This window comes from Stenotrophomonas sp. YJH_SMC_48-3, assembly GCF_059369375.1.
Genome location: NZ_JCAFSQ010000002.1, coordinates 170,439 through 401,124, shown reverse-complemented (window position 1 = coordinate 401,124; position 230,686 = coordinate 170,439). Strand labels below are relative to the sequence as shown.

Genomic DNA, 230,686 nt, shown 5'->3' with positions numbered 1-230,686 from the left:
GTGGACCGCAAGAAGCCGGAAGAAATGGGCGCTGGCGACCAGGGCCTGATGTTCGGCTATGCCACCAACGAGACCGACAGCTACATGCCGGCCGCGATCCACCTGTCGCACCGCCTGGTCGAGCAGCAGGCCAAGATCCGCAAGAAGAAGAACTCGCCGCTGTCGTGGCTGCGCCCGGACGCCAAGAGCCAGGTCACCCTGCGCTATGAAAACGGCGTGGTCTCGGCCATCGACGCCGTGGTCCTGTCGACCCAGCACGCCCCGGGCATCAAGCAGAAGGACCTCATCGAGGCCGTCCGCGAAGAAATCATCAAGCCGGTGCTGCCGGCCAAGTGGCTGCACAAGGGCACCAAGTTCCACATCAACCCGACCGGCAAGTTCGAGATCGGCGGCCCGGTGGGCGACTGTGGCCTGACCGGCCGCAAGATCATCGTCGACACCTACGGCGGCTGGGCCCGTCACGGTGGTGGCGCGTTCTCCGGCAAGGACCCGTCCAAGGTCGACCGTTCGGCTGCCTACGCGGCCCGCTACGTCGCCAAGAACGTGGTTGCTGCCGGCCTGGCCGACCGCTGCGAAGTGCAGGTCTCCTACGCCATCGGCGTGGCCGAGCCGACCTCGATCTCGGTCACCACCTTCGGCACCGGCAAGATCAGCGATGACAAGATCGAGAAGCTGATCCGCAAGCACTTCGACCTGCGCCCGTACGGCATCATCAAGATGCTGGACCTGATCCACCCGATGTACCAGCAGACTGCGGCCTACGGCCACTTCGGCCGCAAGCCGAAGGAGTTCAGCTACCTCAACGGCGAAGGCGAGACCGTCAACGCCACGGCCTTCTCCTGGGAGAAGACCGACCGCGCCGCCGCCCTGCGCGCCGATGCGAAGCTGAAGTAAGAAACACGAAGGGCCGCTCACGCGGCCCTTCTGCTTTCTGTAGAGCCGAGCCCATGCTCGGCTTTCTTTTTCTTGCGACAAGAGCAGCCGAGCATGGGCTCGGCTCTACAAGAGCTACGCCACGCCGATACAATCGGCCCATGTCGACCGAACTGAAAACCCACCAGCTGTCCATGACCGTGCTGATGTCGCCGGACATGGCCAATTTCTCCGGCAAGGTCCACGGTGGCGCGATCCTGAGGCTGCTCGACCAGGTCGCCTATGCCTGTGCCAGCCGCTACGCCGGCAGCTATGTGGTCACCCTGTCGGTGGACCAGGTGATGTTCCGCCAGCCCATCGCGGTGGGCGAGCTGGTCACCTTCCTGGCCTCGGTGAACCATACCGGCACCTCGTCGATGGAGATCGGCATCAAGGTGGTGGCCGAAGACATCCTCAAGCGCAGCGTGCGCCACGCCAACAGCTGTTTCTTCACGATGGTGGCCGTGGATGAGGAAGGCCGGCCGACGCCGGTGCCAACATTGCGGCCGGTCACCTCGGACGAGAAGCGCCGCCAGGCCGCAGCGCTGATCCGCCGCCAGCTGCGCCAGGAAATGGAACAGCGCCACCTGGAACTGCTGGCATCGAATCCTCCGTCGCCGGAGGAGTGAGGGCGTGCGGGGCACGCCCCGCACCCACCGAGGCAGGTAGCGCCGGGCCATGCCCGGCGGATACGCATCAACCCGTGTTCTGCACCCCCTGCGAAACACCGTTCACGCACGCCACCAGCGCGCGCAGCAGCTCGTCATCCTCGCGCCCGCTGGCCCGCCAGCGCTGCAGCAGATCCACCTGCAGCACGCTGATCGGATCGACGTAGGGATTGCGCAGGCGGATCGACAGCGCCAGCCGCGCATCATGGTCCAGCAGCGTCTTCTGGTCCATCAGCGCCAGCAGCCAGTGCCGGGTAAGGTCCAGTTCGCGCTGTACCTGCGGGAAGAAGCGCCCGTGCAGGTCGCCAGACAACAGCGAGAACTGCTCGGCGATGGTGATATCGCCCTTGGACAGCACCATCGCGATGTCGTCCAGGAAGGTGCGGAAGAACGGCCAGTCACGCGCCATTTCGCGCAGGGTCTCTTCATGGCCAGCGTCCACCGCCGCCTGCAGGCCGCTGCCCACGCCGTACCAGCCGGGAATGACGGCACGCGCCTGGCTCCAGGCAAACACCCAGGGAATCGCACGCAGGTTGCCCAGTGCCGCATCCTGGCCGAGCCGGCGCGAAGGACGCGAGCCCAGCGTCATCCGCTCGATCACGTCGATGGGTGTGGCGGTACGGAAGTAGTCCATGAAGCCGGCCTGGCCAACAAAGGCGCGATACACCTCGCTGCTGGCCGATGACACCGCGTCCATCACCGGCCGCCACGCATCCTCGCGCGGCTCGGCGGCACGCGGGCGCAGGCTGGCGCGCAGCACCGCACCGGCGGCCTGTTCCAGCGAGCGCAGGGCCAGCGCGCGGATGCCATATTTGCGATGGATCACTTCGCCCTGCTCGGTCACCCGCAGGCGGCCATCGATGCTGCCGCGCGGTGAAGCATCCACCGCGTGCGTGGTCTTCCCACCGCCACGGCTGATCGAGCCGCCACGGCCATGGAAGAAGGTCAGGCGGATGCCCGCCTCGGCCGCCACCTCCAGCAGTTCCACCTGCGCGCGCTGCAGGCCCCAGCGCGAGGCGGCGATGCCACCGTCCTTGCTGCTGTCCGAGTAGCCGAGCATCACCATCTGCACGTCGCCGCGCGCGCGCAGATGGGTGCGGTACACCGGGTCGTCCAGCAGGTCGCGCAGCGTGGCGGTGCCGCGCTTGAGGTCATCCACGGTTTCAAACAGCGGCGCGATGTCCAGCGGCACCGTGTCATCGGCGTCGACCAGGCCACCACGCCGCGCCAGCGCCAGTACCGCCAGCACGTCGCTGCGGTCGTGCGCCATCGAAATGATGTAACTGCCCAGTGCATCGCCGCCATGGCGTGCGCGTGCATCAGCCAGCGCGGCGAACACGGCGTCCAGGCGCCGGTTGCCTTCGTCGTCGCCCTTCGGCAACGGGGCCTCACCGCTGGCATGCGGGGCCAGCAGGCGCGCGCGGCCCAAGGCATCCAGACCCTCCCACGCTGCGTCGCCGCCCAGCACTGCGGCCAGCGCGCGCGCATGCACGCTCGATTCCTGGCGTACGTCCAGCCGTGCCAGATGGAAGCCGAAGGTCTTCACCCGCCACAGCAGACGCTGCACGGCAAAGCCGCCGGCATGTTCGCCGCGATTGGCACGCAGGCTGTCGAGGATCAGCTGCAGATCGTCGATCAGTTCGGCGGGGCCGGCGTAGGCGCCGCTGCCATCATCCAGCGTGGCCTGCAGGCGTGCGCGCATGCGGTCGTTGAGCAGGCGGTACGGCATGTCGGCATGGCGCGGGCGCGACTGCACCTGCGGCAGCAGCTGCTGGTACTGCGCCACGCGTGCCTGCAACGCATCACTCACGCCCACTCGCTCGGTAGACTGGCTGAGCAGGCTGGCCAGCTGCAGCAGTTCCTTCTGGTAGCGCCCCAGCACTGCCCGCCGCTGTGCATCCAGCGTGGTGCGGATGGTGGTGGCATCCACGTTCGGGTTGCCGTCCATGTCGCCGCCCACCCAGGTGCCGAAGCGCAGCAGGCGCGGCAGCGGCAGTTCTTCGCCGAAGGTATCGCGCAGCGCCTGCTGCAGCGATTCGTACAGCACCGGGATCACCCGGTACAGCACCTGTACCAGATAAAAGCCGACGTGCTCGCGCTCGTCGTCCACGGTGGGCCGCACCGGCGAGGAATCGGTGGTCTGCCACGAAGCGGTCAGCGCCATGCGGAAGCGCGCGGCATCGGCGGCCGCTTCCCCCGGCGTGCGCTGGCCATCAAGGTTGTCGACCAGGCTGGCCACCATCAGCTGCTCTTTCTCCAGCAGCGCGCGGCGCACCGCTTCGGTCGGGTGCGCGGTAAACACCGGTTCGATGTCGATGCGCGGCAGCCATTGCGCCAGCTCGTCCAGCGTCACGCCCTGCGCCTTCAGGTGCTGCAGCGCATCCTGCAGGCCATCGGGCTGCGCCCCTGCGGTACCGGCACGCTGGTAGTCACGGCGGCGGCGGATGCGATGCACGCGCTCGGCGATGTTGACCACCTGGAAATAGGTGCTGAACGCCCGCACCATGGTCTCGGCCTGCTGCGGCGTGCGCCCGGCCAGCCCTTCGGCCAGCTCGGACAACGCCGCCTGGTTCTCGCGGCGGGCGATGGCGCGGGTGCGCACGTCTTCGACATCGTCGAGAAACGCGGCGGAGACCTGTTCAACCAGCAGGTCGCCGACCAGCGCGCCGAGCCGGCGCACGTCATCGCGAAGCGGAAGATCGGGAGAAGCAAACTCGATGCTGCTGCGGTACTCGTTCATCGGCGACGCACAGGCCTCGGTCAACGGATCCAGGTCCCAAGCCTAAACCAGAACGGGCAGCGTGCTGCGATGCAAAAATGGTTTCATCTGGTAGTGCCGGCCGCTGGCCGGCAACCTCAGCTTGCGTGAGTCCATGAGGTTGCCGGCCAGCGGCCGGCACTACCGGGTCCGGTCAGCGCTTCTTCTTCGCCTTGCCCTGCTCGGCCGGGCCAATGGTCTGCTCCAGCCAGCGCTCGCTCTCGGCCAGCATGGTCATGATCGATTCGCGTGCGCGGTAGGCATGCGATTCGTTGGGCAGCATCACCAGCCGCGCGGTGCCGCCCAGGCCCTTCACCGCGGCGAACATGCGCTCGCTCTGGATGGGGAAGGTGCCGGAGTTGTTGTCGTCCACGCCGTGGATGAAGAGGATCGGATCCTTGATCCTGTCGGCGTAGTTGAAAGGCGCCATCTTCTGGTAGACCTCCTGTGCCTGCCAGTAGTTGCGTTCCTCGGCCTGGAAGCCGAACGGGGTGAGCGTGCGGTTGTAGGCGCCGCTGCGGGCGATGCCGGCCTTGAACAGGCGGGTGTGTGCCAGCAGGTTGGCGGTCATGAACGCACCGTAGGAATGGCCGCCGATGGCGATGTGATCGCGATCGGTCACGCCACGGCGCACCACCTCATCCACCGCTGCCTGCGCGTTGGCCACCAGCTGTTCGATGTAGGTGTCGTTCGGCTCCTTGTCGCCCTCACCGATGATCGGCATCGACGGGCTGGCCAGCACCACATAGCCCTTGGCCAGGAACGCCTGCGGGCCCCAGTAGCTGACCGCGTTGAAGCGGTACGGCGAATCGGTCACCTGGCTGGCCGCAGCCGCGCTCTTGAACTCACCCGGGTAGGCCCACATCAGCAGCGGCCGTGGGCCGTCCCGCTTGGGGTCGTAGCCCGGCGGCAGCAGCAGGGTCGCGGTCAGGTCGACCCCATCCTTGCGCTTGTAGCGGATCTGCTCCTTCTGCACGCCCTTCAACTGCGGCAGCGGGTGCGCGAAATGGGTCAGCGCGCGCGGTGCAGCACCGGCATCGGCCAGCGACTGCACGTAGAAGTTGGCCGGCTCATCCGGGCTCTCGCGGCTCAGCAGCAGCGAGCTGGCCTGGTCGTCCAGCAACGCCACCGGCAGCGAATAGCTCGGCGCCTGCGAGTGGAACAGGCGCGTTGCCTTGCCCGTGGCGATGTCGAAGCGGTCCACGAACGGACGGTCGCCTTCCGGCGAAGCACCGGCACCGGCCAGGTACAGGCTGCTGCCATCGGGGCTGGTCTGCAGCAGCGAACGACCCCGCTCGTCACTGGCCAGCAGCGGCCGGCCCGGATCGGCATAGCGGTCCTGCGCGTCACGATCCCACAGCAGGCGCGGCTCGGCACCGGCGTTGTCCGGGGCGATCAGCCAGGTCTTGGTCCTGCGGGTCTTCCACCAAGATTCGGTCAGCAGGGCCAGGTCACCGCGGCCCCAGCTGATGCCGGCCAGGCGGCTGCCAAGCTGGGCCAGGGTGACCGGCGGTTTGTCGAACGGCGCGGCCTGCATCAGCACCGCATCGCGCACCCTGGCCTCCCTGTTCGGGTCGCCGCCGTCCTGCGCTTCGGCCCAGACCAGGGTGGCGTCGGCATCACCGCGCCAGCTGATGTCGCGCACGCCGGTCACTTCGGCATCGTTGCCGGTCGGCAGCCCTTCCACCAGCGGGCGAACGGCGACGGTGTGCACCAGCTTGCCGCTGGCGCGGTCGATCACTTCAATGCGGCGCGGGAAACTGCTCACCGGCACCACGTAGGAGTACGGGCGCTGCACCGGCTGGCGCAGCACGAAGCGGCCATCCGGCGACACTGCAAAGCCCATGAAGATGCCGGCCGCGCCGATCACGCGGGTGCTGCCATCCAGGCCGACTTCCATTGGCTGGGTAGTGGCGTAGTAGTCGAACTGGCGTGCGTCGGCCTCGTTCTTCAGCAGGTCCTGGTAGGTACGGATCGACACCACGCCGCCGCCCTGGCTGGTCTGCTGCACGGCCGGGCCGGTCGGAATGCCATCGGCAGCCGGGGCCGCACCGAGGTTGGCCGGGCGGGTGAACACCACCAGGCCGCGGCTGTCCGGCAACCACTGGTAGCCGCTGCCGATCACCGTGTTCAGGCCGGCAACCAGGCGGCGGGCGCTGCCGCCGGCCACGTCCACCAGCCACAGTTCATTGGCGCCACTGGCAGCGTCGACCTGGTTGAAGGCAAGCCACTTCTGGTCCGGCGACCACATCACACTGGCGATCGACAGCTTGGCCGGCAGGCCGCTGATCTGCCGCTCCTTGCCGTCGGCCACGTTCATCAGCCACAGCTTCTCGCCGAAGCTGAAGCGGCTGTCGGAGAACGTGCGCGGGTTGATGCGCAGGCCAGCCAGCTTCAGTTCCGGCTGCGCCACCACCTGGATCGAAGGCAGCGACGGCATCTGCATCATCGCGGCCACGTCGCGTCGCGGCGACAGGTACAACGAGGGTGCACGCGGCGCGTCCACCACCGCCTGCAGCGCGGCCGACGGCAGTTCGTAGCCGTTGACGCCCTGGGCCTGTGTGGCCACCGGCTGCGGCGCTGCGGCCCAAGCCAGCGGGGCCACCGCCAGCAGTCCCATCGACAGGACCAGGCCGGTCCAGCGCCGTGTACGGCGCGCGTGCATGCTCATCGTTCCACCTGTGTGATGCGTGAAAACACCGACCTTAACAGGCCGTGCACGCGGCCCCATCTGCCGATGGTTGGGTCATCCGGATGTCACGCCGGGGCCGCGATATAATGGGGGTTCTCCCCTGCCGAGGGGCGCTGCGACCGGATCCCACGAGGCCCGGCCAGGCTCGGTAAGGTGGCTTTGTAACAACGGCGCCCGGCTAGATGCGAGCATCCGCTCGTCCACAACCGGAGCACACGAATGAACGCTGTTGCCAAGACCTTCTCCACCGAAGGTGACTACAAGATCCGCGATATCACGCTGGCCGACTGGGGCCGCAAGGAACTGGACATCGCCGAGCACGAAATGCCGGGCCTGATGTCGATCCGCCGCAAGTACCAGGCCGAGCTGCCGCTGAAGGGCGTGCGCGTGACCGGGTCGCTGCACATGACCATCCAGACCGCGGTGCTGATCGAGACCCTGAAGGACATCGGCGCCGACGTGCGCTGGGCCTCGTGCAACATCTTCTCGACCCAGGACCACGCGGCCGCCGCCATTGCCGCCACCGGCACCCCGGTGTTTGCCTGGAAGGGCGAGACTCTGGAAGAGTACTGGGACTGCACCCTGGACGCGCTGACCTTCACCCTGGCCGACGGCACCCTGACCGGCCCGGAGCTGGTGGTGGACGACGGCGGTGACGTGACCCTGCTGATCCACAAGGGCTACGAACTGGAAAACGGCAGCGACTGGGTCAACACCGCCTCTGCCTCGCACGAAGAACAGGTCATCAAGAACCTGCTCAAGCGCGTGGCCAAGGAGCGCCCCGGTTACTGGGGCCGCGTGGTCAAGGACTGGAAGGGTGTCTCCGAGGAGACCACCACCGGCGTGCACCGCCTGTACCAGCTGGCCCAGGCCGGCACCCTGCTGATCCCGGCGATCAACGTCAACGACTCGGTCACCAAGAGCAAGTTCGACAACCTGTACGGCTGCCGCGAGTCGCTGGCCGACGGCCTGAAGCGCGCGATGGACGTGATGCTGGCCGGCAAGGTGGCCGTGGTCTGCGGCTACGGCGACGTCGGCAAGGGCTGCGCGGCCTCGCTGCGTGCCTACGGTGCGCGCGTGATCGTCACCGAGATCGACCCGATCTGCGCCCTGCAGGCGGCGATGGAAGGCTATGAAGTCAACACCATCGAATCGACCCTGGGCCGTGCCGACCTGTACGTCACCACCACCGGCAACCGCGACATCATCCGCATCGAGCACCTGAGCGCGATGAAGGACCAGGCCATCGTCTGCAACATCGGCCACTTCGACAACGAGATCCAGGTCGACGCACTGGTGTCCTACCCGGGCATCAAGCACGTCAACATCAAGCCGCAGGTGGACAAGTACATCTTCCCGAACGGCAACGCGATCTTCCTGCTGGCCGAAGGCCGCCTGGTGAACCTGGGCTGCGCCACCGGCCACCCGAGCTTCGTGATGTCCAACAGCTTCGCCAACCAGACCCTGGCACAGATCGACCTGTGGGCGAACAAGGACAGCTACGAGAAGAAGGTGTACCTGCTGCCGAAGAAGCTGGACGAGGAAGTGGCGCGCCTGCACCTGGAAAAGATCGGCGTGAAGCTCACCACCCTGACCCAGGAACAGGCCGACTACATCGGCGTGCCGGTGGAAGGCCCGTTCAAGCCGGACCACTACCGCTACTGATGCCTTCAGGGTGCCGGACAGCGGCCGGCACTACCGGTGCATGCGACACGGACGGGCGCCTTCGGGCGCCCGTTCTGCGTTGGCGCGCCACCGCCGCGCATCCACCCGCAGTAGCCTCGGTCAAGGCAACGCGCCCAGCGCGCGCTACGATGCAGCCATGACCCCGGCCATCAACCTGCTCAAGCGCGAGAAGATCGCCCACACGGTGCGCAGCTACGTGCACGACGCCCACGCCGAATCGTACGGCGGCGAAGCCGTCGACAAGCTTGGCCTCGATCCGGCCCAGGTGTTCAAGACCCTGCTGGCCAGCACCGAGGCACACGAACTGCTGGTGGCGATCGTGCCGGTGGCCGGCCAGCTGGACCTGAAGGCTCTGGCCGAAGCGGCCGGCTGCAAGAAATGCGAGATGGCCGCCGCCGACGCCGCACAGCGCGCGACGGGTTACCTGGTCGGTGGCATCAGCCCGCTTGGGCAGAAGAAGCGCCTGCGCACCTTCCTGGATGCCAGCGCTCAGGCATTGCCCGCGCTGCATGTCAGCGCCGGTCGCCGCGGTCTGGAAGTGGAACTGGCGCCGGCTGACCTGCTGCGCCTCACCGCCGGCCACTACGCTGCCATCGGCAAGTCTCGCTGATGCGCTGGCCCTGGTCTGCAGCGCGGATACCCCGTCTCGACGATGCACAGGCCGATGTGCTGTTGCAGGACCTGCTGTCGCGCGACGCAACGCGCATCACCGATGCCGCACGTAGCGTCGCACGGCTGTTCAGTGCCTCATCGTTGGACGCGTTGGCCACACATGTCGACCTGATCGAACGCAGCTGCGAGGGCATCGCCCTGGGCGGCATGCTGATCAGCAACCAGGCACACCTCAAGGCGGGCCTGCAACGGCTACGCTACTGGCAGGCGCGTAAGGGATGCCTGTGTGCGCTCAACCCCGGCTACCCGTTCTTCGATCCGCGTCGCCTGATCGAACAAGGGCAGATGCAGCTGCTCTCGTTGCAGGAGGCCGAGGAGGGTTGGGGCGATTGCCACACCGTTGCCTGCACGCAATGCGGCCAGCATTGGCAGGCCATCGACCGCGAGTACCATTACCCGTGGTGGGAATGGAAAGCTGCCTGAAGGCCAAGCAGCCACGCATGGCGTGGCTCTACTGCGGCCCGCACATTCACGCGATGCGTGGATGGCAAATATTGCTCACGGCCGCCAGTTCGCGTTGTTCTCCCAGAACTCGACAGAACGCCGGTACGCCTCACGGTCCAGCGGCACGCCGGAGCCGCCCTCCTCCACGCCCAGCGCATTGCGCATCATCGTGATCGGCGCCATTGGCACCTCTTCCGGTTCGGCGGTGTAGATGCAGCCGACGATGCCCCAGTCGGCCTCGATCGGCGAACCTTCCCTGGCCAGCTGCTCGGCGCTGTACAGGATCACCACCAGGTAGTTCGCACGCGGCGATTCCACGCCCTCGAACCAACGCACCAGCACCGGCAATTCCTCGCGGTTGCGCGCTTCGTAACCACTGCGCAGCAGGTGGCGGTTGGCCTCGGTGACCGGCACCGTCAGGCAGCGCGTGCTGGTCCAGTTCTCGTAGACGAACAGCTTGCAGAACGGGGCGTAGCCGTCGAGCACCTTCAGCGGCGCCTGCGCATTGAGGTGTGCCTCGAACTGCTCGGCAGTGCAGTCCTGGATGGTGTTGCCGCGCGGCACGCGCGGGAACAGGCGGGGACGGGCGAAATCGGTGAGGACGATGGACATGGCGCAGGTGTGATCAGGAGTTCTGCTGCACAGGGTAACTGCTGGCAGCCCCTACAACGCCATCCGCTCGCGCAGTTCACGTGCCTGCCGCCGCGATACCTCCACCTCGCTGCCGTCGTCCAGCGTCAGGTCGTAGCCATCTGCAATGCTGGGCGTCACGCCACGAATGCGGCGCAGGTTGACCAGCGTGTTGCGGTTGGCGCGGAAGAACAACTCCGGCGGCAGGCGAGCTTCCAGCGCGCTCAGGCTGCGGGTCAGCAGGGCGTTCTGGTCGCGGAACCATAGCCGTGTGTAGTTGCCATCCACCAGCAGCAGACGGATCTCCGAGACCGCGACGAACCAGCAGCGTTCGCCCTCGCGCACGAACACCTGGTCCTGCGCGCCCAGCGTGCTGCGCGGCTCCGGCGTTTCGCCCGCCACCACCTCGCGCTGGCGCGCCCGCTGCAACGCTTCCAGCAAGCGCGGCGCCTCGACCGGCTTCACCAGATAGTCCAGCGCGTTGGCCTGGAAGGCGCGCACCGCATAGGTGTCGTAGGCGGTAACGAAGACCACCGCCGGCACCGTCTCCAGCCCATCCAGCACATCGAAGCCGCTGCCGGAGGGCATCTGCACATCCAGCAGCACCAGGTCCGGCGCCAGTGTGGCGATCGCCTCGCGTGCAGCGGGCACATCGTCGGCCTCGCCCACGCACTGCACCCATGGCAGCGCCGACAACAGCGTGCGCAGCTCCTGCCGCGCCAGCCGTGCATCATCAACGATCAACACACGCAGCACGCCACTCATTGCGGAATCTCCAGCAGGGCCTGCATGCGGTCGCCGACCGGCTGCAACATGAAACTCCCCTGCGTGCCAAGCTGCGCACGCAGGTAGGCAAGGCCGACGCCATGGCCATGGGTGGGCTCGTTGGCGCCGCCCAGCGGATTGTCCACCTGCAGGCGCAGTACGTCATTGTCCAGCGTGGCCCGGATCTCTATCCCGCCGCCGCCCGGGCGGCTGGCGATGCCATGCTTGATCGCGTTTTCCACCAGCAGCTGCAGCGCCATCGCCGGCAGCTGTGCCTGCAGGGCGTCGGCATCGATCTGCCGGTTCACCTGCAGGCGCTGTTCGAAGTGGACTGCCTCGATGGCCAGGTAGTCGTCCACGACCGCCAGTTCCTCCGCCAGCGTGACCTGCTCGCTGCGGTTGTGTGCCAGCGCCTGGCGCAGCGTGCGCGACAGGCGGGTGACCATGTCGCGCGCACGCTCAGGATCTTCCAGGATCAGCGCACGCAGGTTGTTCAGCGCATTGAACATGAAATGCGGGTTGAGCCGTGCACGCAGTGCATCGCGCTCCAGCGCGCTGCGCTCGGCCTCGGCACGCAGGCGCGCCAGGTCCGCACTGCGTATCCGGCGCAGGCTGTGCAGGCCTGCCCAGAGCGCTGCCCACAGGGCCAGCATCACCGCAGTGGTGTACCAGTAGAGCAGCAGCGCCTTGGGGCTGAAGTCGGCCGTCTTCCGCCCCAGGCTCACCCAGTTCCAGGCCAGCGCCGAGTGCAGCGCGATGTTCACCAGCAGCTGCGCCACTGCCGCGCCCAATGCCACCGACAGCGCCAGCCGCAGCAACAGCCCGGCCGTGCCGCGCGCCCACCAGTCGGCACGCAGCGCCAGCGCACGGATGGCACCGCTGCACCCGAACAGGGCCAACGCCAGGCCCAGCGTGATCAACACGCCTGCGCTTCCGGCATCGCTGAAATAGGCCTGGCGCAGGCCGATTCCGGCAACGCCATAGAGCGCCCACACCAGCGCATTGAGCAGCCAGAAGCGTACCGTCGAGGAGGAATCCGGCATGTCCATTCCGAGGCGTGTTGAAACTCAGTGGTGGTGGTCGAGGAAGGCCTGCACCTGACCGCGCAGCCAGCGCGGATCATCCCACATCAGGAAGTGGAACCCCTGCGCGCTCATCGCGATCTGCACGCCCTGCAGTTTCGCGTACTGCGCATGGAACACCGCGCGCGTGCTGTCCTCGGTGCCGCCCATCGGCTGGTAGCCGGCCCAGCTGCCCAGCACCAGCGTCGGTGCGGTGATCGAGGCGATGCTGTCACGCAGGTCGGTGGTCATCACCGCATGCATGGCGTCAGCGGTGGTCTGGCGGTCGCTGGCTTCGCCCCAGCGCCCCAGTTCGGCCTGCCGCTGCGGATCGCGTGTCATGCCCGGCAGGCCGGCTTTCAGCTGCCCCTGCCACTGCGCGGCATCGGCGGCGAGCATGCCCTTGCGCAGGTGGTCGGCCATCGGCCGCACGCTGTCTGCGGTGGCGTTCGGGTCACGCGCCGCCGGCAGGAACGGCAATGCATCGACCACCACCAGTGCGCTGACCGCCTTCGGCTCGGCCTGCGCCACCTGCAGCCCCAGCAGGCCGCCAAGACTGTGGCCGATCACCACCACCGGGCCCAGCTGTTGGTCGTGCAGGTAGGCCAGCAGCTGCCCGCGCATCGCCGTCAGGAATTCGGCCGGGCGCGGGTCGGCAGGCGCAGCGCCGGCAAAGCCCGGCAGCTGCACCAGATGGCACTGCACGTCCTTCAGCGCCAGGCAAGTCTCGCGCCAGACCTCGGCGCTGCTGTTCAGGCCGGGGATCATCAGCAGCGGACGGCCCTTGCCGACCACCTCGACCTGCACCTTGCCCGCACCCGGGGCGCCGACAGTGGCGGCATGCGCCGAGCCGGAACCGAGCACGGCCATCGCCATGCCGATCATCGCCAGCCGGGCCAGCGCCTTCATTGCGTACCAGAGTGCCAGGAAGATCTTCATCGTCTGCTCCTTCATCGGGTGGGTGCTGCCGGGATGGGAGCAGCGTGGGCCCGGCCGACGCATGCCGGTTGCGATTTCGGAGCAGCGGCCGCACGGCGGGGCGAACGGTCGCGGGTTGGGGACGGTTGGTCCTCACGCAATCTTCAAACATCCATCTTGATGAAGCGATATACTGCTTCGCACCTGCCGCCGCCGCCCGCGCCATGACCGCCATCAGCTTCGAGTTCTATCCGCCCAAGACCGACGAACAGCGCAGCCAGCTGGACCGTGCCGCGGCCAAGCTGAAGGACTACGGTCCCGAGTACGTGTCGTGTACCTTCGGCGCCGGTGGCTCGACCCTGAGCTACACCTCCGAAACCGTGCGCCATCTCAACCAGCACCACGGTTTCGATGCCGCGCCGCACCTGTCGTGCGTGGGCGGCACCCGCCAGGAAATCCGCGAGCTGCTCAAGCTGTACCGCGCCATCGGCTGCCGCCGCCTGGTCGCGCTGCGTGGCGACCTGCCCTCGGGCATGGGCTTTCCCGGCGACATGCGCTATGCCGCCGAACTGATCGCCTTCATCCGCGCCGAACACGGCGATGCGTTCCACATCGAAGTGGGCGCGTATCCGGAGACACATCCGCAGGCCTCCGATTCACTGGCTGACCTGAGGCACTTCAAGGCCAAGATCGATGCCGGTGCCGATGCGGCCATCACCCAGTATTTCTTCAATCCGGACGCGTACTTCCATTTCGTCGATGAAGTGCGGCGGCTGGGCGTGCAGGTGCCGATCACGCCGGGCATCATGCCGATCGCCAACTTCAGCCAGCTGCGCCGCTTCTCCGAACAGTGTGGTGCGGAGATTCCGCGCTGGATCAGTCGCAAGATGCAGGCCTATGGCGATGATGCGGAGTCGGTGCGTGCATTCGGCACGGAAGTGGTGGCCCGGCTGTGCCAGCGCCTGATCGAAGGCGGCGCGCCCGGCCTGCACTTCTACACGCTGAACCTGGCCAAGCCGACCACCTCGGTGCTGAAGCTGCTCCAGGGCTGAAAGCACGCCGCGCGAGCATGATCGGCGTTACCCTGCGGGCATGATCCGGCTTTCCTTCCTGCTGTTGCTGCTGCCGCTGTGCGTGCTGTCGAGCGTCGCCCACGCACAGTCCACGCGCCTGAACCGCTGTACCGATGCCCAGGGCCAGAGCGTGTATACCGACCGTCCCTGCGACAGCCTGGGTGCGCAGTCGCGGCTGCCGCCGCCTGCGCCCAGCGGCAACATCCTGCAGCGCGATACCCTGGGGGCACGCTGCCCGCGTCGGCTGAGTGAACTGGTGGACGCATTGCGCAACGGCATCGTCAGCAATGATGTGAACCGGCTGTCCTCGCTGTACCTGTGGGGCGCGGTCTCCGATGCGGGCGCGCAGCGAATCCTCGGTCAACTGGAATCGCTGGTGCGGCGGCCGCTGGTGGACGTCGTGCCGGTGTATCCCTCGCAGGCGCTGCCGCAATCGCAGGATGAGGGCCAGAGCCCTGCTGCGCAGGGATCCGACTCTGTGGCCTCCGTGGCGCGGCATCCGATCGGCCTGCGCCTGGAACAGACCTTGCCCGGCAGCGTGTCGCGCGCTTCGACGGTGCTGGGGTTGCGGCGGCAGTACGGGTGTTTCTGGATCACGTTGTGATCGGGAGGGTCAGAGCCCCGCGTTGCGATGATCCGACCCTGACATCACGCCGGCCACAGCGCGCGAATGGCGGCGATGCCCTGCCCACCATGGCGACGCGCCTCACTGATGTGGCCACTGCCCATGCCACCCAGCGCGTAGATCGGCAGTGACACCTGCGCACGCAGCTCGGCGAAGGCATCCCAGCCCAGCGGCACGGCATCGGGATGGCTGGCCGTGGCCTGCACCGGACCCAGCACGGCGAAGTCGCAGCCCAACTGCTGTGCGGCCTGCAGCTGCTGCAGGTCATGGCAGGACGCGGCCACCAGCTGGCCTTCGGGCAGCGGACGCTGCGACAGCTCCAGCAGCTGTTCGCTGCCCAGATGCACGCCCACGCCCAGTGCGCGTGCCAGCTCGATATCGCGGTTGAGCAGCCACTGCACGCCGCTGCGGCGATGCGCACGCACGACCTGCTCGACCATCGCCTGCCGCTGCGGATGGGCCGTCGGCAACCGCAGTTGGATGCGCTGCTGGCCCGCAGCCACCACGCGCTGCAGCTGTTCATGCCAATGCCGCACGCCGCCCTCATCATCGGCCGGCGGCGGGGTGATCAGGTAGCTGTCGGGCTGGCGCAGGGCGGCCACCACCGGCAGGTCTGCCGGCGGCATTGAATAGCGGCCCAGCTTGTCGGGCGCCACCCAGGTGATCGCCTGGCCCTCCCGCCCACGCGGTGTCCCCTTCCAGCTGCGCACGTGGCGCACCTCCAAGGTCAGGTGCTTGTCCGGATAGCGCTGCGGCACATCCATCAGCCACTCGCCGACATCGGCCTCGATGCCCAGTTCCTCGCGCAGCTCGCGCACCAGCGCCTGTTCGGAGGTCTCGCCGGATTCGCGTTTGCCGCCGGGAAACTCCCACAGGCCGGCCATGTCGCGGTTCTCGGTACGGCGGTTGAGCAGCACGCGGCCACGGGCGTCGGTGATGACGGCGGCCACAACGTGGATCGATCGGGTGGGGGAAGGCATGGGGGGAAGCATGCCCAGAACAGGGCGGCCGGCGCAATCACGGATCCGCTGCAACTCCCCTGCCACAAACGAAAAGCCCCGCTTTCGCGGGGCTCTTCGGCATCAGCTCAGCTGGCCGTGGCAGTGCTTGTACTTCTTGCCACTGCCGCACGGGCACGGATCGTTGCGGCCGATCTTCGGCTCGTCGCGCTGCATCTGCGCCACGCCCTGCTGGGCAGCCTGCACCTGCGCGGCTTCCTCGTCGGCGCTGTAGCCGCCCACGTCCTGGTGCTGGAACTGCGACTGGCTCAGGCGGGCTTCGGCCTGCTGGCGTTCGGCCGCTTCCAGCGCCTGCACTTCCTCGTCGCTGCGGATGCGCACGCGCGACAGCAGGGTCACCACTTCGCGCTTGACGTTTTCCAGCATGTCCGAGAACAGCTCGAAGGCTTCCTTCTTGTATTCCTGCTTCGGCTGCTTCTGCGCGTAACCACGCAGGTAGATGCCCTGGCGCAGGTAATCCATGCGCGCCAGGTGCTCCTTCCAGCTCTGGTCCAGAACGGTCAGCATCACGTGCTTCTCCAGCGCGCGCATGGTCTCTTCGCCCACGCCGGCTTCCTTCTCGGCGAAGTGCTGGTTGACGCGTTCCTGAACCTTGGCGGCAATCGCCTCGGCGTCCAGCTCCTCGTGTTCCTTGACCAGGTCGGTCAGCGACATCTGCAGGCCGAAGTCCGACTCGAGGGTCGCTTCCAGGCCACGCAGGTCCCACTGCTCGTCGATCGAGTTCGGCGGCACGAAGCGGGCCACCACGTCGAAGATCACGTCGTCGCGGATGCCGTCGACGTTGTCCTTCACCGATTCGGCGTCCAGCAGCTCGTCGCGCTGGGCGTAGATCACCTTGCGCTGGTCGTTGTTGACGTCGTCGAAGTCCAGCAGGTTCTTGCGGATGTCGAAGTTGTGGGCCTCGACCTTGCGCTGCGCCTTTTCGATCTGGCGGCTGACCAGGCGGTCCTCGATGACGTCGTCTTCCTTCATGCCCATCATGCGCATGGCCTTCTGCACCCAGTCGGAGGCGAAGATGCGCATCAGGTTGTCTTCCAGCGACAGGTAGAAGCGGGACGAACCCGGGTCACCCTGGCGGCCGGAACGGCCACGCAGCTGGTTGTCGATACGGCGCGACTCATGGCGCTCGGTGCCGACGATGTGCAGGCCGCCCGCCGCCTTCACTGCCTCGTGGCGCTTCTGCCAGTCGGCCTTGACCGCGGCTTTCTGCTCGTCGGTCGCGTCCTCGCCCAGCGCGTGGAGCTCTGCTTCCAGCGAACCGCCCAGCACGATGTCGGTACCACGGCCGGCCATGTTGGTGGCGATGGTCACCGCGCCCGGACGGCCGGCGTTGGCGACGATGGTCGCTTCGCGGTCGTGCTGCTTGGCATTGAGCACTTCGTGCTTCACACCGGCCTTGCTCAGGTGCTCGGACAGCATTTCCGAAGTTTCAATCGAGGTGGTACCGACCAGCACCGGCTGGCCGCGCTTGGCGCACTCTTCAATGTCGGCCAGCACCGCATTGAACTTGCCCTTGCGGTTGAGGAACACCTGGTCCGGGCTGTCCTTGCGGATGGTCGGGCGGTTGGTCGGGATCACCACCACTTCCAGGCCGTAGATGCTCTGGAACTCGAAGGCTTCGGTATCGGCCGTGCCGGTCATGCCGGACAGCTTCTTGTACATGCGGAACAGGTTCTGGAAGGTGATGCTCGCCAGCGTCTGGTTCTCGCGCTGGACCGGCACGCCTTCCTTCGCTTCCACCGCCTGGTGCAGGCCATCGGACCAGCGGCGGCCGGCCAGGGTACGACCGGTGAACTCGTCGACGATGACCACTTCGCCGTCGCGCACGATGTAGTCAACGTCGCGCTGGTAGATCGCGTGCGCGCGCAGGGCGGCGTTGAGATGGTGGACCACGGTCAGGTTCTGCGCCGCGTACAGGCCTTCGGTTTCGCCGTTGAGGATGCCGGCTTCAACCAGCAGCTGCTCGGCGTGCTCCATGCCCGCTTCGGACAGGTGCACCTGCTTGCCCTTCTCGTCGACCCAGAAGTCGCCTTCGCCGTCTTCCGCTTCCTGCTTGACCAGGTGCGGCACGACGCGGTTGACACGGATGTACAGCTCCGGGGAATCATCGGCCGGGCCGGAGATGATCAGCGGGGTACGCGCTTCGTCGATCAGGATGGAGTCGACTTCGTCGACGATGGCGTAGTGCAGGCCGCGCTGGTAGCGGTCGGCCTTGGACAGCGCCATGTTGTCGCGCAGGTAATCGAAACCGAATTCGTTGTTGGTGCCGTAGGTGATGTCGGCGGCGTAGGCTTCGCGCTTGTCGCTGTGCGGCATGCCCGGGTAGACCACGCCCACGCTCAGGCCCAGCCAGTTGTACAGCTTGCCCATCTGCGCGGCGTCGCGGCGGGCCAGGTAGTCGTTCACGGTGACCACGTGCACGCCCTTGCCTTCCAGCGCGTTGAGGTACACCGGCAGGGTCGCCACCAGGGTCTTGCCTTCACCGGTGCGCATTTCTGCGATCTTGCCCAGGTGAAGCACCATGCCGCCGATCAGCTGCACGTCGTAGTGGCGCATGCCCAGCACGCGGCGGCCGGCTTCACGGCAGACCGCGAAGGCTTCCGGCAGCACCTTGTCCAGGGCTTCACCACCGGCAATGCGCTGCTTGAACTCCGGCGTCTTGGCCTGAAGCTGCTCGTCGGAAAGCTTCTCGATCTCCGGCTCCAGCGCATTGATCTTGGCGACGATGCGGTTGAGCTGGCGCAGCTGTCGTTCGTTACGACTGCCAAATACGCGGGTAAGCAGGCTGTTGATCATTGAAGGAACCGGGTTGGATGGACACGACGCCCGGCCTCCCCCTGGGGATCCGTCCGCCGCAAACGAAACAGGGCGCCTGGCGCCCTGTCGATGGCAACACCCATTGTAGCTTGGGACGGGCGGCTGAGGTTTCAACCCCGATGGGGTAGTGCCGGCCGCTGGCCGGTGATCCGCGATGCTGCCGAAGATCATGAGGTTGCCGGCCAGCGGCCGGCACTACCAGGTCAACCGCATCGGGTCAGAGCCCTCCCGCGGCGCGGAAGGGATCCGACCCGGGATCAGCCGCGGCTGACGCGGCCGACCGGCGTGTTGCCGCCGTCGCCGAGGAATTTGCGCGGGTTGACCACGTTGCCGTTCTCCCACACCTCGAAGTGCACGTGGGCGCCGGTCGAACGACCGGTGGAACCGGCCTTGGCCACTTCCTGGCCGGCACGGACCAGGTCGCCGGCCTTCACCACCAGGCGGGAATTGTGCGCGTAGCGGGTGACGTAGCCATTTCCGTGGTCGACGTCGACCACGTTGCCGTAGCCCCCCTTCACGCCGGCGAAGCTGACCACGCCTTCGGCCACGGCCATCACCGGGTCACCGACCTTGGCGTGGAAGTCCATGCCCTTGTGGGTGGCGGCGCCTCGGCCGAACGGGTCGGCACGGGTGCCGAAGCCGGAGGTCACGTAGCTGTTGCGGATCGGCATGCGCGAAGGCACGGCGTTCTGCTGCAGCTGGTGGTCGAACATCAGCGACTCCATCACCGACAACTGGCGGCCTGAAGCAGCGAAGCGCTGCTCCAGCACCTGTAAGTCGGCGTTGACGTCCTTGACCGGGATGTCGCTGGTCGGACCGCCTGCGTCACCGTCACCGAGACCGGGGGTCTCGTTGAAGTCGAACTCGCCATCCTCCAGCTTGCCCATCTGGGTCAGCCGTTCGCCGAGCGCGTTGAGGCGGGTGGCCTGGGCCTGCAGCTCGCCGAGACGGGCCGCCAGCGCGTTGACCTGGGTCTGCGCATCGCGCTTGACCTTGGCCAGCTCCGCATCCTGGCGCTCGACCTTGGCCTGCAGCCGGGAATCATTCAGCGCGCTGACGCCAATGCCGCCAGCAAGGCCGATAATGCAGCCTACCCCGAGCACGCTGCCCAGCAGGGCGCGGGGGCGGTCCTCGAAATAGAACCGCAAACGCGTGATCGGCGACGATTTGGCCTGTCCTTCACGCGTTTTGATTACGATCTTTTTGAATGCCATCAGTGAGTTTTCATGTCTGAGCCGAAATCCAGCGTTCGCCCCGCGTCGGCACCGAAACCGGCGCTGGATGCGGTAATGGCGGACAAAAGCGGGAACCCGCTGCGGCGTGCCCTGTGGCTCGACGCGCTGGACCGACAGTTGCGCCCCCAGTTGCCGCCACCTCTGCGCAGCCGCTGCCGGCTGGCCAATGTGGACGGGGAACACCTCGTTTTTCTCGTCGAATCCCCGGTCTGGCATGCCAAGTTGCGGCTTGCCGAAGCCCAGTTGCTCGACGCGGCCCGTTCCATCGGGCTGAAGGCCACCAAGGTGACCATCAAGACTGCGTCTCCCACTCCCACGCGCTCCCCAGCGCTCGACAACCGGAATGGACCCCACGCAGTTTCAGCCGCCACGCACAAAGGGCTACGCGACGCCTTGGCTTGCCTGCAGGACGTTCCTTCCAAACCGAAGAAACGGTCATGATGGCAACGGAGCATCCGGCTCCGCTCCCCATCGCGCGTGTCACCACGGCGTGAAACATTTCGGGGGCCGGGTCGCATCCTAGCGGCCATCCAGGGGCCTGTCGTTAGATTGTTGTTAAAACGGCGTTAAATTCAGGCTTCGGATCCAACAGGTTCACAAAACCGTGACCTCGAACTGGCCTTGATGCCTTTTCAAGCACACTGAATGCGTCGTCTTCGCCGGAAACAACAACGCCGCCTTGGGTGGCGGCGTTTTTATCTTCAAATTCAACGGCCTACGGAATCAGGCATAGGCCGGAGTGGCGTATTCGACCGGACCCGGGGTGGCAGGCGAGTCGAAGCTGACCCATTCCCAGGCAGTGGCGTCGGCCATCAGCGCCCGCACCAGCTTGTTGTTGAGCGCGTGGCCGGATTTGAAGCCCTCGTAAGCGCCCAGCACCTGGCCACCGGCCAGGTAGAGGTCGCCGATCGCATCGAGGATCTTGTGGCGCACGAATTCGTCGGCGTAGCGCAGGCCGTCTTCGTTGAGCACGCGGAACTCGTCCAGCACGATGGCGTTGTCCATCGAACCGCCCAGGCCCAGGTTGCGCTCGCGCATGTATTCCAGGTCGCGCATGAAACCGAAGGTGCGCGCGCGGGAGATTTCCTTGGTGTAGGCCAGCGTCGAGAACTCGATTTCCTGGCGCGACTGCTTGGCCGGGATCATCGGGTGGTCGAACTGGATGGTGAAGCCCAGCTTGTAACCCTCGTACGGGGTGAAGCGGGCCACCTTGTCGCCCTCGGTCACTTCCACGGTCTTCAGCACGCGGATGAAGCGCTTGGGCGCATCCTGTTCCACGATGCCTGCCGACTGCAGCAGGAACACGAACGGGCCGGCCGAACCGTCCATGATCGGCAGCTCGGCCGAGGACAGTTCGACGATGATGTTGTCCACACCCAGGCCAGCCAGCGCCGACATCAGGTGTTCGACGGTCTGGATCTTGGCGTCGTTGCAGGTCAGGCCGGTGCACAGGGTCACTTCGGTGACCAGCTCGGCCTTGGCCGGCACTTCCACCACCGGGTCCAGGTCCACGCGGCGGAACACGATGCCATGGTTGACCGGTGCCGGGCGCAGGGTCATGTAGACCTTGTCGCCGCTGTGCAGGCCAACGCCGGTGGCGCGGATCGTGTTCTTGAGGGTGCGTTGCTGGATCATGGGGGATGGACCGGAAGTGACACATTAGATTAACACGCACGCTCCCCTACCCCGGCTGAAACGCCGGCAGGACGCGCGTGAAGCAGGGCGGCCGGGCCCATCCTGGCCCGGCGCCCGCGTTTTCAGGACATGGTGGCGCTACCCGGGGAGGACAACCCCGGGCCGCCCCGCTCAGTCCGCCTGGCGGCGCAGGAACGCCGGGATGTCCAGGTAGTCGTTCGGCAGTTCCGCCGCAGCCGGGGCCGGGGAGGACGGCGCCGACGGGGCCGAAGCGGCCGCGGTATCGCTGCTGGCGCGACGCAGGCCCAGGCCCATGCCGCCGACGGCCTTGGACACAGCGTCGCCACCGTTGTCGAAGTCGCCGAACTCCGGCTGGCCGGTCGTGGCATTGCGGACCAGCTTGATCGGCGCACGCTCGCCCGGACGCTGGGTCTTGCTGGCCGAAACGCGGTTCAGGCCGGTAGCGACCACGGTCACGCGCACTTCGTCCTGCATGTCCGGATCCAGCACGGTACCGACCACCACGGTGGCGTCTTCGGAAGCGAAGCCATCGATGGTGCGGCCGATCTCGTCGAACTCGGCCATGGTGAAGTCGGCGCCGGCGGTGATGTTGACCAGGATGCCGTTGGCACCGGCCAGGTTCACATCATCCAGCAGCGGGTTCTGGATGGCGGCTTCGGCGGCGGCCTGGGCGCGGTCATCGCCACGGGCGGTGCCGGTGCCCATCATCGCCAGGCCCATTTCGGACATGACGGTACGCACGTCGGCGAAGTCGACGTTGATCAGGCCCGGACGCACGATCAGGTCGGCGATGCCCTGCACGGCGCCCTGCAGCACGTCGTTGGCGGCGCGGAAGGCCTGGATCATGGTCGCGTTGCGACCCAGCACGGTGATCAGCTTCTCGTTCGGGATGGTGATCAGCGAGTCGCAGTGCTGGCTCAGTTCCTCGATGCCCTTCAGCGCCACCTGCATGCGGCGACGGCCTTCGAACGGGAACGGCTTGGTGACCACGGCCACGGTCAGGATGCCCATTTCCTTGGCCAACTGTGCCACCACCGGCGCAGCGCCGGTGCCGGTGCCGCCGCCCATGCCGGCGGTGATGAACACCATGTCCGCGCCCTGCAGCGCGTCCATGATGCGCTCACGGTCTTCCAGCGCGGCCTGGCGGCCGACTTCCGGGTTCGCGCCTGCGCCCAGGCCCTTGGTCACGTTGGTACCCAGCTGCAGCTGCAGCTTGGCACCACAATTCTTGATGGCCTGCGAGTCGGTGTTGGCGGTGATGAATTCCACGCCGTCCACCGCCGAGTTGACCATGTGCGCCACGGCATTGCCGCCGCCGCCGCCCACGCCAACCACCTTGATCACCGCATTGGGTGCCATCTTTTCGATCAGTTCAAAATGCGCCATGTCCGTGTCCTCGTTGTATCCGCTTGTCGGTGGCATGGACGGTCGGGCCTCCTGCCTTCGCGTGTCATGTTGCCGTTGCGGCTGTGTGGGTTGTGTATTGCGTTGTTGCGTTGTTGCGTTGTGATGCGGGTACTGCGGGTGTTGCGCCGGGCCGGGCCCGGAGTTGCGGGTTCCGCGTCAGAACTCGCCGCGGAACCAGGTCTTGAGCTTCTTGAACATGCTTCCAGCGCGCCCGGTCGGCAGCGATGGCCGCCGCGGGTGCTCGATCTGGCTGCCCATCAGCAGCAGGCCCACGCCGGTGGCGTGCACCGGGTTGCCCACCACTTCGCCCAGGCCGGTGACGTGCTGCGGGATGCCCACACGCACCGGCATCTGCAGCATTTCCTCGGCCAGTTCGACCACGCCCTCCATCTTCGAAGCGCCACCGGTCAGCACCATGCCAGCGCGCACCAGTTCCTCGAAGCCGGAGCGGCGCAGTTCGGCCTGCACCATCTCGAAGATCTCCTCGTAGCGGCCCTGCACCGCCTGCGCCAGCGAATGGCGCGGCATGCGGCGCGGTGGACGGTCGCCCACCGACGGCACCTGGATGCTTTCCTCGGCGGTGGCCAGCTGGGCCAGGGCGCAGGCGTAGCGCACCTTGATCTGCTCGGCTTCCGGGGTGGGCGTGCGCAGCATGTGCGCGATATCGTTGGTGACGTGGTCGCCGGCGATCGGCAGCGAGGCCGTGTGGCAGATCGCGCCCTGCACGAACACCGCGATGTCGGTGGTGCCGGCGCCCATGTCGACCAGCACCACGCCCAGCTCGCGTTCGTCAGCGGTCAGCACCGCAACGCTGGAGGCCAGCGAGGACAGCACCAGGTCGTCCACCTGCAGGCCACAGCGCTGTACGCACTTGCTGATGTTGGCTGCGGCCGACTGCGCGCACACCACCAGGTGCGCATGCACCTCCAGGCGCACGCCGGTCATGCCGACCGGGTTGCGGATGCCTTCCTGCGAATCGTCCAGCACGTACTCGCGCGGGATCGCGTGCAGGATCTTCTGGTCGGCCGGAATCGCCACCGCCTTGGCCGCATCGAGCACGCGATCCAGGTCGCCCCAGGTCACTTCCCCGTCACGGATCGGCACGATGCCGGGCGAGTTCTTGCACTGCACGTGGTTGCCGGAGATCGAGGCGTACACCGAGCGGATCTCGCAGCCGGCCATCAGCTCGGCTTCTTCCACCGCGCGCTGGATCGACTGCACGGTCGATTCGATGTCCACCACCACGCCGCGCTTCAACCCGCGCGATTCGTGCGAGCCGATGCCGATCACTTCGATCGGGTTGCCCGGCGAATACTCGCCCACCAGCGCCACCACCTTGGAGGTGCCGATGTCCAGGCCAACGATCAGCGATTTGTCACCCTTGCGATTCATGTCCTTTCCTGCGTCCTGCTGGCTGGGGTCGCCGGCGTTTTCGCCGGCGTGGCCGGGGTACCCCAGCTCAGCGTGAAACCATTGGTGTAGCGGAGGTCGGCGCGCTCGATCGGCGCGTCCTGGCGGTTGAGCTGTGGCAGTACCTTGACGAAGCGCTGCAGGCGCGAGCGCGCATCGTCACGGCCGACCACCACTTCGGTGCCGTTGCTCAGCACCAGCGACCAGCTGCCGCGTGCATCCATCGTTACCCGGCGCACATCGACGCCGGCCGGTGCGAACAATGCACGCGAGTCGCTGTACAGCTTCATCACTTCTTCGGTCTGGCTGTCCGGGCCGTCCAGTTCGGGCAACGCCAGGTCGGCCAGCTTCTTCGGCGTGGGGAACAACTTGCCCTGCTCGGAAACCAGGCGGTCGTTGCCCCAGCGCGCGAACGGCTTGTGCTCGACCAGGGTCACTTCCAGCACGTCCGGCCACTGCTTGCGCACCCGCGCGCTTTCCACCCACGGCAGTTTTTCCAGTGCGTCCTGCGCGTCCTGCAGCTTGACCGCGAAGAAGCCGGCGCGCGCATACGGCAGCAGCACCTGCTGCAGCTGCTCGGCCGGTACCCGCTTGAACTCGCCATGCACGCGCAGCTTCGCCAGCGGCCAGCGCTCGGCGCCGACCCAGCCATTGACCACGGCCACCACCGGCAGTGCAACCACCGACAGCGCCAACAGCCAGACGAAGATGCGCAGCACCGCGTTCATGCGTGCGAAGCCTCCAGGGTCTGTTCCAGCACGCGCCACACCAGTTCCTCGAAACCGATGCCGGCCTGGCGGGCCGCCTTGGGTACCAGCGAATGGCTGGTCATGCCCGGCGCGGTATTCACTTCCAGCAGGAAGAAGCGGCCGCTGCTGCGGTCGCGCATCACGTCCACGCGGCCCCAACCACGGCAGCCGGCCGCGCGGAACGCGGCCAGCGCGATGCGGCGGATTTCCGCTTCGTCGCCACCCTCCAGGCCCGGGCAGAGGTACTGGGTGTCCTCGGCGATGTACTTGGCGTTGTAGTCGTACCACTGGCCCTTGGGCACGATGCGGATCGACGGCAGGGCAACGTCGCCGAGGATGGCCACGGTCAGCTCATCGCCCACCACCATCTGCTCCATCAGCAACTGGCCGTCGTAGCGCGCGGCCAGGGTCACGGCCTCGTCCAGGCCAGCCTCGTCGGTGACCCGGCTGATGCCCACGCTGGAGCCTTCGTTGGCCGGCTTGACCACCACCGGCAGGCCCAGCTCGGCCGCCAGTGCATGCACGTTCGATGCGTCGACCTTGCGGTATTGCGGGGTCGGCAGGCCCAGCGACAACCACACCTGCTTGGTACGGATCTTGTCCATGCTCAGCGCAGAGCCCAGCACGTCCGAGCCGGTGTACGGCACGCCGAAGGCGTCCATCAGGCCCTGCACGATGCCGTCCTCACCACCACCGTTGTGGCCGTGCAGGATGTTGAACACACGGTCGATGCCGCCGGCAGCCAGCGCCTTGGCCAGCGCCGGAATGCCGTCCACCGCGAACGCATCGACACCGCGCGACTGCAGTGCTTCCAGTACGTTGCGGCCGGAATCCAGCGACACCTCGCGTTCGCTGGAAGTGCCACCGAGCAGCACGGCGACGCGACCGAACACAGCCGGGTCGGTCACGCGCAGCGGCGGGAAGGTCAGCGTGCTCACGCCTCGCCCTCCCCCTTGAAGCCTTCCACCGCGATGTGGGTGGCCACGGCGCCAATATCGCCCGCCCCCATCATCAGCAGCAGGTCACCGTCCTGCAGCACGTCCGGCAGCACGCTGGCCAGTTCGGCAGCCTTGCCCACCACCACCGGCTCGCTGCGACCGCGGGCGCGGATGGCGCGGGCCAGCGCATGCGAGTCGGCACCGGCAATCGGTTCCTCACCGGCCGGGTAGACCTCGCTCAGTACCAGTGCGTCGACGCTGGACAGCACCGCAGCGAACTTGTCGAACTGGTCACGGGTGCGGCTGTAGCGGTGCGGCTGGAAGGCCACCACCAGGCGCTTGTCAGCCCAGCCACCGCGGGCCGCGGCGAACACGGCCTCCAGCTCGCTCGGGTGATGGCCGTAGTCATCGATGATACGGACCTTGGCACCACTGGCGGTGGTCACTTCGCCCAGATCGTTGAAGCGACGGCCGACACCGGCGAAGCTTTCCAACGCACGCGCGATGGCATCCGGCGCCACGCCCAGCTGCCAGCCCACTGCGGCGGCGGCCAGCGCGTTGAGCACGTTGTGCCTGCCCGGCAGCGCCAGCACCACTTCCTGGCTGGTGCCCTGCGGCAGGCGCAGGGTGAAGCGCATGCGCGGCCCTTCCTGCACCACGTTCTCGGCGCGCACGTCGGCCTGCGGGCTCATGCCGTAGCTCATCACGTGACGCGGGGTTTTGGCGGCCAGCGCGGCCACTTCCGGGTCATCAATGCACAGCACGGCCAGGCCGTAGAACGGCAGGCGCTGCAGGAATTCGGCGAACGCCGCCTGCACGCGGGCAAAGTCGTTGCCGTAGTTTTCCAGATGGTCGGCATCAATGTTGGTGATGATCGACATCAGCGGGTTCAGGCGCAGGAAGCTGCCATCGCTTTCGTCGGCCTCGGCCACCAGCCACTGGCCTCCGCCCAGCTTGGCGTTGGCACCGGCCGCCAGCAGCTGGCCACCGATCACGAACGTCGGGTCCAGGCCACCTTCGCTCAGCACCGCAGCAGTCAGGCTGGTGGTGGTGGTCTTGCCATGGGTACCGGCCACGGCGATGCCGCGGCGGAAGCGCATCAGCTCGGCCAGCATCGCCGCACGCGGCATGATCGGAATGCGCTGGCTGCGCGCTTCCATCAGTTCCGGGTTGTCTTCGCGGATGGCACTGGAGACCACCACGCAGTCGGTGCCCAGTACGTTGGCTGCCGAGTGGCCGCGCATGATGCGCGCACCCAGGCTGGCCAGCCGACGGGTTGCCACGTTGTCGGCGTTGTCCGAGCCGGACACCTCATAGCCCAGCGTCAGCATCACTTCGGCGATACCGCTCATGCCGGTGCCGCCGATGCCGACGAAATGCACGCGCGGGAACGCGCGCACCAGGTCGTTGGTGTCGTGCAGGCGACGGATCATGCGCGGCCTCGCGCAGGGCAGGCGCGGTGGCATGCCTTCTTCATACAGCTTCCTCAAGAATGATATCGGCGATGCGCTCGGCGGCATCGACCTTGGCCAGGGCACGCGCGGCTTGCGCCATCTGCATGCGGCGGGCGGGATTTTCGGACAGATCGCGCAGCAGTGCGGCAATGCCGTCGGCCAGCGTTCCGTCCTGCTTCAGCAAAACCGCAGCACCGCGCTCGACCAGATACTCCGCATTGCGGGTCTGGTGATCGTCGACGGCAGCGGGGAATGGCACCAGCACACTGCCGACACCGACCGCGCACAGCTCGGCCAGCGTCGAAGCGCCCGCGCGGCACACCACCAGGTCGGCCCAGGCGAAGGCCTCGGCCATGTCGGCGATGAACGGCGTGATGTCGGCCAGCACGCCGGCCTTTGCATACGCCTCCACCGCTTCGGCGTGCATTTTCTCGCCACTCTGGTGGCGCACCTGTACCGGAATGCCGGGGCCGAGTGCGGCGATCGCCTGCGGCACGCCGGTGTTCAGTGCACGCGCGCCCTGGCTGCCGCCAACCACCAGCACGCGCAGCGGTCCGTGGCGGTCGGCGAAGCGCTGTTCCGGCGGTGCGGTGGCGGCGATCTCTGCGCGCACCGGATTGCCGACGAACTCCTCACGCTCGGCGAAGGTACCCGGGAAGCCGGTGAGGAGGCGGCGCGCATAGCGCGACAGGATGCGGTTGGTCATGCCGGGCGCGCGATTCTGTTCGTGCACCAGCAGCGGGAGGCCGTGCAGGCGGGTGGCCATGCCACCGGGGCCGGAGGCAAAGCCACCGAAGGCGACCACCGCGCGCGGCTGGCGCTTGCGGATGATCATGCCGGCAGCGCGCAGCGCGCGCATCAGCCGCCACGGCGCGCCCAGCAGGGCCAGCTTGCCCTTGCCGCGCAGGCCGGTGATGGCCAGCGTGTCGATTGGAATGCCGTGCTGCGGCACCAGTCGCGTTTCCATCGCGCCGTCGGCGCCCATCCAGGTCACCGGCACGCCGCGCTCGCGCAGCACGCGGGCCACAGCCAGGCCGGGAAAGATGTGACCGCCGGTGCCACCGGCCAGGATCATCACCGGACGCACGCTATCGGTGGCCGCGCTCATGACAGCCTCCCGAAGGTCGGTTCGATACGCGACTGAAGGCGGCTGGTGCCGCGCGTGGCGTTTGCTGGAGCTGGAGCTGCGGCCGTCGCCCCGGCGCTGATCGGCGCGCTGGCGGCCACCTGCACGGCTGGCTCGCCCACCGGCTCAGCAGATGCGTCTTCGGCACCACCGATGCGCACGGCCTGGCGGCGCTCGGCACGCTTGAGTTCATAGGACACGCGCAGCAACAGGCCCATCGCAACGCAGGTCATCAGCACCGACGAACCGCCGGAGGAAATCAGCGGCAGAGTAAGTCCCTTGGTCGGCAGGATGCCCAGGTTCACGCCGATCGAGACGAAGGTCTGCATGCTGATCCACAGGCCGATGCCGAAGGCGATGTAGCCAGAGAAGTGGCGCTTCATTTCCACGCAGCGCATGCCCAGCCAGAAGGTCCGGCCGACCAGCAGCGCGTACAGGGCCACGATCACGCAGGTGCCCAGGAAGCCGAATTCCTCGGCGGTGACCGAGAAGATGAAGTCGGTATGCGCTTCGGGCAGGTAGTACAGCTTCTGCACCGAGTTGCCCAGGCCGACGCCGGTCCACTCGCCACGGCCCACCGCCATCAGCGCGTTGGACAGCTGGTAGCCGTCGCCCTGCTGGTCGGCCCACGGGTCCAGGAAGGAGGTGATGCGGCGCATGCGGTACGGCTCGATGATCGCCAGGGCGCTCATGCCGACCAGGCCGATGATCACCGGCATCGACATGCGCGGCATGTTCACCCCGCCCAACACCAGCATGCCGGCGGTGATCGCCAGCAGCAGGGTGGACGAGCCGAAGTCCGGCTGCAGCAGCAACAGCACCACCAGCGCACCGGCCACGCCCAGCGGCTTGAGCATCGCCGGCCAAGTCGCGTTGACCTCGTCGCGGAAGCGCACCAGGTAGCTGGACAGCCAGACGATGTAGAGCACTTTCACCGCCTCGACCGTCTGGAACTTGGAGATGCCCAGGTTGATCCAGCGGCGCGCACCGTTGACCGTGCTGCCCAGGCCCGGCGCGAACACCGCCAGCAGCAGCACGAAGCAGCCCAGCAGCAGCATCTGGTTGTACTGCTCGATGGACTTCAGCTCGGTACGGGCGGCAAGCACCGCCAGCACGATACCCACCGCCAGGAAGATCAGGTGGCGGTTGAGGTAGTAGAACGGGCTGCTCATCAGCGCGATCGAGCTGGACGCCACCATCACCACGCCAATGCCGGTGAGCGCGATGATCGCGCCCAGCAGCCACTTGTCGTAGCTGCCTTCGATGGCTTCAAGGCGTGTTGCCTGGCGGGACAGGTCGTTCATCTCAGCGCACCTTCAACGTGGCCAGGCCGATCAGCACAAGCACGACGGAGATGATCCAGAAGCGCACGATCACGCGCGGCTCCGGCCAGCCCTTCAGTTCGAAATGGTGGTGGATCGGCGCCATGCGGAACACGCGCTTGCCGGTCAGCTTGAACGAGGCCACCTGGATCATCACCGACAGCGTCTCGATGACGAACACGCCGCCCATGATCACCAGCACCAGCTCCTGGCGGGTGATCACCGCGATGGTGCCCAGCACCGCGCCCAGCGCCAGCGCGCCGATGTCGCCCATGAACACCATGGCCGGATAGGTGTTGAACCACAGGAAGCCCAGGCCCGCGCCGGCGATGGCCGCGCAGATGATGACCAGTTCGCCGGCCCCCGGGATCTGCGGGATCTGCAGGTAGTTGGCGAACACTACGTTGCCCGAGGCGTAGGCGAACACGCCCAGCGCGCAGGCCACCAGCACGGTCGGCATGATCGCCAGCCCATCCAGGCCGTCGGTCAGGTTCACCGCATTGGAGAAGCCGACGATCCAGAAGTAGGCGATCGCCACGAAGCCGATGCCGGCCAGCGGCAGCGCCACCGACTTGAACATCGGGATGTAGAAGGTCAGCGCTGCCGGCACGTCGGCTGTATGGAACAGGAACAGGCCGGCAGCCAGGCCGAAGATCGACTGCAACAGGTATTTCCAGCGCGACTTCAGCCCGTTCGGGTCGCGGCGGACGATCTTGATCCAGTCGTCATACCAGCCGATGGCACCGAAGCACAGCATCACTGCCAGCACCAGCCACACGTAGCGGTTGCGCAGGTCGGCCCACATCAGCACCGACAGGGTGACGGTCAGCAGGATCAGCGAGCCACCCATGGTCGGCGTACCGGCCTTGGAGAAATGGGTCTGCGGGCCGTCCTTGCGGATCGGCTGGCCGCCCTTGAACTGGGCAAGCTTGCGGATCATCGCCGGGCCGAGCCACAGCGACAGGAACAGGGCCGTCAGCGCGGCAAGGATGGCGCGGAACGTCTGGTAGTTGAACAGCCCGAACAGGCTCTCCAACTGCTGCAACCATCGAGCCAGTTCATACAACATGCGGGGATTCCTCTCCTTGCGCCAGCAGCGCTTTGACAATCGTGTCCATGGCGCTGCCACGGGAACCCTTGACCAGGCAGCGCACGCCGGCGTGCAGCTCGTCCTTCAGCGCCTTCGACAGCGCGTCATGGGTGGCGAAATGACGGCCGCCTTCGCCGAAAGCGGTAGCGGCAGCGGCGCTGAGCGGGCCCAGCGCATACAGGCGCTTGAGGCCGGCCGACCGCGCGCGGAGCCCGGCCTGCGCGTGCAGCGCTCCGGCGTCCGGACCCAGCTCACGCATGTCGCCCAGCACCAGCCAGCCCTCTTCCGGCGCGGCGGCCAGGGCGTCGATGGCCGCGGCCAGCGAACCGGGATTGGCGTTGTAGCTGTCGTCCACCAGCACCGCGCCATTGCGCAGCAGATGGGCAATCTGGCGGCCCGGTACCGGCTGCGCCTCGGCCAGGCCAGCCGCGATCAGCGACAGACCGACACCGGCGGACAGCGCCAGGCTGGCGGCAGCCAGCGCATTGCTGACGTTGTGGCGACCCGGCAGGCCGAGCACCACGCGAGCCTCGCCGGCCGGCGAGACCAGGGTGAACTGGCTGCCCTGCGCACCTGCGCGGATGTCGCGCGCGGTCACATCAGCAGTATGTTCCAGACCGTAGCGCAGCACGCGGCAGCGTGCCGGGGTACCGACGAAATGCTGTTCGAACCAGCGGCCGTAGGCATCGTCGGCGTTGATCACCGCCACGCCATCGGCCGGCAGTGCGGCATAGATTGCGCCCTTGGTCACGGCCACGCCAAGCAGGCTGCCCATGCGTTCCAGGTGCGCCGGGGCGATGTTGTTGACCAGGGCATAGCGCGGGCGGGCGATTTCGGTCAGGTAGGCGATATCACCCGGCTTGCCGGCGCCCATCTCGTAGACGGCGTAGTCGGCATCTTCCGGCGCATCGATCACCGCCAGCGGCAGGCCGATCTCGTTGTTGCGGTTGCCCGGGTTGGCGTAGACCACCTTGTGGGCGTGCTGGGCCACCTGCTGAAGGATCGACAGCAGCAGGCTCTTCACGCTGGTCTTGCCGTTGCTGCCGGTGATCGCGAACACCTCGGTGTCCCGGTCACGCTGCATGCCGGTGGCGATCTTCGCCAGTGCAAGCTCGCTGTCGGCCACCAGCACCTGCGGCAGCTCGACCGGCAGCAGGCGCTCGACCAGCAGCGCGCTGGCACCGCGCACCTGTGCGTCGGCGGCAAAGTCATGGCCGTCGAAGCGCTCGCCGCGCAGCGCCATATACAGGCTGCCAGGACCGAGGCTGCGGGTGTCATTGCTGACCGCGTCGATGGCCACGTCGTCGCCGTGGATCTCACCGCCGGCCCAGTGGGCGATCAGCGAAAGCAGAGTGCGCTTCACGCGGCACCCTCCCCGGCCTGCGCCTCTAGTACACCGGCCTTGGCCGCCAGTGCAGCGGCAGCCACCTCGGTGTCGTCGAAGTCATGGCGCACACCGTTCACTTCCTGGTACGGCTCGTGGCCCTTGCCAGCAATCAGGATGATGTCGCCGGCACCGGCACGCTTCACCGCCAGGCCGATCGCACGCGCGCGACTGCGCTGCACGGTCACGGCATCGGCATTCTGGAAGCCGGCCAGGATGTCGGCGACGATCACGTCACCGTCTTCGCCACGCGGATTGTCGTCGGTGACGATGACCTGGTTGGCCAAGCGCTCGGCGATCGCGGCCATCTGCGGACGCTTGCCGGTGTCACGCTCGCCGCCGCAGCCGAACACGCAGAACAGCGTACCCTGCAGGTGACCATGCAGGCTGCCCAGCGCTTGCTCCAGCGCGTCCGGGGTATGTGCATAGTCGACCACCACGGTCGGCAGGCCATTCTCGCCGCCGAGGCGGTTCATGCGGCCGCGGATCGGCTGCAGCGCCGACAGCACCTCGGCGATGCGTGGCAGCGGCTGGCCCTGCGCATGCAGGGTACCGGCCACCGCCAGCAGGTTGTCCACATTGAAGCGGCCCAGCAGCGGCGAATGCACGGCTGCGCGCTGGCCGTCGATGACCAGTTCAAACGCAATGCCACGACCATCCAGCTGCAACGCTTCGGCGCGCACGCTGGCATCGCTGGCACCACGCGAACTCAGGCCGATCGGCTGCACGCCCACCGGCAGGACGGCGAACAGCTGGCGACCGAAGGCGTCGTCCAGATTGATCACCGCTGCCTTCAGGCCCGGGCGATGGAACAGCCGCGCCTTGGCCGCGCCGTAGCTGGCCATGTCGCCGTGGTAATCCAGGTGATCGCGGGTGAGGTTGGTGAACACCGCCACGTCGTAGTGCACGGCATCGACGCGGCCCTGGTCCAGTGCGTGCGAGCTGACCTCCATCGCCACCGCGCGCGCACCGGCGTCGCGCAGCTGTGCCAGCAGCGCATGCATCTGCAGCACCAGCGGCGTGGTGAAACCGGTCGGCTCGACCGCACCATAAAGTCCGGCGCCCAACGTGCCGATACTGCCACTGGGCGTTCCGAGCAGGTGCCAGGCCTGGGCCAGCAACTGCACGGTGGAAGTCTTGCCGTTGGTGCCGGTCACGCCCACCATCGCCATCGCCCGCGACGGCGCGCCATGGAACTGGTCGGCCATCGCACCCATGCGTGCGCGCAGGCCCGGCACGGCGATCGCATCGGCTGGCGCCGGCAGTTCGGCCGGTGCCGGGGGCTCGAACAGGATGGCGCTGGCACCGGCCGCGCGGGCCTGCTCGACAAAGTTCAGGCCATGCGCGCCGAAACCGGCGATGGCGACGAAGGCATTGCCGGGACGCACGGCGCGGCTGTCCAGCGCCAGCCCGGTCAGAACGGGATCATGGCCCGCCAGGGCCACGTCGGGAAGCAACTGCGAAAGCAACATCGAAGGACTCATTGCGTGCCTCCCGTAACGGGGGGCGTCTGGGCGTGCGCGCTCGGCAGCGCAGCATCGAATTCAGCGGCGGCATCCACCGGCAGCGCGGTCTCGGCCGGCGGTGCGGGCAGGATCGAGGCCGAGTGGCCGACCTTGCCCGACTGCTGTGCGGCCAGCCATGACTGCAGGTCATCCAGCGGCACGTCCATCAGGCGCAGTGTGCCTTCCATCACGTTGTGATAGACCGGCGCCGACACCAGGCCGCCGTAGAACTTGCCGGCCTGCGGATCGTTGATGACGATGACGGTGGCGAAGCGCGGGTTGGTGGCCGGCACCACACCGGCAAACAGCGCGTTGTAATGGCCACGCTCGTAACCACCCGGGCCGGTCTTGCGCGCGGTACCGGTCTTGCCGGCTACGCGGTAACCCAGCACTGCTGCCTGCTTGGCGCCGCCCTGGGTGACCACCGTTTCCATCATCGCCACCACCTGCCTGGCGACGCTCTCGTCGATGATCTGATGCGCTTCGTTGCGCTGGCCCTTGACGAAGGTCGGCGCGATCAACTTGCCGCCATTGGCCAGCGCCGAGTAGGCGGTGGCGATCTGCAGCGGTGTCACGTTCAGGCCGTAGCCGTAGGACATGGTGGTCTTGGTGGCACCGTCCCAGTTGGCCGGGCGCCGCACCACGCCACCGGATTCACCCGGGAACCCGCTGTGCGGCACCGAGCCGTAGCCGAAACGGCGCACGCCGTCATAGAACACCTGGTCCGGCATCTTTGCCGCGACCTTGGCCGCGCCGATGTTGGAACTGCGGGTGATCACGCCGGTCACGTTCAGCACGCCGTTGTTGCGCGGCACGTCGCGGATGGTGAAGCGGGCCACCTGCATGTAACCCGGGTTGGTATCGATGATGGTGTCCTTGGTCACCGCACCAGCCTGCAGCGCCGTGGCAATCGTCAACGGCTTCATCGTCGAACCCGGCTCGACCAGGTCGGTCACCGCACGGTTGCGGCGCGCATCGGGCAGCGCGCCGGTCAGCGAATTCGGGTTGTAGGTGGGCAGGTTGACCATGGCCAGGATCTCGCCGGTGTTCACGTCCATGATCACCATCGAACCGCCGGCCGCTTTGTTGGCCACCAGCGCGTTGCGCAGTTCCTTGAACGCCAGGTACTGGATGCGGCGGTCGATGCTGAGCGTCAGGTCCTTGCCCGGTTCGGCGGCGCGCAGCAGATCGCTTTCGACGGTCTCGCCCTTGCGGTTGCGGATCACCCGCTTGGCACCGGCCTTGCCGCGCAGCCATTCGTCGAACGCCAGCTCCAGGCCTTCCTGGCCGCGGTCGTCGATGTTGGTGAAGCCCAGCACGTGCGCCATCGCCTCACCCTGCGGGTAGAAGCGGCGGAACTCGCGCTGCGCGGCCACGCCCGGAATCTTCAGCGCGACCACCTTTTCTGCCTCGTCCGGATTGATCCGGCGACGCAGGTACATGAATTCCTTGTCCGACTTCTGCGACAGGCGGCTGCTCAGCTCATCCACAGACATGCCGACCGCCTGGGCCAGCTCCGGAATGCGCTCGGGCGAACGCAGCAGGTCCTGCGGATTGACCCAGATCGAGGCGACCGGGGTGGACACCGCCAGCGGCTCGCCGTTGCGGTCGGTGATCATGCCGCGCGAGGTCTTGATCGGCAGCTCGCGCAGGTAACGGGCCTCGCCCTGGCGCTGGTAGAAGTCGCTGTTGATGATCTGCACGTAGGCGGCACGACCGACCAGCGACACCGAGCACAGGCCGAGCGCCAGCGCGACCCAGCGCAGGCGCTGGCGCAGGTTGAAGGCGTTGCGCGGGCGGTTGCGGCCGGTCTTGCTCATGGCCGCACCACCACGATGTCGGCGGCCTCGGGGAACTTCATGCCGAGCTTCTCGCGGGCGATGCGATCGACACGGTTGGCTTCGGCCAGGGTGGCCTGTTCCAGCTGCAGGCGACCGAACTCCAGGTTGATGTCATCGCGCTTGCGCTCGGCGCGCGACAGTTCGATGAACGTCTGCCGGTGACGATGACGCACGAACACGACGCCGATCGCCGAGGCCACGGTGGAAGCCAGCAGGATGATCAGCAGCAACCGGCTCATGCGTCGGCCTCCCGCTTCTGCGCCACGCGCAGCACGGCGCTGCGGGCACGCGGGTTGGCGGCCAGCTCTTCGTCGGTGGCCTTGATGGCACCGCCGATCAGGTCCAGCGTCGGCACGAACGCGACCGCCTCGGGCAGGCGGCGGTTGGCCGGCGGCGCCTTGGCCAGGCGGTTCATGTACTGCTTGACGATGCGGTCTTCCAGCGAATGGAAGCTGATCACCGCCAGGCGGCCACCGGGCTTGAGCCGTTCGACGGCGGCATCCAAGCCGGCCTCCAGATCGGCCAGCTCGCGGTTGATGTGGATGCGGATGGCCTGGAAGCTGCGCGTGGCCGGGTGGATCTTGTCTTTTCCACGCGGCATCACCGAGGCGATCAGCTCGGCCAGTTCGGCGGTGCGGGAGAAGGGCTGCTTCTCACGGCGGGCCACGATGGCACGGGCGATGCGGCGGCTCTGGCGCTCTTCGCCGTAGGTCCACAGCACATCGGCGATCTCGCGCTCTTCCACGCGGTTGATCCACTGCGCGGCGCTTTCACCACTGTCCGGATCCATGCGCATGTCCAGCGGGCCGTCCTTGCCGAAGCTGAAGCCACGTTCGGCCACGTCCAGCTGCGGCGACGACACGCCGAGGTCGAACAGCACGCCGTCCAGGCCTTCGGCCGTCGCATCCCACTGCAGCAGCTGGGCGAAGCTGCCACGGAAGATGGACACGCGCGGGTCCGGCGCGAAATCGCGCTCGGCAACGGCGATGGCTTCCGGATCCTTGTCCATGACCAGCAGGCGCCCCTCGGGACCGAGCTGGGTGAGCACGCCACGTGCATGACCGCCACGACCGAACGTGCCATCCAGATAACGTCCGTTTTCGATCACCCTCAGGCCTTCAAGGACCTGGGTGTACAGGACCGGCAGGTGCACCGCCGGCGACTGCGACACCGGAAGGTGACCGGTCTGCGCTTCTGGGCGCATCCGGGCACCCCGGCTCACAACTTCAGGTCGAGCAACCCATCACCCAGATCCTCGTCAGACAACGTCTGCTGGATCAGGGCCCGATGCGCCTGCTCGCTCCACAATTCGAACTTGTCGCCCATACCGAGCAATACCGCCTTCTTTTCAATGCCCACCGCACCGCGGTGGCTGGCGGGGATGCTGATGCGACCGTTGCCGTCCAGTTCCAGATGGGCGGCCGAGCCGACCAGCTTCTGCTGCAACAGGCGCACGACGCGCTGGGTGTTGGGCTTGGACATGACGTCGTCGCGGACCCGCTCCCATTCCGACTCTGCATACAGCCACAGGCAGCCGGCTTCGAACGGGTTGTAGGTCAGCACGAGACGGTTGTTGCTGGCGCGCGCGACGAGGTCGCGGTAAGCGGTGGGAACCGCCATGCGCCCTTTATCGTCAACTGTGATGGCCGTCTCGCCCTGGAACACGACGCGTGCACCTATCCTTCGCCCGGTGAAACATTGAACCACGAAAACCCACAAAACACCCGGATTTCCCTCTGATGCCCACCTTAGCAGCGGCCGAAGGGTTGTCAACAACTTTTCAGCGGGGAAATCGCCAGCCGCATCAATGGCTTGCAACAACCTTTAGAGAATTGTTCAAGGCTTATCCACAAGTTGCTGATCCGTCTCAATTTTTGAGATTGAACGGAAGTTCAGGGGTGTGGACAGAGCGTGAAACATCGCTCGCGCATTCATGCGGGACGGGCAGGAAGCGGCGCCAGACTGCGCAAACCGTGCACAATGAGGCCATGTGCCTGCTCGCTCTTGGCTGGATGCACCACCCGCGCTGGCGGCTGGTGATGACCGGCAACCGTGATGAGTTCCACGCCCGCCCGACAGCGGCGCTGGCCCCCTGGCAAGATGAGACCTCCGTCATCGGGGGGCGCGACCTGCGCTCCGGCGGCGGCTGGGCCGGCGTCGGTGCGGGTGGACGCATGGCCGTGGTCACCAATGTCCGCGACCCGCTGGCCGCACAGACCGGTCCTTCACGGGGTGCGCTGGTGGCCGACTTCCTGCGCGGCCGCGACCCCGCCGCCGTGCATATCGACCGACTGGCAACGGTGGCCGGCGCCTACGCCCCATTCAACCTGCTGCTGGCCGATAGCGACAGCCTGGAGTTCCTGGGCAACCACCCTGCCGAGCGCCAGCGCCTGGGCCCGGGCGTGCATGGCATGTCCAACGGCGCGCTGGACGCACCCTGGCCGAAGACCCGACGACTGATGGCCGCGCTTGAAGCCTGGTTCGAGGCCGGCGATGAGGACCTGACCCCGCTCTGGGCCGCCCTGGCGGACGAACATCGCCCCGCCGACAGCGACCTGCCCGACACCGGCATCGGATTGGAACGCGAGCGCTGGCTGAGCCCGGCCTTCATCCGCGGCGACGACTATGGCACCCGCGCCAGCACGGTGCTGCTGATCGATGCCGAAGGGCACGGGCAGATCCACGAGCGTCGCTTCGGCCCTCAGGGCGCAGCCAACGGACAGAGCCACGTCATTTTCTGACCCGGCCGTCCCGGCCACTGGGCGGATTCTCTTGCCAGCGGGGTAGTGCCGGCCGCTGGCCGGCAACCTTTGGATGCTCGGATTCGCCATGAAGCTGCCGGCCAGCGGCCGGCACTACCCACAGCGCGCTGTCGCGATCCACGCGCCGGCAGCCGTCAGCGCAGCGCGCCTGATACGTCATTCAGCTTCCAGCCGCGACCGCGATCCGCCCTCGCCAGAGGGCTTTCAGCATCGCAGCCACCCGACTGTGCCCTTTTCGCAATCGGCCCTGTGCCTATAAATGTCGGCCCTGACCTCCCAGGGTGGTCAGGCCCGGCACTTCGCCGCGCGATCGATCGCAACCACAAGGAGGCCCCATGCGCCGCATCCTCATCCTGCTCGCCACCCACCTGCTCACCCTCGGCCTGGGCTTCGGCCTGGGCGTCTATCTCCTGCCGATCCTGATCGCCCCCGATGACCCGCCGGTTGCGCAGGTGCAGGCGGCCATGAAAGACGCCCCCTACCGCACCACCTTTCGCCGCGACCTCAAGGGCAGTGATGCGGTGCATTGGGCGGAAGGCAACGTCAGCGTCAGCCCGCGCCAGGTCGCGTTCGACGGCAAGATGGGTCCGGGTCCGGATTACAAGGTGTACCTGGTCCGTGACTTCGTCGACAACAAGGCCGATTTCCTGAAGATCAAGGCACAGGCCCAGCGCATCGGCGAGGTGAAGACCTTCAACCGTTTCCTGGTGGACGTGCCTGAAAGCGTCAACGTGGACGATTACACCACCGTAGTGGTGTGGTGCGAACGGTTCGAGCAGTTCATTTCCGCCGGGCAGTACCGCACGCCGGGTTGAACAACATCCCAAGCATCTGGGCGAAGAGCAGCCGAGCATGGCTCGGCTCTACTGTAGAGCCGAGCCATGCTCGGCCTACCGTAAGAAAGAGGCGGAGCCGGCCGATAAGCCGGGTTCTGTCGTGGACAGTCATTCCTCTAGGCGTTACGTCACCGCAACGCTCAAGCAACCTACCCGGATCCAACGCGGGCCGCGCCAAAGGATCCCTATTTGGTCTTGCTCCAGGTGGGGTTTGCCGTGCCGGTCTGTTGCCAGACTCGCGGTGCGCTCTTACCGCACCATTTCACCCTTACCGGCCTTCCGAAGAAGACGTAGGCGGTATCTTTCTGTTGCACTTTCCGTCGGCTTGCGCCGCCCAGGCGTTACCTGGCACCTTGCCCTATGGAGCCCGGACTTTCCTCGGCACCCCGAAGGGATGACGCGACTGTCTGGCCGACTCCGCCAGCGCGTATTCTAGCGTACGCACGCCCTTCCTGCCGTGCCGGTCGCGGCGACCTGTTCATCCATGCACGCGTGGCGTGGATCTACCGATGCCGCTGCCCTGGTGGGTGCGGATTCCGCTCTGGTGGGTGCGGATTCCGCTCTGGTGGGTGCGGACCTTGGTCCGCACGATCCATCAACTGCCGTACAACGCCTTGCGCGGTGCGCCGGTCAGTTCCGCGGCCAGCTTTGCAGCGGTCGACGGCGGCAGATGCTCGCTCAGCTTGGCGTAGACGCGGCGGCCATGCGCCAGCTGCGCTTCCTCATCGTCGCCGGCGCCCTGCACCATCACCACGAACTCGCCCTTGCGCTGGTTCTCGTCAGCTTCCACCTTCGCCAACAGGCCGGCCAGGTCACCGTCGAGCACGGTCTCGAACAGCTTGGTCAGCTCGCGGGCCAGCACCGCCGGGCGCTCGCCGCCGAAGATCGCCGCCATGTCGGCCAGCGACTCGGCGATACGGTGCGAGGATTCGTAGAACACCATCGTGCGCACTTCGCCGGCCAGCGCCTGCAGGCGGTCGCGGCGGCCGCTGGCCTTGGCCGGCAGGAAACCCTCGAAGCTGAAACGGTCGCTGGGCAGGCCGGCCACGCTCAGCGCGGCGATGGCGGCGCAGGCACCGGGCACCGGGCTGACCTTGATACCCGCCGCGCGCGCGGCACGCACCAGGCGGAAACCGGGGTCGCTGACCAGCGGGGTACCGGCATCGCTGACCAGCGCCAGCGACTCGCCGGCCTGCAATCGCGAAACCAGGCGCTGCGCCAGGGCCTCTTCATTGTGTTCGTGCAGGGCCACCAGCGGTTGCTGGATGCCGAAATGGGACAGCAGCTGGCCGCTGCGGCGGGTGTCTTCGGCACAGATGGCCGCCACCGAACGCAGCACCTCCTGCGCGCGCGGGCTCAGATCGGCCAGGTTGCCGATCGGGGTGGCGACGACGTACAGGGTTGGCACACTCATTTCAGCGGTACTCACGGGGCAAGGGTAGAATCGTAGCGTGTACCCGGCCAAGGCCGCTGCCCTCATCGCATGGACCCGATCATGAACAAGCCCGCCGCACGGATCTCCGCCCTGTCGTTGTCGCTGATGCTGCTGGCCGGCTGTGCCACCACCAGCCTGACCAGCGCGCCCGAATCGCCGGCCCAGAGCCAGGCGCTGGCGCTGATCGAACAAGGCAAACCGCGCGACGCCGCCCTGCAGCTGGAAGCGCTGGCCGCAACCCTGAAAGGTGGCGCCCGCAGCAATGCCCTGGCCGATGCCGCCTGGGCCTGGCACCTGGCCGGCGACAGTGCCCGCGCGCGCAGCCTGCTTGGCCAGCTCACCGCCCGCCAGCTGTCCGGCGCCAGCCTGCAGCGCTACCAGCTGACCGGCGCCGAGCTGGCACTGGCCGACAAGCAGCCGGCGCAGGCCCTGGCCCTGCTGAAGGAACAGGGCGACAACGTCTACCCCGCGCTGCGCACGCGCTGGCACGTAGCCCGCGCCAACGCGCTGCAGGGCACCGGCGATGCCTTCGGTGCCGCCACCGAGCGCGCCCGCGCCCACGCCAGCCTGACCGGCAGCGCGCGCAGCGAGAACCAGGCCGCCATCGCCGGTCTGCTCGGTACGCTTGACGATGCCACCCTGCGCAGCCGTGCCGCTGCCCTGCCGGCCAACGACCCGCTGTACAACTTCGCCGGCCGCGCACTGATCGCGCGCGGCCTGCCGCTGCCGCGCCCGTTCGACCGCGATGGCGCCGCCCAGTTCGACACCAGCAAGCGCCCGCCGGCGATGAGCGACGGTTACCGCCCGCCGGCCAAGCTGGCCGTGCTGCTGCCGCTCAGCGGCCGCCTGGCCACCGCCGCGCAGCCGGTGCGTGATGGCCTGCTGGCCGCGTACTACGGCGAGACCCGCCGCCGCCCGGACATCAACTTCATCGACACCGCCGGTACCCCGGCCGGTGCGCTGGCCGCCTATGACAAGGCCGTCGCCTCCGGCGCCGACTTCGTGGTCGGCCCGCTGGGCCGCGACGAAGTGGATGCGGTCTATGGCCGCCAGCAGCTGCAGGTGCCGGTGCTGGCCCTGAACCGTGGCAAGGACGCGCCGCCGGCCGGCAGCGCCGGCTTCTCGCTGGCACCGGAAGACGACGGCATCGTCGCTGCCGAATATCTGCGCGGCCGCGAGCGCGGCAAGGCGTTGGTGATCAACAGCGCCGACGATACCGGCCGCCGTGCCGCCGCCGCCTTTGCCCAGCGCTTCGCCCAGCGTGGTGGCCAGGTGGTGGCTACCGTCGGCGTCAGCGACGCGGTTGGCGATGTCGGTGCGCAGGTGCGCAATGCCGGCCAGGTCGATGCCGTGTTCCTCGCCGTGCGCGCGCCGCAGGCCCGCCTGCTGGCGCCGCAGCTGGCGCTGGCCGGTGCCGGTGGCGCCACCCGCGTTGGCACTTCGCAGCTGACCGTCGGCAGCGGCAAGGTGGAAGAAGACGTGGCGCTGGACGGCATCGTCTACCCGAACGAAGCCTGGAACGTGCGCAGCGTGTCCGGCCTGCCCTCGGCCAGCCAGGTCGCCAGCACCCTGCCCAGCGCACGCGGTGCGGCCGGCCGCCTGTTCGCCTTCGGCGCCGATGCCTGGAAGATCACCGCCTACCTGGACAAGCTGTCCAACGAAGGCGGCCTGGACGGTGCCACCGGCACCCTGTTCCTGGACAGCAATGGCAACATCCTGCGCCAGCCGGCCTGGTCGACCTTCAATGGCGGCCGGCCGATGCCGATCGTCGGTGGTCGCTGAGCGCAGCCAACGTGGCTCGGCGGTGGAAGCCGCCGCCGAGCAGCATCTGCAACAGGCCGGACTGCGGCCGCGTGCGCGCAACGTGCGTTATCGCGGCGGTGAACTGGACCTGGTGATGGACGATGCCGGCACCGTGGTGTTCGTGGAAGTGCGCTATCGCGCGCGATCCGATTTCGGTGGCGGCGCGGCCTCGGTGGATGTGCGCAAGTGTCGGCGCCTGGCACATGCCGCATTGTTGTACCTGCAGGACAATCCCGCGCTGGCCGATGCGCCGTGCCGTTTCGATGTGGTGGAAGCCACCGGCGAGCCGCCGCAGCTGCACTGGCTGCGCGATGCGTTCCGATTGGATGACTCCTGATGGCTACTCTTTGCCGGCCAGCGGCCGGCACTACCCGTCGGACCTGCAGCCGGCCCACGGCCGGCACTACCATGGTACGTGACTGATGCCTTCGATCATCACCCATGCCGCTGTGCCGTTGGCGCTGTGGTGCGCCGCGGATCGTGGCCGCATTCCTGCGTGGTTGCTCGCTGCGGGTGTGGTCGCGGCGATGCTGCCCGATGCCGATGTACTGGCCTTTGCCCTGCACATTCCCTATGCCGATGCGTTCGGCCATCGCGGTGCCAGCCATTCGTTGTTGTTTGCCGGGGTGTTGGCGGTGCTGGCCGCGGTGTGGGCGTTCTTTGGTAGTCGCCGGCCTTGGTCGGCGGATGTGTGCCAACCAAGGTTGGCATCTACCGTACAAGCCGCTGCATTCGTCTTCGTCTGCGCCGCCAGCCATCCACTGCTGGATGCGATGACCTCCGGTGGCCTCGGCGTTGCCCTCGCCTGGCCGTGGAGCGAACAACGCTTCTTCGCACCGTGGCGACCGATCCGCGTGTCACCGTTCGCGCCCCAGTTCTTCAGCGCGCGCGGCATCGCCACCCTGCTCTCTGAACTGCGCTGGGTGTGGCTGCCGCTGGCCGGCGCCGTTGTTGCCTGGAAACTGATCCAACCCGCCCCTGCTGTCCCGCGAGATCCATCATGAGTACTGTCCTGCCCGCCGCGTTGGTTGCCGAACTGTCCGCCCTGCTGGGTGCCGATGGCTGGCGCATGGATGACAACGCGCTGGAGGCGAACGCACAGGACAACTCGTGGCGCCACCAGCGCCCTGCCGCCGTCGCGCTGCCCGCCAGCATCGAACAGGTGCAGGCGCTGGTGCGTGCCTGCCGTGCGCATGGCGTGGCACTGGTCGCGCGCGGCGCGGGCACCGGCACCACCGGCGCGGCCGTGCCGTTGCCGGGCAGCATCGTGCTGTCGTTCACCCGCATGGACCGCATCGTGGCGATCCGCGCCGGTGATCGCTGCGCGGTGGTGCAGCCGGGCGTGCTCAATGGAACCCTGCAGCAGGCGCTGGCCCCGCATGGCCTGTTCTGGGCGCCGGACCCGTCCAGCGCGGAGATCTGCAGCGTGGGTGGCAACCTGGCCTGCAATGCCGGTGGCCCACGCGCGGTGAAGTACGGCACCAGCCGCGACAACGTGCTGGGTCTGGTGGCGGTGACCGGCACCGGCGAGGTGATCCGCTGCGGTGGTGCCTACACCAAGGATTCCACCGGCTACGACCTCACCCACCTGCTGGTGGGCAGCGAAGGCACGCTGGCGCTGATCGTGGAAGCCACCCTCAAGCTCACCCCGCTGCCGGTCAGCCAGGCCGGACTGCGCGTGCTGTACCGCGACGCCGATGCGGCCGCCGCCGCAGTGTCACGCCTGATGTCGCAGCCGGTGGTACCCACGCGCCTGGAATTCATGGACGCGCGCAGCCTTGAGCTGCTGCGTCTCAACGGTGCGGACGTGCCGGAGGCCGGTGCGATGCTGCTGGTGGAAGCCGATGGTGACCACGACACCCTGCCCTATCTGCTGCAGGCACTGGCCAGCGCCGCTGAAGGCGACGGCATGATCGAACTGGACGTGGCGATGGAAGGCCGTGCACGCGACCAGCTGTGGGCCGCGCGCAAGGCACTGTCGCCGGCACTGCGCAGCGTCGCGCCCGGCAAGATCAATGAAGACGTGGTGGTGCCGGTGTCGCGCATTCCAGAGCTTGTGGCTGGCGTGCAGGCATTGGCGCGTGACTACAGACTCACCATCGTCACCTTCGGCCATGCCGGCAACGGCAACCTGCACGTCAACATCCTCTACCATCCGGAGGATGCCGACGAAAACGCGCGCGCGCATGCCGCGCTGCCGAAGATCTTCGAGCTGACCCTGGCACTGGGCGGCACGCTGTCGGGCGAGCACGGCATCGGCCTGGCCAAGCGCGATTTCATGGCGCAGGCCTTCACCCCGGCTACCTTGGTGACGATGCGTGCGATCAAGGCCGCGCTGGACCCGGATGGGATTCTCAACCCGGGCAAGGTGCTGCCGCCGGCATAGATCGCGCGCACTTCTGTAGAGCCGAGCCATGCTCGGCTGCTCTCCATTCCGTTCGCGAAACTCCCGCGCTGCGCGCGAAAGCCGAGCGTGGGCTCGGCTCTACAAGGGCTTGTCGCCTGCAATATCGCTCAGGGTCTGCCGGAAACTGGGCAGCAGCACGCGATTACCGTGCCCACTCAGATGATCGTTGTCGAAGAACAACGGTCCGCCCTCTTCCACGGCCGAACAGGTCTGCGGCCCACACAGCAGCGGCAGTGGATCCCACACCGTCAGCGATGGATAGAGCGCTGCCAGTTCGGACAGCAACGCCATCTGCGGCGCTCGCAGCCTGTCCAGGTCGGCGCGCCGCATGCTCAGGCCCCCGGCACAAGCCGGGTTGCGGCGGTTGAACCAGTCCGAACAGCGGTACGCACCGGCCTTGAACAACGGCAGTGGTGCATCCAAAACCACATGCACGCCCAGCTTCTGCAGACGTCCAAGAACACGATCAGCCTCATCACGCGCGGCCTGCGCATTGGTCGGGGTGCGCTCGGCAAGCAGTTGACGATAGATTTCCTGTGCATCCTGCCGCTGCCAGTCGAATCCACGCAGCTCCGGCATGCGCAATGCCGCCAGCAGCACGAAGTCACCGGGGCGCGCCTCGCGCTCGATGGTCGACAGCGCGTGCTCGATGAATGCCTGGCAGTCGGACGGGCTGGCCCGCAGCAGATTGACGAAGCTGCAGCCGCCACGATCATCCTGACGCACCTCCATGCCGGTCTGGCGCGCCACCATGCTGGTCATCGTGCGATAGGCCGCCGCATGCGAATCCCCCACCACGAACAGCCGCCGCCCTTCGAGCGCCGGCGCGCTCACCGGCTCCAGCGGACGCCATGCCGGGTAGCGCCGCGCCTGCCATGCATAGCCGTCACGGGTAACGCTCAGCGAGACCTGCTCGTGGTACTCCACGGTGGCCCAGGCACCCGCGCCACACAGCGCCACCACCGGCAACGCCATCGCCAGCACCTTGGCCGGTGCCAGCCGCAGCAGGGGTGCTGCACGGCGCAGCGGACGTTCGATGAAGTGGTAGGACGCAGCGGATACCGCCAACAGCAGCACCGGGTACAGCCACAGTGCCGCTCCCTGCAGACCGTAGGTCCAGCGCAGCAGCACCAGCAACGGCCAATGCCACAGGTACAGCGAATAGGACAAGCGCCCCAGGTAGGCGAGCGGTGCGCAGCCCAGCGCGCGGGCGATGCGCGATGACCCCGCTGTCGACACGCTCGCCAACAGCAGCAGGGTACCGGCCACGGTGGCCAGCACGCCCGGCACCGGCATCGCCAACTGCGGTGCGATCAGCGCACCTGCGGCCAGCAGCGCCAGACCGACCACTGCAACCGCATCACCGTTCCGGCCCGGCGTACGCGTGCGCATCCACTGGTAGAGCAGCGCGCCCGCGGCCAGCTCCCAGAATCGCGCCGGCAGCAGGTAGAACGCTGCCGCTGGTGCCGATTGCGCCTGCCAACCTGCCCACGCCAGCGACAGCGCGGTGAGCACCGGCAACAGCCAACGCGACCACGGCCAGCGCTCACGCCCGCGCAGCCAGACGAAGAACAGCAGCGGGAAGACCAGGTAGAACTGCTCCTCCACACCCAGCGTCCACGTGTGCAGGAACGGGTTGAGTTCGGCGCCGGGTGAGAAATAGTCGTCCTGCTGCCCAGCCAGCACGATGTTGCTGAAGCCGACCAGCGCGGCCCAGCCGGTCTGGTCGAACTGCTCGTTGCGCCACGCGCGGGGAATGAACAGCGCCGACAGCACGAAGGTGGCCATCAGCATTACCAGCAGCGCCGGCAATAGGCGCAGCACGCGTCGGCGGTAGAAGTCGAGCAGCAGTGCGCCCAGTGATGCGTTGGCACGCGACGCCAGCGACTGGCTGATCACGAAGCCGGACACCACGAAGAACAGGTCCACACCGGTGAAGCCGCCGGGCAGCCATGCCGCATTGGTGTGGAACAGGATGACGGCCAGCACCGCCAATGCGCGCAGGCCGTCAATGGCCGCATTGTGGGAACGTTCGGGAGGGGACATGCGGGTGACCGGCAGCGAGCGATCCGGCAGCATCGCCACCGTTTGCGCAGTCATTCAATGGACGATCGCGACAGACGTGGACAACGTTCAGGTCCAGTCCCGGATCGGCGCGATTGTAGAGCCGAGCCATGCTCGGCTGCTCTTCGTTCAGATCGCGATGAGCCGAGCGTAGGCTCGGCTCTACGGCAGCAGCCAGGGGTCAGAGCCCATTGCCCAGGCAATGGGATCCGACCCCGCTGCACGCCCGCTTACCAGGCCTTGCGCAGGCCCAGCTGGCCGCCCACGTTGCGGTAACCGTGGTCGCCGCGCTGCACGGTCAGGCCACCCCACGCACCCCAGCGCTGGCCCAGCTTCAGCTCGGCACCGGCCTGCACCTCGTAACGGTTGCGTGGCACGTCCGCGCCCAGCGTGTCACCGTTGAACTGCAACGTGCTGGCGCCGCTGCCACGCAGCCAGTTCACGCCCAGGTACGGCTGCACGGCATTGTCGGCTGCAGTGCCATGGCCAAACACACGCACGCCCAGGCGCCCGCTCAGGCCACCGGCATCGGCGTGGTCGATCACCGTGCCGTTGCTCTCCACGTGGCGATCGGCGCGGAAATCGACATGGCTCAGCTGCAGTTGCGGCTGCACGTACAGCGCGCTGGCGGCACCCTGCCACACGTTGAAGGTGTAGCCGGTCTCCAGCGACACACTGGCCATGCGCGAATCGTAGTGCTCCGGCGCCAGGCCGATGCCCTGCACCCGGTTATCGAAACGGCCGTGCTGCAGGTTCGCATCAACGTACGCACCCTGCGTACCGTCAGCCGCCTGCAACCAGGTGCCGTACACACCCACGGCACTGCCACGCACCCGCCCCTTGGCGCTGTAGCCGGTCAGATCGGACACTGCACTGCTGTCAGCACGCCCCGTGCCCAGCATCACGCCGAACGCTGCATTGCCCCGGCGAACCAGCTCACTGCCGATCTGCAGCACCGAGGTGTTGCCATCGATCGACAGTTGACCGCCGACCGCGCTGAAGTCCGCCTGCTGCCGGCCCACACGCGCCCACGCGGCACGGCCTTCATCCAGCGATACGGCCCCGATACGGTCGTTCAGACGATGGGAAAACATGTTGATGGCTGCTGACTGGTTTGCCAGATAGGCACCGGCTTCCGGGCGCAGTACCGGCGGCGGCAGGATCGGATTGATTGGATCCACCGGATCCGTCGGGTCGATCGGATCCGGGCCCGGATCGACCGCGCACCCCGGCGCAGCCGGGTTGTCCTGGCAGACATCGAACCATTGCGAACGCAGATACCAGTTGCCATCGGTGGGATCCGTCACGCCCCCCTTGAACAGGAAATACTCGTACGATCCGCCCACCGCGCGGCCGCTCAGTGCGTAGCTCGCCAGTGATGCACCGTCGATCTCGATCAGTTGGATGCCATCCTTTGTCTGCGCACCCACCCCACCGATGTTCTTCACCGCGATCAGCGCATCGCCGGAGGTATCGCCGCGCACGTGCAGGCGATCCATCGCGCTGTCATCGCCGGCCAGCGCGCCCTGGAACAGGAACGTGGCCCCTTCGCTGTGCAGGTCGCCGTCCACGGTGAGCGTATTGAAGCGACCACTGCCGTCAGACAGTGCCACGCCACTGTTGAGCACCTGAAGTTCGCCTACCGTGGCATCACCGCTCAGTGTCCACTGGCTGCCGCTCTCGATCGCCATCGTCTGCACCAGGTCGGAACTGCCCTGCCACAGCGACCCATCCGCCAGCCGCACATGCACATTCGACTGTGGTGGCAGGCCTGCGTCCTCGTCCTCCGGGGTGATGACGATGTCGCCCACCATCTGCGAGCCTCCGCCCAGTGCAACATCGAAACGTCCGGCCACTGCGGCATCCAGTGCCAGCGCGATGCCATTGCCGCCCGATACCACCGCGCCGTTGGACAGGGTCAGGCCCGGGTCGCGGCTGCTGCGCAGCCATACACCGCCATGCTGGGCGCTCACCAGCGAACCGCCATCGATTTGCATACGACCGTTGTCATTGATCACCGCTGCCCATGCGCCTTCGCCTTCGGTGCGCACGTGGGTGTTGTTCAGCGTCATTTCGCCGGTGCCGCCAGACAGCACACCGTGTGAGTTGACGCCGGTGGTGCGCACGACACTGTCGGCCAGATGCACGGTGCCGCCCAGGCGCGCGATCGCGCCAACGGCGCCCGGGCCCTCGGTCAGGATGTCGATCTCGCTGGCAGTTGCGACCGGACGAACACCCGCCGCGCCTTCTGCATACAGGCCATGACCGTTCTGGCCGAGAGTGCGCAAGCGGCTGGAGGTGACGTGAGCGGTGCCGCCCAGCACCGAGATCGCCTGCCAATAGATGCCATCGGAGGTAATGGTCGAACCTTCGACCATCAGGTCTCCGTTCTCCACCAGGATGCCGACGCCGTTCTGGGTGGTGATCGAGGAGCCGGTCACCTTCGCCACGACATCGCGCTGGTTCATGTTGATGCCCGTCGAAACACTGTCGAGTTGACTGTTCTGGAGGGTCAGGTCAGCACCTTCGGTCATATGGATGCCGTAGTGACCGGACAGCTCCACTCCCATCAGCCGCAGCACACCGCCTCCACCGGTGGCGAAGCTGACAGCACTGGCGTTGTCTCCGCGCGCATGGACGCTGCCGCCACGCATCTCAAGCTCTCCTCCTACGAACAAGCCCATGCCCGAGCGTTCGTGGGTGAGATTGATGTCCACATCTTCCAGCAACACCTTGCTGCCCAGGCCCGCCAACACGCCCGAGGCACCTGCACCACTGCCGTTGATCTGGACCGAACGCAGCGTCACATCGCTGCTGCCCTCTGCCCACAGTCCCTGCCCGCTGCTGCCTACTTCGATGCGGATGCGTTCTGCCTGGAGCGTTCCGCCAACAGCCTCAAGACCATTGGACTGGCTTCCGTGGACGGTGATAGTGCTGTCATGGATCTGCGCCTCGCCGCCGCGGACTGTCACTCCGTGTGACAGTCCGCCACGGGTGACGATATCCACACGCTCCAGCTGGATGCGCCCGGCGAGCGACTCAGCGCCGTGCGAGGTGGTTCCCAACGTCTCGATGCGCGTACCAACGGCCTGAACGTGCCCCCCGGCGGATGCCGATAGACCCGCCGCGCCCCGGCCGGTGGTCATGACCTGCCCGCCGTTGAGCTGGATGCTGCTGCCCACGCCCTCAGCCCGTGCGGCGGCGGCACGCAGCCCGTCGGTGCGCAGATTGACCTCGCCGGCTGGAATGATGGTGCCGCCGTTTACGGCAAGGAACGCATGACCGGCCGGATTGCCGGGCTCGACCGGCTCGGTCGTGGCGTAGTCGCCGGCCGCTGGGTTCTGCTCATCGCCATCGGCAACGACCTGCTGCGCCATCGCTGGCGAAACGATGGCCAGCGCGAGGGCCAGTGCCGAGTACAGGCGGCAACGCGAATACGGTAGGTGCATGACAGCTCTCCATGAAAGGAGCGCCATGTTCGGCATCTGCGGGGCAATCCAACATCGAATGCGTTGCAATGCCGGTGCGGCGCATTGCCGCAGCTGAAGCACTGTCTGAACGGGCGCCGGCCAGAGCAGGGGATGCAAGCACGCTTTGCAACTAATTGCATGGGAACAGAGACGGCAGCAGCCGAAACTGCGCCCCATTCGAGACACGCATTGTCGCCATCGACCCATCACTCAGCCTTCACGCGGTCGCGGCGTATACGTCACCCGCCTGAACAGGGGGCCGGCAACCGCAGTGGCAGTGCAGTGTCCCATCCGTCTCCCTTGTAGAGGACCAGACCATGCGTCTAGATCGGCCCCGCACTTCTCTTCCCTGCCTCCGCCCGCTGGCACGCGGCCTGCTGCTTGCCGTGGCGGTAGCACCTGCAGCTGCTGTATTCGCAGGAGATCTGGACAATCAGCGTGCCGATGTCGGTCCCGGCGATCCGATCGAAGCCTGGACGTTGCGCAATGACTCACGGCTGAGGGTGCTCGGCGGTGAGACGCAACGCATCCAGGCCATGGACTCCACCCTGTACATGGCGCGCGCGGTGATCAACCAGAGCGGCGCTGATGCGCTCTCGGTCCAGTTGCTGGGCGCGTCATTGCTGGAGGCGCAAGGCACTATCTTCCGCGGCGGTATCAGCATCAGTGATTCGTCCCAAGCACATCTGGTGGACAACCATATCGTTCTAGACTCCGCCGACATTCCGGTGGGCGCAGCGAGTTCCATTGGTGTCGATCTCGACAGATCGCTGTCCGGCACAGGTAGCGGCTCGCCGCGGGCGATTCTCGATAACACCCGAATCCAAGTGGCCGAAGCCCCCGGTGCAGCCGAGTACAACAGTGGATTGGGAGTGCGCTTGCAGAGAGGGCAGGCGGACATCGTCAACGGCTCGCAGATTCTCGCGGCCAATGTCGGTGTCATGCTCTGGTCGCTGGTTCCCGGCGCCACGGCCCCCATTCGCCTCAACATCAATGACTCCAGCCTGCAGTCGCGGCGCGGCGCGGCGATACGGGTCATGCCGGGCCTGGAGGGTACTTACGAAATCAATGTGGCCAACGATTCAAAGCTGATCGGTGGCGATGGCAACCTACTGCTGGTGCAGGCCCCCACCGCCGCGAGCACCGCACGTACCAACGTCATCTTCACCGTTGATGATTCCCGGCTGGCCGGCAACGTGACCCTCGACCCAGCCACGGTCACCAATGGCACGCTGGACATCATCCTGCGCAACAAGGCGCAGATCGACGGCCGCTTCCTCAACGTCACCTCGGCCAGCATCGACAGCGACAGCACCTGGCTGATGACCGGCGACAGCAACGTCGGCCACCTGGCGCTGGGTAGCACCGGCACGGTGGCACTCGGCAATGGCAGCACGTTCAACACGCTCACCGTGGATACCTTCGACGGTGCCGGCGGTACCCTGCTGTTCAACACCCAGCTGGGTGACGACAGCTCGGCCACCGACAGGCTGATCATCAAGGGCGATGCCAACGGCCAGGCCAACGTGCGCGTGCTCAATGCCGGTGGTGCGGGCGCGAAGACCGACAAGGGCATCGAACTGATCCGCGTGGGCGGTGCGTCCAATGCACAGTTCGACCTGCAGGGCCGTGCGGTGGGCGGGCAGTACGAGTACTTCCTGTTCAAGGATGCGACCAACGGCGGCTGGTACCTGCGCTCGGAGCTGGCCGGCACGCCGGACCCGTGCGTGGTGGATCCCACACTGCCGGAGTGCACGCCGGTCGATCCGGTGGACCCGGTCGATCCGGTTGACCCCACGCCGGTGCTGCGCCCGGAAGCCGGCGCCTACCTGGCCAACCAGTTCGCGATGGACCAGCTGCTGCGCCACGGCTGGCGCGACCGCCAGGGCGGCAACACCTCCGCCGTTGACGGCGTGCGTGGCTGGGCCCGCGTGAACGGCACGCAGAGCAAACTGTCTGCCGTGGAAGACCAGCTGGACCTGCGCGTGGACCGCTCGCGCCTGCAGCTGGGTGCGGACATCGGTGTGTTCGACAGCGGCCAGGGCCGCGTGGGCGTGATGGGCACGCTGGCCAAGTCCGATGCCACTTCGCGTTCGCAGCTGACCGGCTACAGCGCACGCGGCAAGGTCAACGGCGGTGCGCTGGGCGTGTACGGTAACTGGAGCAACGATGCGCTGTATGTGGATGCCAGCGTGCAGCGCGGCCAGTTCCGCAACCGCGTGCAGGGCGAAGGCCTGGCCGAAGAGCGCTACGACTCGGACATCTGGCAGTCGTCGCTGGAAGCGGGCTACCGCTTCGGCATCGGCCAGATCGGCAGCACCGCGCTGAGCCTGCAGCCGGAACTGCAGCTGATCTACACCGACGCCAGCACCGATCGCCACGAGGAAACCAACGGCACGGTGGTGCGCAGCCTGGGCGACAGCGGCCTGTCCGGCCGCGTGGGCCTGCGCCTGCAGGGCGAAGGCCGCAGTGCCGCCGGTGCGTCGGTCAGCCCGTATGTGGTGGCCAACTGGTACCGCGACGGTGCCAGTAACGGTATGGCGTTCGATGATGAAGCGCTGAAGGCCAGCGTGCCGCGCAACCGCTACGAGTTGAATGCCGGCGCGCGTGTGGATTTCCGTTCCGGGCTGAGTGCCTGGGGTGGATTTGGTGTGATGCGTGGTGACCACGGGTATCGCGAAGCGACGGCCAATCTGAGCATGTCGTACCGCTGGTAAGGTAATTGAAAAGACGGCGCCGGATGTTTCCGGCGCCATTCTCTTTTGCCCGGCGCGACGCCTTTGTAGAGTCGAGCCATGCTCGACTGCATCGATCAGATCGCGATGAGCCGCGGGCTGGATCCGGCCTTAGTGGAGACGATCACGCATCGTCCCGGATCGGGAAATACCGTGCTATTTCATGGTCGCAGTGATAATTGCTTCGCCCACGATGTCACCCGCACTCAAGGCATCACTGGTCCGGATATAACGGGCGGACAGCCCCTGGTCAGTCCAGGTAGCCCCATCGGTGAACATCCACCGGCTTCCCATCGGCAAAGGCACACCGTTGCGCAGAATCTGCAGACCCACGCCCGTTGCACTGGTACCCGCAGCCGGTGTCAGGACGCTGCTGGTGTTGCCCATATCCAGTGCATCGTCAATGCCGACCTCGGCCACTACGCCATCCCGCGAACAGCGCACGCGCGCCGGAAGGGGTTCTTCCCCGGCCGTATCGCCCGGGCGCTGCAGTTCCGGTTGCCGGGCCGGATCCAATATCACCCCTGCGCCATCCGCGCGCACCCGGCATGAATCGACAGCTGGATTCACTTCGACGCTTCCGCTGTTGGAAACCACGGCAGACGGATCGTTCAGCAATGAGGTCTCCACCACACCGAGGGCCTGGGTTTCCTTGATGATGGTACCGCCGCGCGCCACCAGCCCCACTCGAAGTGTCACCGCGAACTCGCCAGTAGGCCCTGCCAGGATTCCCTGTTGTGACGTCTTGTCGATCCTGAGCGGGAAGCGCCAGATTCCCAAGCCGGAGCCGGAGTAAACCTGAATTCCAAGAATCACCAAGGACGATGTTGCATTCCAGCCATAGGCGGGATAGGTGAGTCCATCGATGACCACGTCCCTCACATAGGTAAGGCCCGGCATCATCGGCTTTATCTGCAGCTGGAGTGGCTCCCCCGGCTTGCAGTTCCTGAAACGGGTTGCTCCACCTGGCCAGGGACCATGCAGAACCGTACCCGCTGACGCCTCGTTTTCAGTATTCACCACCAGATCCGTAGAGGAACTCGCCGTCTGCACGGCGCAGGTAGACTGCGCGGCGACACCGCCGGCGACGCAGAGCGTCAGCCCTACTGCCCAGCCCAGCCCGGTGCAGCGCTTGACCATGGCACTCACTGGTAGTCCGCCGTCACCACGATCTCGGTGGATACTTCTCCCGCGTTCGGCGTTTCGCCGGTGGGCAGGAAGTAGGCCGCCCGAAGGTCGTATCGCGCGGTGGCGCCAGTCACCGGCACATCGATGCCGGTGTCACCATCCTTCAGATAGGTGCTGCCGGTGGTACCGGACAGCAGCGAGATCGACACGCCTTCGGCCGCATCGCTCGCAGCGGTGTTCTTCCAGCGCGTAGCATCGCCGTCGGCAGCGGTACCGGCGAAGGACAGCACGGCCTTGCTTACGCCAACGCAGCCCGCGAATTGCAGCGCCCCGGCCTTGATCTGCGCATCGGCGCCGGGCGTCAGGTCGCTGGCCTTCACCGGGTCCAGGGTGATCGGCGCTGCGGTGAGCGTGCAGGTGCCGGGCAGCACCTTGCCGCTGATGGTAAGGGTGGCAGTGTCGGCCAGAGCCAGCGGCGCGGCGGCCACCAGTGCGGTGCACAGGGTGATGCGGTTGAACAGGGTCATGGAAGAACTCCTTGGGTTATAAGAATGAAATCAGGACATCAGAACGAGGTGGCTTCGACCGCATCCAAGACGGCCTGCAGCCCTGTGCTCGGGGCCGGCAACGGCATGCACACCGCTTGGCTCCACGACAGCCCATAGGCATCGGGTGCATCCGGGGTCGTGTACTCCAAGCGGCAGCGATGCGGGCCGTCCGGGTCGACAATCAGCTGGCCCTGTTCGGGCGCGCCGCGCAGCTGGATCACGCCGCCCTGGCCCACCGCTCCCCAGCCGCGTCCGGCGTCATCTTCGATGCGCGCCGCAAACGGCAGCGGCTGGCCCAAGGCATCGGTGGCGTCAATGAACAATGTGCGTTCGCGCTTGGCATTGAACGCAACCCGCACGATGCTGCCCGCCGTCGGCGCAATGCGCTGCGAGGTCTGCAGCAGTTCCACATCCATCGGCAGGCCCGACGGGTCCAGTTCGATCTGGTTCCAGCGGTAGGGGCTGACGTGCGGCAGCAGCGCATAGCCGTTACGACCGATGCGCGCGTCGCTGCCGTAGCCGATGCGGGCGCCCCGCGCGCCATCGGCCTGTACCAGCACGAAGCCATCGCCCACTGGCGCACCGAAGTTGATGCCACCGCGATGCAGCGCCACGCTCCCGGCAGCGCTGGCATTGAAGGCGTTGTAATCACCCGAGCGGCTGTAGGCAGCGGTTATCGTGCCATGCCCACCACGATAGGACGCGTAGGCGTCGGCGCTGCCCGCCCCCTCACGGGTCTCGCTGGTAGACAGGCTGTAACTCAGCTGCTGATCAGTGCCCAGCGTTCCGTTCAGACCCAGCTGGCCCAGTTCACCACGAGCCGAATGGGCCAACTGCGTGCTCAAACGCGGCGCGCGCGGGGCTGAGCCCAACGGAATGCTGAGGGTTGCCGCATAGCGGCTGTCCTGACGGCCATCGCCCAGCTGCAGACGCATGGCAGACAGGCTCAGATTGGCGCGGCCAATGCTGGTCTGGAAGCGCAATTGCAGATCGTTGTGCTGCTGCGCGCTGTCCCAATAGCGCACCTGACCGCCATTGAGCGAGAGCGTGCTGCGCTCGCCGATGCGCTGCGAGAAATTCACCTGAAAGCGCTGGCGCGCACGGCCACTGACGCCCCAATCATCGTTGTACGCCTGCGCGAAATCATTCAGCGAGAGATAGCCGCGCGTGCTGTAACGCAGCGCTGCCAAGCCGAAGTTGGTACCCGTTGCGGTGATATAGCGCTGGTAGTTCAGCCGGAAGCTGTTGCCGGTTACCTGTTCGTCATTGGCCAGGCGTGCGCGCGAATGGGTAACGTCGGCGCCGAACGCACCAAGCGGCGTATTGATTGCTCCGCCGAACAGCGCGGACTGGAAGCCTTCGGCAATCTGCACCCCGCCCAGCGCGGTGAAATGGTTGCTGATGCCACGTGCGTAGGTGCCTTCTGCAAAGCGCAGTGCTTCATACACACCGCGTGCGTCGCGAAGTTCGCCTGCGGTTGCGCTGAAACGGCTGGCGCCGGGGCGCAGCGCCTGCGGCACTGCGGAGAAGCTGACAGTGAACTGCTGCTGGCGGCCATCGGTTTCGATGACGGTGACGTCCAGGTCGCCACCGAAGTTGGTCGGGTAGAGGTCTTCGATGGAGAACGGCCCCGGCGCCACGCTTACTTCGTGGATGACGTAGCCATTCTGGCGGATGCTGACCACCGCGTTGGTTTCGGCGACGCCTTGCACCACCGGCGCGAAGCCGCGCAGCGAGTCCGACAGCATGCGCTCATCGCTGGCCACCCGCACACCGGCAAATGACAGCGACTCGAATAGTTCGCCACCGGTCGTACCCTGCCCAAACAGCAGCTGGGCATTCCATGCCGGAAGATCGCGCTGCAGCGTGCTGCTGATCACATCGTGACGCGAGCCATGGCTGCCCTGGCTGAAGGACGAACGATGACGCAGCCGCCACGCGCCCAGGTTCACGCCCGTGTTCAGCCCCAGGTAGGTCGCCTGCTGGTCCTGGTTGCGGTTGTGGTTGATGTTGTAATCGAAGAAGGCGGCCGTGACGCCATGGTCGCGCTGTGCAGGTGCCACGTAGCCGCGCGCATCGCGCGCCTGTGCTGCCTGCGGCACGTTCACCAGAAGCTGCAGGTTGCCTTCGTCGAACTCGACGGTGGCACCGACGATCAGGCTGGGAAGCGCGACGCAGCTTTCATCCTCCTGGTCCAGCTCGGCCAGGAACATTTCCTTCAGCTGCAACTGGCGTACCAGCCCGGCGGGCAGGCACGGGGTCGCACCCAGAGGCGCCGGTGCCGCCACGAAGGTGATGTCGCGCTTGTCGTGGAACCGGCCATTGACCACCACGTCCAAGGGATACACGCCAGGCTCCGTGGGATTGCCCAGCGCATAGCGCTGCATGTCGATGGCCCGGCCACCCATCAGGAAGCCTTCACTGAACTGCAGGGACTCATCACCCTGCGCATGGGCATGACCGGCAATGGCCAGTGCCACCGCGACGGAAATCGCCAGGCCCAGCACATGAACGGCAGGACGGCGTGATGTCCAACGAGGAAAGGGACAGTTGTTCATGGCTGGCGTCATTCGATGAGGTCGCGGGCGACATCGCTCGTGGTCGATGGGGGCCGCAGCGTAGGCAGCACTCCCCTGCCCTCCAATTGAATTTGTTGCAAAGCGAAGACACCTGGCGTAGCCACGCGTTCAACGCAAGCGTCCGCCAACACGCTTGCAACTAATTGGATGTTGGCCCGGTGCCGGCCCGGGAAAACTGTGCGCATCCGCTGGCGCATTCACTGCGGATTCCCTGATTCCCAACCAAGGAAAACTCCATGTCGAACCGACTGAACCTGATCGCTGCTGGTGCGCTTGCGCTGGCCCTGTCCCCCACGGCCTTCGCCGAGACCCTGGAGATCACCGGCGAGCTGATGACCAGCACCTGCTCGGTGGATGCTAGCGGCGGCACCATCACCGTGCCGATGGGCAAGGTGGATGTAGCGTCGGTCAATGCGTCGGAGCGTGCCGGCATGAAGAACTTCAGCATCCTGCTCGACTGCACTGGCGCTGGTGCCGCCCAGGATGTCGGCGTGCGCTTTGGCGGCACGCCCGACGGCAGCACCGCCAACCTGGCGCTGACGGCTGCGTCTACGGCTACAAACGTGGGCGTTGCGCTGTATGACGCTTCAGGCAACCACCAGAAGCTGGGCGATGACCCGCTGCAGTGGGTGAACATTCCTGCCGCCGGCAAGGGCCAACTGGACTACAGCGCCTGGTATTCCTCGCCGGGCAAGAACGCCACGGCCGGCACGGCCAACGCCTCGGGCGATTTCGTGGTGCTTTACAAGTAACCCGCGCCTGTGTGCGCCGCCTCGCGGTTGGGGTGGCGTACGCTATCGGAGGATGAGTTGATGAAGATCCGAGCAACGACGTGGATGACCGCACTGTTGGCTGGCGTCGTGGCGCTGCCGGTGTCGGCAGCGGTCACGCTGCAGGGCACGCGTATCGTGCATGACGCGGCGCAGGGCCGCGATGTAACGGTGAAGGCGACGAACGCAGGCAACCAGGTGGCCATGGTGCAGGTCTGGATTGACGATGGTGACAGCCGTGCGCGTCCTGAAAACGTGCGCACGCCATTCCGCCTGACGCCGGCCGACCCTCGCCTGCTGCAGGCCCACCAGGGGCAGGCGTACCGCATTACTTACGCGCCGCGCCCGTCGGAGACACCGCTGCCGACGGATCGTGAATCGCTGTTCTACTTCAACCTGCTGGACATTCCGCCCAAACCCACCGATGCCGCCAGCAAGAACCTGCTGCAGTTCGCGGTGCGTACCCGGGTGAAACTGTTCCATCGCCCGGCCGGCCTGCCCGGCAAGCCGCGCGATGCTGCCGGGCAACTGCAATGGCGTGCGCGGGCCGGCGCCCTGCAGGTAAGTAACCCCAGCGCCTACCACGTGACCCTGAGCACGTTGACACTGCCCGACGGCCGGACGGTGGAAGCAGAGATGATCGCACCGGGCGCGCAGGTACGTCTGCCGCTTCCGAGTGGTGCGGCGATGCCCACGTCGGTGACGTTCCAGTGGCTGGACGACTACGGCACGCCGCGTGATGCCGAGGCGAAGATCTCCCCTTGAGCGCAGCCTGACGCGCGAGCCGTCTTCTGTAGAGCCGAGCCCATGCTCGGCTGCTTTGCGGCCAGATCGGGCTGAACCCCGTGCATTGCGCTATGAGCCGAGCATGGGCTCGGCTCTACACGCTTTGTCGTAATTGACGCGCTCCCGTGCGAGCGGAACATTTGCAACGCTTTCGAACTTTCCAACAATTCTCATTGGCAGCACTGGCCCTTCATGCAAATCATGTAGCGCCACCGACAACGGGTGGCACGGGCTTCCAATCCCGTTTGGTAAATGTTGTTTACGCTTGCCTGCCGGCGTCGCCCTTTCCTTGTTGGGTGGCGTCGGCAGGCAATCTGTCCGTGCATCTATGGCGGACGGTGCGTGGGGGCCTCGTGCCCGCCGGCGTTTGACAACGTTAGCCACCGGTATTGGAACCATGCACCGTCCGCCACCCTCGTTGTTAAGCGGGGTGGCTCCTTCGTCACATGCACAAGGAAGCCGCCATGACTGCCACACACTACCCGTTCCTGTTCGCCACCCTCGGCGAGGCCGCCAACGTGCTTCCCGAAGCCGTCGCGCGCGCGTTGGAGACCACGCTGAGCGCCACGCACGGCAACACTGTGCCGGCCAGCACCTCGTTATTGGCGTGCCTGCAGCGCATCCGCCAAGTGGATGCCGCCGACGGCCAGCCCTGGCCAGAGAAGGGCCGCACATCCGGACAGCGCATGGCCATGGCCCGCGCCAACCGCGCCAATGCCGGGCTGACGTTGCTATTGGAACTGCTGCACGCGACCGAACGCGTGCGCGTGGATGGCGATGAAGATCAGCAGGTGGGTGACGACGTGCGCGAAGGGCTGCTGCTGGCCTGCCGCGGGTTGGCCGAGTATGTGGATGTGCAGTTGCACGCGACTTGAGCAGCGCGCGTTCTGAACTGCGGAAGAGCGCTCAGTTCCGTATTGCACGGTTCGCGATTACAACAAATCTGATGGCCGACCTATCGCGCTGGCGCGGATAGTTCGCACTTCTTCTCAGGGAGTGTACCGATGCACAAGATGATGGTTCCGCTGAAGCGCTATACGCAGTTCAGTGGACGCGCCAGCCGCAGCGAGTACTGGTGGTTCCAGTTGTTCATGATGATGTTCACCATTCCGTTGAACGTGCTGGGCTTCATCGCCGGGTACACCAACTCCACATCGCTGGCGCTGGTTTCGTCCGGGCTGATGTTGGTGGTTTGGCTGGCGCTGGCGCTGCCACTGATCGCGGTGACCATTCGCCGGCTGCACGATACCGATCGTTCGGGCTGGTGGTTGTTGCTTGGGCTCGTGCCGATTGCCGGCCTGGCCGTGCTGGTGTTCATGCTGCTGCCCAGCACGCCGGGCGACAACCGGTTTGGTAAGCCCGTTCCGCACGTTTAAGGGGGGCGCCGGGCAATGCCCTGCGTTCCCGTTCGCCACGGCCCCGCCTTGTTAGGTGTCGACCTTGGTCGATACGGAGAAACGCCAACCAAGGTTGGCATCTACCACAGCAGCGCGGTAGCGCCGGGCCATGCCCGGCGTCTTCGCTCAGGCGAAGTGCTGGTAACCGCCGTCGGCGGCTTCGCCATCCACGTGCACGCCCTGCCCTTCGGCAATGCGGCCGATGCGGGTGAGCGGCACGTCCAGCGATTCGGCCAGGTAGTGCAGGGCGTCGCGCTGATCGGCGGCGGCGGTGAAACACAGCTCGTAGTCATCGCCACCGCGCAATGCGCAATCACGCGCACCGTCGCGGCCGAGCAGATCGCGCAGCGCGTGCGAGATCGGCAGCGAATCGGCATCGACGTGTGCGGCCAGGTTGCTGCGCGTGGCGATGTGGCCCAGATCGGCCAGCAGGCCATCGGAGACATCCACCGCTGCATGCGCGAAGGCACGCAGGCGCAGGCCGAGGGTGACTCGCGGCGTCGGCCGCAGCAGGCGCAGGCGCAGGCGTTCGTAGTCGGCCAGCAGGGTCGCGGTGGCCACGTTCAGCGCACCCTGCTGCCACAGGCGCAGCGCGCCGGCGGCATCACCCAGCGTGCCGCTCACCCATATGTCATCGCCCACCTGTGCGCGGTCGCGGCGCAGCGCCTGGCCACGCCCGACCTGGCCCATCGCAGTCACCGACAGCGACAGCGGACCGCGCGTGGTGTCGCCGCCGATCAGCGCGATGTCGTGCTGGTCGGCCAGGGCAAAGAAGCCATCGGCGAAGGCCTCGATCCAGTCTTCAGACGCTTCCGGCAGCGACAACGCCAGCGTGCACCACGCCGGCCGCGCGCCCATCGCGGCCAGGTCCGACAGGTTGACCGCCAGGGTCTTCCAGCCGATGTCGAAGGCCGGGGTTTCCACCGGGAAGTGCACGCCGCTGTTGAGCGTGTCGGCGGTGACCACCAGTTGTTCGTTGGCGCGCGGCTGCAGCAGCGCGGCGTCGTCACCGATGCCGAGCAGGATGTCGTCGCGCTCGAGGGTACGGGCGCGGATGCGTTCGATGAGGGCGAATTCGGCCAGGGACATGGGGCGTTCTACTTTCATGTAGAGCCGAGCCATGCTCGGCTGCAGTTCGATCACGCGCCGCACTGCCGGACGCAACCGTGCGCTGCACGGTGAGCCGAGCATGGCTCGGCTCTACAGGAATCGGGTCAGTGACCCGATTCGACCTTGCGCCATTCCACGGCGGCACGATCCAGCACGCCGTTGACGTAGGTGTGGCCATGTTCGGAACCGAAACGCTTGGCCGATTCGATGGCTTCGTTGATCACCACGCGGTACGGCACGTCCAGGCGGTAGCGCAGCTCGTAGGCGGCCAGGCGCAGCACGGCGCGTTCGATCGCGTCCACTTCTTCGATGCCACGGTCCAAGTACGGGCCGAGCGCTTCGTCGATGTCGCGACGGTTGTCGAGCACCCCGTGCAGCAGCGCCTCGAAGTAGGCCAGGTCGGCAATTTCGCGGGCCTGCTCGTGGGCGAACTGGGCGATCAGCGACTGTGCGTTGCCGCCGGAGATCTGCCAGGCGTAGATGGCCTGCACGGCACGACGGCGGGCGCGCGAGCGCAGCACCGGATCGACGCCATCGCGACGGACGGGTTTACCGGAGGGCTTGCCCTGGGTGTTCTTGTTCATGGCAGCTGCTCCAGAAGATTGACCATTTCCAATGCGGCGAGTGCGACTTCCTCGCCCTTGTTGCCGTGGCTGCCGCCTGCGCGGGCCTCGGCGTCTTCAACGCGTTCCACCGCCAGCACGCCGTTCAGCACCGGCACGCCGAAATCCAGCTGCACGCGCATCAGGCCCTCGGCGCAGCGGTCGGCCACGTGTTCGTAATGACGGGTATCGCCACGGATCACGCAACCCAGGGTGAGGATGGCGGCGTGTTCGTGGGCGGCGGCCAGGCGCGCGGCCACCAGCGGCAGCTCCCAGGCACCCGGCACGCGGATCACGTCGATGTTGGCTTCGGTGATGCCGTTGCCGGCCAGGCTCTGGCGGGCGCCAGCGACCAGCGTGTCGGTGATGCGGGCATTCCAGCGGCTGGCCAGGATGGCGAAGCGCGCCGATTCGGGAGTGCGAAGATCGCCTTCGAAGTGGCTCATATGCGGCTTGGGGACTCGATAAGGGGGTAATTCTAGCGTGGATGGGCCCCGGCCGTGGCTGGCGGAGGCCCAGGGCTGTGCCGACCGACGGTCGGCACCCACCCGAGGTAGGGCATGGTCGGCACCCACCGGTAGTGCCGGCCGCTGGCCGGCAATCCCAGGGAATGCGGTTGCCGGCCAGCGGCCGGCACTACCCATTACAGAGTGACCGTCTCCACCACTTCCAGGCCGTACCCGGCCAGGCCGATCTGGCGGCGCGGGGTGCCCAGCACGCGCAGCTTGCCCAGGCCCAGGTCGGACAGGATCTGTGCGCCGGCACCGTTGCGGCGCCACTGGCCCACATCCTTGTCCTTGCCCGGCACCACCGGTGCCGGCTGCTGGCGCAGGCGGGCCAGCAGGGCTTCGCCGTCGCGTGGGGCCGACAGCACCACCATCACGCCCGCGCCTTCGGCATCGATCGCACGCAGGGCATCGGTGGCCGCCACGCCGAAGTCGTCACGGCGCCAGTGCAGCAGGTCGGCCAGCGGGTTTTCCACCTGCACACGTACCAGGGTCGGGGTGTCCGCGTCCGGGGTGCCGCGGACCAGAGCGAAATGCAGGTCGTGGGCGATGCGGTCGCGGTAGGTCACCAGCTTGAACGGGCCGAATTCGGTGTCGATCTCGCGCTCGTCGACACGTTCAACGGTCTTTTCGGTGGCCAGGCGGTAGGCGATCAGGTCGGCGATGGAGCCCATCTTCAGGCCGTGCTCGCGGGCGAACACTTCCAGCTCCGGGCGGCGCGCCATGCTGCCATCCGGGTTCAGGATCTCCACCAGCACGCCAGCCGGCTCCAGCCCGGCCAGCATGGCCAGGTCAACGCCGGCTTCGGTGTGGCCGGCGCGGGTCAGCACGCCGCCCGGCTGGGCGATCAGCGGGAAGATGTGGCCCGGCTGGTGCAGGTCCGACGGCTTGGCGTTGGGCTTCACCGCGGTGCGGATGGTGTGCGCGCGGTCATGCGCCGAAATGCCGGTGGTGACGCCCTCGGCAGCCTCGATGCTGACCGTGAAGTTGGTCTGGAACTGGGCGGTATTGGCCTGCACCATCGGCGCCAGGCCGAGGTCGGCGGCGCGGGTGCGGGTCAGCGGCAGGCATACCAGGCCACGGCCGTGGGTGACCATGAAGTTGATGTCACTTGCCTTGACCAGCTCGGCGGCCATGATCAGGTCGCCTTCGTTCTCGCGGTCTTCGTCATCGACGATGACCACCATGCGGCCCTGGCGGATGTCTTCCAGGATTTCCGGGATTGGGGCGAAATTCATGCGACGTCTCCCTGGGGGTGCTGACCGTTGGTCGGCACGCTGATCAGCCGCTCCACGTAACGGGCGACCAGATCGATTTCCAGATTGACCGCGTTGCCCACGCCGGTGGCGGAGAAGGCGGTGTTGGCTACCGTGTGGGGGATCAGGGCGACTTCAAAACCCTCATCGTCCACTTCGTTGACGGTGAGGCTGACGCCGTCCACGCAGATCGAGCCCTTCCTGGCGATGTAGCGGCGCAGCGAGGCCGGCGCGGCGAAACGCCAACGCTGGGCACGCGCGTCTTCGTGGATGGACAGGACCTGGCCAAGGCCGTCGACGTGGCCGCTGACCAGATGGCCGCCGAGGCGGTCGGTCGGCCGCATGGCGCGCTCCAGGTTGATGACCGCCCCTTCGCCCAGCTGGCCCAGCGTGGTCAGGCCCAGGGTTTCGGTGGAGGCATCGGCCTGGAAGCTGCTGGCGTCGAATGCGATGACGGTGAGGCAGACGCCGTTGATGGCAATGCTCTCGCCCATCTGCACGTTGTCGAACGGCAGGTTTCCGACATTGAAGGTGAAGCGGACATCGCCGCCGATGGATTCGCGTGCGGCCAGACGGCCGACGCCTTCGATGATTCCAGTAAACAAGAAACGTTCTCCGCGAAAAGTGAGCGAAAAACGCCGCAAGGCAAACAGGCGGGCGCAGGGCCGCGAAGGCCCTGTGGCACCGTCTTCTTTCATCCGGACTATGACCGTCGGCTCCGGCATTGGACCGGATCTGCTGACCCCCGGCCGTGGGCCGGAGCGCTCGCGGGCTCGTGCTTGCGCACCTACCGCCGGTGGGGAGTTGCACCCCGCCCTGAAGACGTTTGTGTACCGGCGAACCGGCGTGGCCAGTGTACCAGCCCGGGCTGAACGGGGCTGGATGCCACAGCTGTGACGGCCGTCGCTCGCAATTTGTAAAACTTTCATTAAAATTCGCAGCGGACGACATGAGGTCGCCCACGGGTAGCCGAGAGGGCTGGCCCGCCAATGGACTGAAATTCACAGGAATTCCCATGCGCAAGATGCTGATCGTGGCCGCCCTGCTGGCCGCCGCCCCGCTCTCGGCTTCGGCCGACGCCCTGAGCTACACCTACGTCGAAGGCGGTTGGACGCAGGTCAAGGTTGACGACAACGCACTGGACGACCCCAAGGTCGACGGCGGCTACCTGCGTGGTTCCGTGGCGATCGCCGAACAGGTCTACGTGTTCGGTGGCTGGTCGCGCACCAGCAAGACCAATCACTACGGCAATGATTCGCTGAAGCTGGAACTGAACCAGCCGGAGCTCGGCATCGGCTACCACATGCCGTGGACCGACCGCCTGGACTTCACCGCCGATGCCGCATGGGTGCGCCAGAACGCCGAAGCCACCGTCCGCTACGACGGCCTGCGTTTCAGCCAGAAGGATCACACCAACCTGGGCCGCGTCACCCTGGGTATCCGTGGCAAGCCGTCGCGCATGACCGAAGGTTGGGTCAAGGCCGGTTACATGGACGGCGGCAACAACTTCAAGGGCACCTGGGTCGGCACCGTCGGCGGCCAGATCAACTTCACCAGGACCTGGGGTCTGGTGGGCGAGATCTCCGGCTACCGCGACGTCACCCAGTACTCGGCCGGCGTCCGCGCCAGCTTCTGATCCAACGATCGCTCCTCGTCGTGCGATCGAACGGGCCCCGCAAGGGGCCCGTTTTTTTGGCCGGGGTACACCGCCATGTGACCTCTGGCCGCCATCGAAAGTAGTGCTGGATGCGCTAGGCTTGCGCGCCTCTGGAACAGGAAAACACCGTCATGAAGACCCCCACCCGTACCCTTCTGGCCAGCGTGCTGCTGTGCGCCCCGCTGATTGCCAGCGCGGCACCGGCCCAACTGACGCCCGAGCAGGCCTTCGACCTGTATGCACGCGTGCTGCTGGAGGACGACGCGGCCGCCACGCGCACGCTCAACGACGCACTGAAGCCGGCGTTCGAGGGCCAGGATGCCGTGACCCCCAACCCGGGTGCGCTGGCCAAGGCCTTGGCCGAACCCTGGCAGACGGTACTGGCCAGCACCGGCGCCAAGGTCGACGCTGCGGCCACCGAAGCGCTGTATGCCAAGGCGCTGCGTGATTCGAAGTGCCGCGCGACCAAGAGCGTGATCGAAGACAACGAGTACGTTGAAGACCAGAAACTGGCGCGGATCACCTACAACTGCCAGCTGCCCGACCTGGGCAAGGTCCGCCCGCTGTTTGCCGCCAGCCTCGCGTCTGACGCCAGCCCGGCCGCGCGCAAGCAGTTCACCGATGCCTATACCCAGGCACTGCTGAGTGGCATGCGCGTGCCGGTCAACGGCACCTTCACCCTGTACCCGGCCAAGGACAACGGCTACTGGTACAGCGGTAATTTTGACGATCTGGTGGGAACCGTAGCCGGTGCGCTGGCGCCGTTCGAGGACTGGATGCAGGATGCACAGGCCGCCAGCGCGCCGAAAGTAACCGGCGTACCGGGCTGCGACCTGCTGCTGCAGCAGCACCGCGCCTGCGTAGCGAAGATCGCGCCGGACCAGATCAGCGGCGTGGATGCGATGGCCGAGGAACTGAAGGCCAAGGCGCAGGTGCAATCGGCCGAGGAGATGACGCAGGAGTGCAAGGCGCTGCGCCCGATCGCCGAAATGATGTGGACCGACGAATGCGCGTAAGCGCGAGCTAGAGCCGGGTCCACGCTCGGCTCATCGTTACCTGCGGCAACGGCGAGCGCACTTTCAGAACCGTTGCATGGCCTTGCGCGGCCCGCATGGTCAATGCTGTTGCCCTCTTCCACCGGGGCAACCGCATGAAACATCGTACGACGTCGACTACCGTCATGCTGCTGGCGCTGATGGTGAGTGGGCAGGCCGAAGCGTACAGGCCCAAGACCTTCATCATCCGCCCATCGGTTGCCTTCGAGTCGAACCAGCTACGTGACAGGGACATCGATGCACAGCTGAGCGAGAACGACGACTGCCGCGCGTTCCTGCAGTACCACGATCGATGTGCACCGACGGTCCTGCCGGACGAGTACGACGACGGCATCAGCCGCCGCAGACTACGGTCGAAGTCGACAGAGCTGGCGGGGGAAGCGCTCAGTGCCTACTGCCGCGACCTGCACGTGCTGTGGAAGCAGCAGTGGAAAGAACAGTGCCCCGCCTACGAAGACGAGGACGAGGACGAGGGCACCTGACGACGCCGGAGATACCGCCATTCCCTCACGGCCGCAGCAGCAGCCTGATGTCCTCGCCGACCTGGCGCTGGTCAACCACCCGCAGGCGCCGCTGCTGGTCCATGGCATCGATGCCGAGGCCGGTCAGCAACGGGCGTCCGCCGTCGCCCAGCAGTGTGGGGGCCTGGTACAGCAGCAGCTCGTCCACCCAGCCGCCGCGCAGCAAGGCACCGGCCAGCGTCGCGCCGGCTTCGGTATGCACTTCGTTGATGCCGCGCTCGGCCAGCAGGGCCAGCACCGCGCCCAGATCCAACCGTCCCTCTGCGCTGGGCACGCTGGCGAATTCGGCGTCGGCCGCATCCGGCGCGCTCACCGCCGCATCGTGCAGGTACAGCGTCGGGGCCCCGCCTTCGCGCACGCGGCTGCATTCGAGCGAACGCAGGCGCGAATCGAGCACCACGCGCAGCGGTGGCATCACCTCGGTATCGGCCAGGCGCACGGTCAGCATCGGGTCGTCGGCAATCACGGTGTCGGCGCCGGTCAGGATTGCACCCGCACGTGCGCGCCAGTGCTGCACGTCTTCGCGCGCGGCCGGCCCGGTAATCCACTTGGAGCTGCCATCGGCCATCGCGGTGCGGCCATCGAGGCTGGCGGCCAGCTTCACCCGCAGCCATGGGCGATTGCGCTCCACGCGCGACAGGTAACCCTTGTTGAGCTCGCGCGCCTGTGCCGCCATCAGCCCTTCGGCGACGTCGATGCCGGCGTTGCGCAGCAGATCGAAGCCACCGCCATCGACCTTGGGGAACGGATCGCGCATCGCCGCGACCACTCGCGACACGCCCGCTTCGATCAGTGCCAGCGCACACGGCGGCGTGCGCCCGTAGTGGGCGCAGGGCTCCAGGGTGACGTAGGCGGTGGCGCCACGGGCGTCGCTGCCGGCCTCGCGCAGCGCGAACACTTCCGCATGCGGGCCACCGGCGCGCTGGTGCCAGCCCTGCCCGACCACGCGTTCGCCATGGGCGATCACGCAGCCGACCATCGGATTGGGACGGGTGGTGTAGGCGGCACGCTCGGCCAAGCGAAGTGCGTTGGCCATGTGCAGGTGGTCGAGGACGGAGAACGGGGTGGTCATGCGGCCATGGTAACGCCGCCGGTGTGGATCCATGCCGTCAGTGCCAACCAACGGTTGGCACCCACCAGTGAATGCGGCCACCGGTGCCCACCAAGGTTGGCACCCCCAAGGCAGAGGCAGTCAGCCTTTCTTTTTCTTGGTCAGGGCAATCACATCGCCCAGCAGCTGCAGCTGTTCGGTACTGGCCGGAAGCTCGCGCTCGAGCTTCTCGATCTCCTCGCGGAAATCGGCCACGTCCTCGAAGCTGCGGTACACCGAAGCGAAGCGCACGTAGCCCACGTGGTCGAGCTTGCGCAGTTCGTTCATGACGAACTCGCCAACCTTGATCGAGGGCACTTCGCGCTCGCCGCTGATACGCAGCTGGTGCACCACCGCACGTACCGCTGCTTCGATCTTTTCTTCGGGCACCGCGCGCTTCTGCAGCGCGCGATCGAACCCCGCGCGGACCTTGCGCTGGTCGAACGCTTCACGGGTGCCATCGCTCTTGACGATGGCCGGCAGCTTCAGCTCGACCGTTTCCAGGGTGCTGAAGCGCTCGCCGCAGGCTTCGCATTCCCGCCGACGGCGAATCGTCGCGCCGTCTTCAGAGACGCGCGAGTCGATGACCCGGGTATCGGCATGTTGGCAGAAGGGGCAATGCATGGAACGCCTGGCTCAGGGAGCAATTGCCACGGTCATGGCAGCGTCGCAAAGGTACCTGAGAAAGGGCGCCGCAGCAAATGCTGCCTTGCGCGGAGGCGCCTGCATTCTGGCTACCCAGCGTGTCCGGCGAGTTCGGATGCCCGGCTCAACCGGGTCCGGGTGGCGGCGATGCCATGCGTGCCCAGCGCAGCCACGCCAAGTGCCCGGACATCACCAGTAGCGGCGGGCCAAACCCGAGGAAGCCCAATGTCGAGATCTCGCCATTGCTGATCGTGGAGTACAGCGTGGCGACGACCACGCCCGACGCGGCCAAGCCACCCAACGCCAGGCCGACCCAGGCCATGACCGGTGATTGGCGAAGGCCGGCAACACCGCGCCACAGGAACAGCCCGCTCAGCCACAGCCACGACAGCAGGCCGATGATGCCGGCCGACGACCACAGCAGCAACAGCGTGTACTCGTCGCCCGTCAGGTACTTGCCGTCCCATACGGCCATCAGCCCCAGCACGGCACCCGTGCCGCCTGCCGCCACGGTGGGCAGGCCCACCAGCAGGCCGGCGATCGCCATCCAGCGCTTGTGCAGGCGCTCATCCATGCGTTCGATGTCCTTCCATGGGCCACGTCATGCCCGGCGCTTGATCCACACCAGCATCGCAGCCGGCACCAGCATCGACGGGCCCAACAGCAGCAGGGCGATGCCTTCGGCGTGGACGGTGCTGCTCCACCACAGCGCCAGCCCCAGCGGGGGCACGGCGGCAAGACCGCCGGCCAGCAGCATCCACCACCAGAGGCGATGCACCTGCAGCCCGGCACGCCCCTGCAGCAGATACCCGGCGCTGAGCCACAACCAAGCCAGGCAGCCGGCAATGCCGGCCAGGCCCCACAGCGGCATCACGGTCACCGCAGCCAGCGTGCCATGGCCGAACTGGCCCAGCCCCGTCAGCAGCAGCATCAGTGCCGCAACGCCGCCGGCCACCAGGCTGGGCAGGCCGAACAGCACGGCCAGGGTGGCGTACAGGTACTTGAGGCGGCGCTCATCCATGCGCGATCGCTGCAATGCCGGGGTCAGAGCCCTGCCCTGCGGGAAGGGATCCGACCCCTGTTTCGATCAGCCGTAGACCGGGTACTTGCGGCACTGCGCGCTGACGGCGTCGCGCACGCGGGCAATGACAGCGTCGTCGTTCGGTGCATCGAGCACGTCGGCAATCCAGTTGGCCAGGTCCACGCAGTCCTGTTCGACGTAACCACGGGTGGTCACCGCCGGGGTACCCAGGCGCAGGCCCGAGGTCACGAACGGCGAACGCGGGTCGTTCGGCACCGAGTTCTTGTTGACGGTGATGTGGGCCTTGCCCAGCGCGGCTTCCGCGTCCTTGCCGGACACGTCCTTGCCGATCATGTCCACCAGCATGAGGTGGTTCTGGGTGCCGCCGGAGACGATCTTGTAGCCGCGCGCGATGAGCGTGTTGGCCATCGCCTGGGCGTTCTTCACCACCTGCTGCTGGTAGGTCCTGAAGGCCGGTTCCAGCGCTTCCTTGAAGGCCACGGCCTTGCCGGCGATGACGTGCATGAGCGGACCGCCCTGGATGCCCGGGAACACGATCGACTGCAGCTTCTTCACCAGGTCTTCGTCGGCGCCCTTGGCGATGATGATGCCGCCACGCGGGCCGCGCAGGGTCTTGTGGGTGGTGGAGGTCACCACGTGGGCGTGTTCCAGCGGGCTCGGGTAGACGCCAGCGGCGACCAGGCCGGCCACGTGGGCCATGTCGACGAACAGGTAGGCACCGACCTTGTCGGCGATGGCGCGGAAGCGCGCCCAGTCGATCACCTGCGAATAGGCCGAGAAGCCGGCAACGACCATCTTCGGCTTGTGCTCCAGGGCCAGGCGCTCGACTTCGTCGTAATCGATCAGGCCCTGGTCGTTCACACCGTACTGCACGGCGTTGAACAGCTTGCCCGAGGCATTCACCTTGGCACCGTGGGTGAGGTGGCCGCCGTGGGCCAGGCTCATGCCGAGGATGGTGTCACCCGGCTGCAGCAGGGCGAAGTACACGGCCTGGTTGGCCTGCGAGCCGCTGTGCGGCTGCACGTTGGCGTAGTCGGCACCAAACAGCTGCTTGAGGCGGTCGATCGCCAGCTGCTCGGCAATGTCCACGTATTCGCAGCCGCCGTAGTAGCGCTTGCCCGGGTAGCCTTCGGCGTACTTGTTGGTCAGCTGGCTGCCCTGGGCTTCCATCACCGCCGGGCTGGTGTAGTTCTCGCTGGCGATCAGCTCGACGTGGTCTTCCTGGCGCTGGGTTTCAGCGGCAATGGCCTTGGCCAGTTCGGGATCGTAGGATTCGATGCGGACGTCACGCGGGAACATCGGGTACTCCAGCAGGCAGGGAAAGGGGTACGGCTCAGCCCCTGATTGTAGCCCCGCACCGGCCCGCCGGGGCCGAAAAGGACGGGGCCGGCACTTCCGAAGGAATCCGGCCCCGTGCATGCCAGTGGATCCACGCCATGCGTGGACGTGGCCGCCGGCTCAGCGGCTGTTGATGATGTAGTCGGCGATGATGCCGGTTGCCACCGCCACCAGCAGCATGTTGCCGCGGTCATCGCGGATCCAGTGGTGCCCATGCGGCGGGCGGCGCAGGTGGTAGCGCGGGTAGTCGTTCACCACGTAGATCGGGCCACGGTAGTAGTCGCGGTAGCGGTGGCCGACCTTCCAGCCGTAGCCCGGGCCATAGGCCGGTCGATAGACCACGCGCGGCGGCGGTGCCGGGCGGTAGTAGCGGTCATGGTCGCGGTGCCAGTCGCGGCGGTCGCGTTCCCAGTCGCGCCGGGCCTCGCGGCGGTCGCGTTCCCAGTCACGGCGGTCCTGTCGCCACTCGCGGCGGTCCTCGCGCCACTCGCGGCGGTCGTGGCCGCGGCGGTGGTCGTTGTCGGCGAAGGCGGGAGCCACGGCACCGAGCGCCAGCACAGAGGCCACGGCGCTGGCCATTACTCGATTGATGCGCATGTCAGACCTCTGTTTGGGTGGTGGTGAGCCCATATTGCGCAACCGATCTGAACCGTTTCCGGCTGGAAACGCTTCCCGCTGCAGGACTGTGACGGAGTATTCAGGCCACGGCCAGCCGGCGCCCCTGCGCCGGGCGCGGCCCGGAACCGGTTCCGGCTATAATTGGCGGTATTCCATTCCAGTCTGTGCCCGCTGCCGCAACGGGATGTTCCCGTGACGGGTCGGGTGCAGGGCCGCGCCTACGGAGACCTCATGTCGTCGCAATACATCTACACCATGAACCGCGTGTCCAAGGTGGTCCCGCCCAAGCGGCAGATCATCAAGGACATCTCGCTGTCCTTCTTCCCGGGTGCCAAGATCGGCCTGCTGGGCCTGAACGGCGCCGGCAAGTCCACCGTGCTGAAGATCATGGCCGGCGTGGACACCGATTTCGAGGGCGAGGCCCGCCCGCAGCCGGGCATCAAGGTCGGCTACCTGGCGCAGGAACCGGAACTGGACCCGAACAAGACCGTGCGCGAGTCGGTCGAGGAAGGCGTGGGCGAAGTGCTGCAGGCGCAGGCTGCGCTGGAAGCGGTGTATGCCGCCTACGCCGAGGAAGGTGCCGACTTCGACGCGCTGGCCAAGGAGCAGGAGCGCCTGGAGGCGATCCTGGCCGCCGGTGATGCGCATACCCTGGAAAACCAGCTGGACGTGGCCGCCGATGCGCTCCGCCTGCCGCCGTGGGATGCCAAGATCGCCAACCTGTCCGGTGGTGAAAAGCGCCGCGTGGCGCTGTGCCGCCTGCTGCTGCAGAAGCCGGACATGCTGCTGCTGGACGAACCGACCAACCACCTCGACGCCGAGTCGGTGGAATGGCTGGAACAGTTCCTGGCGCGCTACACCGGCACCGTGGTGGCCGTTACCCACGATCGCTACTTCCTGGACAACGCCGCCGAGTGGATCCTGGAACTGGACCGCGGCCGCGGCATTCCGTGGAAGGGCAACTACACCGAATGGCTGGTGCAGAAGGATGAGCGCCTGAAGCAGGAAGAAAACCAGGAAAAGGCCCGCCAGAAGGCGATCCAGAAGGAACTGGAGTGGTCGCGCCAGAACGCCAAGGGCGGCCGTTCCAAGGGCAAGGCCCGTCTGGCCCGCCTGGAAGAGCTGCAGTCGCAGGATTACCAGAAGCGCAACGAGACCAACGAAATCTTCATTCCGCCGGGCGAGCGCCTGGGCAACATGGTGATGGAGTTCAAGAACGTCTCCAAGAAGTTCGGCGACCGCCTGCTGATCGACAACCTCTCGATGCTGATTCCGCCGGGCGCGATCGTCGGCATCATCGGCCCGAACGGCGCCGGCAAGTCGACCCTGTTCAAGATGATCACCGGCCAGGAAAAGCCGGATTCGGGCGAGATCGTGATCGGCCCGACCGTGCAGCTGTCCTACGTGGACCAGAGCCGCGACAAGCTGGAAGGCAACCACAACGTCTTCCAGGAAATCGCCGGCGGCCTGGACATCCTCAACATCAACGGCATCGAGATCCAGTCGCGCGCCTACATCGGCCGCTTCAACTTCAAGGGCCAGGACCAGCAGAAGATGGTCGGTTCGCTGTCTGGTGGTGAGCGTGGCCGCCTGCACATGGCCAAGACCCTGCTGCAGGGTGGCAATGTGCTGCTGCTGGACGAACCGTCCAACGACCTGGACATCGAAACGCTGCGTGCGCTGGAAGATGCGCTGCTGGAGTTCCCGGGCAACACCTTCGTGATTTCGCACGACCGCTGGTTCCTGGACCGCATCGCCACGCACATCATCGCTTTCGAAGGCGACTCGCACGTGGAGTTCTTCCAGGGCAACTACCGCGAGTACGAGGAAGACAAGAAGCGCCGCATGGGCGACGACGCTGCGCCGAAGCGCCTGCGCTTCAAGGCGCTGAAGTAAGGCAACCGGAAAGGCCGCGCTCGCGCGGCCTTTCTCCTTTCGGTAGGTCACCACCGTTGGTGGTGACGCTTCAAGGCGTACCGACCAACGGTCGGTACCCACCACCAACGGGTCGAGATTCCCCATGTCCCTGTTCGAGCGCCTGTTCCAGCTGCAGCAGCACGGCACCACCGTGCGCACCGAGCTGCTGGCCGGTGTCACCACCTTCCTGACGATGTCCTACATCGTCTTCGTGAACCCCGAGATCCTCGGCACCACTGGCATGGACGCCGGCGCGGTGTTCGTGGCCACCTGCCTGGCTGCTGCACTGGGTTCGGCGGTGATGGCGCTGGCCGCCAACTTCCCGGTCGGCATGGCACCGGGCATGGGCCTGAACGCGTTCTTCGCCTTCACCGTGGTTGGTGCTGCCGGCCTGCCGTGGCAGCAGGCGCTGGCGGCGGTGTTCATCTCCGGCCTGGTGTTCCTGGTGCTGTCACTGACCGGCGTTCGGGCATGGCTGGTATCGGGCATTCCTTCGTCGCTGCGCTCGGCCATCGTGGCCGGCATCGGCCTGTTCCTGGCGATCATCGCGCTGCAGAAATCCGGCGTGATTGTCGGCAATGAAGATACGCTGGTGGCACTGGGACCGTTGAACACGGCGCCGCCGCTGCTGGCACTGGCCGGCTTCCTGCTGATCGCGGTGCTGGAAGCGCGCCGCGTGCGTGGTGCGATCCTGATCGGCATCCTGGCGGTGACCGGCGCCGGCTGGGCATTGGGCGATGTGCAGTACCAGGGCCTGGTTTCGCTGCCGCCGAGCCTGGCGCCGACCTTCCTGCAGCTGGACCTGCCGGGCCTGCTGCACCACGACGGTGGTGCGCCGATCGCCGTATTGCTGCAGGTGGTACTGGTGTTCGTGCTGGTGGAAGTGTTCGATGCCACCGGCACGTTGTACGGCGTGGTCGGTCGCGCCGGCCTGCTGAAGCTGCCCGGCGCGCAGAAGCGTTTCGGCCGCGCGCTGCTGGCCGACAGCACCGCCATCGTGGCCGGTTCGGTGCTCGGCACCAGCAGCACCACGGCCTTTGCCGAAAGCGCCTCGGGCGTGCAGGTGGGCGGCCGCACCGGCCTGACCGCATTGGTGGTGTCGGCACTGTTCCTGGCCGCGCTGCTGTTCTCGCCGCTGGCGTCGATGGTGCCCAGCTATGCCACCGCGCCGGCGCTGCTGTTCGTGGCCGGCCTGATGCTGCGCGAACTGGTGGAGGTGGACTGGAGCGACCTGACCGAATCGGTGCCGGCCGCGCTGTGTGCGCTGGCAATGCCGTTCACCTACTCCATTGCCAACGGCCTGGCCTTCGGCTTCATCGCCTATGCCGCGCTGAAGGCGGGCACCGGCCGCTGGCGCGAAGTGCATCCGGCGGTGTGGCTGGTGGCGGTGCTGTTCACCCTGCGCTACGCGCTGGAATGATGCCTGGCTGAGGGTCGGTCGGAGCCCACTGCGCTGCGTAGGTACCTGACCCCGCAGCGCTGCAGCTACCAGCGCGGCTGTAGGCGGCCGTCGGTGGCGAAGCGCCAGCGTCCTTCGGCCCAACCCACGCCGAACAGGGCCAGCATCTGCGAGTAATAGGCCGGTGCATCGGCGCGTTGCTGCTCGGCGCTGGGCAGGCTGGCCCGCAGCGACTGCGCGCGCTCCGCTTCGCCCTGCGCGATCAGATAGGGCAGCAGGGCCGCGCGGAATCCGTAGTTGCCTTCGCCCTGCCCCTGGCCACTGCGGGTGTCGATCTTTTCCCACATCGGTGCACCACTGCGCAGGCGCTGCAGCGGTCCGGACAGCGCCGCCAGCTGCGCGCGGAACAACGGATCGCGCGATGCGGTCATGCCTGCCCAGGTGTAGCAGCGGATGGCGTCGTAGCCGCCGACCGCACCGCGCACCGGATCGACGACGAAGCGATCGCCTTTCCACGCCGCCCAGTCCGGTGCGAACCCGTGCGGGCTGCTCTGCTGCAGCAACTGCACGCTGTTGCGCGCCAGCGCCTGCCACGGCCCGCTGCGATCCTCCGCCGCAAAGCGGCGCAGCAGCGGCAGTGGCAGATAGCTGGGGTTGACCCGCGTGGCGTCCCCTTCAATGAACCCCTGTGGGCCTGGCAACAGCATTGGGCCGAGCCCGGGCAGATCCACGATCTCGCGCGCCCGCACCTGCACCAGCATGCCCTCCGCGATGGCCTTCAGCGCCGGACGGCGCCACAGCCGCGCGCCTTCCAGCAGCGCGTAGGCCAGCCAGAGATCGGAGTCCGAGGCCGGGTTGTCGTCCAGCACCCGCCAGGCGCCGGCGTCATCGCGTCCCCACAGCCAGGCCGGCAGGCGCTTGCCCATGTCGCCACCGGCAAGGTTGTCCTGGGTCCAGCCCAGGATGCGGTCGAACAGCGCCTGGTCGTTGTCGACCAGGGCGAAGAACAAGGCATAGGACTGGCCTTCGGAGGTGCTGCGCTGATCGTCCTGGCTGCGATCGATCATGCGCCCGTCGCGGCTCAGGCTGCTGTCGAGCAGTACCTGCCACGCCGGCCAGCGCGCGTCGGGCGCGGCCTGCACACGGCACACGCCGAGCAGCGGCAGCGTGGCGACCGCCTGCAGCAGGCGCCGTCGCCGCAGGTCAGCGGAATTCGCCATACGGCACCAGTGGTGATACGGGCAGCGGCAGGTTTCCCTGCCAGGGCTTGAAGGTGTAGCGCAGGTAGAGCTGGAACGAATTCGGCGAGAAATCGCGGCTGCGCTGGAGGGTGCCGGCAGCGCCCAGCACGAAGTGGTCGCCGAGGCGGCGCTCCACCGCGCCGTACAGGCGGTACCCGGTGCCCGTGCTGCTGCTGTCACCGGTGTACAGGCCGGCCTCGTCCAGCCGCAGCGGGCCGTACTGCGGCTCAAGCTGTGCAATCACGCGCTCGATCAAGGCCTGGTCGGGGAAACGGCTGATCGACGAGGTACGCGCACTGGACACACTGACCGAGCCATCCAGGCGCACCGACCACACGTCGTTGCGCCAGGCAAAGCTGACCGGCAGGCTCAGCGATGCATAGCGCTGCGGGCTGTAGTAGCCGCCCTGGCCCAGCGAGTAGCCGCCCAGGTCCTTCTGGTAGCGCCAGTACATCGCGGTGGTACCCACATCCAGCCGCATGTCGGGGCGCTGGATCAGCTTGTGGTACCAGCCCACCATCGCGCGTGCGCGGGTGTTGTCGACCACGTTGTGCCCGGTCAGCCGATGCCAGCTCCAGTTCGACCACACGCCATCGCGGCCGCCCTGGTCGTAGCCGAGGCTGAAGGTCACGCCGTTGGCGGTGACGCCGCCCCAGCTGATGCCGCTGCGCGGATCAACCGCACCGGCCTGCGACAGCAGCGAATTGGTCATCGGCCGCCGCGACAGCGTGGCGCCCCAGCCGAAGCGCCCGAGGTCGCCATTGAGGGTGACACCGCCAAGCCAGTTGCCGACCACGTAGTTGGACGGGGTGTGGCCGATATCGACGTTCCAGCGGTCATCCAGGGTGCGCCAGCCGACGGCGAAGCCGGCACCGGAGGTGCGCCGCTGGTGCACGAAGCGGGTGCAGCCCGGTGCGCGCAGGCGGCTGTCGTCGGCCTGCAGCAGATCCAGGTCACAGCTGCCGAAATCCTCGTCGTAGGCGCCGCTCTCATCGGTCTGGAAGCGGCCCGCATCGAAGCTGACCTGCTCGATGCGCGCCCAGCCCAGGCCACCGGCGAATGGCGCGTCCAGATGCGCGATGCGGGTATCGCGCGACAGCCGCGAAATGCCCGGCGTGCCATCGCTGCGGCGACCGGTGTCCTGCATCACCGTCAGGGTGGGATTCTCCTGCTGGTACAGGGTTTCCACATCGCTGCGCAGGCTGCGCCGCAACCAGTCATCGCCGGCTGTCTCGCGGCTGGCCAGGGTCAACGCGCGGTTGTCGCGCGGCGTGACCTGGCCGGGAGCCAACAGGCCGTTGTCGGCCATCGCCTGCGCGTACATGTCCAGCGCCTGCTGCGGATCATCGCGGCGCACCAGCCGTGCCGCATCACGCCAGGACTGTGCGTCTGGCCCGGCCTTGCGCGCAAGCAACGCGCGCAGGATCGCCAGGGCCTTCGTGTCCTCGCGCAGGTCGGTCCAGATGGTGGCGAGCTGACGCTGCTGGCCGATCTCGTCATCGTCCACTGCCGGCGGTGCGTCGTGCATCTGGCGGCGTGCGCTGGCCAGATCGCCGGTGCCAATCCAGGCCTGGACCTGGCCCAGCTGCGCATCCACATTGTCCGGCTGTGCGGCAAGCACGCGCTGGTAGTAGTGCAGCGCCTGCACGTGATCGCCGCGCAGGCGCGCCCACTCGGCCATCAGCAGATCATTGTCGGTGCTGGGCGGTTGCTGCTGCAGCAGCGCGATGGCTTCGGCCTCCCTGCCCTGCGCACGCAGATCCCACAGATGATCGACCAGCTGCTGCCGCTGCAGGCGCGCCGACAGCGCGCGGATGTCATCGTTCCACTTCGCCTGCGGCAGCGCGTCGAGTACCGCCAGCGCTTGCGGCAGCCGATCGGATGCCGACAGGTAGAGCGCCTGCGCGTAGCGCGCTTCGGCGCTGTCGTTATGCGTGGCCATGTCGGCCACCGCCGCGTCGGCCTCGTCCTGCCGGCCAGCGGCGCGCAGCTCGTTGGCCAGCGCGTAGGCCAGCCATGCATCGCCCGGCAGTTCGCCGTGCAGCTTCTGTCCCAGCATGATCGCGGTGGTCGCATCACCGGCAGCCAGCGCCTGCTCGCGACGCTCACGCAGGCGGCTGATCTGGAGCTGGCGCAGGTCTTCGGCATACAACCTGCGTTGCGCAGCGGGCAGTGCGTTGATGAAGGCTTCCAGCCGCTGCGGGTCGGTGCGGCCGTACAGCTGCACCAGCTTGCGGATCACGTTGGCATCGTTGGGCGCCATCCGCCGCGCAACCTGCAGCTGGCGTTCGGCTGCGGCGTCGTCACCGCGGGCCACGGCCACGTCGACCAGGCCCAGTGCAGCATTGACGTCGCGGGGCTGCTGGCGATGCGCCTGCGCATAGAGGCGCTCGGCCTCGTCCAGCCGGCCGGCCGCCAGCGCCGCATCGGCCTGGTCCAGCTGCAGCCAGTAGCGGGTGCTGGCGATCAGGTCGCGCCACTTGTCGTTGCTGTCGCCGGCCGGGGTGGCCTGCACCGCACGCTGGAAATAGCTGATGGCCTGCTCGCGGCGGCCCTGGCGCATCAGCGCCATGCCCAGCCCCCCCAACAGGTCGGGCTCGCGCGGATAGCCGCGCAACGCCTGCAGGAAAGCGCGCTCGGCCTCTGCATTGCGGCCTGCGTCGAGCAGCTGCTGGCCGCGCAGGCCGGCGCGCCACGCCGGGTCGCTGACCCGCTTGTGCTGGTCGGTGTAGCGCTCGCGCACCAACGCGATGTCGGCAAACGCTGGGTTGCGGGTGATGAAGTCCTGCAGCCGGCGCACGCTGCGGTCGTCGGCCGGCTGATCCTTCAGGTAGGCCCATTCGGCGTCCGCCGCCATGCCGCGGGCCTCCGGATTACGCCCCATGCGCTGCAGCGCGGCGAGCGCCTCTGCATCGCGGCCGGCAGCGAACAGCATCTGCGACAGCGCCTGCAGCAATGGCACATTGCCCGGATAACTGCGGTCCAGTTCGCCCAGCGCACGGATCGCCTGTGCACGCCCATCCGGCTGGCCGCCGCGCAGGCGCCAGTACTCCAGGCCCAGCTGCAGGCCGGGTGGATCATCGTTGAACAGGCGGCGGTAGATCGCCAGCGCTTCGGCGCTGCGACCACCGGCAGCGAACAGGCGCGCCTGCTGCAGATCCTGCTGCAGATCACCGCGGTAGGCCCTCCAGAGGCGTTCGCCGGCGGCCAGTTCACGGGTACCTGTACCGATCTCGCGCAGGCGCTTCAGGGTCGCCTCGGCATCCTGCAGCTTCTGTTGCGAGAGCTGCACTTCCAGGATCGCCACCAAGGTGCCGCGATCATCCGGTGCCAGCATGCGCAGCCGCGCCAGGGCGTCTTCGATCAGACTCTGGCGACCGGTGGCCTCACCGATGCGCACCTGCTGCAACAGCCACTGGCGCTGCTCGGCGACGGTTCCGCCCGGCGTATCGGGCAAGGCCTGCGCCGCGCAGGGCCCGGCACCGGCCAGTCCCAACAGGACGAGGCCGGACGCGGTGACCAGCGGATGCCGCGTACGTGCCATCAGTGCCCCGGGTCCAGGCGCTTGGCCGCGACCCAGCGCAGCGCGCGCCACAGCAGGAAGGCGACCATCAGCACCACCAGCGTGGCCAGCACCGCCAGCAGCGCCGGGTGGTCGGCCAGGTGGTACCACAGCAGCAGCCACCACGGCAGCGCGCCAACGTAGTAGTGATCACCGACGAACTGGCTGTGAATGCCCGAGGTACGCAGGATCGCCACCGAGCCGGCGATGGCTTCGCGCTTGCCGGTATCGCTGAGTGCATCGTGGAGCAGGCCGTAGTCGGCGGCATTGCTGGCGGCCAGCGAAACGATGCTGCGCTGCGCATGCGTCGGTGACTGCATGCCGATGATCGCGGCAAACGGTGCCTGCGCGCTCACTGCCACTTCGGTCACCGCTGGATCGCCATCGCGGCTGCCACGGCGGGCCTGTTCCATCGCCTGCTGCGGCGACGGAGACTGGCCATTGAGCAGGCGCGTGCGCTGGTCGTCGATCAGCAGCGACAGCTGCTGGCTACCGCGCAGTTCGGCCGGCAGGGCACCCAGCATCAGCAGGTCCGCATCCAGCGCGCTGGCCTGCTTCCAGTCATCGGACAGGCGCAGCCCATAGGCCGGATAGCCGCTCTGCACGCCCAGCCCACCGATCAGGTTCAGCAGCAGGCTGACCTGTGCCTCGTTGGCTTGGGGCGGCACCAGCACGACAGTCTCCGACAGATCGGCCATGCGGGTGAAGGGGAATCCACTGAGCGCGAACGCGGACAGGTCCGGCAGGCCCATGTAGTGATGGAATCCGGAGAAGTCGATGGTCGAGTCGTCTTCGATCGCTGCCTGCAGGTTGGGCGGCAGCACGGTCTGGCAATGATCGCGCTGCGCACTGCCCATCACGCTGGCAAAGTTGAAATCGAAACGCAGCTGGTTGCGGTCGCCCAGTTTGAGCGCCGGAATCAGCAGGCGACCGTCATCGGCACCGGCATCGCCAGCCAGCACCGGCAGGCGGATTTCCTCCAGGCCCTGCTTGCCGTTGCGGCGCACCAGCGGGAAGCTGGAGATGAACTGGTCGTTGATCGCCACGCCCAGCCGCGACTCATCGCTGCCAAACGGCGGCGTGTAGCGGTAGCGCAGGTTCAGCGGAATACCCTGGTTGCGCCAGATGAACAGATCCGGCGGCAGGTTGAGGTTGACCGTGATCGGCTGCGGCGACACGCCGTTGGCGTGCAGTTGTTGCGGATAGTCGAGCAGTTCAGCCAAGCGGACGGCGCGGTCGGTGCGTACCCAGTTCGGTGCGTCGTACGGCTTGCGCGGGGCCAGTGGCTTGACCTCATCGACACTGACCTGGCGGCCGCGGAACAGCACGTTGCCGGCCGCCATCGCAGCCACGGCCTTCTGCAGGTCGTCATCGTTGCGGCCCAGCACCAGCAGCAGCTTCCGCTGCGGATCCTCCGGCAGCGACATCAGTTCGATCATCGGGCCGTTCACCGGGGCATGGTTGGCGATCACCGGCGGGAACCTGCCGTTGACCGCCAGCACCACCGCGTGGCCCTTGTCCGGCAACGTGCCGAAGCTGACCGGGAAACGTGCCTGGCGCCACCAGCCGGACAGGCTGCCGAAGTACGAGGACATCACCGCCGCCGCCCGCTGCTGTGCCAGGCTCGGCGCAGCGGCGAACACCACTGGCAGTTCCAGCCGTGCTGTATCACGCGGATCGAAGAACGGCAGCGGGAAGTTGGCCAGGTCGTCCTGCATCGCCAGCGGCTGGCCGCCCAGGCGCAGCGTGCTGTTGCTCGAGAGATTGACCCACAGCGAGCTGTGCGTCGGCTCTTCGCAGATGTCGGTGTAGTGGCCGACGAACTCCAGGCGGACCTGGTTGAAATCAGCAATCAGGCGCGCGTCCAGCGGTAGCTTGGCCTGCACCGGGCGGCCCAGCTGCTCGTTGCTGATCGGCACCACGCCCATCATCGCGTCGTTGAGATAGACCCGCAGGTGCGACAGGGTCGGCAGCAGCGACGGTGAAGGCGTGAAGCTCAGATCCAGCTCGGCATCGCGGACCAGGCGGTCACGGCGGACCTGGAACTCGAAGGTGGTGGCATTGCGCACGCCCGACAGCAGCGTGTCCTGGCGGCGCCCCAGCTGCGCGAAGGTGTTCTGCCGCTGCCAGGGCCAGGCGCTGCCCGCCCAGGTCTGCGCCAGCGCGGGCTCGGTACCGGTGGCAGGCGTGGTGGCTGGCGCGGCCGGCACCCCCGGCGCCGGCGGAGCGGCAGGCGCGGTAGTGGGAGGGACAACCGGCGCCGGGGCAGGCGCGCTGTTGCCTGACGCCACGGGCAGGGCCAGCAGGGGCAGCAGCAGCCAACGCAGAGAGGACGGACGGGTCATGGACGAAGCCCTGGATCAGCGGCTGGGTCAGCCGGGTGGGAAGGAAGCGGACGTTGCGGAGCAAAACTGGCCAGCCATCGCAGCAGGCGACGGTTCCAATGTGCGGGGCGGTCGAGGTCGAACGGTGCGAAATCACCCATCCGCCGGTAGCCGCGCCAGCCCAGGACCAGCACGCTCCACAGGCTGCGCGGCAGGCTCTTGGGCTGGTAACCGGCGTGCCAGTCAAGCCAGGCATCGGCGCGGGCGAAGGTGCATTGGGCGAACTCGACGCGCTGGCGCTCGTCCTCGAACAGCAGCAGCAGGCCCAGTCGCTGGCCGACCGTGCGTTGCACGCGCGCCGGGAATGCGAACTCGCGGCGACCCCGCCCCAGCAGCACCTGCACGCGCTGGCCTTCGGCCAGCTGTGCGTCTTCGCCGAGTTCGACGCCCACGCCATCGTTGGAGTAATCCTGCAGCACGCCGCGCAGGCGGCGGCCATCGGGCACCTGCAGCGCCATCGGCAGACGGGTGGTGACGCGATGCGTGCGTCGCACCTGCTGCACTTCGGCCGCCACCGCCAGCGCACCGCCGATGATCAGCAGGTTGTACAGCACCCACAGCGAACTCACGATCACCGTGCCACGTTCGTCAAGTGGGCCGTGCACGAAGCGCCACACGGCAAAGCACAGGCCCAGCACGTTCAGCAGCGCCAGCACCAGGTAGGGCTGCGCCACGCGCCAGTCGAAACGATCGCCGGCCTGGGTACCGCCCTTGTCGGTGACGTTGAACTTGCCGCGGCCCGGACTGAACAGCGCCACGGTGGTGGGCCGTGCGATGTACCAGGCCAGCACCGTCTCGTACACCTCACCCCAGAACGGACGCCGGTACTTGCCCTGGATGCGTGCGTTGGTCAGGCTGGCGTGGGCCATGTGCGGTACCACGAACAACAGGATGGCCAGCGCCGGTGCGTAGATGATGTACACATGCAGCAGCAGGAACGCCAGCGGCGCAGTGAGGAACACCAGGCGCGGAATGCCAGCCAGGAAATGCAGCATCGCGTTGGCATAGCAGAAGCGCTGGAACAGGCTCAGGCCCTTGCCCAGCAACGGGTTGTCGATGCGGAAGATCTGCACCATGCCACGCGCCCAGCGGATGCGCTGGTTGACGTGCGCGCCGAGGCTGTCGGTGGCCAGGCCGGCCGCCTGCGGAATGCGCAGGTAGGCCGAGTTCCAGCCCTTGCGGTGCAGCCGCAGCGCGGTGTGCGCATCCTCGGTGACGGTCTCGGTGGCAAACCCGCCGATGGCATCGATGGCTTCGCGCCGCAGCACCGCGCAGGAGCCGCAGAAGAACGCCGCGTTCCACAGGTCGTTGCCGTCCTGCACCAGGCCGTAGAACAGCTCGCCTTCGTTGGGATCGCTGCGGAACACCTGCAGGTTGCGTTCGAATGGATCGGCCGAGAAGAAGTGGTGCGGGGTCTGCACCAGCGCCAGTTTGGGATCGCGCAGGAACCAGCCGCAGGTGATCTGCAGGAACGACCGCACCGGCAGGTGGTCGCTGTCGAAGATGGCCACCAGCTCGCCATCGATCAGGGTCAACGCATGGTTGAGGTTGCCGGCCTTGGCATGGCGGTTGTCGGCACGGGTGATGTAGTTGACCCCGGTGCGCTCGGCGAATGCGCGGAATTCTTCGCGCTTGCCATCATCAAGGATGTGGAGGCGCAGCTTGTCGGCCGGCCAGTCCAGGCCCATCGCCGCGTACACGGTGTGCCGCACCAGCGCCAGGTCTTCGTTGTAGGTGGGGATCAGCACATCCACCGTCGGCCACTGGCGGATATCGGCCGGCAACGGCGCCGGGCGGCGCCGCAGCGGCCAGGCCACCTGCACGTAACCGAGCATCAGTACGAGCCACGAGTAGGTTTCCGCCGCCAGCAGCACCACGCCACAGACCAGGTCGAAGGTGCTGTTCCAGTTCAACGTGGCCGTATAGCGCCACCACAGGTACCGGCAGGACACGGTGATCGACAGCACGACCAGTACCAGCGTCGCATAGCGCCCCTGCATGCGCCGCACCAGCAGCGCGATGGCCCACAGCAGCACCACGAACACGAACTGCGCCAGATAGGTGAACGGCTGGGTGATGCACAGCGCCGCCAGCCCCAGCGTGGCCAACCCGACCAGCAGGGTCAGCAGGTGCCGCGAACGCGGCGACAGGCTGCCCATCTTCCGGCCGAACCACGCCGCCACGCGGCTGTTCCAGAATTCACTGGGTGCATCGCGCATGGCGCGCAGGTAGCGCAGGCGGCCGCGACCGGCCGCACCGCGCAGTTCGGCAATGCGTTCGCGACGGGCCCGGGCCAACCGTTGCCGCCTCAGCGAGGGCTGCGGTACCAACCGCACCACCGACAGCCACATGGCCTGGATCAACAACCGCAGTGGATCGCCCGGGCGCCAGCGGCGGTCACCCTGGATCTGCGGGAAGGCGTTGCGCAGGCGCGGGGCCTGTGCCTGCCATGCCGGCCCTTCCAGGCGCAGGAACGCCCAGCCCACGCACTGCAGCAGCCACAGCAGCGAGCGGGTTGGCCAAGGCGCATGCACGCGTTCGCGCAGGCGCCCCCAGTCCAGGTAGTAGACGCGGGCGCCCATCAGCGTGTCCCCGCAACGGGCTGGCGCCGTGCGGCCTCGGCCAGGCACCACAACACCAGGCCATCGACATCGGCAGCGGCCAGCGAATCGGTCGCATAGCGCCCCAGTGGCTGCTTGCTGGCCAGCGCGGAGGGCACCCGCGCATCCTCGTGCAGCGGCTGCGGCACCAGCCGCGGGCCGTGCGCGTGAAGCCACAGCTGCATCAGATCGCGCTGCACCGGGATGACCGGGTCATAGCGGTTGGCCAGCAACAGGCGTGTGTCCTCCGGCTGCCGCTGCAGGAACACGTGGCTGACCGGATCGACACAGGCCAGGCGCAGCGGCAGCGTGCAGCGCACGTGCTGGTTGATGGCCGCTGCATGCGCCGGCAGGCGCTGCGGCAGGTCGAACAGGATCCAGTCGAACTGGGTCTCCAGCAGCGGAATGCGTTCGGCCCAGGTGCCCGGTGCCTGTTGCAGCTGCTGTTCGATGCGCATTGCGGCCTCGCTATCGACGCGACCATAGGGCAGCACCGCAAGTCCTGCTGCAACAGCGTAGGCGGCATCACGCCAGTCCGTGCCGTCCAGCTGCGCGCGCCCCCAACCGTTGTCCACGTCGGCAGGCAGCCCCAGGTGCAGGCCGAGCATCTGGTCCGGACTGCATTCGACCAGCAGGACGCGCTGGCCCTGCGCGTGCAAGCCCTGGCCGAGTGCGGCCAGCACCGTGGTGACACCGGTTCCGCCATGGATGCCCTGCAGCGACAGCACGGTGCTCATCGGCGCGGCTGCAGTTCGGCCAGCAACGGCCAGCGCGCCAGCGCCTGGGCACGCTCATGCTGGGCAGAGAAGTCCACGTAGGGCAGCCCCGGCATGCCCAGGCTGCGGCGCAGCAGGTCGATATCGTCCTCCTCCACGGACAGCGTGACCGGTACGGCAAGGATGTCGGCAGGCATCAGCGTGCCTCCTCGGGGTAGGGGCTCCAGGCCTGGCTGCCCTGCAGCTGCAGCCAGGGCTTGCCGGCGTACTCGATGACCTTGGCGCCTTCGTTTTCCGACACCGACGGTGTCTGCGGCAGCCCCTTCAGCAGGCTGTCCCAGTTGCGCTCGCTCGGCGGCGACTGGGCGTTGAGCGCGTACACGCGCGAAACCAGCTCGGACACGGCCAGGTAGCTGCTCGGTTCGGGGACATGACGCGGGCCGCCGGCCGCCGGCGCGCCCATGCCGATCAGCTTCACGCCCACCGGCACGTGGGTGATCGACGGGCTGGGAATCTCGCGCATGCCCGGAATCTGCATGCGGTCGCCATGCAGGGCCGCGCCATGCTCGGGTACCACCACGATCATTGCGCGGCGGCCACTCTTCTCCACCGCATCGACGAAACCGGCCATGTCGCCCAACACCATTTCCGCACGTGCCTTGTAGTCGGCGGCATTCGAACGGCCATCGGCGCCGACGATGCGGTTGCCATCGTGCAGCGAAATCGTGTTGTAGAACAGCGCCACCTGCTGGCTGGACCCGGCCAGCCGCTGTTTCCACCACGCCATCAGCACATCGCCATCGCGGCGCAGCGGCGACTTGTCGAACGCCACCAGCGCTTTAGGAAACGCGCTGATATCCATCGGCTGTGCCTGCAGCCCGCCGTACTGGTGCAGTTCACCGATGAAGTCGTCGAAGTGACCGTCGTGGTTCATCGCCAGCTCGCTCTGGAAGCCCAGACGCTGCAGGTTCGAGAACAGCTGGCACTCGGCCGGCACCGGATCGAACAGCCCGGTATGCGAGGTCTGGCCACAGCTGGCGCGCAGCAGGCGGATCGCCGCCGGGCCGCTGTAGGCGGTTGCCGAGTTGAAGTCGTCGAACACCACGTCCATGTGGTCGAGCAGATTGTTCTGGCGCAGCCCCACTTCATCCAGATCGCTCCATGCCAGCGAGCAGATGTTGAGGATGATGACGTCGAACGGCGCGCCGCTGCCCGGTGCCGGGAAGCTGGTCTTGAGGCTGGCCTGCTGCTGGTAGAAGCCTGCCAGCCATGCGTTGAGCGTCTCGTTGTTGGCCGGCGGCAGGCCGCCACCTGAAGTGCCTGCGACGCTGGTGGTGGCCGCGGTGGCGGTACCCTGCCCCCAGTTCCAACCCGCCGGCATCGGTATCGCCATCACAGCCAGGCCAAGCATGCCCAGCACGCTCAGAGTGGTGATGCGCAGCCACGGCTTGAGCAGTACGTAGGCCAGCACCAGCATCGCCAGTACCGCCACCATCTGCCAGTTGATGAAGCGCTGGGCCAGCTCGAGCCAGTAATCCGCCGAGAAGTCCAGCACGCCAGGTTGCACCAACAGGCGCCGGAACGGCGGCCACCAGGTGTCCTGGTAGTACAGCGCCACGCCCACCGGTACCGCAGCGACAGTACGCGCGATGCGTGCCCAGCGCCAGCGCAGTGGAACCAGCAGCGCGCCCAGGAACAGCAGGTTGGGCAGGATCTTCAGATCCAGCGCGCCCATCCAGGCCAGTACCACCTTGGACAGGAAATACAGGTTCCAGCCGCGCAGGTCGGCCCAGGCGAAGGGCGATGCGGGAGCCACCTGCGGACTCATGCAGCCCCCCGCGGCGCACGCAGGCGTACACCGGCGCGGCGCAGGTGGCGAGGGGGCAGCCAGCGCGCGGCACGGCGGCGCAGCGCACGCCACAGCGTACCGAGCATGGCACCGAAGGGAATCATCACGAGCGCACAGGCGACGATCAGGGTCCAGAGTTGCTGGTCGGTGGTCATGCGCGATCTCCCAGTCGCAGCGGCTTCGGGACAGTGAAAACAGGCGCCTCCAGCGCCGGGGCCACCGGCGGCAGCACGGCGGGGGCTTCGGGCAGGACCTCGGCCTCCGGATCGCTGCTGCCGGCGTTCATCGCTGCAATGTCGTATTCGGCCAGACGCTGGTAGCCATCGAACAGCTCCCGCCAGGGCAGGCGGAACAGATTGCCCAGGGCCTGTTCGACCGCATCACGCCGGCACCCGAACAGGAACAGGCGCACCTGCCCGCGGTAGACACAGGCCAGATCGCCCTGGCGGCGGATGCGCAGCTGCTGCAACGTCTGCTCGGCGCGCAGGCCGGCCACCGGCTGCAACGCCAGCACGGCGCTTTCCACCGCGCTGCCGTCCTGGTCGATGCGTTCGCCAGCGATCTGGCGGAAGCGTGCGGCGTTGACCAGGCCGCTTACCGGTGGCGGCCGATGCGCACGGATCAGCGGCTCCGGATCGTCAGCCAGCTGGCCCTGCCAACGCTGACGCTGCACGGTTTCCAGCAGGGTCAGCAGGCGCGGCAACGGCGTGGCTGACGGCACTACCAGGCTGCAGCCGCACTGCATCAGCAGCCGCTCATCAGCGTAGCGCAGGCAGGGCTGCAGCTCGCGCACCACCAGTTTCAGTGCATTGCCACGTTCCCGGCGCAGGCGGTGCAGCAGTCGGGCCAGTGCATCCACCTTGGCGTTCTCGTCGATGGCCAGCACTACGGTGGCCTCGCGCGCCTGCAGCGCGGCCGGCAACAATCCAGCCCAGCCGTCATACAGGTGCCAGGCTGCCGACAGTGGCGGCGCACCGTCCAGTACTTCGGTCTGGGCCAGGAAGACATCGCGATCACTGCCACTGGTGGCATCGACCCCAGTCCCGGCGGCATCGGCCTCGGCCAGATGGCGCAGCCCGCGGCTTTCCTGCTCGACGCCGAACGATCGCTGGGCCACCACGCCATGGCTGTTGGACCAGTAGTGCAGCAGCAGCTGCAGGGCACCACGATGCGGATGCAACTGGGCCACACCGGCGCAGCTCCGGTTCAATGACAACAGGCGCGGGGCCAGGGTCGCCACTTCGCCATGGCACAGCAACAGCAGCACCTGCTGCGCCTGCCCGGCCCAGTCCTGCAGCTGCTGGCACCAGCGCGCCAGCCGGGCATCATCCCAGCCGTCCAGCGCCGCCACCGGGAACTGCACCACGCTGAGCCGGGTGCGCACCGAGGCGGTGCGCGGCAGATCGGCGGTCAGCCCGCGCAGCGCCTGCTGCATGCCGTGATGCGACCGCTGGAACAGCCGCAGGCGGGCCGGCCCCTGATCGGCCGGCAGCAGCGTCAGCATCGATTCGGGCCCCCGCCCCAGCGTGACCAGCACGGCCTCATCCAGTGCGTCGGCCGTGGCCAGCACACCGGCACCGAGCAGATCCGTCGGCGCGCTGCCCGCGGCAACGACCCAATACAGGCCCCCGCTGCGCATCTCCACCAGTTCGGTGGGCAGTCCGGCAATGGCAAGGTGTGTTGCTGGCACGCCGGATCCTTTCATTGCCCCTCACCCAGGCCGACGGCCCGGCAGCGGGGGCGCTGCAGTGGAGAGGGGATCATTTCCATGACGCACATCACATTCATGTGTCTGTACGGCAATGATAGCCCTGATCTTCACGTCTGCGGGATCAAGACGCAGTCAACGCCCCCCCCCGCGGAGCGGGGGGGGAGGCTCCAAACTCAGCAATGGGAGACCTGCGCTACTCGTACTGGATGGTGAACGTCGCCTGCCCGTTGGCGGTGCCCGCACCGACGGTACCTGCCTGGGTCTGCACATAGCGCGCGCGCAACGGCAGCGCCATGACGCTGGTACCCGGCGCCGTAGTGCCGACGTTGATGGTCTGGCCGAAGCGCACTTCTCGCTCGGTGCTGCCGTCGCGCTGGACCATCTGGATGCCGATGCGCGTGGCGCTGTTGCTGGCCGCGCTGAGCTTGAGCACGCCCGGCATGTTCGAGCTGTCCTGGTCGGCGTCGAGGCGGATGCCGATCTTGCTCTGGTAGGCGGCCACGTTGCTGCCCTGGCAGTTCAGGCGGATCTCGAAATCGCGATCAGCGGCCTTGGAGCCGACACCGGTGAAGGTGGTGTTGGGCACGCTGCCGAAATCGACGGCGATGTTGCGGCTGCCGGCCTGCACTTCGCAGGTGGGGCTGACCACGGTGGTACCCGAGCCCTTGAACGTCGAGGTCAGCTCCGGACGGCCAGGACCGTCGCCGTCGAGATAGTAGGTGGTGAAGCGGCCGTTGGGCGCGATGATGCCCGAGCCCGTCTGCGCGGCGGTCTTGATCAGCTCCACGCGGAAGCGGCCACCATTGAGGGTCAACGTCCGGTTGCCCCCCAATTGCAGCGTGTGCGGGTAGTAGGTCTGGATGGTGCCCGAATCACGATAGACACGGATACCCACTCCCGCTACATCGGTCGCATAGACGTTGCTGAAACCCGGGACTGCGTTTTGCTGTGCGGCGTTGACGAAACGCCCGTTGGCACTACCGCCCCAACGATCGCAGTAACCGATGCTGTCGCGCTGGTTGATCGGCACGATCAACTCCTTGATCACACCACCGACGGGCAGGCTGGGCAGGATCACGATCTGCCCCATGTCCATCTGCACGTCCTGCGCGACAAAGCCCTGCTGGGTGATATAGCAGGTCGCCAACGCCGGGCTGGCCACGGCGATACCCCCCATCACGGCCATGGCGGCAAGCAGCGTGCGGCTGCGGGAAGAGATCATCGGCATGCTGCCTCCAGCGGGATGAAGCCGGTCTTGGACGCATCGGCGCCCGCCGGAACCTGGTAATCGATGGTGCAGCGCTGGTCTGCACCGGCGCCCCACTCCACCAGCAGGCGGCCCTGGCTCTTTTCACTGCGCACGTACAGGCGGCCGCCCTGGCTGACCATGCCCACCGGCTGGCCCTGCTCATCCTTGACCTGCGCACCGAACGGCATGCTGCGGCCATCGGCATTGCGTACCTGGATCAGCAGCGCATTGCCTTTGCGGGTATCGAAGCGCAGGTAGCTGATGGCACCGGCGAACGGCGCGATCGACTGGCTGGTGCTTTCCAGCTCGACGTCATGGGCCATGCCCTGCGGGTCGAGGGTGACGGTGTTGAGGCGGTACGGCGACACGTACGGGACCACCGCGTAGCCGCGGCCATCGACGCGCAGGCCCGGGGCGTTGCTGACGATCGCATCGCGCGCACCCGGCGCTTCCACCAGCACCATGGTGTCGCCCCGCTGCGGAGTGAAGGTGAAGCCGCCCGGATGCACGACCACGCTGCCGTTGGCACCGACCGAGGCCTGGCGGAAATCACGCGAGTGGCTGTAGGTCGCGTTCAACGCGGAGTAGCGGCTGCGGTACTCGGCGTTGCCGACCGCCGTGGTGCCACCCTCGCGGGAATCGGACAGCGCCACGCCGTAGCTGAAGTTGTTGTCGACGCCGGCCGACCCGGTGATGCCGACGCGGCTGTTGTCGTAGCCACCGCGATCGCGCATGCCCAGGTCGGCGCTGAACGATACCGGGTGAGTGCCACGGCCCAGCGGCACGCTCATCGACAGCAGGTACTGGGTGTCGGAACGGCCGAGCACGCCCTCTTCGGTGCGCAGCGCCGAGAAGCCGTAGTTCACCGAACGCCAGGCGTTGTTGTAGCCCATCTGGTACTGCTTGGAGGTGCCGGAACGGTCGTAGAAGTCACGCACCGAACCGGTCACGTACAGCGCGCCGCCGCGACGTCCCAGCGGCTGGTTCAGCGTTATCTGGAACTGGCTGCGCTGACGGCCACGGGTGGTCGGATCGATGCCGCGCGTGTCCGAGTCACGGCCGTACAGCGCATCCTGCAGGCTGTAGAAACCTTCGGTCGAATAGCGGTAGGCGGCCAGGGTCAGGTTGGTCCCGGTCTCGCCGATCATGTTGCTGTAGCTCAAGCGCACGCTGGCACCGGTGTGGTTGCCGTAGTGGTCGAACGTCGTACGTGCGTGGGTGACGTCGGCGGCGAACGCGCCAACCGGCGTGGACAGGCCGACGCCGTACAGCAGCGACAGGTAGCCGTCGCTCAGTGCACTGCCGCCGTACAGGGTCAACTGGTTGCCGATACCGCGCTGGTAGGTGCCCTGCACCAGCCACGGCTCATCGGCCAGCAGCTTGTTGCGCACCTGGCCGGCCGTCAGCGAGTAACGCGACACGCCTTCGCGCAGCATCTGCGGCACCGAGCCGAACGGCACCTTGAATTCGCGGCGGCGGCCATCGGCCTCGATCACGCTCACTTCCAGATCGCCGCCGTAGCCGGTCGGGTACAGGTCGTCGATGACGAAGCTGCCCGGCGACACGGTGGAGGAGTAGATCAGCTGCTCGTTCTGGCGCACTTCGATGCGCGCGTTGGTCTCGGCGATGCCGCGCACGACCGGCGCGTAACCGCGCAGCGAATCGGGCAGCATGCGGTCGTCGCTGGCCAGGCTGGCACCGCGGTAGCCGATCGAATCGAACAGTTCACCGGTGGTGTAGGCCTCACCGATGGTGAGCATGCCGCGCACCTGCGGGATGCCGCGTTGTGCGTAGGTGGCGATGCTCTGCCAATGGCGGCCGTCACCCTCGGACCAGGTCAGGTTGGAATCATGGCGGAACTGCCAGCCGCCCAGGTTCACGCCGGCGTTGAGGCCGAGGTAGGCGCTGCGGTTGCGCTGGCCACCTTCCACACGGCTGTTGCTGTCGATGGCGTTGAAGCTGTAGCCGACGAAGCCGGCATTGATGCCACGGTCCCACAGCGCCGGGTTGACGTAGCCGCGCGCCTCACGGCGCAGGAACACCTGCGGGATGCTGAGGTCGTAGCGCAGGTTGCCGCTGTCATAGACACCATAGGCATTGGCCATGCGCTGCTGGACCGGCACGCAGCTGGTCTTGTCGGTGGGCACGGACGGATCCTGCTGCAGCAGCACGGCCTCGCTGTCCACGCCCATTTCTTCCAGCATCGGCAGCGGCAGGCAGGCGTCGACACGGCCCTGCGCATCGGCCTTGAACTGCAGATCGCGACGGCCCTGCCAGGCACCGTTGACGTAGACGTCGACACGATAGTTGCCGGCCACCATCGGATTGCCGTTGCTGAAGGCCGCCAGGTCGACCTGCTTGGCCTGGCCAGACAGGAAGCTGGAGTTGAACTGGGCCGATTCCGGTGCACGCGCATTGGCCGCACCACTCTGCGCCATCAGCGCCTGTTCGCCGAGATTGGCCGGGGCAGCCAGCGCCCATCCTGGGCAGGCCACACCAGCAACCAACAGGCAAAGCGCCTGATGGATCGACAATGTCAATCTGTTTCCGATCACACTGACATTCCTTCAATTCGCCGCACAGCGGCGGTGGCGGGATGCGCAGGCCAGGGGCCGGCGCGGCGCGTTCAGCCCCCGGTGCTGCCGAGGCGGATGGTGTGTTCCACCCGGCCGCCGTAGTCGTTGATGGTGATGAAGCGGACCTGGTCGGTGCCCGCCGGTGCGGCGAACTCCAGGCTCTGCTTCGGCGCGACCATCGCGCCCTTGTCCTCGACGGCCTTTTCACTGCTGCCGGTCACGGCATGTACTTCGGCCAGAGTGACGTGGAAGGGGCTCGGGTTTTCCACCCGCAGGCGGTCGCCATTGCGGGTCCAGCGCAGCGCTGCCGGCGCGTCGTTGGCGACGCCCTTCAGGCCCTGCGGCCGGTAGAAAAGCTTCAGGCGCGAACGGAACGCGACCTGCAGGTAATTCTGTTCGCCGCTTTCGGCGTTGTCCGGGGACGGCGGCACATCCAGCACGTTGAGCCAGAACACCGACTCACGGTCGGTCGGCAGCTGCGCGCCGGAGAAGATCAGTCGCAGCGCCTGGCTGCGGCCCGGCTCGACACGCGCGATCGGCGGTGTAAGCACGAACGGGGCATCGCTGGTATCGGCGGTCTGGTTGGCATCGCCACTGTCGATCCAGGCCTGCACCAGCGCCGGCGAATCGCCCACGTTGTCGACCTGCACGGTGACTTCGCGCGCCTGCGCCGGATAGATCACCCGCGTGCCATTGACCACCACGCCGGCCAGTGCGTTCTGGCAGAAGGGCAGCGTGAACGCTGCCAGCAGCAGCGCCCGGGGAAAGAATGCTTTCATCGGAAGTACTACGCTCGAGGGGTGTGGCCAGCGGCCGCGGAACACCGGCCGGCGCGAACGCCGGCCAGTGGGGGCATGACTGCGATCAGTTGTAGATGATCGTGTACTTGACGCTGCTGGTGACGTCGCCCGGGGTGGCGGCGGCAGTGGCGTAGTACTCAGCGTAGTAGTTCAGGTCGGCCGAGCCGTCGGTGCCGACGGTGACCCACTGCGAGTTGGTCTGGGCCAGGCCAGCACCAGCCGCCTTGATCGGCAGGAACTGGTTGTTCGAGCCCAGCAGCTGCAGCTGCACGTTGGTGGCAGCGTTGGCCGAGGCCTGGTTGACCAGGCGGCCACTGTTGAAGTCGACGGTCGAACCCGGCTCGAAGTAGGTGGCGACGTTGCCGGCGCTGCACTTGGTCAGGTTGATGGCGAACGGGGTGCGGCCCGCAACGGCGCCGGCGGTGGCCAGGGTGTTCTTGGACACGGTCGGCAGCGTCACGGCGAAGTCCTTGCCGCCCGGGGTCGAGATGGTGCAGGTCTTGTCGGTCACCTTGCCATTGAAGGTGATGGTGCCGTCGGCGGCGTTGGCGGCCAGCGGAGCGGCGGCCAGCATCAGAGCGGCGATGATATTGATCTTGTGCATTCGCTTTTACCTAACCCTACTGAAGAGATGAGAAGTAGAGGAGGAAGCAAGGAGCACTGCCGGGCTAACAAGACCCATCCTTGCGTCTCACCTGTGGCCGGACTCGGACGTAGCTTTCCCTGAATCCGTGACGCAAGTATAGGTGCAAGTGTGATGAAAGTCTCATTATTTTTCTGAACGTCAATTCATTGACGCTGGAAATGTGACGTGATAGCCGAAATCAGGACCCACGGGGGTTCGGGAACCCGACGGTCGCCGGATCAGGTCAGAAGCGACCCTGGATGACGCTTCGGGTGGCGCGTTCGGCATGCACGGAAACAAACCTTTTCCCGGCGGAAATCGCCTTCTTTGATGCGCATCACTCTTTCTTGGTGATGGCCCTAGCAGATTCGGAATCGTCCTATTAAAGGCTGATCGAAGCTGTCGCTAACTAGGACACACCGAACCAGAGAACGTGTCATGAGGAATTCCATTCTGCTGTGCGTGGCCCTGATGTCCGTCAGTGCGCTGGCCCAGGCCAGCAGCGGCAGCATCCGTTTCAGTGGCCGCATCGCCGAGCCGGGCTGCACGACGAATCTGTCCCAGGGCGAGCTGAGCCTGGCCGCCTGCCCGCCGTCGGCCAAGGGCTCGACGGTGGAAGTGACGGCGCTGGCCAACGGCCAGGCCGCGACGCTGCGCGACGGCAAGCGCCACGGCCAGAAGCTGTCGGTGTCGGCCAGCGCGCTGCGCGCCGGCGATATCGCCTTCTCCGAGCGTTACAGCGTGCAGGCTTCGACGCAGCAGCCGCTGCAGGGCGCCTATCTGGTGGTGGTCGACTACCTGTAAGCCGGCACGCTTACGCCGGCGGCAGCTCGAACACCTGGCGCAGGTAGGCCAGGTAGCCCGGGTCGTCGCACATGCTCTTGCCTGGCGAATCGCTGAGCTTGGCCACCGGCTGGCCATTGCAGCGGACCATCTTGATGACGATGTTGAGCGGCGTTGGCCCCAGATCATTGGTCAGGTGGGTGCCAACGCCGAAGGCGACCTGGCAGCGACCACGGAAGTAGTCGTACAGGCGCATCACCTTGGCGATGTCGAGCCCATCGCTGAACACCAGCACCTTGGTGCGCGGATCCACCCGGCGCTGCTGGAAATGCGCCAGCATGCGGTCGCCCCAGTCGAACGGATCGCCCGAGTCGTGGCGGACACCGTCGAACAGCTTGCAGAAATACATGTCGAAATCGCGCAGGAACGCATCCAGGCCGACCACGTCGGACAGCGCGATGCCGAGGTCGCCGCGGTACTCGCGTGCCCACGATTCCAGTGCCGCCACCTGCGAATCACGCAGGCGCGGGCCAAGTGCCTGGAATGCCTGCAGGTACTCATGGGCCATGGTGCCGTGCGGGGTCATGCCGTACAGGCGGGCGAAGTGCACGTTGCTGGTGCCGACCAGTTGCGGGCCGAGCGCATCGCGCAGCAGCGGCAGCAGGCGCGCATGCCAGTCACGCGAATAACGGCGGCGGCTGCCGTAGTCGGCAATGCGGCACTGTTCGAAACCGGGAGTATCACGCAGCAGCGCGGCCTTGGCCTGCAGCCGACGCTCGCCCTCGGCAAAGTCGGCGGTGGTGGTGTTGCGGAACCAGACTTCGTTGATGATCGCCAGCAGCGGGACTTCGAACAGGATGGTATGCAGCCACGGGCCAGTGATGTCCAGTTCGATTTCGCCGGGCACGGCCGTCGACGCGCGCAGCTGGATGTACTTGCGGTCCAGATGGAACAAGCCGAGGAAATCGGCGAAGTCGGGCTTCACGAAGCGCAGGCCGCGCATGTAGTCCAGTTCCGCGTCGCTGAAACGCAGGCTGCACAGGTGGTCGATCTCTTCGTCGATCTGGTCGATGTAATGGGCCAGGTCGATGCCGGGCGTGCGGCACTTGAACCGGTACTGCACCTGGGCACCGGGGTGCTGGTGGAGCACCGCCTGCATCATGGTGAACTTGTACAGGTCGGTGTCGAGCAGGGACTGGATGATAGGCATGAGGCGGATTATGCGCCCGGACGGGTGAACCGGGGTGGCCGCGGGCACGCTCGGCTCTCCGCGTGGGTAGATCCGCGCCATGCGTGGATGCAGGTTCGGCCCTACAACGACCTGCGCAACAGGCGCGGTACCAGCATCAGGGCGTGCCCCCAGATCGCGGCCCACACCGCCACGCGCACCGGCAGCGAACGCTGCCTGGCCTCGAACTTCTGAAAGTAGCGCCACAGGCCCCTGTGCTTGTGCCATTCAACGAAGAACGGCCGCGATCGGCTCGAGACGCCACGTACATGGGTGACCTGCAGGTCGTTTGCAATCGCCACCACGGCCCCGGCTTCGCGTGCACGCCGGCACAGGTCCAGGTCTTCGGCGTGCAGACGATACCCGGCGTCCCAGCCTCCGATCCGGTCGAACAATGCACGCGGCATCATCAGCAGTGCGCCAGACAGTGCCGGCACCCGCTGCAGCACCTGCTGCGGGTCACGCGGCAGCGCCAGCTTCGAGCCCTTTCCCGGCGAGCGCAGCATCATCAGGAAATCCGGGTCGCGGCGGCGCACGGCTTCGTCGGCATGGCCCTGCTCGTCCACCTGCTCGACACCGAGCAGGCAATCGCCCAGTGCTTCCGCCCGGCTGCGCAGTGCGGCCAACGTCTCCGGCTCGACCATCAGGTCCGGGTTGATGAAGGCCAACCAGGGGCTGCGCGAATCGGCCACGCCCTGGTTGTTGGCAGCGGCGAAGCCGGGATTGTCCGGGTTGCCGACGAAACGCACGCGCGGATCGTGGCTGGCATGGCGCTGCACGATGTCCAGCGTGCCATCCATCGAGCCATTGTCGATCACCCGGATCTCGGCCACGTCCTGCGCCTGGCGCAGGCGCGAGAGGCAGGCATCGATGGTGCTGGCGCTCTGGTAGGTCACGACGATGGCGGCGATGGCAACATTCAAGCGAGTGACTCCGGCGCGGAAGGAACGAACAGGTCGCCCTGTTCCTTCGGCATTATCGCCTGCCGCATGCGCTGCTGCAGGTCGGCGCGCAGCCCGTGCAATGGATCGTGCATCAGGAAATCGGCCAGGCGCGGCACCCAGCCAGGCCAACGCGCAGCCAGCGCCTCAAGGTCGCCATCGCGGCTGGCCGCCTCGCCCGCCCGGCTCACAAAGGCGGTCTCGCACAGTACGTTGCGCCAGCCCAGGCCGGCCATGCGCAGGCTGAGGTCGACCAGGGCCGCGTTCCAGCCAGCGTAGCTGTCCACATCCAGGCCACCGGCGCGCCGGCGCGCATTGCCACGCACCAGAACCGCATGGGTGACCGCCGATGGCAGTTCCGGGTGCAGCGCCGGCAAGGCGGCGCAGGTCTGTGCCAGCAGCGCCGCATCTTCGGGCTCGGGATTGATCTCGCCCAACCGTGGCCACGCTGCGGTTTCGCCGGCATTGCACCACGGGGTTGCGGTCGCGATGGCGGCATCGCGGGCGAAGGCGTCCTGCAATTGTTGCAGCCAACCCGGCGCAGGCACGCTGTCCGGTGCCAGCACGGCCACGTCCAGGCCATCGCAGGCGCGCAGCATCTCGTCCAGATGGGCGACCTCGCCCAGTGGCCGCGCGCGCCGGGTGTACTCGGCCTGTAGTGGCGTATGTGCCAGCCAGTGTTCCACCACCGCCTGCGCACGCGGCCCGGTCTGCGCATCGTCGGCCAGCCAGACCGCGGTGCCCGGCGCGGTGCCCGCATCCAGTGCGGCCAGGCAGCGGTCGAGCGCGGCATCGTCCACGCACAGCGGCAACAACACGATCGCCCCCATCCCGCCTCCGTGGTTGTCGGTGGCCACAGCCTAGCACCGAGAGGGTATCGGCCGGGTTGCTCCCGGCACCCGCTTCAGGCCAGGGCAACAGCAACAGCCGAAGCAAGAGCTGGGTTCCTGGGGTTGGCGGGGTGGGTCCGGTTGCGGGGGACGCTGCAAGTACGTCCATGTAGGTCGGTCGCCGCATCCATGCGGCTCACGCCCCCACAACCGGACCCACCCCTCCGTCGACAGTTTTCCGCGACCTGCCTGCTCTTCTGTAGAGCCGAGCCGTGCTCGGCTCAGATCTCACAGATATCGAAATATTCGATTTCGATGGAGAGTCATCCACGCATGGCGTGGATCGTGTCGACCAAGGTCGACACCTACCAACAGCAAGCAGGAAACTGTCGAAGGCGGGGCACTGCGGGTTTGCGGGGTGTGAGCCGCATGGATGCGGCGACAAGCCTACATGGACGTATTCACGGCGTCCCCGCAAACCCACAGTGCCCCGCCATCCCTCAGTAAACCCGCTGTTGCTGTTGCTCCGGCCTCGGCGGGTGCCGGGCGCAGCCCGGCCGCAAACCCCTTACTTCTTTGCGCGCGGCTGGTTCAGTGGCTCCATCGCGCGGAAACGCTGGCTGTACTCGTCGGTCAGATTCCGCGCTTCCAGGCTGTTGCGCACGATGCTCGGGGTCAGCAGCACGATCACTTCGGAACGGCGGCTGGAGCGGCTCTTCTGCCCGAACAGCGCGCCAACCACCGGAATCCGGCTCAGGCCGGGAATGCCGCTGCTGCCATCGGTGCCCGAATCGGTGATCAGGCCGGCCAGCATGATGGTGTCGCCGCTCTGCACCGCCGCTTCGGTCGACAGCTTCTTTGTGGAAATGCGCGGGTTGCAGTTGCGCTCGGTCGGATTGCAGTTGTCGGGCACGTTCGAGGCGCTGCTCACTTCCTGCACGATGTCGAGGAACACCGTGCCGTCGCGGGTCACGCGCGGGCGCACCTTCAGGATCACGCCGGTGTCGATGTACTGCACCGAGCTGTAGCTGCTGGTGCCGATGCCGGTATTCACCGTGGTGGTGTTGATCGGCACCTTGTCACCGACGTTGAGCGTGGCCTCGGCGTTGTTGCGCACGAACACCGAAGGCGTCTGCAGCAGGCGTACATCCGTGACCTTGTCCAGCGCACTCACCACCGCCGCGCCATTGTGGCCGGTGAATGCCCAGCCCAGGCCTTCGCCGCCCGTTGCGGCACCGGCGAAGCTGCTCCACGAGCCACCCGCTGCCGCCGGCAGGGTCACGCCGCCCAATGCGCCCGTCAGGGCACGCCCGGCCACGGCGTTGTCGAAGAACCAGTTCACGCCGTACTTCAGGTCGCCATCGAGCGAGACCTCGGCCACTTGGGCTTCGATGTGCACCTGCAGGGGCATCACATCCAGCTTCTCGATCACCTCGCGGATCGACCGCCAGGCCTGCGGGGTCGAACGCACCAGCAGGGTGTTGGTCTCCTCCACCGCCGACACGCCCACGCGGTCGCCTTCCACTTCCAGGCTGACACTGACGTTGCCGGACTGGCGCTGCGGCAGGTTCATGCTGCCGTTGCCACCGCCACTGGAGCTGCTGCCCGGGACCGAGCCGAAGCTGCTGCTGTTGTTGTTGGTGCTGTCCATGCCACGATCGGAGTCGCTGCCCAGCTGCGACGGCATCGCCCCCGGGGCCAGCGAGGCCGGACTGGAACCGCCGCGGTTGCCACTGCTGGCAAATGCTTCACTGAGCCGTTCGGCCAGGTCACGCGCCTTGATGTAGCGCAGCTCGTAGGAAAACAGGCGGGCACTGCCACCGGCGGTATCGATGCGGTCCAGCCACTGCTGGATCTGGTCCAGGTAACGCACCTGCGGGGTGATCACCAGCACCGCGTTGGCGTTTTCCAGCGGCAGGAAGCGGAACATGCCGGCACTGGGCGTCTTGCTCTCCTCGCCGAATACTTTCTCCAGGTCGGCAGCCACCTGCTCGGCCTTGCCCGACTGGATCGGGAACACGCCCACCGACATGCCCGACAGCCAGTCGACGTCGAAGATCTCGACGGTGCGCATGTAGTTTTCCAGCTCTGCGCGGGTACCGCCCAGGGTGATCACGTTGCGGCCGCTGTCGACGTTGACGATCGCATTGGGCCGCGCATAAGGCTCCAGCACCTTCTTCATCTCGGTGGCGGAGATGAACTGCAGCGGGACGACGCGGACCTCGAAGCCACGCGCGCTGGCGGCTGGCGCCGTGCTCGGCGCAACCGTACCGGCCAGCGCCTGGTCGGCGGCAACGATGTTGTAGCGCCCACCGCTGTAGACCATGCGTGCGTTGTTCCAGCCCAGCACCATCTCCAGCAGGTTCAGCGCCTGTGCCGGCGACACCGGCTTGGGGGTGGCCAGGGTGACCGTGCCCTGCACCCCCGGTGCGATCACGTAGTTCTGGCCCAGCATGTCGCCGAGGATGGCCTTGACCACCGCATGCAACGATTCGCCTTCGAAGTTGAAGGTAGCCTCGCCGGTGCTGGCGCCATGCAGCGCCGGTGCCGGTGCGCGGGCTGCTTCGCGGTTGATCATGGTGCCCGTGCCACGGCGGATCACCGCCTGCGGCGCGCCCTGGGCGTCACGGGCGGCGTCAGCGGTGACATCGGCCGCCCGGCCAGCCTCGGAGGTGGGCGACAGATTGCCCTTGCGCTGCACGTGCGGCGCGGACACGGTGCTGCAGCCGACCAGCAGCGCGAGGGCAAAGGACCAGGGAAGGAAACGCAGGCTCATGCATTCACTCTATCGGTTGGTGCCATCGCCCGGGGGCGGCGACGGTTGTTGCTGCTGTTGTTGCTGCAGCTGGCGGCGACGGGCCTGGATGCGTTCGCGGATGGCCTGCATCTGCGCTTCGCTGGGGCCGTTGTTGGTGGCAGGGGCGGATGCCGCAGCCGAGGGCGCTGGCGCACTGCCAGCAGGCGACGGCGATGGGGTTGCCGCAACCGGCGGCGGTGCCGGCGGAGCGCCTGCCGGGGGCGGCACAACGATCGCACCTGCCGGCGGCACACCATTGGCGCCGCGCAGTACGGTCGGCGGTTCACCGCCCTGCCCGTTGAATACCGCCAGTTCCAGCACCTGGTTGCCACCGGGGCCGATCACGGTGGCCTGGCGCGGCTGCAGCGCCACCAGCTGCCAGCCGTCGACAGCTTCACCGTTGAGGCGCAGGCGCAGCGAGCGGTTCTGCTCGGTGGTGAAAGTGGCCATCCCGAAGTTGCCGGTCAGCAGCACGCCGGTCAGGCGCAGCGCGGCACTGGCGGCGGGCTCGCTGCCACCGAGCAGGTAGGGCTTGGGCCTGCGGTCCTCGGCGAACAGCGGCCGCTCGCTGATTGCGCTGTAGCTGTCGGCGCTGGGCATGCGTTCTGCAGCCAACGGCGGCAGCACCGGCAACGAGGGCACCGCGTCGGCATTGCCGCCGGCAGCTGGCAGCTGGCTGCCCAGCCCGAAGCCGGTGGCCAGCCAGACCGCTGCCGCCCAGCCGGCCAGTGCCAGCAGGAAACCGGTGCGCAGGCTGATCTGCTCAAGCTTCATCGGCCACCTCCTGCCCCTCTTCCGGCGCAGCCGGTGAGGGTGCCGGTGCAGCCGAAGGCGGTTGCGGCGCCGCGCCCGGCTCGGCTGCCGGTGCCGCCGCAGCGCCATCGGCAGCGGCACCGGGCAGCAGGTAACCGGCCAGTTCGAACGACACGTCCAAGCCGAGCCCGGATTCATTCGGCGACTGCTGGAAGCGCTGCGCGATCAGGTTGAGGTTGTCGACGAACAGGCGCGGGCTGCCGGTTTCCAGGCTGTGCAGCACCGTGGCCAGTTCGGCCACACCGCAACGCAGGCGCACCTGCATGGCCACGCGTACGAACTCGGCGTCACGACGGTTGTCGGCCAGTGGCGTGCGGTTGCTGATGGTGCAGCTGCGGTTGCCCGGGCTGGCCATCGCCACCGCATCCTGCAGCCTGGCGCCAAGCGCAGCGGCTGCAGCTTCGGCGGTGGCCTCACGCAGGAAGCCCGGCCGCTGCTGCAGTGCCTCGCGGGTGGCGCGCAGCCGTTGTTCGATCTGCGGCTGCTGCTGCAGCTGCGCCTGCACGCGCTGTTCGCGCTCGCGCAGGGCGGCCACGTCGGCGTCGATTTCACGCAGTGGCCGGGTGAACCAGGGGTGCACCAGCAGCAGGTAGGCCAGGCCCAGCACTGCCAGCAGCAGCGCCAGTGCCAGCCAGCGGTCACGGCGTGCGCTTGGCATCGGCATCGGCCGCCTCCCGGGCCGGGGCTGCAGCCGGCAACGGCTGCAGTTCGGCAGTCATGGTGAAACGGTCACGGCCGCTGGCAGCACCATCGGCCTGCAGTACGCCGGTCAGATTGACCTTGCGCCACTGCGGTGCGTCCTGCAGCAGCTGCACCAGCTGCGACGCCTCGCGGCTCAGGCCGATCAGCTGCAGGTTGTTGTTCTCGATGGCCAGCTTTTCCAGATAGGTGCCCTCCGGCAGGCGCCGGGTCAGTTCATTCCAGATTTCCACCGTTCCGGCACGCTGGCTGCGCTGCTTTTCCAGGAATGCGGCACCATCGATCAGCGCCTGCAGCTGCGCGCGTTCGCTGGCGACACCACGCGCACTGCGTGCACTGCGCTCGACCTGCGCACGCAGCGCATCGGCAGCGTCACGGCGGTTGTCGAGCAGCTGCACGGCGGCCAGCACCAGCATCACCAGCGCGGCCACGGCCAACAGCACGTTCCAGCGCCGCATGGGATCCGCGCGCAACTGGCGCTGCGCCGGTGGCAGCAGGTTCACCTGCAGAGGCTCACCCTCGCTGTCGACGGCATCGACACCGGCCAGTGCATCGGCCCACTCGCCCACGCTGGCCCGCCACGCTTCCAGCTGGCGCAGCGGCCAGGCGATCAGTTCGACCTGCAGCTGGCCCTCGGCTGCGCCCCCCAGCTCACGCACGTCAAAGCTGACCTGGCTCGATTCGAACGGCGTCTGGCGGTCGATCTCGAAACCGACCACGGCGCGCAGGCGGTCGGCCGCAGCCGCGGGCAAGCGCAGATGACGACGCAGTACCTCGCTGGCCGGCAGCAGCCACACCCGTGGCAGGCTGCGCAGCCGCGGTTCCAGCACGCGGTCCAGTTCCACCGGCGACAGCGGCCATGGCACGCTGGCAACCGCTTCGCGGCGTTCACCGGCCTCACGCCAGACCTGCAGCTGGTCACCCTGGCGCTGCAGCAGCAGGCGCGCCTGTGCCCAGCCCAGCGCCCACTGCCAACGGGCCGGCACCCACGCCAGCAGCGATTGCCGCCACCAGCGCAGGAAACGACCGGCGCCCGGGCCGATCCGGCCCTGCACCTGCCGCACACTGTCCTGCCATGCCGTCATCTTGCTGTCATTCCCTGCTCCCAGCGAAGCACTGTGTAGGACCGCCCGGGAACCCCGCCCGAGCCATTGCGTACCACTGCCTGCAACACCGACCGGCGTCCACTGCTGTCGGTTGCACGGGACTCGATACTATAGGTGCCGCTGCTGCTGGCAAGCGTTGTCGCACCGCCAGCGGTATCTGCGTCACGCTCCTGCTGGGCGCGCTGCGCCAGCACGGTATCCGCATCCAGCCCCAGTGCGGTCAGCACCGGCGCGCTGGCGAACTGGGGATCCGGGCGCGCCTGGCGGCTGTACAGGGTCAGGTGGGGCAGCATGGCCTTGTACAGCGGGCCGCGCATGCCCAGCACCCGCTGCAGTTCGCCGAGTGTCTCAAAGCGCTTGTTGCGCGGGCCATACGGCAACCCGGCCGCCGCGTAGTCCGGCGCTTCGGCACCGCCACCGGGCTGCAGCAGGCTGTCTTCATCACGCCAGTCGACAATGGCGCCGGCCATCTGCCGGGCAGCGCCTTCGTCTTCACCGAGTGCCTTGATGAACGCCGTCAGCAGGGTCACGTCGGCCAGGTTGAGGTTGATCTTGCCATTCTCGTCCAGCACCTTGATCTCGATGCTGGCGTCATCGAACTGCCAGCGGTAGGTGCGGCCATCGGCACGCCAGGGCGCCCGCAGCGGATCAGCGGACAGGCGCAGCAGCGCGTACTCCAGGCCGGCGCGCGCACGTTCCTGCCCGCGTGCCTCGTCATCCAGTACCCGCTGCTGCAGATGCTCGACCCGTGCGCTCAGCGCGAACGCACCGACCAGCGCGGTCATCAATGCAATCAGCCACAGCACCAGCACCAGCGCCGCACCGTGTTGCCGGTTCATCGCGCACCTCCACTGCCACCGGCGCGCGGTGCCACCACCAGCAATGGCCAGGGCGCGCCCTTGGCGGGCACGATCCTGATCTCCACCAGCATCGGCAGCCGCCGGGTATCGTCCCAGCGCGGCATCCAGTCACTCATCTGACCGGTGCCCGCATCGATGCCGCGATAGCGCAGCTGCACCGACTTCAGGTTCTCAACCAACACCTCCGGCGGGCGTGGCGGATTCTCGGCGATGCGCTCGCCTTCCTGCAGCAACACCAGGTCCAGCAGCAGGCGCTGTTGCCCCTCGCGTCCGTCCACCTGCAGCGCGTGCAGGTAGGAGCCTCCACGGCCGAGGTAGCCGGGCAGGTCGGCGGCGAACAGCATGCGCTGTTCTTCCCCTTGGAAGAACACCGGTTCGCGGGTGGGGTCCGGGACCTCCAGCGGGGTGCGCAGTGCGCCGGCCAGCTGCCTGCGCAGCAGAGACTCGACCGCCCGCATGCGTTCACTTTCGGCGGCGATCTGTTCGCCGCGCTGGCTGACCGCCATCGCCGAGCGCACGCTGGCAAAGGCCAATGCCAGGCCGCCGGCCAGCAGCACGGTGGCCAGCATTACTTCGACCAGGGTGAACCCTGCGGCACGGCGCTTCACCGCGCATTCTCCAGGTCGGGCGGCAACAGGCGCAGGCTGCGCCAGCGCAGCTGTTCGCGCTCGCTGTCACCCCAGCGCACCTGCAGCTGCAGTTCGGCCAGCCAGGGGGTTCCCGGTGACGTTGCCTGCGCGACATTGCCTGCGCGCGGCTCCGCCCACGGCTGGACCTGCAATTCCCAGTGGTAGCGCCCCTGCTCCCAGTCTCCCTGCTGCCTGCCTGCCTGCAGCGGCGAGGCGACGCCGGTTTCGGCCAGCAGCGACTGCGCATGCAGCACCGCGCGCGTGCGCAGCTCGGCATCGCGCACCTGTTTTGCGCCGCCGGACAGGCTGCCCAGCAGCAGCGTCAGCGCCAGGCCCAGCAGGGCGAAGGCGATGATCACTTCCAGCAGGGTGAAGCCGCGGGCGCGCCGCTTCATTGCGCCCGCCAAGGGCCAGAGCGGACCTCACCGGTCAGCCAGCCCACGTCGATGCGCCATTCGGCGTCGTCACGCTGCAGCCGGATGCGGCCACCGCTGGAGCCGCCATCGGGGTGGAACTCGATCACGCCCTGCCCTGGCGCGGTGGCCAGCTGCGCGGCGCCTTCGAACTGCACCTGCAGCTGTGCCGGCACGTCACCGTGGCGCTGGTTGGCGCCTTCCCAGCGCCGCTTGGCCGGCTCGATGACAAAGCGCTGCGGCTCGCCGCGGGTGATCGCCTGCGCGCGCACCATGCGCAGCTGGTTGGCGATGTCCTTGCCGGCGCTGCGCAGCTGCATGCCAGCGAAACCGCGTGACAGGCCGGCAGCGGTGATCAGGCCGATCGCGGCGATCAGCGCGATCACCAGCAGCATTTCCAGCAGCGACAGGCCCGCTGCGCGCCTGCCGGGCAGGCGCGGGCGTTGCAACCGGCGCGGCAGGAAACGCGACATGCCCGGTTACGGCTGGTAGCGGATGTCGGCGTCGACACTGCTGCCACCGGCCTTGCCGTCCTTGCCCAGGCTGATCAGCTCATACGGCTGGCCCTCGCCCGGCGTGCGGTATTCCAGCGCATGGCCCCACGGATCGTTCAGATCGGCCGGCTTGGCATAGGGCCCCAGCCAGCCAGCCACGCCAGCCGGTGCAGTCACCAGATCATTGAGCGAGCCGGGCAGCTTGCCGGTATCGATCTGGTAGTTGTCGACCTTGGATGCGACGGTCTGCACCTGTGCCTTGGCAATGTTGGCCTTGCCGCGGTCGGCGCCACCCAGCACGCGGCTGGCGACCAGGGTCAGCACCGCGCCGATCAGCACGATGACGATGATGATCTCCAGCAGGCTCATGCCCGACTGGTTGCGCGCTGCGGTGAAGGAAAGGCGGATCGGTCGACGGGAAGCAATCATGGTCGGTCCTTTCAGTTGCGGAGTGTCGGGGTTGCGTAGGGATCCATCGTCAACCGATGGCATTGGTCAGGTCGTACAGCGGCACCAGCACGGCAACGATCACCGCACCCACCACCGAGGCCAGCACCAGGGTGATCGCCGGCACCATCGCCGCCAACAGGCGGTCGATGCGGCGGGCGCTGTCCTGTTCGAAGGTGTCAGCCGCTTTCAACAGCATGGTATCGAGCGCGCCGGACTCCTCGCCAACCTGGATCATCTGCAAGGCCAGGCGCGGGAAACGCCTGCCTCGCGACAGTGCCAGCGACAGGCCGGCACCGTTCTTCACTTCATCGGCGGCGGTTTCCACATCGGCAGCCAGCGCGCGGTTGCCCAGCACGTTGCGGGCGATGCCCAGGGCACCCAGCAGCGGTACGCCATTGCGCAGCAGGGTACCCAGCGTGCGCGCCAGCCGGGCAGTCTCCAGTTCACCCAGCAGGCGGCCGATGCCGCGACGCTGCAGCAGCCAACCATCCAGCGCCAACCGGAAGGCCGGCTGCCGCGCCTTGCGTTCGAAGAACAGCGCCACCAGCGCCGGCACCACCAGCAGCAGCACCCACCAGTCACGCACGAACAGGCCCAGCTGCAGCACTGCGTTGGTGAACCACGGCAGCGCCACGTCCAGGCTCTCGTACATCTGCGCGAACTGCGGCACCACGTAGCCAAGCAGGAACAGCAGCGCACCACCCACCACCACCAGCAGGATGGCCGGGTACACCAGCGCGTTGATCACCTTGCCTTGCAGGGCCCGGCTGCGTTCGAGGTAGTCGGCCAGGCGCTGCAGGGTTTCGTGCAGGCTGCCGCCGGCCTCACCGGCACGCACCATGTTCACGTACAGGCGCGAGAACAACCCGTGCTGGCGTTCCAGTGCGGTCGACAGCGGCGCGCCACCGCGCACCACATCGCGGATGTCGGCGATCGCGCGACGCGAACGATCGTCTTCGGGCAACCCGAGCAGGATCGACAGCGCGCGGTCCAGCGGCTGGCCCGCACCGAGCAGTGTCGCCAGCTGCTGGGTGAACTGCAGCAATGCCGCGCCCTGCAGCGGCCGTTGGCGGAACAGGTTGCGCCAGGTACCGCCACCGATCGCACCGCCATCGGCCAGCTGTGTCTCCATCGGCAGATGGCCCTGGTCCTGCAGGCGCGCGACCAGCTCGGCCTCGCTGGCCGCTTCCATCTGCCCGTCGAAGATCTCGCCGTGCGGATTCAGTGCCTTGTAACGGTAGGTCGGCATGTCAGCCCCGTCGTCCTGCGCGCATCAGCTTTCCTCGGTGACACGCAGGACTTCCTCGATGGTCGTCTGCCCACTGAGGGCCTTGGACAGGCCGTCTTCGTACATCGTGCGCATGCCGGCTTCGCGGGCAATGCGTTCGATCTCGCCCATGCCGTCGCGGCGCATCACCGCACGCCGCAGCGCATCGTTCATCACCAGGAATTCCATGATGGTGGTACGACCGAGGTAACCGGTCGGCGCCAGCGCCGAGGGCCTGGGGCGGAACAGATGGATCGGCCCTTCCGGCTGCAGGCGGCGCAGCTCGAAGCGTTTGATTTCCTCCGGCGAAGCCTCGTAGCGCTCCGCGTGGGTCGGTTCCAGCCGGCGCACCAGGCGCTGGGCCAGAATCCCGTTGATGGTGGAGGTGAGCAGGTAGTCTTCCACGCCCATGTCGAGCAGGCGGGTGATACCACCGGCGGCATTGTTGGTGTGCAGGGTGGACAGCACCAGATGGCCGGTCAGTGCCGACTGGATCGCGATGCGCGCGGTTTCCAGATCGCGCATTTCGCCGATCATGATGATGTCCGGATCCTGGCGCACGATGCTGCGCAGCGCGTTGGCGAAGTCCAGGCCGATCTGCGGCTTGGCCTGGATCTGGTTGATGCCCTCGATCTGGTACTCGACCGGGTCCTCGACCGTGATGATCTTGACGTCGGCGGTATTGAGCTGGCTCAGCGCGGTGTACAGCGTGGTGGTCTTGCCCGAGCCGGTCGGGCCGGTCACCAGCAGGATGCCGTGCGGCTGTTCCAGCACCTTGCGGAACTGCGGCAGGAACGCATCGGTGAACCCCAGCCGGTGGAAATCAAACACCACTGTCTCGCGGTCGAGCAGGCGCATCACCACGCTTTCGCCGTGCGCGGTCGGCACGGTGCTCACGCGCAGGTCCAGCTCCTTGCCCTGCACGCGCAGCATGATGCGGCCGTCCTGCGGCAGGCGGCGCTCGGCAATGTTGAGCCGGGCCATGATCTTGATGCGGCTGATCACCGCTGCGGTGAGGTTGGCCGGCGGGCTTTCGCCCTCCACCAGCACGCCATCGACACGGTAGCGGACCTTCAGGCGGCTCTCGAACGGTTCGACATGGATGTCCGACGCGCGCAGTTCCACCGCACGCTGGATCACCAGGTTGACCAGGCGGATCACCGGCGCTTCCGAGGCCAGGTCGCGCAGGTGCTCGATATCGTCGACCGCGCCGCCCTCGCCGTCTGCGGTCTCCACGATCGCGCCCATCGCGCTGCGGCCCTGGCCGAACCAGCGCTCGACCAGGTCATCGATCTCCGCGCGCATGCCCAGCACCGGTGTCACCGGAACCCCCAGCGCCAACTGCACGGCCTGCTGCGGATAGGCATCGTGGGCATCGGCCAGCCACAGACGCACCCCGTGTTCATTCAACTCCAGCGGGCACACATGGAACTGCTTCAGGAAGCGCAGCGACAGTGGCATGCCCTCGGCCAGTGCCTGTGGCGGGGCCTCCGGCACCTGCCTGCCCTCCAGCAGCGGCAGGCCCAGCACCTCCGCGCTGGTCTGTGCCTGGTCGCGTTCAGACACCAGGCCCAGGCGCACCAGCAGGCCCAGCAGGCTGCCGCCGGCCTCGGCGTGCAACGGCCGCGCGCGCGCCAGGTCTCCTTCCTTGAGCCGGCCGCGTGCCAGCAGCGCATCCAGGATGCGGCCTTCGGCATCGTCGGTAACGGTTGCAGCGAGCGCGTTCACGTGACTCTCCTGTCAATCGGACCGACTTTAGCAGTTAAGCCATGATTTCCGCCGCCCTGCGGCCAGCTTTCGTAAAAAGACGAAGCCCGTCACACAGGATGACGGGCCTCGGCCGTTCAACTACGACACGTCAGGCTTACTGCGTGGCGAGGATGCTCACGCCGTTGTAGGCCGCTTCGCCCACTACCTTGATGTAGTAGGTGCCTGCCACCGGCTTGTTCACCCGTACCGTTTCGGACGTGCCGGGACGGGTCGACTTGCCATCGTTGTCGCTGGCGCTCGGCTCGCGACCCTGGGCGATGTAGACCGACACGTTGCCGGTGCCACCGTAGGTGATCACGCTGAGCTGCTTGCCAGCGGCTGCCTCGAAGCTGTACAGGCGGCTGCTGCCGGCCGTGCCGTTCAGCCCCCCCACGGCGGCCTTGTTGGTCAGCGGCGTCGCCACCGGTCCACAGTTCTCGGTGCACGGCTCTTCCAGCGCCTTTGCCAGCGCCGCCTTGGCATCGACGATGCCGGTGCCGATCGGAGTGGCAGCCGGGATGCTGACCGGGAACGGACGCGCGGTTTCCTTCAGCAGGGTGCGCATCGCGGCGGGGGCCAGCGGATCCTTGCCCTTGGCGATCAGCGCGCTCTGCACCAGTGCAGCGACGGCAGCCACGTGCGGCGAGGCCATCGACGTGCCGCCCATGCCCATGTAGCTGTAGCTGCCCGACTCCGGCGTGGTGGCCGCATCGGAACCGGACTGCCAGACGTAGCCGCCGGGATTGCCGTCGACGCTGCCACCACCACCCGGACCGGACAGGTCCACGCGGGTGCCGTAGTTGGAGTAGTAGGTGATGCCGCCGGTAATGCGGGTGGCGCCGACGGTCACCACGCCGTCGCAACTGGCTGGACGGTATTTGGAGGCGTTGTCGGTCTCGTTGCCGGCCGCCACGACCACCGTGGTGCCACGCGAGATCGCGCCATTGATCGCTTCCTGGTAGGTCCCGTCGCAGCTGCCGCTGCCGCCGAGGCTCATGTTGATGACTTCGGCCGGGTTGGCATTGGCGGGTACGCCGGCCACCGTGCCGCCGGAGGCCCAGGTGATGGCGTCGGCTATATCGGAAAGGTAGCCACCGCACTTGCCGAGCACGCGGACCGGCAGCACCTTGGCCTTGTGCGCGACACCGGCCATGCCGACGCCGTTGTTGGTCTGCTCGGCCACGGTACCGGCCACATGGGTACCGTGCCAGGAACTGTCCTCGGCGACGGAGCCGGTGTAGCACTCGTTGTCGTTCTCGACCCAGTCGCCATAGTCCTGCGCGCCCGGCACGCGATCGTTGGTGGCACGGCGCGACGTCTCGGCATCGCTGATGAAGTCGTAGCCTTCCAGCAGGTTGCCGACCAGGTCCGGGTGCTGCGGCAGGATGCCGGTGTCGAGTACCGCCACCACCACGCCTTCGCCCTGCGATACATCCCACGCCGACGGTGCGTTGATGCCGCCGGTGGCGTTGTGCAGGTGCCACTGGTACTGCTGGTAGTAGGGATCATTCGGCGCCAGCGCCGGCTGCACGCCACCGGCACGCAGCTCGGTACGGCGCAGCTTCACATCGGCCTCGGCGTACTGCACGGACGGATCGGCCTTCAGTTCCTTCAGCACGCGCTGCAGTTCGGCAGGCGCCAGGCGCCCCTGCAGGCGGATCAGGTCGGCACCGACGCCCAGCCTGCGCACGACCTGCGGGCCGAGCGCGCTGGCGCGGGTAGTGCCACCGGACAGGCTGGCGCGGGTCAGCGCGGACTGCACGGTGGACAGCTTGGCCGACCGGTCGCCCGCCGCAGCGGTGCCGGCACGGTACTTGACGATGATGCGCTGGGTGCCCGGCTCGGCGGTGCTGGCCTGGCGCACCGGTTCACGGGTCGGCAACCCGGCGGCGTGGACGGCACCGACGGCGGTCATCGACAGCACGGCGGCGGCAAGCACATTGATGCGAAGGTTCTGCTTCTTGATCACGTCGAATTCCTCTTCTGGGTCATGGATCGAACCAACACTGCGGCCATCATTCCTTGACGACTCCCGGCCGGCCCAGCCGGGATTGCCGTGACCTCCCCCCAGGCCCTGTTTGCAGGTTTGGCGCCGGCGTGGGTGGCCGCCGGCGCAGTGGTTTGGCTTACCAGCCGAAGCCGGCACCGACGCCAACCGAGCTGTCGTCACTGCTGAAGGCACCGCCGAAGGTAACCGTGGCGCGATCGCTGATCGCACGCTGGTAGCCCAGCGACAACGCCGACTCGCCGCCCTGGAAACCGATGCCGACGCCGACCCGGTTCTGGGTGCGGATACCGGCGGCACTGGTGGCCATGTTGAGCATCGCCGCACTCATCGCACCCTGGCGGTCGATGCGGCGGTCCATGTGGCGCAGGCGTCCATCGATTTCACCCTTGAACACATCGAAGCTGTCGGCGACGGCCTGGACGCGGCTGTCGGTGTAGCTGTTCGCCGTGGCCACGCCACGGTCCAGCTGGCCCTTGTTGACGGCGTCGGTGGCGGTGGTGCCGGCGGCGACGTTGGTGACCTGGCGTTCGTTGCCTTCGCTGCCGACCGACACGGTGTTGGCACGATCAGCGACCGAACCCTGGCCCAGTGCCACGGCGTTGGCAGCCGTGGCACTGGCACCCTGGCCGACGGCGGTGGACGACGCGCCGCTGGCGACGGCGCCCTCGCCCATGGCCACCGCATTGGCGCCGGTCGCCGGGGTCCCGACCGGAATGCCAGCACCCGCCGCGGCGGCCGTCGGCGTGCCCTGCACCCGCGCGGTGCCGGCCGGTGCTGCATCGGCTGTTGCACGCGCATCCGCGGCGCTGGCCAGCGGGCTGTCATCCAGCGAGGCACTCATCGCGCGCAGGCTGGCGGTTCCGGCACGCGTGCCACCGGCGGTGCGACGGTCGATCTCGCTGACCTTGCGGTCCAGCGCGCCCAGCGCATCGCCGACGTTGCTGTAGGTAGCGCCCTGGATCACATAGTTCGGTGCCACGAACACGCCTTGCATGCCGACGCTGGCGCCACCGCCGAGGAAGCTGGCGGCATCACTTAGCGACTGGAACAGCTGCCCGCCGTTGATCGCCTGGCGGCTACCGGCGGCGATGCTGCCGGCACCGACGTTGTCGATGGTGGTGCCCTGGAAACCGGACAGGGTCAGTCGGTCACGGCTGGCGTCGTCGTAGCCGACCGCACTGGCCGCCGTGGTCTCGACCGTCGCGATGCGCGAGTCGAAGTCACCCACGCGGGTTTCCACTGCTCCCACCCGCTGGTTGGTGACGTTGAGCTGGGAGCCGGTGATCGCATCGGTGCTGCCGGCAGCGATGCGGCCGTCGGCGACGTTGACGATGCGCCGCGTGGCCGGACCGGCGGTGCCGTTGCCACCGCCGACCGAGACCACGTTGGCCTCCAGCGCGCGCGAACCGGCACCCAATGCCACCGAGTTGTTGCCGCTGGCGCCGCTGTTGGCACCCAGTGCCAGCGTCGCATTGCCGATGGCCGCGGCACCGCTGCCCAACGCATTGCTGCGGCCGCCACTGGCGTTGGCGTTGCCGCCAATGGCCACGGCATCGGTGCCGGTGGCACTGGCGGTACCCGAACCGTTGGCCTTGAAGCGTTGGCCGACCGCATCGGCGGTGGCGGCCACTGCATCGAGCTGGCCCTTGTTCACCGCATCGGTGGCCTGCGTACCCGCCGCGACATTGGTGAGCTGGCGGTTGATCGCGCTGTGGGTGACGCCGGCGGCATCGACCCACTCCTGCGCAGCACCCACCGACACCGTGTTGGCGCGGTCGGCCAGCGAGCCCGCGCCCAACGCGACGCTGTTACCGGCGTCCTTGGTGGTCCAGGTGTTGCTGCCGAGCACCGTCGCGTTGCTGGCCTGCGCATAGCTGTTGTAACCGACCACGGTGGCGCCATCTTCGGTGGCCCACGCTTCACTGCCGATGGCGGTAGTGAACTGGCCGGCGCTGGCGCTGGCGGCATCCTGTCCGGCCAGTGCGTTGAAGCCGACCGCCACGCCGTTCAACCCGGTGGCGGCGTTGTTGCCCAGAGCGGTGCCGTACTCGCCGGCCTTTGCCTGCACGCCGAAGCCGGCGCCGGCGATCTGCGCGATGGTGCCCTGGCCCACCGCCGTGGAAACATCGGCGGCCTGCGCAGCACTGCCTACGGCGGTGCCGAAGAAGCCGGCGCTGGCACCTGCACCAAACGCCGTGGCGCGCCAGCCGCTGGCCTGCGCGAAGTTGCCGACTGCGGTCGTTTCGCGGCCATCGGCGATCGCGCCGTAGCCCACTGCGGTAGCCGCAAGGCCGGCGGCCTCGGCCATGCCGCCGACAGCGGTCGCCCCGATGCCCTGCGACTGCGACTGCGCGCCGATCGCAATGCTGGCGGCGCCGCCGCTACTGCTCTGTGCACCCAGCGCAACGGCACTGTCTGCGGTGCTGCTGGCACCGCTGCCGATGGCCACGCTCTGCTCGGCCGTGGCCAGTGCGTCGACGCCGACCGCCGTGGCATTGGCAGCGACCACCGTTGCGCCGCTACCCAACGCGGTAGCGCCGTTGCCAATTGCATTGGCCGCATTGCCAGCGGCGAGCGCGTTGTCACCCTCCACCAGTGCGCCTGCTTCGCCATCGGCATTGCCGCTGGCCTGGAACTGGCGGCTGGTCTTGTCGGCAACGCTGGCCACCGCGTCCAGCTGGCCCTTGTTCACCGCATCGGTGGCTTCAGTGCCGGCTGCAACATGGGTCACCTGGCGCTCACCGCCCGCGGTTCCCACAGCCACGGTATTGTCGCGCTCGGCCTTGGAGCCGGCGCCCAGCGCCACGCTGTTCAACCCACTGGCGGTGGCACCGGCACCCAGCGCAGTGGCATCCGCCGCATCCGCCCACGAGTTCCAGCCGATCGCGGTCGCGTAGTCTTCGGTCGCCCACGCACCCGCACCGAATGCCGCTGCACCAGTGCCGCTGGCACGCGACGGGATCAAGCCGAAGAAGGTGCTGCCACCAATGGCCACACTCTCCTCGCCACTGGCCTCGCTGGACTGACCTACCGCCACGGCACCGGTACCGGCCGCGGCAGCGCCGAAGCCGACTGCCGTGGTGTTGGCACCACTGGCCGCCGAGCCATAGCCCAACGCGGTGCCGAGGCGTCCGCTTGCTTCGGCATAGCCACCGACGGCGGTGGTGCCATCGGCCGAGGCGGCGCTGCGGAAGCCGCTGGCCAGTGCCTGCGTGCCGCTGGCGTTGGATTCAGTGCCGGTCGCGGTGCTGTATGCACCACTGGCCTGTGCACGCGCACCCACGGCACTGGCACCCAGCTCGCTGGCGCTGGCGCCGGTGCCGAGCGCAAGGCTGTCTTCGCCGGTGGCCTGTGCGGCACTGCCCAACGCTGCGGCGTTGTCGCCGGTGGCCAGCGCATCGAGGCCCACCGCCGTGGCGTTGGCCGCCAGCGCATTGGCGCCGCTACCGAGTGCGGTGGCGCCGTTGCCGATGGCGTTGGCCGCATCACCGGTGGCCAACGCGTTGTCGCCCTCAACCAGGGCGCCGGTTTCACCATCGGCGTTGCCACTGGCCTGGAACTGCCTGCTGGTCTTTTCCGCTGCAGCGGCTACGGCGTCGAGCTGGTTCTTGTTGACCGCATCAGTGCCCTGCGTGCCAGCAGCCACGTTGGTGATCTGGCGGGTATTGCCACCACCGCCCACCGACACGGTGTTGTCGCGGTCGGCGATCGAATCGGCACCCAGCGCCACGCTGTTGGCCGCGCGCGATTCGGCGGCGTTGCCCAGTGCGGTGCTGTTGATGCCACCGGACCAGGCGCCACCACCGACGGCGGTGGAGTAGTTGCCCGATGCTTCGGTGGCCAGCACGCCGAACAGCGAACCGCCGACGGCAACACTGTTGGTGCCGGTGGCCAGGCTGCCCTGGCCGGTGGCCGTGCTGTAGGCACCGGAGGCTTCCGCATCGCCACCCACTGCCACACTGTTGGAACCGGAGGCATTGGCGAAGTTGCCGAAGGCGGTGGCGTTGAACGCCGAGGCCTGCGCATAGCCACCGATGGCGGTGCTGTAGCCACCGGTCGCTTCTGCACCGATGCCGAGCGCTGCCGACGCGGTGCCGCTGGCCACGCTCTCGCTGCCGACAGCGGTGGCCGCATCGCCGCTGGCATTGCTGAAGTAGCCCACGGCTACGGCCTCTTCACCGGACGCTTCGGACAGAACGCCATTGGCAGTGCTTCCGGCGCCACTGGCAACGCTGGCCGCGCCGAACGCCGCGCTCTGCTCGCCGCTGGCTTCGCTTTCCGCGCCCTGTGCGGTGGCGTACTCACCGGTGGCCTGCGCGTTGGCACCGACGGCGCTGGCGTTGGCGGCGCTGGCCAGCGCGTTGAAGCCGATCGCCTGCGCGTTGTTGGCCAGCGCATTGGCACCACTGCCGAGCGCGGTGGCGCCGTTGCCGATGGCGTTGGCCGCATCACCGGCGGCCAGCGCGTTGTCACCGTCCACCAGGGCACCAGTCACGTCGTCGCCGTTGCCGCTGGCCTGGAAGAAGCGGCTGGTGGTGGTGGCGGTGGTCGCCACTGCATCCAGCTGTGCCTTGTTCACCGCGTCCGTGGCTTGGGTACCGGCAGCGACGTTGGTGACCTGGCGTTCGTTGCCGCTGCTGCCCACCGACACCGTGCGTGCACGGCTGGCAACCGAACCGGCACCGAGCGCGACAGCATTGCTGGCGCTGGCGTTGCTGCCGGCGCCCAATGCGATCGCACTTTCGCCGCCGGCCACCGTATTGGTACCGATGGCGATGCTGTTGATGCTGTTGCCCAGCGCCTGGAAGCCCAGTGCCACGCTGTTGTCGCCATAGCCGAATGCACCGCGGCCGACCGCAGTGGAACTGGCCCCATTGGCCCAGCTGTTGTAGCCGATGGAGGTTGCGCCGCTGCCACTGGCCCAGGCCGCGTTGCCAAAGGCCGACGCGTTGGTGGCGGTGGCCCACGCACCCGAACCGAACGCTGCTGCGCCACTGGCCGTCGCCCAGCTGTAACCCCCTACCGCGGTGCTGTCATCGCTGCTGGCGAAGGCGCTGTCACCAACCGCGACCGCATAGCTGCCGGTTGCACGCGACGTGCCGCCAGCAGCGAAGCTGTTGTCCCCGCTGGCCTTGGCCGCATTGCCGAAGGCGCTGCTGGCGGCGCCGGTGGCCTGTGCGCCGCTGCCCACTGCGGTGGCGTTGGCGACGGCGGTGGTGCCTACCTGCTGCGCCGTGCCATCGGCACCGATGATCGGCTGGTTGTACTCGTCGTAGGCCTGGCCGAGGCCACCGATGGCAACACCGCCGTTGCCGGTGGCGCTGCTGTTGCGACCCACCGCCACGCTGTCATCACCGATCGCCGACGCTGCAGCGCCATGTGCAACCGCACCGGCGCCGATCGCATTGCTCGACGAACCGGCCGCCACCGCGCCTTCGCCCTCGGCCAGCGCACCGGCATCACTGCCCGCTTCCGGCTGGGCCTGGAAGAAGCGCGCGGTGTTGTCCGCGGTACTGGCCACGGCGTCCAGCTGCGCCTTGTTCACTGCATCGGTGGCTTCGCTGCCGGCAGCGACGCTGGTGATCTGCCGTTCGTTGCCGGCACTGCCGACGGCCACGCTGTTGGCGCGCACCGCTTCGGAATTCGCGCCAAGCGCGACGCTGTTGGCGCCACGCGCGGTGGCGTAGTACCCGACGGCCGTGCTCTGTGCGCCGCTGGCCCAGGTCTGCGCGCCGAGTGCGCTGGCATTCTCACCCGGGGCGTAAGCGAAGTAGCCGACGGCGGTGGATTCCGCACCGGAGGCTTCGGTCAGGCTGCCGTTGGCCACCGCGCGGTCACCGCTTGCGATGGCACCGGCACCGACGGCTGTCGCCGCTTCGCCGCCGGCCTGGGTCTGCACGAAGAAACCCAGGCCGGGAATCAGGTCGGCCGGGCCACCGATGGCCACGCTGCTGGTGCCGGTGGCGTTGCTCTGCGTACCCAGCGCCGTGGAGTAATCACCGATGGCGTTGGCGACCGCACCGAACGCGGATGCCTGCGCGCCGGCGGCATAGGCACCTACCCCGTAGGACGACGCCGCAAAGCCGCTGGCTTCGGCACTGGCGCCCACCGCGGTGCCACCGACACCGGCACTGGTGGCGCCGGTTTCCACCGGTACGCCGCCACTGGTGATCAGCGGATTGCCATCGGCATCGACAGCGGCACCACCGACGGCGACGCTGCCCGGGCCGTTGGCCTGTGCGTTGTTGCCGAACGCGGCACTGTTCTGGCCCGAGGCCAGTGCGTTGTTGCCCACGGCGGTCGCGTTCTGCGCAATGGCGTTGGCGCCCGCGCCCACAGCGGTGGCGCCGTTGCCGATGGCGTTGGCCGCCTCGCCGGCCGCCAGTGCCTCGTCACCTTCGGCCAGCGCGCCGGCATCGCTGTTGCTGCTGCCAGTAGCCTGGAACCGCTTGGCGGTGGCATCGGCCACGGTAGCCACGTCCTTCAGCTGGCCGACATTGACCGCGTCGGTATCTTCAGTACCTGCCGCAACGCTGGTGATCTGCCGGGTCAGGCCGTACTCGGTCGCACCGACGGACACCGTATCGACACGGTCGGCCAGCGAGCCTGCGCCCAGCGCCACGCTGCCGGTGGCAACCGCCGCCGAATTGGAGCCCAGTGCGGTGCTGTATTCGCCCACGGCGGTACTGAATGCACCCACCGCAATCGAGGCTTCGTTTGCGGCAGTGGCGCCTCGACCCAGCGCGGAACTGCCTGGGCCCATCGCCACAGCGCCACCACCTACGGCAGTGGCGCCGTCGGCGCTTGCTTCGGACAACGCACCCAGCGCGGTGGCCGCGCCGTTCTCGCTGGCGGCATAGGCGCTGGCGCCAACGGCGGTGTCACCGAGACCGAACGCTGCGGCGCTCTGCCCGACCACCACGCTGGCATCGCCGATCGCCAATGCGCCTTGTCCGAACGCACTGGCGCCGAGACCGGCGGCAATGGCCTGGGTGCCGATGGCGGTGGTGGCATTGGCCAAGGACTGGGCGCCGGCACCGGCGGCTACCGCGCCTTGCCCGTCGATCTTGGCCGCGTCGCTGTCATCACCTGCGCCATCAGCCTTGAAGTAGCGGTCCCCAGCTGCGGCGACATCCGCCAGCGCGGCCTGCGTGGCGCGCGCCTGCGCATCCAGCTGCCCCTTGTTCACCGCATCGGTGGCCTGGGTACCGGCGGCCACGTTGGTGATCTGCCGTTCCTTGCCGGCATCGCCGACAGACACCGTGTTGGCGCGCGTAGCCTTGGAGCCTGCGCCCAGCGCAACGCTGTTGGCTGCACTGGCGCTGCTGTTGCCACCGATCGCCACCGCGTTGCTGCCCTTGGCACTGGCCGTGCCTTCAACCAGGCACTTTTCCAGCAGCTTGCCGCTGAGTGCCACACAGGTGGCGCTGCCACCGATCTGCACCGACTGTGCAGCGGCGGAACTGCTCATGCCCAATCCCAATACCAGGCCCAGTGCCACCGCCAACAGCGCGGGCGTGGCCTGTGTCGTATCGCGGCGCTGGTCGACAACACCACCGCTGCTGTCGGAGGAGGCCAGCTCCGAGGCCACCACCAACTGACCCAATGCTTTGTTCCAGACCTTGCGATAAATCCGATTCATCGGTACGGCTCCTGATTGGACTGGTTTTGGGCAAAGCGACGCCATCGCCGAGCCTTCTGGCCCAGCGTCCCCTGGGGGCGTCTATTCGCGTGATTTACTGCGGGTAATGCCGAACGGCGCGCAGCGACAGAAACCCGAGCGCATGCGCCAAGCGGTTACTGCGAAATGAATGATTCTGAAACGGGCTTCAAGTGTTAACGGCAACTTTGCAGATCGTCAAGACTTTGACACGGCAAATCCTATTGCCGTGAAGCAGTTCACCATTTCGCGTGTTTATAAAAGAACTTCGTTATGCACACGTGACGAACTGCTGGCGCATGAAAACCGATGTAACTAGCGGACGCGACAAGGGTTTCGCGCGCGCAAAGAAAAACCCGCCGGCAACGCGGCGGGTTTTCCATACGCGATGGCATTGCGCCGTGCGCGCAATGCTGCGATCAGCCGCACCACACCCGTGCGTTGCGGAACATGCGCATCCACGGCGAATCACCCTGCCATTCGGCCGGCGCCCAGCTCATGTTGAGCGCGCGCGGGGTGCGCTCGGGGTGCGGCATCATGATGGTGACCCGGCCGTCGCTGCTGGTGAGGCCGGTGATGCCATCCGGCGAACCATTCGGATTCAGCGGATACTGGCTGGCAACGTTGCCATGGCCATCAATGTAACGCAGCGAGACGCGGGCCGCGGCCTGGTCGACGGCCGTGTCGAACACTGCCTGGCCTTCACCATGCGCCACCGCCACCGGCAGGCGCGAGCCGGCCATGCCACGCAGCAGGATCGACGGCGACTCCACCACTTCCAGCAGTGCGGTACGGGCTTCGAACTGCTCGCTGGCATTGCGGCGGAACTGCGGCCAGTGCTCGGCACCCGGAATGATGTTCTTCAGCTGGCTCATCATCTGGCAGCCATTGCACACGCCCAGCGCGAAGCTGTCTTCGCGTGCGAAGAACGCCGCGAAGGCATCACGCAGTGCGCTGCGCTCCAGGATCGAGGTAGCCCAGCCACGGCCGGCACCGAGCACGTCGCCATAGCTGAAGCCACCACAGGCCACCAGGCCGGTGAAGTCCTGCAGCGCCACGCGGCCTTCGATCAGGTCGCTCATGTGCACGTCGAAGGCGCGGAAGCCGGCGCGTTCGAAGGCGTTGGCCATTTCGATCTGGCCATTGACGCCCTGCTCGCGCAGCACGGCCACGCGCGGGCGCGCACCGCTGCTGATGAACGGTGCGGCCACGTCTTCGTTGAGATCGAAGCTGAGCTTAGGCTTCAGGCCCGGTGCGTTGAAGGCACGTGCCACCTCGCGCTCTGCGTCGGCATTGGCCGGATTGTCGCGGCGCTTCTGCATCGCGTGGGTAACCGACCACCACGCGTCGAACAACGCTTCCCAGCGCCATTCGGCCAGGTTTTCGCCACCCAGCGACACGCGCACCACCGGTGCGGTGGTCGGCTTGGCGATGCGCTGCGCGCATTCGGTCAATGCATGGCGTTCGACAAGGTCGGCAAACGCGGCGCGGTCTTCGCGTGCGATCTGCACCACCGCACCCAGTTCTTCGTTGAACAAGCTGCGGAACGGATCGTCACCCCAGGCATCGAGGGTGATGTCCAGGCCCAGGCGCGAGGTGAAGGCCATTTCGCACAACGCGGCGAAGGCACCGCCGTCGCTGCGGTCGTGATAGGCCAGCAGCAGGCCGGACTGGCGCGCATCGCGGATCAGTTCGAAGAAACCCCGCAGGCGCTGCGGATCGTCCAGGTCCGGGGCGGCACCGGCAAAGGCCGGCAGTTCGCTGTGGTCGGCATGCACCTGGGCCAGGATCGAACCACCCAGGCGTTGCTTGCCGGCCCCCAGGCCGATCAGCCACAGCTCGCTGTCCACCTCCCGGTCGAGCAGCGGGGTCAGCTGCTGGCGCACGTCGGCCACCGGCGCGAACGCCGAGATCACCAGCGACACCGGCGACACGCTCTTGTGCGCCTCACCCTGGTCGTGCCACTGCGCCTGCATCGACAACGAGTCCTTGCCCACCGGGATGCTGATGCCCAGCTGCGGGCACAGCTCCATGCCCACTGCCTTCACCGCGTCGTACAGCAGTGCGTCTTCGCCCGGGTGGCCGGCCGCGGCCATCCAGTTCGCCGACAGCTTGATCTCATCCAGCGCATCGACCGGCGCCGCGCACAGGTTGGTCAGCGCTTCACCCACCGCCATGCGTGCCGAAGCAGCCGCATCGAGCAGGGCCAGTGGGGTGCGCTCGCCGATCGACATCGCTTCGCCGGCGACGCCGTCGAAGTCGGCCAGGGTGATCGCCACGTCGGCCACCGGCAGCTGCCACGGACCGACCATCTGTTCGCGTGCGGTCAGGCCACCGACGCTGCGATCACCGATGGTGACCAGGAAGTTCTTCGAGGCGACCGTCGGGTGCGCGAGCACGCGCAGGCCTGCTTCCTGCAGATCCAGGCCACCGGTCTTCAGCGCCGGCCAGCGCGGTGCCGGCGGGTGCGCAGTGTCGCGGTGCATCTTCGGCGGCTTGCCGAACAGCACGTCCATCGGCAGGTCGATCGGTGCGTCGGCCGGGGTGTGGCCCGGCACGGCGCCATAGGCCACCACCAGATGTTCCTCGGCGGTCGCCACGCCAACTGCAGCGAACGGGCAGCGCTCACGAGCACACAGCGCGGCGAACTCGGCCAGGCGCTCCTGGGCCACGCCCAGCACGTAGCGTTCCTGCGATTCGTTGCACCACAGCTGCATCGGCGACAGCGACGGATCATCGGTGGGCACCTTGCCCAGATCGATCACGCCGCCGACCCTGGAGTCGTGCAGCAGTTCGGGGATGGCATTGGACAGGCCACCTGCGCCGACATCGTGGAAGAACTTGATCGGGTTGTCGGCGCCCATCGCCACGCAGCGGTCGATGACCTCCTGGCAGCGGCGTTCCATTTCCGGGTTGTCGCGCTGCACGCTGGCGAAGTCCAGGTCCTCGGCGCTTTCACCGGAGGCCACCGAACTGGCGGCACCGCCGCCCAGGCCGATCAGCATCGCCGGGCCACCCAGCACGATGACCGCATCACCGGCCTGCAGCGGGATCTTGTCGACCTGCACGCGGTCGATCGCGCCGAGGCCACCGGCCAGCATGATCGGCTTGTCGTAGGCGCGCACCAGATCGGCGCCTTCGGGCAGTTCGAAACTGCGGAAGTAGCCGAGCAGGTTCGGGCGGCCGAACTCGTTGTTGAACGCCGCGCCACCGAGCGGGCCGTCGGTCATGATTTCCAGCGCCGGTGCCATGCGCGGGTTCAGCGCGCGCGGCGCCTCCCACGGCTGCGGCAGTTCCGGAATGCGCAGGTGCGAAACCGAGAAGCCGGTCAGGCCGGCCTTGGGCTTGCCGCCGCGGCCGGTCGCGCCTTCGTCGCGGATCTCGCCACCGGCACCGGTCGAGGCGCCCGGGAATGGCGCGATCGCGGTCGGGTGGTTGTGCGTTTCCACCTTGATCTGGAACGCGCTGGGCACCTGCGGCTCGCGGCGGTACTCGCCGCTGGCCGGATCCGGGCGGTAACGCGACGCCGGATGGCCTTCAATCACCGCGGCGTTGTCGCTGTACGCGCTGAGCGTGTGCTGCGGGGTCTGCTGGTGCGTGTTCTTGATCATCCGGAACAGCGAGCGGTCCTGCTCCTGGCCGTCGATGGTCCAGCTGGCGTTGAAGATCTTGTGGCGGCAGTGCTCGGAATTGGCCTGCGCGAACATCATCAGTTCCACGTCCGACGGCGACCGGCCCAGCGCAGTGAAACGCTCGCGCAGGTAGTCGATCTCGTCCTGGGCCATGGCCAGGCCGAGGCGCTGGTTGGCGGCCTCCAGCTGGTCCACCGGCACGCGCTCCAGTTCACCCCGGGCCGGTGCCGAGAACAGCGCCTGGCCCTGTTCCACGGTCTCCAGCACGGACTGCGTCATCGGGTCGTGCAGCGCCTTGACCAGCGCCTGCTGGGCGGCGGCATCGGCCGGCCAACCCTGCACGTCGATGCGCAGGCCACGCTCGACCCGGCTGACCGGCTGGCCGGCACCTCGGACCAGTTCGGTGGCCTTGCTCGACCACGGCGACAGCGTGCCCAGGCGCGGCACCACGATGCGGCTGACTGCGCCTTCGGCCACGGCTTCGGCCTGCGGCGCCGCTTCGAGGATGCGGCACAGCGTGGTCAGGTCGGGGGCGGCGCTGCCTTCGGGCTGCACGAAGTAGACGTGCCAGGCACCGCTGATGCGCAGGGAGGGAGCGATGGACTGCAGGCGGGATTCAAGACGTTCGCGGCGGAACGGCGACAGGGCGGGCGCGCCCTCGAGGACCATCATGTCCGGGGAACCGTAGTTGGGAAACGGGCCCGACATTGTACCGGAAGCGGGGGAAGGGCTCTGGCCGGGCGGCGCCCGGCACCCGCCGAGGCCAGGGCAACGGCAACAGCAACAGCAAGAGCTGGCTTCCTGTGGGCTGGCGGGGCGGTGGGGGCCAGCAGGACACGCCGTAAACCCATCCATGGGGGCTCGATGGCGCCATCCATGGCGCCAACGGTCCTGCTGGCCCCCACCACCCCGCCCCCGACAGATTTCCGCGATCTGCGGCCATGCGTGAATGCTCCCCGGTAGTGCCGGCCGCTGGCCGGCACCCAGGAAATGTCAGAAATCAGGCATTGAAGAGCGCAGCGACCGGCTTTTGCCTTTGTTTTTTCTTCTGTCTTTCGTGGCTGGCCGCGCAGGAACCTGTCCGTGGCCGGGCGGGTGGGCTGCGCAGGGGCGTGAGCCGCATGGATGCGGCGACCGAGCTTACATGGACGTACTTGCAGCGTCCCCTGCGCAGCCCACCCGCCCGGCCAACCCCCAGAAATCCGCTGTTCGCGGAAAGCCCCAGCCACGAGGGGCTCCGCCGATGGCCGCCGACCGCGCGCAGCGCGCTCTCCGCCCGATTCCCCGAACCATGCGCTTGCTCACGGATTGACCACACGATTGATGACAACGTTGTCCCTACCTGGCGCCGGACTCTCTCCCCGGCCTCCCAGGTACCTCCGTCCGGCCCCTCCGTCGCCTTCCCCGGCGATGCCCGGACCTGCGTCACGCGCGGCGCCATCGGGGCCCGCGCGCCCTTTGATCGGAGACTTACCCATGTACGACCCGATTGTGCGCAGTGCCGAACGTTCGACCCGAAGCTGTCGTCCCCGCCGCCTGGCCTGGCTGCTTGCCTTGGCCGCCGGTGCCGCCGTCCTGCCCGGCCTGGCGCAGGCCGCCAGCTGTGCCGGGGTGGCCGAATGGGACCAGGCCAAGATCTACCGGGCCGGCGATACCCTGCAGAAAGGAGGCGTCCTCTATCGGGCGAACCAGGACATCTGGAACGCGCCGCCGGACCATCCGGCCGGCGCGCCCTACTACACCAACCTCGGCGCCTGCGATGGCGGCGGCGCCAACCAGCCGCCGGTGGTCAGCCTGACCTCGCCGGCCAACGGTGCCACCTTCAGTGCCGGCAGCACGGTGAACGTGACCGCCACCGCCAGTGATCCAGACGGCAGCGTCGCCAAGGTCGAGTTCTTCCGCGATGGCAGCATGCTCGGCGTGGCCACCAGTGCGCCGTATGCGGCCAGCTGGGCCAACGCCAGCGCCGGCAGCCACACCCTGCGCGCGGTGGCCACCGACAACAACAACGCCACCACCAGCACGGCGACCATCACCATCACCGTCAACGCCGCCAGCGGCGACACCACCGCGCCGAGCGTGCCGGGCGGGCTGGCGGTCGGCACCCGTACCGCCAACAGCATCGCGCTCAGCTGGAGCCCGTCCACCGACAACACCGGTGGCAGCGGCGTGGCCGGCTATGACGTGTACCGCAACGGCAGCCTGGTCGGTTCACCGTCCAGTGCCAGCTACGTCGATGGCGGGTTGACTGCATCCACCACCTACCGCTACCGCGTACGCGCCCGCGACAATGCCGGCAATGCCTCAGCGCAGGGCACCGAGATCAGCGCCACCACGCTGGCCGGCGACGGCGGAACCACCGGCAAGCGGGTCATCGGTTACTTCACCCAGTGGGGCATCTACGGCCGCAACTACCGGGTCAAGAACATCGACAGCAGCGGTTCGGCCGCGCGCCTGACCCACATCAACTACGCGTTCGGCAACGTGCGCAACAACCGTTGCGAAGTGGGCGTCACCCAACCCTCGGATCCGAACAGCGGTGCCGGTGGCGATGCTTTCGCCGACTACACCAAGGCCTTCAGTGCCGCCGAGAGTGTCAGCGGCAGCGCCGATACCTGGGACCAGCCGCTGCGCGGCAACTGGAACCAGCTCAAGCAGCTCAAGGCCAAGTACCCGAACCTGAAGGTACTGATCTCGCTGGGTGGCTGGACCTGGTCGCGCGGCTTCTCCAGCGCAGCGCGCCCGGAGAACCGCCAGGCCTTCGTCGCCTCGTGCATCGACGCGTACATCAAGGGCAATCTGCCAGTGACCGACGGTGCCGGTGGTGCCGGTGCCGCGCTGGGTGTGTTCGACGGCATCGACATCGACTGGGAATACCCGGTGGCCTGCGGCATCGAATGCGGCAAGCCGGAAGACAACGCCAACTTCACCGCGCTGATGGCCGAGTTCCGCCGCCAGCTCGATGCGGTGCGTCCGGGCCTGTTGCTGACGGTGGCGGTGGGCGCCGGCATCGACAAGATCCGCGTCACCGATCCGGCCGCGTACCACCCGTACCTGGACTACATCAACGTGATGACCTACGACTTCCACGGCGCGTGGGATGCGAAGACCAATCACCAGTCGGCGCTGTTCGATTCGCCCAATGATCCGTCCACCGGCGACCAGAAGCTGTACAACAGCAACGACGCCATCGAAGCCTTCATCAGCCGCGGCGTGCCCGCGGCCAAGCTCAACCTGGGCATCGGCTACTACGGGCGTGGCTGGACCGGTGTGGCCAACGCCAACAACGGCCTGTACCAGACCGCGACCGGCGCTGCCCCGGGCACGTATGAAGCCGGCATCGAAGACTGGAAGGTGCTGAAGAACCTGGCGTGGCCGGGCTACACCGACAACACCGCAGGTGCCACCTGGATCTACAACGGCAGCACGCTGTGGAGCTTCGACACCCCGGCCAACATCACCCGCAAGATGGGCTACGTGAAGACCCAGGGCCTGGGCGGCGCGTTCGTCTGGGAGTTCAGTGGTGACGATGCGCAGGGCACGCTGACCAAGGCGGTCAGTGATGGCCTGAAGTAAGAAAAAAGCCGGGGGTGCTGCGCTCCCCCGGCTTCCTACCTGTAGAGCCAAGCCCATGCTCGGCTGCGGAAACATCAGCCGAGCATGGGCTCGGCTCTACAGAAACAAGGTCGGTCGCGTCAGCGCTTGGCCGACAGCTTTTCCAGCGCCGCACGCAGCTGTGCCGGCGGCAGGTAGCCCCCCAGCTGGGTGCCGTCCGGCGCGAAGATCGCCGGCGTGCCGTTCACGCCCAGCTGCTGGCCCAGTGCGTACTGCATCGCCACCGGGTTGGTGCAGTTCTTGGCCGGCACGCTGCCACCGCGCTTGGCGTTGGTCAGTGCCTGGCGGCGATCAGCCGCACACCAGACCGAGATCATGTCGGTGTAGTCCTTGCTGCCGAGGCCCATGCGCGGGAATGCCAGGTACTCGACGGAGATGCCGTTGCGGTTGAGCTCGGCGATGTCCTGGTGCAGCTTGCGGCAGTAGCCGCATTCGATGTCGGTGAACACGCTGATGGTGTACTTGGCGTTCGGTGCGGCAAACACGATGCGGTCGCCATGGTTGGCCTTGGCCAGCAGATCGCGGCGGTAGCCGAGCAGGCCTTCGCTGTTGGCCGGGCCCTTGGCACGGGTGTCGTAAGGCTGCGACTGGAACAGGTAACGGCCATCATCGGACACGTACAGGAGCTGGCCGGAGACCACCACTTCACGGAAGCCCGGGAACGGTGCGGCACCGATGTAATCCACCTGGAAACCGGGATTGAGCGCGGTCAACGCGGCACGTACCGCCTGGTCGGCCGACGCGTTGGCGGCGGGGGCGGCCTTGGCCGCAGCGGCAGCAGCAGGCGCCTTGGCGGCCGGCGGGGCCGGCTGGGCGCAGGCGGTCAGGCTGAGCGCACCGAACACGGCGGCGATGGCAAATCGGAGCATGGAATGATCCGCGACAGAAGAAGACCCTGGATTCTGACACAGCCGGCGGTACCGGACAGCGGCACCGCCCATGGTTTGTGGCCGGGATTCAGGGGCCTGCTCAGCCGCGCGGATGGTGGCGGGCGTGCAGCTTCTGCAGGTGCTCGCGCGCTACCAGGGTGTAGATCTGGGTGGTGGACAGCGAGCTGTGGCCGAGCAGCATCTGCAACGCGCGCAGGTCGGCACCACGGTTGAGCAGATGGGTGGCGAAGCTGTGGCGCAGGCCGTGCGGGCTGATCCGCGCCGGGTCGATGCCGGCCACCTGCGCATGGCGCTTGACCAGGTGCCAGAACGCCTGCCGGGTCAGCGCATGCAGCGACGGCTCGATGAACAACGGCGTCTGCCCATCGGCCAGCGCCTGCACCTTGCCCTTCCCGACCAGCTGCGGCCGCGAGTGCTGCAGGTAGCGCTCCAGCCAGTGCTGGGATTCCTCGCCCAACGGCACCAGCCGTTCCTTGCTGCCCTTGCCGGTGACCCGCAGCACGCCCTGGCGCAGGTTGACCGCAGTCGCGGGCAGCAGCACCAGCTCGCTCACGCGCAGGCCGGCGGCGTACATCAGTTCCAGCATGGCGCGATCGCGCAGGCCCAATGCGCTGTCGGTATCGGGCGCTGCCAGCAGCGCGTCGATCTGGCTTTCGGCCAGCGCCTTGGGCAGCAGCCGTGGCAACTTCGGCGGGTCGAGCAGCGCGCTGGGATCCTCGCTGCGTTCGCCGCGGCGCACGCCATCGGCGAAGAACGCCCGCAACGCCGACAGCAGGCGCGCATTGCTGCGCGGCGACCAGCCATGCCGGGTGCGCCAGGCCAGATACTCGAACAGTCCGGGGCGCTCGATGCCGGCCAGGCCACCGTCGCGCCCATCCATCCAGCGCGCCAGCCCTTCCAGATCGCGCCGGTAGCTGTCGAGGGTGGCGCGGGCCAGGCCGTTCTCGGCCCAGATCGCATCAAGGAAGCGCTGGATGCGTGCGCTGTCGTCGGCGCGCAGTTCGGGCAGTTGCTGGACCAGCTGGCGGCGTTCGGCGGGGGTGGAAACATGGGCCATGCGTGCAGGATACGGGGGCCACTGCGGGCACGGCCAGCTTTGCGTATGCTCGACGCATGTCCCAGCCTGCCACCGACACGGCCTCTGCCGCTGCTACCGAAATGCCCCATCCGCGCGCATTGTTGCTGTGGCGCATGCTGGCAATGGTCTACGACGCACTGCCGGTGCTGGCACTGTGGATGCTCGCCGGCACACTATTCACCCTCGCCTACACCCTCAGCGGCCACGCGCAACGCGAGAACATCGCGCCATTCAGTGCCTGGCAGTGGCTGCTGTGGGCGGTGTGCTGGGCGATCACGGGGTGGTACGCCACGGCCAGCTGGCGCCGCGGCGGACAGACGCTGGGCATGCGTCCATGGCGGCTTAAAGTGCAATCGAGCGATGGCACGCCACTGCGGCGCAACCAGCTGTGGCTGCGCTTTGCGGTAGGTACGCTGTCACTGCTGCTGGGCGGGCTGGGATTCTGGTGGGCGTGGGTCGACCGTCAACGCCTGACCTGGCACGACCGCGCCAGCGGCACCCGTCTGGTGCGCATGCCGAAACGGTGATGCACGACCTGTAGAGCCGAGCCCATGCTCGGCTGGCAGGCGGTGCGCAAAAAGCAGCCGAGCATGGGCTCGGCTCTACAGAATCCAGCACGCTGGGCCGGGACGCTGGTGGTCCTGGCACGGATGCCGAAGCGGTGGATTGCCCCGGTAGCGCCGGGCATGGCCCCGCGCTACCAGAATCAGCCCGACTTGCGCCGGAACAACAGTCCGGACACCGCCAGCATCACGATCGGCGGCAACGCATAGGCAATGCGGTAGTCGAACTTCAACGCGCCGGCCATGCGCCCGAAGAACAGCTGCAGCAGCCAGAAGCCCAGCGCGAACAGGATGCCCAGGAACAGGCGCTTGCCCATGCCGCCGCTGCGCAGCGAACCAAACGCGAACGGCACCGCCGCCAGGCACAGTGCCAGCACGTTCACCGGGTAGAACCAGCGGCTCCAGTAGACATCCTCGAAATCGCGCGCATCCAGCCCGTTGCGCTGGCGGTAGGCAATGCTGGTGCTCAGCTCGGCAACGCTCAGGTTGCGCGGCTTGGCGATGCCGGTAGCCAGTGCCGCCGCATCGAGATTCGAGTTCCACGGCTCGCGCGCCACTTCCTGGCGGGTCGCCGAACGCTCGCCGAAGGTGTCGCGACGCACCCCGGTCAGCACCCAGCCGTCCTTGTCGTGCTCGGCGGTGGCGGCATGGGTCAACGAGGCGATCCCTCCGTTCCCGGCAATGCGGTAGAGACGCACGTCGCGCAGGATCAGGCGGGTGCCCTTGTCACCGACCAGCTGCTCCTCGCCGCTCTGCGCGTTGAGGAAGGTATCGCCTTCGCGTGCCCACAGGCCGGAGTAGCGGCTGGTCGCGATATCCCGGCCCCACTTGGCGCTGGACTTCAGCGCATCGGCGCGGTCCTGGCCCCAGGGGCCCAGCGTCTCGGCGCTGAGCACCATCACCGCGGTCAGCAGTGACAGCGCGATCGCCACCGAAACGCTCAGGCGCTTGCGCGACAGGCCCAGTGCACGCAGCGCGGTCAGTTCAGAGGTCGCTGCCAGCTGGCCCAGGCCCATCAGTGCGCCGATCACCGCGGCCGTGGGGAACATCGTGTAGGCGCGGCGCGGCACCGTGTACAGCACCCAGGCGGCGGCATGGCCCAGCGTATAGCCGTTCTTGCCGATGTCCTTGAACTCGCCGGAGAAGGCCATCACCACGTCCAGGCCGACCAGCACCGCCCAGGTCAGCAGCACCGTGGTGAACACCGACCGGCCCAGGTACAGGTCGAAACGCATCGGGCGCAGCCTCATGCGCGGGCTCCCTTCGGGTGGCCCAGGCGGCCATCACGTGCATACATCCAGATCGCCAGCGCCAGCAGCGGCACCGTCAACCACCACAGGCCCAGCGCGGCCGGAATCTTGCCGTTGGCAATCCAGCCACTGCCGATGAACATCAGGTTGGTACCCACCATGTAGGCCATCAGGGCCAGCATCATGCGGCCATAGCGCTGCTGCCGCGGCGAACTGCGGCCCAGCGGCACGGTCAGCAGGGCGAACGCCAGCGCGATCAGCGGCGGTGCGATGCGACGGTGCAGCTGCGCCTGCGCCTGCGGGCGCGCATCGCCGATCAGCTTCAGGGTCGGCATCAGTTCCGGGTCGTCCTCGGTGCGGGTCTGTGCGCCGTCGGGCAGGGCCACGTCATTGCGGGCGAAGGTCGCCAGCCGGTAGTCGAGCCCACCGGCCACGGGCCCTTCCACCTGGTGGCCATCATCCAGTTCCAGGAAGCGCTGGCGGGTGCCCTCGAAGTACATGCGGCCACTGTTGGCCGAAACCACTTCCAGGCGATCATCCTTCTGCCGCTGCAGGAACACCTTGCCCAGCTGGGTGCCGTCGGGCGAGATCGAGGACAGGTAGACCACGCCGCCGTTGGGCAGCGGCGTGAAACGGCCCGGCTCCAGGCCGGCCATCAGCACGCTGCGGTTGGCCTCGATGACCATCTGCTCTGCCACCCGGCCGGCCCACGGGCCCAGCCACAGCGAGCAGGCGCCGACCAGCAGCACCACCGGCACCACCAGCATCAGCAGCGGCCGCAGCAGCCGCTTTGGGCCTACCCCGATCGCGGTGATGACCGCCATCTCCGAGTCGCGGTACAGGCGGGCGATGGCCAGCAGCAGGCCCAGCATCAGCGCCAGCGGCAGGATCAGCGGCAGGTAGGCGATGAACTGCAGGCCCAGCTGCGAGAACAGCAGCTTGGCCGGCAGGCGCCCGTCGGCGATGTTGCCGAGGATGTCCACCAGCACGCCGCCCACGCTGACCACCAGCAGGACGATCAGGGTAGCCAGGAAACTCTGGACGAAATCGCCCAGCAGGTATCGGTCGAGCTTCAGCATGGGGCGGTGGTTTAAACTCTGGGGTTCGTTCGCGGTGCCGCCCAGTCTACTGTCTGGGCGTAAACGGCCTGCGATTGTACGGACTCGCCAATGGAATCTGCTCAATGGCCCTCGAATTCACCCTGAACCACGTTGCTCCGGCCGCCGCCACCGTTGATTGCCTGGTGGTCGGCGCGTATGCCGACCATACCCTGACCCCGGCCGCGCAGGCGCTGGATGCCGCCAGCGGTGGCCGCCTGGCCGCCCTGGCCCAGCGTGGCGACCTGTCCGGCAAGACCGGCGCCACCACCCTGCTGCACGACCTGCCGGGCGTGAGCGCGCCGCGCGTGCTGGTGGTCGGCCTCGGCGACGCCGCCCGCTTCGGCGTGCCGCAGTACCTGAAGGCCGTGGGCGACGCCGTGCGTGCTTTGAAGGCCGGCGCTGCCCGCAGCGCACTGTTCACCCTGTCCGAAGTGGCGGTGAAGGACCGCGACGCGGCCTGGGCGATCCGCCAGGCGGTGATCGCCGCCGATCACGCCGCCTACCGCTACACCGCCACCCTGGGCAAGAAGAAGGCCGACGACGCCGGCCTGGCCCAGCTGGCCATCGCCGGTGACGACGCGCAGGCCCTGGCCCAGGGCCAGGCCATCGCCGCCGGTGTCGAGTTCGCCCGCGAGCTGGGCAACCTGCCGCCGAACTACTGCACCCCGGCCTACCTGGCCGAGGTGGGCGTGAAGTTCGCCGGCGAGCATGACGGTGCCGAAGCCGAGATCCTCGACGAGCACCAGATGGAAGCGCTGGGCATGGGCTCGCTGCTGGCCGTGGCCCGTGGCTCGGCCAACCGCCCGCGCCTGGTCGTGCTGAAGTGGAACAATGGCGGCGACGCCAAGCCCTACGTGCTGGTCGGCAAGGGCATCACCTTCGATACCGGTGGCGTCAACCTGAAGACCCAGGGCGGCATCGAGGAAATGAAGTACGACATGTGCGGTGGCGCCAACGTCATCGGCACCTTCGTCGCTGCGGTCAAAGCCAAGCTGCCGCTGAACCTGGTGGTGGTGGTGCCGGCCGTTGAAAACGCCATCGATGGCAACGCCTACCGCCCGTCCGACGTGATCACCTCGATGTCGGGCAAAACCATTGAAGTGGGCAACACCGACGCCGAAGGCCGCCTGATCCTGTGCGATGCGCTGACCTACGCGCAGCGCTTCGAACCGGCGGCGCTGGTCGATGTCGCCACCCTGACCGGTGCCTGCATGGTCGCCCTGGGCCACCAGACCGCCGGCCTGATGAGCAAGCACGACGACCTGGCCAACGAGTTGCTGGCCGCCGGCGAGCAGGTGTTCGACCGCGCCTGGCGCCTGCCGCTGTGGGACGAATACCAGCCGATGCTGGATTCGACCTTCGCCGACGTCTACAACATCGGCGGCCGCTGGGCCGGTGCGATCACCGCCGGCTGCTTCCTGTCGCGCTTCGCCGAAGGCCAGCGCTGGGCCCACCTGGACATCGCCGGCGTGGCCAGCGATGAAGGCAAGCGCGGCATGGCCACCGGCCGCCCGGTCGGCCTGCTGAGCCAGTGGCTGCTGGACCAGGCCGCCCGCGCCTGATGCCGTACCCGACCCTGGCCGGCAGACGCCGGCCCGGGCCTCGCCCGGCACCGCCGGAACCCTGCCTGACCCGGACCCTGCCATGCCCCGCGCCGACTTCTACCTGATCGCCAAGCCCCGTTTCCTGACCGAGCCCCTGCGCCTGGTCTGCGAGCTGGCGCGCAAGGCCAACGACGCCGGGCTGTTCACCCTGGTCCTGGCCCGCGACCAGGCCCAGGCCGAGGAGCTGGACGAACTGCTGTGGGCGTTCGACAACGATGCCTACATCCCGCACCAGATTGCCGGCGAAGACATGGACGAGGAAGAAGCCCTGGTGCTGATCGCCGTGCCCGGCACCGAGGCACCGGTGCGTCCGCTGGTGATCAACCTGCGCGACGAGCCCTGGCTGGGCCAGTGCGAGCGCGTGCTGGAAGTGGTTCCGGCCGATCCGGAAGCGCGCGAACCGCTGCGCGAGCGCTGGCGCCAGTACAAGGCCGCCGGTTACGACCTGAACAAGCACGACATGTAAGCGCGCCCCGGTCCCTTGATGGGCCGCCGCCGCGCCCTGATCCTTCAACGATTACCTCCTGGTTCCCCCGCATGACCCAACTCGCCTCCAGCTACGACCCGACGTCCTTCGAGACCGACCTCTACGAGGCCTGGGAGAAGGCCGGCCACTTCAAGCCGTCCGGCACGGGCGAGCCCTACACCATCCTGCTGCCGCCGCCGAACGTGACCGGCACGCTGCACATGGGCCATGCGTTCCAGCAGACCCTGATGGACGCGCTGGTGCGCTACCACCGCATGCGCGGCTACGACACGCTGTGGCAGGTCGGCACCGACCACGCCGGCATCGCCACCGAAATGGTGGTCAGCCGCAACCTGGCGCTGGAAGGCAAGGGCGAGACCCGTGATTCGCTGGGCCGCGAAGGCTTCATCGGCAAGGTCTGGGAGTGGAAGCAGCAGTCCGGCGACACCATCGAACGCCAGATGCGCCGCCTCGGCACCTCCGCCGACTGGTCGCGCAGCACCTTCACCATGGACCCGCAGCCGTCGGCGGCGGTCAACGAAGCCTTCGTGCGCTGGTACGAGCAGGGCCTGATCTACCGCGGCCAGCGCCTGGTCAACTGGGACCCGGTGCTGAAGACCGCCATTTCCGACCTGGAAGTGGAGAGCGCCGAGGAAGACGGCTTCCTGTGGTCGATCGCCTACACGCTCGATGACGGCCTGAGCTACGAACACGTCGAGCGCGATGCCGACGGCGTGGAAACCCTGCGCGAGACCCGCGACTACCTGGTGGTGGCCACCACCCGCCCGGAAACCCTGCTGGGTGATACGGCGGTGATGGTGCATCCGGAAGACGAGCGCTATGCGCACCTGATCGGCAAGCAGGTGGTGCTGCCGCTGACCGGCCGCCGCGTGCCGGTGATCGCCGACGATTACGTGGACCGCGCGTTCGGCACCGGCGTGGTCAAGGTCACCCCGGCGCATGATTTCAACGACTACGAAGTGGGCGTGCGCCACAGCCTGCCGATGATCAACCTGTTCACGCCGGTGGCAGCGCTGAACGAAAACGCGCCGGAGCGCTTCCAGGGCCTGGACCGCTATGAAGCGCGCAAGGCCGTGCTGGCCGAACTGGAAGACCTCGGCATCCTGGTCGAGACAAAGGCGCACAAGCTGCAGGTGCCGCGCGGTGACCGTACCGGCCAGGTGATCGAGCCGTACCTGACCGACCAGTGGTTCGTGAAGATGGACGACCTGGCCAAGCGTGGCCTGGAACTGGTCGAGGACGGAAGTATCGCCTTCGTGCCGCCGAACTGGATCAACACTTACCGCCACTGGATGAACAACATCCAGGACTGGTGCATCAGCCGCCAGCTGTGGTGGGGCCACCGCATTCCGGCGTGGTTCGACGAAGCCACCGGCAGCTGCTATGTCGGTCGCAGCGAAGACGAAGTGCGCGCCAAGAACAACCTCGGCAGCGACGTGGTGCTGAACCAGGAAAGCGACGTGCTGGAGACCTGGTTCTCCTCGCAGCTGTGGCCGTTCTCCACCCTGGGCTGGCCGAATGAGCAGGCCATGGCCGAGCGCGGCTTCGACCGCTACCTGCCATCGTCGGTGCTGATCACCGGCTTCGACATCATCTTCTTCTGGGTGGCGCGCATGATCATGGCCACCGACAACCTGGTCGGAAAGATCCCGTTCAAGGACGTCTACTTCACTGGCCTGATCCGCGACGGCCAGGGCCAGAAGATGTCCAAGAGCAAGGGCAACGTGCTCGACCCGCTGGACATCATCGACGGCATCACCATCGACGACCTGGTCGCCAAGCGTACCGGCGGCCTGATGCAGCCGAAGATGGTGGAGAAGATCGAAAAGGCCACCCGCAAGGAATTCCCGGACGGCATTGCTGCCCACGGTGCCGATGCGCTGCGCTTCACCATCGCCGCGCTGGCCACCCACGGCCGCGACATCAAGTTCGACATGAACCGCGCCGAGGGCTACAAGAACTTCTGCAACAAGCTGTGGAACGCCAGCCGCTTCGCCCTGATGAACACCGAAGGCGCTGCGTTCACCGGCGTGCCGAAGCCGCGTACCGATGCCGAGCGCTGGATCCTCGCGCGCCTGGCCGCCACCACCGCCGAAGCGCAGGGCCATTTCGCCGCCTACCGCTTCGACCTGCTGGCGCAGTGCCTGTACGAGTTCGCCTGGAACGCGTTCTGCGACTGGTTCCTGGAACTGAGCAAGCCGGCACTGAACGGTGCAGACGCCGCCGACGCCGAAAGCACCCGCCACACCCTGCTGTACGTGCTGGAAGCGCTGCTGCGCCTGCTGCACCCGCTCACGCCGTTCATCACCGAACAGCTGTGGCAGCAGCTGGCCCCGCGCCTGGGCCTGACCGAAACCACGCTGTCGCTGCGCCCGTACCCGACCGCCGCCGAGTTCGAAGGCGATTTCGCCCAGGCCGAGGCCGACGTGGAATGGCTGAAGGCGGTGATCAGTGCCGTGCGCCGCGTGCGCAGTGAGCTGAACGTCGCGCCGTCCAAGCTGGTGCCGCTCCGCCTGCAGGCCGGCCTGGCGCAGGACCGCGTGCGTATTGAACGCTTCAGCGCCTCGCTGTCGTTCCTGCTGAAGCTGGACAGCATCCAGTGGCTGGCCGAAGGCGAAAGCGCACCGCCGGCGGCCGCCGCGATCGTGGGCGAGCTGAAGCTGCTGGTGCCGCTGGAAGGCCTGGTCGATCTGGACGCCGAGCGTGCACGCCTGGACAAGGAGATCAAGCGCGTGGAAGGCGAGCAGGAAAAGAGCGAAACCAAGCTGGCCAGGTTCACCGACAAGGTTCCACCGGCGGTGGTCGAGCAGGAGCGCGTGCGATTGGCCGACTGGAACACCCAGCTGGCCGGCCTGCGCGAACAGCGCGCGAAGCTGTAACACCTCGCCCTGGTGGGTGCCAACCAAGGTTGGCACCCACCAAACCCGGAACATTTTCCCGGCATGGCATCATCACCGGATGCCGCTTTCCATCTTCCTGCTGGTTCTCGCCGCTGCGGCACTGCATGCCAGCTGGAATGCAATCGTCAAACGCGGGCCGGACAAGTTCCTCGGCACCGTGCTGGTAACCGGCAGCGCTGCGCTGCTGTCGGCGGCGGCCCTGCCCTTCCTGCCGTTCCCGGCCGCGCAAAGCTGGCCCTGGCTGGCTGCATCCGTGCTGCTGCAGGTGACCTACTACGGGCTGGTCGCACGCTGCTACCAGCGGGTCGACATGAGCCTGGCCTATCCGCTGATGCGTGGCAGCGCGCCGATCCTGGTTGCACTGGCGGGCTCCCTGCTGGGCGAGCAACTGCCCCCGGCGGCGTGGCTGGGCGTGGTGCTGGTGAGCACCGGCATCCTGTGCATGGCACTGGGTGCACGCGGCGGCCAGCTGCGCCTGCCGCTGCTGACTGCGGCGATGATCGCCACCTACACCCTGGTCGATGCGCACGGCGCGCGCCAGTCCGGCAGCGCGCTCAGCTACACGTTGTGGCTGTTCCTGCTGTCGGGCATTCCGCTGCCGCTGTGGGCGTTGTACACCCGCGGCGACGCGGTGCTGGACTATGCGCGCCAGCATTGGCCGCTGGGCCTGGCCGGTGGCGTCGGCACCACCGCCTCCTACGCAATGGCGTTGTGGGCCATGACCCAGGCACCGGTGGCGATGGTCTCGGCGCTGCGCGAATCCTCGATCCTGTTCGCGTTGCTGATCTCGGTATTCGTGCTGCGCGAGCGGATTCCGCGTGCGCGCTGGCTGGCAGCGGCGTTGATTGTGGGTGGCGTGCTCGCACTGCGGATGGCGTGAGAGAAGCGTGCCAACCAAGGTTGGCGGCTAGCGGTAGTGCCGGCCGCTGGCCGGCACCCTTCTCCGTCACAACGGCGGCATCGCCTGCAGGTCACCATCGACCAGCTCGATCGCCATCACCACCGCGTCCTCGCGGCCCTGTGCGGCCGGGTAGTAGCGCGGGCGGCGGCCGATCTCGTTGAAGCCTTCGCTGTGGTACAACGCCAGCGCCGGCGTATTGGACGGACGCACTTCGAGGAACACACGCTGTGCCCCCCGGTCGCCAGCCAGCTGTACCAGCGCGCGCAGCAGTTGACGACCCAGCCCACGCGACTGCGCCAGCGGATCGATGCAGATGTTCAATACATGTGCCTCATCGGCCGCGATGCTGAGCACCCCATAGCCGATCAACTGGCCATCGCGCTCCATGGCCAGGCCGGGATAGCCCGCACGCAGGCAATCGACGAAGATGCCGCGGGTCCACGGAAACGGATACCCGCGTACTTCAATCGCCATCACCGCGTTGAGGTCACTCTCGCGCAGCGCGCGCAGGCTGACCGGACCAGGCTGGCTGACCGCACTCACGGTGCGCCCCGCTTGCGCAGGGCACGCAGCTGCGGCCACAGCGCGCGCTTGGCGGCGGGATCCTGGCGCAGCTGGTCCAACGGCCAGCTGTCCATCAGCGCCTGCGTGGCCGGATCATTGGGATTGCAGCCGGACGCGCGCAGCAAGGCGATCTGCAGGCGATCCGGCAGCCGCACCACCGGCTGCCGGGCATTGCCGCCCGGCAGCGGGCGGGCCGCCGCCGGCGCGGTATCCGGTGCGTTGACCGGGGTCTGGCGACGTGGTGGCGCCTGGCGTTCCTGCCGGGAAACCGGTGTTGGCGCAGCCAGAGGTTCGCGCGCGGGCGCGGTGGGTGCCCGCGCCTGCTCCACCGCTGGCGCGGCAGCCGCCTCGGCTTCGGCCACGCTCAGCTGCAGCGCGGCGTCCAGCTCGGCGGCCAGCTGGCCGTCGTGATAGACGGTGTAGCCCATGGCCTGCAGCCAGGCCTGCTGGGCCGGAGACCACAGCACGGGCAGGTCCTGGCTCACGCGGCCTCGGGCTTCTTGCGCAGGCGCTGCACGGCCCACATCACCGGGCCGGACAGGGCGTACAGGATGCCCACCGCGAACAGCACGCGCGGCAGGTCGATGACCGCGATGGCGATGGCCACTGGTACCAGGGCCAGCACCAGGAACGGCACGCGGTCGGAACGGGTACCCTTGGCGCCGCCGCCCTTGAAGCTCCAGAAGCGGATGCGGCTGACCATCAGCAGCGCCGCGATGATCGTCACCGCCAGCGCCACGTAGCGCAACTGGTTGCCGTCCCAGCCCAGGTTGCCATCTGCGAACGCCCAGACGAAGGACATCATCAGGCCGGCCGCGGCCGGGCTGGCCAGGCCGACGAACCAGCGTTTGTCGACCACCGCCACCTGGGTATTGAAGCGGGCCAGGCGCAGTGCCGCGCAGGCCGCGTACAGGAACGCTACGGCCCAGCCAACGCGGCCGAGCAGCGGATCGTCGAACTTCAGCCACGACAGCGACCAGTGATACATCACCAGCGCCGGAGCCATGCCGAAGCTGACCAGGTCGGCCAGCGAGTCGTACTGCACGCCGAATTCGCTGCTGGTGCCGGTCAGGCGCGCCACGCGCCCATCCAGCCCATCCATCACCGCCGCCACGAACACGGCGATGCTGGCGTTGACGAAATCCCCATTGGCCGCGGCGATGATCGCGTAGAAGCCGGCGAACAGTCCGGCAGTGGTGAACAGGTTGGGCAGCAGGTAAATCGTGCGCGAACGCGGCGGCGGTGTGATCGGGTCCATGGAATCCAGTTTAATCGACTTGCCAGTGCTCGGCGCCAATGCTGCAATCGGCGTTCTACGCCCATTCCGCGGAGTTTGCCATGCGTGCCCTGTCCTGCCTTGGATGCCTGCTGCTGGCCAGTGCCAGCGCCGTGGCTGGCCCGGTCTATAAATGGAAGGACGCCCATGGCGTGACCCAGTACTCGGAGACCCCGCCGGCCGGCAAAAAGTACGAGACCCGGGAGCAGGCGCGCAGCCCGCAGACTGCAACCAGCACCCAGACTCCGGCTGCACCGGTGCCCGAGCAGTGCAGCACCGCCCGTGCCAACCTGGCCTTGCTGGATGGTGGCGGCCAGGTGATGCAGGACACCGATGGTGATGGCAAGGCCGATACCCCGTTGAGCCCGGAGCAGCGCACCGCGCAGAAGGGGCTGGCGGAGGCCGCGATCAAGGCGTACTGCCCACCGGCAAGTTAAGGGGGTCGGCAGGGCTGCGCCCTGCACCTGCAGAGGCTGCATGCAACGGCAACGGCAACGTCAAAAGCGGGCATTCCGTGTAATGGCGGGGCGGTGTCGGATTGCGGGGACGCCGCAAGTACGTCCATGTAGGCTTGGCAGCCGCATCCATGCGGCTGACACCTCGCAATCCGACACCGCCGCACCCCCGACAGATTCCCGGTGGCCAATAGATCCACGCCATGCGTGGATGAAATCTGTCGGATCTCGAATTGAATCCGGGGTCAGATCCGTTTTCCTGCGGAAAACGGATCTGACCCCAGGAGCCATTCCGACAGCTCGCAGGAAACTGTCGAAGGCGGGGTGGGTCCGGTTGCGGGAGTGGCCGCGGCATGGATGCCGCGGCCAAGCCCCCATGGGTGAGGGCGCTTTGCTCGCGAAGCACTGCTTCGCAAGCGCCCGAACGCACAGCCGCCAGCGGCTGGGCCGGACCGCGGAGCGGGGTTTACGGCGTCTCCCGCAACCTGACCCACCCCGCCATCCCACGGGAAGCCCGCTGTTGCTTCGGCTGTTGCTTCTGAGGTTGCCGGCCAGCGGCCGGCACTACTGCGGGTGCAGGGCGCAGCCCTGCCGATACCCCTCCCCCCGGCCGGGCTGGCAGAATAGGCGTCTCTGCCGTTATCCGAAGCCGACGATGCGCCTCTCCCAGTTCCACCTGCACACCACCAAGGAAACCCCCAGCGACGCCGAGCTCACCAGCCACCGGCTGATGCTGCGCGCGGGCATGATCCGCAAGCTGGCATCGGGCCTGTACACCTGGTCGCCGCTGGGCCTGCGCGTGCTGCGCAAGGTCGAGCGCATCGTGCGCGAGGAAATGGACCGCGCCGGTGCCGTGGAATTCCAGATCCCGACCATCCAGCCGAAGGAACTGTGGGAGCAGACCGGGCGCTGGCAGAAGTTCGGCCCGCAGCTGCTGAAGATCAAGGACCGCAAGGACCAGGTGTTCTGCTACAGCCCGACCGCCGAGGAAGCCGCCTGCGACTTCGCGCGCAGCGAGCTGTCCAGCTACAAGCAACTGCCGGTGAACTTCTACCAGGTACAGACCAAGTTCCGCGACGAGATCCGCCCGCGTTTCGGCGTGATGCGTTCGCGCGAGTTCCTGATGAAGGACGCCTATTCGTTCCACCTGCACGACGAGTGCCTGGTGCGCGAATACGAGAACATGAAGTCGGCCTACAGCCGCATCTTCACCCGCCTCGGCCTGGACTTCCGCATGGTGCAGGCCGACTCCGGCGCAATCGGCGGCGATGCGTCGCAGGAATTCCACGTGATCGCCGATTCCGGCGAAGACGCGCTGGTGTTCTCCACCGGCTCGGACTACGCGGCCAACATGGAAGCGGCGATTGCCGCCGATCCGGCGCCGCGTGCGGCCGCCAGCGAAGCCATGCGCAAGGTCGACACCCCCACCCAGAAGACCTGCGAGGAGGTCGCGGCCCTGCTCGGCATCGACCTGCAGCGCACGGTGAAGTCGGTGGCGCTGATCGCGGGTGAAGGAAAGGCACAGCAGTTCGTGCTGGTACTGGTGCGCGGTGACCATGAAGTCAACGAGATCAAGCTGACCAAGGTTGCCGGCCTGGACGAACAGCGCTTCGCCAGCGAGGCGGAGATCGCCGAGCATCTGGGCAGCGTGCCGGGCTTCCTCGGCCCGGTCGCCCCGGCCAAGCCCATCCGCGTGGTCGCCGATCGCGAAGTGGCGGCGATGTCGGACTTCGTCGTCGGCGCCAACGAAACCGGCTTCCACCTGGCCGGCGTCAACTGGGGCCGCGACCTGCCGGAACCGGAAGTGGCGGACATCCGCAACGTGCGTGCCGGTGACCGCGCACTGGACGGTGGCGAACTGAAGATCGCCCGTGGCATCGAAGTCGGCCACGTGTTCCAGCTCGGTCGCAAGTACGCCGAAGCGCTGGATGCCACCGTGCTGGATGAAAACGGCAAGGCGGCGGTGATGGCGATGGGCTGCTATGGCATCGGTATCTCGCGCGTGGTAGCTGCCGCGATCGAACAGAACCATGACGACGCCGGCATCATCTGGCCGGACGCGATGGCGCCGTGGCAGGTGGTGGTGTGCGTGATCAACCCGAAGGGCGATGCTGCCGTGGCCGACGCTGCGGCCAACCTGTTGCAGGAACTGCGCGATGCCGGCCTGGACGCGGCGCTTGACGATCGCGGCCTGCGCCCGGGCGCGATGTTCGCCGACATGGAACTGATCGGCATCCCGCACCGCGTGGTGGTCAGCGAACGCGGCCTGGCCGCCGGTACCTACGAATACCGCTCGCGCCGCGCCAGCGAAGCGGAAAGCCTGGACAAGGCCTCCCTGCTGCAGCGTCTGCAGGGCTGATCAGGAAAAAGACCGGGCCCTGCCCCGGTCTTTTTTTTCTGCCGCGGTCTTCCCCGATATTGCAGCGGACATAATCCGGTCAAAATCACCGCGACGGCGCCTGCATGCCGCCACGCCATGACCCGCCTGCATTTGTGCTGTGATTAATTCATCTCTATTCTGTCCGCCGACGCCATGGACTGGCTTGTCCCGTCCACACATTAGTTTCCGGAGTAACCGTAAATGAGCATTGACCTGACCGGCCTGTCAGCACGCGAGCTGGGCGCCCTGATCCGTACCGCCAAGAAGCAGCAGACCATCGTCGCCAAGCGCCGGCCGATCACCAAGGTCCGGGCCCAGCTGACCAAGCTGGCCAAGACCGAGGGTTACACCATCGAAGAACTGTTCGGCAGCGCCCCGGCCACGCGTGCCCGCAAGGCCGCTCCGGCCGCCAAGGCCCCGTCGAAGACCGCCGGCCGCAAGCTGGGCAAGGTTGCCCCGAAGTACCGCAACCCGGCCAACCCCAAGGAAACCTGGACCGGCCGTGGCAAGCAGCCGCGCTGGATGGCTGAGCTGACTGCCAAGGGCAACAAGAAGCCGGAAGATTTCCTGATCAAGAAGGCCTGAGGCCGGATCGGGATGCAATGAAAAACGCCGGCGAAAGCCGGCGTTTTTTGTTTGTAGAGCCGAGCCCACGCTCGGCTATCCATATCCGAAGCCGAGCATGGGCTCGGCTCTACAGAGTCTTGCGGGCGGGCATCAGCAGATTGCCGAACAGCAGGCCGGCCACCAGTGCCATCACCACGTTGAGCACGGTAAGGAACACGCTCTGGCCGGCGCCCACGTCCTGCTGCTGGACCAGGGTCAGCACGCCGCGCAGGCTGGTGCTGCCGGGCACCATCATGATGATGCCGGGCAGGCGGATGATCGCGCCCGGACGCCCGACCAGACGACCGAACAGATTGCCACCGGCCGTCAGCAGCATCGCCGACAGGAAGATGCCGGCCGGCGCGCCCCAGGCGTGGCCGCCAAACTTGGAGATCGCATAACCGGCCACCGAGGCGGCAATCACCCACGGATAGTCGCGACGATTGGCCTTGAACAGCATCGCGAACGCGAATGCCGCGGTCAGCAGCGAGCCCCACTCCACCCACGGCCCCTGCGGCCGAGCCGCGCGGATCACCGGGTCGAGGCCGAGCACGTCGGCCAGGGTCACCGCGATCATCGCGCCGACGCTGAGCTTCATGATGGTGGTCAGCGCGCCGGCAAAGCGCGCGGTGCCCGATACCCAGTGCTGGCTGGCCAGTTCGTTGACCGCATTGGTCAGCGACATGCCGGGCAGCAGCACTACCAGCGAGGCGATGATCACCGTGTTGAGGTTGAGCGCACCAATAAAGGACGCAACCAGGGTGGCGACCAGGCCGGCCAACAGCGCGGCCAGTGCCTCGGCGGCTTCGCGGGTGGCCGGGCGACGGTCGGTGACCATGCCGAGCAGGCCGATCATCAGGCCGATGACACCGGCGGTCGCAATGTCCAGCCACGGCAGCTTCCACATGCCGGCCACGCCGGCCGCGCCAAGGGTGAACGAGAGGATCGTGCGCAGCTTGCCGCGCCGGCCCGGATCCTTGTCCAGCTGGCGCAGCGCGGTGTGGCCCTGGGCGATGCTCATCCGGCCGTTGGCCACTTCTTCGGCAATATGGTCGGCGACGCTGAGCTTGTGCAGGTCGTTCTCGCCGGGCGCCAGGCGGATCACCCGGGTGATGTCACTGGAGCCGATCGCCTGCGCCGGATCGCTGAAGCTGAGGATGATGCCGGTGGGGTTCGACCACGGTTCACAATCCAGGTCGAGCTGGCGAGCCAGTGCCACCACCGCCGTTTCCAGGCGCTGGGCCGTGGTGCCATAGCTGTGCAGGCGTCCGGCGATCTCGGAAACGAAGGCCACCCGCTGCGCGTAGGTGGCCTGGGGCGTGGGGATCGTGTGAGCATCTGCGGACATGCGCCGTAGTATTACCTAGGCGGGGCCTGACCGGAGAAATTCATCCGAGTTCGACGCGATGGCCAATACAGAACGGTTATGCTGCGACCGGAATGGCCCAAGTGACCCCGAACCACGCCCCCCAGCTCGAACAGGACGCCCATGATCCGGGCGTGATCCGCCTGTCCGGCACCTGGACCTTGAAGACCGCGCTGGCCGCGGCCGAGGTCCTGCGTGGCGTTCCTGACACGCTGACCGGCATCGATGCCACCGCCATCGAGAAGATGGATTCGGCCGGCGTGCTGCAGGTGCTGCGCGTGGCCCATCGCGCCGACCTCGGCGAAGACGCACTGAAGTTCCGCGCGGATCACCAGGCGCTGGTGTGCACCATCGAGGAAGTCGCCGACGACCGGCCCAAGCCCAAGCGCGACTTCGGCGTGCTGGCGGCACTGGAGCGGCTGGGTGTCAGCGTCCATGCCACAGGCCACAACATCAAGGCGCTGTGCAGTTTCCTCGGCGAGAACCTGGTCAAGGCGGCCCGCCTGGTCAAGGAACCGCGCCGCTTCCGCCTTACCGCCACCGTGCACCAGATGGAGCAGGTCGGGCTGGATGCGGTGCCGCTGGTGGCACTGCTGTCCTACCTGGTCGGTGCGGTGATCGCCTTCCTCGGCTCAACCATCCTGCGCGACTTCGGCGCCGAGATCTACGTGGTCGAACTGGTCAACATCGCCTTCCTGCGCGAGTTCGCGGTGCTGCTGACCGCGATCGTGCTGGCCGGCCGTACCGCCAGCGCCTTCACCGCACAGATCGGCGCGATGAAGGCGCGCGAGGAAATCGATGCGATGCGCACGCTGGGCCTGGACCCGGTCGACCTGCTGGTGCTGCCTCGCTTGCTGGCGTTGCTGGTCACCCTGCCCCTGCTGACCTTCATCGCGATGATCGCCGGCCTGGCCGGCGGCATCACCGTCGGTGCGTTCGACCTCGACATCCCGCCGCAGATGTACATCGCGCGCATGCACGAGACCATGGAGGTGCGGCACATGCTGGTCGGCCTGTCGAAGGCGCCGGTATTCGCGCTGGTGATCGGCCTGATCGGCTGCCTGGAAGGCCTGAAGGTCGAAGGCACGGCACAGTCGGTAGGCGAACGCACTACTTCCAGCGTGGTGCAGACGATCTCGCTGGTGATCATCATCGACGCCTTCGCGGCGTTGTGGTTCATGCACATGGGCTGGTGACATGAGCACGCATCCGACGCCCGGAGACATTCCCATGCAGGACGACGACGGCCACGAGCTGGCCATCCGCGTGCGCGGCCTGGTCAACCGTTTCGGCAGCCAGACCGTGCACGAAGACCTGGACCTGGACGTGCGTCGCGGCGAGATCCTGGGCGTGGTCGGTGGCTCCGGCACCGGCAAGTCGGTGCTGATGCGCTCCATCCTGGGCCTGCGCACGCCCGACGAAGGCCAGATCGAAGTGCTGGGCCGCGACGCGCGTGCCGACGACGCCGAGAGCCGCCTGCACATCGAACGCAACACCGGCGTGCTGTTCCAGGACGGCGCACTGTTTTCGTCACTGACCGTGGGCGAGAACGTGCAGGTGCCGCTGAAGGAACACCACCGCGAACTGCCCGAGCGCTGGCATTACGAGCTGGCACTGCTGAAGGTGAAGCTGGCCGGCCTGCCCGCCGACGCGATCAACAAGCTGCCCTCGCAGCTGTCCGGCGGCATGCGCAAGCGCGCCGGCCTGGCCCGGGCGCTGGCGCTGGACCCGCCGCTGCTGTTCCTGGACGAACCCACCGCCGGCCTCGACCCGATCGGCGCGGCCGCGTTCGACCGACTGATCAAGACCCTGCAGGAAGCGCTGGGGCTGACCGTGTTCCTGATCACCCACGACCTGGACACCCTGTACGCCATCTGCGACCGCGTGGCCGTGCTGGCCGACCGCAGGGTCGTTGCCAACGCGCCCCTCCCGGAAATCGAGAAACTGGATCATCCGTGGATCCAGGAATACTTCCACGGACCCCGCGCGCGCGCCGCGCGTGGCGAACAGATCGAGAGTGCCTGAGCCATGGAAACCAAAGCCAACTACGTGCTGATCGGCGCGTTCACCCTGATCACCGGCCTGGCCCTGCTGGCGTTCGGCCTGTGGGCGGCCAAGTACTCTTCCGACCGCACCTGGCAGGAATACCGCGTGGTGTTCCGCGAGGCGGTGACCGGCCTGTCGGTGGGCAGCCCGGTGCAGTACAACGGCATCGCGGTCGGGTCGATCGTCGAACTGAACCTGGTGCCGGACGACCCGCGCCAGGTGGTCGCACGCATCCGCCTGAACTCGACCACGCCGGTCAAGACCGATACCCGCGCCAAGCTGGCGATCACCAGCCTCACCGGCCCGTCGATCATCCAGCTCAGCGGCGGTACGCCGCAGTCGCCGGCGCTGACCACAGTCAACAAGGACCCGGCACCGATCATACCGACCACGCCGTCGGCGCTGCAGAACATCACCGATGTTGCCAACCGCATCGTCGAGCGCATGGACCAGATCCTCAGCGACCGCAATGTAGCCTCGATCAATGCCACGCTGGCCAACCTGGAGACCATCAGCGGTGGCCTGGCCGACCGCGACCAGGGTACCCAGGCGCTGCTGCTCAGCGCGCGCGATGCCGCCCGCAGCCTGGACACCACGCTGAAGACCACCAACGGCACCATCGAGCGCCTGGACAGGAACCTGGTGCAGCAGCTGCCGGGCATCATCGACAAGCTCGATGCCACCCTGGCCAAGCTCGACTCGGCCGCCGGCAACGCCGATTCGATCCTTGGCGAGAACCGCGCCGCGATCAACAGCTTCGCCAATGATGGCCTCGGCCAGCTCGGCCCGACGCTGACCGAGCTGCGCGGCCTGATCCGCGACCTGCGCCGGGTCAGCGATCGCCTCGAGAACAACCCCGCGCGCTACCTGCTGGGCCGCGACGCACCGAAGGAGTTCGAACCCAAATGAGCCCGCCCCCCCTTCCGCGCCTGCTGCTGGCCGCTTCGATGGTCGCCCTGCTGGGCGGCTGCTCCATCCTTGGCAGCAGCGAGAAAACCGCAGTGACGCTGTACTCGCCCTCGGTGCAGGTGAAGGCCGACCCGGCGTGGCCACAGGCCAGCTGGCAGCTGGTACTGGCCAAGCCGAGCGCCGCGCGCCTGGTCGACAGCCCGCGCATCAATGTGCGGCCGACGCCTTCGCAGATGGAAATCTACAAGGGCGCCAGCTGGGCACAGCCGGCCACCGACATGATCGAGGACACCCTGCTGCGCGGCTTCGAGGATTCCGGGCGCATCCGCGGCGTGGCGCGCAGCACCGCCGGCATCCGTGCCGACTACAAGCTGTCCACCGACGTGCGCCGCTTCGAATCGGATTACCAGGGCCAGGCCACGCCGACCGTGGTGATCGAGGTCAACGCCAAGCTGATCCACGTCGCCGACCAGCGCGTGGTGGCCGACCGTACGTTCCGCCAGGCGCAGCCGGTCGGCAGCACCGACGTACCGGCGGTGACCGCGGCGTTCGAACGTGGCCTGCAGCAGCTGGCGCAGGATGTGGTGGGGTGGACACTGGTGAGCGGGCAGGCCGACCAGCCTAACGTCGCGCGCTGATCGATCAGCGCGGCGCAATCCAGCGGAACGTCAGGTTGATCCGCTCACCCTGCACCCGCGCCATCTTCGGAAGCGCGTGCTGGTAGAACCTCTGCGTCTGCCCCGCCATTACCAGCAGATCGCCGTGGCCGAGCAGGTACTCGGCCTTGCGCGCCGGATCATCGCGCCGGCGCAGCAGGAATCGACGCGATGCGCCCAGACTCAGCGACGCAATCACCGGGGCCGGACCCAACTCCGGCTCGTCATCGCTGTGCCATCCCATGTAGTCGCCGCCGCCGCGATAGCGGTTCAGCAGCACGCTGTTGAAGCGGCCGAAGCCATCGTCCTGCAGGCGCTCGCGCATGCCCTGCAGGGACGGCGGCCACGGGTGCGGCACGAATTCTGCCCCCGAGTAGCGATAGCGCGCCTGCGGATCACCTATCCAGCAGCTCAACCGTGGCGAATCCACCCAGCTGCCGAACATGCGGATGCGATGCACCTCCCACGGCACGCCGGCTTGCAGATCGCGCTGCAAGGCATCGGCCTCGGCGGGAGACAGCCAGGCCGGGAGGTGGCGGACGTCGGCATCGGGAAGGTCGTGGGGGAACAGCATGGGCGCCCCAAGGGAAAGGGGGGGCGACCGAAGGCCGCCCCGGAACGTCAGCGGCGCGCGAACGCCACGCCCGTTTTTTCCTTCAGTTCGTCATTGCTGACACCCGGCGCCGCTTCCACCAGCACCAGACCAGCATCGGTGACGTCGAACACGGCCAGGTCGGTGATGATGCGGTCGACCACGCCAACACCCGTCAGCGGCAGCGAGCATTCGGCCAGGATCTTGTGCTCACCGTTCTTGGCGGTGTGCTCCATCAACACCACCACGCGCTGCACGCCGGCGACCAGGTCCATCGCGCCGCCCATGCCCTTGACCATCTTGCCGGGCACCATCCAGTTGGCCAGGTCGCCCTTGTCGGTGACCTGCATGGCGCCGAGGATGGCCAGGTTGACGTGGCCACCGCGGATCATCGCGAAGCTGTCGTGGCTGCCGAAGTAGCTGGCGCCCGCACGTGCGGTGACCGTCTGCTTGCCGGCGTTGATCAGGTCGGCGTCGACCTCGGCGTCGGTCGGGAACGGCCCGATGCCCAGCAGGCCGTTCTCCGACTGCAGCCACACGTCCACGCCTTCGGGGATGTGGTTGGCGACCAGGGTCGGCAGGCCGATGCCCAGGTTCACGTAGGCACCATCGGTCAGTTCGCGGGCGGCACGCGCCGCCATCTCATCGCGGGTCCACGCCATGTCAGTTGCCCTCCGCGCGGATGGTGCGCTGTTCGATACGCTTCTCAGGATGCGCGTTGTGCACGATGCGGTGCACGTAGATGCCCGGCAGGTGCACCTGGTCCGGATCGATGGCACCCACCGGCACCACCTCTTCCACTTCCACGATGCAGACCTTGCCGGCCATCGCACAGGCGGGGTTGAAGTTGCGCGCGGTCTTGCGGAACACCAGGTTGCCGGCCTCGTCGGCCTTCCAGGCCTTGACCAGTGCCACATCGGCGCGCAGTGCGGTTTCCATCACGTAGTGCTTGCCGTCGAACTCGCGGGTTTCCTTGCCTTCGGCCACCACCGTGCCATAGCCGGTGGCGGTGAAGAACGCCGGAATGCCTGCGCCGCCGGCACGCAGGCGTTCGGCCAGGGTGCCCTGCGGGTTGAATTCCAGCTCGAGCTCGCCGGCCAGGAACTGCCGCTCGAACTCCTTGTTCTCGCCCACATAGGACGAAATCATCTTCTTTATCTGCCGGGTTTCCAGCAGCTGGCCCAGACCGAAACCATCGACCCCGGCATTGTTGGAGATCACGGTCAGGCCCTTGACGCCACTGTCGCGCAGCGCGGCGATCAATGCCTCGGGAATGCCACACAGGCCGAAGCCGCCCACGGCCAGCGTCTGGCCATCGGCGACCACCCCTTGCAGGGCCTCCGCCGCACTGGCGAAGCGCTTGCTGCGCTTGCCGGTGGAAGTCGATTGCTGCATTGCTGTACTACCCTGCACGTTGAGGATGACCGCATTCTAGCTGGAGGGCGGCGAAGGGCCTGGATGCGCCGCAGCATTGCACGGGCATCGCACAGGGTTCCGTAGAATGCCGGGTTCCCCTGCCAATGGCCGGCCCCGTGCCCGCCCCACCCTCGTTGATGGCCCATACCTACACCGAAGAAGACCTGCTCCGCTGGATGGAAGGCCGGACGCTGGAAATGAGCGACCATGGCCTGTCGGAAGTCCATAGCATGCGTCTGTTCGGTGACATTCTGGTCGCTGAGGTAAAGATCCCGGCCAAGTACTCCTACCGGGTGGAGATCGACCTGGCCGCCAGTCTTCGCCATCCGCGCAGCCTGCTGCGCAACCGGTGTTCCTGCCCGCTCGGCCACGACTGCATGCACGTGGCGGCTGTGCTGGCGCAGATGCTGCAGCAGATCGACCATACGCCCCCCATGCCCGACGACAGCAGCACGCTGCCAACGCTGCTGATCCGTTCGATGACCCCCGTCCTGCGCCTGCACACGGTCGAGTTCCGTCCGCCGTGGCTCGGCCCACGCGACCCTTCGCAATGGGCCGATATCGCCACCGTGGCCTTCGAATACGACGAGCACGTGCGGTTCCTGGATGATCCGAGCCTGTTCGCCCACGATCCGGAGGGCCAGCTTGCGCTGCTGCCCCGCGACCTGGCCGAGGAATCACGGCGCGAGGCCGAGCTGCGCACGGTGGGACTGCATCGCGACACGGCGCCGCGGGCGCCATTGGAGGGCGCAGGACCTCAGTTCCAGCTGCGCACCCATGACTGGACACGGTTCCTGCTGGACGACGTACCGCGCCTGGAAGCCTTGGGCTGGAAGGTAGAGACCGACGACGATTTCCGCCATCGCATCACCCGGGTGGATGAGATCGACCTGGACATCCAGGCGGACCCGGCGGATGCGGGCTGGTTCAACCTGGGCCTGGACATCCAGGTGGAAGGCCGCAACGTGTCGATGGTTCCGCTGCTGCAGCAGGTGCTGCAGTCCGATCCCCGCTGGATGCGTGGCCAGCTGGACGCCATCGGCGATGATGAGAACATCCTGTTGACGGCGGGCGACAACACGCGCCTGGCATTGCGGGCCGCACGACTGAAACCGATCATGGCCCTGTTGACGGATCTGTTCGCCCAGCGTGGCGCGCCGCTGCGCCTGTCTGTGCATGACCGTGGCCGCCTGCAGGCGCTGCAGGACACGGCGCGCCTGCAGTTCCGCGGGCGCAAGGACACCCAGGCACTGGTGCAGCGGCTGATGCAGGCACCCGCATTGGGCGAAGTGCCGCCGCCGGCAGGGCTGGTGGCAACGCTGCGTCCCTATCAGCGCGAAGGCCTGTCGTGGCTGCAGTACCTGCGCCAGCAGGGCCTGGGGGGCGTGCTGGCCGATGACATGGGCCTGGGCAAAACCGTGCAGACGCTGGCGCATGTGCTGGTCGAGAAGGAAGCCGGTCGCCTGGACCGTCCGACGCTGCTGGTGGTGCCCACTTCGCTGCTGCACAACTGGCAGAGCGAAGCGGCACGCTTCACCCCGGGCCTGCGCGTGCTGACCCTGCACGGGCCGGCACGTGAAACGCTGTTCGAGGCGATTCCCGGGCACGACCTTGTACTGACCACCTACCCTCTGCTGTGGCGCGACGAGCAGGCGCTGCAGGCACATACCTACCATCTGCTGATTCTGGATGAAGCCCAGCAGGTGAAGAATCCGAAGTCACGCGCGGCCATCACCCTGCGCACGCTGCAGGCGCGCCACCGGCTGTGCCTGACCGGCACGCCGCTGGAAAACCACCTGGGCGAACTGTGGACGCAGTTCGACTTCCTGCTGCCCGGCCTGCTAGGCAGCGAGAAACAGTTCAACCAGCATTGGCGCCATCCGATCGAACGTGGCAGCGACCACCGCCGCGCCACCTTGCTGGCGCAACGGCTGCGTCCGTTCATACTGCGCCGGCGCAAGGACCAGGTGGCGTCAGAGCTTCCGCCCAAGACCGTCATTACCCGCGCGGTGGAAATGGAGAGCGGCCAGCGTGATCTCTATGAAACCGTGCGCGCAGCGATGGAAAAGCAGGTGCGCGAAGCCATCAGCGGCAGCGGGCTGGCGCGCAGCCACATCGTGGTACTGGATGCGTTGCTGAAGCTGCGCCAGGTCTGCTGCGATCCGCGCCTGCTGCCTGGTGATGCCCCGGCGCGCAATGCGGGCTCAGCCAAGCTGGACCTGCTGCGCGAGATGCTGCCGTCGATGGTCGAGGAAGGCCGGCGCATCCTGCTGTTCTCGCAGTTCACCGGCATGCTCTCGCTGATCGCGCAGGCACTGGATCAGCTGGGCTTGGCCTATGTGACCCTGACCGGCGACACCCAGGACCGGGCCACGCCGGTGCAGCGCTTCATGCAGGGCGAGGTGCCGGTATTCCTGATCAGCCTGAAGGCAGGTGGCGTCGGGTTGAACCTGACCGCCGCCGATACCGTCATCCACTTCGACCCGTGGTGGAATCCGGCGGCCGAAAACCAGGCCAGCGATCGCGCCCATCGCATCGGCCAGCAGCAGCCGGTGTTCGTTTACCGGCTGATCGCCGCAGGCAGCATCGAAGAACGGATTGCCGAGCTGCAGGAGCGCAAGGCCACGCTGGCCGACGCCATTCTCGAAGGCGGCGGCGCTACGGGGCCACGCTTCAGCGAAGAAGACGTGCAGGCGCTGCTGGCGCCGTTGCCGGGCCTGCCCGGCAAGCGTTTGCGCAAAGCGGGCAAGCGGTCGACGCGAAGCTGACCTCCGGACGCCAGTCAGGTGGCGTTCCCCGATGGAAACGATTCCCATACATGACTGGGACTACAATTGGGGACTGAGCTCACAAAGGAACTGATCGATGCCCCTGCCCGCCTTCAAGGCCTACGATATCCGCGGCCGTGTGCCGGAAGAACTGAACGAAGACCTGGCCCGCCGCATCGGCGTCGCCTTGGCCGCGCAGCTCGCTCCAGGTCCAGTGGTCCTCGGCCACGATGTGCGCCTGACCAGCCCGGCGCTGCAGGATGCACTGGCCACCGGCCTGCGTGGTACCGGGCGCGAGGTGATCGACATCGGCCTGTGCGGCACGGAAGAAGTCTATTTCCAGACCGACCATCTGGGCGCGGCCGGCGGCGTGATGGTCACCGCCAGCCACAACCCGATGGATTACAACGGCATGAAGCTGGTCAAGGAGAATGCCCGGCCGATCAGCTCCGATACCGGCCTGTTCGCAATCTCCGACGCGGTTTCCGCCGATACGTCCGAGGCCCAGGCGCCGCGTGCCGGGCAGGTTGCCCAGCACGACAAGAGCGCCTACATCCAGCACCTGCTCAGCTATGTCGATGCCAGCAGGCTCAAGCCGCTGAAGCTGGTGGTGAATGCCGGTAACGGCGGCGCGGGCGCGATCGTCGACCTGCTGGCCCCGCACCTGCCGTTCGAGTTCATCCGCATCTGCCACGAACCGGACGGCAGCTTCCCCAACGGCATTCCCAACCCGCTGCTGCCGGAGAACCGCGCCGCCACCGCCGATGCGGTGCGTGAACACGGTGCCGATTTCGGCATTGCCTGGGACGGTGACTTCGACCGCTGCTTCTTCTTCGACCACACCGGCCGCTTCATCGAGGGCTACTACCTGGTCGGTCTGCTGGCCAAGGCGATCCTGGCACGCAATCCCGGCGGCAAGGTCGTGCATGACCCGCGCCTGGTCTGGAACACCGTGGATATGGTCGAACAGGCGGGCGGTGTGCCGGTGCAGTGCAAGAGCGGCCATGCCTTCATCAAGGAAAAGATGCGCGCCGAAGACGCCGTGTACGGTGGCGAGATGAGCGCCCACCACTATTTCCGCGAGTTCGCCTATGCCGACTCCGGCATGATCCCGTGGCTGCTGATCGCGCAGCTGATCTCCGAGAGCGGCCGCTCACTGGCCGAGTGGGTCGAAGACCGCATGGCGGCCTATCCGTGCAGTGGCGAGATCAACTTCAAGGTGGCCGATGCCAAGGCTGCCGTGGCCCGCGTGATGGAGCACTTCGCGGCGCAATCACCGGTACTGGATCACACCGACGGCATCAGTGCCGACTTCGGCGGCTGGCGCTTCAACCTGCGCAGCTCCAACACCGAACCGCTGCTGCGCCTGAATGTCGAAGCCCGTGGTGACGCCGCGCTGATGCAGGCGCGTACCGACGAAATTTCCCGCCTAATCCAGCAGTAATCAAGGACGACCATGAGCATCATCCAGCCCGTCATTCTGTCCGGTGGCTCCGGCACCCGCCTGTGGCCGCTGTCGCGCGAGTCCTACCCCAAGCAGTTTCTACCCTTGGCCAGCGAGCTGACGATGCTGCAGGCCACTTGGAAGCGGGTGGCGCCGATCGCCGCGCATGGCCCGCTGGTGATCGCCAACGAGGAGCACCGCTTTGTCGCTGCCGAGCAGCTGCAGCAGGTCGGCGCCGAGCCGGCGGCCATCATCCTGGAACCGGTTGGCCGCAACACGGCGCCGGCAATCGCGGTCGCAGCCCTGGAAGCCACCCGCGACGGCGCCGATGCGCTGCTGCTGGTGCTGCCCTCGGACCATGTGATCACCGACGAAGCCGCCTTCCGCAGCGCCGTGCAGGCCGCCGCCAGTGCCGCCGAAACCGGCAAGCTGGTGACCTTCGGCATCGTGCCGACCGGCCCGGAAACCGGCTACGGCTATATCAAGGCCGCCGATGGGCAGGGCCTGCGTGCGGTCGAGCGCTTTGTCGAAAAGCCCGACCTCCAGACCGCCAGCGGTTACGTCAGCAGCGGCCAGTATTACTGGAACAGCGGCATGTTCCTGTTCAAGGCCTCGCGCTACCTGCAGGAACTGGAGCGCTTCCAGCCCGGCATGCTGGCCGGCAGCCGCCAAGCCTGGCAGCAGGCCCGCCGCGATTCAGATTTCACCCGCCTGGACAAGGACGCCTTCGCCGCCGTTCCCTCTGATTCCATCGACTATGCCGTGATGGAAAAAACCGCCGACGCCGTGGTGATTCCGTTGGACGCCGGCTGGAACGATGTCGGCTCGTGGACAGCCCTGCGCGATGTCTCGCAGCAGGACGGCGATGGCAACGCCCACCAGGGCGATGTGATCGCCATCGACTGCCGCAACACCTATGCCTATGCACAGCGCCTGGTGGCACTGGTCGGCCTGGATGACGTGATTGTCGTCGAGACCGACGACGCGGTGCTGGTCGGCAGGGCCGACCGCATGCAGGAGGTCAAGACCGTTGTTGGTCAGCTGAAGTCCGAAGGCCGCAGCGAGGCCACGTGGCATCGCAAGGTCTACCGCCCGTGGGGCGCGTACGATTCAATCGACAATGGTGCACGCTTCCAGGTCAAGCGCATCACGGTCAAGCCCGGCGGCACACTCAGCCTGCAGATGCATCATCACCGCGCCGAGCACTGGATCGTGGTCAGCGGCACCGCAGAAGTGACCCGCGGCGACGAAGTGATCCTGCTCAGCGAAAACCAGAGCACGTACATCCCGCTGGGCGTGACCCATCGCCTGCGCAACCCGGGCAAGCTGCCGCTGGAACTGATCGAAGTGCAGTCCGGCAGCTACCTTGGCGAGGACGACATCGTGCGCTTCGAGGATACCTACGGGCGCAGCTGACCCGGCGCCCGCTGGAGGCGACCGACCGTTGGTCGGGGTGGGTGCCGACCGTTGGTCGGCACGCCGCCTGCCGGGTCAGGCAATCTCCGCCATCACCCGCTTCAGGCCATCCTGCCAACTCGGCAGTACGATGCTGAAATCCTGCTGCAGCTTGCGGTTGTCCAGCACCGACCAGGCCGGGCGCTTGGCCGGGGTCGGATACTCGGAACTGGGAATCGCCTCGACCGCCGGCACCTTCGCCAACACGCCGGTAACCAGCGCTTCGGCGAAGATCGCTTCGGCGAACCCATGCCAGCTGGTCTGGCCGCTGGCGGTCAGGTGCCAGGTACCGGACAGTTGGCCCGGATGCCGCAGCGCCTGCGCAGTAACATCAGCGATCAGCGCGGCCGGCGTCGGCGTACCGACCTGGTCGGCCACCACACGCAGCTGGTCGCGCTCGGCGCCGACGCGCAACATGGTGCGCAGGAAATTTGCCCCATGCGAGGCATACACCCAGGCCGTGCGGAAGATCAGGTGGCGACCGCCGGCCGCGCGTACCGCATCCTCACCATCGCGCTTGCTGGTGCCATACACACCCAGCGGCGCGGTCGGCTCGTCCTCGCGGTACGGCGCGGTGCCCTGGCCATCGAACACGTAGTCGGTGGAGTAATGCACGAACGGCACGCCATGGGCCGCACACCAACGCGCGATCATGCCAGGCGCCTGCGCGTTGGCCGCAAACGCAGCTTCCACATCCTGCTCGGCACGATCAACGGCGGTATAGGCCGCAGCATTCACCACCACCGACGGCTGAAGACGGTCCAGCAGGGCCGGCAGGCTTTCAGGTTGGCCGAAATCGGCGGTTTCGCAGGCGCTGCCATCCGGCAGAGTGCCGCTGCGGGTGGTCGCGACCACCTTGCCCAGCGGCGCCAGCGCGCGCAGCAGCTCCTGGCCGACCTGGCCGTTGCCACCGAACACCAGCACGGTCATGGCACGTAGACCGGCAGGCGATCTTCGGCGATGTCCTTCAGGAACGGCGCGTTCTCGTCCTTGGCCGACAACGTCGGTGCACTGACTGGCCAGTCCACGGCGATATCCGCATCGTTCCAGCGCACGCCGGCGTCGAAGTCCTTCAGGTAGACCTCGGTGCACAGGTAGCTGAACACCGCGCGCTCGGACAGCACTGCAAAGCCGTGGGCGAAGCCTTCCGGAATCCAGAACTGCTTCTTGTTCTCCGCACTCAGCACCACCGCTTCCCACTGGCCGAAGGTCGGCGAGCCGCGACGGATGTCGACGGCCACGTCATAGACCTCGCCTTCCAGCACGCTGACCAGCTTGCCCTGCGGGCGCGGCCACTGGTAATGCAGGCCACGCAGCACACCCTGCGCTGACGTCGACACGTTGCTCTGCACGAAGCGATCCGGCAGGCCCAGCGCAGCGAAGCGCTCGGCATTCCAGGTTTCGAAGAAGTAGCCACGGGCATCGCCGAACACCGCCGGCTCGATCACCACGCAGCCAGGCAACTTGGTTTCAATCACTTTCACGGAACAACTCCACGCAGGGCGAGCTTGTGCAGGTACTGGCCGTAGCCATTCTTGATCAGCGGCGCCGCCAGCGCTTCGAGCTGTTCGGCGTTGATCCAGCCCTGGCCGAAGGCGATTTCCTCCGGGCAGCAGACCTGCAGGCCCTGCCGGGTCTGGATGGTCTCGATGAAGTTGGACGCTTCCAGCAGCGACTGGTGGGTGCCGGTATCGAGCCAGGCATAGCCGCGGCCCAGTGCTTCCAGATGCAGGTTGCCTTCGGCTAGGTAGCGCTTGTTGAGATCGGTGATCTCCAGTTCGCCACAGGGCGACGGCTTCAGGTCGGCGGCATGCGCGCTGGCATTGCCGTCATAGAAGTACAGGCCGGTCACCGCATAGTTCGAACGCGGATTCTCCGGCTTCTCGACCAGGTCGATGACCTTGCCGCTCTTGTCGAATTCAGCCACGCCGTAGCGTTCCGGATCATTCACCCAGTAGCCGAACACGGTGGCACCGTCGGTGCGCTCATCGGCGCGCTTGAGCACCTCGCGCAGGCCGTGGCCATGGAAGATGTTGTCGCCCAGCACCAGGCAGCTTGGCTTGCCGGCCACGAAGTCGCGGCCGATCAGGTAGGCCTGGGCCAGGCCATCGGGGCTGGGCTGCACGGCGTACTGGATGTCCATGCCCCACTGCGAGCCGTCGCCCAGCAGCTGCTGGAACAGCGCCTGCTCGTGCGGGGTGTTGATGATCAGCACCTCGCGGATGCCCGCCAGCATCAGCACGCTGAGCGGGTAGTAGATCATCGGCTTGTCATACACCGGCAGCAGCTGCTTGCTGACGCCCTTGGTGATCGGATACAGCCGGGTGCCGGAGCCGCCGGCGAGGATGATGCCCTTGCGCTGGGTCATGTCGTCTCCTGGGTTCAGGCCGCAGTGCCGATGCGCTGCAGGCGGTAGCTGCCGTCCAGTACGCCGTTGACCCATTCCTGGTTGTCCAGGTACCAGTCGACGGTGAAGGTGATGCCCTGCTCGAAGGTGTAGGCCGGTTCCCAGCCCAGGTCGTTCTTCAGCTTGGAGGCATCGATCGCATAGCGGCGGTCATGGCCGGGGCGGTCGGCGACGTAGGTGATCTGGCTGCTGCGCGGCTGGCCGTCCGCACGCGGGCGGCGCTGGTCCAGCAGTGCGCAGATGGCCTGCACCACTTCGATGTTCTGCTTTTCCGAGTTGCCGCCCACGTTGTAGGTCTCGCCGACCTGGCCCTTGGCCAGCACGGTGCGGATCGCCTCGCAGTGGTCGGAGACGAACAGCCAGTCGCGCACCTGCTTGCCATCGCCGTACACCGGCAGCGGCTCGCCGGCCAGCGCCTTGGCGATCACCAGCGGGATCAGCTTCTCCGGGAAGTGGTACGGGCCATAGTTGTTGGAGCAGTTGGTGGTCAGCACCGGCAACCCGTAGGTGTGGTGGAACGCACGCACCAGGTGGTCCGAAGCCGCCTTGGACGCCGAGTACGGCGAATTGGGCGCATACGGGGTGGTTTCGCTGAACTTGCCGGTCTCACCCAAGGTGCCATACACCTCATCGGTGGACACATGCAGGAAGCGGAAGGCCGCGCCCTGCTCGGCCGGCAGCGCCTTCCAGTAGTCACGGACCGCCTCCAGCAGGCCCAGGGTGCCCACCACGTTGGTCTGGATGAAGGCGCCAGGACCGTCGATGGAGCGATCCACGTGGCTCTCGGCAGCAAAGTTGAGCACGGCGTCCGGCCGGTGCTCGGCCAGCAGGCGGGTGACCAGCGCCTGATCGCCGATGTCGCCCTGCACGAACACGTGATTCGGGTTGCCGTCCAGGCTGGACAGGGTCTTCAGATTGCCGGCGTAGGTCAGCGCATCGAGGTTGATGACTTTGACGCCGCGCGCGACGGCCTCGAGAACGAAGTTACCGCCAATGAATCCGGCGCCGCCGGTGACAAGCCATGTGGGCACTACCTGTTCTCCTGATCGAAATTCATCCAAGGGGCGCTATGAGCGCCCGACACAGCGGCACAGGATACATGTGGTTCGTCTTCACGACTGCCTGCGTGACGTGAACGACTCACGATACTCACGCGAGCCATGCCGCATCGCAACATGACCATACGCGTTCGCATGGTCGTCCCAAGCCAGCTAGAATCGGGATCCCACCCCCGAACCGGTTGCTGCTGCAGGACCGGACGTTCTCCCCGTTACTGAAGGACCCCGTACCAGATGAAAATCCTCGTCGCGTACAAGCGCGTGGTGGACTACAACGTCCGCATTCAGGTCAAGCCGGACGGTTCCGGCGTGGTCACCGACGGCGTCAAGCTGTCCCCCAATCCCTTCGATGAAATCGCCCTGGAAGAAGCCCTGCGCCTGCGCGACAAGGGCATTGCCAGCGAAGTGGTGGTCGCCACCATCGCCCCGGCCGATGCCCAGGCGCACCTGCGCAACGGCCTGGCCATGGGCGCCAATCGCGCCATTCACATCGTTACCGACCAGGCCATCCAGCCGCTGACAGCCGCACGCACCCTGCTCAAGCTGATCGAGAAGGAACAGCCGGACCTGGTGATCCTGGGCAAGCAGGCCATCGACGACGACGCCAACCAGACTGGCCAGATGCTGGCCACGCTGTGGGGCCGCCCGCAGGCGACCTTCGCCAGCAAGCTGGAGATTGCTGATGGCAAGGCCACGGTGACCCGCGAAGTCGACGCCGGCCTGGAAACGCTGGAAGTGGACCTGCCGGCAGTGGTCACCACCGATCTGCGCCTGAACGAGCCGCGCTTCATCAAGCTGCCGGACATCATGAAGGCCAAGGCCAAGCCGCTGGAGACCCTGCAGCTGGCCGATCTGGGCGTTGAAGCCGCCGATACCTTCAAGACCACCCAGTATGCCGCGCCGTCCAAGCGCAGCAAGGGTGTGATGGTCAAGGACGCGGCTGAACTGGTGGCCGCACTCAAGCAGAAGGGGTTGCTGTAATGAGCAGGATTCTCGTCATCGCCGAACACCACGACGGCAAGCTCAACGCCGCCACCGCCAAGACCGTAAGCGCTGCTGCCGCCATCAGCGGTGCCAGCATCGACGTGCTGGTGCTGGCCGCCGACCCGGCCGCCGTTGCCGCTGAGGCCGCGAAGATCGCTGGCGTCGCCAAGGTTCTGACCGTGGCCAACGCTGCCAACGCGCAGGCCATCGCCCAGGTGCTGGCGCCGCAGATCGCGCAGCTGGCCAAGGGCTACACCCACGTGTTCGGCCCGTCGACCACCTTCGGCAAGGACCTGATGCCCTGCGTGGCCGCCCTGCTGGGCGTCAACCAGGTCTCCGACCTGATGACCGTCGAAGGCAGTCACACCTTCAAGCGCCCGATCTACGCCGGCAACGCGATCATCACCGTGGAAGCCCCCGCCGACCAGATCGTGGTCGCCACCGTACGCGCCGCGTCGTGGCCGGAAGCCGCCCAGGGCGGCAGTGCCGCCATTGAAGCGGCCAGCGTCGATGCCGCCCTGCCGAGCCACACCCGCTTCATCGGCCTGGCCGCCGGTGCCAGCGACCGCCCGGACCTGCAGAGCGCCAAGCGCGTGGTCTCCGGTGGCCGCGGCGTCGGTTCGGAAGAGAACTTCAAGGTCATCTTCCAGCTGGCCGACAAGCTCGGCGCCGCGGTCGGTGCCTCGCGCGCCGCGGTCGATGCCGGCTACGTGCCCAGCGACCTGCAGGTGGGCCAGACCGGCAAGATCATCGCCCCGGAGCTGTATGTGGCGGTGGGCATCAGCGGTGCGATCCAGCATCTGACCGGCATCAAGGACGCCGGCACGATCGTGGCGATCAACAAGGATCCGGATTCGCCGATCTTTGAGATTGCCGATATCGGCTTGGTTGGGGATCTGTTCGCGATCCTGCCGGAGCTGGAAAAGGCCTTGGCCTGATGCCCGGCGATGTGATCGGAGCGGCTAGGCCGCTCCGGTCCATCTTCTCCTCAGCCAATGCGCCAGCTGGCGTATGCTTTCCTGTCACTGGCCCCGTGGGCCTGAACCTCATGGACGCGCCATAGACATGTACACAAGCTTCCTGCCCCGTCGTCCTTCGGCCCCTTCCCGATGATTGTCGGTTCCGGACTGGTGGCGCGCGCTTTCGCGCAGCGCTATGCCGAGGACGATTCGACCATCATTTTCGCTTCGGGTGTCTCCAACTCGAACGAAACCGACCCGGAAGCGTTCGCCCGCGAACGCTCCATGCTCACCGGGTATTTGGCCGAAGGCCAGCAGCGGCTGGTCTATTTCGGCAGCTGCAACGTAGTCAATGCCAAAGAGCACTCGGCCTATTTCCAGCACAAGCGCGCCATGGAAGCGCTGGTGATCGGCTCTGGCCGTGGCACTGTGCTGCGTCTGCCGCAGGTGGTAGGGCGTACACGCAACCCCAATACCCTCACCAACTTCCTGCGCGACTGCATCCTGCAGGAACGGCAGTTGACCTTGTGGACACGCGCACAACGCAATCTGATCGACATCGACGATGTCGCAGCCATCGCTACCCGCATTCTCGAGGGCGGTGCAGCGCCGTCGGTGGTGGCCATCGCTTCACCTTGGTCACTGCCGATGCCCCGTATCGTCGACCTGTTCGAGCAGGTGCTCGGCCGCCGTGCTCATCGCGTGCTGATGGAACGTGGAGAAGCGATGGCCATCGACAGCAGCCTCTCCGAGCAGGTCGCTCGCGACATCGGGGTGGATTTTGGGCCAGACTATCCACTCCGTGTGATCCAGAAATACTATGGCCCCCGCCATGAAGCCTGAACTCTCCGTCGTCATTCCCGTCTACGGCAGCGCCTCGATCCTGCCCAACCTTGTCCGCCGCCTGGAGGAAGTGCTGGTGCCGGCGCTGGGCGCTGATGGCTTCGAGGTCGTACTGGTGCACGATTCCGGCCCGGACAATGCCTGGGAAGTCATCCGCGGTGAGGCTCGCACACGGCCGTGGCTGGTTGGCGTGGACCTGCGCCGCAATGCCGGCCAGCACAATGCAATCATGGCCGGCCTCGGCTTTGCGCGGGGCCGCTATATCGTCACGATGGACGATGATCTGCAGCACGACCCGGCCGACATCCCTCGCATCCTGCAGACGCTGCGCGACGGTGCCGACCTGTGCTACGTGCAGTTCGAAGGCCGCAAGCATGCACTGTGGAAGCGCGCCGGCAGCCGCTTCAACGATATGGTGGCCGCACGCCTGCTGAAGAAGCCCGAGGGTCTGTACCTTTCGCCCTTCCGCGGTTTCGTGCGTGAACTGGGTGAGGAAGCCCGGCGCTACCAAGGCCCGTTTGTGTATCTCGACGGACTGCTGGTACAGAGCACCAGCCCCAAGCGCATCGCGACCATCTCCGGCCAGCACCACGCGCGCAGCGATGGCCGCTCGGGCTACAGCCTGAGCAAATCGATTTCACTCTGGCTGCAGATGGCCACCAGCTTCTCGATCGTGCCGCTGCGCTTCGTCTCGCTGGCCGGGGTATTGGCCTCATGCGTGGCATTCGTGATGGCGGTGGTGGTGCTCTGGCAGAAACTGCACAGCCCGCAGATGGCGGTCGGCTGGCCGTCACTGATCATTACCATCCTGTTCATGGGCGGCCTGCAGCTGCTGGCGCTCGGTGTCATCGGCGAATACACCGGCCGCGTTCTGCTGAACATCAACAACCGCCCGCAGTACATCATCGGGCGTACCACCAACGTGGCAGGCCGGGACGAAGACGATCGCCCCTGAGTTCCTTGGCTGCGGCCTCAGGCCGCGCCCATCCGGCGCCCGAGCCAGAGGTAGGTCAGGCGCCGCGCCTGCGCCATCAGGCGGGCCTTGAGGTTGCCCACGCGCAAGGTCATCGGCGACAGCAGCTGCGGATGCGCTGCGGCCAAGGCGTTATGGAAATCGATGGCCTGCTGCGCCTGGTCGTTCATCAGCCTCACGCTCCACTGCCCTGCGTTGATGCGGAAACTGGCCAGGCTCTCGCGCAGCGCGACCATGTCGCCCTGCAGCATGATCGCCGAATAGCTGGCCTGGTCGATAAGGTAGGGGTGGGAGTTGTCCCAGCCCCCCGCCTGCACCAGCAGCTCGCGCCGGAACATCACGCAGCCCGGCTCACCGAAAAGGTTGGTGCCGGCAAGCACCGATGCCCGTACCGCATCGCGCCCCCTTACCAGCCCCTTCAGCGGACCCAGGCCACGGCCGGCGATCACCACCTTGCCGTGCGCATCCACGAGGTCACGCTTGCTGGCCACCAGTACTGCCGAGGGGTGTGCATCCAGCGCCGCGACCTGCCGGCTGAGGGCATCGGGTGCGATCAGATCATCACCGCAGACCAGCTTCAGCAGCTCGCCGTGGGCTGCAATGCTGACCCGGTCCCAATTGGCCTTGGCACCGCCGCCGGCGGGTGTCGGGTCGAGTACCCGGACCTTGGGATGACCGGCATAGCGGGCCAGCAGTTCAGTGGTGCCGTCGTTGGAGGAATGATCAGCCACGACCAGCTCGAAATCATCGTAGTCCTGCGCGAGGATCGAATCGAGCGTCTGCGCAAGGTACTCGACGTTCCTGTAGGCCGGCACCACGACCGAGACACGTGGGTTCATTCCTTTTTCTCCGCGGTAGGTGGTTCCGGTCGTCGCCGGAACGAGAAATGCTTGTGGCCAACATAATTGAAGATCACCACCAGAACGGTAATGACGATCTGCGTCGGAATGGCCGGAAGGCCGAGCACGTCGGCCAGCAGGGCCAGTGCCCCCATGTTCAACAGCAGGCTGCCGACATTGACGCTGGTGAAGCGCAGGAAATCGCGCCAGCCATTGCCGCTGACCCGGAACACCAGCCGTCGGTAGATGAAGAACACCAGCACCAGCGAGACCACCCAGGCGATGCCCAGGCTCACGACCGACGGCACCTTGGGGCCCAGCAGCAGCACCAGCCCGGCGAACAATGCCGTACTGAAGGCGGTGTTGGCGCCACCGACCAGCAGGAACAGGACGCGCTGGTCCTTGATCAGGCGCTGCAGCGGACCGGGCGGGCCGGAGCGCGGCAACGCGTCGTTGTCCTTCCTGGTCATGCTCACGGTACCTCGCAGCTCACCGAGAAACCGGTAAGCAGTACACCCAGTTCCCGGGCATCGCTGCTGCCGGGCTGGTCACGGCTGGGGATGCTCACCGGACTGACTGTCAGTTCGGCATGCTCATTGCCCACGCGCGCGCGGGCGGCCTGGCCTGGCCGCACGGTCAGCACATCCTCGTTGCCCCCGCCGGTGTTGATGCGCACGTGGCGCTCGGATTGCCCGGGCGGCACGTACAGCTCGGCGAAGTACGCGCAACCACAGGGAGGAAGCGCGAGTGACGCGTGCGCGCCACTCCAGCGCACGGCGCCTTCGGGCGGATGCCAGCCCTGGGTGTACCCGATCCTGCGCGTGGAACAATCGCTGGCCGTGCTGTCGGCGTACAGCGCCAGACGGCGCTCCCGCATGACGTTGGCGCCTTTGCGCGCATAATCCAGCTGCGCCTGCAGCAACCCTGCGGCAGCCTCGTCGGGCACGGCCCGCAACAATGCCTTGTTCATGGACGCGAAGATGGCTTCGCGGAAAGGACTGGCTCTCCACTCGTGGACATAGGTGAGCAGCTGGGTCAGCATCACGGCCGACAGCAGGCCACCCACCAGCGCGTTCCACCCTGATGCCCGGGGCGCGGCCTGCAGCTCGCGGGCCGCCAGCCAGATTACACCCGCCAGTCCGAGCACAAGGTCCATGTAGTAGCGCGACGCCATCACCGCGAACGGCCCCTCAGCACCGCGTGCCAGTGTCAGCGAAGCGGCGATCAGAACACCATAGAGCGCCAGCAGCAGTGGCAACCGCGACCCGGGAGCGCCGCGGCGCAGCCAGGCGACAGCAGCGACCACGCCGACCAGAAGCAGGATGCCACCAACCACCGCAATGGCCTCCAGCGGCAGCCTTCCGCCCATCAGCACGGCTTCGGGATACCCCATCGTGGAGCCCACCGCGTACAGCAGCAGCGCCGGCAGATCCAACCCGATATTCAGGCCGTTGCGGGTAGACGCGTCGGTGACCGAGCCGCTGAGCAGATACACAACCATCGACAGCGCGACCGCCGCGCTCGGCAGGATGCCGGTCCAGCGCCCCTCGGCCCGCCAGCGCGGCAGGAACGAAAACACCTGCACGATCACCACGGCGCCGACGAAGGCGTAGTTCCAGCCCATGCCACAGACCAGCACGATCAGCGGCGCGGCAAGCACCAGTGCCACCACCCACAGCGCCGGTCGGCGTGAACGCCCTGACAGCAGGTGGGCATGGCCACAGAAGAACGCCACGAAGGCCAGGTTCTTCGTCCACAGCGGCAGGCCCAGATCCAGAGTCAACAATTCATAGCCGGCCCAGCTGAAGCACAGGGCCGCCAAGGTCACCATCACCACCACATTCAGCCACGGGCGCTGCGCGCCGGGCTGGCGTCGCATGTCGGCCAGCCAAGCGATGCACAAGCACACCGCGACCGTGGAGATCACCGCCCCGGTCAACCGATTAGCCAGCAGCACGTCAAGGTCGAAAAGGCTGACATTCGCCCACAGGAACAGCTGGTTGACGAATCCGCGGTGCGAGGATCCGCCCCAGAACTCGAACGTGGACAGCTGGCCCGCCTGCCATTGGTCAAGCTGGAACAGCAGGCGCAGCGAATCCATGTACAGCGCGTCGGGGTGCGCGCGGTTGAGGATGACCTGATGGATGGCCGCGAACACCGCCACCACGGCCAATACCAGGGCAACACTGCGCCAAGGGAGTACCTGTGCACCGCTGGTGCCTGCGCCGGCAGTCGGACGCTGTGCTGCGTGTCCCCTCATCGGCTGCCTCATGCTGCCTGCTCATCGCGCTGCATTGATGACGACAACACACGCCACAGCGCCTCACGCGAGTATTCCTGATCGATGAATGCCTGCTCCGCCATCGACACGCGCTGCCAGAGCGCGTCATCGCGCAGCAACGAGACAATATGTGCCGCCATCGCCTGTGGTTCGTCCGCCACAGGCATGAACGCGCTGGCGCCGCTCAGGCCCTGCATGCCCACTGACGTGGTCACGCATGGAACACCGTGACGCAGCGCTTCGAGCACCTTGCCTTTCACGCCGCCGCCGAATCGCAGCGGTGCGACGGCAACCCGCGCGCGGGCATAGAAGGTTTCCAGACGCGCATCGCTGACATAGCCGGTCACCTCGATCCGCTCGGACGCCAGAGCCTGTACCTCCGGACGGGGGTTGGATCCTACCAGGCTCACCCGAACCCCGGGCACTTCTCGCTCGACCAGCGGCAGCACCTCGCTGACGAACCACAGAGCAGCATCAACGTTGGGCGCATGGGCAAAGCCGGCCACCAGCAGGATGTCCTGTCGGCCCTGCGGTGATGGCACCAGTTCCGACTGTTCGAAGGCATACAGCGGGATGGTTGCAGCGCGGCTGGTCGCGGCCGGCGCGTGTTCGGCCAACCACTGCCGCACGTGGCGCGTTTCATCCTCCGATGGATAGAGCACGACGTCGGCCTGCTGCCAGAGTGCATGCTCGAACTGGCGGTAGCGCTCGGTTTCCCGCTTCAGTTCATCGTCGGGCTTCACGTGAAGCTGCTGCTGCATGCGCAGATGATGGATGTCGTGCCCGTAGTACACCAGCGTTGCCTTGCTGTGCCGGCGGACGCTGGCCACCAGCTCGATGGAAATATGCGGACGATTGAGGATCACCACATCCAGGTAGCGACCGTTGGCCTCCATCCAGGCGTCAAAGCCGTCCGTGCCCACGCATGCGGCTCCATGCATCACCTCGATGCCCGATCGCTGCAGCGGCGGTGCGTACTCGGCGTCGTAGTAAGCGTTGGCTGGCCAGAACGTGACCTGGCATCCTTCCTGCACCAGCGTCTGCAGCACCTGGCAGGTCGCACGTGATCCCGCGTCACGGTCCGGTTGCGGAACGTAATGATCGACCACAAGCACGTGGCGCTTGCTGCGCGAACGATCGCGGGCGAGAAAGACATTCTCGGCATTGGCGAACTGCGTTTCCTGCAACGTCGGGCCCCAGCGCTCAAGGAACTTGTCGCGGTTGACCGCCTGCCACGCCTTTACGCCACTGCTCTCATCGGTACCGCTGGAGACGCCCTCGTAATGCACGACCACCGAATCCGGCTGCATGTACACCTTGAGGCCGCGTGCACGCACCCGGAAGGCAATGTCCGTGTCTTCGTAGTAGGCCGGAGCGAAATGTTCGTCGAACCCGCCAAGTTCGCGGAACAGGTCCAACGGCAACATGATCGATGCGCCGGACACATAGTCGGCTTCCTTGAGATAGCTGTAGGCGGGGCGCGAGGGATCCTCAAGCCGCCCGAAGTTCCAGGCGCTGCCATCGGCCCATACGATACCGCCCGCTTCCTGCAGCCGGCCATCGGGGTAAACGAGCTTGGAGCCGACCAAGCCGGCATCCGGATGCGACTGGAACACCGCGACAAGGGCATCCAGCCAGCCCGGCCGGACCTCGGTGTCGTTGTTGAGGAGATACACGTAGCGGCCCTGGGCCAAGGTCAGAGCCTGGTTGCAGGAACGCAGGAAACCCAGATTCTTCGGATTGGCGTGATAGCGCAGCCCCGGAATTGCTGCCAGGCCGCCGATCCGCGTATCGCCGGAGGCATCCTCCAGCACCAACACCTCGAACGGTACACGCGCACCGGCACGGGCAATGGATGCCACGCACGCCAAGCTCTGCTCGAAATTACCGTAAGTCGGGATGACAATGCTGACCAACGGCTCCGCCACCTCGGCGAAGCGTACGCTCTCCAGGATGGCCTGCGGGTCGTTCCTGACGTCCTCCAGCAACAGTCCGTCCAGCGCAGCCGGCGCGGATTCGTCCTGCTTCAGCAGCATCCGCTTTGCCATCGGCACCATCGGCTTGAGCAGTGGATGCCGCGCCAGCCCGGACGCACGCAGCGATTGCAGAACCACACGCCACTCGCCGCGTAGCACGCGACCAGCGAAACGCAGAGGCTTGGTGATGCGCCAGGAACGTGAACCGATCAGCGAGCCGGTCAGATCCTGCAACGACTGCAGTTCCTCGCGATAGGACGCCAGAAGCGCCGATACCTCGCTGCCATCGCTCTCCTCCGCCAGCTGCCTACCCGGCAGGCTGACACCTGACTGGTGGAGGAGCTGATCGATCTGCTCGTGGCGCTTGCGCAATTCGGCGCGTGCCGCACTGGTCAGGCCGGACACTGCGGTCATCTGTGCCTGCAGCTGGCTGCGGACCTCCCATACCTCGGCCATCGCCGACTCGAGGTGCTGGGCCCGCGCCTTCTCATGCTCCAGTTGCTGCTGGAGGCGTGCGACCGTCGCGCGCTGATCCTGCTCCAACTGCTGCAGCCGTTCGGCGGCGGCCAGCCCGGCCTGCTCAAGCTGACGATGCAGCTCTGCCACCACGCTCTGCTCGCGTACCACATGGCCTCGCAGCGAGCCGATCTCCGCGTCCTGCGCCTGGGCCCAGCGCGCGACTTCATGGTGATGGGCGTACAGATCCTCCGCCTCGGTGTACAGCACCGACGCTGGCAGCTGCGGCAGCAGCAATGGGTCCGCCGCGGCCACCACTACGAAATAGACAGCGTCGGGAATGACTGCGGCACGCTCCTGCACGCCCTCGCCAGTATCGGTCAGCGCCTGGTAGACAGGCTGCGCCGGTCCTCCATCCAGCCCTGTGATGGTCGAACAGACCGACATGCGGTGGCCGCACAGGTACATCGCCGGGAAATACCGCTCCACAAGCGTGCGGAACTCTTCCAGGTAGAGTTCCTTGACATGGTATTCGTTGTGGTAGCCGGCGCGATCGGAGTAGACCTCCTTGTTGGGCGAGGACATGATCATCACGCCATCCGGCCGCAGTACGCGACGGATTTCGGACATCATCTCCTCCTGCTCGTACAGGTGTTCGATGGTCTCGAAGGAGACCACCACATCGACGCTGTCGTCTGGAAGTGGAATTGCCGCGGCCGAACCCTGCAGGTATTGCAGATTCGCTACGCCGGCATAGCGCTCCCGCGCATGCCCAACGGCATCCTGCGAGATGTCGACACCGCGGACAGAACGCGCGCGCCCGGCAAGCATCGCGCTGCCGTAGCCTTCACCACTGGCCACGTCGAGCACGTCCTTGCCTTCCACCAGAGGCAGGCACCACGCATAGCGATGCAGATGTTCCTGGCGGATGACACCGTGTTCGGTAGGGACGAAACGTTCGCCGGTGAACTCGATCATCAGGATTCCTTGGTGACTTCGATGGCAAGCATGGGCAGTCCCACCAGGCCAAACCGCATGGTCTCGTCGATCGCGCGGAACTCCAGCGCGTCATGGATCCAATGCTGCTGGGTGTGGTCGTGCTGGTCGCCGGAGGCAACCGCTGCATCGATCATGTAAGAGCCGGACGGCATCACCGGCATGCGGAACAGAAACGAAGCCACGACAGACTCGCCGGCGCGCCCGCCCACCGGCGCGTCCTTGCAGGCGAAATAGCTGTTGTCGCCAAACAACCTCTGGCCCAGTCGATCCTTCACGTAGAAGCCGACGATCAGGCTGTCCAGCGACTGCATGAGCTCAACCCGGACGCGCAGCCGGACCAGCTCGCCGCCTTCGGCCATGCCCAGCGGCGAGCCGTCCTGGTCGGTCAGTGCGACATCGACAATTCTCGCACCTTGCGCACCGAACTCCTGGCCCACATTCTCCGGGTCGAATTCGAACAGGGCGATCCGGTTTCTGACGCCCGCTTCGCGCAGGGCATCGTGGCGGAAGTCCGGACCGTCGGACGCCAGCCTGCGCGACTTCCTTTCCACCTTGACGTCTTCGACACCAGCTTCGCGGCGACCGACCACATGCTGCTCCGTCATATACGCTTCGATCACCTCCTGCGAGGTACCGGACAGGCGCATCTGGCCATTCTGGAGCCATACCGCACTTTCGCAGAGGTTGGTCACCGCCGCTGCATCATGACTGACGAACAGCAGCGTTCCGTTCTTCTGGAACTCGCGCAGGAAACGCATGCACTTTTGCGAGAAGAAGGCGTCGCCTACGGCCAACGCCTCGTCGATGATCAGGATGTCGGCATCGACATGGGCAATCACCGCGAAGGCCAACCGTACAGACATGCCACTGGAGTAGCTGCGTACCGGTTGGTCGATGAACTCACCGATGTCGGCGAAGGCCAGGATGCTCTCCATGCGCGCCTCGATCTGGGGCCGGTTCAATCCCAGGATCGTAGCGTTGAGGTAGACGTTCTCGCGCCCCGTGAATTCCGGGTTGAAGCCGCTACCCAGTTCCAGCAGCGCCGCCACCCGCCCCTTGACCGTAATATGGCCTTCGGTTGGGTTGAGGGTACCGGCGATCATCTGCAGCAGGGTGGACTTGCCCGAGCCGTTGCGGCCGACAATACCCACCGTCTGCCCGCGGCGGATCGAGAAACTGACGCCGCGCAGCGCCCAGAAATCCTTGTAGAAGGATTTGCGCTTGCCGGCCAGGGCCTGCAACAGCCGGTGCGAGGGGCGTTCGTACATGTGGTACGCCTTGCCCACGCCCTGCACATCGATGACGATGTCGCCGTCGGTCAGCTCAGAGGACATCGGCAAACCCCACGCGCAACTTGTTGAACATCCGATGGCCCAGCAGAGCCACCGCACAGGCGATCAGGGTGTAGAGACCCAGGCCGGCCCAGTCGGGCAGCCGGCCCCAGATCACCACTTCGCGTACCTGGTCGATGATGAAGGTCAGCGGGTTCAGCTCGAACACGATGCGATAGCTTTCCGGTACCGATTCGACCGGCACGATGGCAGAGGACAGGAACAGCATCGCCGCCGCCATCACGCCGGCAATCTGGCCGATGTCACGCAGGTACACGCCCAGCGACGAGACGATCCAGCCCACGCCCGCTGTGAGGATCACCAGCGGGATGATCACCACCGGCAGCAGGATGGCCGTGGCCGGAATGCTGCCCTTGATCGCCAACTGCAACAGAAGCAGTACCACCATGTTCATCAGCAGGTGAAACAGCGCCGAGAAGGTCATGCTCCACACCAGGATATCCAGTGGGAACACCACCCGCTTGACGAAGCCGGTGTTGGCTACGATCAGCTGTGGGGCGCGGGTGAAGCACTCGGCGAAGAACCCGTGCACGGTCAGGCCCGCGAACAGGATCAGGGCAAAGTCGGTGGTCGATCCTGTCGATCCCGGCCAGCGGCCTTTCATCACGAAGCCGAAGGCAAGGGTGTACACCAGCAGCATCAGGAACGGACTGATCAACGACCACAGCAGCCCGAAACTGGCCCCGCGGTAGCGGCCCAGGACTTCGCGCTGGCTCAGTTCGAACGTCAGCGAACGATGCTTGCCGATAACCGAGAGAATTCCCATCAGCCAGCCTGCTGCACCAATGCCCGCTCCAGATCCACCTGCAGATCCCCCAACTCCTCAACACCCACGCTCAGCCGCACCAGCGCATCGCTGATGCCCAGCTGCTCCCGGCGTGCGACCGGGATCGAGGCATGCGTCATCACCGCCGGGTGGTTGACCAGGCTTTCCACACCGCCCAGCGACTCGGCCAGGGTGAACAGCTCGGTCTTCTCGCAGAAGCGCTTGGCCGCCTCGAACCCACCCTTGAGTACGATCGAGACGATGCCGCCGTAGCCGGCCATCTGCTTGCCGGCCAACTCATGCTGCGGGTGCGAGGCCAGGCCGGGGTAGATCACCTTCTCCACCGCCGGGTGCTTTTCCAGCCACTGGGCCAGGGCCAGCGCGTTGGCGCAATGTGCCTTCATGCGCAGCGGCAGGGTCTTCAGGCCGCGCAGGGCCAGGAAGCTGTCAAACGGGCCCTGCACGCCACCCACCGAGTTCTGCAGGAAGGCCATCTGCTCGGCCAGTTCGGCGTTGTCGCCAACCACCACCATGCCGCCGACCATGTCCGAGTGACCGTTGAGGTACTTGGTGGCCGAATGCAGGACCAGGTCCGCGCCCAGTTCCAGCGGGCGCTGCAGCATCGGCGAGGCGAAAGTGTTGTCGACCACCACGATCAGGCCATGGCGCTTGGCAATGGCAGCGACCGCGGCGATGTCCACGATCTTCAGCATCGGGTTGGTCGGGGTCTCGATCCACACCATCTTCGTCTTCGGCGTGATCGAGGCTTCGAACGCCGCCAGATCGGTCAGGTCGACGAAACTGAAATCCAGCCCGGCGGTGCGGCGACGCACGCGCTCGAACAGGCGGAAGCTGCCGCCGTAGATATCGTCCATCGCCACTACGTGGCTGCCGGCGTCCAGCAGCTCGATCACCGTCGAGCTGGCCGCCATGCCCGAAGCGAACGCAAAGCCACGGGTACCGCCTTCCAGCGACGCCACGCAACGCTCATAGGCGAAACGGGTCGGGTTGTGCGTGCGCGAGTACTCGAAGCCCTGGTGCTCGCCCGGGCTGGACTGGGCATAGGTCGAGGTGGCGTAGATCGGCGGCATCACCGCACCGGTACTGGGGTCGGGCGACTGGCCACCGTGGATGGCCAGCGTGGCCAGGGCCAGCGCACGGTCGGGCGAAGAGGAGTTGGACATGTCGTTTCCTGAATGGCGCCGACGTGCGGCGCCGTCAAAGGATCGGGAGTCTATCAGCGCAGCCTTAACGAGCTTTGACGCGAATAAACCGGAATTCAGCGGTGAACTGCCGTGATCGGCGGCTTACTGCACGCGACGGCGCAGGTAGTTCAGCAGGTCGATACGGGTGATCAGGCCCAGGAAAGCATCGCCGTCCATCACGATCGCCACCTGGCCGCGGTCGAACACCGGCAGCAGGGCCTCGATCGGCGACTTCACGTCCAGCCGGTCCAGCTTGCTGACCATCGCCGTGGCAACCGTGTCGCGGAAGCGCGCTTCGTCGCCATAGACATGCAGCAGGACGTCGCTTTCATCGACGATGCCGACCAGCTGGTCACCGTCCATCACCGGCAGCTGCGACACGTCATACAGCTTCATGCGCTGGTAGGCGGTGGTCAGCAGGTCGTTCGGGCCAATAACGACAGTGTCGCGCTGGCCGTACGGACGCAGGATCAGGTCGCGCAGGTCGCCGTGCTGCGGGCGCTGCAGGAAGCCGTTGTCCAGCATCCAGTAGTCGTTGTACATCTTCGACAGGTACTTGTTGCCGGTATCGCAGACCAGTACGAGCACCTTCTTCGGCGTGGTCTGCTCCTTGCAGTACTTCAGCGCTGCGGCCAGCAGGGTGCCGGTGGACGAACCGCCGAGGATGCCTTCCTTGCCCAGCAGCTCGCGCGCGGTGTGGAAGCTCTCGGCGTCGCTGATTGCATAGGCTTTCTTGACACGGCTGAAATCGGAGATCGACGGCAGGAAGTCCTCGCCGATGCCCTCCACCAGCCAGCTGCCCGACTTGTCGTTGAGCACGCCGTCGTTGATGTATTCGGCCAGGATCGAGCCGACCGGATCGGCCAGCACCAGCTCGGTCTTGGGCGACAGCTTGGCGAACGCGCGCGACAGGCCGGTCATGGTGCCGGAGCTGCCGCAGCCGAACACGATGGCGTCGAGGTCACCCCCCATCTGCTCCAGGATCTCCGGGCCGGTACCGAATTCGTGCGCTGCCGGATTGTCGGGGTTGCCGAACTGGTTGATGAAGTAGGCGCCCGGGGTCTGCTCGGCGATGGTCTTGGCCAGGTCCTGGTAGTACTCCGGATGGCCCTTGGCCACGTCCGAGCGGGTCAGGCGGACTTCGGCGCCCATCGCCTTCAGGTTGAAGATCTTCTCGCGGCTCATCTTGTCGGGAACGACGAGGATCAGCTTGTAGCCCTTCTGCTGTGCCACCAGCGCCAGGCCCAGGCCGGTGTTGCCGGCGGTACCTTCAACCAGGGTCGCGCCCGGCTTCAGGTCGCCACGCTGCTCCGCCGCCTCGATCATCGACAGGCCGATGCGATCCTTGATCGATCCGCCCGGGTTGGCGCTCTCCAGCTTCAGGTAGAGCTCGCAGACGCCGGTGTCCAGGCGCTGGGCCTTGACGATCGGGGTCTGGCCGATGAGTTCGAGGACGGAAGAATGAATGGGCATTCGGAGGACTTTCGATTCGCGCCGCGCAGGGCCGGACCGATGATTATCCGTCGGATGGCGATGAATGTCAGGTCGTTGCGCCGCGGGGCCGGAAGCCCGCAAAAAAGGGATGCGGACGGCCCCGGATCGACGAGGAGACCGGTGCCGCCCGCATCGGTGAGTTGTGCCTGAAGGCCAAGGCACCACCGCCTGTGGTGCCTTGGCGCGGCCGCCTCATCGGCGCGGCCGCGATGCCAGGGCAGGAGCCCCCGGCAGGGCCATCGATGGCCGGGTCACGCCGTTCCGGGCGCGACGATGTGCGTCAAAGCGTGGGGGACGTCGTTGGGAGCGGTGTTTCGTACATTCGCAGAAGACGTTGCTTGGCCAGCAGCTTCTCGCGCTTCATGCGACCCAGGGTGACATCATCGATCGGGAGTACACCCAACTCCGCGTCCATGCACTTCTTGTTCAACTTGCGGTGCTGGTCATGGAGTGCCCTGAACTCCGGATCACGCGCGCGACGTGCGTCGATCTCGCTCTGGGGCTGATCTTCAAACATGATGGACCTCCTTCGACAGATACACGAACGCCCCGGCCGAAAGGCACGGGGCGTTGTTCATGGAGGAGCGCCGGTCGATGGCCACCTGGACGCCTGCAACGACCTGCGGCACTGGCCTGCGCACGTCGATCTGCTGCGGTTCGCGCCCTGCTTGCATCGGCCCGGCCCTCCCATCGTCCGGTCCGCGGCATTGCGTCCCGGACGATTGACCCTACGCCTGCTCAAGGCGGGGTACAAGACCCCTGCGTCAAAAAGACCGAACCCCGCCGGGGCGGGGTTCAGGCTGAATGCTCATCGCAACGAAAAACAAACAATATCAATGCATTACGGCGCGATGATGACCTCGGCCGAGCGCGCCCGGGTGGACGCAGCCTTCTTGCCGCTGACCTGGATGCGGTTGCTGGCGACACCACCCGCGACCAGGGCGTCGCGCAGCGCTTCGGCACGCTTCTGGCCCACGCCGTTGGCGCTGTCGTAGGCCTCGATGCGCAGGCGCCCCTTCTTGCCGATGTTCAGGTACTCGGCCAGGGCCTTGGCCTGGTTGCGGGCGCCACCCGACAGGCTGGAGGCGCCTGCGGCGAACGCGTCACCACCGAAGGTGAAGACCTCACCGCGAGCGTCGAACTTCGAACCGGGCAGCTTCTGCCCGGACACCAGCTCGGCTTCCTCCCGGGCCAGCCTGGCAGCGTTCTGCTGTGCGGCGCTCAGACGCTGCTGCTGCTTGCCGGCCACGCTGGTCAGGGCGTTCTCGGCGTCCTGGCGGGCCAGGGTCTCGGCTTCGGCGGCCTGGCGCAACCGTTCGGCCTCCTCGGCCTGCATCTGCGCCTGCATGCGCAGCTGCTCGGCTTCCTGGCGGGCACGGGCGGCATCGCGGCGGCTGGCCTCGATCAGCAGGTCGCTGCGGGTACGCTCCAGGCGGTCGACCTCGCGCGCGGCCAGCGCGGTGCGCACGGCGGTCTCGGCAATCTCCACCCGGCGCTCGGCCAGGTAGGTGGCCAGCTCCTGGTCGCGGCGCTTGGCCTTGTCCAGGGTGGCGATGGCCTGCTGCGCCTGCATGCGCTCGAAGGCGCCCAGCTCAGCGGTATCGGGGTTGGCCTGGATGGCCATCAGGCGCTGGCTCAGCTGCGCCACCATCGGGTTGTCGGCGGCCGTGGCCAGGGTCGGCAGCGCCAGCAGCGCGGCCAGGGTTGCGGCGGTCATCGGCTTCACCGGCGGTCCTCCCCGGTCGACAGCTGGCGCTGCAGCTGGTTGACCTCGTTGCGGCGCAGCTGCAGCTGCGCGGTGACGGTGGCTTCCTCACTGCGGACGCGGGCCAGGTCGGCATCGGCGGCGGCGCGCAGGGCCATCGCCGGCGCATTCTTGCGCTCGCGGCGGTCGCCTGCGGCGCGCTGGGCCTGCTCCAGCCCCTGCCGGGCCAGCCCGATCAGGTCCGGGGCGTACTGGTCGGCATCGGCCTGGGTGGCCTTGTCGACCGCCTGCCGGGCCTGCGCCAGTTCCAGGGCGGCGTCCTGCGCCCAGGCGGGGGCAGACAGTGCGAATGCAAACGCCATCACATACAGGCCATGGCGCATTCGTGCGAAGCTAAGTCGTTTCATTGGGGAGGCCGTACCGGTTGTCGGTTCACGGCCATTGTCGTCAAGCCGACACCGTGCTGGCAACGGGCGTCGGCCGTTTCGTTGGGGAAAATTCGCAATGGATATCGGCTACTTCCTGAAGCTGATGACCGAAAAGAACGCTTCGGACATGTTTTTGACCACCGGGGCACCGGTCTACATCAAGATCGAGGGGAAGCTCTATCCGCTGGGCAACACCGGCCTGCCGCCGGGCATGGTGAAGAAGATTGCCTACTCGCTGATGGACGAGGGCCAGGTGCCGCAGTTCGAGCGCGAACTCGAGCTCAACATGGCCATCGCCCTGCCCGACGCCGGGCGCTTCCGCGTCAACGTGTTCAAGCAGCGGGGCGAGGTCGGCATGGTCATCCGCGCCATCCGCAGCCGCATCCCGAGCATCGAGGAGCTGAACCTTCCGCAGGTGCTGAAGGACGTCATCATGACCCCGCGCGGGCTGGTGCTGGTGGTGGGGTCCACCGGCTCCGGCAAGTCCACCTCGCTGGCGTCGATGATCGACCACCGCAACAGCACCACCACCGGTCACATCCTCACCATCGAGGACCCGATCGAGTACCTGCACAAGCACAAGATGTCGATCGTCAACCAGCGCGAGGTCGGCCTGGACACCCATGCCTTCCACAACGCGCTGAAGAACGCGATGCGTGAAGCGCCGGACGTGATCCTGATCGGCGAGATCCTGGATGCGGAAACGATGGAGGCGGCGATCGCCTTCGCCGAGACCGGCCACCTGTGCCTGGCCACCCTGCACTCCAACAACGCCGACCAGACCATCGAGCGCATCCTCAACTTCTTCCCGGAAAGCGCGCACAAGAACGTGCTGATGAACCTGGCGCTGAACCTGCGCGCGGTGATCAGCCAGCGCCTGGTGAAGAACAAGGAGGGCCGACGCCTGCCGGCCACCGAGGTGCTGATCAACACGCCGATGATCCGCGACCTGCTGCGCCGCGGCCAGGTGCACGAAATCAAGGCGGCGATGGAAGCCTCGCTGGAGGAAGGCATGGAGAGCTTCGACCAGTGCCTGTTCCGGTTGGCCAAGGCTGGCACCATCGAGCAGGAGGAGGCCCTGCGCGCGGCCGACTCGCGCGATGGCTTGGCGCTGAAGTTCCGCCTGTCCGAAGGCAGCAGCGGCGAACACGACCCGTACGCGGATTTCTCGGCCGGCGCGCCGAGCATCACCCACGGGTTCTGACCTGAAGGGTTCAGGGGCGGTCTCATCCAATGAGACCGCCGATCCGTAGGTTTCCGCAATGGAAACCATCCGCAAGCTTGCCATCCTGGCTGACGCCGCCAAATACGATGCCTCCTGCGCCTCCAGCGGCTCGGGCAAGCGCGACTCACGCGCCAGCGGCGGTATCGGCAGCACCGAGGGCATGGGCATCTGCCACAGCTATACACCGGATGGCCGCTGCGTTTCGCTGCTGAAAATCCTGCTGACCAATTTCTGCGTCTACGACTGCGCCTACTGCGTGAACCGGGTCTCCAGCAACGTGCCCCGTGCACGTTTCAGCGTGGATGAGGTGGTCACGCTCACCCTGGACTTCTACAAGCGCAACTACATCGAGGGCCTGTTCCTGTCCAGCGGCATCATCCGCAATGCGGACTACACCATGGAACAAATGGTGGAAGTAGCCCGGCAACTGCGCGAAGAACACCGCTACGCCGGCTACATCCACCTCAAGACCATTCCCGAGGCCTCGCCGGAACTGCTGGCCAGTGCCGGGCGCTATGCCGACCGCCTGTCCATCAACGTGGAACTGCCGACCGAAGCCGGCCTGAGCGCCTTGGCGCCGGAGAAGACGGTTCATTCCATCCGTGGCGCGATGGGCGAACTGCGTTGGCGCATCGAGGAAGCCAAGGAAGCTCGCAAGGCCCCCACAGCGGTGGCACCGACGTCCATCCGCAGCACTCGCCCGCGTCCTCCCCGTTTCGCACCGGCCGGGCAGAGCACGCAGATGATCGTCGGCGCGGACGGGGCAAACGACCGGCAGATCCTGGCCAGCGCCGACAGCCTGTACGGCAACTACCGCATGCGCCGGGTCTACTACTCCGCGTTCAGCCCGATTCCGGACGCCAGCCGGCAGTTGCCACTGCAGCCGCCACCGCTGCAGCGCGAACATCGCCTTTACCAGGCTGACTGGCTGCTGCGCTTCTACGGCTACGACGTGGATGAGATTACCGATACCACCCAGGACGGCATGCTCGACCTGGATATCGACCCGAAGATGGCCTGGGCGATCCGCCATCCCGAGCGCTTTCCGGTCGATCTGAACCGGGCACCGAAGGAGATGCTGCTGCGGGTGCCCGGCCTTGGCGTGCGCAACGTCAAGCGCGTGCTGATGGCACGCCGTCACGGGCGGCTGCGCGTGGCCGACATCGCGCGCCTGAAGGCACCGATGAGCAAGCTGCTGCCGTTCGTGCTGCTGGCCGACCATCACCCTCGCAAAGCACTGGACGACCCGGCGGCGCTGCGCGCGCAGCTGGCCCCGCCGCCGCGACAGGGTTCGCTGTTCGATGCCCCGTCCGCGGCCTGACGCGCAGCGCTGGTCGCTGCGGGTGGATCCGCCATGGTCGCTGGAGGCCTGGCGCAGCGGTGCGCGCGAAGCCCTGCTGCGCGGCGTCGCGCCGGAGCAGCTGGACTGGCTCGAGGGCAGCGACGCATCACTGCTGGACGCGCCCGCGGTCACCTCGGCGCCCGCACAGGCCGATGCTGGCGCACCGACGGTACCGCGCGACTTCCTGGAACTGGCGGCCACCTGCCTGTGCCATCGCGACGGACAACGCATGGCCCTCCTGTACCGGTTGCTGTGGCGCATCGCCCATGGCGAACGCTCGGTGCTGTCAAACCCTGCCGATGCCGACGTACTGAGGGCGATGGCCATGGCACAGGCGGTCCGCCGCGACACGCACAAGATGAAGGCATTCGTGCGCTTCCGCGAAGTGCCTGGCCAGCCTGATGCGTTCATCGCCTGGTTCGAGCCGCAGCACCACATCGTCGACCGGGTCGCGCCGTTCTTCGCGCGCCGTTTCACCGGCATGCGCTGGGCCATCCTCACGCCTTCGCGCAGCGTCGCCTGGGATGGGCAGGCGCTTGCCTTCGGCCCCGGTGCACTGCGCGAGGACGCCCCGGCCGAGGATGCACGCGAGTCGCTGTGGCAGACCTACTACGCCAGCATCTTCAATCCGGCGCGACTCAACACACGGATGATGATGCAGGAGATGCCGGCCAAGTACTGGCGCCACCTGCCTGAAGCACAGTTGCTGCCACGCCTGGTGCGCGACGCCGCCGACCGCGTGCAGGAAATGCATGACCGTCCCGCGCAGGCACCGCAACGCAGGATTCCGCTGCGAGCGAACCCTCCGGCATCGGCAGCCGAAGCCAGCAGCCTGGACAATCTGCGCGGACAGGCCAGCGCCTGCCGCCAGTGCCCGTTGTGGGAGCAGGCCACGCAGACCGTGTTCGGACAGGGGCCGGCAGGGGCCGGGGTGATGCTGGTCGGAGAACAACCCGGCGACACCGAGGATCTGCGCGGGCAGCCGTTCGCAGGACCCGCCGGCCAGGTGCTGGACCGCGCACTGGCGGAGCTGGGAATCGATCGCGCCCAGCTGTACCTCACCAACGCGGTGAAGCACTTCCACCATGAGCGGCGCGGCAAGGTGCGGCTGCACAAGCGGCCGGAGAGCCGTCACATCCAGGCCTGCCGGCCCTGGCTGATGGGTGAGATCGCGCGCGTGCGGCCGCAGGTGATTGTGTGCCTGGGCGCGACTGCGGCAGCCTCGGTATTCGGTCGAGATTTCGACCTCTCACGCGACCGCGGACGCTGGCACACCCTCGAAGACGGCACCCGCGGCTACGCCACGGTGCACCCGGCGTGGGTGCTGCGGCAGACCGACGATGCACGCCGCGAGGCCGGCTATCGGCTGTTCCGGGAAGACCTTCGGCAGATGTTGCGAGGGGATGGGGCATCCGCCGGGCATGGCCCGGCGCTACCACGGACCGGGGACCGGTAGCGCCGGGCCGCGCCCGGCGAGCGAAGCGGCCCGTCAGGCAGCGTCGGGCTGGTGTTCCGGACGCGCGCGGTCGAATGCGTCCAGCGCTTGGCACGCCGCTTCGATGCGGCGCAGGGTCGGGTACGGTGCCAGGTCCAGGCCGAAGCGGTGGGCGTTGTACAGCTGCGGCAACAGGCAGATGTCGGCCAGGCCAGGACGGTCGCCGTGGCAGAAGGTGCCGGTGTCGCGGCTGTTGGCCAGCATCGCTTCCATCGCGTCAAAGCCTTCGGCGATCCAGTGCAGGGTCCACTGCGTGCGGGCGTCGGCGGGCAGCTGCAGGTCGCGTTCCAGGTACTGCATCACCCGCAGGTTGTTGATCGGATGGATATCGCAGGCCACAAGCTGCGCCAGCGCCCGCACCCGTGCGCGGCCCGCAGGATCGGCCGGCAGCAGCGGCATCTGTGGGAAGCGCTCTTCCAGGTACTCGATGATCGCCAGTGACTGGGTCAACGTGTGCCCCTCATGCAGCAGGGTCGGCACCAGCTGCTGCGGATTGAGCGCGCGGTAAGCCTCATGGTGCTGCTCGCCACCGTCGCGCACCAGATGCACCGGCCGCGCCTCCCAGGCCAGGCCCTTCAGCTCCAGGCCGATGCGCACGCGGTAGGCGGCGCTGGATCGCCAGTAGGTGTACAGCACGATGCCGTCGTCGACCGGAATCTCCATCGCCGCCTCCATGCTCAGGGCCTGGCCGCCTGTTCGATGCGCTGCTCGATCGCACCGAAGATGCTGTTGCCGGCAGCGTCGAGCATCTCGATCCGGACCACGTCACCGAAGGACATGAACGGCGTGCTCGGCTTGCCGTCACGCAGGGTCTCGACCACGCGCTGCTCGGCGAAGCACGAGGCACCCTTGCTGGTGTCTTCATTGGCGATGGTGCCCGAGCCGACGATGGTGCCGGCACCCAGCGGGCGGGTCTTGGCCGCATGCGCGACCAGCTGGGCGAAGTTGAACTGCATGTCCACGCCCGCCTCCGGCGCACCGAACCACTGGCCGTTGATGTGGGTCAGCAGCGGCAGGTGCACCTTGCTGTCCTGCCACGCAGCACCCAGCTCATCGGGGGTGACGAACACCGGCGACAGCGCCGAACGCGGCTTGGACTGCAGGAAGCCGAAGCCCTTGGCCAGCTCGCCCGGGATCAGGTTGCGCAGGGAGACATCGTTGACCAGGCCGACCAGCTGGATGTGGCTGGCGGCCTGTTCCGGAGTGGCCGCCATCGGCACGTCGTCGGTGATCACCACGATCTCCGCTTCCAGGTCGATGCCGTAGTCCTCGCTGACCACCTTGACCGCATCGCGCGGGCCGTAGAAGCCCGCACTGGTGGCCTGGTACATCAGCGGGTCGGTGTAGAAGCTCTCGGGCACCTCGGCACCGCGGGCGCGGCGCACGCGCTCGACGTGCGGCAGGTAGGCGCTGCCATCGACGAATTCATAGGCGCGCGGCATCGGTGCGGCCAGCGCCTGCGGATCGAGGTCGAACACGCCATCGGCGTCGCCAGCGTTGAGCGATTCGTACAGGGCGTTCAGGCGCGGCGCGATGTGGCTCCAGTCCTCCAGGGCCTGCTGCAGGGTGGCGGCAATGCCGGTGGCGCGCACGCCGTGGCGCAGGTCACGCGAGACGACGATCAGGGTGCCGTCGCGGCCGCCTTCCTTCAAGGAACCAAGCTTCATGGGTGGGTGTCCGGAGTCGTGGGCAAACAAGTTTCAAGTGTAATCAAATCTGCGGCGGCGCCAAGCTGCGGCGCGGCATCGGCCTACCCTACCGTAGTGGGGGCTTCGGCAGGGCTTGCAGCCCTGCACCTGCAGAAGCAACGGCAACGTCAAAAGCCTGCATTCCGTGGGATGGCGGGGCGGTGTGGGTGGGCAGGACACGCCGTAAACCCATCCCTGGGGGCTCGATGGCGCCATCCATGGCGCCAACGGTCCTGCCCGCCCACACCGCCCCACCCCCGACAGGTTCCCAATGACTGATCGAACATCCACATCATTCATCGTCGAGATCCGTCAGACACCGAAATTGATCGAATGAGATTCGACAGATCGCGGAAAACTGTCGAAGGCGGGGTGGGTCCGGTGGCAGGGGCGTGAGCCGCATGGATGCGGCGACCGAGCTTACATGGACGTACTTGCAGCGTCTCCCGCCACCGGCCCCCCCCGCCATCCCTCAGGAAACCCGCTTTTGACGTTGACGTCGCTTTGGCCTCTGCGGGTGCAGGGCGCAGCCCTGCAGAGAGAACCCCTTACCTGAACAGGCCTTTTTGCGTGAAGTCTCAAACATCGTTTAGACTTGCGGGGTCTGCAGCGGCCGTCCGTTTCCCTTCGGGATCGCCGGCGACCAGGGTCCGCCCTCTTCGCCCGCCCCCACTCCGACGCCGTTCGTCACGCATTCCAGCCTGCGCTTCGTGCCGGCTGCACCCAATTCTCGCAGCGCGGTTCACGGGAACGCTCCGAGTCAGCCGATCACTTTGATCTGCCCCCGTCTGTCCGTTCGGACAGGCGTTTCTTGTACCTGGAGCAATCTCAATGTCTTTTGAATCGCTGGGCCTGGCGCCCTTCCTGCTGCGTGCGCTTGCCGAGCAGGGCTACGAAAACCCGACCCCGATCCAGCAGCAGGCGATCCCGCTGGCGCTGGCCGGTCGCGACCTGCTGGCCGGCGCACAGACCGGTACCGGCAAAACTGCCGCATTCGGCCTGCCGTTGCTGCAGCACCTGGGCACCGCCTCGCAGGAAGTGCGTGCCGGCCCGCGCAAGCCGCGTGCGCTGATCCTGGCCCCGACCCGCGAACTGGCCACCCAGGTGCATGACAGCCTGCGCGGCTACAGCAAGTACCTGCGCATTCCCAGCGCCTGCATCTACGGCGGTGTCGGCATGGGCAACCAGCTGGACATCCTGCGCCGTGGCGTGGACCTGCTGGTGGCCTGCCCGGGCCGCCTGATCGACCACCTGGAGCGTCGCAGCGTCGACCTGTCCGGCATTGAACTGCTGGTGCTGGACGAAGCCGACCGCATGCTCGACATGGGCTTCCTGCCGTCGATCAAGCGCATCCTGGCCAAGCTGCCGAAGCAGAACCGCCAGACCCTGCTGTTCTCGGCCACCTTCGAGGACAACATCCGCCAGCTGGCGCTGGAGTTCATGCGCAACCCGGAACAGATCCAGGTGACGCCGAAGAACACCGTGGCCGAAACCATCACCCACCGCGTGCACCCGGTCGATGCCGGCCGCAAGCGCGACCTGCTGCTGCACCTGCTGGCGCAGGACAGCCGCGAGCAGACCCTGGTGTTCGCCCGTACCAAGCACGGCAGCGACAAGCTGGCCACGTTCCTGGAAAAGTCGGGCATCAAGACCGCGGCGATCCATGGCAACAAGAGCCAGGGCCAGCGCCTGCGTGCGCTGGGCGACTTCAAGGCCGGCCGCGTGACCGTGCTGGTGGCCACCGACATCGCTGCGCGCGGCATCGACATCAACGAGCTGCCGAAGGTGATCAACTTCGACCTGCCGATGGTGGCCGAGGACTACGTGCACCGCATCGGTCGTACCGGCCGCAACGGCGCGACCGGCCAGGCGATTTCGCTGGTGGCGCAGGATGAAGTGAAGCTGCTGCGCGCGATCGTGCGCCTGCTGGGCCGCGACATGGACATCCGCGATGTACCGGGCTTCGAACTGCAGGTTCCGATCCGCTGGGGCAACAGTGCGCCGGGCAAGGCCGAGCACGATACCGGCGAGCGCGCACCGCGCAAGAGCCACGCGCGCCGTCCGCACGGTGATGCGCCGCGCCATGCGCATGCCGGCCCGAAGAAGGCCGGCGGTGGCCGCCGCGAAGGCGGTGGAAATGGCCAGCAGCGTGCAGGTGCCGGCCATGGCCAGCGCCGTGGCGGTGGTGGCAATGGTGGCGGCCGTGGTCGTGGCCAGGGTGGCGGCGGTGGTCGCGCTGGCTGATCCCAGCTGACATGGAGGGTGCTTCCCGCTGCGCGGGGGGCTATCGAAGGACGGCGCTGACGCGCCGTCCTTTTTTGTTGCCGGCTACCGGGTGACAAAGCACGCGGTGGCAGTACCGAGGGCGGATGGGCATGGGGGCAGCGCAGAACACGCTGTAAATACGTCCATGTAAGCTCGATGGCGCCATCCATGGCGCCCACGGTTCTGCGCTGCCCCCATGCCCATCCGCTTCAAGCATTGCCGGCGCCTTCTTCTCCCGCCGGGTAGCCGGGAGAAGAAAGATCAAATTCAAATTCAAAGTCAAAAGCCGAAGCCGCAATTCCTGGCTTTGCGTTTGCTTTTGCTTTTGCCCTTGCTCCCGCCTTGGGGTCTGATGCGTCCGCGCCCGCAGGAAACTGTCATGGGAGGCAGGGGGCCTCAGCCAGGACCGTTGGCGCCAAGGATGGCGCCATCGAGCCCCCATGGATGGGTTCACGGCGTGTCCTGGCTGAGGCCCCCTGCCTCCCAAGCACAACAACGACTCGGCGCCAAACGCCTCAACCCCGCGCCTTACCCGGATTCACCAGATTCCCGAAGAAGATCGCGTTGATCAACAACCGGTCCGTGCCGTGCCAGTACTTGCGGTGCGCCGGGTCATCGGCAAACAGCACCACGTTGCCCTGCCCCTGCGCCGACACCAGCACCCACGCGCTGCCCGCCACCCGCGCACGGTTGCGCTCGGAAAGATAGCCATTCACCCGCGGCGGTGTGTCGATGCGTACCACCGTCGAGAACGGATTCGTGCTCGGCTGCAGCGTCACCGTGCTCTCCTTGTTGATCGCCAGTTGCCGGCGCGGCACGCCAAACGCCAGCGGATGACTGGTGTCCACATCGGCGCTCAGGATGTTGCCGCTGACCCGCTCGATCGCGGCGATGTCGCGCTGGTCACCGAATGCACGGCGGCTCTCGTCGGCAGTCTCTTCTTCCTTGCCGAGCTTCTCGCCGTCGGCCAACTTCTGCTCGATCGCCCACTTCGATGCACTGCCGTAGGTAACCAGCGAGCCACCCGCCTGCACCCAGCGCTTCAGCGCAGCCACCGCCGTGGTATCGACGCCGGTGTAGGTACCCCCGGACAGCACGATCGTGGTGTAGCGGTCCAGGGACACTTTGCCCAGCTGCTGCGGGTCCAGCTTGCTGGCAGGCAAATGCAACTGCTGGTCGAGCAGGAACCAGGCCGAGCCGATCTCGGTGGCGGCCACGCCCTCACCCATCACCAGCGCAACCGCGGGTTTGCGCAGCGCCTTGACGCCGTCACTGCCCAGATCGATGCCTTCGCGGCTGCGGCCACTGGACAGCGCGTGCACCTGCACACCTGCCTCGCGCGCGGCCGATGTCACTGCCTCAAGCAGCGCCGCGCCCTGCAGCGCTTGCCCGGCAACCGGAATCACCAGGCTGCCGGCGGCGAAGCTGACGTCGCCCTGCGCGGTCGCGGTGGTGAACGGCTGGAATGCTGCACGTGCGCTCACGCCTTTGCCCTGCAGCGCGGCCAGCGCGCGCCCGGCGTTGTAGTCGCGCCAGTCGATCGCGTAGGCGAACCCGGCCTGGCCACCCAGCACCGCGCCCTGCTGCGCCGGCAACGCTGTCACCCGTGCGCCGCCTTCGATACGGCTGCGGCTGCCGGCGAAGGCCACGCCGTAGGCCGGTGCGATTGCATAGCTGGTGCTGCCGTAGAACACGTCGCCCTTGATCGGCGGCGTCTCGGCAAAGATCGAATGCACCAGGCGGAACTGCGCCTGCTGCACCTGCACCACGTAGGCGCTGCCGGCATCGAAGCGCTGCCCATCGACGGTGACTGCACGCTCCAGCGCACGTACCTCGATGCGATGCAGCAGCAACAGTTCCAGCAGGCGACGGGTCAGTGCCGGATCGTGCGCGTCGCCGAACACGAAGCTCTTCACCGGCTGCTGTGCGGCCTGCTTCAACGCGCTCTGGAAGAACTGCTTCTGCAGGTCGAACAGGCCACTGCGCTCGGCCACTGCACCACGCACCGTGCCCAGCCCGGTGGCGACCTGGTTGCGGACGGTGAACGGGAAGGTCAGCAGGCCATTCACCGATTCCTGCACGCGGCCACGTGAACTGGCCTGCTCGACGGTGACGCCGACCGCGCCGTGGAAGTCCGGATAGGTCGAGCCGTACACCGGCGAGAAGTTGTCGAAATTCTCGCCGGTGTAGTACAGCGAACCCAAGGCATCCAGCGCCTGCGCGTGGTACTTGGCCAGGGTCTTGTTGAACTCGTACGACGGCGCCGGAATCAACGGGCTGTGCATGCTCTTCGGCGAAGGCTCGAAGTAGTAGGTGCTGTCCTTGCCCATTTCGTGGAAGTCGATCTGCACGTTCGGGTACCACTGGTGGAACACCTCCACCTTCGGCCGCGAGTCCTGCTGGGTCAGGGCCAGCCAGTCGCGGTTGAGATCGGTGAAGTAGTGGTTGGTGCGGCCCTGCGGGAACGGCTCGACGTGCTCCTTGTCAGCCGGGTCGGCCGAGGCCGGATCGGAGGCCCACGCGTTGTGCCAGTTGGCGGCGCGATCGCGACCGTCCGGATTCTGCGCCGGGTCGAACAGCACCACCGCCTGCTGCAGCCATTGCTGGGTCTCGGCACTGCGGTTGGCCACCAGGTAGTAGGCGGTCAGCATCGCCGCCTCGGCGCTGGAGGTCTCGTTGCCATGCACGCTGTAACCCAGCCACACCACCACCGGGCTGTCGCCCGCCGCACTGCGCGGCTGCGCCGGATCGACCAGGGTCGCGTGCTGCTGGCGGATCTGTTCCAACCGCGCGTGGTTGCCGGCAGCGGTTACCGTGGCGATCAGCAACGGGCGGCCCTCGTAACTGCGGCCGATCTCGCGCACGCTGATCTTGTCCGAGCGTTTCGCCAGTTCCTGGAAGTACGCCACCAGCTGGTCGTGCCGGGTGTAACGGCTGCCGATCGGGTAGCCGAGGAACTGCTCGGGTGTGGGAATGGACGTATCGAACGCGGCCGCGTCGACGGCCTGCGGGAAGAAGTACGCACTCTGTGCCTGCGCTGGCTGCGGGCAGGACAGTGCGGTGGCGGCGGCGATCAGCAACGGAAGAACGGCACGACGATGCAAGGACACGGTGACTCCCCAGGACACAACGGCAGACGGTCGCGCGGCCGGCTCCCTGAAGAAACCGGCCGCAGCGGATGGATCAGAAGCGGTAATCGAAGCCCAGCGTGAAGTAGCGGCCGCGCAGGTCGTACTGGCTGAAGTCGTATGGCGCGCGGATGCCCGGGAACGAAGCGTCGTACGGCGGCGTCTTGTCAGCCAGGTTCTGCACCTTGGCATACAGCGTCAGCTTGTCGATGCCGGTGTAGCCCAGGTACAGGTCGTACTGGCTATAGCTGCCGACGCGCTGCTGCACGGCCTTGGCTGCGGTGCTGGCTTCCTGGCGGTAGCTGCTGGTGTAGTACCAGGTTACTGCGGCGTTGAAATCACCGTACTTCCAGTCCAGCGTGGTGGTGGCCTTGTCCTTGGGCAGGGTCGCGCCCAGGTTGCTGCCGGCGTAGTCCACCAGCGGGCCACCGACCACGGTCGGGCGACGGTAGTCGCGCACGTGGGTGTAGGCCGAGGACACGGTGAAGTCACCCAGCGCCGCGGTCGGGATGCGCTGGCGCAGTTCGACGTCGATACCCGAGGTCTTCAGCTCGCTCAGGTTCTGGTAGCGGTTGTAGACCGCCTGCAGCTTGCCGCGCTCATCGCGCTGCACCGCGCCAGCCACGTTGTCGTTGACCAGGGTCTGGGTATTGTTGGTGCCGACCAGGTTGTCCAGCTGGATGCGGTAATAGTCCACGCTCAGGTTGGTGTTGGCCCACGGTGACAGCACCACGCCGAAGTTCACGCTCTTGGTTCGCTCCGGCTTCAGTGCGTTGTTACCGACGGTGAAGAAGGTCGGGTTCTGGCGCGAGCCCGGCACGTCCGGATCACGCGGATCAACCACGCTGCCGTAGGCGATGCTGGTGCTGTTGGAGTTTTCCGACAGCGACGGTGCGCGGAAGCCCTTCGAAGCGGACGCACGCACCAGCAGGACATCCAGGGGCTGCCAGCGCAGGCCGATCTTCGGCGAGAACGCATCGCCGAAATCGTCGTAGTGGTCGGCGCGCGCGGCGGCGGACAGCTCCAGCGTCGAGGCCAGCGGCACGTTCACTTCGGCGTAGGCCGCACTGACCTGGCGCTTGCCGTGTACTTCGGCAATGGCCGGGCGCACCTGCAGGCCGGCATCGATCTGCCACGGGTTGTTGGAGTCGAGCTTTTCGCGGCGCCACTCGGCACCGGCCGCGAAGCCGATCTCACCCGCCCAGGTATGGCCCAGGCTGCCGGAAATCTTCGCATCGATACCCTGCAGCTTGGATTCGGCCGGACGCAGCGTGGCGATGTTGATCGAATCGCGCACCGACTGCGGCGTGGCCGCCGGGTTGAGCAGGTTGTAGCTGCCGGTGGCCAGCGCGTCGGCCAGCGCCCAGCGATTGGCGAAGCCGCCGGACACGCTCTCGCGCTCGCTGCTGCGCGCACCGAATGCAGCCACTTCCCAGTCCCAGTTGGCGGTGGTGCCGCGCAGGCCGAACACGCCGCGATAGGCCGTGGATCGGTTGGTCTTGATGGTGCCACCAAGGTCGAAGAACGTGTACTCGATCGGGATCGCACGGCCGTACGGGTTGTACGGATTGTTGGCCGGCAGCAGCGACGACACCGGCTCGGCCAGGCCGCTGTTGGCGTTCAACGCGAAGCGGCCGCTTTCCAGGGTGAAGAACGGGCTGCTGCCGAACCACGCGGCGCTCTTGATCTGGCTGTACAGCACTTCGCCGAAGGCCTCGACGTTGTCGTTCAGGCGGAAGGTGCCGTTGGCATAGGCCTGGTAACGCTTGGTCGAGGGGATCAGCGTGGTGAACGGCGCCTGGTTGAAGCCGCAGGTGTCACCGGACAGGCCATCAATCGGCGCGCTGGCAACGCGGGTGGTGCCGGCCGGGCAGTTGCCGTTGGCGTCGAGCATCGGCACCGACACGCCGTTGATGAGGTAGCGCGCGCCCTTGGCCGACCAGCCGTTCCAGCGGCCACCCGGCTTGTCGGTGTAGATGCCGCTCCTGGTCAGGTTGCGTTCGTCCTGGTCCAGGCGCTCACGGTTGTACCCCTGCAGACTGAAGAGGATGTTGTAGCCATCGGTGTCGAGATCACCCAGGCCGCCGACGAACTTCAGGTTCTGCTCGTGCAGGCCGCCCTGGTCGGCACCGCCGAAGCTGCCGCCGATCTCGGCGCCTTCGAAGTTCTGCCGGGTGATGATGTTGACCACGCCGGCCACGGCGTCGGAGCCGTACACCGCCGAGGCGCCGTCCTTGAGCACCTCAATGCGCTCGACCGCGACCAGCGGCAGCGCATTGAGATCGACGAAGGTGTCGGACAGGCCACCGGCCGGGAAGCCATAGTTGGCCAGCCGGCGGCCGTTGAGCAGCACCAGCGTGTTCTTCTGCGACAGGCCACGCAGGCCGATGCCGGCCGAGCCGGACGCCCAGCCATTGTTGGTGGTTTCGTTGGCAGCGTTGCCGGTGTTGGCCGAGATCGAGCGCAGCACGTCGGCGACGGTGGCCTTGCCGGTCTGTTCCAACTGCTGGCGGCCGATCACCTGCACCGGGTTGGAGGCCTCGGTATCGGTGCGCTTGATGTTGGAACCGGTGACGCGCACGGCGGCCAGGGTGCTGGCTTCGCCACTGGCGTCGGCGGAGGTTTCGGCGGCGGCGGACAAAGGCGCGGCCAGAGCGACGGCCAGGGCCGCCACGAGCAGGGTGTGCTTGGGCATGACGATGTGGGGGAGGTGGAAAGGGCGACGTAGTTCCGCAGTAGTCCATGCCAAGCCGGGGTCCGGCCAATAACATCTCTTCATACGGATATAAGAGAAACTATCATCTCTTCATCCGGATGGAAAGAATTACTTCACGAAAGTCCAACAATCGCTCAGGATGGCCGGCCACCTGCGGCGTACAATCGCGCCATGGAAATCTTCAAAGTCTTCATGCTCGAGGCGGCGCACCGCCTCCCCAACGTGCCGCCGGGGCACAAGTGCGCGCGCCTGCACGGCCACTCGTTCCGGGTGGAACTGAAGGTCGAGGGCGAGCCGGGTGCGCAGACCGGCTGGATCATGGACTTCGGCGACGTGAAGGCGGCTTTCCAGCCGATCTATGACCGCCTGGACCATCACTACCTCAACGACATCCCCGGCCTGGAGAACCCGACCAGCGAGAACCTGGCGGTGTGGATCTGGAACGAACTCAAGCCCAGCCTGCCGGCGCTGAGCGAGATCACCGTGCACGAAACCTGCACCTCCGGCTGTCGCTACCGCGGCCCGACGGCCTGATCAACTCATTGATCTGAAAGGATTTTCAAAGGCGCCCTGAGCGCCTTTGTTATTTTTGTTGCATTGCCGCATCAACGGCGTATGCTGCAATGCATCAAGCCACTCCCTGATGCCCCCCATGGCCGCCGCCTTCAGCGATCGCTTCAGTGATGCCACCCGCCAGTTCGCCGCCGCCGCAACGCGCGCAAACCGATTGGCGTTGGAGAACGCGGAAAGCATGTTCGGCGTGCAGTTGAAGGTGATGGAGCGCAACCTGACCGCGACCGGCGGCTGGCTGGGCGAACTGGCCCGCAGCGACGACGCGGCCGGGATGCTCAACAAGGGCGCACAGCTGTGGCAGGACAACCTGCAGCGGCTGGGCCAGGCCCAGCAGGACGTGGTCGGTCTCGGCCTGGTGGCCAGCAAGGCGTGGTCCGAACTGGTGCAGGGTTACAACGAATCAACGGCGGACGCGAGCAACCACTGACGCGACGCAACGCTCATTGCGTGGGTCCCTCCCCCCATGCAATCCGGACCCGGCAGATCCCTCCCTCTGCCGGGTCTTTTTTTGCCTGGCGTCCGGATTCCGGAGTGCGTCTTCGTCCGATGTCTCTGCGAACTGAGGGGCCCCGCAGGGACAGGCAGGGGCCTGGGCAAATGTCCCGGCGCCGGCCGTTGGCCGCCACCTCCTCCTTTACTTTGCCCAGCCCCCCGCCCGCCCCGACGAGACTCGGCTTACGGCAGGTAAAGCGCAGCGCTCGTGGCGCCTTTCAACGAGGCGCCGACGAACTCCGAACGCAGGGCGGAGGCCCTTGCGTACGAAGTAAAGGGGGAGGTGACGGCCAACGGCCGGCGCCGGAGGACATTCGTACGCAAGGGCCTCCGCCCTGCGCCGCGCAGGACAACCCGCGAAGGAACCTCAGCGCCCGCGACCACCATGCCAATGCTGGTGCCACGCCTGGAACATCAGCACGTTCCACAGGTGCGTGTGCCACTTGCGCTCGCCGCGCAGGAACGCTTCCCAGATGCCGCGCACGCGTGCCGCATCGAAGCAGCCCTGGTTGCGAAGCAGCTGCGGGTCCAGCAGCGCCTCCGCCCAATCGCGCAACGGACCGGCCAGCCAGCGCGCCATGGGCGGGCCAAAGCCACGCTTGGGACGGTACACCAGCGGCTCGGGCAGGTAGCGTGCCAACAGATTCTTCAGAATGAGTTTGTGTTCGCCATCGTGGTACTTCAGGTGCTGCGGCAGGCGCCAGGCCAGGCGCACCACCTCCATGTCCAGCAATGGCGCACGGGTTTCAACGCCCGCCGCCATGCCCGCGCGATCAACCTTGGCAAGGATGCCCTCGGCCAGGTCCATGCGGAAATCCAGCAGCTGGATGCGCGCCTCGGCCGGCAGCGCGGTGTCCTGCTGCTGGAAGATCGTCATCGGCTCGCGTGCACCCAGCACCACCTGCGCCGGCTGCCGCCAGCGCGTCACGCGCTGCAGGTAGTGGCCTTCCACGTCGTTGGCGGCGACTTCCGCCACCAGCGCACGCCAGCCGCCGAGGCGGCCTCGCTCCACGTTCATCCGGTTGCCGCTGCGCCGTGCCAGGTCACGCACCCAGTCCGGCAGGCCGCCGCACAGGCGTGCATTGCGCAGCGCGCGGCCGTAGCTGGGGTGACCGAAGAACAGTTCATCGCCGCCATCACCGGTCAGTGCGACCGGCTTGCGAGCGCCCAGCAGTTCGCTGGCGAGCAGGGTCGGCAGCTGCGAGGCATCGGCGAACGGCTCGCACCAGACCTGCGGCAGGCGCTGCAGCAGGTCCAGGCCCTGGCGCGCGTCCATGCGGTGCAGGTGATGCTGCACGCCCAGGTGACGCGCGACCTGCGAGGCCCAGTCGCTCTCATCATGGCCGGGATCGTCGAAACCGACCGTCCAGGCTTCGATCGGCAGAGTCGACTGCGCCTGCATCATTGCGGTTACCAATGAGGAATCGGTGCCTCCGGACAGGAACGCGCCGCAGGCCAGCGGCGAGTGCATGCGTGCGGCAATGGCCTTCTGCAGTACCGCTTCCAGCTGGTCGGTGGCCTGCTCCAGGCTGGGTGCCGGCTGCAGTGGTTCCTGCAGCGCGCTCTGCATCGCATCGCGTGCACACCAGTAGCGTGAGCCGCCCTGTGTGGCCTGGCTGGAACCGCCAGCCGCATGGTCATTCAGATCGATGCGCAGCATCGCGCCTGCCACCAGCTTGTGGATACCGCGGTAGATGGTGTGTGGTGCCGGCACATAGTCATGGCGCAACAGCAGGCTCAGCGCATCCTGGTCGATGCTCGGGGCAAAGCCGGCGAAGGCCTGAAGCGCCTTCATTTCCGAGGCAAACAGGAACTGGCCCTGATACCAGCCGTAGTACAGCGGCCGCTCGCCGACCGGGTCGCGGGCCAGCCACAGTTCGCGCGATTCGCGGTCCCATACGCTGAAACCAAATGCGCCCTCGATGCGGGAGAGCGCCCGCTCCACGCCCCATTCGACGATCGCCTGCAGCAGCAGCCGGGCATCGCTGCAGCTGCGCGGCAGATCGCGCAGCTGCGACTGCAGGTCGGCCCGGTTGTACAACCGGCCATCCAGGCACAGCACGTAACGACCACAGTCTGAACTCAGGGGCTGCAACGGCGTATCGGTGGGCGCCCGGCAATGGCCCAACGCCAGGCCGGCCTCGGCGTCGGTCCAGTAGCCGATGCGGCCCCGGCCGCGCTGCTGCAGGGTGCGCAGCATCGGCGCCAGCTGCTGCAGCAGGTGTTCGTCCTCGGCGGGCGGCAGCCAGGCCCCGACCACGCCGCTCATCGGGCACCTCCGCAGCGGCAGCGGCGGGACGGGGTCAGCAGGCAGGCGGCGGCGGGCGACATGGGAACGGCACGCGGAGCGGAGGAGACTCCATGCTCTGCGCCCTGACGGCCCCGCGTCAGTCGCGTTGCTGTCAGCGATGGTCACCAGACGTATCACGAAGGTAACGCTTTGTAACAGTCTCAGGCTATGCTCAACGCCAAGCTGTTGCCAGGCCTGGAGTGCGGCCCCAGCGCCAGCAACCCCGGCTGAATGGCGCCCACCCGCTCGACCCGGGCGGCCCGCAGGCTGGGATAGCATCGCCGCGCTCGTGCCGTGGCGGTACGTTTGCGTCCACGGAGGCCTTGGAAATGCTGGATATCGTACTGGTCGAAGACGATGCCCGCCTGGGAACGATGGTCAGTGACTACCTGCAGCGGCATGGCTACCAGGTCGCCCATGAACGCAGCGGCGAACGGGCAGTGGCCCGGATCCTGGCGGAAAAGCCGGCGCTGGTCCTGCTCGATGTCGGCCTGCCCGACCAGGATGGTTTCGAAGTGTGTCGGCAGATCCGGCCCCACTATGACGGCATCATCTGCGTGCTGACCGCCCGCACCGACAACATCGACCAGGTGCTGGGACTGGAACTGGGCGCCGACGATTACATCGGCAAGCCGATCGAACCACGGGTGCTGCTGGCCCGCCTGCGCGCCCACCTGCGCCGCCACCGCCGGGTCGAGCCACGCGACGGCAGCCTGCGCTTCGGCGAGCTGAACATCGACCCCTCCACCCGCAACGTACACCTGCAGGGCGCCCTGCTGGAACTGACCACCGCCGAGTTCGACCTGCTGTTCCTGCTGGCCAGCAACGCCGGCCAGATCCTGGACCGCGATGCGCTGCTGCGCGGCCTGCGCGGGATCGCCTTCGACGGCCTGGACCGCTCGATCGATGCCCGCATCTCGCGCCTGCGCCGCAAGCTGGGCGACAACCCGGAGCAGCCAGAACGGATCAAGACCGTTCGCGGCCGCGGCTACCTGTTCAGCCGCTCGGCATGGGGATGACGCGCACGCCGTCGGCGATGCGCGGCCACGCCTTCCACTTCCTGCGCTACGGCATCGGCTTCCTGCTCGCCCATCTGTTGCTGATCGTGCTGGGCCTGTGGGCCTGGGACGCGCTGCTGGAAGACCGCACCGAAGCCGGCCTGCAGGCCGAGATGCGCGGCACGCACGCGCTGCTGCAGCATCGCTTCGCCGAAACCCCGCGTGAACAGTGGCCGGCGCTGGCCCGCGAACTCGACGCTGATTTCGCCTATGCCCTACGCCTGGTTCCTTTGGCCGAGGCGGTGAAGGCGCTGCAGTCCAGCCAGCGACCGCCATTCAACAACGGCCGGGTGCAGATCGACCTGGAGCACATGCGCAGCCTGCAGCGCATCGGTGACAGCGGCTACGCGCTGATGCTGGGGCCGCTGGACGCAGCGCTGCCTGACGAAAGCTGGCAGGACAGCGAAGTCTCCGGCGTGGCGATCCTGCTGCTGATCCTGATGGTGGCGGTGGCACTGCCGATGTACGTGATGGTCTACCGGCTGTGGCGCGACGTCTCGCAGCTGGCCCAGGCGGCGCGGCGGATGCGCGACGGCCAGCTGGACACGCGTGCGCCGCGCGCCGGCACCGCACTGGTGCGGCCGCTGGCCAATGCCTTCAACCACATGGCCGAGCAGCTGCAGCAACTGCTGGAAAGCCAGCGGGTGCTCGCGCAGGCGGTGGCGCACGAAGTCCGCACGCCGTTGGCACGGATGCGTTTCGGCCTGGCCGAGCTGGAAGACAGCGCACTCGACGACGTGCAGCGCGATGCGCTGGGCGGCCTGCGCACCGATGTGGATCGGCTGCAGCACCTGACCGACGCCGGCGTCGAGTACGCCGCACTGGGTCGCTGCCATCAGCTGACCCGCCAGCGCCTGCAGCTGGCGGCGCTGGTGCGCGGCGTGGTCGCCCAGTTCGCGCCGCTGCCGGTGCCGGTGCAGCAGGCGCTGTCGCCGGTGGGCCTGGTCAACGTCAACCGGCACATGCTGGAGCTGGCACTGCGCAACCTGCTCGGCAATGCACTGCGTTACGCGCGCCGGCAGATCCGTATTGCCAGCACCGTCAATGACGGCTGGCTGTGCCTGCAGGTGGAGGACGACGGCCCCGGCATCGCACCCGAACTGCGCGGCCAGGTACTGCAACCCTACGTGCGGCTGGACCCGGGCAGCCCGGGCTTCGGCCTCGGCCTGGCGCTGGTGCAGGTGGTGGCCGACAAGCACGGCGGCCACGTTGAAGTGACCGACTCCGAACTGGGAGGTGCGTGCATCCGCCTGAAACTGCCGCTGGAAAGCGGCGGTGCGGTGACGGGCGAACCGGCCTGCTAGGCCGCCGGTTCGGCGCGTGGCAGGGCAAACACGAACAACGCGCCGCTCGCGCTGTCACGCAGTTCGATCCTGCGCCCATGCAGCTGCACGATGCGCTGCACGATCAGCAGGCCCAGCCCGCCGTTCTCGCCACGCCGAGCGCCGAGCGCGGCCGGTGCCTGGAACAGGTGGGTGCGCAGCGCTGGCGCCACCCCGGGGCCATCATCGGCCACGCTCACCTCCACGCTGTCATCGGTTGCGCGCAGGCGCACCTCGATCTGCCCACCCTCGGGTGCATGCCGCAGCGCGTTGTCGAGCAGGTTGGTCAGCACCCGCTCGACCAGGCCCAGATCGGCACGCACCAGCGGCAGGCCGGGCGGGAACTCGGCGTGCAGGTGCTGGTTGCGCGCCTGCGCCGCCAGCTCGAATTTCTGCAGCACATCCTGCAGCAGTTCCGGCAGCGCGAACACTTCCCACTCCAGGCGCACTTCGCCATGTTCCAGCCGCGCCAGCTCGAACAGCGCGCGTGCCAGCCGGCCGACCTTGGCACTCTGTGCCAGCGCGATGCCGAGATAACGGCGCCGCTCGTCCGGCGACAGCGTGGCGTCCTTCAACGCCAGTGTTTCCAGGTAGCCATGCAGCGACGACAACGGCGTACGCAGGTCATGCGAGATGTTGGCGACCAGCTCGCGGCGCTGCAGATCCTGCTGGCGCAGCTGCTGCCACTGCTCGCCCAACCGTCGCGCCATCTGCGCATGCGCATGTTCGAGGATCACCAGTTCATCGCGCTCACCCGGGCGCAGCGGCTCCGCCGGCGGCAGTGGCGTGGGTGCATCGATGTCGAAGGCCTGGATGCGCCGGGTCAGCCGCCGCAGCGGGCGTGTCACCCAGTAGAAGGCCACCAGCCCGGCCAGCAGGCCGAGGCCACCAACGAGTGCCACCGACCACAGCGTGGTGTTCCACTGGCTGCCGGCAGCGAGGTCGTCGGCCAGCATCTGCCGGTGCTCGCCCACCAGCACCACGTACACATAGCCGGCCTGGCGGCCCTGCACGATCAACGGTGCAGCACTGAACACCTTGCGGCCATCGGCGCTGCGCGGATCATCACCGAGGATCGGCAACGGTGCTCCCGCCAGCAGGCGGCGCAGCGGCGCCACGTCCACCCGGGTGCGCACCAGGTGCCCACTGGGCGCATCGTGGCCAAGGATGCGGCCCTGGTCGTCCAGCAGGTAGACCTCGACGCTGGGGTTGACCGCCATCAGCTGGCCGAACAGCGCGCGCACGGCGGCATCGCGCATGCCGCTGGTATCCATCAGCTCGCTGCGCTGGGCAATGTGCTCGGCCAGGCCCAGCGACAGCCGCTGTACCACCTCCTGCTCGTGGCGGGTGTTGGCCCGCATCTGCAGTGCAAGCAGCGCCATGCAGCACGCCAGCATCAGCGCAGCGGTCACCACCGCCAGCTTCTGCCACAGGTTCGGCTTGATCATGCCGCCGCCCCGGCCGGATCGACCAGCTTGTAGCCGCGGCCCCACACCGTCAGCAACCGCCGTGGGTTGGCCGGGTCCGGCTCGATCTTGCTGCGCAGGCGATTGATATGGGTGTTGACCGTGTGTTCGTAGCCATCGTGCTGGTAGCCCCAGACCTGGTTGAGCAGTTCCATGCGCGCGAACACCTGGTCCGGATGACGGGCGAAGAACAGCAGCAGGTCGAACTCGCGCGGGGTCAGCTCCAGCGCGTTGCCATCCACCGAGGCGGTGCGCGCGACCGGATCCAGCTGCAGGCCGCCCAGTTCGATCGCGCCGGCATCGATGCGTGCGCTCTGCGCCATCGCCTCGGCGCGGCGCAGCAATGCGCGCACCCGCGCTACCAGTTCCGGCATCGAGAAGGGCTTTGCCAGATAATCGTCCGCGCCCAGTTCCAGGCCGACGATGCGCTGGGTTTCGCTGCCGCGCGCGCTGATGATGATGATCGGCACATAGCGCGCCATCGCGCGTGCACGCTGGCAGACCTGCAGGCCATCCACGCCGGGCAGCATCACGTCCAGCACCAATGCATCCCACGGACCTTCATGCTCCAGCAGGCGCAGGCCGGCATCGCCGCTGGCGGCATGGGCCACGTCGTAGCCCTCATCGCCCAGGTGCATGCGCAGCAGGTCGGCGATGTGGGCATCGTCTTCAACGATCAGCACGCGTTTGGTCGACATCGGCAGCTCGGGGCCAGTGGGGAGGCTGGCAGCATTGTGGCGCGGGGCGGCCGCCGATACCTCACGAAAAATTGAATCCTGCGTGAGGATTCGTTGACCCGGGCGGGCGCAGCATGGCCCCGTCGCCCCTTCCCGGAGTCCGCCATGTCCCTGTCCCGCCGCCATCTGCTGGGCCTGGGTGGTGTTGCCACCGCTGCCGGCCTGCTCGGTCTGGGGGCCTGCAGCCGCGCCGCCCCGGCGGCCGCTGAAGCGCGCCCGCCGCGACAGTTCGAGGTCATGCACAGCGATGCGCAATGGCGCCAGCGGTTGACCCCGGCGCAGTACGCGGTGCTGCGCCAGCAGGGCACCGAACGCCCCTGGAGCAGCCCGCTCAACAAGGAACACCGGCAAGGCACCTTCGCCTGCGCCGGCTGTGCACTGCCGCTGTTCTCCTCCTCCACCAAGTTCGAGAGCGGCACCGGCTGGCCCAGCTTCTGGGCACCGCTGCACAACGCCATCGGCGAAGACCGCGACGTGACCTTCGGGATGCTGCGGGTAGAGGTGCACTGCCGCCGCTGTGGTGGCCACCTTGGCCACGTGTTCAACGACGGCCCGCGCCCGACGGGGCTGCGCTACTGCATGAACGGTGCGGCGATGGTGTTCGTTCCCGGCGCCACGGACGGTACCGCCGACGGCTGGCGGGTGCCGGTCGGTTCTTCCCCTGCTTCCGGAGCCTGACGATGCTGCTGTTGCTGCTTGCCTACCTCGGCGGCGCGCTGACCCTGCTCAGCCCGTGCATCCTGCCGGTGCTGCCGTTCGTGTTCGCGCGTGCCGACCGCCCCTTCCTGCGCAGCACGCTGCCGTTGCTGCTGGGCATGGCGCTCACCTTCACCGTGGTCGCCAGCCTGGCTGCGGTGGGCAGCCAATGGGTGGCGCAGGCCAACCAGGTCGGACGCTGGGTCGCCCTGCTGCTGATGGCGCTGTTCGCGCTGGCACTGTTGTGGCCGCGACTGGCCGACCATCTGCTGGCGCCATTCCAGCGCGTCGGCGCACGGCTGAGCGCGCGTGCCGATGCGGCGGATGCCGCGGGGCACGGCGGCGCGTGGACCTCGCTGCTGATCGGCGTCGCCACCGGCCTGCTGTGGGCGCCCTGCGCGGGGCCGATCCTCGGCCTGGTGCTGACCGGTGCCGCCCTGCATGGCGCCAGTGCCGGTACCAGTGCGCTGCTGCTGGCGTATGCGCTGGGTGCGATCAGCGCGCTGGCGCTGGCGGTATGGGTAGGTGGCCGCGTGTTCCGCGCGCTGCAGGCGCGGCTTGGGCTGGGCGACGTACTGCGCAAGGTGCTGGGCGTAGCCGCGCTGCTGGCGGTGGTGGCGATTGGTCTGGGCTGGGATACCGGCCTGCTCACCCGTCTTTCGACGGTCAGCACCGCACGCATCGAGCAGGGCCTGCTGGATGCGGTACCCGGTGCGCAGCCGGCGGCACCGCCGATGATGATGATGGCCGGTGCCAACGCCGCAGCCGGTGCACCGCTACCGGTGGAAGGCACCCTGCCCGCGCTGGACGGCGCCACCGGCTGGCTCAACAGCCCACCGCTGACGGCCCAGCAGCTGCGCGGCAAGGTGGTACTGGTCGATTTCTGGACGTACTCCTGCATCAACTGCCTGCGCGCGATGCCGTTCGTGCACGAATGGGAACGCCGCTACCGTGACCACGGCCTGGTGGTGGTCGGCGTGCACACGCCGGAGTTCGCCTTCGAGCGTGACCCACGCAACGTGATGAAGGCGGTGCAGCAGCTGAAGGTCGAGTACCCGGTGGCGCTCGACAACCAGTACACGATCTGGCGCGCGTTCAACAACCGCTACTGGCCGGCGCAGTACTTCGTCGATGCGCAGGGCAACATCCGCGGCCACCAGTTCGGCGAAGGCAACTACGCGCGCTCGGAACAGGTGATCCGTCGCCTGCTGGCCGAAGCCGGGCAGACGAACCTGCCGCCACCGGCCGATCCCGCTGCCGCCGACCTGAAGGGCGTGGCCGTGCAGGCCGACATGGGCAACCTGCGCTCGCCGGAAACCTACCTCGGCCACGCCCGTGCCGAGCAGTTCGCCTCACCCGGCGGACAGCGCAGCGACAGCGCGTTCGACTACACGCTGCCGACCACCCTGGCGTTGAACCAGTGGGGACTGTCCGGCCACTGGACCATTACCGACGAGGCCGCAGAGCTGCAGCGGGCCGGTGGCCGCATTGCCTTCCAGTTCCATGCGCGCGACCTGCACCTGGTGCTGGCACCGACCCGCGACGGCACGCCGGTGCGCTTTCGCGTCTGGCTGGACGGCAAGCCGCTGCCCTCCGCCGATGCCGGCAGCGATGTCGATGCCGATGGCAGTGGCGTGGTCGACGAGCACCGCCTGTACCAGCTGGTGCGCCAGCGCGGCACGGTCGGTCCGCACCGCTTCGAGATCGAATTCCTCGATGCGGGCGTGCAGGCCTATGCCTTCACTTTTGGTTGAAACCGGAGGACATGATGAAACTCTCCTTTGAACAGGGCATCGCCGCCGGTGTCGCCGGACTGGTGGCCACCGCATTGATCGCCGGTGTGCTGCTGGTCGACCACGGCGCGGCTGCGGCGCCGGTCGAAGCCAGCGCGCAGACCCAGGCACTACCGGCACCCACGGGCGATGCGGCGTTCCGCGATGACGCGACCCACGCCAGCGTGGTGTTCGCCGGCGGTTGCTTCTGGGGCGTGCAGGGCGTGTTCCAGCACGTCAAGGGCGTGAGCAATGCGGTGTCCGGCTACATCGGCGGCAGCGCCGCCGACGCGCGTTACGAGCGGGTCAGCAGCGGCCAGACCGGCCACGCCGAAGCAGTGAGGATCGACTACGACCCGCGCCAGGTCAGCTACGGGCAGTTGATGCAGGTGTTCTTCTCGGTGGCACACGACCCGACCCAGCTCAACCGCCAGGGGCCGGACCACGGCAGCCAGTATCGATCGGCAATCTTCACCGATGACGCCCGCCAGCAGGCAGCCAGCCGCGCCTACATCGCCCAGCTCGGCCAGGCCGGCAGCTACCGCGCACCGATCGTCACCCAGCTGGTCAGCGGCCAGCGCTTCTACCCGGCCGAAAGCTACCACCAGAACTACATGGCGAACTACCCGCAGGCCGCCTACATCCGCTACTACGACGCACCGAAGCTTGCGGCGCTGGGCAAGCAGTTCCCGGCGCTGTACCGGCGCGAGGCGGCGCTGGTGCCGATGCGGTAGCCGGCATTCCCCCTTGGGCTGACCGACGCTCGGCGGCGCTCTCTGTAGAGCCGAGCCCACGCTCGGCTGCTGTTGGCGGAAGTGCAGCCGAGCATGGGCTCGGCTCTACACACAAAAAAAGACGCACGGCCATCCAGCCGTGCGTTTGGGAAGTATCGGTCGTGCCCCGATCAGGCCCGGCCGACAACGACATGCTAGGCTCGCCATCATCATGGGTACAGCACCAGATGGCGGGATATTCGATGGATACAGATGACCAGGCCTCGATGATTCCCCCCCGCTATCAACGGCTGTCGGATGAGTTGGCCGAAGCCATTCATGGTGGCCGCCTTCCGGTCGGCAGCCGCCTGCCTTCGCTGCGGCAGATGGCCCTGCAGCGCAGGCTCAGCCTGAACACGGTGATTGCCGCCTATCGCCAGCTGGAAGATGCCGGACTGGTGATTCCGCGGCCGAAGGCGGGCTTCGAAGTTGCGCCGCGGCTGTCGGTGCCGGAGCGTTCGCTGCGCGACACCCCATCCGCGCCCACCGCGCCGCTGCAGCAGGTCCTGATGGCCCGGGTACTGGAAGCACAGCGCCGCCCGGGTGTGGTCGATCTGGCCTTCGCCGGCCCACGTGGTCGCCAGTTCTATCCCGGCGCGCAGCTGGCCCGGCATACCGCGCAGGTGCTGCGCCACGGCCAGCAGACGGTGGAGACCTATGCGAGACCCAACGGCTCCCCCCGGCTGCTGGCACAGATCGTGCGCCGCAGTCCGCGCATGGGACTGCACACCCACGCCGAGCGACTCCTGCTGACCCATGGTGCGATGGAAGCCCTGCAGCTGGCGTTGCGCGCGGTCACCCAGCCCGGTGACGCGGTGGGCATCGAGGCGCCGTCCTACTTCAACCTGTATCCGTTGCTGGCCAACCTCGGCCTGCAGGCCATCGAGTTGCCCACCCACCCGCAGCACGGACTGGACGTGGATGCACTGGATGCGCTGCTGGAGCACAGGCCGCTGGCCGCACTGGTGGTGATGCCGACCGTGCACAACCCGCTCGGCTGCACCATGCCGACCGCCGCCAAACAACACCTGGCCGAACTGGTCAACGCACGGCAGCTGCCGCTGATCGAGGATGCGGTGTACGCCGAGCTGCAGTTCTGCGAACCGCCGGCACCCTTGCTGAAAGCCTTCGATCGCGATGGCTGGGTGATGGTGGTCGGTGGCTTCTCAAAGACACTGGCGCCGGATTACCGCATCGGCTGGCTGGATGGCGGCCGCTTCGCAGAGCGCATCGCACTGCTGAAGTTCCAGTCCACCGGCGGCGAGCCGCAGCTGCTCGGCGATGCGGTGGCCGCGTATCTGGAAGCAGGCAGCTACGAGCACCATCTACACCGCATGCGCCGCCTGTACCGCGAACAGGTCGGGCGGCTGCGCCAGCTGGTGGCCGAACACTTCCCGGCTGGCACCCGCGCCACCGAACCGCAGGGCGGCTTCCTGCTGTGGCTGGAACTGCCGGGCGTGGACACGCGCGAGCTGTTCGAGCGAGCGCTGCTGGAGGACATCGTGTTCATGCCGGGCCAGGTGTACTCGCGCGGCGCACGCTACCGCCACTGCCTGCGGCTGTCGTGCTGCCAGAGCCTGGATGCGCGCTTCATCGGTGCGGTGGAGCGGCTGGGTGCGATTGCGCGGGAGCTGGCGGCTGCAGCACGGTAGTGCCGGCCGCTGGCCGGCAACTGCATGGACGTGATTCATCGAGGTTGCCGGCCAGCGGCCGGCACTACCCCAGGTCGTCGAACAGATGCGCGCTCAACGCTTCACCATCCGCCCCCGGCAGATGCGGCAGCCGTCCCCAGCACGGCATCGGCAGGCGCTGCTGCAGCGTGGCGATGTTCTCGTCCTGGCGCTGCATCGCAGGATCAATGTGGTTGCCGATCCAACCCAGGCGGTCCACGCCGCTGGCCTGCAGTGATTGCGCAGTCAACCGCGCATGGTTGACGCAGCCAAGCCGCATGCCCACCACCAGCAGCACCGGCAGCTGCAGCGCACGCACCAGGTCGAGCTGGTCCAGCGTGGCCGAAACCGGTGCCAGCCAACCGCCAACCCCCTCCACCACCACGATATCGGCCTGCGCGCGCAGTCGCGCGAACGCGGCCACGATCGGCGCCAGTTCCACCTGCACGCCGTCCTCGGCCGCCGCCAGCTCCGGTGCCAGCGGCTGCCGCAGCGCATACGGGTTCAGGTCGGCATAGTCCGGCACCGGCCAGCTGGCCGCCTGCAGTGCCAGCGCGTCCTCGTTGCGCAGGCCCTGCCCCAGGTCTTCGCTGCCACTGGCCACCGGCTTCATGCCGACTGCACGCAGGCCGCGCCGGCGCAGCGCATGCAGCAGCGCAGTGCTGGCCGCGGTCTTGCCGATTTCGGTGTCGGTGCCGGTAACGAACAGGGCGGGCGGCAGCGTGGCAGGCAACGGCATCGATTGGCTCCAACAGGGCAACAGAGCGTGCATTATCGCCGGCCCGTCGCGCTTGCTAGACTGCGGGCATGTTCGCCAATGCCTCGCTCACCGGCAGCAAGCCGGAACAATACGCCCAGCTGCTGGAACAGGCCCGTGGCCTGGTCTACGCCGAGTCCGACCGCATCGCCAACGCGGCCAACCTCTCCGCACTGGTCTACCACGCCCTGCCCGACCTGAACTGGGTGGGTTTCTACCTGTACGATGGCAAGGAACTGGTGGTCGGCCCGTTCCAGGGCCTGCCGGCCTGCGTGCGCATCCCGCTGGACAAGGGCGTGTGCGGTGCCGCCGCCAGCCAGCGGGTCACCCAGCGCGTGGAGGATGTCGACGCCTTCCCCGGCCACATCGCCTGTGATTCGGCCTCGCGTTCGGAGCTGGTGGTGCCGCTGCTGCGCGGCGATGAACTGATCGGCGTGTTCGACATCGACAGCCCGAAGGTGGGCCGCTTCGATGCCGACGACCAGGCCGGCCTGGAAGCCATCGCCCGCGTGTTCGTCGAGGCGCTGGGATGAACGCACCCAAGCTGCGCAACATCGGCCCCAAGAGCGCGGCCTGGCTGCGCCAGGTCGGCCTGCGCAGCCGCGACGACCTGGTCGCGATCGGAGCGGTCGGTGCCTTCGTCAAGGTCAAGCGTGCCGGCTTCAAGCCCAGCCTGAACCTGCTGTACTCGCTGGAAGGTGCGTTGCTGGACTGCCACTGGCAGGAACTGAGCGAGCCGCAGCGCGATGCGCTGGTACAGGACTATGAAGCGCGCATCGCCGCGCATCCGCTGAAGGCGGCCGGCCCGGCGTCGGGCCCGGTGCATGAGCAGCGCTTCGATGCCGACGATGACGCGGAAGACAGCGTTGCCGAGGATGCGGACGAGGATTGACGGCATGGTAGTGCCGGCCGCTGGCCGGCAACTGCATGATCTTCGCAGCGTTTCCGAGGCTGCCGGCCAGCGGCCGGCACTACCGATGGGTCAGGGCTGCTGCAGCTCCAGCAATTCGCCCACCAGCCCGGCCTCACCGCGCTCCAGCCACACACGCAGGCGCGTGCCATGGTCGATGCGCAGCGCCCAGCACAGCGACATCGGCAGGCCGCAGACCTTCGACAGCACCATGCGCAGCGGGCCGCCATGGCTGACCACCAGCGTCGGCACCGGATCGTCATCATCGAGCAGGCGATCCAGCGCGCGCGCGATGCGCCGCTCGAAGTGGCCCCAGCTTTCGCCGTTCGGCGGCGGGAACGCATGCGGGTCAGCATGGAAGGCAGCCAGTGCATCCTCCGGCAGGTCGAACAGCGACTGCCCGTCCCAATCGCCGAAATCCAGTTCCTCCCATTCCTCGTCCGCTTCCACGTCCAGCCCGCGCGGCGTGGCCAGCGCCATTGCCGTGTGCAGCGCGCGCAGCCGCGGCGAACTGATCACCCGCTCCCAGGGCTGCGCGGCGTAGGCGTCGACCAGTTCCTGCGGCAGGCGGGCCAGCTGCGGTGGGTCGCTGCGGCCATCGAGGAACTCATCGCGACCGTTGCCGGCATGGCGGACTAGGTCGAGGATCATGCGTGCGTTCCGTACAGGCAACGCGGGGACAGCGGAAAACGGGCGGACATCGGCAACGGCACCACGGGATCGAGGGACCATTCTAAGGGCACAGCAAAGGCAGTCGAGCAGGCGCGACGCAACGGGACTGCCTGCGATGCCGTAGACTGCGCGCACTTCCAGGTGACCTGCGGCCACGGCCGGCAGGTTGAAACGGGAAGCCGGTGACGCGTGATTCCACGCCAGGCCGGCGCTGCCCCCGCAACGGTAAGCACGTCAGTTCCGGGCAACACTGCCACTGTGCCTCAGGCATGGGAAGGCGCCTGGACGGCGGCCTCGCGCCGCCCGGCGGCAAGCCCGGAGACCGGCCCGGAAGCCTCAGGTCGCGATGCGGTGGGCATGGCGCTGGATGACCGTGGCGTGCGCTGCGGCATCGGCGCGTGCCTGCCTTCGCGGCTCCTCCCCTTCGCCACGCGGGCGTGCGTGGCACCTGGAGTCCCCCATGAAGCTGCAGTCCCGAATGTTGTCCCTGGCCGTGCTGGCCGCCCTGCCCGCGCTGGCCCAGGCCGCCAATGACACCACCGCGCTCGACCAGATCCTGGTCACTGCGACCCGCACCCCGATCGCCCTGCAGGACAGCATCGCGCCGGCCCAGGTGATCGACCGCGCGCAGATCGAATCCAGCCAGGCCACCTCGCTGCAGGAACTGCTGCGCGGCCGCGCCGGCATCAACCTGACCAATGCCGGCGGCTTGGGCAAGCAGAGCTCGCTGTTCCTGCGCGGCACCAACTCCGGCCACACCGTGGTGCTGGTCGATGGCGTGCGCATCAACAGCGCCGACCTCGGCCTGGCGATGTACCAGGACCTGCCGCTGGCACAGATCGAGCGCGTGGAGATCGTGCGTGGCCCGCAGTCCAGCCTGTATGGCGCGGACGCCATCGGTGGCGTGATCCAGATCTTCACCCGCCGCAGCCAGGGTGACTTCGCCCCGCATTTCCAGCTCGGTGGCGGCAGCAATGGACTGCGCGAGGCCAGTGGCGGCATTGGCGGCGGCACCGAACGCGGCTGGTTCGGCGCTGACATCGCCTACCAGCATTCCGATGGCATCGATGCCTGCCGCGGCTCCTCCTCGGTGTTCACCGCGGGCTGCTTTGCCGACGAGCATGACCGCGACGGCTACCGCAACCTGTCCAAGAGCCTGCGCGGTGGCTACACCTTCAACGACCAATGGAACGTGGAAGGCAGTGCATTGCGTGCCGACGGAAAGAACCATTACGACGGCTACTACAACTATTCGGAAACCCGCCAGCAGGTGCTGTCCGGCAAGCTGCGCTACACCCCGTCCGAACGCCTGGCGTTCACCGCCAATGTCGGCCGCAGTGACAACGAGTCGGACAACTTCGGCGACTTCGATGCCCGTGGCAGCGCCCAGACCCATCGTGACAGCGCCTCGCTGCAGGGCGACTTCGGCATGGCCGAAGGCCAGCTGCTGAGCACCGGCGTGGACTGGAGCGAAGACAACCTGGATGGCAGCAGCGCCGGGTACCTCGTCGACAGCCGTCGCAACACCGGCGTGTTCGTGCAGTACCAGGGCCGCTTCGGCCGCCACCAGCTGCAGGTCAGCGCACGCAACGACGACAACCAGCAGTTCGGCAACCACGCCACCGGCAGCGCCGGCTGGGCGATGGAACTGGGCCACGGCCTGCGCCTCAACGCCAGCTATGGCACCGCGTTCAAGGCGCCGACCTTCAGCGATCTGTACGACCCGTGGAGCGGCGTGCCGACGTTGAACCCGGAGAAGTCCAAGAGCGCCAACCTGGGCGTTTCGCAGCAGGGACAGGGCTGGCACTGGGGCCTGGACGTATATGAAACCCGCATCGATGATCTGATTACCTACGATGCGGCGACCTTCAGGATGCAGCAAGTGGAGAAGGCCCGCATCCGCGGCGCCGAACTGACCGGTGGCGTGCTGCTGGCCGGCTTCGACATCAACGCACAGCTCAGCTACACCGACCCGCGCAACCGTACCCATGGCAGCACCCAGTTCGACAACTGGCTGCCGCGCCGCGCGCAGCAGACCGCACGCCTGGACATCGACCGCCGCTTCGGCGACTTCCGCGCCGGTCTGACGGTTCAGGGTTCAGGCAAGCGTTATGACAATGCGGCCAACACGATAAAGGTCGGCGGTTACGGTACGCTGGACCTGCGCGCCGAGTACGCGCTGACGCCGTCGTGGACGCTGCTGGCGCGTGCCGCCAATGTGTTCGATCGCCGCTACGAGACCGTGGCGTGGTTCAACCAGCCCGGCCGCGAGTACCAGCTGAGCGTGCGTTACCAGCCGAAATGAAGGCGCGCGCCGGGCATCGCCCGGCGCCTCCTGATGCCATCGACGCATGGCGTCGATCTACTGTAGAGCCGAGCCCATGCTCGGCTCACGCAATGAAAAGCAGCCGAGCGTGGGCTCGGCTCTACGCCCGAACGCCCGCGGCCAACCCCGGCAACTCACGCAGGTCGTCGATCACTGCCACCGCGTGCGCGCTGCCCAGGTCCAGGCCGCGCGGATAGCCGTAGCGCACCAGCGCGATCGGCATGCCCGCATCTTCGGCGGCGCGGTAGTCGGTCAACGAATCTCCCACCATCAGGCACGCCTCCACCTGCAGCGCGAAATGCGCGGCGATGTGCCGCAGCGGTTCGCCACTGGGCTTGCGCTGCGGCAGCGAATCACCGCCCAGTATCAGCGCGAACGCATCACCAATGCCCAGGTGCTGCAGCAGCGGCGGCACCAGTGCTTCGGGCTTGTTGGTGCAGATCGCCAGTGGCACGTCGCGCGCGCGCAGCTGCGCCAGTGCGTCGGCCACGCCATCGAACAGGCGCGGGCTGCGCAGCAGGCATTCACGGTAGTGCACCATGAACACCGGCATCACTTCGGCCAGGTCGACCTCGCGGCCTGCCGCATGCACGGCCTGTTCGACCAGGCGGCGCACACCGTCGCCGATCCAGCCGAGCACGGTGGCTTCCGGCACGCGTGCCATGCCGATGTCCTCCAGCGTGCGGTTCAGCGCTTCGGCGATATCAGCTGCGCTGTCGACCAGCGTGCCATCAAGGTCGAACACGACCAGTGGATAGGGATACGACAAGGAACGGTACCTGCACGACGTGGGCCCCCATTGTACGCCGCTGGTTTCCGCGCCGATCCGCCTCAACCGATCCGGCGCGCCCGGGTGGCCAGGAAGGTGGGAAGATAACGGTCGATCAGGAAGCGCGGCCGCGGCTGCCAGTCTTCCATGAAGCGATCGATGACGAAGCCGGCATCCAGCTGGCCACCAATCAGCTCGGTCAGGCTGTGGCCAAAGGTCAATGCGTCGCCACGGGCCAGCTTCGCCTCGCGTTCGGCTTGCGGCAGGTCTTCCAGGTCCGAATAGGGAATGGCGTACTGCGGACGGATCAGGCCCTGTGCATCCAGCTGCGGATCGCGCGCACCCACGAACAGCACCGGATTGTAGAAACTGGCCATCAGCATGCCATCGCGCGCCAGCACGCGGCGGCATTCAGTCCATACCGGGCGCACGTCAGGGACGTAGAGGTTCGAGATCGGGTGGAACACCACATCGAAACTGTCATTGGCAAACACGTGCAGGTCGCGCATGTCACCCTGCACGGTGCGCAGCTGCAGGCCATCGCGCGCGGCGACCGCGCGGTCCTGTTCAAGCTGCCCGTCGGAGAGGTCGAACACGGTGACATCGGCGCCAGCGGCAGCAAGCACCGGTGCCTGTTGGCCACCACCCGAGGCCAGGCACAGGATGCGACGGCCGCGCACGTCGCCCATCCAGTCCAGCGGCAACGCGCGCGGCGTCAGGTGCACCTGCCAGCGGCCTGCGCGCGCGGCAGCAATCGTTGAGCTTTCCACCGGGCGCGACCATTCGCGCGCTTCACTGGCCTGGCGGTCCCACGCAGCACGGTTGTGGTCGATCAAGGCCTGTCCATGGTTCATGTGTCCTCCTTGCCCGGCGGGCGCCAATCCAGATCCTGGAAGGCCGGGCCGGCGAAGCACTCGCCCAGGAAGTCCAGGAATCGCCGCATGATAGCGGGCTGCTGTCGCCGTGATGCGTACACGGCATGAATGCCGAGCTCGTCCAGACTGAATTCGGGCAGCAGTTCGACCAGTTCGCCACTGCGCAGCATCGGCGCCACCTGGTAGGTCGGCAGCATGGCGATACCGGCACCGGCCCGCACCGCCTCCAGCAGCAGCGATGCCTCGTTGGCACTGATGTTGCCGCCCACAGCCACCGACAGCGAACGGCCATCGCGGTGCAGCTGCCACAGGCTCTTGCCGACGTAGTGGTGGGTCAGGCAGTTGTGCGCGGCCAGGTGTTCGGGAGCGGTTGGCGTACCGCGCGCCTCCAGGTAGGACGGCGTCGCGCACAGCACCGAGCGGCAGGTCGCCAGCCGCCGTGCGATCAGGCTGGGATCGATCTGGCGCGCGATGCGCACGGCCAGGTCCACCCGTTCTTCCACCAGGTTCACGGTGCGGTCGACCAGCAGCAGTTCGATGCGCGCGGCAGGATGGCGCGCGACGAAACCGGCCACCGCTCGTGCCAAGTGGCTCTGCCCGAACGACACGCTGGCGGTCACCCGCAGCGTGCCGTGCGGTTCGGGATCATCGCTGGCCAGCTCGCCCTGCAGTTCCTCACTTATCGCCAGCATCTGCCGGAAGCGCGCCAGCGCCGCTTCGCCGGGGCCGGTCAGGCTGACCCGCCGTGTGGTCCGGTGCAGCAGGCGCGCGCCCAGCCAACCCTCGACCTCGGCCAGGTAACGGCTGACCATCGCCCGTGACATGTCCAGCACCTCTGCCGCTGCGGTCAGGCTGCCGCGCTCGGCCACCTCGACGAACACGGTCATGGCGGTCAATCGGTCCATATGCTCGATCCATGCAACAAACAAGCGCGTTATACGCTGTTTTTCGAGCGACTGCAGCGGCCTACAGTGGCCGCGTCCCCCCCCCACACCGCCCCACGGAGTCCTGCCATGAAGATCGCCCTCGTCGGTTCCACCGGCAACATCGGCCGCCAGATCGCCCGCCACGCGCTGGCGAACGGCCACGAACTCACTGTCATCGTGCGCAGCGCGCAGGATCTTCCGGCCGAACTGGCCGGCGCCCATCCGGTGGTCGCCTCGCTGGATGACCAGGACGCGCTGGTCGCCGCCATCGCCGGCCACGACGTGCTGGCCAGCGCCTACGGCCCACGCCCGGGCGATGACATCGGCCGCGTCGGCGAGGTGGCCGCACAGCTGGCCGCGGCCGCGCGCAAGGCCGGTGTACCGCGCCTGGTGGTGGTCGGCGGTGCCGGCAGCCTGGAAGTCGCACCCGGCGTGCAGCTGGTCGATACCCCCACCTTCCCGGAGGCCTACAAGCCATACGCGCTGGCCCATCGAGAAGCCTTCAATCGACTGCAGGCGGTGGACGACCTGGACTGGACCTTCTTCTCGCCGGCCGCCGAAATCGGCCCGGGCGAAGAGCGTGGCCATTACCGCGTGCAGCCCAAGGCGTTCCTGGCCGACGCCAGCGGGCACAGCCGCATCAGTTATGCCGACTACGGCGCCGCGTTCGTCGCCGAGCTGGAAGCGCACAAGTACCCGAAGCAGATCATCACGGCAGCGTATTGATCATGCCGTCCGCCGGGCATGGCCCGGCGCTACCTCCCTGTAGAGCCGAAGGCAACGGCAGGAGCCGTTGCCAACATCGCTTGCGACGGCCCGTAGGGGGCCGGGCAAGGACGCCCGGCATAGCCCGCGCTCGGCTCTACGCGAACATGCAGCCGGGCATTGGCCCGGCTCTAGACAAGGAATTCCCATGCGTACCGCTGCCCTGCTGCTTCCCCTCGCCCTGGCCGCCACTTTCACCAGTGCGCCGCTGCTGGCCGCACCGGCCACCGCGGCGCCGACCACCGCGACGAAATCCCAACTGCACCTGCAGACCTTCCATCCCGGCCCGCAGGCAATGTTCTCGGTGTCCTCGGTGCTGATCGAAGGCCGCCACGACGCGATCCTGGTCAATGCGCAGTTCGGTGCCAGCGACGCGCGCAAACTGGTCGAGCTGATCCGCGCCAGCGGCAAGCAGTTGACCACGATCTATATCAGCCACGGCGATCCGGACTACTACTTCGGCCTGGCCACGCTGCAGGATGCGTTCCCGCAGGCGCGCATCGTCGCTACCGCGCAGACCGTTGCCCACATCCAGCAGACACAGGCCGGCAAGCTGGCCTACTGGGGCCCGAAGATGGCTGCCGACGTGCCCGCGCGCATCGTGCTGCCGCAGGTGCTGGAGGGCGATGCCCTGCAACTGGAAGGCCAGCGCCTGCCGCTGATCGGCCTGGACGGACCGACCCCGGACCGCACCGTGCTGTGGGTGCCGTCGCTGCGCGCGATCGTCGGTGGCATTCCGGTGGTGGCGGGCGAGCACGTGTGGATGGCCGACACGCAGACGCCGAAGTCACATGCCGACTGGCTGCAGACCCTGCAGCAGCTGCAGGCGCTGAAGCCGAAGGTGGTGGTGCCGGGGCATTACGCGCCAGGTGCGGCGCTGGATGCCAGTGCACTGCGCTTCACTGCGGACTACATCCGCACGTTCGATATCGAAGCGGCAAAGGCGAAGGACAGTGCGGCGCTGGTGCAGGCAATGCAGTCGCGCTACCCGAAGCTGGATGGCGTCGCATCGCTGGAGCTGAGCGCGAAGGTGGCCAAGGGCGAGATGCAGTGGCCATGAGGTAGGGAGTTTTCTTTTGCAGGGCTGCGCCCTGCACCTGCTCAATGCAACGGCAACAGCCGAAGCAACAGCAACAGCTGGCTATCCGTGGGATGGCGAGGTGGGTCCGGTTGCGGGGGACGCTGCAAGTACGTCCATGTAAGCTCGGTCGCCGCATCCATGCGGCTCACGCCCCCGCAACCGGCCCCACCCCGCCTTCGACAGTTTCCTGCTGCTGACGGAACCTGCTGATGTTGGTGGGTGCCGACCGTTGGTCGGCATGGCAATGATCAGTGCTCGAACAATTCCCCCTGCACCACCGGTTCCTTTTCGCGGAAGCCACCCAGGCCGACGCCGACCAGGCGGTAACGGGTCTCCGCCGGCAGGTCGACGCGGGCGCGCAGGGCCAGCGCGATGTCGCGCAGTTCTTCCATCGATTCCGGCGGGCGCTCCGGGGTGAAGCTGCGGGTGAGGATGCGGAACTGCGCGGTCTTCAGCTTCAGCACCACGGTGTGGCCGACGCGCTCGGTCTTGCGCGTGGCCTTCCAGGTCTTCTCCGCCAGTTGCACGATCGCCTCGCCCAGGTCTTCCAGCAGCAGGTCCTCGGCAAAGGTGTCCTCCGAGGAGATCGACTGTACCTGCTGGTCCGGTTCCACCGGCCGCTCGTCGACGCCGCGTGCGCGGTTGTACAGGCTGCGGCCGAAACTGCCGAACGCCTCTTCCAGATCGGTCAATGCCCATTGCCGCAGATCGCCGCAGGTGACAATGCCACGCGCGGCAAGTTTGCCTTCCATCACCTTGCCGACGCCGGGCACCCGGTTCACCGGCAGCGGCAGCAGGAACGCGTCCACCCGCTGCGGTGGAATCACGAACTGGCCATCGGGCTTGCGCCAGTCCGAAGCGATCTTGGCCAGGAACTTGTTCGGCGCGATCCCGGCTGAAGCGGTCAGGTTCGTCTCCTCACGGATCTGCGCACGGATGGTGCGGGCGATGTCGGTGGCCAGTTCGATGCCGCTCTTCGGCTCGGTCACGTCCAGGTAGGCCTCGTCCAGCGACAACGGCTCGACCAGGTCGGTGTGGCGCAGGAAGATCTCGCGCACCTGGCGTGACACCGCCTTGTAACGTGCAAAGTCAGGCGGCACGAAGATCGCGTCCGGACACAGGCGTTCGGCGCGCAGCGCCGGCATCGCCGAACGCACGCCGAACACGCGTGCCTCGTAGGACGCCGCACACACCACCGAGCGCGCGCCGCGCCATGCCACAACCACCGGCTTGCCGCGCAGTGACGGATCGTCGCGCTGCTCCACCGACGCGTAGAACGCGTCCATGTCGACGTGGATGATCTTGCGCAGTCGGGTCATGTCAGGCGGAAAGGGCGGGGGCGTGCCGAACGGGCCACACGCCGAAGTATGGTCGTTGCACATCAACAGGATGCGCGTATTCCATTGAAAACACTACGGTTGCGTACGGTTGAAATGTTTGATCGGCGCAGTTTCCACGGGCATCCTCGAACGCTTGTTTCCCTGTTTCCCCGCTTCCAGGATTGTGCTTCATGACCCGTCTCCACGCGTTCAACCGCGAACAGCTGCTGGCCAGCGCACGCGGTGAACTGTTCGGCACCGCCGCCGGCCGTTTGCCCAACGATCCGATGCTGATGTTCGACCGCATCACCGACATCCACGAGGACGGCGGACCGCACGGCAAGGGCATGGTACGCGCCGAGCTGGATATCCGCCCGGACCTGTGGTTCTTCGGCTGCCACTTCATCGGCGACCCGGTGATGCCAGGCTGCCTGGGCCTGGATGCCATGTGGCAGCTGACCGGCTTCTTCCTGACCTGGCTGGGCGCCCCCGGCAAGGGCCGCGCGCTGGGCTGTGGCGAGGTGAAGTTCACCGGCCAGGTACTGCCGGACGCCAAGCTCGTACGCTACGAGATCGACATCAGCCGGGTCATCAACCGCAAGCTGGTGATGGCCCAGTCCGATGCCCGCATGTACGTGGATGATCGCGAAATCTACAGCGCCCGCGACCTGCGCGTCGGCCTGTTCACCGAAACCGGGAGCTTCTGATGCGTCGCGTCGTCATCACCGGCATGGGCATCACCTCCTGCCTCGGCAATGATCTGGATACCGTTTCGGCCGCGCTGCGCGAAGGGCGCTCGGGCATCACCGCCCTGGCCGACCACGCCGAAGCGGGCCTGCGCAGCCAGGTCGGCGGTCGTGTCGACCTCGATCTGGAGGCGCTGATCGACCGCAAGCAGAAGCGCTTCATGAGCGACGCGGCGGCCTTCGCCTACCTGGCCATGCGCGATGCCATCGCCGATGCCGGGCTCAGCGCCGAGCAGGTCAGCAGCCTGCGCACCGGCCTGATCGCCGGTTCCGGTGGCGGCTCCAGCGAATGGCAGATCGGCGCGGTCGACCTGCTGCGCGAACGTGGTGTGCGCAAGGTCGGCCCGTACATGGTGCCGCGCACGATGTGCTCGACGGTCTCGGCCTGCCTGGCCACCGCCTACCAGATCAAGGGCGTCAGCTATTCGTTGTCGGCCGCCTGCGCGACCTCGGCGCACTGCATCGGCGCCGCCGCGGACATGATCCGCCATGGCGCGCAGGACATCATGTTCGCCGGTGGCGGCGAAGACCTGCACTGGTCGATGAGCGTGATGTTCGATGCGATGGGCGCGCTGTCGACCAGCTTCAACGAGACCCCGGCCAGCGCCTCGCGCCCGTACGACAAGGACCGCGACGGCTTCGTCATCGCCGGCGGTGGTGGCATGCTGGTGCTGGAGGACTACGACCACGCCGTTGCGCGCGGCGCGCGCATCCATGCCGAACTGATCGGCTATGGCGTGACCTCCGACGGCGCCGACATGGTCGCCCCGTCCGGTGAAGGCGCGGTGCGCTGCATGAAGATGGCACTGCAGGGCGTCGATCGCCCGCTGGATTACCTCAACACCCACGGCACCTCCACGCCGCTGGGCGATGTCACCGAGCTCAACGCGATCCGTGAAGTGTTCGGCGATGCGGTGCCGCCGCTGTCCTCAACCAAGGCGCTGTCCGGCCATTCGCTGGGCGCGGCCAGCGTGCACGAGGCGATCTACTGCCTGCTGATGATGCGCGATGGCTTCGTTGCCGGTTCGGCCAACATCGGCGAACTGGACCCGAAGGTGGAGAGCTTCCCGATCCTGCGCGAGAGCCGCGAGCAGAGGCTGGATACGGTGATGTCCAACAGCTTCGGCTTCGGTGGCACCAACGCCGCGCTGGTGTTCGGGCGGGTGTGATGGGGGCAGGTGTGCCGACCAACGGTCGGCACCCACCGTCAGGGGCGGTCGGCACCCACCGCTACTTCGGCAGCAGCGGCAGCAGCAACGCGTGCGCATCCACCAGCGAACCGACAATGCGATGGCCAAGCGCGCGCAGCTCTTCGTCAGGATGCACCAGGTCCGGTACCTGGATCACGGTCATGCCAGCGGCCAATGCCGCGCGCGTGCCAGCGGGTGAGTCTTCCAGCGCCAGGCAGCGCCCAGGCACCTGGCCCAGTCGCTGCGCGGCCAGCAGGTAGATGTCCGGCGCCGGTTTCGGCCGCGCCACGTCGCCACTGGTGATCACCGCGTCGAAATACGGCAGCAGTCCGGCCGCCGCCAGCTTGCGGTTGGCACGCGGCTGCCGCGTGGTGGTGGCCACCGCGCGCGGTACCGCGTGCGCCTTCAGCAGCTCCAGCAGTTCCAGGATGCCCGGACGCAACGGCAGGCCGGTCTGTGTGCGTCCTTCGTACAGTTCGTGGCAGCGTGCAGCGACCGCCTCGATCACGCTGTCCTCGATACCCTGCGCACGCAGCAGCGCGTGCGAATCCCGGTCGCCGAGGCCGACCATGCGCAGGAACACTGCCTCGTCCAGGCCCAGTGCGAATTCGTCGGCGGCCTCGCTCCAGCAGGCCAGCGAGACGCGCTCGCTGTCGATCATCAGGCCGTCCATGTCGAAGATGACGGCGTCGGGGAGGAACGGCAGCGCAGCAATGGTGGTCATGGAGCGAACAGCGTATCCAGGTCGGTGGAAGTGAGCTGCCGCCATTGCCCCTCGTCCAGTCCCTGCAGGTCCAGCCCGCCAACACGACTGCGGTGCAGGGCCTGCACGTGGTTGCCGGTGGCGGCGAACATGCGGCGTACCTGATGGTAGCGGCCTTCGTGCAGCACCAGGCGCGCGCGACGCGCATCCAGCACTTCCAGTTCAGCCGGCAGCAGGGGCGTCTTCTCGGACTCCAGCATCAGCGTGCCGCTGGCGAACAGCGCCACCTCGTCGCCGCGCAGGTCCTCGCTCAATTCGACCTCATAGACTTTCGGCAGCTTCGACTTCGGCGAGATGATCCGGTGCAGCAGGCTGCCATCGTCGGTCAGCAGCAGCAGGCCGCTGGTCTCGCGGTCGAGGCGGCCCACCGTGGACAGCACCGGATTGCGGTCGCGGAAGCGCGGCGGCAACAGGTCGTAGATCAGGCGGCCGGTATCCTTGGTCGAACAGGTGTAGCCAGCCGGCTTGTGCAGCGCGATCGACAGGCCCACCGGCGGGTCCAGCGGCTCGCCATCAACCCGGATCACCTCGTGCGGCACCTGGTCGTCGGCGTACAGTACCTCGCCGTCGGCGTCGGTGATGCGGCCTTCGCGGAACATCCACTGCACCTGCTTGCGGCTGCCATAGCCCAGATTGGCAATGTGCTTGACCAGTTTCACTTGCCTTTCCCCTTCACCGCTTCAACCAGCTTGAAGCCGTCGCGCTCGGCGACCACGCGCACCGCGCCGAAGCTGTCGTTGAGGGTGTGCTCGTACGGCAGGTGGCGATTGGCCACCACGTACAGGCGCCCGCCCGGGCGCAGCGCCTGCGCAGCCACGGCAATGAAGCGCTGGCCGATGTCCGGGCGGTCGGCACGCGATGGGGTGTGGAACGGCGGGTTGCTGATGATGACGTCGTAGCCCGGCTCGATGCCGGCGGTGACGTCGCGCCACAGAAAGCGCAGCGGCAGCGGGCGCGGCGGCGGCGCCAGGTTCAGCTCGGCCAGCGCCAGTGCGCGCTGCTCGGCTTCGTACAGGTCCAGCGCGGTGATCTTCGGGCAACGCTCCAGCAGTTCGCGTGACAGGTAACCGTAGCCAGCGCCCAGGTCGGCAGCACGCCCGGCCAGCTCGGCCGGCAGATGCTCGGCCAACAGTGCCGAGGCCGGGTCGATGCGATCCCAGGCGAACACGCCCGGACGACTGAGGAAACGGCCGCCGACGATCGGGCGCACCGCGTCCAGTACCGACCAGCGCTTGGCCAGGTCAGCGTCGTGCTGGCCCTGCGGTGGGGCGGTCCAGTACACGCGGCAATGGTTCTTGGTCAGGCTGCCGCCGAGGCCGGCCAACTGCTTGAGGTCGCCTTCGCCGGAGCGCGCGCCTTCGTTGTTGGACTGGCAGGCGACGATGCGGCCACCGTCGGCGACCAGCGCCAGCGCGCGCGCAAACAACGCACGAGCCTCTTCGCGCTGGCGCGGCGGCAGCACCAGCACCAACGGGTAGCGGCCCTTGCCGGCCACATCATCCAGCTGGCCGCTGACGGTCCAGCCGGCGGCCTGCTGCAGCGGCTGCGCGAACGGGGCGAAGCTCTGTTCACAGTGCACCTCGCGGTTGCCGGCCGCTTCGCGCAGCGGCCAGCCGTCGCGGGCCCGCAGGAAGGCCACCGGACCTTCCGGCCAGCGCAGGGCACCTTGTGAAAACGGCAGGAACAGGGTCTGCAGGGGGGCGTCGTCGCTGGAGGCCATCGGCGCGGGTACTTCAAGCGTGAGGGCCGTCCATTGTACCGGCTTGACCGGGCCGGCCCCGGCAGCCGCTTTGCGAAACCCGAACGGGGCTTTGATCTGCCAGCAACATTGAAACGTTCAGGGTAGAGGCTCCCCCGGAAACCCAGGAGAACCTGCATGCGAGCCTTGTTCGTCGGTGGCGTGGTCGACAACAGTGAAATGGACCTGGAAGGCAGCCATCCGCCCGTGCATTACCCCGAGGACACCGGCGGCGGCCACTCACGCTACCGGCTCCACCAGGTCGGTCATGGCGCCGACGGCAGCGTTGCCTACGCCGTCTATGGGGCACCGGACCTGGCCGATGACGAGGTGGCGAGGGTTGCAGAGGAGCGGGCGTACGCACGCCGGTTCGAGGCGACGCCGACCCTGTTCGAGCACTGACACATCTGTAGCGCCCGAGCCCACGCTCGGGCGGCGGCAGAGCCGAGCGTGGGCTCGGCTCCACATCGGATCAAGGCGCCTTGGGTGGCAGGCGGTTGATACTGGCGATCTCATCCAGCCACACATGGTGCTGCTGCACCGGCGTGTCGTAGTCATCCAGGCGCAACTGGCCGTTGCTGCCTTCATCACCCGCGGCGTTGCGGTATTGCTGCACGGTTGGCCTCACGGCCACCGTGCCGAGCAGGCGGCGGCCATCGTGCAGAATCAGTTCCACCTGCGTTTCGCCATCCAGCTGCGGCAGCAGGGCTTCCAGGCGCGCGATCTGCGCCGGATCGGTGTGGATACGTGGAGCTATGCGGGACATCGGCGACCTCCTGACTGCAGGGTCGCCGATCGGCCGTGAATGCTCAGTGCAGCGCGCTGTCCGCGCGCGCCACCTGCACCTTGCGCACGGCAGCCACCAGCTGCGCCACCGAGTACGGCTTGGCGACGTGCTCCTGGAAGCCCGAGGCCAGCGCGCGGCGGCGGTCGTCGGCACGCGCCAGTGCAGTCACCGCCACCGCAGGCAAGGTCGCCGCGTCCACGCCCATGTCCTCGCGCAAGGTGCGCACCAGCCCATAGCCATCCATGCCCGGCATGCCGATGTCGGTCAGCAGCACGTGGTACCGCAGGTGGCCGGTGTCGGCCAGCAGTGCCAGCGCTTCGCCGGCCGAGCTGGCCGCCGATACGGTGGCGCCCTGCTCTTCCAGCATGCGGCGCAGGTATTCCAGCACTTCCGGCTGATCCTCCACCGCCAGCACGTGCATGCCGCGCAGCGGATAGGGTTCGACGACCACCGGCTCCAGGATCGGCCCACTGATCACTTCGCGCAGCGGTCGGCGCTCTGCATCCGGCAGGTGCTGGGGCAGGCGCACGGTGAAGGTGGCGCCGTGGCCATGCCCTTCGCTGGCGGCAGTGACCGTGCCGCCATGCAGTTCGACCAGCTGCTGCACGATCGCCAGGCCCAGGCCGAGACCGCCATGACGGCGCGTGGTGGTGCCATCAGCCTGCCGGAAGCGGCTGAACAGATGGTTGAGGAATTCGGGCGCGATGCCGTCGCCGGTGTCGCGCACGGTGATCACCCAGTGATTGCCATCGGCCTGCAGCTGCAGGTCGACGCGGCCTTCGGCCGGGGTGAACTTGATCGCATTGGACAGCAGGTTCCACAACACCTGCTGCAGGCGGGTGGCATCGCCCAGCACCAGGCACGGCTGTTCCGGCAGCAGCAGGCTCACATCCAGCGCCTTGCCTTCGGCGACCAGCTCCTGCGCGCCGATGGCTTCGCTCAGCAGGTCGCGCAGGTCCAGTATCTCTACCTCCAGCTGCACCTTGCCCAGCAGCATGCTGCTCAGGTCGAGCATGTCCGAGATCAGCCGCTTCTGCGCACCGGCGCTGTTGGCGATCACGTTCAGGCCCTTGTACAGCGGACTGGTGTTGTCCACGCGCTGCAGCAGCAGTTCGCTCCAGCCCAGGATGGTGGTCAGCGGCGTACGCAGTTCATGCGACAGCGTGGCCAGGAACTCGTCCTTCAGCCGCGCCATGTTCTCCGCAGCGCTGCGCGCGGCGCGCTCGGACTGCAGCAGCTCCTCGCGGGCCAGTTCAATTTCGCGTCGTTCGGTGACATCCGGACTGCTGCCGGCCAAGCCGATGAAGCGGCCCATCCGCGAAAAACGCGGGCGGGCGTTCATCTCCAGCCAGCGCCACTGGCCATCCGCGCGCCGCGCACGCACCAGCGCGTGCATCGAACGCTGCGCCTTCAGCGCTTCCTGCAGTTCGTATTCGAACACGGACGCGTCATCCGGATGCACGAGACCCCGCCAGACATCTTCCGGCACACGCGTTTCATCACCACCGAAGAACTCGCTGAAGGCACTGTTGACGAAACGCGCATGGCCGCGCTCATCGAGCACCCACACCGGCATCGGCAGGCCGTCTGCCAGCGCGCTGAAACGGGCTTCGCTTTCCCCCAACTCCACTTCCATCTGCTTGCGCGCGGTGATGTCGAAGAACAGGATGCCGACCTTGTCTTCTCCCGGCCGCCCCACCCGCACCGCGTCGACCGCGAACGAGCGGCCCAGCGCACGGGCTTCCATCTCGAACTGAGCGGGGCGGCCGCTGCGTGCGACTTCGCCATAGATACGGAACCAGTCCTGCTCGTGGTTGGGTTCCAGCGCAGTCATGCACTTGCCACGCGCGTCCTTCAGCCCAGTGTGGCGCTCGAACGCGTCGTTGACTTCGATGAAACAATAGTCGACCGCACGATCACCCTCGAACAGCACCTGGATCACGCAGAAGCCGGCGTTGATGCGCTCAAGCACGCCACGATGCAGGTCGGGTTCTGGCGCCGGCACCAGCATCGGTGGGCGCTCCACGAGGGGCGGCAGTGTGGACAAGGGGGTCTTTGCAGGCCAGGTTGGGAGCACAGCATCTTCCAAAGGGCGTATTCACAGCGTCAAGCGCCGTCAGTCATGGTTGACGTCGATGAATTGGCGGCAACCGCTCTTGCCCACGACGCAATCGGCCATTGCGGTCGTCCGGCAGCAGGCTCACACTCGATCCGTGATCAACACCCCCCCAGCGCGGGGACGCAGGAGACCGTCATGAAACGCTCACTCGCGATTGCCCTGCTGGCAGGCGCCCTGGCGGCCGGTGGCGCCAATGCTGCGCCACGCACCGTGACCGATGCAGACGCGCCGCGTGCGTTGCAGGCCGATGGACCGGTCAGCGTGAAATGGGAAGATCCGGCCAAGTTCACCGAAATACGCCAGAGCAGCAACCGCTTCGAGGCCGAACGCGGTGACTGGGTGCAGCAGCTGGCCCGCTACCTGCAGACCACCGCAGCCAAGCCGCTGCAGCCTGGGCAGACCCTCGATGTGACCCTCGTCGACATCAAGCGTGCCGGTGACTACGAGCCTTGGCACGGCCCGCGTGGCCGCGACATCCGGATCATGCGCGACATCTACCCGCCACGGATCACCCTGCAGTACACGCTGAAGGACGCCAGCGGCCGTATTGTCAGCGAGGGCGATGCGCGACTCAGCGATACCGGCTACCTGCACAACGTGGGACTGAAGAGCGACAGCGATCCACTGCGCTACGAGAAGCGCCTGATCGATGACTGGGTGAAGCGCCAGCTGGCCAGTCAGGCGACCGCCGCGCGTTAGGTCCCCCGGCAGGTGTCGACCTTGGTCGATACGCATTCACGGCGCCGATCGAGGTCGGCCGCTACCGGTGCCGAGCGCGGGCTCGGCGCTACACGTACACCTTCGCCACGCGCTTGACCGCGCACGGCAGCTGGTAGGCGCTCACGCCACAGCGCGGCGCCAGCTCCGACAGGGTCGGCGCAGAACCCCACAGTTCCACCACGCTGCCGATGCCGGCCTGCGCATGCGCGGTCAGGTCCACCGTCAGCATGTCCATCGACACGCGCCCGATCAGTACGCCGGGCTGGCCATCGATCAGTACCGGCGTGCCATTGGGGGCGAACTGCGGATAACCGTCGGCATAGCCAAGCGCGACCACGCCCACGCGGGTGCGCGCCTTGGCCACGAAACGCGCGCCATACCCCACCGGTTCACCGGCTTCGATCCAGCGCTCGGCGATCACCTTCGACTGCATCGTCATCACCGGGCGCAGCCGCTCGGTCAACACGGTGTTGTCCGGCAGCGGGTTGGCGCCGTACAGCATCAGGCCCGGGCGCACCCAATCACTGCGCACATCCGGCCAGCCCAGCAGCGCAGGCGAGTTGCACACGCTGGTCTCGCCTGCCAGTCCATCAATGGCGCGGGCGAAGGTCGCCGCCTGTTCGTGGGTGCGTTCGCTGTCCAGCTCGTCGGCACGCGCCAGGTGGGTCATCAGCACGACGCGTTCGACGTGTGGCAGCGCCGACAGGCGCGCGTGCGCCGCGCGGAAGCTGTCCACGTCCAGGCCGAGGCGGTGCATGCCGCTGTCCAGCTTCAGCCACACCGTCAACGGGCGCGGGCTGTCGAACGCCGCCAGTGCCTCCACTTGCCACGGTGAACCGACGGCGAACCAGAAGTCATGCTCGGCCACCAGCGTCATGTCGCTCGGCTCGAAGATGCCTTCCAGCAGCAGGATCGGCGCACGGATGCCGGCCTGGCGCAGCTCCAATGCCTCTTCGATGGTGGCCACGCCGAAGCCATCGGCCTCGCCTTCCAGCGCCTGCGCGCAGCGCACCGCGCCATGCCCATAGGCATCGGCCTTGATGATCGCCAGCGCCTTGCCACCGCCCAGTTCACGGGCGAGGCGGTAATTGCTGCGCAGGGCGCCCAGATCGATCAGCGCGCGGGCAGGACGCATGTGCGGTTCTCGTGTTGCGGCGCGTGACCGTACTGGCCGTAGCGGAAAATATCCAGGCCTTCGGTGCTGATCTGCGGCTGTCGCGCGCTCATCAGGTCGGCCAGGTAGCGGCCCGAGCCGCAGGCCATGGTCCAGCCCAGCGTGCCGTGTCCGGTGTTGAGGTACAGGTTGCGGAACGGCGTGGCGCCGATCACCGGCGTACCGTCCGGCGTAGCCGGGCGCAGGCCGGTCCAGAACTGCGCGCGCGACAGGTCGCCGCCCTTCGGATAGAGATCCCTGACCACCAGTTCCAGGGTCTCGCGACGGCGCTGCGACAGCGACAGGTCGAAGCCGGCCACTTCGGCCATGCCACCGACACGGATGCGGTCGTCGAAGCGGGTCACCGCCACCTTGTAGCTCTCATCGAGGATGGTCGAGGTCGGTGCCATCGCCGGGTCGGTAATCGGCAGGGTCAGCGAATAGCCCTTCAGCGGGTACACCGGCAGGCGCATCCCCAGCGGTGCGACCAGCGCTGGCGAGTAGCTGCCAAGCGCGACCACGAAGCGGTCGGCGGTTTCCAGCTTGCCGTCGATGCGCACGCCGGTGATGCGGTCGCCATCGAACTCCAGGCCGGTGATGTCCTGGTCGAAACGGAATTCAACGCCGGCATCCATGCACAACTGCGACAGCCGGCGGGTGAACAACTGGCAGTCGCCGGTCTGGTCACGCGGCAGGCGCAGCGCGCCGACCAGGCCATCGACATGGGCCAGGGCCGGTTCGGCCTGGATGATGCCGGCGCGGTCCAGCACCTCGTACGGCACGCCGTACTGGGCCAGGATCTCGATGTCCTGCGCCGAAGCATCCAACTGCTGCTGGGTGCGGAACAGCTGGGTGGTGCCAAGGTCGCGGCCTTCGAATTCGATGCCGATCTGCGCGCGCAGCTCGTTCAGGCAGTCGCGGCTGTACTCGGACATGCGCACCATGCGCGCCTTGTTGATCGCATAACGCTCGTGGGTGCAGTTGCGCAGCATCTGCCACAGCCAGCGGTACTGGGCCAGGTCCATGCCCGGGCGGATCGCCAGCGGCGCGTGCTTCTCGAACAGCCAGCCGATAGCCTTCTTCGGCACGCCCGGGGCCGCCCACGGCGAGGTGTAGCCGAACGACAGCTGGCCGGCATTGGCGAAGCTGGTTTCCAGCGCCGGGCCGGGTTGGCGGTCGATGACCGTGACTTCAAACCCGGCCTGTCGCAGATACCAGGCACTGGTGGTACCGATCACGCCGCTGCCGAGAACTAGGACTCGCATGGGACTTCTCCAACCCGATCATTCCCTGCACTGGAGCGCACAGGGACCATAATTGGGGAAGTATAGACAGCCATTCCCAGTTGATTTGCCTGTTTTGAAATCAACCGGCAGGATGTTCCACTTCAATTCACTCCCGAAGGTTGACGGTCATGGCCACCCGGATCCGCGAACTGGACAAGATCGACCGCAAGATCCTGCGCATCCTGCAGGCCGAGGGCCGCATCTCCTTCACCGAACTGGGCGAGCGGGTGGGCCTATCGACCACCCCGTGCACCGAGCGCGTGCGCCGGCTGGAGCGCGAAGGGGTGATCACCGGCTACCACGCCCACCTCGACCCGGCCGCAGTTAAAGCGAGCCTGCTGGTGTTCGTGGAGATCAGCCTGGCGTACAAATCCGGCGACATCTTCGAGGAGTTCCGGCGCGCCGCGCTGAAGCTGCCCAACGTACTGGAATGCCATCTTGTATCGGGCGACTTCGATTACCTGCTGAAGGCGCGGATCAGCGAGATGGCCTCCTACCGCAAGCTGCTCGGCAGCACGCTGCTGACACTGCCGCATGTACGTGAGTCGAAGAGCTACATCGTGATGGAAGAAGTGAAGGAAACACTGAGCCTGCCGATTCCGGACTGAGGCTGCTGCTGGGTGGGGCCAGATCCCGTACAGCGGGCTCTGGCCCCGATCATGGCGACAGTCAGCGCTGCTGCGGATGCTTCTGCGGGCGCTGTTCCTGCTGCCTGCCGCCCTTGTGCTGCTGCGGCTCCATCTGCTGTTGCTGCTGCTGTTGCTGCTGCAGGTTGCGGCCCTGCGGTTCCTTGCCGGGATGACGGTTCTGCTGGTTTTTCATGGTCGCGATCCAGTGGACGAAGGACATGCGGCGGCGGGATGCCGGCGCAGGGCCACGGTGGCCCCGGAACGGTTAATCGCAGGCGAAAAAACAGTGATCGGCTGGACGCTGTTTTCGCGCGTTCAGCCCGCTCAGCGCCAGCCAGCAGCCAACCTTGGTGGCACCAGGGTTCAGCGCTTGATCTGCTGGCCATCGCCGGCCGGCACGCTGTCGTAGTAGCGGCCGGTGCGCGAGTCGAACACGCGGTTCGGGCCGGCCGGGCGCACGCCGGGCACGATGCGGCCGTTGCGGTCGTAGACCTTGTCGGCCGGCCTCGGTGCTGGCGGCGGCGTGATCTGGGCCGGACCGGTGGACTTGATCGGCTGCGCCGGTTGCGGCGTAGGCAGCAACTGCGGCTGCGGCCGGGCCGCCTGTGGCGGTGGCGCCACCGGCTGCGGCGCCACGGTGGTCGCGCTGCGGGTGGCCGTGGGGTCGGGGGTGGGCACCTGGGCCAGCGCCAGTGCCGGCAACAGGGCGATCAACAGCAGGGGAAGGGTCGGCTTCATGGCACGCTCCGGCGTCTATGACACCCACCTTGCTCCCGCACCCGTGTGCCACCCATGAACGGCCATCACACTTGCAAGCGCGCGCCGGCACCCCCACGTTTTCCGGCATCCCCAGGCCATCGACCCACGGAGCGCCGCCATGACCGCCTTCGACCTGACGCCCCCCACCGCCACCCAGACCGAGACCCTGGTCGCCGGCCTCAGCAGCGAGGAACGCCGCGTGCTGTTGCAGCACGGCACCGAAGCGCCGTTCTGCGGCGTGTTCCTCGACAACAAGCGCGAGGGCGTCTACTGCTGCCGGCTGTGCGCGCTGCCGCTGTTCCGCTCCAGCACCAAGTTCGATTCCGGCACCGGCTGGCCCAGCTTCTTCGCCCCGTTCGACCCGGCGCATGTGCGCGAGATCCGCGATACCAGCCACGGCATGGTCCGCACCGAGATCACCTGCGCGCGCTGCGGCAGCCATCTGGGCCACGTGTTCCCGGACGGTCCGCCGCCCACCTACGAGCGCCACTGCCTGAACTCCGTCTCACTTTCCTTCGTCGGCAATGGCGAGCCCTGGCCCGATCCGCTGCAGCGTGGCGGCGCCGAAGCCGGTGTGGCCGGCTGAAACACCCCGCTGACCGATTTCACAGAATTCCCTCTTCAGAAACCCGGGCGACGGGCCGACAAGGAGATATCCCCTCTCCCTGCGTCGCCCCATGCTCATCATCGTCGGATTCCTGGTCGTCATCATCAGCGTGATCGGGGGCTACCTCGGTGCCCACGGCCGCCTGGGTGCCCTCTGGCAGCCCTACGAGCTGGTCATCATCGGCGGCGCCGCGCTCGGCGCGTTCCTGGTCGGTACCCCGGCCAAGACGGTCAAGCAGACCCTGCAGGCCATGGTCGGCGTGTTCAAGGGCCCGCGCTACAAGCAGCAGGATTACATCGATGTCCTCAGCCTGCTCTATGAACTGCTCAACAAGGCGCGCCGCGAAGGCTTCATGGCACTGGAAGACCATGTCGAACGCCCGGCCGAGAGCGCCTTGTTCAGCAATTACCCCAAGGTGCAGGCCGACCACCACCTGATCGACTTCATCACCGACTGCCTGCGCCTGATGATCGGCAGCAACATCGAGCCGCACGAGCTGGAACCGCTGCTGGAACTGGAGCTGGAAAAGCACCACGCTGAAGCCATGGCACCGTCGCAGGTGCTGACCAAGGTCGCCGACGGACTGCCCGGTTTCGGCATCGTGGCTGCGGTGCTGGGCATCGTCATCACCATGGGTTCGATCGGCGGCGACATCGTCGAGGTCGGTGGCCACGTGGCCGGTGCGCTGGTCGGCACCTTCCTCGGCATCCTGCTGGGCTACGGCTTCGTCGGCCCGATGGCGGCGGCGATGGAAGCCCGCGCCGAACAGGACAGCCGCATCTACGAATCGGTCAAGACTGCCCTGCTGGCCTGCCTGCGCGGTTACAACCCGAAGATCGCGCTGGAATTCGCCCGCAAGACGCTACCGTCGAACGTGCGCCCGGCCTTCTCCGATTTCGAGCAGCACCTGAAGACGGTCAAGTAAGCCATGGCCGAGAACAAGCCCACCGTCATCGTCCGCCGGGTCAGGAAGGCCGGCCACGCCGCTCACCACGGAGGGTCGTGGAAGGTGGCCTATGCCGACTTCGTGACCGCGATGATGGCCTTCTTCCTGGTGCTGTGGCTGATGGCCACCACCAACAAGAACGACCGTGCGGCCATTTCCGAGTACTTCCGCAACCCGAGCCCGCTGAGCGGGCAGAGTGCCACGCCGGCACCCGGCATGGCCGGCCCGGGCGGCGCCAGCACATCGATGATCAAGCTGGGCGGCGCCACCGACATCTCGCGGGGCAGCAGCAACGATCCCTTCCAGAACCAGAAGGAAGCAGTGCCGCAACCGGTGGACCAGCAGCAGCGCGACAAGCAGCAGCTGGAAGCACTGATGAAGGAGCTGCAGGAAGCGATCAGCCGGAGCCAGGCACTGGAACCCTTCAAGGACCAGCTGCTGCTGGACCTGACTCCGGAAGGCCTGCGCATCCAGATCGTGGACAAGCAGAACCGGCCGATGTTCGACCTCGGCAGCGCTACGCTGAAGCCGTACACGCAACAGATCCTGCACGAGCTGGCCAACTACCTGAACCACGTGCCGAACCGGATCAGCCTGACCGGCCACACCGACATCACCGCCTATTCGGCCGCACGCGGCTACGGCAACTGGGAACTGAGCGCCGACCGCGCCAACGCTGCACGCCGTGCACTGGTGGACGGCGGCCTGGAGGACAGCAAGATCACCCGCGTGGTCGGCCTGTCTTCATCGGTGCTGTTCGATAAAGCCGACCCGCAGAACCCGATCAACCGCCGCATCAGCATCGTGGTGATGACCAAGGCCGCCGAGGAGGCAGCGCTGGCGGGTGCCGGCCCCCAGGTGGGGCTGTCGGCGCCCACCGCCGACCCGGACGTGCAGGCCGCGCAGGGGCAAGCGGAATAAGCTGTGGGTGCGCGCCTTGGTCCGAATCCACAGGGCCATGCCGGGCGAGCGCACCACGCCGCACCCGCTACAATGGCGGTCTTTCCGTTTCCAGGTGATCTCACCCCCATGTCCCAGAACTCCAAGGCCAAGCGCGACAAGCGCAAGAAGCAGCAGGGCAAGCGCCCGTTCCTCCGCCTGAACGCGCAGCAGCAGGTGCAGAACCATGCCGTGCTGACCAACGAAGACGGCCAGGTGGTGGCGGCCATCGGCCTGCAGGGCCGTGAGTGGCTGCTGGCCATCGGCGGCCAGACCATGGGCAACGCCGAGAACCCGGTGCCGATGCTGGCCATGCTCAAGCACCTGGCCAACGTGCAGGAGAAGGAAGGTCGCAAGGTCAACCTGGAGTACTCCGAACTGCTGCAGAAGCTGCTGGACACCCTGGCGGCCGAATCCGAGCAGACCGCCGACGAATACCTGGACAAGCTGGTGTCCGAGTTTGAAGGCGTCGACGCTGCTGAAGGCGAAGAAGGCGAAGCCGTCGAGGGCGACGCGGCCGAAGAAGCCGCTGCCGAGGCCGCCCCGGCCGCTGACAGCGACAGCAAGCCGCAGGCCTGAACCGGCCGCGGCGGTGACGGTCTACGTCGATGACGCAGTGCATCCCTGGCGCGGACAGCGCTGGGCGCACCTGATGGCCGACACCCTGGCCGAGCTGCACGCAATGGCCGCGCAGCTCGGCATTCCACCGCGCGCCTTCCAGAACAAGGCCAGCGGCGCCCACTACGATGTCACTGCCGGGCTGCGCGCACAGGCCATCGCGCTCGGCGCCCGGGCGATCTCACGGCACACCGACCGTGAACTGGTCAAAACGGTGATTGCCAACGCCCGGGCGCAGTACCGGCCGTAGGCCACGCCGCGGGTTCGCCGGACACCAACCGGCACCGACGGGGGTAGAGTCGACTGTTAGTCGACTGCTCTCCCATCCGGCCGCGAGACCCCCGCGCTGCGCGCGATAGTCGACTGACAGTCGACTCTACCCCCGTCGGGTCGTCCTCAGCGGATCAAGCCGCCGGGTCGTGCCCGGCGGATCGGCCCATCGCTCAGAACGGGTCGCTGCCCAGCCGGATTTCCACGTTCAGCAGCGAGCACAGCGCAAGCATCGCGTCATCGTCGCGGGTCAGCGCCATCACCCCGGTAAAGCCATCACTGCCGGCATCCACGCTCCACAGCGTGTAGTTGTGCTCGCGCAGGCGGTCGAAGGCGGTGGCCATCAGCTGCACGCCGTCCAGGCCTTCGGCAAAGTCCTCGTCGTCCAGGTCGCCACCCCAGTCCAGCTGCAGGTTGAAGCGCGCCGAAAGCTCGTTCACCGCCGACTGCAGCGACTCCAGGTCCTCACGCTCCACATCGAAACCGGACTGCCAGGCGATGGCGGTGAACAGCGCCGGCAGCCAGTCGCTGTCCGCTTCCAGCGGCTGACCGTCCTCGGCCAGGTGCTCGCGCCAGCGGTTGAACTGCTGCAGGGCCAACTCTTCGTCACCCGGGTTGATCAGCACCAGCAGGTTCCAGACCCGCGCCTCGAAGCCCTCCTCGTCGAAGTCGTGGATGTCTTCCTCGAAGTCGAAATAGTCGCTGTTGTCGGGCATGGCGGAACGTCCTCTGGGGCAGGTCGGCATTCTACGGTTTATCCTGTGCCGCTGAAGCCGGCCTTGGTGGCCGTCACTGTGAATGAAGCGATGAGCGATACCCCTCCCGACCACCTGGCGATCAACCCGGCCAGCCCCTTCCATGATGCGCAGGCGCTGGAGCGCGGCGTTGGCGTGCGTTTCAACGACATCGAGCGCGACAACGTCGAGGAATACTCGGTCAGCGAAGGCTGGATCCGCGTGCAGGCCGGCAAGGCCCGTGACCGCCGCGGCAACCCGATGACGATCAAGGTCAAGGGCAAGGTCGAGGTGTATTTCCTGGACCAGAAACCGGAATAACCGGCACCGGCATGTAGAGCCGAGCCTGTGCTCGGCTGCTTTTCGTTCCGGGTTCATGACGCCTGAAGCAAGCGTAGCCGAGCATGGGCTCGGCTCTACATGCCAGGGCAGAATCCGCGTCAGCGTCAGCAACGCCCGGTCCCAGGCATCATTCGCGCTTGCGCGATTCCAGCAGGTCCAGGTTGCGGATCAGGCGCCGCGAGATCTCATCGGAGATCACCCCGCGCCGGGTCAGCCGGAACAGTTCCTCGCGCTCGGCGTTGAGGCCGGCGCTGCGCAGCTGGCGGTAGCCCAGCTCCATGCGCCGCACCTTCTCCGGGTCTACGTCGGGCCCGTCGTTGTCCTTCTCCAGGTGCCGCTGGTACAGCAGGCTCACCCGCGAGGCGGCATCGTTGTACAGCTGCACGTTCTCGGTGTTCTGGTTCATCACCAGCTGCTGGCGCATGCGCTCGACCCCGGCCAGCGCCGCCTTCGACGACAGCCGGCGCGCCAGGTCCTCTTCCTTGCGTTCACCCGAATCGGCCGGCAGCTGCAGGCCCTTCAGCAGCTGCGGCAGCGCGATGCTGGCGCCGAGCAGCGAGAACAGGATCACCGAGGCGGCCAGGAAGATCACCAGGTCACGTGCCGGGAACGCACTGCCATCAGGCAGGAACAGCGGCAGGGTCAACACGCCGGCCAGGGTGATCGCACCACGCACGCCGGCCACCGAGGTCGCCACCACGATGCGCCAGTTCGGCGCTTCGCCCCGCTCCAGTCCGCGGCGACGCGCGCGCAGCAGGTTCCAGCGCAGCGACAGCCACACCCACAGCAGGCGCAGCACGACCAGCGCCAGGTTGATCACCACTACGTACACCAGCAGCCACCACGCGCTCTGGTGGCCGGTCTCGTTCATGGTGGTGGTGGCACGTTCGACAATACCGGGCAGCTGCTCGCCCAGCAGCACGAACATGATGCCGTTGAAGCTGAACTGCAGCATGTTCCAGACCCCGGCACGCTGCACGCGCATGCTGCCGGAGACGCGGCCGGTCAGCTCGACGTAGCTCATCGCGATACCGGCGGCGACCGCGGCGAGGATGCCGGAGGCGTGGATCTCTTCGGCCAGCAGGTAGGCCGCGAACGGAATGAGCAGGTTGACCAGCATCGCCGCGCCCGGCTCCTCGCCGAAGCGGCGCCACAGCCAGCGCTGGAAGGTCGACACACCA

General features: G+C 67.2%; 193 protein-coding genes, 1 other RNA gene, 1 pseudogene and 3 riboswitches (2 of these 198 only partly in view). Of the genes and pseudogenes, 73 read left to right on the top strand and 122 right to left on the bottom strand.

Annotation, left to right across the window (positions count from 1 at the left end):
* Both metK and AC5P65_RS04635 read left to right on the top strand, forming a co-directional pair.
* Positions 1-894, top strand: the 3' portion of a protein-coding gene (gene metK, locus AC5P65_RS04640; protein ID WP_005408103.1) for a methionine adenosyltransferase. Its footprint begins 318 nt before the window's first position; 894 of the gene's 1,212 nt are visible here — the last part of the coding sequence; its start codon lies off the left edge, out of view; the stop codon is at positions 892-894.
* Positions 895-1,034: 140 nt separating this feature from the next.
* Positions 1,035-1,541 carry an acyl-CoA thioesterase gene (locus tag AC5P65_RS04635; protein WP_021203443.1) on the top strand — a complete coding sequence of 169 codons (507 nt, stop codon included), beginning with the start codon at positions 1,035-1,037 and terminating at the stop codon, positions 1,539-1,541.
* A 67-nt stretch (positions 1,542-1,608) separates the two neighbouring features.
* Here the strand turns inward: AC5P65_RS04635 and ppc are convergent, their stop codons facing one another.
* Positions 1,609-4,320, bottom strand: coding sequence for a phosphoenolpyruvate carboxylase (ppc, locus tag AC5P65_RS04630; protein WP_495215449.1), 2,712 nt, complete (start codon positions 4,318-4,320; stop codon positions 1,609-1,611).
* A gap of 172 nt (positions 4,321-4,492) precedes the next feature.
* Positions 4,493-7,009, bottom strand: a complete 2,517-nt coding sequence (locus tag AC5P65_RS04625) for a S9 family peptidase (protein ID WP_111098008.1) — start codon at positions 7,007-7,009, stop codon at positions 4,493-4,495.
* A gap of 120 nt (positions 7,010-7,129) precedes the next feature.
* Positions 7,130-7,213, top strand: a riboswitch (S-adenosyl-L-homocysteine riboswitch).
* 36 nt (positions 7,214-7,249) lie between these two features.
* On the opposite strand from AC5P65_RS04625, the gene ahcY reads away from it, so the two are divergent.
* The 3 genes from ahcY to AC5P65_RS04610 all read left to right on the top strand — a co-directional run bounded on the left by ahcY (position 7,250) and on the right by AC5P65_RS04610 (position 9,811).
* Positions 7,250-8,695: an adenosylhomocysteinase gene (gene ahcY, locus AC5P65_RS04620; protein ID WP_019661087.1), complete on the top strand. Its 1,446-nt coding sequence runs from the start codon at positions 7,250-7,252 to the stop codon at positions 8,693-8,695.
* A 157-nt stretch (positions 8,696-8,852) separates the two neighbouring features.
* Positions 8,853-9,326, top strand: a complete 474-nt coding sequence (gene ybaK / locus AC5P65_RS04615; RefSeq protein WP_019338083.1) for a Cys-tRNA(Pro) deacylase — start codon at positions 8,853-8,855, stop codon at positions 9,324-9,326.
* A complete protein-coding gene (locus AC5P65_RS04610) occupies positions 9,326-9,811 on the top strand; it encodes a hypothetical protein (protein ID WP_111098009.1) in 486 nt (161 codons plus the stop codon). Before ybaK ends, AC5P65_RS04610 begins: the two co-directional genes overlap by 1 nt.
* A gap of 75 nt (positions 9,812-9,886) precedes the next feature.
* On the opposite strand, the gene AC5P65_RS04605 is transcribed toward AC5P65_RS04610, so the two are convergent.
* The 4 genes from AC5P65_RS04605 to AC5P65_RS04590 are packed head-to-tail and all read right to left on the bottom strand — an operon-like array spanning position 9,887 to position 13,227.
* Positions 9,887-10,444: a DUF3228 family protein gene (locus AC5P65_RS04605; RefSeq protein ID WP_010481895.1), complete on the bottom strand. Its 558-nt coding sequence runs from the start codon at positions 10,442-10,444 to the stop codon at positions 9,887-9,889.
* Positions 10,445-10,495: 51 nt separating this feature from the next.
* Entirely contained in the window at positions 10,496-11,227 is a 732-nt protein-coding gene (locus tag AC5P65_RS04600; protein ID WP_111098010.1) for a LytR/AlgR family response regulator transcription factor, read from the bottom strand.
* Positions 11,224-12,270: a sensor histidine kinase gene (locus tag AC5P65_RS04595; RefSeq protein WP_031270244.1), complete on the bottom strand. Its 1,047-nt coding sequence runs from the start codon at positions 12,268-12,270 to the stop codon at positions 11,224-11,226. Before AC5P65_RS04595 ends, AC5P65_RS04600 begins: the two co-directional genes overlap by 4 nt.
* Before the next feature lie 24 nt (positions 12,271-12,294).
* Positions 12,295-13,227: an alpha/beta fold hydrolase gene (locus AC5P65_RS04590; protein ID WP_180832826.1), complete on the bottom strand. Its 933-nt coding sequence runs from the start codon at positions 13,225-13,227 to the stop codon at positions 12,295-12,297.
* 203 nt (positions 13,228-13,430) lie between these two features.
* Between AC5P65_RS04590 and metF the strand changes: the two genes are divergently transcribed.
* Both metF and AC5P65_RS04580 read left to right on the top strand, forming a co-directional pair.
* Entirely contained in the window at positions 13,431-14,258 is an 828-nt protein-coding gene (metF, locus tag AC5P65_RS04585; protein WP_111098011.1) for a methylenetetrahydrofolate reductase [NAD(P)H], read from the top strand.
* Positions 14,259-14,298: 40 nt separating this feature from the next.
* On the top strand, positions 14,299-14,883 hold the full coding sequence (locus tag AC5P65_RS04580; protein ID WP_180832827.1) for a DUF4124 domain-containing protein: 585 nt from the start codon (positions 14,299-14,301) through the stop codon (positions 14,881-14,883).
* A 44-nt stretch (positions 14,884-14,927) separates the two neighbouring features.
* Here AC5P65_RS04580 and AC5P65_RS04575 read toward each other — a convergent pair whose 3' ends face one another.
* The 3 genes from AC5P65_RS04575 to AC5P65_RS04565 form a co-directional block, all read right to left on the bottom strand.
* Positions 14,928-15,884: a Nudix family hydrolase gene (locus tag AC5P65_RS04575; RefSeq protein ID WP_111102183.1), complete on the bottom strand. Its 957-nt coding sequence runs from the start codon at positions 15,882-15,884 to the stop codon at positions 14,928-14,930.
* Positions 15,885-15,986: 102 nt separating this feature from the next.
* Complete coding sequence (gene secA, locus AC5P65_RS04570; protein WP_111098014.1) at positions 15,987-18,719, bottom strand: preprotein translocase subunit SecA; 2,733 nt, start codon at positions 18,717-18,719, stop codon at positions 15,987-15,989.
* A 278-nt stretch (positions 18,720-18,997) separates the two neighbouring features.
* On the bottom strand, positions 18,998-19,954 hold the full coding sequence (locus AC5P65_RS04565; RefSeq protein WP_019661077.1) for a M23 family metallopeptidase: 957 nt from the start codon (positions 19,952-19,954) through the stop codon (positions 18,998-19,000).
* Between the two features lie 12 nt (positions 19,955-19,966).
* Between AC5P65_RS04565 and AC5P65_RS04560 the strand changes: the two genes are divergently transcribed.
* A complete protein-coding gene (locus tag AC5P65_RS04560) occupies positions 19,967-20,416 on the top strand; it encodes a DciA family protein (RefSeq protein ID WP_026347140.1) in 450 nt (149 codons plus the stop codon).
* A 282-nt stretch (positions 20,417-20,698) separates the two neighbouring features.
* On the opposite strand, the gene lpxC is transcribed toward AC5P65_RS04560, so the two are convergent.
* The 15 genes and pseudogenes from lpxC to mraZ form a co-directional block, all read right to left on the bottom strand.
* Entirely contained in the window at positions 20,699-21,610 is a 912-nt protein-coding gene (lpxC, locus tag AC5P65_RS04555) for a UDP-3-O-acyl-N-acetylglucosamine deacetylase (protein WP_019661076.1), read from the bottom strand.
* Positions 21,611-21,781: 171 nt separating this feature from the next.
* Complete coding sequence (ftsZ, locus tag AC5P65_RS04550; RefSeq protein WP_021203432.1) at positions 21,782-23,017, bottom strand: cell division protein FtsZ; 1,236 nt, start codon at positions 23,015-23,017, stop codon at positions 21,782-21,784.
* A gap of 177 nt (positions 23,018-23,194) precedes the next feature.
* Positions 23,195-24,430, bottom strand: coding sequence for a cell division protein FtsA (ftsA, locus tag AC5P65_RS04545; RefSeq protein WP_005408083.1), 1,236 nt, complete (start codon positions 24,428-24,430; stop codon positions 23,195-23,197).
* 68 nt (positions 24,431-24,498) lie between these two features.
* A pseudogene (locus AC5P65_RS04540) lies at positions 24,499-25,176 on the bottom strand (cell division protein FtsQ/DivIB); the annotation flags it as partial.
* On the bottom strand, positions 25,173-26,135 hold the full coding sequence (locus tag AC5P65_RS04535) for a D-alanine--D-alanine ligase (protein WP_021203431.1): 963 nt from the start codon (positions 26,133-26,135) through the stop codon (positions 25,173-25,175). The pseudogene AC5P65_RS04540 and the gene AC5P65_RS04535, both read right to left, overlap by 4 nt.
* Entirely contained in the window at positions 26,132-27,568 is a 1,437-nt protein-coding gene (murC, locus tag AC5P65_RS04530) for a UDP-N-acetylmuramate--L-alanine ligase (RefSeq protein ID WP_019661073.1), read from the bottom strand. Before murC ends, AC5P65_RS04535 begins: the two co-directional genes overlap by 4 nt.
* Before the next feature lie 40 nt (positions 27,569-27,608).
* Positions 27,609-28,697 carry an undecaprenyldiphospho-muramoylpentapeptide beta-N-acetylglucosaminyltransferase gene (gene murG, locus AC5P65_RS04525; RefSeq protein ID WP_111098015.1) on the bottom strand — a complete coding sequence of 363 codons (1,089 nt, stop codon included), beginning with the start codon at positions 28,695-28,697 and terminating at the stop codon, positions 27,609-27,611.
* On the bottom strand, positions 28,694-30,019 hold the full coding sequence (ftsW, locus tag AC5P65_RS04520) for a putative lipid II flippase FtsW (protein ID WP_111098016.1): 1,326 nt from the start codon (positions 30,017-30,019) through the stop codon (positions 28,694-28,696). The genes murG and ftsW overlap by 4 nt, the downstream gene beginning before the upstream one ends.
* A 1-nt stretch (position 30,020) precedes the next feature.
* Positions 30,021-31,106 carry a phospho-N-acetylmuramoyl-pentapeptide-transferase gene (gene mraY / locus AC5P65_RS04515; protein ID WP_019661070.1) on the bottom strand — a complete coding sequence of 362 codons (1,086 nt, stop codon included), beginning with the start codon at positions 31,104-31,106 and terminating at the stop codon, positions 30,021-30,023.
* On the bottom strand, positions 31,096-32,490 hold the full coding sequence (locus AC5P65_RS04510) for a UDP-N-acetylmuramoyl-tripeptide--D-alanyl-D-alanine ligase (protein WP_180832828.1): 1,395 nt from the start codon (positions 32,488-32,490) through the stop codon (positions 31,096-31,098). The genes mraY and AC5P65_RS04510 overlap by 11 nt, the downstream gene beginning before the upstream one ends.
* On the bottom strand, positions 32,487-33,995 hold the full coding sequence (locus AC5P65_RS04505; protein ID WP_021203427.1) for a UDP-N-acetylmuramoyl-L-alanyl-D-glutamate--2,6-diaminopimelate ligase: 1,509 nt from the start codon (positions 33,993-33,995) through the stop codon (positions 32,487-32,489). The genes AC5P65_RS04510 and AC5P65_RS04505 overlap by 4 nt, the downstream gene beginning before the upstream one ends.
* Positions 33,992-35,836, bottom strand: a complete 1,845-nt coding sequence (locus tag AC5P65_RS04500) for a peptidoglycan D,D-transpeptidase FtsI family protein (RefSeq protein ID WP_019661067.1) — start codon at positions 35,834-35,836, stop codon at positions 33,992-33,994. Before AC5P65_RS04500 ends, AC5P65_RS04505 begins: the two co-directional genes overlap by 4 nt.
* A complete protein-coding gene (ftsL, locus tag AC5P65_RS04495) occupies positions 35,833-36,096 on the bottom strand; it encodes a cell division protein FtsL (RefSeq protein ID WP_005412242.1) in 264 nt (87 codons plus the stop codon). Before ftsL ends, AC5P65_RS04500 begins: the two co-directional genes overlap by 4 nt.
* The gene (rsmH, locus tag AC5P65_RS04490; protein WP_012479154.1) at positions 36,093-37,061 is read right to left on the bottom strand and encodes a 16S rRNA (cytosine(1402)-N(4))-methyltransferase RsmH; all 969 of its coding nucleotides are present in this window, start codon (positions 37,059-37,061) and stop codon (positions 36,093-36,095) included. Before rsmH ends, ftsL begins: the two co-directional genes overlap by 4 nt.
* Before the next feature lie 14 nt (positions 37,062-37,075).
* Entirely contained in the window at positions 37,076-37,522 is a 447-nt protein-coding gene (mraZ, locus tag AC5P65_RS04485; protein ID WP_004143635.1) for a division/cell wall cluster transcriptional repressor MraZ, read from the bottom strand.
* Positions 37,523-37,845: 323 nt separating this feature from the next.
* On the opposite strand from mraZ, the gene AC5P65_RS04480 reads away from it, so the two are divergent.
* Both AC5P65_RS04480 and AC5P65_RS04475 read left to right on the top strand, forming a co-directional pair.
* The gene (locus tag AC5P65_RS04480) at positions 37,846-38,598 is read left to right on the top strand and encodes an NRDE family protein (RefSeq protein WP_180832829.1); all 753 of its coding nucleotides are present in this window, start codon (positions 37,846-37,848) and stop codon (positions 38,596-38,598) included.
* Positions 38,599-38,954: 356 nt separating this feature from the next.
* Positions 38,955-39,434: a DM13 domain-containing protein gene (locus AC5P65_RS04475; protein ID WP_047290306.1), complete on the top strand. Its 480-nt coding sequence runs from the start codon at positions 38,955-38,957 to the stop codon at positions 39,432-39,434.
* Between the two features lie 89 nt (positions 39,435-39,523).
* Here AC5P65_RS04475 and rnpB read toward each other — a convergent pair.
* Together rnpB and rsmI are read right to left on the bottom strand one after the other, a co-directional pair.
* Positions 39,524-39,874, bottom strand: an RNA gene (rnpB, locus tag AC5P65_RS04470) — RNase P RNA component class A.
* 176 nt (positions 39,875-40,050) lie between these two features.
* Positions 40,051-40,869 (bottom strand): 16S rRNA (cytidine(1402)-2'-O)-methyltransferase, encoded by an 819-nt coding sequence (rsmI, locus tag AC5P65_RS04465; protein ID WP_019661063.1) that lies wholly within the window; start codon positions 40,867-40,869, stop codon positions 40,051-40,053.
* A gap of 81 nt (positions 40,870-40,950) precedes the next feature.
* Here rsmI and AC5P65_RS04460 point away from each other — a divergent pair, with 81 nt between their 5' ends.
* From AC5P65_RS04460 to AC5P65_RS04445, 4 genes are all read left to right on the top strand, one after another.
* A complete protein-coding gene (locus AC5P65_RS04460; protein WP_180832830.1) occupies positions 40,951-42,672 on the top strand; it encodes a penicillin-binding protein activator in 1,722 nt (573 codons plus the stop codon).
* Positions 42,662-43,030: a YraN family protein gene (locus AC5P65_RS04455; protein WP_031270824.1), complete on the top strand. Its 369-nt coding sequence runs from the start codon at positions 42,662-42,664 to the stop codon at positions 43,028-43,030. Before AC5P65_RS04460 ends, AC5P65_RS04455 begins: the two co-directional genes overlap by 11 nt.
* Positions 43,031-43,115: 85 nt before the next feature.
* Complete coding sequence (locus AC5P65_RS04450) at positions 43,116-43,697, top strand: metal-dependent hydrolase (RefSeq protein ID WP_111098022.1); 582 nt, start codon at positions 43,116-43,118, stop codon at positions 43,695-43,697.
* Positions 43,694-45,079 (top strand): FAD-linked oxidase C-terminal domain-containing protein, encoded by a 1,386-nt coding sequence (locus AC5P65_RS04445; RefSeq protein WP_180832831.1) that lies wholly within the window; start codon positions 43,694-43,696, stop codon positions 45,077-45,079. Before AC5P65_RS04450 ends, AC5P65_RS04445 begins: the two co-directional genes overlap by 4 nt.
* A gap of 99 nt (positions 45,080-45,178) precedes the next feature.
* Here the strand turns inward: AC5P65_RS04445 and AC5P65_RS04440 are convergent, their stop codons facing one another.
* Together AC5P65_RS04440 and AC5P65_RS04435 are read right to left on the bottom strand one after the other, a co-directional pair.
* Positions 45,179-47,200: an acyltransferase family protein gene (locus AC5P65_RS04440; protein ID WP_180832832.1), complete on the bottom strand. Its 2,022-nt coding sequence runs from the start codon at positions 47,198-47,200 to the stop codon at positions 45,179-45,181.
* 194 nt (positions 47,201-47,394) lie between these two features.
* The gene (locus AC5P65_RS04435) at positions 47,395-50,613 is read right to left on the bottom strand and encodes an autotransporter family protein (RefSeq protein WP_495215447.1); all 3,219 of its coding nucleotides are present in this window, start codon (positions 50,611-50,613) and stop codon (positions 47,395-47,397) included.
* Positions 50,614-51,170: 557 nt separating this feature from the next.
* Here AC5P65_RS04435 and AC5P65_RS04430 point away from each other — a divergent pair.
* Positions 51,171-53,351: an autotransporter outer membrane beta-barrel domain-containing protein gene (locus AC5P65_RS04430; RefSeq protein ID WP_258014303.1), complete on the top strand. Its 2,181-nt coding sequence runs from the start codon at positions 51,171-51,173 to the stop codon at positions 53,349-53,351.
* Between the two features lie 174 nt (positions 53,352-53,525).
* On the opposite strand, the gene AC5P65_RS04425 is transcribed toward AC5P65_RS04430, so the two are convergent.
* The 3 genes from AC5P65_RS04425 to AC5P65_RS04415 are packed head-to-tail and all read right to left on the bottom strand — an operon-like array spanning position 53,526 to position 57,603.
* Positions 53,526-54,509 carry a hypothetical protein gene (locus AC5P65_RS04425; RefSeq protein ID WP_146256780.1) on the bottom strand — a complete coding sequence of 328 codons (984 nt, stop codon included), beginning with the start codon at positions 54,507-54,509 and terminating at the stop codon, positions 53,526-53,528.
* A 5-nt stretch (positions 54,510-54,514) separates the two neighbouring features.
* Complete coding sequence (locus AC5P65_RS04420) at positions 54,515-55,024, bottom strand: fimbrial protein (protein WP_021204588.1); 510 nt, start codon at positions 55,022-55,024, stop codon at positions 54,515-54,517.
* 38 nt (positions 55,025-55,062) lie between these two features.
* On the bottom strand, positions 55,063-57,603 hold the full coding sequence (locus AC5P65_RS04415; protein WP_111097820.1) for a fimbria/pilus outer membrane usher protein: 2,541 nt from the start codon (positions 57,601-57,603) through the stop codon (positions 55,063-55,065).
* A 257-nt stretch (positions 57,604-57,860) separates the two neighbouring features.
* Here AC5P65_RS04415 and AC5P65_RS04410 point away from each other — a divergent pair, with 257 nt between their 5' ends.
* The 4 genes from AC5P65_RS04410 to AC5P65_RS04395 all read left to right on the top strand — a co-directional run bounded on the left by AC5P65_RS04410 (position 57,861) and on the right by AC5P65_RS04395 (position 60,556).
* Positions 57,861-58,376: a fimbrial protein gene (locus tag AC5P65_RS04410; RefSeq protein ID WP_495215446.1), complete on the top strand. Its 516-nt coding sequence runs from the start codon at positions 57,861-57,863 to the stop codon at positions 58,374-58,376.
* Positions 58,377-58,436: 60 nt separating this feature from the next.
* Complete coding sequence (locus AC5P65_RS04405) at positions 58,437-59,159, top strand: fimbrial biogenesis chaperone (RefSeq protein WP_031270831.1); 723 nt, start codon at positions 58,437-58,439, stop codon at positions 59,157-59,159.
* A gap of 485 nt (positions 59,160-59,644) precedes the next feature.
* Entirely contained in the window at positions 59,645-60,055 is a 411-nt protein-coding gene (locus AC5P65_RS04400; protein ID WP_021204584.1) for a hypothetical protein, read from the top strand.
* A 129-nt stretch (positions 60,056-60,184) separates the two neighbouring features.
* Positions 60,185-60,556, top strand: a complete 372-nt coding sequence (locus AC5P65_RS04395; RefSeq protein WP_021204583.1) for a DUF805 domain-containing protein — start codon at positions 60,185-60,187, stop codon at positions 60,554-60,556.
* Positions 60,557-60,703: 147 nt separating this feature from the next.
* Here the strand turns inward: AC5P65_RS04395 and thiL are convergent, their stop codons facing one another.
* The 5 genes from thiL to AC5P65_RS04370 all read right to left on the bottom strand — a co-directional run bounded on the left by thiL (position 60,704) and on the right by AC5P65_RS04370 (position 64,656).
* A complete protein-coding gene (gene thiL, locus AC5P65_RS04390) occupies positions 60,704-61,666 on the bottom strand; it encodes a thiamine-phosphate kinase (protein WP_111097819.1) in 963 nt (320 codons plus the stop codon).
* Positions 61,667-61,791: 125 nt separating this feature from the next.
* On the bottom strand, positions 61,792-62,271 hold the full coding sequence (gene nusB / locus AC5P65_RS04385; protein WP_005408062.1) for a transcription antitermination factor NusB: 480 nt from the start codon (positions 62,269-62,271) through the stop codon (positions 61,792-61,794).
* Positions 62,268-62,735, bottom strand: a complete 468-nt coding sequence (gene ribH / locus AC5P65_RS04380; protein ID WP_005408061.1) for a 6,7-dimethyl-8-ribityllumazine synthase — start codon at positions 62,733-62,735, stop codon at positions 62,268-62,270. The genes nusB and ribH overlap by 4 nt, the downstream gene beginning before the upstream one ends.
* A 197-nt stretch (positions 62,736-62,932) precedes the next feature.
* On the bottom strand, positions 62,933-64,033 hold the full coding sequence (gene ribB / locus AC5P65_RS04375; RefSeq protein ID WP_021204342.1) for a 3,4-dihydroxy-2-butanone-4-phosphate synthase: 1,101 nt from the start codon (positions 64,031-64,033) through the stop codon (positions 62,933-62,935).
* Positions 64,030-64,656, bottom strand: coding sequence for a riboflavin synthase (locus AC5P65_RS04370; RefSeq protein WP_021204341.1), 627 nt, complete (start codon positions 64,654-64,656; stop codon positions 64,030-64,032). Before AC5P65_RS04370 ends, ribB begins: the two co-directional genes overlap by 4 nt.
* 77 nt (positions 64,657-64,733) lie before the next feature.
* A riboswitch (FMN riboswitch) is annotated at positions 64,734-64,879 on the bottom strand.
* A gap of 187 nt (positions 64,880-65,066) precedes the next feature.
* Between AC5P65_RS04370 and AC5P65_RS04365 the strand changes: the two genes are divergently transcribed.
* The 3 genes from AC5P65_RS04365 (at position 65,067) to AC5P65_RS04355 (ending at position 67,245) form a co-directional block, all read left to right on the top strand.
* On the top strand, positions 65,067-65,687 hold the full coding sequence (locus AC5P65_RS04365; protein WP_021204340.1) for an outer membrane beta-barrel protein: 621 nt from the start codon (positions 65,067-65,069) through the stop codon (positions 65,685-65,687).
* Between the two features lie 152 nt (positions 65,688-65,839).
* On the top strand, positions 65,840-66,724 hold the full coding sequence (locus tag AC5P65_RS04360) for a hypothetical protein (RefSeq protein WP_021204339.1): 885 nt from the start codon (positions 65,840-65,842) through the stop codon (positions 66,722-66,724).
* 134 nt (positions 66,725-66,858) lie between these two features.
* Positions 66,859-67,245, top strand: a complete 387-nt coding sequence (locus tag AC5P65_RS04355; protein ID WP_242015222.1) for a hypothetical protein — start codon at positions 66,859-66,861, stop codon at positions 67,243-67,245.
* Positions 67,246-67,270: 25 nt separating this feature from the next.
* Here the strand turns inward: AC5P65_RS04355 and ribD are convergent, their stop codons facing one another.
* From ribD to AC5P65_RS04325, 6 genes are all read right to left on the bottom strand, one after another.
* Positions 67,271-68,356, bottom strand: coding sequence for a bifunctional diaminohydroxyphosphoribosylaminopyrimidine deaminase/5-amino-6-(5-phosphoribosylamino)uracil reductase RibD (gene ribD / locus AC5P65_RS04350; RefSeq protein WP_111098848.1), 1,086 nt, complete (start codon positions 68,354-68,356; stop codon positions 67,271-67,273).
* A gap of 120 nt (positions 68,357-68,476) precedes the next feature.
* Complete coding sequence (gene nrdR, locus AC5P65_RS04345) at positions 68,477-68,998, bottom strand: transcriptional regulator NrdR (RefSeq protein ID WP_019661036.1); 522 nt, start codon at positions 68,996-68,998, stop codon at positions 68,477-68,479.
* Positions 68,999-69,143: 145 nt separating this feature from the next.
* Positions 69,144-69,593, bottom strand: coding sequence for a hypothetical protein (locus AC5P65_RS04340; RefSeq protein WP_111098849.1), 450 nt, complete (start codon positions 69,591-69,593; stop codon positions 69,144-69,146).
* Positions 69,594-69,620: 27 nt separating this feature from the next.
* Positions 69,621-70,040 carry a hypothetical protein gene (locus AC5P65_RS04335; RefSeq protein WP_111098850.1) on the bottom strand — a complete coding sequence of 140 codons (420 nt, stop codon included), beginning with the start codon at positions 70,038-70,040 and terminating at the stop codon, positions 69,621-69,623.
* A 66-nt stretch (positions 70,041-70,106) separates the two neighbouring features.
* Positions 70,107-71,360: a serine hydroxymethyltransferase gene (glyA, locus tag AC5P65_RS04330; protein WP_019661033.1), complete on the bottom strand. Its 1,254-nt coding sequence runs from the start codon at positions 71,358-71,360 to the stop codon at positions 70,107-70,109.
* Between the two features lie 159 nt (positions 71,361-71,519).
* Positions 71,520-71,996, bottom strand: a complete 477-nt coding sequence (locus AC5P65_RS04325) for an RcnB family protein (protein ID WP_019661032.1) — start codon at positions 71,994-71,996, stop codon at positions 71,520-71,522.
* 252 nt (positions 71,997-72,248) lie between these two features.
* On the opposite strand from AC5P65_RS04325, the gene ettA reads away from it, so the two are divergent.
* Together ettA and AC5P65_RS04315 are read left to right on the top strand one after the other, a co-directional pair.
* The gene (gene ettA, locus AC5P65_RS04320; protein WP_005415249.1) at positions 72,249-73,913 is read left to right on the top strand and encodes an energy-dependent translational throttle protein EttA; all 1,665 of its coding nucleotides are present in this window, start codon (positions 72,249-72,251) and stop codon (positions 73,911-73,913) included.
* 124 nt (positions 73,914-74,037) lie between these two features.
* Positions 74,038-75,354, top strand: a complete 1,317-nt coding sequence (locus AC5P65_RS04315) for an NCS2 family permease (RefSeq protein ID WP_019661030.1) — start codon at positions 74,038-74,040, stop codon at positions 75,352-75,354.
* 65 nt (positions 75,355-75,419) lie between these two features.
* On the opposite strand, the gene bcsZ is transcribed toward AC5P65_RS04315, so the two are convergent.
* The 13 genes from bcsZ to AC5P65_RS04250 form a co-directional block, all read right to left on the bottom strand.
* Positions 75,420-76,553 (bottom strand): cellulose synthase complex periplasmic endoglucanase BcsZ, encoded by a 1,134-nt coding sequence (gene bcsZ / locus AC5P65_RS04310; protein WP_021204333.1) that lies wholly within the window; start codon positions 76,551-76,553, stop codon positions 75,420-75,422.
* The gene (gene bcsC, locus AC5P65_RS04305) at positions 76,537-80,118 is read right to left on the bottom strand and encodes a cellulose synthase complex outer membrane protein BcsC (RefSeq protein ID WP_111098851.1); all 3,582 of its coding nucleotides are present in this window, start codon (positions 80,116-80,118) and stop codon (positions 76,537-76,539) included. The genes bcsZ and bcsC overlap by 17 nt, the downstream gene beginning before the upstream one ends.
* Entirely contained in the window at positions 80,118-82,481 is a 2,364-nt protein-coding gene (gene bcsB, locus AC5P65_RS04300) for a cellulose biosynthesis cyclic di-GMP-binding regulatory protein BcsB (RefSeq protein WP_219634192.1), read from the bottom strand. Before bcsB ends, bcsC begins: the two co-directional genes overlap by 1 nt.
* Positions 82,478-85,102, bottom strand: coding sequence for a UDP-forming cellulose synthase catalytic subunit (bcsA, locus tag AC5P65_RS04295; protein WP_021204330.1), 2,625 nt, complete (start codon positions 85,100-85,102; stop codon positions 82,478-82,480). The genes bcsB and bcsA overlap by 4 nt, the downstream gene beginning before the upstream one ends.
* On the bottom strand, positions 85,102-85,857 hold the full coding sequence (gene bcsQ / locus AC5P65_RS04290) for a cellulose biosynthesis protein BcsQ (RefSeq protein ID WP_021204329.1): 756 nt from the start codon (positions 85,855-85,857) through the stop codon (positions 85,102-85,104). Before bcsQ ends, bcsA begins: the two co-directional genes overlap by 1 nt.
* Complete coding sequence (gene bcsR, locus AC5P65_RS04285) at positions 85,854-86,033, bottom strand: cellulose biosynthesis protein BcsR (protein WP_495215443.1); 180 nt, start codon at positions 86,031-86,033, stop codon at positions 85,854-85,856. The genes bcsQ and bcsR overlap by 4 nt, the downstream gene beginning before the upstream one ends.
* Entirely contained in the window at positions 86,033-87,664 is a 1,632-nt protein-coding gene (gene bcsG / locus AC5P65_RS04280; RefSeq protein WP_031270787.1) for a cellulose biosynthesis protein BcsG, read from the bottom strand. The genes bcsR and bcsG overlap by 1 nt, the downstream gene beginning before the upstream one ends.
* A complete protein-coding gene (gene bcsF, locus AC5P65_RS04275) occupies positions 87,661-87,840 on the bottom strand; it encodes a cellulose biosynthesis protein BcsF (protein ID WP_019661022.1) in 180 nt (59 codons plus the stop codon). Before bcsF ends, bcsG begins: the two co-directional genes overlap by 4 nt.
* On the bottom strand, positions 87,837-89,375 hold the full coding sequence (locus AC5P65_RS04270) for a BcsE family c-di-GMP-binding protein (protein ID WP_111098852.1): 1,539 nt from the start codon (positions 89,373-89,375) through the stop codon (positions 87,837-87,839). The genes bcsF and AC5P65_RS04270 overlap by 4 nt, the downstream gene beginning before the upstream one ends.
* A gap of 214 nt (positions 89,376-89,589) precedes the next feature.
* The gene (locus AC5P65_RS04265; RefSeq protein WP_021203174.1) at positions 89,590-90,624 is read right to left on the bottom strand and encodes a fimbrial protein; all 1,035 of its coding nucleotides are present in this window, start codon (positions 90,622-90,624) and stop codon (positions 89,590-89,592) included.
* The gene (locus tag AC5P65_RS04260) at positions 90,615-93,179 is read right to left on the bottom strand and encodes a fimbria/pilus outer membrane usher protein (RefSeq protein ID WP_111098853.1); all 2,565 of its coding nucleotides are present in this window, start codon (positions 93,177-93,179) and stop codon (positions 90,615-90,617) included. The genes AC5P65_RS04265 and AC5P65_RS04260 overlap by 10 nt, the downstream gene beginning before the upstream one ends.
* Positions 93,180-93,271: 92 nt before the next feature.
* Complete coding sequence (locus tag AC5P65_RS04255; RefSeq protein WP_111098854.1) at positions 93,272-94,000, bottom strand: fimbrial biogenesis chaperone; 729 nt, start codon at positions 93,998-94,000, stop codon at positions 93,272-93,274.
* Between the two features lie 85 nt (positions 94,001-94,085).
* Positions 94,086-94,625: a fimbrial protein gene (locus AC5P65_RS04250; protein WP_019661017.1), complete on the bottom strand. Its 540-nt coding sequence runs from the start codon at positions 94,623-94,625 to the stop codon at positions 94,086-94,088.
* Between the two features lie 459 nt (positions 94,626-95,084).
* Here AC5P65_RS04250 and AC5P65_RS04245 point away from each other — a divergent pair, with 459 nt between their 5' ends.
* Complete coding sequence (locus AC5P65_RS04245) at positions 95,085-95,450, top strand: hypothetical protein (RefSeq protein ID WP_111098855.1); 366 nt, start codon at positions 95,085-95,087, stop codon at positions 95,448-95,450.
* Positions 95,451-95,460: 10 nt separating this feature from the next.
* Here the strand turns inward: AC5P65_RS04245 and pncB are convergent, their stop codons facing one another.
* The 17 genes from pncB to purL form a co-directional block, all read right to left on the bottom strand.
* Positions 95,461-96,639: a nicotinate phosphoribosyltransferase gene (pncB, locus tag AC5P65_RS04240; protein ID WP_021203170.1), complete on the bottom strand. Its 1,179-nt coding sequence runs from the start codon at positions 96,637-96,639 to the stop codon at positions 95,461-95,463.
* A gap of 101 nt (positions 96,640-96,740) precedes the next feature.
* The gene (locus tag AC5P65_RS04235) at positions 96,741-97,580 is read right to left on the bottom strand and encodes a glycosyltransferase family 2 protein (protein WP_019661014.1); all 840 of its coding nucleotides are present in this window, start codon (positions 97,578-97,580) and stop codon (positions 96,741-96,743) included.
* Positions 97,577-98,428, bottom strand: coding sequence for a glycosyltransferase family 2 protein (locus tag AC5P65_RS04230; protein ID WP_021203169.1), 852 nt, complete (start codon positions 98,426-98,428; stop codon positions 97,577-97,579). The genes AC5P65_RS04235 and AC5P65_RS04230 overlap by 4 nt, the downstream gene beginning before the upstream one ends.
* 568 nt (positions 98,429-98,996) lie before the next feature.
* On the bottom strand, positions 98,997-101,204 hold the full coding sequence (gene gspD / locus AC5P65_RS04225; protein WP_111098955.1) for a type II secretion system secretin GspD: 2,208 nt from the start codon (positions 101,202-101,204) through the stop codon (positions 98,997-98,999).
* 9 nt (positions 101,205-101,213) lie between these two features.
* Positions 101,214-101,999, bottom strand: coding sequence for a type II secretion system protein, XpsN-like (locus tag AC5P65_RS04220; protein WP_019661011.1), 786 nt, complete (start codon positions 101,997-101,999; stop codon positions 101,214-101,216).
* Positions 101,989-102,696: a type II secretion system protein GspM gene (gene gspM / locus AC5P65_RS04215; protein WP_241745020.1), complete on the bottom strand. Its 708-nt coding sequence runs from the start codon at positions 102,694-102,696 to the stop codon at positions 101,989-101,991. Before gspM ends, AC5P65_RS04220 begins: the two co-directional genes overlap by 11 nt.
* Positions 102,677-103,822, bottom strand: a complete 1,146-nt coding sequence (locus AC5P65_RS04210) for a PilN domain-containing protein (protein WP_019661009.1) — start codon at positions 103,820-103,822, stop codon at positions 102,677-102,679. The genes gspM and AC5P65_RS04210 overlap by 20 nt, the downstream gene beginning before the upstream one ends.
* Positions 103,819-104,682, bottom strand: coding sequence for a type II secretion system minor pseudopilin (locus AC5P65_RS04205; protein ID WP_111098956.1), 864 nt, complete (start codon positions 104,680-104,682; stop codon positions 103,819-103,821). The genes AC5P65_RS04210 and AC5P65_RS04205 overlap by 4 nt, the downstream gene beginning before the upstream one ends.
* Positions 104,679-105,311 (bottom strand): type II secretion system protein J, encoded by a 633-nt coding sequence (locus tag AC5P65_RS04200; protein WP_019661007.1) that lies wholly within the window; start codon positions 105,309-105,311, stop codon positions 104,679-104,681. Before AC5P65_RS04200 ends, AC5P65_RS04205 begins: the two co-directional genes overlap by 4 nt.
* Entirely contained in the window at positions 105,308-105,727 is a 420-nt protein-coding gene (gene xpsI / locus AC5P65_RS04195) for a type II secretion system protein XpsI (RefSeq protein ID WP_019661006.1), read from the bottom strand. The genes AC5P65_RS04200 and xpsI overlap by 4 nt, the downstream gene beginning before the upstream one ends.
* Positions 105,724-106,218, bottom strand: coding sequence for a type II secretion system protein XpsH (gene xpsH, locus AC5P65_RS04190; RefSeq protein ID WP_019661005.1), 495 nt, complete (start codon positions 106,216-106,218; stop codon positions 105,724-105,726). Before xpsH ends, xpsI begins: the two co-directional genes overlap by 4 nt.
* A gap of 6 nt (positions 106,219-106,224) precedes the next feature.
* Positions 106,225-106,668, bottom strand: a complete 444-nt coding sequence (gene gspG / locus AC5P65_RS04185; protein ID WP_021203164.1) for a type II secretion system major pseudopilin GspG — start codon at positions 106,666-106,668, stop codon at positions 106,225-106,227.
* A gap of 49 nt (positions 106,669-106,717) precedes the next feature.
* Positions 106,718-107,938 (bottom strand): type II secretion system protein XpsF, encoded by a 1,221-nt coding sequence (xpsF, locus tag AC5P65_RS04180; protein WP_019661003.1) that lies wholly within the window; start codon positions 107,936-107,938, stop codon positions 106,718-106,720.
* Between the two features lie 24 nt (positions 107,939-107,962).
* Positions 107,963-109,684 carry a type II secretion system ATPase GspE gene (gene gspE, locus AC5P65_RS04175; RefSeq protein WP_058980469.1) on the bottom strand — a complete coding sequence of 574 codons (1,722 nt, stop codon included), beginning with the start codon at positions 109,682-109,684 and terminating at the stop codon, positions 107,963-107,965.
* A 136-nt stretch (positions 109,685-109,820) separates the two neighbouring features.
* On the bottom strand, positions 109,821-111,674 hold the full coding sequence (locus AC5P65_RS04170) for a S8 family peptidase (protein ID WP_111098957.1): 1,854 nt from the start codon (positions 111,672-111,674) through the stop codon (positions 109,821-109,823).
* Positions 111,675-111,831: 157 nt separating this feature from the next.
* Positions 111,832-119,355 (bottom strand): ESPR-type extended signal peptide-containing protein, encoded by a 7,524-nt coding sequence (locus AC5P65_RS04165; RefSeq protein WP_111098958.1) that lies wholly within the window; start codon positions 119,353-119,355, stop codon positions 111,832-111,834.
* A 437-nt stretch (positions 119,356-119,792) separates the two neighbouring features.
* Complete coding sequence (gene purL, locus AC5P65_RS04160) at positions 119,793-123,677, bottom strand: phosphoribosylformylglycinamidine synthase (protein WP_258014304.1); 3,885 nt, start codon at positions 123,675-123,677, stop codon at positions 119,793-119,795.
* Between the two features lie 804 nt (positions 123,678-124,481).
* Between purL and AC5P65_RS04155 the strand changes: the two genes are divergently transcribed.
* On the top strand, positions 124,482-126,581 hold the full coding sequence (locus AC5P65_RS04155; protein ID WP_111097816.1) for a glycosyl hydrolase family 18 protein: 2,100 nt from the start codon (positions 124,482-124,484) through the stop codon (positions 126,579-126,581).
* A gap of 119 nt (positions 126,582-126,700) precedes the next feature.
* On the opposite strand, the gene AC5P65_RS04150 is transcribed toward AC5P65_RS04155, so the two are convergent.
* Together AC5P65_RS04150 and xerD are read right to left on the bottom strand one after the other, a co-directional pair.
* Complete coding sequence (locus tag AC5P65_RS04150; protein WP_021203463.1) at positions 126,701-127,489, bottom strand: DsbC family protein; 789 nt, start codon at positions 127,487-127,489, stop codon at positions 126,701-126,703.
* A gap of 100 nt (positions 127,490-127,589) precedes the next feature.
* Positions 127,590-128,567, bottom strand: a complete 978-nt coding sequence (gene xerD / locus AC5P65_RS04145) for a site-specific tyrosine recombinase XerD (RefSeq protein ID WP_021203464.1) — start codon at positions 128,565-128,567, stop codon at positions 127,590-127,592.
* A 56-nt stretch (positions 128,568-128,623) separates the two neighbouring features.
* On the opposite strand from xerD, the gene AC5P65_RS04140 reads away from it, so the two are divergent.
* On the top strand, positions 128,624-129,115 hold the full coding sequence (locus AC5P65_RS04140) for an RDD family protein (RefSeq protein ID WP_021203465.1): 492 nt from the start codon (positions 128,624-128,626) through the stop codon (positions 129,113-129,115).
* Positions 129,116-129,294: 179 nt separating this feature from the next.
* Here the strand turns inward: AC5P65_RS04140 and lptG are convergent, their stop codons facing one another.
* Entirely contained in the window at positions 129,295-130,401 is a 1,107-nt protein-coding gene (gene lptG / locus AC5P65_RS04135; protein ID WP_019660994.1) for an LPS export ABC transporter permease LptG, read from the bottom strand.
* Positions 130,398-131,480, bottom strand: coding sequence for an LPS export ABC transporter permease LptF (gene lptF / locus AC5P65_RS04130; protein ID WP_019660993.1), 1,083 nt, complete (start codon positions 131,478-131,480; stop codon positions 130,398-130,400). The genes lptG and lptF overlap by 4 nt, the downstream gene beginning before the upstream one ends.
* Positions 131,481-131,584: 104 nt before the next feature.
* Here lptF and AC5P65_RS04125 point away from each other — a divergent pair, with 104 nt between their 5' ends.
* The 4 genes from AC5P65_RS04125 to AC5P65_RS04110 all read left to right on the top strand — a co-directional run bounded on the left by AC5P65_RS04125 (position 131,585) and on the right by AC5P65_RS04110 (position 137,372).
* Positions 131,585-133,063, top strand: coding sequence for a leucyl aminopeptidase (locus AC5P65_RS04125; RefSeq protein ID WP_021203467.1), 1,479 nt, complete (start codon positions 131,585-131,587; stop codon positions 133,061-133,063).
* 82 nt (positions 133,064-133,145) lie between these two features.
* Positions 133,146-133,571 (top strand): DNA polymerase III subunit chi, encoded by a 426-nt coding sequence (locus AC5P65_RS04120; RefSeq protein ID WP_019660991.1) that lies wholly within the window; start codon positions 133,146-133,148, stop codon positions 133,569-133,571.
* Positions 133,572-133,642: 71 nt separating this feature from the next.
* Complete coding sequence (locus tag AC5P65_RS04115) at positions 133,643-136,471, top strand: valine--tRNA ligase (protein ID WP_111097815.1); 2,829 nt, start codon at positions 133,643-133,645, stop codon at positions 136,469-136,471.
* Between the two features lie 79 nt (positions 136,472-136,550).
* Positions 136,551-137,372 (top strand): EamA family transporter, encoded by an 822-nt coding sequence (locus AC5P65_RS04110; RefSeq protein WP_111104937.1) that lies wholly within the window; start codon positions 136,551-136,553, stop codon positions 137,370-137,372.
* Positions 137,373-137,438: 66 nt separating this feature from the next.
* On the opposite strand, the gene rimI is transcribed toward AC5P65_RS04110, so the two are convergent.
* The 3 genes from rimI to pssA are packed head-to-tail and all read right to left on the bottom strand — an operon-like array spanning position 137,439 to position 139,215.
* The gene (gene rimI, locus AC5P65_RS04105) at positions 137,439-137,936 is read right to left on the bottom strand and encodes a ribosomal protein S18-alanine N-acetyltransferase (RefSeq protein WP_019660988.1); all 498 of its coding nucleotides are present in this window, start codon (positions 137,934-137,936) and stop codon (positions 137,439-137,441) included.
* Positions 137,933-138,442 (bottom strand): hypothetical protein, encoded by a 510-nt coding sequence (locus tag AC5P65_RS04100; protein WP_058980477.1) that lies wholly within the window; start codon positions 138,440-138,442, stop codon positions 137,933-137,935. The genes rimI and AC5P65_RS04100 overlap by 4 nt, the downstream gene beginning before the upstream one ends.
* Positions 138,439-139,215, bottom strand: coding sequence for a CDP-diacylglycerol--serine O-phosphatidyltransferase (gene pssA / locus AC5P65_RS04095; RefSeq protein WP_019660986.1), 777 nt, complete (start codon positions 139,213-139,215; stop codon positions 138,439-138,441). Before pssA ends, AC5P65_RS04100 begins: the two co-directional genes overlap by 4 nt.
* 80 nt (positions 139,216-139,295) lie before the next feature.
* Between pssA and AC5P65_RS04090 the strand changes: the two genes are divergently transcribed.
* The 3 genes from AC5P65_RS04090 (at position 139,296) to AC5P65_RS04080 (ending at position 142,653) form a co-directional block, all read left to right on the top strand.
* Positions 139,296-139,670: a DUF4124 domain-containing protein gene (locus AC5P65_RS04090; protein ID WP_111097818.1), complete on the top strand. Its 375-nt coding sequence runs from the start codon at positions 139,296-139,298 to the stop codon at positions 139,668-139,670.
* Positions 139,671-140,343: 673 nt separating this feature from the next.
* Positions 140,344-142,047 carry a proline--tRNA ligase gene (locus AC5P65_RS04085; RefSeq protein ID WP_111097813.1) on the top strand — a complete coding sequence of 568 codons (1,704 nt, stop codon included), beginning with the start codon at positions 140,344-140,346 and terminating at the stop codon, positions 142,045-142,047.
* A 222-nt stretch (positions 142,048-142,269) separates the two neighbouring features.
* Positions 142,270-142,653 carry an H-NS histone family protein gene (locus tag AC5P65_RS04080; RefSeq protein ID WP_010480700.1) on the top strand — a complete coding sequence of 128 codons (384 nt, stop codon included), beginning with the start codon at positions 142,270-142,272 and terminating at the stop codon, positions 142,651-142,653.
* Positions 142,654-142,762: 109 nt separating this feature from the next.
* Here AC5P65_RS04080 and AC5P65_RS04075 read toward each other — a convergent pair whose 3' ends face one another.
* On the bottom strand, positions 142,763-144,022 hold the full coding sequence (locus AC5P65_RS04075) for a threonine/serine exporter family protein (protein ID WP_019660983.1): 1,260 nt from the start codon (positions 144,020-144,022) through the stop codon (positions 142,763-142,765).
* A gap of 92 nt (positions 144,023-144,114) precedes the next feature.
* Here AC5P65_RS04075 and AC5P65_RS04070 point away from each other — a divergent pair, with 92 nt between their 5' ends.
* The 4 genes from AC5P65_RS04070 to AC5P65_RS04055 are packed head-to-tail and all read left to right on the top strand — an operon-like array spanning position 144,115 to position 147,633.
* Positions 144,115-145,236, top strand: a complete 1,122-nt coding sequence (locus AC5P65_RS04070; RefSeq protein ID WP_058981024.1) for an ABC transporter permease — start codon at positions 144,115-144,117, stop codon at positions 145,234-145,236.
* A gap of 1 nt (position 145,237) precedes the next feature.
* Complete coding sequence (locus AC5P65_RS04065) at positions 145,238-146,065, top strand: ABC transporter ATP-binding protein (RefSeq protein ID WP_111097812.1); 828 nt, start codon at positions 145,238-145,240, stop codon at positions 146,063-146,065.
* Positions 146,066-146,068: 3 nt separating this feature from the next.
* Positions 146,069-146,995 (top strand): MlaD family protein, encoded by a 927-nt coding sequence (locus tag AC5P65_RS04060; protein ID WP_019660980.1) that lies wholly within the window; start codon positions 146,069-146,071, stop codon positions 146,993-146,995.
* A complete protein-coding gene (locus AC5P65_RS04055) occupies positions 146,992-147,633 on the top strand; it encodes an ABC-type transport auxiliary lipoprotein family protein (RefSeq protein ID WP_021202701.1) in 642 nt (213 codons plus the stop codon). Before AC5P65_RS04060 ends, AC5P65_RS04055 begins: the two co-directional genes overlap by 4 nt.
* 4 nt (positions 147,634-147,637) lie before the next feature.
* On the opposite strand, the gene AC5P65_RS04050 is transcribed toward AC5P65_RS04055, so the two are convergent.
* Genes AC5P65_RS04050 through AC5P65_RS04040 form a run of 3 tightly spaced genes read right to left on the bottom strand, consistent with a single transcriptional unit; the run spans position 147,638 to position 149,638 of the window.
* The gene (locus tag AC5P65_RS04050) at positions 147,638-148,225 is read right to left on the bottom strand and encodes an alpha-ketoglutarate-dependent dioxygenase AlkB family protein (protein WP_019660978.1); all 588 of its coding nucleotides are present in this window, start codon (positions 148,223-148,225) and stop codon (positions 147,638-147,640) included.
* Between the two features lie 47 nt (positions 148,226-148,272).
* Positions 148,273-148,905: a CoA transferase subunit B gene (locus AC5P65_RS04045; RefSeq protein ID WP_111097811.1), complete on the bottom strand. Its 633-nt coding sequence runs from the start codon at positions 148,903-148,905 to the stop codon at positions 148,273-148,275.
* 1 nt (position 148,906) lies between these two features.
* On the bottom strand, positions 148,907-149,638 hold the full coding sequence (locus AC5P65_RS04040) for a CoA transferase subunit A (RefSeq protein WP_111097810.1): 732 nt from the start codon (positions 149,636-149,638) through the stop codon (positions 148,907-148,909).
* Between the two features lie 158 nt (positions 149,639-149,796).
* On the opposite strand from AC5P65_RS04040, the gene AC5P65_RS04035 reads away from it, so the two are divergent.
* From AC5P65_RS04035 to AC5P65_RS04025, 3 genes are all read left to right on the top strand, one after another.
* Entirely contained in the window at positions 149,797-152,427 is a 2,631-nt protein-coding gene (locus AC5P65_RS04035) for a DEAD/DEAH box helicase (protein ID WP_111097809.1), read from the top strand.
* A gap of 97 nt (positions 152,428-152,524) precedes the next feature.
* Positions 152,525-153,871, top strand: a complete 1,347-nt coding sequence (locus tag AC5P65_RS04030; RefSeq protein ID WP_111097808.1) for a phosphohexomutase domain-containing protein — start codon at positions 152,525-152,527, stop codon at positions 153,869-153,871.
* Positions 153,872-153,883: 12 nt separating this feature from the next.
* Positions 153,884-155,287 carry a mannose-1-phosphate guanylyltransferase/mannose-6-phosphate isomerase gene (locus tag AC5P65_RS04025; RefSeq protein ID WP_111097807.1) on the top strand — a complete coding sequence of 468 codons (1,404 nt, stop codon included), beginning with the start codon at positions 153,884-153,886 and terminating at the stop codon, positions 155,285-155,287.
* 75 nt (positions 155,288-155,362) lie between these two features.
* On the opposite strand, the gene rfbD is transcribed toward AC5P65_RS04025, so the two are convergent.
* The 4 genes from rfbD to rfbB are packed head-to-tail and all read right to left on the bottom strand — an operon-like array spanning position 155,363 to position 158,764.
* Positions 155,363-156,256, bottom strand: a complete 894-nt coding sequence (rfbD, locus tag AC5P65_RS04020; protein WP_019660972.1) for a dTDP-4-dehydrorhamnose reductase — start codon at positions 156,254-156,256, stop codon at positions 155,363-155,365.
* Positions 156,253-156,810 (bottom strand): dTDP-4-dehydrorhamnose 3,5-epimerase, encoded by a 558-nt coding sequence (gene rfbC, locus AC5P65_RS04015; protein WP_004141806.1) that lies wholly within the window; start codon positions 156,808-156,810, stop codon positions 156,253-156,255. Before rfbC ends, rfbD begins: the two co-directional genes overlap by 4 nt.
* Entirely contained in the window at positions 156,807-157,694 is an 888-nt protein-coding gene (gene rfbA, locus AC5P65_RS04010) for a glucose-1-phosphate thymidylyltransferase RfbA (protein ID WP_495230924.1), read from the bottom strand. Before rfbA ends, rfbC begins: the two co-directional genes overlap by 4 nt.
* Positions 157,695-157,708: 14 nt before the next feature.
* Positions 157,709-158,764, bottom strand: a complete 1,056-nt coding sequence (gene rfbB, locus AC5P65_RS04005; protein ID WP_111097806.1) for a dTDP-glucose 4,6-dehydratase — start codon at positions 158,762-158,764, stop codon at positions 157,709-157,711.
* 261 nt (positions 158,765-159,025) lie between these two features.
* Here rfbB and AC5P65_RS04000 point away from each other — a divergent pair, with 261 nt between their 5' ends.
* The 4 genes from AC5P65_RS04000 to AC5P65_RS03985 all read left to right on the top strand — a co-directional run bounded on the left by AC5P65_RS04000 (position 159,026) and on the right by AC5P65_RS03985 (position 162,532).
* A complete protein-coding gene (locus AC5P65_RS04000) occupies positions 159,026-159,772 on the top strand; it encodes an electron transfer flavoprotein subunit beta/FixA family protein (protein ID WP_111097805.1) in 747 nt (248 codons plus the stop codon).
* Complete coding sequence (locus AC5P65_RS03995; RefSeq protein ID WP_111097804.1) at positions 159,772-160,713, top strand: electron transfer flavoprotein subunit alpha/FixB family protein; 942 nt, start codon at positions 159,772-159,774, stop codon at positions 160,711-160,713. Before AC5P65_RS04000 ends, AC5P65_RS03995 begins: the two co-directional genes overlap by 1 nt.
* A gap of 171 nt (positions 160,714-160,884) precedes the next feature.
* On the top strand, positions 160,885-161,577 hold the full coding sequence (locus AC5P65_RS03990; protein WP_019660966.1) for an NAD-dependent epimerase/dehydratase family protein: 693 nt from the start codon (positions 160,885-160,887) through the stop codon (positions 161,575-161,577).
* Positions 161,567-162,532, top strand: a complete 966-nt coding sequence (locus AC5P65_RS03985) for a glycosyltransferase family 2 protein (RefSeq protein ID WP_111097817.1) — start codon at positions 161,567-161,569, stop codon at positions 162,530-162,532. The genes AC5P65_RS03990 and AC5P65_RS03985 overlap by 11 nt, the downstream gene beginning before the upstream one ends.
* A gap of 17 nt (positions 162,533-162,549) precedes the next feature.
* On the opposite strand, the gene AC5P65_RS03980 is transcribed toward AC5P65_RS03985, so the two are convergent.
* From AC5P65_RS03980 to AC5P65_RS03930, 11 genes are all read right to left on the bottom strand, one after another.
* Complete coding sequence (locus tag AC5P65_RS03980) at positions 162,550-163,389, bottom strand: glycosyltransferase family 2 protein (protein ID WP_019660964.1); 840 nt, start codon at positions 163,387-163,389, stop codon at positions 162,550-162,552.
* The gene (locus AC5P65_RS03975; protein WP_019660963.1) at positions 163,386-163,859 is read right to left on the bottom strand and encodes a GtrA family protein; all 474 of its coding nucleotides are present in this window, start codon (positions 163,857-163,859) and stop codon (positions 163,386-163,388) included. The genes AC5P65_RS03980 and AC5P65_RS03975 overlap by 4 nt, the downstream gene beginning before the upstream one ends.
* A gap of 2 nt (positions 163,860-163,861) precedes the next feature.
* Positions 163,862-165,649: a hypothetical protein gene (locus AC5P65_RS03970; RefSeq protein WP_026347123.1), complete on the bottom strand. Its 1,788-nt coding sequence runs from the start codon at positions 165,647-165,649 to the stop codon at positions 163,862-163,864.
* A gap of 8 nt (positions 165,650-165,657) precedes the next feature.
* Positions 165,658-169,080, bottom strand: a complete 3,423-nt coding sequence (locus AC5P65_RS03965; protein ID WP_111097803.1) for a glycosyltransferase — start codon at positions 169,078-169,080, stop codon at positions 165,658-165,660.
* A complete protein-coding gene (locus AC5P65_RS03960; protein ID WP_019660960.1) occupies positions 169,080-170,435 on the bottom strand; it encodes an ABC transporter ATP-binding protein in 1,356 nt (451 codons plus the stop codon). The genes AC5P65_RS03965 and AC5P65_RS03960 overlap by 1 nt, the downstream gene beginning before the upstream one ends.
* The gene (locus AC5P65_RS03955) at positions 170,425-171,219 is read right to left on the bottom strand and encodes an ABC transporter permease (protein WP_019660959.1); all 795 of its coding nucleotides are present in this window, start codon (positions 171,217-171,219) and stop codon (positions 170,425-170,427) included. Before AC5P65_RS03955 ends, AC5P65_RS03960 begins: the two co-directional genes overlap by 11 nt.
* A complete protein-coding gene (locus AC5P65_RS03950; RefSeq protein WP_111097802.1) occupies positions 171,219-172,403 on the bottom strand; it encodes a cystathionine gamma-synthase in 1,185 nt (394 codons plus the stop codon). Before AC5P65_RS03950 ends, AC5P65_RS03955 begins: the two co-directional genes overlap by 1 nt.
* 123 nt (positions 172,404-172,526) lie before the next feature.
* Complete coding sequence (locus tag AC5P65_RS03945; protein ID WP_021202680.1) at positions 172,527-173,897, bottom strand: pyridoxal-phosphate dependent enzyme; 1,371 nt, start codon at positions 173,895-173,897, stop codon at positions 172,527-172,529.
* Between the two features lie 301 nt (positions 173,898-174,198).
* Complete coding sequence (locus AC5P65_RS03940; protein ID WP_005407964.1) at positions 174,199-174,435, bottom strand: HP1242/YdcH family protein; 237 nt, start codon at positions 174,433-174,435, stop codon at positions 174,199-174,201.
* Between the two features lie 324 nt (positions 174,436-174,759).
* Entirely contained in the window at positions 174,760-175,644 is an 885-nt protein-coding gene (locus AC5P65_RS03935; RefSeq protein ID WP_080375071.1) for an OmpA family protein, read from the bottom strand.
* Positions 175,641-176,006 (bottom strand): DUF4398 domain-containing protein, encoded by a 366-nt coding sequence (locus tag AC5P65_RS03930; RefSeq protein ID WP_005415160.1) that lies wholly within the window; start codon positions 176,004-176,006, stop codon positions 175,641-175,643. Before AC5P65_RS03930 ends, AC5P65_RS03935 begins: the two co-directional genes overlap by 4 nt.
* Before the next feature lie 121 nt (positions 176,007-176,127).
* On the opposite strand from AC5P65_RS03930, the gene AC5P65_RS03925 reads away from it, so the two are divergent.
* Genes AC5P65_RS03925 through AC5P65_RS03915 form a run of 3 tightly spaced genes read left to right on the top strand, consistent with a single transcriptional unit; the run spans position 176,128 to position 180,074 of the window.
* A complete protein-coding gene (locus AC5P65_RS03925) occupies positions 176,128-177,255 on the top strand; it encodes a PilT/PilU family type 4a pilus ATPase (RefSeq protein WP_049416904.1) in 1,128 nt (375 codons plus the stop codon).
* 58 nt (positions 177,256-177,313) lie between these two features.
* A complete protein-coding gene (locus AC5P65_RS03920) occupies positions 177,314-178,597 on the top strand; it encodes a putative DNA modification/repair radical SAM protein (RefSeq protein WP_111097801.1) in 1,284 nt (427 codons plus the stop codon).
* Complete coding sequence (locus tag AC5P65_RS03915; RefSeq protein WP_111097800.1) at positions 178,578-180,074, top strand: UdgX family uracil-DNA binding protein; 1,497 nt, start codon at positions 178,578-178,580, stop codon at positions 180,072-180,074. The genes AC5P65_RS03920 and AC5P65_RS03915 overlap by 20 nt, the downstream gene beginning before the upstream one ends.
* A gap of 33 nt (positions 180,075-180,107) precedes the next feature.
* Here the strand turns inward: AC5P65_RS03915 and maiA are convergent, their stop codons facing one another.
* Positions 180,108-180,776 carry a maleylacetoacetate isomerase gene (maiA, locus tag AC5P65_RS03910; RefSeq protein WP_111097799.1) on the bottom strand — a complete coding sequence of 223 codons (669 nt, stop codon included), beginning with the start codon at positions 180,774-180,776 and terminating at the stop codon, positions 180,108-180,110.
* Positions 180,777-180,790: 14 nt separating this feature from the next.
* Positions 180,791-181,780, bottom strand: a complete 990-nt coding sequence (locus AC5P65_RS03905) for a fumarylacetoacetate hydrolase family protein (protein WP_019660949.1) — start codon at positions 181,778-181,780, stop codon at positions 180,791-180,793.
* Positions 181,781-182,632: 852 nt separating this feature from the next.
* On the opposite strand from AC5P65_RS03905, the gene AC5P65_RS03900 reads away from it, so the two are divergent.
* Positions 182,633-184,045 (top strand): DEAD/DEAH box helicase, encoded by a 1,413-nt coding sequence (locus AC5P65_RS03900; protein WP_495215431.1) that lies wholly within the window; start codon positions 182,633-182,635, stop codon positions 184,043-184,045.
* A 536-nt stretch (positions 184,046-184,581) separates the two neighbouring features.
* Here the strand turns inward: AC5P65_RS03900 and AC5P65_RS03895 are convergent.
* Both AC5P65_RS03895 and AC5P65_RS03890 read right to left on the bottom strand, forming a co-directional pair.
* Positions 184,582-187,176, bottom strand: coding sequence for a M14 family zinc carboxypeptidase (locus AC5P65_RS03895; protein ID WP_031270202.1), 2,595 nt, complete (start codon positions 187,174-187,176; stop codon positions 184,582-184,584).
* 73 nt (positions 187,177-187,249) lie between these two features.
* Complete coding sequence (locus AC5P65_RS03890) at positions 187,250-189,889, bottom strand: TonB-dependent receptor plug domain-containing protein (RefSeq protein ID WP_111099285.1); 2,640 nt, start codon at positions 189,887-189,889, stop codon at positions 187,250-187,252.
* A gap of 192 nt (positions 189,890-190,081) precedes the next feature.
* On the opposite strand from AC5P65_RS03890, the gene queD reads away from it, so the two are divergent.
* Both queD and AC5P65_RS03880 read left to right on the top strand, forming a co-directional pair.
* Complete coding sequence (queD, locus tag AC5P65_RS03885) at positions 190,082-190,444, top strand: 6-carboxytetrahydropterin synthase QueD (RefSeq protein WP_005407953.1); 363 nt, start codon at positions 190,082-190,084, stop codon at positions 190,442-190,444.
* A gap of 118 nt (positions 190,445-190,562) precedes the next feature.
* Positions 190,563-190,910 (top strand): phasin family protein, encoded by a 348-nt coding sequence (locus tag AC5P65_RS03880; protein ID WP_019660945.1) that lies wholly within the window; start codon positions 190,563-190,565, stop codon positions 190,908-190,910.
* A gap of 432 nt (positions 190,911-191,342) precedes the next feature.
* On the opposite strand, the gene asnB is transcribed toward AC5P65_RS03880, so the two are convergent.
* Complete coding sequence (gene asnB / locus AC5P65_RS03875) at positions 191,343-193,244, bottom strand: asparagine synthase (glutamine-hydrolyzing) (RefSeq protein ID WP_021203383.1); 1,902 nt, start codon at positions 193,242-193,244, stop codon at positions 191,343-191,345.
* 350 nt (positions 193,245-193,594) lie between these two features.
* Between asnB and AC5P65_RS03870 the strand changes: the two genes are divergently transcribed.
* Both AC5P65_RS03870 and AC5P65_RS03865 read left to right on the top strand, forming a co-directional pair.
* Positions 193,595-194,284 carry a winged helix-turn-helix domain-containing protein gene (locus tag AC5P65_RS03870; protein ID WP_021203382.1) on the top strand — a complete coding sequence of 230 codons (690 nt, stop codon included), beginning with the start codon at positions 193,595-193,597 and terminating at the stop codon, positions 194,282-194,284.
* Entirely contained in the window at positions 194,281-195,627 is a 1,347-nt protein-coding gene (locus tag AC5P65_RS03865) for an ATP-binding protein (protein ID WP_031270199.1), read from the top strand. The genes AC5P65_RS03870 and AC5P65_RS03865 overlap by 4 nt, the downstream gene beginning before the upstream one ends.
* Here the strand turns inward: AC5P65_RS03865 and AC5P65_RS03860 are convergent.
* Both AC5P65_RS03860 and AC5P65_RS03855 read right to left on the bottom strand, forming a co-directional pair.
* The gene (locus AC5P65_RS03860; protein WP_021203380.1) at positions 195,624-197,093 is read right to left on the bottom strand and encodes a sensor histidine kinase; all 1,470 of its coding nucleotides are present in this window, start codon (positions 197,091-197,093) and stop codon (positions 195,624-195,626) included. The two genes, AC5P65_RS03865 and AC5P65_RS03860, sit on opposite strands and share 4 nt — an antisense overlap.
* On the bottom strand, positions 197,090-197,809 hold the full coding sequence (locus AC5P65_RS03855) for a response regulator transcription factor (protein ID WP_111097712.1): 720 nt from the start codon (positions 197,807-197,809) through the stop codon (positions 197,090-197,092). Before AC5P65_RS03855 ends, AC5P65_RS03860 begins: the two co-directional genes overlap by 4 nt.
* A gap of 144 nt (positions 197,810-197,953) precedes the next feature.
* Here AC5P65_RS03855 and msrB (AC5P65_RS03850) point away from each other — a divergent pair, with 144 nt between their 5' ends.
* The 4 genes from msrB (AC5P65_RS03850) (at position 197,954) to AC5P65_RS03835 (ending at position 202,741) form a co-directional block, all read left to right on the top strand.
* Entirely contained in the window at positions 197,954-198,526 is a 573-nt protein-coding gene (gene msrB / locus AC5P65_RS03850; RefSeq protein WP_111097713.1) for a peptide-methionine (R)-S-oxide reductase MsrB, read from the top strand.
* A 2-nt stretch (positions 198,527-198,528) separates the two neighbouring features.
* Positions 198,529-200,298 carry a cytochrome c biogenesis protein DipZ gene (locus AC5P65_RS03845; RefSeq protein WP_111097714.1) on the top strand — a complete coding sequence of 590 codons (1,770 nt, stop codon included), beginning with the start codon at positions 198,529-198,531 and terminating at the stop codon, positions 200,296-200,298.
* A gap of 14 nt (positions 200,299-200,312) precedes the next feature.
* Positions 200,313-201,050, top strand: coding sequence for a peptide-methionine (S)-S-oxide reductase MsrA (gene msrA / locus AC5P65_RS03840; RefSeq protein ID WP_111097731.1), 738 nt, complete (start codon positions 200,313-200,315; stop codon positions 201,048-201,050).
* A 242-nt stretch (positions 201,051-201,292) separates the two neighbouring features.
* Entirely contained in the window at positions 201,293-202,741 is a 1,449-nt protein-coding gene (locus tag AC5P65_RS03835) for an aminotransferase-like domain-containing protein (protein ID WP_111097715.1), read from the top strand.
* Between the two features lie 64 nt (positions 202,742-202,805).
* Here AC5P65_RS03835 and bioD read toward each other — a convergent pair whose 3' ends face one another.
* Positions 202,806-203,498, bottom strand: a complete 693-nt coding sequence (gene bioD / locus AC5P65_RS03830; protein ID WP_111097716.1) for a dethiobiotin synthase — start codon at positions 203,496-203,498, stop codon at positions 202,806-202,808.
* A 68-nt stretch (positions 203,499-203,566) separates the two neighbouring features.
* Between bioD and AC5P65_RS03825 the strand changes: the two genes are divergently transcribed.
* Together AC5P65_RS03825 and AC5P65_RS03820 are read left to right on the top strand one after the other, a co-directional pair.
* A complete protein-coding gene (locus AC5P65_RS03825; RefSeq protein WP_005407940.1) occupies positions 203,567-204,049 on the top strand; it encodes a GAF domain-containing protein in 483 nt (160 codons plus the stop codon).
* Complete coding sequence (locus tag AC5P65_RS03820; RefSeq protein ID WP_021203374.1) at positions 204,046-204,408, top strand: TfoX/Sxy family protein; 363 nt, start codon at positions 204,046-204,048, stop codon at positions 204,406-204,408. Before AC5P65_RS03825 ends, AC5P65_RS03820 begins: the two co-directional genes overlap by 4 nt.
* A gap of 90 nt (positions 204,409-204,498) precedes the next feature.
* Here the strand turns inward: AC5P65_RS03820 and AC5P65_RS03815 are convergent, their stop codons facing one another.
* Entirely contained in the window at positions 204,499-205,077 is a 579-nt protein-coding gene (locus AC5P65_RS03815; RefSeq protein ID WP_021203373.1) for a histidine phosphatase family protein, read from the bottom strand.
* Between the two features lie 143 nt (positions 205,078-205,220).
* Positions 205,221-205,443: riboswitch (cobalamin riboswitch) on the top strand.
* Between the two features lie 115 nt (positions 205,444-205,558).
* On the opposite strand from AC5P65_RS03815, the gene btuB reads away from it, so the two are divergent.
* On the top strand, positions 205,559-207,403 hold the full coding sequence (gene btuB / locus AC5P65_RS03810; RefSeq protein ID WP_111097717.1) for a TonB-dependent vitamin B12 receptor: 1,845 nt from the start codon (positions 205,559-205,561) through the stop codon (positions 207,401-207,403).
* Between the two features lie 121 nt (positions 207,404-207,524).
* Here the strand turns inward: btuB and gph are convergent, their stop codons facing one another.
* From gph to AC5P65_RS03795, 3 genes are all read right to left on the bottom strand, one after another.
* Complete coding sequence (gene gph, locus AC5P65_RS03805; protein ID WP_111097718.1) at positions 207,525-208,193, bottom strand: phosphoglycolate phosphatase; 669 nt, start codon at positions 208,191-208,193, stop codon at positions 207,525-207,527.
* Between the two features lie 62 nt (positions 208,194-208,255).
* Positions 208,256-209,047 (bottom strand): class I SAM-dependent methyltransferase, encoded by a 792-nt coding sequence (locus tag AC5P65_RS03800; RefSeq protein ID WP_019660932.1) that lies wholly within the window; start codon positions 209,045-209,047, stop codon positions 208,256-208,258.
* Positions 209,044-209,973: a LysR family transcriptional regulator gene (locus AC5P65_RS03795; protein WP_111097719.1), complete on the bottom strand. Its 930-nt coding sequence runs from the start codon at positions 209,971-209,973 to the stop codon at positions 209,044-209,046. The genes AC5P65_RS03800 and AC5P65_RS03795 overlap by 4 nt, the downstream gene beginning before the upstream one ends.
* 108 nt (positions 209,974-210,081) lie before the next feature.
* Between AC5P65_RS03795 and AC5P65_RS03790 the strand changes: the two genes are divergently transcribed.
* Entirely contained in the window at positions 210,082-210,720 is a 639-nt protein-coding gene (locus AC5P65_RS03790) for an NAD(P)-dependent oxidoreductase (protein WP_111097720.1), read from the top strand.
* Positions 210,721-210,907: 187 nt separating this feature from the next.
* Positions 210,908-211,819 carry an MBL fold metallo-hydrolase gene (locus AC5P65_RS03785; RefSeq protein ID WP_111097721.1) on the top strand — a complete coding sequence of 304 codons (912 nt, stop codon included), beginning with the start codon at positions 210,908-210,910 and terminating at the stop codon, positions 211,817-211,819.
* 269 nt (positions 211,820-212,088) lie between these two features.
* Here the strand turns inward: AC5P65_RS03785 and dinB are convergent, their stop codons facing one another.
* Positions 212,089-213,159, bottom strand: a complete 1,071-nt coding sequence (dinB, locus tag AC5P65_RS03780) for a DNA polymerase IV (protein WP_111097732.1) — start codon at positions 213,157-213,159, stop codon at positions 212,089-212,091.
* Positions 213,160-213,350: 191 nt separating this feature from the next.
* Between dinB and fabA the strand changes: the two genes are divergently transcribed.
* Positions 213,351-213,866 carry a 3-hydroxyacyl-[acyl-carrier-protein] dehydratase FabA gene (gene fabA / locus AC5P65_RS03775; RefSeq protein ID WP_014035851.1) on the top strand — a complete coding sequence of 172 codons (516 nt, stop codon included), beginning with the start codon at positions 213,351-213,353 and terminating at the stop codon, positions 213,864-213,866.
* Positions 213,866-215,074 (top strand): beta-ketoacyl-ACP synthase I, encoded by a 1,209-nt coding sequence (gene fabB, locus AC5P65_RS03770; RefSeq protein WP_111097722.1) that lies wholly within the window; start codon positions 213,866-213,868, stop codon positions 215,072-215,074. Before fabA ends, fabB begins: the two co-directional genes overlap by 1 nt.
* Positions 215,075-215,135: 61 nt before the next feature.
* On the opposite strand, the gene AC5P65_RS03765 is transcribed toward fabB, so the two are convergent.
* The 3 genes from AC5P65_RS03765 to AC5P65_RS03755 are packed head-to-tail and all read right to left on the bottom strand — an operon-like array spanning position 215,136 to position 217,578.
* Entirely contained in the window at positions 215,136-215,819 is a 684-nt protein-coding gene (locus AC5P65_RS03765) for an HAD family hydrolase (RefSeq protein WP_021204381.1), read from the bottom strand.
* Positions 215,816-216,517, bottom strand: coding sequence for a pseudouridine synthase (locus AC5P65_RS03760; RefSeq protein WP_021204380.1), 702 nt, complete (start codon positions 216,515-216,517; stop codon positions 215,816-215,818). Before AC5P65_RS03760 ends, AC5P65_RS03765 begins: the two co-directional genes overlap by 4 nt.
* Positions 216,514-217,578: a class I SAM-dependent methyltransferase gene (locus AC5P65_RS03755; protein ID WP_495215428.1), complete on the bottom strand. Its 1,065-nt coding sequence runs from the start codon at positions 217,576-217,578 to the stop codon at positions 216,514-216,516. The genes AC5P65_RS03760 and AC5P65_RS03755 overlap by 4 nt, the downstream gene beginning before the upstream one ends.
* Before the next feature lie 156 nt (positions 217,579-217,734).
* Here AC5P65_RS03755 and AC5P65_RS03750 point away from each other — a divergent pair, with 156 nt between their 5' ends.
* Positions 217,735-217,998 carry a hypothetical protein gene (locus AC5P65_RS03750; protein ID WP_005407925.1) on the top strand — a complete coding sequence of 88 codons (264 nt, stop codon included), beginning with the start codon at positions 217,735-217,737 and terminating at the stop codon, positions 217,996-217,998.
* 70 nt (positions 217,999-218,068) lie between these two features.
* On the opposite strand, the gene AC5P65_RS03745 is transcribed toward AC5P65_RS03750, so the two are convergent.
* Together AC5P65_RS03745 and AC5P65_RS03740 are read right to left on the bottom strand one after the other, a co-directional pair.
* Entirely contained in the window at positions 218,069-218,362 is a 294-nt protein-coding gene (locus AC5P65_RS03745; RefSeq protein WP_019660923.1) for a DUF3247 family protein, read from the bottom strand.
* 43 nt (positions 218,363-218,405) lie between these two features.
* Positions 218,406-220,394 carry a hybrid sensor histidine kinase/response regulator gene (locus tag AC5P65_RS03740; protein WP_111097724.1) on the bottom strand — a complete coding sequence of 663 codons (1,989 nt, stop codon included), beginning with the start codon at positions 220,392-220,394 and terminating at the stop codon, positions 218,406-218,408.
* A 243-nt stretch (positions 220,395-220,637) separates the two neighbouring features.
* Between AC5P65_RS03740 and AC5P65_RS03735 the strand changes: the two genes are divergently transcribed.
* Positions 220,638-221,201, top strand: coding sequence for a DUF3016 domain-containing protein (locus AC5P65_RS03735; protein ID WP_019660921.1), 564 nt, complete (start codon positions 220,638-220,640; stop codon positions 221,199-221,201).
* An 88-nt stretch (positions 221,202-221,289) separates the two neighbouring features.
* Here the strand turns inward: AC5P65_RS03735 and alr are convergent, their stop codons facing one another.
* Positions 221,290-222,357: an alanine racemase gene (alr, locus tag AC5P65_RS03730; RefSeq protein WP_180832575.1), complete on the bottom strand. Its 1,068-nt coding sequence runs from the start codon at positions 222,355-222,357 to the stop codon at positions 221,290-221,292.
* A complete protein-coding gene (locus AC5P65_RS03725; RefSeq protein ID WP_058980697.1) occupies positions 222,336-223,640 on the bottom strand; it encodes a D-amino acid dehydrogenase in 1,305 nt (434 codons plus the stop codon). The genes alr and AC5P65_RS03725 overlap by 22 nt, the downstream gene beginning before the upstream one ends.
* 149 nt (positions 223,641-223,789) lie before the next feature.
* Here AC5P65_RS03725 and AC5P65_RS03720 point away from each other — a divergent pair, with 149 nt between their 5' ends.
* Positions 223,790-224,269, top strand: coding sequence for an Lrp/AsnC ligand binding domain-containing protein (locus AC5P65_RS03720; RefSeq protein WP_019660918.1), 480 nt, complete (start codon positions 223,790-223,792; stop codon positions 224,267-224,269).
* A 61-nt stretch (positions 224,270-224,330) separates the two neighbouring features.
* On the opposite strand, the gene AC5P65_RS03715 is transcribed toward AC5P65_RS03720, so the two are convergent.
* Positions 224,331-224,510: a lana protein gene (locus AC5P65_RS03715; RefSeq protein ID WP_180832577.1), complete on the bottom strand. Its 180-nt coding sequence runs from the start codon at positions 224,508-224,510 to the stop codon at positions 224,331-224,333.
* A gap of 143 nt (positions 224,511-224,653) precedes the next feature.
* On the bottom strand, positions 224,654-225,028 hold the full coding sequence (locus AC5P65_RS03710) for a hypothetical protein (RefSeq protein ID WP_021204376.1): 375 nt from the start codon (positions 225,026-225,028) through the stop codon (positions 224,654-224,656).
* A gap of 139 nt (positions 225,029-225,167) precedes the next feature.
* On the opposite strand from AC5P65_RS03710, the gene msrB (AC5P65_RS03705) reads away from it, so the two are divergent.
* From msrB (AC5P65_RS03705) to AC5P65_RS03685, 5 genes are all read left to right on the top strand, one after another.
* Positions 225,168-225,635, top strand: a complete 468-nt coding sequence (gene msrB / locus AC5P65_RS03705) for a peptide-methionine (R)-S-oxide reductase MsrB (RefSeq protein ID WP_180832579.1) — start codon at positions 225,168-225,170, stop codon at positions 225,633-225,635.
* A 91-nt stretch (positions 225,636-225,726) separates the two neighbouring features.
* Entirely contained in the window at positions 225,727-226,581 is an 855-nt protein-coding gene (motA, locus tag AC5P65_RS03700) for a flagellar motor stator protein MotA (RefSeq protein ID WP_019660914.1), read from the top strand.
* A 3-nt stretch (positions 226,582-226,584) separates the two neighbouring features.
* Positions 226,585-227,523 (top strand): flagellar motor protein MotB, encoded by a 939-nt coding sequence (gene motB, locus AC5P65_RS03695; protein WP_019660913.1) that lies wholly within the window; start codon positions 226,585-226,587, stop codon positions 227,521-227,523.
* Positions 227,524-227,631: 108 nt separating this feature from the next.
* On the top strand, positions 227,632-228,120 hold the full coding sequence (locus AC5P65_RS03690) for a hypothetical protein (RefSeq protein ID WP_019660912.1): 489 nt from the start codon (positions 227,632-227,634) through the stop codon (positions 228,118-228,120).
* 13 nt (positions 228,121-228,133) lie between these two features.
* Positions 228,134-228,409: a DUF4031 domain-containing protein gene (locus AC5P65_RS03685; RefSeq protein ID WP_021204374.1), complete on the top strand. Its 276-nt coding sequence runs from the start codon at positions 228,134-228,136 to the stop codon at positions 228,407-228,409.
* 193 nt (positions 228,410-228,602) lie between these two features.
* Here AC5P65_RS03685 and AC5P65_RS03680 read toward each other — a convergent pair whose 3' ends face one another.
* Complete coding sequence (locus AC5P65_RS03680; protein ID WP_019660910.1) at positions 228,603-229,145, bottom strand: DUF6630 family protein; 543 nt, start codon at positions 229,143-229,145, stop codon at positions 228,603-228,605.
* A gap of 90 nt (positions 229,146-229,235) precedes the next feature.
* Between AC5P65_RS03680 and AC5P65_RS03675 the strand changes: the two genes are divergently transcribed.
* Positions 229,236-229,484 carry a DUF3297 family protein gene (locus AC5P65_RS03675; protein ID WP_026347120.1) on the top strand — a complete coding sequence of 83 codons (249 nt, stop codon included), beginning with the start codon at positions 229,236-229,238 and terminating at the stop codon, positions 229,482-229,484.
* Positions 229,485-229,632: 148 nt separating this feature from the next.
* Here AC5P65_RS03675 and AC5P65_RS03670 read toward each other — a convergent pair whose 3' ends face one another.
* A protein-coding gene (locus AC5P65_RS03670; RefSeq protein ID WP_019660908.1) for a Na+/H+ antiporter crosses the window boundary here: on the bottom strand, positions 229,633-230,686 show its 3' portion. Its footprint extends 596 nt past the window's final position; the window shows 1,054 of its 1,650 coding nt (coding positions 597-1,650); its start codon lies beyond the right edge, outside the window; its stop codon occupies positions 229,633-229,635.

Bases quoted from the DNA above. Each gene is read 5' to 3' on its own strand.
- AC5P65_RS04635 (WP_021203443.1), top strand. From the start codon at position 1,035: ATGTCGACCGAACTGAAAACCCACCAGCTGTCCATGACCGTGCTGATG.
- ppc (WP_495215449.1), bottom strand. From the start codon at position 4,320: ATGAACGAGTACCGCAGCAGCATCGAGTTTGCTTCTCCCGATCTTCCG.
- AC5P65_RS04625 (WP_111098008.1), bottom strand. From the start codon at position 7,009: ATGAGCATGCACGCGCGCCGTACACGGCGCTGGACCGGCCTGGTCCTG.
- ahcY (WP_019661087.1), top strand. From the start codon at position 7,250: ATGAACGCTGTTGCCAAGACCTTCTCCACCGAAGGTGACTACAAGATC.
- ybaK (WP_019338083.1), top strand. From the start codon at position 8,853: ATGACCCCGGCCATCAACCTGCTCAAGCGCGAGAAGATCGCCCACACG.
- AC5P65_RS04610 (WP_111098009.1), top strand. From the start codon at position 9,326: ATGCGCTGGCCCTGGTCTGCAGCGCGGATACCCCGTCTCGACGATGCA.
- AC5P65_RS04605 (WP_010481895.1), bottom strand. From the start codon at position 10,444: ATGTCCATCGTCCTCACCGATTTCGCCCGTCCCCGCCTGTTCCCGCGC.
- AC5P65_RS04600 (WP_111098010.1), bottom strand. From the start codon at position 11,227: ATGAGTGGCGTGCTGCGTGTGTTGATCGTTGATGATGCACGGCTGGCG.
- AC5P65_RS04595 (WP_031270244.1), bottom strand. From the start codon at position 12,270: ATGCCGGATTCCTCCTCGACGGTACGCTTCTGGCTGCTCAATGCGCTG.
- AC5P65_RS04590 (WP_180832826.1), bottom strand. From the start codon at position 13,227: ATGAAGATCTTCCTGGCACTCTGGTACGCAATGAAGGCGCTGGCCCGG.
- metF (WP_111098011.1), top strand. From the start codon at position 13,431: ATGACCGCCATCAGCTTCGAGTTCTATCCGCCCAAGACCGACGAACAG.
- AC5P65_RS04580 (WP_180832827.1), top strand. From the start codon at position 14,299: ATGATCCGGCTTTCCTTCCTGCTGTTGCTGCTGCCGCTGTGCGTGCTG.
- AC5P65_RS04575 (WP_111102183.1), bottom strand. From the start codon at position 15,884: ATGCCTTCCCCCACCCGATCGATCCACGTTGTGGCCGCCGTCATCACC.
- secA (WP_111098014.1), bottom strand. From the start codon at position 18,719: ATGATCAACAGCCTGCTTACCCGCGTATTTGGCAGTCGTAACGAACGA.
- AC5P65_RS04565 (WP_019661077.1), bottom strand. From the start codon at position 19,954: ATGGCATTCAAAAAGATCGTAATCAAAACGCGTGAAGGACAGGCCAAA.
- AC5P65_RS04560 (WP_026347140.1), top strand. From the start codon at position 19,967: ATGTCTGAGCCGAAATCCAGCGTTCGCCCCGCGTCGGCACCGAAACCG.
- lpxC (WP_019661076.1), bottom strand. From the start codon at position 21,610: ATGATCCAGCAACGCACCCTCAAGAACACGATCCGCGCCACCGGCGTT.
- ftsZ (WP_021203432.1), bottom strand. From the start codon at position 23,017: ATGGCGCATTTTGAACTGATCGAAAAGATGGCACCCAATGCGGTGATC.
- ftsA (WP_005408083.1), bottom strand. From the start codon at position 24,430: ATGAATCGCAAGGGTGACAAATCGCTGATCGTTGGCCTGGACATCGGC.
- murC (WP_019661073.1), bottom strand. From the start codon at position 27,568: ATGATCCGTCGCCTGCACGACACCAACGACCTGGTGCGCGCGTTCCCG.
- murG (WP_111098015.1), bottom strand. From the start codon at position 28,697: ATGAGCGCGGCCACCGATAGCGTGCGTCCGGTGATGATCCTGGCCGGT.
- ftsW (WP_111098016.1), bottom strand. From the start codon at position 30,019: ATGAACGACCTGTCCCGCCAGGCAACACGCCTTGAAGCCATCGAAGGC.
- mraY (WP_019661070.1), bottom strand. From the start codon at position 31,106: ATGTTGTATGAACTGGCTCGATGGTTGCAGCAGTTGGAGAGCCTGTTC.
- AC5P65_RS04505 (WP_021203427.1), bottom strand. From the start codon at position 33,995: ATGAGTCCTTCGATGTTGCTTTCGCAGTTGCTTCCCGACGTGGCCCTG.
- AC5P65_RS04500 (WP_019661067.1), bottom strand. From the start codon at position 35,836: ATGAGCAAGACCGGCCGCAACCGCCCGCGCAACGCCTTCAACCTGCGC.
- ftsL (WP_005412242.1), bottom strand. From the start codon at position 36,096: ATGAGCCGGTTGCTGCTGATCATCCTGCTGGCTTCCACCGTGGCCTCG.
- rsmH (WP_012479154.1), bottom strand. From the start codon at position 37,061: ATGCGCCCAGAAGCGCAGACCGGTCACCTTCCGGTGTCGCAGTCGCCG.
- AC5P65_RS04480 (WP_180832829.1), top strand. From the start codon at position 37,846: ATGTGCCTGCTCGCTCTTGGCTGGATGCACCACCCGCGCTGGCGGCTG.
- AC5P65_RS04475 (WP_047290306.1), top strand. From the start codon at position 38,955: ATGCGCCGCATCCTCATCCTGCTCGCCACCCACCTGCTCACCCTCGGC.
- rsmI (WP_019661063.1), bottom strand. From the start codon at position 40,869: ATGAGTGTGCCAACCCTGTACGTCGTCGCCACCCCGATCGGCAACCTG.
- AC5P65_RS04460 (WP_180832830.1), top strand. From the start codon at position 40,951: ATGAACAAGCCCGCCGCACGGATCTCCGCCCTGTCGTTGTCGCTGATG.
- AC5P65_RS04450 (WP_111098022.1), top strand. From the start codon at position 43,116: ATGCCTTCGATCATCACCCATGCCGCTGTGCCGTTGGCGCTGTGGTGC.
- AC5P65_RS04445 (WP_180832831.1), top strand. From the start codon at position 43,694: ATGAGTACTGTCCTGCCCGCCGCGTTGGTTGCCGAACTGTCCGCCCTG.
- AC5P65_RS04440 (WP_180832832.1), bottom strand. From the start codon at position 47,200: ATGACTGCGCAAACGGTGGCGATGCTGCCGGATCGCTCGCTGCCGGTC.
- AC5P65_RS04435 (WP_495215447.1), bottom strand. From the start codon at position 50,613: ATGCACCTACCGTATTCGCGTTGCCGCCTGTACTCGGCACTGGCCCTC.
- AC5P65_RS04430 (WP_258014303.1), top strand. From the start codon at position 51,171: ATGGACTCCACCCTGTACATGGCGCGCGCGGTGATCAACCAGAGCGGC.
- AC5P65_RS04425 (WP_146256780.1), bottom strand. From the start codon at position 54,509: ATGGTCAAGCGCTGCACCGGGCTGGGCTGGGCAGTAGGGCTGACGCTC.
- AC5P65_RS04420 (WP_021204588.1), bottom strand. From the start codon at position 55,024: ATGACCCTGTTCAACCGCATCACCCTGTGCACCGCACTGGTGGCCGCC.
- AC5P65_RS04415 (WP_111097820.1), bottom strand. From the start codon at position 57,603: ATGAACAACTGTCCCTTTCCTCGTTGGACATCACGCCGTCCTGCCGTT.
- AC5P65_RS04410 (WP_495215446.1), top strand. From the start codon at position 57,861: ATGTCGAACCGACTGAACCTGATCGCTGCTGGTGCGCTTGCGCTGGCC.
- AC5P65_RS04405 (WP_031270831.1), top strand. From the start codon at position 58,437: ATGAAGATCCGAGCAACGACGTGGATGACCGCACTGTTGGCTGGCGTC.
- AC5P65_RS04400 (WP_021204584.1), top strand. From the start codon at position 59,645: ATGACTGCCACACACTACCCGTTCCTGTTCGCCACCCTCGGCGAGGCC.
- AC5P65_RS04395 (WP_021204583.1), top strand. From the start codon at position 60,185: ATGCACAAGATGATGGTTCCGCTGAAGCGCTATACGCAGTTCAGTGGA.
- thiL (WP_111097819.1), bottom strand. From the start codon at position 61,666: ATGTCCCTGGCCGAATTCGCCCTCATCGAACGCATCCGCGCCCGTACC.
- nusB (WP_005408062.1), bottom strand. From the start codon at position 62,271: ATGAACAAGAACACCCAGGGCAAGCCCTCCGGTAAACCCGTCCGTCGC.
- ribH (WP_005408061.1), bottom strand. From the start codon at position 62,735: ATGAGCCACTTCGAAGGCGATCTTCGCACTCCCGAATCGGCGCGCTTC.
- ribB (WP_021204342.1), bottom strand. From the start codon at position 64,033: ATGAATTTCGCCCCAATCCCGGAAATCCTGGAAGACATCCGCCAGGGC.
- AC5P65_RS04365 (WP_021204340.1), top strand. From the start codon at position 65,067: ATGCGCAAGATGCTGATCGTGGCCGCCCTGCTGGCCGCCGCCCCGCTC.
- AC5P65_RS04360 (WP_021204339.1), top strand. From the start codon at position 65,840: ATGAAGACCCCCACCCGTACCCTTCTGGCCAGCGTGCTGCTGTGCGCC.
- AC5P65_RS04355 (WP_242015222.1), top strand. From the start codon at position 66,859: ATGAAACATCGTACGACGTCGACTACCGTCATGCTGCTGGCGCTGATG.
- ribD (WP_111098848.1), bottom strand. From the start codon at position 68,356: ATGACCACCCCGTTCTCCGTCCTCGACCACCTGCACATGGCCAACGCA.
- nrdR (WP_019661036.1), bottom strand. From the start codon at position 68,998: ATGCATTGCCCCTTCTGCCAACATGCCGATACCCGGGTCATCGACTCG.
- AC5P65_RS04340 (WP_111098849.1), bottom strand. From the start codon at position 69,593: ATGGATGAGCGCCTGCACAAGCGCTGGATGGCGATCGCCGGCCTGCTG.
- AC5P65_RS04335 (WP_111098850.1), bottom strand. From the start codon at position 70,040: ATGGATGAGCGCCGCCTCAAGTACCTGTACGCCACCCTGGCCGTGCTG.
- glyA (WP_019661033.1), bottom strand. From the start codon at position 71,360: ATGTTCCCGCGTGACGTCCGCATCGAATCCTACGATCCCGAACTGGCC.
- AC5P65_RS04325 (WP_019661032.1), bottom strand. From the start codon at position 71,996: ATGCGCATCAATCGAGTAATGGCCAGCGCCGTGGCCTCTGTGCTGGCG.
- ettA (WP_005415249.1), top strand. From the start codon at position 72,249: ATGTCGTCGCAATACATCTACACCATGAACCGCGTGTCCAAGGTGGTC.
- AC5P65_RS04315 (WP_019661030.1), top strand. From the start codon at position 74,038: ATGTCCCTGTTCGAGCGCCTGTTCCAGCTGCAGCAGCACGGCACCACC.
- bcsZ (WP_021204333.1), bottom strand. From the start codon at position 76,553: ATGGCGAATTCCGCTGACCTGCGGCGACGGCGCCTGCTGCAGGCGGTC.
- bcsC (WP_111098851.1), bottom strand. From the start codon at position 80,118: ATGGCACGTACGCGGCATCCGCTGGTCACCGCGTCCGGCCTCGTCCTG.
- bcsB (WP_219634192.1), bottom strand. From the start codon at position 82,481: ATGACCCGTCCGTCCTCTCTGCGTTGGCTGCTGCTGCCCCTGCTGGCC.
- bcsA (WP_021204330.1), bottom strand. From the start codon at position 85,102: ATGGGCGCCCGCGTCTACTACCTGGACTGGGGGCGCCTGCGCGAACGC.
- bcsQ (WP_021204329.1), bottom strand. From the start codon at position 85,857: ATGAGCACCGTGCTGTCGCTGCAGGGCATCCATGGCGGAACCGGTGTC.
- bcsR (WP_495215443.1), bottom strand. From the start codon at position 86,033: ATGCCTGCCGACATCCTTGCCGTACCGGTCACGCTGTCCGTGGAGGAG.
- bcsG (WP_031270787.1), bottom strand. From the start codon at position 87,664: ATGAGTCCGCAGGTGGCTCCCGCATCGCCCTTCGCCTGGGCCGACCTG.
- bcsF (WP_019661022.1), bottom strand. From the start codon at position 87,840: ATGACCACCGACCAGCAACTCTGGACCCTGATCGTCGCCTGTGCGCTC.
- AC5P65_RS04265 (WP_021203174.1), bottom strand. From the start codon at position 90,624: ATGCCGATGATCTCTTCCCGCAGCCGCACGCTGCTTGCCGCCATGGCC.
- AC5P65_RS04255 (WP_111098854.1), bottom strand. From the start codon at position 94,000: ATGAAAGCATTCTTTCCCCGGGCGCTGCTGCTGGCAGCGTTCACGCTG.
- AC5P65_RS04250 (WP_019661017.1), bottom strand. From the start codon at position 94,625: ATGCACAAGATCAATATCATCGCCGCTCTGATGCTGGCCGCCGCTCCG.
- AC5P65_RS04245 (WP_111098855.1), top strand. From the start codon at position 95,085: ATGAGGAATTCCATTCTGCTGTGCGTGGCCCTGATGTCCGTCAGTGCG.
- pncB (WP_021203170.1), bottom strand. From the start codon at position 96,639: ATGCCTATCATCCAGTCCCTGCTCGACACCGACCTGTACAAGTTCACC.
- AC5P65_RS04230 (WP_021203169.1), bottom strand. From the start codon at position 98,428: ATGGGGGCGATCGTGTTGTTGCCGCTGTGCGTGGACGATGCCGCGCTC.
- gspD (WP_111098955.1), bottom strand. From the start codon at position 101,204: ATGAGCCTGCGTTTCCTTCCCTGGTCCTTTGCCCTCGCGCTGCTGGTC.
- AC5P65_RS04220 (WP_019661011.1), bottom strand. From the start codon at position 101,999: ATGAAGCTTGAGCAGATCAGCCTGCGCACCGGTTTCCTGCTGGCACTG.
- gspM (WP_241745020.1), bottom strand. From the start codon at position 102,696: ATGCCAAGCGCACGCCGTGACCGCTGGCTGGCACTGGCGCTGCTGCTG.
- AC5P65_RS04210 (WP_019661009.1), bottom strand. From the start codon at position 103,822: ATGACGGCATGGCAGGACAGTGTGCGGCAGGTGCAGGGCCGGATCGGC.
- AC5P65_RS04205 (WP_111098956.1), bottom strand. From the start codon at position 104,682: ATGAACCGGCAACACGGTGCGGCGCTGGTGCTGGTGCTGTGGCTGATT.
- xpsI (WP_019661006.1), bottom strand. From the start codon at position 105,727: ATGAAGCGGCGCGCCCGCGGCTTCACCCTGCTGGAAGTGATCATCGCC.
- xpsH (WP_019661005.1), bottom strand. From the start codon at position 106,218: ATGTCGCGTTTCCTGCCGCGCCGGTTGCAACGCCCGCGCCTGCCCGGC.
- gspG (WP_021203164.1), bottom strand. From the start codon at position 106,668: ATGATTGCTTCCCGTCGACCGATCCGCCTTTCCTTCACCGCAGCGCGC.
- xpsF (WP_019661003.1), bottom strand. From the start codon at position 107,938: ATGCCGACCTACCGTTACAAGGCACTGAATCCGCACGGCGAGATCTTC.
- AC5P65_RS04165 (WP_111098958.1), bottom strand. From the start codon at position 119,355: ATGAATCGGATTTATCGCAAGGTCTGGAACAAAGCATTGGGTCAGTTG.
- purL (WP_258014304.1), bottom strand. From the start codon at position 123,677: ATGATGGTCCTCGAGGGCGCGCCCGCCCTGTCGCCGTTCCGCCGCGAA.
- AC5P65_RS04155 (WP_111097816.1), top strand. From the start codon at position 124,482: ATGTACGACCCGATTGTGCGCAGTGCCGAACGTTCGACCCGAAGCTGT.
- AC5P65_RS04150 (WP_021203463.1), bottom strand. From the start codon at position 127,489: ATGCTCCGATTTGCCATCGCCGCCGTGTTCGGTGCGCTCAGCCTGACC.
- xerD (WP_021203464.1), bottom strand. From the start codon at position 128,567: ATGGCCCATGTTTCCACCCCCGCCGAACGCCGCCAGCTGGTCCAGCAA.
- AC5P65_RS04140 (WP_021203465.1), top strand. From the start codon at position 128,624: ATGTCCCAGCCTGCCACCGACACGGCCTCTGCCGCTGCTACCGAAATG.
- lptG (WP_019660994.1), bottom strand. From the start codon at position 130,401: ATGAGGCTGCGCCCGATGCGTTTCGACCTGTACCTGGGCCGGTCGGTG.
- lptF (WP_019660993.1), bottom strand. From the start codon at position 131,480: ATGCTGAAGCTCGACCGATACCTGCTGGGCGATTTCGTCCAGAGTTTC.
- AC5P65_RS04125 (WP_021203467.1), top strand. From the start codon at position 131,585: ATGGCCCTCGAATTCACCCTGAACCACGTTGCTCCGGCCGCCGCCACC.
- AC5P65_RS04120 (WP_019660991.1), top strand. From the start codon at position 133,146: ATGCCCCGCGCCGACTTCTACCTGATCGCCAAGCCCCGTTTCCTGACC.
- AC5P65_RS04115 (WP_111097815.1), top strand. From the start codon at position 133,643: ATGACCCAACTCGCCTCCAGCTACGACCCGACGTCCTTCGAGACCGAC.
- AC5P65_RS04110 (WP_111104937.1), top strand. From the start codon at position 136,551: ATGCCGCTTTCCATCTTCCTGCTGGTTCTCGCCGCTGCGGCACTGCAT.
- pssA (WP_019660986.1), bottom strand. From the start codon at position 139,215: ATGGACCCGATCACACCGCCGCCGCGTTCGCGCACGATTTACCTGCTG.
- AC5P65_RS04090 (WP_111097818.1), top strand. From the start codon at position 139,296: ATGCGTGCCCTGTCCTGCCTTGGATGCCTGCTGCTGGCCAGTGCCAGC.
- AC5P65_RS04085 (WP_111097813.1), top strand. From the start codon at position 140,344: ATGCGCCTCTCCCAGTTCCACCTGCACACCACCAAGGAAACCCCCAGC.
- AC5P65_RS04080 (WP_010480700.1), top strand. From the start codon at position 142,270: ATGAGCATTGACCTGACCGGCCTGTCAGCACGCGAGCTGGGCGCCCTG.
- AC5P65_RS04075 (WP_019660983.1), bottom strand. From the start codon at position 144,022: ATGTCCGCAGATGCTCACACGATCCCCACGCCCCAGGCCACCTACGCG.
- AC5P65_RS04070 (WP_058981024.1), top strand. From the start codon at position 144,115: ATGGCCCAAGTGACCCCGAACCACGCCCCCCAGCTCGAACAGGACGCC.
- AC5P65_RS04065 (WP_111097812.1), top strand. From the start codon at position 145,238: ATGAGCACGCATCCGACGCCCGGAGACATTCCCATGCAGGACGACGAC.
- AC5P65_RS04060 (WP_019660980.1), top strand. From the start codon at position 146,069: ATGGAAACCAAAGCCAACTACGTGCTGATCGGCGCGTTCACCCTGATC.
- AC5P65_RS04055 (WP_021202701.1), top strand. From the start codon at position 146,992: ATGAGCCCGCCCCCCCTTCCGCGCCTGCTGCTGGCCGCTTCGATGGTC.
- AC5P65_RS04050 (WP_019660978.1), bottom strand. From the start codon at position 148,225: ATGCTGTTCCCCCACGACCTTCCCGATGCCGACGTCCGCCACCTCCCG.
- AC5P65_RS04045 (WP_111097811.1), bottom strand. From the start codon at position 148,905: ATGGCGTGGACCCGCGATGAGATGGCGGCGCGTGCCGCCCGCGAACTG.
- AC5P65_RS04040 (WP_111097810.1), bottom strand. From the start codon at position 149,638: ATGCAGCAATCGACTTCCACCGGCAAGCGCAGCAAGCGCTTCGCCAGT.
- AC5P65_RS04035 (WP_111097809.1), top strand. From the start codon at position 149,797: ATGGCCCATACCTACACCGAAGAAGACCTGCTCCGCTGGATGGAAGGC.
- AC5P65_RS04030 (WP_111097808.1), top strand. From the start codon at position 152,525: ATGCCCCTGCCCGCCTTCAAGGCCTACGATATCCGCGGCCGTGTGCCG.
- AC5P65_RS04025 (WP_111097807.1), top strand. From the start codon at position 153,884: ATGAGCATCATCCAGCCCGTCATTCTGTCCGGTGGCTCCGGCACCCGC.
- rfbD (WP_019660972.1), bottom strand. From the start codon at position 156,256: ATGACCGTGCTGGTGTTCGGTGGCAACGGCCAGGTCGGCCAGGAGCTG.
- rfbA (WP_495230924.1), bottom strand. From the start codon at position 157,694: ATGACCCAGCGCAAGGGCATCATCCTCGCCGGCGGCTCCGGCACCCGG.
- AC5P65_RS04000 (WP_111097805.1), top strand. From the start codon at position 159,026: ATGAAAATCCTCGTCGCGTACAAGCGCGTGGTGGACTACAACGTCCGC.
- AC5P65_RS03995 (WP_111097804.1), top strand. From the start codon at position 159,772: ATGAGCAGGATTCTCGTCATCGCCGAACACCACGACGGCAAGCTCAAC.
- AC5P65_RS03990 (WP_019660966.1), top strand. From the start codon at position 160,885: ATGATTGTCGGTTCCGGACTGGTGGCGCGCGCTTTCGCGCAGCGCTAT.
- AC5P65_RS03985 (WP_111097817.1), top strand. From the start codon at position 161,567: ATGAAGCCTGAACTCTCCGTCGTCATTCCCGTCTACGGCAGCGCCTCG.
- AC5P65_RS03980 (WP_019660964.1), bottom strand. From the start codon at position 163,389: ATGAACCCACGTGTCTCGGTCGTGGTGCCGGCCTACAGGAACGTCGAG.
- AC5P65_RS03975 (WP_019660963.1), bottom strand. From the start codon at position 163,859: ATGACCAGGAAGGACAACGACGCGTTGCCGCGCTCCGGCCCGCCCGGT.
- AC5P65_RS03970 (WP_026347123.1), bottom strand. From the start codon at position 165,649: ATGAGGGGACACGCAGCACAGCGTCCGACTGCCGGCGCAGGCACCAGC.
- AC5P65_RS03965 (WP_111097803.1), bottom strand. From the start codon at position 169,080: ATGATCGAGTTCACCGGCGAACGTTTCGTCCCTACCGAACACGGTGTC.
- AC5P65_RS03960 (WP_019660960.1), bottom strand. From the start codon at position 170,435: ATGTCCTCTGAGCTGACCGACGGCGACATCGTCATCGATGTGCAGGGC.
- AC5P65_RS03955 (WP_019660959.1), bottom strand. From the start codon at position 171,219: ATGGGAATTCTCTCGGTTATCGGCAAGCATCGTTCGCTGACGTTCGAA.
- AC5P65_RS03950 (WP_111097802.1), bottom strand. From the start codon at position 172,403: ATGTCCAACTCCTCTTCGCCCGACCGTGCGCTGGCCCTGGCCACGCTG.
- AC5P65_RS03945 (WP_021202680.1), bottom strand. From the start codon at position 173,897: ATGCCCATTCATTCTTCCGTCCTCGAACTCATCGGCCAGACCCCGATC.
- AC5P65_RS03940 (WP_005407964.1), bottom strand. From the start codon at position 174,435: ATGTTTGAAGATCAGCCCCAGAGCGAGATCGACGCACGTCGCGCGCGT.
- AC5P65_RS03930 (WP_005415160.1), bottom strand. From the start codon at position 176,006: ATGCGCCATGGCCTGTATGTGATGGCGTTTGCATTCGCACTGTCTGCC.
- AC5P65_RS03925 (WP_049416904.1), top strand. From the start codon at position 176,128: ATGGATATCGGCTACTTCCTGAAGCTGATGACCGAAAAGAACGCTTCG.
- AC5P65_RS03920 (WP_111097801.1), top strand. From the start codon at position 177,314: ATGGAAACCATCCGCAAGCTTGCCATCCTGGCTGACGCCGCCAAATAC.
- AC5P65_RS03915 (WP_111097800.1), top strand. From the start codon at position 178,578: ATGCCCCGTCCGCGGCCTGACGCGCAGCGCTGGTCGCTGCGGGTGGAT.
- maiA (WP_111097799.1), bottom strand. From the start codon at position 180,776: ATGGAGATTCCGGTCGACGACGGCATCGTGCTGTACACCTACTGGCGA.
- AC5P65_RS03905 (WP_019660949.1), bottom strand. From the start codon at position 181,780: ATGAAGCTTGGTTCCTTGAAGGAAGGCGGCCGCGACGGCACCCTGATC.
- AC5P65_RS03900 (WP_495215431.1), top strand. From the start codon at position 182,633: ATGTCTTTTGAATCGCTGGGCCTGGCGCCCTTCCTGCTGCGTGCGCTT.
- AC5P65_RS03890 (WP_111099285.1), bottom strand. From the start codon at position 189,889: ATGCCCAAGCACACCCTGCTCGTGGCGGCCCTGGCCGTCGCTCTGGCC.
- queD (WP_005407953.1), top strand. From the start codon at position 190,082: ATGGAAATCTTCAAAGTCTTCATGCTCGAGGCGGCGCACCGCCTCCCC.
- AC5P65_RS03880 (WP_019660945.1), top strand. From the start codon at position 190,563: ATGGCCGCCGCCTTCAGCGATCGCTTCAGTGATGCCACCCGCCAGTTC.
- asnB (WP_021203383.1), bottom strand. From the start codon at position 193,244: ATGAGCGGCGTGGTCGGGGCCTGGCTGCCGCCCGCCGAGGACGAACAC.
- AC5P65_RS03870 (WP_021203382.1), top strand. From the start codon at position 193,595: ATGCTGGATATCGTACTGGTCGAAGACGATGCCCGCCTGGGAACGATG.
- AC5P65_RS03865 (WP_031270199.1), top strand. From the start codon at position 194,281: ATGACGCGCACGCCGTCGGCGATGCGCGGCCACGCCTTCCACTTCCTG.
- AC5P65_RS03860 (WP_021203380.1), bottom strand. From the start codon at position 197,093: ATGATCAAGCCGAACCTGTGGCAGAAGCTGGCGGTGGTGACCGCTGCG.
- AC5P65_RS03855 (WP_111097712.1), bottom strand. From the start codon at position 197,809: ATGTCGACCAAACGCGTGCTGATCGTTGAAGACGATGCCCACATCGCC.
- msrB (WP_111097713.1), top strand. From the start codon at position 197,954: ATGTCCCTGTCCCGCCGCCATCTGCTGGGCCTGGGTGGTGTTGCCACC.
- AC5P65_RS03845 (WP_111097714.1), top strand. From the start codon at position 198,529: ATGCTGCTGTTGCTGCTTGCCTACCTCGGCGGCGCGCTGACCCTGCTC.
- msrA (WP_111097731.1), top strand. From the start codon at position 200,313: ATGAAACTCTCCTTTGAACAGGGCATCGCCGCCGGTGTCGCCGGACTG.
- AC5P65_RS03835 (WP_111097715.1), top strand. From the start codon at position 201,293: ATGGATACAGATGACCAGGCCTCGATGATTCCCCCCCGCTATCAACGG.
- bioD (WP_111097716.1), bottom strand. From the start codon at position 203,498: ATGCCGTTGCCTGCCACGCTGCCGCCCGCCCTGTTCGTTACCGGCACC.
- AC5P65_RS03825 (WP_005407940.1), top strand. From the start codon at position 203,567: ATGTTCGCCAATGCCTCGCTCACCGGCAGCAAGCCGGAACAATACGCC.
- AC5P65_RS03820 (WP_021203374.1), top strand. From the start codon at position 204,046: ATGAACGCACCCAAGCTGCGCAACATCGGCCCCAAGAGCGCGGCCTGG.
- AC5P65_RS03815 (WP_021203373.1), bottom strand. From the start codon at position 205,077: ATGATCCTCGACCTAGTCCGCCATGCCGGCAACGGTCGCGATGAGTTC.
- btuB (WP_111097717.1), top strand. From the start codon at position 205,559: ATGAAGCTGCAGTCCCGAATGTTGTCCCTGGCCGTGCTGGCCGCCCTG.
- AC5P65_RS03800 (WP_019660932.1), bottom strand. From the start codon at position 209,047: ATGAACCATGGACAGGCCTTGATCGACCACAACCGTGCTGCGTGGGAC.
- AC5P65_RS03795 (WP_111097719.1), bottom strand. From the start codon at position 209,973: ATGGACCGATTGACCGCCATGACCGTGTTCGTCGAGGTGGCCGAGCGC.
- AC5P65_RS03790 (WP_111097720.1), top strand. From the start codon at position 210,082: ATGAAGATCGCCCTCGTCGGTTCCACCGGCAACATCGGCCGCCAGATC.
- AC5P65_RS03785 (WP_111097721.1), top strand. From the start codon at position 210,908: ATGCGTACCGCTGCCCTGCTGCTTCCCCTCGCCCTGGCCGCCACTTTC.
- dinB (WP_111097732.1), bottom strand. From the start codon at position 213,159: ATGACCCGACTGCGCAAGATCATCCACGTCGACATGGACGCGTTCTAC.
- fabA (WP_014035851.1), top strand. From the start codon at position 213,351: ATGACCCGTCTCCACGCGTTCAACCGCGAACAGCTGCTGGCCAGCGCA.
- fabB (WP_111097722.1), top strand. From the start codon at position 213,866: ATGCGTCGCGTCGTCATCACCGGCATGGGCATCACCTCCTGCCTCGGC.
- AC5P65_RS03765 (WP_021204381.1), bottom strand. From the start codon at position 215,819: ATGACCACCATTGCTGCGCTGCCGTTCCTCCCCGACGCCGTCATCTTC.
- AC5P65_RS03755 (WP_495215428.1), bottom strand. From the start codon at position 217,578: ATGGCCTCCAGCGACGACGCCCCCCTGCAGACCCTGTTCCTGCCGTTT.
- AC5P65_RS03750 (WP_005407925.1), top strand. From the start codon at position 217,735: ATGCGAGCCTTGTTCGTCGGTGGCGTGGTCGACAACAGTGAAATGGAC.
- AC5P65_RS03745 (WP_019660923.1), bottom strand. From the start codon at position 218,362: ATGTCCCGCATAGCTCCACGTATCCACACCGATCCGGCGCAGATCGCG.
- AC5P65_RS03740 (WP_111097724.1), bottom strand. From the start codon at position 220,394: ATGCTGGTGCCGGCGCCAGAACCCGACCTGCATCGTGGCGTGCTTGAG.
- AC5P65_RS03735 (WP_019660921.1), top strand. From the start codon at position 220,638: ATGAAACGCTCACTCGCGATTGCCCTGCTGGCAGGCGCCCTGGCGGCC.
- alr (WP_180832575.1), bottom strand. From the start codon at position 222,357: ATGCGTCCTGCCCGCGCGCTGATCGATCTGGGCGCCCTGCGCAGCAAT.
- AC5P65_RS03725 (WP_058980697.1), bottom strand. From the start codon at position 223,640: ATGCGAGTCCTAGTTCTCGGCAGCGGCGTGATCGGTACCACCAGTGCC.
- AC5P65_RS03720 (WP_019660918.1), top strand. From the start codon at position 223,790: ATGGCCACCCGGATCCGCGAACTGGACAAGATCGACCGCAAGATCCTG.
- AC5P65_RS03715 (WP_180832577.1), bottom strand. From the start codon at position 224,510: ATGTCCTTCGTCCACTGGATCGCGACCATGAAAAACCAGCAGAACCGT.
- AC5P65_RS03710 (WP_021204376.1), bottom strand. From the start codon at position 225,028: ATGAAGCCGACCCTTCCCCTGCTGTTGATCGCCCTGTTGCCGGCACTG.
- msrB (WP_180832579.1), top strand. From the start codon at position 225,168: ATGACCGCCTTCGACCTGACGCCCCCCACCGCCACCCAGACCGAGACC.
- motA (WP_019660914.1), top strand. From the start codon at position 225,727: ATGCTCATCATCGTCGGATTCCTGGTCGTCATCATCAGCGTGATCGGG.
- motB (WP_019660913.1), top strand. From the start codon at position 226,585: ATGGCCGAGAACAAGCCCACCGTCATCGTCCGCCGGGTCAGGAAGGCC.
- AC5P65_RS03690 (WP_019660912.1), top strand. From the start codon at position 227,632: ATGTCCCAGAACTCCAAGGCCAAGCGCGACAAGCGCAAGAAGCAGCAG.
- AC5P65_RS03680 (WP_019660910.1), bottom strand. From the start codon at position 229,145: ATGCCCGACAACAGCGACTATTTCGACTTCGAGGAAGACATCCACGAC.
- AC5P65_RS03675 (WP_026347120.1), top strand. From the start codon at position 229,236: ATGAGCGATACCCCTCCCGACCACCTGGCGATCAACCCGGCCAGCCCC.